The 230,686-nt window shown below is 29.4% G+C and carries 152 protein-coding genes, 7 tRNA genes and 2 pseudogenes (2 of these 161 only partly in view); 71 read left to right on the top strand and 90 right to left on the bottom strand.

Annotated elements, in window-relative coordinates:
* Nucleotides 1-1,949, top strand: the 3' portion of a protein-coding gene (locus IPP08_04410) for a hypothetical protein (GenBank protein ID QQS67413.1). Its footprint begins 502 nt before the window's first position; 1,949 of the gene's 2,451 nt are visible here — the last part of the coding sequence; the start codon falls outside the window, past its left edge; it ends in the stop codon at nt 1,947-1,949.
* Between the two features lie 149 nt (nt 1,950-2,098).
* On the top strand, nt 2,099-3,154 hold the full coding sequence (gene mltG, locus IPP08_04405) for an endolytic transglycosylase MltG (GenBank protein ID QQS67412.1): 1,056 nt from the start codon (nt 2,099-2,101) through the stop codon (nt 3,152-3,154).
* Nucleotides 3,155-3,182: 28 nt separating this feature from the next.
* Here the strand turns inward: mltG and lipA are convergent, their stop codons facing one another.
* The 6 genes from lipA to IPP08_04375 form a co-directional block, all read right to left on the bottom strand.
* Nucleotides 3,183-4,055, bottom strand: coding sequence for a lipoyl synthase (lipA, locus tag IPP08_04400; protein QQS67411.1), 873 nt, complete (start codon nt 4,053-4,055; stop codon nt 3,183-3,185).
* Between the two features lie 89 nt (nt 4,056-4,144).
* On the bottom strand, nt 4,145-6,943 hold the full coding sequence (locus IPP08_04395; GenBank protein ID QQS67410.1) for an amidohydrolase family protein: 2,799 nt from the start codon (nt 6,941-6,943) through the stop codon (nt 4,145-4,147).
* A gap of 135 nt (nt 6,944-7,078) precedes the next feature.
* A complete protein-coding gene (locus tag IPP08_04390) occupies nt 7,079-7,870 on the bottom strand; it encodes a hypothetical protein (protein QQS67409.1) in 792 nt (263 codons plus the stop codon).
* Nucleotides 7,871-7,992: 122 nt separating this feature from the next.
* Nucleotides 7,993-9,189, bottom strand: a complete 1,197-nt coding sequence (locus tag IPP08_04385; protein ID QQS67408.1) for a hypothetical protein — start codon at nt 9,187-9,189, stop codon at nt 7,993-7,995.
* 71 nt (nt 9,190-9,260) lie between these two features.
* Nucleotides 9,261-10,865, bottom strand: coding sequence for a hypothetical protein (locus tag IPP08_04380; protein QQS67407.1), 1,605 nt, complete (start codon nt 10,863-10,865; stop codon nt 9,261-9,263).
* A gap of 162 nt (nt 10,866-11,027) precedes the next feature.
* Nucleotides 11,028-11,627: a riboflavin synthase gene (locus tag IPP08_04375; GenBank protein ID QQS67406.1), complete on the bottom strand. Its 600-nt coding sequence runs from the start codon at nt 11,625-11,627 to the stop codon at nt 11,028-11,030.
* A gap of 162 nt (nt 11,628-11,789) precedes the next feature.
* Between IPP08_04375 and hutH the strand changes: the two genes are divergently transcribed.
* On the top strand, nt 11,790-13,307 hold the full coding sequence (gene hutH / locus IPP08_04370; protein ID QQS67405.1) for a histidine ammonia-lyase: 1,518 nt from the start codon (nt 11,790-11,792) through the stop codon (nt 13,305-13,307).
* Nucleotides 13,308-13,343: 36 nt separating this feature from the next.
* On the opposite strand, the gene IPP08_04365 is transcribed toward hutH, so the two are convergent.
* The gene (locus IPP08_04365; GenBank protein QQS67404.1) at nt 13,344-14,291 is read right to left on the bottom strand and encodes an LD-carboxypeptidase; all 948 of its coding nucleotides are present in this window, start codon (nt 14,289-14,291) and stop codon (nt 13,344-13,346) included.
* A 304-nt stretch (nt 14,292-14,595) separates the two neighbouring features.
* Between IPP08_04365 and IPP08_04360 the strand changes: the two genes are divergently transcribed.
* The 5 genes from IPP08_04360 to IPP08_04340 all read left to right on the top strand — a co-directional run bounded on the left by IPP08_04360 (nt 14,596) and on the right by IPP08_04340 (nt 22,139).
* On the top strand, nt 14,596-15,612 hold the full coding sequence (locus tag IPP08_04360; protein QQS67403.1) for an ABC transporter permease subunit: 1,017 nt from the start codon (nt 14,596-14,598) through the stop codon (nt 15,610-15,612).
* Nucleotides 15,613-15,715: 103 nt separating this feature from the next.
* Nucleotides 15,716-18,445 carry a T9SS type A sorting domain-containing protein gene (locus IPP08_04355; protein ID QQS67402.1) on the top strand — a complete coding sequence of 910 codons (2,730 nt, stop codon included), beginning with the start codon at nt 15,716-15,718 and terminating at the stop codon, nt 18,443-18,445.
* Nucleotides 18,446-18,452: 7 nt separating this feature from the next.
* Nucleotides 18,453-20,279 (top strand): homocysteine S-methyltransferase family protein, encoded by a 1,827-nt coding sequence (locus IPP08_04350; protein QQS67401.1) that lies wholly within the window; start codon nt 18,453-18,455, stop codon nt 20,277-20,279.
* 90 nt (nt 20,280-20,369) lie between these two features.
* Nucleotides 20,370-21,656, top strand: coding sequence for a bifunctional folylpolyglutamate synthase/dihydrofolate synthase (locus IPP08_04345; protein ID QQS67400.1), 1,287 nt, complete (start codon nt 20,370-20,372; stop codon nt 21,654-21,656).
* Nucleotides 21,657-21,713: 57 nt separating this feature from the next.
* On the top strand, nt 21,714-22,139 hold the full coding sequence (locus tag IPP08_04340) for a DedA family protein (protein QQS67399.1): 426 nt from the start codon (nt 21,714-21,716) through the stop codon (nt 22,137-22,139).
* Nucleotides 22,140-22,216: 77 nt separating this feature from the next.
* Here the strand turns inward: IPP08_04340 and IPP08_04335 are convergent, their stop codons facing one another.
* The 6 genes from IPP08_04335 to IPP08_04310 form a co-directional block, all read right to left on the bottom strand.
* The gene (locus IPP08_04335) at nt 22,217-25,426 is read right to left on the bottom strand and encodes a choice-of-anchor D domain-containing protein (GenBank protein ID QQS67398.1); all 3,210 of its coding nucleotides are present in this window, start codon (nt 25,424-25,426) and stop codon (nt 22,217-22,219) included.
* Between the two features lie 148 nt (nt 25,427-25,574).
* Nucleotides 25,575-28,694 (bottom strand): tetratricopeptide repeat protein, encoded by a 3,120-nt coding sequence (locus tag IPP08_04330; GenBank protein QQS67397.1) that lies wholly within the window; start codon nt 28,692-28,694, stop codon nt 25,575-25,577.
* Between the two features lie 68 nt (nt 28,695-28,762).
* Entirely contained in the window at nt 28,763-30,736 is a 1,974-nt protein-coding gene (locus IPP08_04325) for an OmpA family protein (GenBank protein ID QQS67396.1), read from the bottom strand.
* Between the two features lie 130 nt (nt 30,737-30,866).
* On the bottom strand, nt 30,867-32,258 hold the full coding sequence (locus IPP08_04320; protein ID QQS67395.1) for a hypothetical protein: 1,392 nt from the start codon (nt 32,256-32,258) through the stop codon (nt 30,867-30,869).
* Between the two features lie 45 nt (nt 32,259-32,303).
* Nucleotides 32,304-32,831: a DUF2721 domain-containing protein gene (locus IPP08_04315; protein QQS67394.1), complete on the bottom strand. Its 528-nt coding sequence runs from the start codon at nt 32,829-32,831 to the stop codon at nt 32,304-32,306.
* Nucleotides 32,832-32,906: 75 nt separating this feature from the next.
* Nucleotides 32,907-32,979: transfer RNA gene (locus IPP08_04310), tRNA-Thr, on the bottom strand.
* Nucleotides 32,980-33,149: 170 nt separating this feature from the next.
* Between IPP08_04310 and era the strand changes: the two genes are divergently transcribed.
* From era to IPP08_04295, 3 genes are all read left to right on the top strand, one after another.
* Nucleotides 33,150-34,049 (top strand): GTPase Era, encoded by a 900-nt coding sequence (gene era / locus IPP08_04305; protein ID QQS67393.1) that lies wholly within the window; start codon nt 33,150-33,152, stop codon nt 34,047-34,049.
* A gap of 54 nt (nt 34,050-34,103) precedes the next feature.
* The gene (locus IPP08_04300; GenBank protein ID QQS67392.1) at nt 34,104-34,685 is read left to right on the top strand and encodes a DUF899 family protein; all 582 of its coding nucleotides are present in this window, start codon (nt 34,104-34,106) and stop codon (nt 34,683-34,685) included.
* Nucleotides 34,686-34,853: 168 nt separating this feature from the next.
* Nucleotides 34,854-35,528 (top strand): hypothetical protein, encoded by a 675-nt coding sequence (locus tag IPP08_04295; GenBank protein ID QQS67391.1) that lies wholly within the window; start codon nt 34,854-34,856, stop codon nt 35,526-35,528.
* A 57-nt stretch (nt 35,529-35,585) separates the two neighbouring features.
* On the opposite strand, the gene IPP08_04290 is transcribed toward IPP08_04295, so the two are convergent.
* The 5 genes from IPP08_04290 to IPP08_04270 all read right to left on the bottom strand — a co-directional run bounded on the left by IPP08_04290 (nt 35,586) and on the right by IPP08_04270 (nt 41,947).
* Nucleotides 35,586-37,154, bottom strand: a complete 1,569-nt coding sequence (locus IPP08_04290; GenBank protein ID QQS67390.1) for a menaquinone biosynthesis decarboxylase — start codon at nt 37,152-37,154, stop codon at nt 35,586-35,588.
* A gap of 119 nt (nt 37,155-37,273) precedes the next feature.
* Nucleotides 37,274-38,683 carry a T9SS type A sorting domain-containing protein gene (locus IPP08_04285; GenBank protein ID QQS67389.1) on the bottom strand — a complete coding sequence of 470 codons (1,410 nt, stop codon included), beginning with the start codon at nt 38,681-38,683 and terminating at the stop codon, nt 37,274-37,276.
* Nucleotides 38,670-39,071, bottom strand: coding sequence for a hypothetical protein (locus IPP08_04280; GenBank protein QQS67388.1), 402 nt, complete (start codon nt 39,069-39,071; stop codon nt 38,670-38,672). The genes IPP08_04285 and IPP08_04280 overlap by 14 nt, the downstream gene beginning before the upstream one ends.
* A 691-nt stretch (nt 39,072-39,762) precedes the next feature.
* Nucleotides 39,763-41,196 (bottom strand): T9SS type A sorting domain-containing protein, encoded by a 1,434-nt coding sequence (locus IPP08_04275; protein QQS67387.1) that lies wholly within the window; start codon nt 41,194-41,196, stop codon nt 39,763-39,765.
* Nucleotides 41,197-41,203: 7 nt separating this feature from the next.
* Complete coding sequence (locus IPP08_04270; GenBank protein QQS67386.1) at nt 41,204-41,947, bottom strand: hypothetical protein; 744 nt, start codon at nt 41,945-41,947, stop codon at nt 41,204-41,206.
* Nucleotides 41,948-42,286: 339 nt separating this feature from the next.
* Between IPP08_04270 and IPP08_04265 the strand changes: the two genes are divergently transcribed.
* The 3 genes from IPP08_04265 (at nt 42,287) to IPP08_04255 (ending at nt 43,963) form a co-directional block, all read left to right on the top strand.
* Nucleotides 42,287-43,027, top strand: coding sequence for a UMP kinase (locus IPP08_04265; protein QQS67385.1), 741 nt, complete (start codon nt 42,287-42,289; stop codon nt 43,025-43,027).
* Nucleotides 43,028-43,088: 61 nt separating this feature from the next.
* Complete coding sequence (gene frr / locus IPP08_04260) at nt 43,089-43,646, top strand: ribosome recycling factor (GenBank protein QQS67384.1); 558 nt, start codon at nt 43,089-43,091, stop codon at nt 43,644-43,646.
* Nucleotides 43,647-43,723: 77 nt separating this feature from the next.
* Nucleotides 43,724-43,963 (top strand): hypothetical protein, encoded by a 240-nt coding sequence (locus IPP08_04255; protein QQS67383.1) that lies wholly within the window; start codon nt 43,724-43,726, stop codon nt 43,961-43,963.
* 46 nt (nt 43,964-44,009) lie between these two features.
* Here IPP08_04255 and topA read toward each other — a convergent pair whose 3' ends face one another.
* Nucleotides 44,010-46,592, bottom strand: a complete 2,583-nt coding sequence (gene topA, locus IPP08_04250; GenBank protein ID QQS67833.1) for a type I DNA topoisomerase — start codon at nt 46,590-46,592, stop codon at nt 44,010-44,012.
* Nucleotides 46,593-46,888: 296 nt separating this feature from the next.
* Here topA and IPP08_04245 point away from each other — a divergent pair, with 296 nt between their 5' ends.
* From IPP08_04245 to IPP08_04235, 3 genes are all read left to right on the top strand, one after another.
* Nucleotides 46,889-47,554 (top strand): nitroreductase family protein, encoded by a 666-nt coding sequence (locus tag IPP08_04245; protein QQS67382.1) that lies wholly within the window; start codon nt 46,889-46,891, stop codon nt 47,552-47,554.
* Between the two features lie 70 nt (nt 47,555-47,624).
* Nucleotides 47,625-48,341: a nucleotidyltransferase family protein gene (locus IPP08_04240; protein QQS67381.1), complete on the top strand. Its 717-nt coding sequence runs from the start codon at nt 47,625-47,627 to the stop codon at nt 48,339-48,341.
* Between the two features lie 77 nt (nt 48,342-48,418).
* Nucleotides 48,419-49,408 carry a GHMP kinase gene (locus IPP08_04235; GenBank protein QQS67380.1) on the top strand — a complete coding sequence of 330 codons (990 nt, stop codon included), beginning with the start codon at nt 48,419-48,421 and terminating at the stop codon, nt 49,406-49,408.
* A gap of 135 nt (nt 49,409-49,543) precedes the next feature.
* On the opposite strand, the gene IPP08_04230 is transcribed toward IPP08_04235, so the two are convergent.
* Nucleotides 49,544-51,061 carry an aldehyde dehydrogenase family protein gene (locus IPP08_04230; GenBank protein QQS67379.1) on the bottom strand — a complete coding sequence of 506 codons (1,518 nt, stop codon included), beginning with the start codon at nt 51,059-51,061 and terminating at the stop codon, nt 49,544-49,546.
* A gap of 281 nt (nt 51,062-51,342) precedes the next feature.
* Between IPP08_04230 and nuoF the strand changes: the two genes are divergently transcribed.
* Nucleotides 51,343-52,671, top strand: a complete 1,329-nt coding sequence (gene nuoF / locus IPP08_04225; protein ID QQS67378.1) for an NADH-quinone oxidoreductase subunit NuoF — start codon at nt 51,343-51,345, stop codon at nt 52,669-52,671.
* 186 nt (nt 52,672-52,857) lie between these two features.
* Here nuoF and IPP08_04220 read toward each other — a convergent pair whose 3' ends face one another.
* From IPP08_04220 to IPP08_04200, 5 genes are all read right to left on the bottom strand, one after another.
* Entirely contained in the window at nt 52,858-53,010 is a 153-nt protein-coding gene (locus IPP08_04220) for a hypothetical protein (GenBank protein ID QQS67377.1), read from the bottom strand.
* Between the two features lie 506 nt (nt 53,011-53,516).
* Nucleotides 53,517-62,762: a T9SS type A sorting domain-containing protein gene (locus IPP08_04215; GenBank protein ID QQS67376.1), complete on the bottom strand. Its 9,246-nt coding sequence runs from the start codon at nt 62,760-62,762 to the stop codon at nt 53,517-53,519.
* Nucleotides 62,763-62,814: 52 nt separating this feature from the next.
* A complete protein-coding gene (locus IPP08_04210; protein ID QQS67375.1) occupies nt 62,815-63,450 on the bottom strand; it encodes a hypothetical protein in 636 nt (211 codons plus the stop codon).
* A 263-nt stretch (nt 63,451-63,713) separates the two neighbouring features.
* Nucleotides 63,714-79,001: an immunoglobulin domain-containing protein gene (locus IPP08_04205; protein ID QQS67374.1), complete on the bottom strand. Its 15,288-nt coding sequence runs from the start codon at nt 78,999-79,001 to the stop codon at nt 63,714-63,716.
* A gap of 34 nt (nt 79,002-79,035) precedes the next feature.
* Nucleotides 79,036-79,695 (bottom strand): hypothetical protein, encoded by a 660-nt coding sequence (locus IPP08_04200; protein ID QQS67373.1) that lies wholly within the window; start codon nt 79,693-79,695, stop codon nt 79,036-79,038.
* A gap of 121 nt (nt 79,696-79,816) precedes the next feature.
* Between IPP08_04200 and IPP08_04195 the strand changes: the two genes are divergently transcribed.
* Nucleotides 79,817-80,734 carry a sterol desaturase family protein gene (locus IPP08_04195; protein QQS67372.1) on the top strand — a complete coding sequence of 306 codons (918 nt, stop codon included), beginning with the start codon at nt 79,817-79,819 and terminating at the stop codon, nt 80,732-80,734.
* A gap of 49 nt (nt 80,735-80,783) precedes the next feature.
* Here the strand turns inward: IPP08_04195 and IPP08_04190 are convergent, their stop codons facing one another.
* The 6 genes from IPP08_04190 to bamA form a co-directional block, all read right to left on the bottom strand.
* The gene (locus IPP08_04190) at nt 80,784-82,865 is read right to left on the bottom strand and encodes a VCBS repeat-containing protein (GenBank protein QQS67371.1); all 2,082 of its coding nucleotides are present in this window, start codon (nt 82,863-82,865) and stop codon (nt 80,784-80,786) included.
* A gap of 115 nt (nt 82,866-82,980) precedes the next feature.
* Nucleotides 82,981-83,053, bottom strand: a tRNA-Lys gene (locus IPP08_04185).
* A 124-nt stretch (nt 83,054-83,177) separates the two neighbouring features.
* Entirely contained in the window at nt 83,178-84,170 is a 993-nt protein-coding gene (gene lpxD / locus IPP08_04180; GenBank protein QQS67370.1) for a UDP-3-O-(3-hydroxymyristoyl)glucosamine N-acyltransferase, read from the bottom strand.
* A 140-nt stretch (nt 84,171-84,310) separates the two neighbouring features.
* On the bottom strand, nt 84,311-84,964 hold the full coding sequence (locus IPP08_04175; GenBank protein QQS67369.1) for an OmpH family outer membrane protein: 654 nt from the start codon (nt 84,962-84,964) through the stop codon (nt 84,311-84,313).
* Nucleotides 84,965-85,019: 55 nt separating this feature from the next.
* Nucleotides 85,020-85,538 (bottom strand): OmpH family outer membrane protein, encoded by a 519-nt coding sequence (locus IPP08_04170; GenBank protein QQS67368.1) that lies wholly within the window; start codon nt 85,536-85,538, stop codon nt 85,020-85,022.
* Between the two features lie 128 nt (nt 85,539-85,666).
* On the bottom strand, nt 85,667-88,012 hold the full coding sequence (bamA, locus tag IPP08_04165; GenBank protein QQS67367.1) for an outer membrane protein assembly factor BamA: 2,346 nt from the start codon (nt 88,010-88,012) through the stop codon (nt 85,667-85,669).
* A 739-nt stretch (nt 88,013-88,751) separates the two neighbouring features.
* On the opposite strand from bamA, the gene IPP08_04160 reads away from it, so the two are divergent.
* Nucleotides 88,752-90,272, top strand: coding sequence for a polysaccharide deacetylase family protein (locus IPP08_04160; protein ID QQS67366.1), 1,521 nt, complete (start codon nt 88,752-88,754; stop codon nt 90,270-90,272).
* A gap of 4 nt (nt 90,273-90,276) precedes the next feature.
* Here the strand turns inward: IPP08_04160 and IPP08_04155 are convergent, their stop codons facing one another.
* Nucleotides 90,277-90,948: an ATP-binding protein gene (locus IPP08_04155; GenBank protein QQS67365.1), complete on the bottom strand. Its 672-nt coding sequence runs from the start codon at nt 90,946-90,948 to the stop codon at nt 90,277-90,279.
* 419 nt (nt 90,949-91,367) lie between these two features.
* On the opposite strand from IPP08_04155, the gene dnaE reads away from it, so the two are divergent.
* Nucleotides 91,368-94,844, top strand: a complete 3,477-nt coding sequence (gene dnaE / locus IPP08_04150; protein ID QQS67364.1) for a DNA polymerase III subunit alpha — start codon at nt 91,368-91,370, stop codon at nt 94,842-94,844.
* Nucleotides 94,845-94,909: 65 nt separating this feature from the next.
* A complete protein-coding gene (locus IPP08_04145; protein QQS67363.1) occupies nt 94,910-96,232 on the top strand; it encodes an AAA family ATPase in 1,323 nt (440 codons plus the stop codon).
* Between the two features lie 72 nt (nt 96,233-96,304).
* On the opposite strand, the gene IPP08_04140 is transcribed toward IPP08_04145, so the two are convergent.
* The 3 genes from IPP08_04140 to IPP08_04130 form a co-directional block, all read right to left on the bottom strand.
* Nucleotides 96,305-96,745 (bottom strand): hypothetical protein, encoded by a 441-nt coding sequence (locus IPP08_04140; protein ID QQS67362.1) that lies wholly within the window; start codon nt 96,743-96,745, stop codon nt 96,305-96,307.
* A gap of 35 nt (nt 96,746-96,780) precedes the next feature.
* Nucleotides 96,781-97,476, bottom strand: a complete 696-nt coding sequence (locus IPP08_04135) for a PspA/IM30 family protein (GenBank protein QQS67361.1) — start codon at nt 97,474-97,476, stop codon at nt 96,781-96,783.
* Between the two features lie 131 nt (nt 97,477-97,607).
* Complete coding sequence (locus IPP08_04130) at nt 97,608-98,105, bottom strand: biotin/lipoyl-binding protein (protein ID QQS67360.1); 498 nt, start codon at nt 98,103-98,105, stop codon at nt 97,608-97,610.
* A gap of 217 nt (nt 98,106-98,322) precedes the next feature.
* Between IPP08_04130 and IPP08_04125 the strand changes: the two genes are divergently transcribed.
* From IPP08_04125 to IPP08_04100, 6 genes and pseudogenes are all read left to right on the top strand, one after another.
* The gene (locus tag IPP08_04125; protein ID QQS67359.1) at nt 98,323-99,675 is read left to right on the top strand and encodes an MATE family efflux transporter; all 1,353 of its coding nucleotides are present in this window, start codon (nt 98,323-98,325) and stop codon (nt 99,673-99,675) included.
* 70 nt (nt 99,676-99,745) lie between these two features.
* Entirely contained in the window at nt 99,746-100,894 is a 1,149-nt protein-coding gene (gene moeB / locus IPP08_04120; protein ID QQS67358.1) for a molybdopterin-synthase adenylyltransferase MoeB, read from the top strand.
* A 194-nt stretch (nt 100,895-101,088) separates the two neighbouring features.
* Entirely contained in the window at nt 101,089-103,476 is a 2,388-nt protein-coding gene (locus tag IPP08_04115) for an aminotransferase class I/II-fold pyridoxal phosphate-dependent enzyme (GenBank protein ID QQS67357.1), read from the top strand.
* A 732-nt stretch (nt 103,477-104,208) separates the two neighbouring features.
* On the top strand, nt 104,209-104,397 hold the full coding sequence (locus IPP08_04110) for an RNA-binding protein (GenBank protein QQS67356.1): 189 nt from the start codon (nt 104,209-104,211) through the stop codon (nt 104,395-104,397).
* A 159-nt stretch (nt 104,398-104,556) separates the two neighbouring features.
* Complete coding sequence (locus IPP08_04105; GenBank protein ID QQS67355.1) at nt 104,557-105,126, top strand: dihydrofolate reductase family protein; 570 nt, start codon at nt 104,557-104,559, stop codon at nt 105,124-105,126.
* Between the two features lie 36 nt (nt 105,127-105,162).
* Nucleotides 105,163-105,636 (top strand): annotated as a pseudogene (locus tag IPP08_04100) (DUF1801 domain-containing protein).
* 250 nt (nt 105,637-105,886) lie between these two features.
* Here IPP08_04100 and IPP08_04095 read toward each other — a convergent pair.
* From IPP08_04095 to amrB, 11 genes and pseudogenes are all read right to left on the bottom strand, one after another.
* On the bottom strand, nt 105,887-106,501 hold the full coding sequence (locus IPP08_04095; protein ID QQS67832.1) for a septal ring lytic transglycosylase RlpA family protein: 615 nt from the start codon (nt 106,499-106,501) through the stop codon (nt 105,887-105,889).
* Nucleotides 106,502-106,730: 229 nt separating this feature from the next.
* The gene (gene meaB / locus IPP08_04090) at nt 106,731-107,678 is read right to left on the bottom strand and encodes a methylmalonyl Co-A mutase-associated GTPase MeaB (protein QQS67354.1); all 948 of its coding nucleotides are present in this window, start codon (nt 107,676-107,678) and stop codon (nt 106,731-106,733) included.
* Nucleotides 107,679-107,962: 284 nt separating this feature from the next.
* Complete coding sequence (locus IPP08_04085) at nt 107,963-111,499, bottom strand: vitamin B12-dependent ribonucleotide reductase (GenBank protein ID QQS67353.1); 3,537 nt, start codon at nt 111,497-111,499, stop codon at nt 107,963-107,965.
* Nucleotides 111,500-111,869: 370 nt separating this feature from the next.
* A complete protein-coding gene (locus IPP08_04080) occupies nt 111,870-112,592 on the bottom strand; it encodes an MtnX-like HAD-IB family phosphatase (protein QQS67352.1) in 723 nt (240 codons plus the stop codon).
* Nucleotides 112,593-112,620: 28 nt separating this feature from the next.
* Complete coding sequence (locus IPP08_04075; protein ID QQS67351.1) at nt 112,621-115,374, bottom strand: hypothetical protein; 2,754 nt, start codon at nt 115,372-115,374, stop codon at nt 112,621-112,623.
* 372 nt (nt 115,375-115,746) lie between these two features.
* Nucleotides 115,747-116,348 (bottom strand): annotated as a pseudogene (locus tag IPP08_04070) (hypothetical protein).
* 395 nt (nt 116,349-116,743) lie between these two features.
* Nucleotides 116,744-117,268 carry a hypothetical protein gene (locus tag IPP08_04065; GenBank protein QQS67350.1) on the bottom strand — a complete coding sequence of 175 codons (525 nt, stop codon included), beginning with the start codon at nt 117,266-117,268 and terminating at the stop codon, nt 116,744-116,746.
* Nucleotides 117,269-117,441: 173 nt separating this feature from the next.
* The gene (locus tag IPP08_04060) at nt 117,442-119,583 is read right to left on the bottom strand and encodes a bi-domain-containing oxidoreductase (GenBank protein ID QQS67349.1); all 2,142 of its coding nucleotides are present in this window, start codon (nt 119,581-119,583) and stop codon (nt 117,442-117,444) included.
* 91 nt (nt 119,584-119,674) lie between these two features.
* Nucleotides 119,675-120,685 (bottom strand): NAD-dependent epimerase/dehydratase family protein, encoded by a 1,011-nt coding sequence (locus IPP08_04055; protein QQS67348.1) that lies wholly within the window; start codon nt 120,683-120,685, stop codon nt 119,675-119,677.
* 53 nt (nt 120,686-120,738) lie between these two features.
* Complete coding sequence (locus IPP08_04050) at nt 120,739-121,809, bottom strand: bifunctional phosphoglucose/phosphomannose isomerase (GenBank protein QQS67347.1); 1,071 nt, start codon at nt 121,807-121,809, stop codon at nt 120,739-120,741.
* 117 nt (nt 121,810-121,926) lie between these two features.
* Nucleotides 121,927-123,135 (bottom strand): AmmeMemoRadiSam system protein B, encoded by a 1,209-nt coding sequence (amrB, locus tag IPP08_04045; protein ID QQS67346.1) that lies wholly within the window; start codon nt 123,133-123,135, stop codon nt 121,927-121,929.
* A 113-nt stretch (nt 123,136-123,248) separates the two neighbouring features.
* Between amrB and mscL the strand changes: the two genes are divergently transcribed.
* Complete coding sequence (gene mscL / locus IPP08_04040; GenBank protein ID QQS67345.1) at nt 123,249-123,611, top strand: large conductance mechanosensitive channel protein MscL; 363 nt, start codon at nt 123,249-123,251, stop codon at nt 123,609-123,611.
* Between the two features lie 71 nt (nt 123,612-123,682).
* On the opposite strand, the gene IPP08_04035 is transcribed toward mscL, so the two are convergent.
* The 4 genes from IPP08_04035 to IPP08_04020 all read right to left on the bottom strand — a co-directional run bounded on the left by IPP08_04035 (nt 123,683) and on the right by IPP08_04020 (nt 127,137).
* Nucleotides 123,683-124,567: an NAD(+)/NADH kinase gene (locus IPP08_04035; GenBank protein QQS67344.1), complete on the bottom strand. Its 885-nt coding sequence runs from the start codon at nt 124,565-124,567 to the stop codon at nt 123,683-123,685.
* A 2-nt stretch (nt 124,568-124,569) separates the two neighbouring features.
* Complete coding sequence (locus IPP08_04030) at nt 124,570-124,884, bottom strand: DUF1844 domain-containing protein (GenBank protein QQS67343.1); 315 nt, start codon at nt 124,882-124,884, stop codon at nt 124,570-124,572.
* A gap of 69 nt (nt 124,885-124,953) precedes the next feature.
* Nucleotides 124,954-125,916, bottom strand: coding sequence for a hypothetical protein (locus IPP08_04025; GenBank protein ID QQS67342.1), 963 nt, complete (start codon nt 125,914-125,916; stop codon nt 124,954-124,956).
* A gap of 213 nt (nt 125,917-126,129) precedes the next feature.
* Nucleotides 126,130-127,137: a phosphoribosylformylglycinamidine cyclo-ligase gene (locus IPP08_04020; GenBank protein ID QQS67341.1), complete on the bottom strand. Its 1,008-nt coding sequence runs from the start codon at nt 127,135-127,137 to the stop codon at nt 126,130-126,132.
* A gap of 218 nt (nt 127,138-127,355) precedes the next feature.
* Between IPP08_04020 and IPP08_04015 the strand changes: the two genes are divergently transcribed.
* The 5 genes from IPP08_04015 to IPP08_03995 all read left to right on the top strand — a co-directional run bounded on the left by IPP08_04015 (nt 127,356) and on the right by IPP08_03995 (nt 133,651).
* Complete coding sequence (locus tag IPP08_04015; GenBank protein ID QQS67340.1) at nt 127,356-128,132, top strand: hypothetical protein; 777 nt, start codon at nt 127,356-127,358, stop codon at nt 128,130-128,132.
* A gap of 69 nt (nt 128,133-128,201) precedes the next feature.
* Nucleotides 128,202-129,749 carry a hypothetical protein gene (locus IPP08_04010; protein ID QQS67339.1) on the top strand — a complete coding sequence of 516 codons (1,548 nt, stop codon included), beginning with the start codon at nt 128,202-128,204 and terminating at the stop codon, nt 129,747-129,749.
* A gap of 67 nt (nt 129,750-129,816) precedes the next feature.
* Nucleotides 129,817-131,274 (top strand): hypothetical protein, encoded by a 1,458-nt coding sequence (locus IPP08_04005; protein QQS67338.1) that lies wholly within the window; start codon nt 129,817-129,819, stop codon nt 131,272-131,274.
* 143 nt (nt 131,275-131,417) lie between these two features.
* A complete protein-coding gene (bshB1, locus tag IPP08_04000; GenBank protein ID QQS67831.1) occupies nt 131,418-132,062 on the top strand; it encodes a bacillithiol biosynthesis deacetylase BshB1 in 645 nt (214 codons plus the stop codon).
* 2 nt (nt 132,063-132,064) lie between these two features.
* Nucleotides 132,065-133,651 carry an exo-alpha-sialidase gene (locus IPP08_03995; protein ID QQS67337.1) on the top strand — a complete coding sequence of 529 codons (1,587 nt, stop codon included), beginning with the start codon at nt 132,065-132,067 and terminating at the stop codon, nt 133,649-133,651.
* A gap of 50 nt (nt 133,652-133,701) precedes the next feature.
* On the opposite strand, the gene IPP08_03990 is transcribed toward IPP08_03995, so the two are convergent.
* A complete protein-coding gene (locus tag IPP08_03990) occupies nt 133,702-135,006 on the bottom strand; it encodes an AAA family ATPase (protein ID QQS67336.1) in 1,305 nt (434 codons plus the stop codon).
* A 303-nt stretch (nt 135,007-135,309) separates the two neighbouring features.
* Between IPP08_03990 and IPP08_03985 the strand changes: the two genes are divergently transcribed.
* On the top strand, nt 135,310-136,296 hold the full coding sequence (locus IPP08_03985; GenBank protein ID QQS67335.1) for a flippase-like domain-containing protein: 987 nt from the start codon (nt 135,310-135,312) through the stop codon (nt 136,294-136,296).
* 215 nt (nt 136,297-136,511) lie between these two features.
* Here IPP08_03985 and IPP08_03980 read toward each other — a convergent pair whose 3' ends face one another.
* Nucleotides 136,512-136,922 carry a hypothetical protein gene (locus IPP08_03980; protein QQS67334.1) on the bottom strand — a complete coding sequence of 137 codons (411 nt, stop codon included), beginning with the start codon at nt 136,920-136,922 and terminating at the stop codon, nt 136,512-136,514.
* A 198-nt stretch (nt 136,923-137,120) separates the two neighbouring features.
* On the opposite strand from IPP08_03980, the gene IPP08_03975 reads away from it, so the two are divergent.
* From IPP08_03975 to IPP08_03915, 13 genes are all read left to right on the top strand, one after another.
* Nucleotides 137,121-138,128, top strand: a complete 1,008-nt coding sequence (locus IPP08_03975; protein ID QQS67333.1) for a D-alanine--D-alanine ligase — start codon at nt 137,121-137,123, stop codon at nt 138,126-138,128.
* A gap of 117 nt (nt 138,129-138,245) precedes the next feature.
* Nucleotides 138,246-138,863 carry a hypothetical protein gene (locus IPP08_03970; GenBank protein ID QQS67332.1) on the top strand — a complete coding sequence of 206 codons (618 nt, stop codon included), beginning with the start codon at nt 138,246-138,248 and terminating at the stop codon, nt 138,861-138,863.
* Nucleotides 138,864-138,962: 99 nt separating this feature from the next.
* The gene (locus IPP08_03965; GenBank protein ID QQS67331.1) at nt 138,963-139,568 is read left to right on the top strand and encodes a thioredoxin family protein; all 606 of its coding nucleotides are present in this window, start codon (nt 138,963-138,965) and stop codon (nt 139,566-139,568) included.
* Nucleotides 139,569-139,669: 101 nt separating this feature from the next.
* Complete coding sequence (locus IPP08_03960) at nt 139,670-143,479, top strand: TraB/GumN family protein (GenBank protein ID QQS67330.1); 3,810 nt, start codon at nt 139,670-139,672, stop codon at nt 143,477-143,479.
* A 69-nt stretch (nt 143,480-143,548) separates the two neighbouring features.
* A complete protein-coding gene (locus IPP08_03955) occupies nt 143,549-144,457 on the top strand; it encodes a YegS/Rv2252/BmrU family lipid kinase (protein ID QQS67329.1) in 909 nt (302 codons plus the stop codon).
* 37 nt (nt 144,458-144,494) lie between these two features.
* Nucleotides 144,495-145,205 (top strand): pirin family protein, encoded by a 711-nt coding sequence (locus IPP08_03950; protein QQS67328.1) that lies wholly within the window; start codon nt 144,495-144,497, stop codon nt 145,203-145,205.
* A 200-nt stretch (nt 145,206-145,405) separates the two neighbouring features.
* A complete protein-coding gene (locus IPP08_03945; protein ID QQS67327.1) occupies nt 145,406-148,648 on the top strand; it encodes an isoleucine--tRNA ligase in 3,243 nt (1,080 codons plus the stop codon).
* A 115-nt stretch (nt 148,649-148,763) separates the two neighbouring features.
* The gene (locus tag IPP08_03940; protein ID QQS67326.1) at nt 148,764-149,768 is read left to right on the top strand and encodes a hypothetical protein; all 1,005 of its coding nucleotides are present in this window, start codon (nt 148,764-148,766) and stop codon (nt 149,766-149,768) included.
* 54 nt (nt 149,769-149,822) lie between these two features.
* Nucleotides 149,823-150,425: a signal peptidase II gene (locus IPP08_03935; GenBank protein ID QQS67325.1), complete on the top strand. Its 603-nt coding sequence runs from the start codon at nt 149,823-149,825 to the stop codon at nt 150,423-150,425.
* Between the two features lie 33 nt (nt 150,426-150,458).
* Complete coding sequence (locus IPP08_03930) at nt 150,459-150,947, top strand: hypothetical protein (GenBank protein ID QQS67324.1); 489 nt, start codon at nt 150,459-150,461, stop codon at nt 150,945-150,947.
* A 111-nt stretch (nt 150,948-151,058) separates the two neighbouring features.
* Nucleotides 151,059-151,502 carry an rRNA maturation RNase YbeY gene (ybeY, locus tag IPP08_03925; protein QQS67323.1) on the top strand — a complete coding sequence of 148 codons (444 nt, stop codon included), beginning with the start codon at nt 151,059-151,061 and terminating at the stop codon, nt 151,500-151,502.
* Between the two features lie 245 nt (nt 151,503-151,747).
* Complete coding sequence (locus tag IPP08_03920) at nt 151,748-153,223, top strand: hypothetical protein (protein QQS67322.1); 1,476 nt, start codon at nt 151,748-151,750, stop codon at nt 153,221-153,223.
* A gap of 196 nt (nt 153,224-153,419) precedes the next feature.
* The gene (locus tag IPP08_03915; protein QQS67321.1) at nt 153,420-154,631 is read left to right on the top strand and encodes a L,D-transpeptidase; all 1,212 of its coding nucleotides are present in this window, start codon (nt 153,420-153,422) and stop codon (nt 154,629-154,631) included.
* A 58-nt stretch (nt 154,632-154,689) separates the two neighbouring features.
* On the opposite strand, the gene IPP08_03910 is transcribed toward IPP08_03915, so the two are convergent.
* The 4 genes from IPP08_03910 to IPP08_03895 all read right to left on the bottom strand — a co-directional run bounded on the left by IPP08_03910 (nt 154,690) and on the right by IPP08_03895 (nt 161,459).
* On the bottom strand, nt 154,690-155,322 hold the full coding sequence (locus IPP08_03910) for a DNA lyase (GenBank protein QQS67320.1): 633 nt from the start codon (nt 155,320-155,322) through the stop codon (nt 154,690-154,692).
* A 98-nt stretch (nt 155,323-155,420) separates the two neighbouring features.
* Nucleotides 155,421-158,315: an insulinase family protein gene (locus IPP08_03905; protein QQS67319.1), complete on the bottom strand. Its 2,895-nt coding sequence runs from the start codon at nt 158,313-158,315 to the stop codon at nt 155,421-155,423.
* Nucleotides 158,316-158,537: 222 nt separating this feature from the next.
* Nucleotides 158,538-160,835, bottom strand: coding sequence for a hypothetical protein (locus tag IPP08_03900; protein QQS67318.1), 2,298 nt, complete (start codon nt 160,833-160,835; stop codon nt 158,538-158,540).
* 144 nt (nt 160,836-160,979) lie between these two features.
* A complete protein-coding gene (locus tag IPP08_03895) occupies nt 160,980-161,459 on the bottom strand; it encodes a 6,7-dimethyl-8-ribityllumazine synthase (GenBank protein ID QQS67317.1) in 480 nt (159 codons plus the stop codon).
* A 51-nt stretch (nt 161,460-161,510) separates the two neighbouring features.
* On the opposite strand from IPP08_03895, the gene IPP08_03890 reads away from it, so the two are divergent.
* Nucleotides 161,511-162,410, top strand: coding sequence for a methionyl-tRNA formyltransferase (locus IPP08_03890; GenBank protein QQS67316.1), 900 nt, complete (start codon nt 161,511-161,513; stop codon nt 162,408-162,410).
* Between the two features lie 59 nt (nt 162,411-162,469).
* On the opposite strand, the gene IPP08_03885 is transcribed toward IPP08_03890, so the two are convergent.
* Both IPP08_03885 and IPP08_03880 read right to left on the bottom strand, forming a co-directional pair.
* Nucleotides 162,470-162,895: a hypothetical protein gene (locus IPP08_03885; GenBank protein QQS67315.1), complete on the bottom strand. Its 426-nt coding sequence runs from the start codon at nt 162,893-162,895 to the stop codon at nt 162,470-162,472.
* A gap of 142 nt (nt 162,896-163,037) precedes the next feature.
* Nucleotides 163,038-163,589, bottom strand: a complete 552-nt coding sequence (locus IPP08_03880; protein ID QQS67314.1) for a hypothetical protein — start codon at nt 163,587-163,589, stop codon at nt 163,038-163,040.
* 659 nt (nt 163,590-164,248) lie between these two features.
* Between IPP08_03880 and IPP08_03875 the strand changes: the two genes are divergently transcribed.
* From IPP08_03875 to IPP08_03855, 5 genes are all read left to right on the top strand, one after another.
* Nucleotides 164,249-165,589, top strand: coding sequence for a VWA domain-containing protein (locus IPP08_03875; protein ID QQS67313.1), 1,341 nt, complete (start codon nt 164,249-164,251; stop codon nt 165,587-165,589).
* 127 nt (nt 165,590-165,716) lie between these two features.
* Complete coding sequence (locus IPP08_03870) at nt 165,717-166,454, top strand: 16S rRNA (uracil(1498)-N(3))-methyltransferase (protein QQS67312.1); 738 nt, start codon at nt 165,717-165,719, stop codon at nt 166,452-166,454.
* A 59-nt stretch (nt 166,455-166,513) separates the two neighbouring features.
* Nucleotides 166,514-167,533, top strand: a complete 1,020-nt coding sequence (locus IPP08_03865) for an ATP-binding cassette domain-containing protein (GenBank protein ID QQS67311.1) — start codon at nt 166,514-166,516, stop codon at nt 167,531-167,533.
* Between the two features lie 83 nt (nt 167,534-167,616).
* On the top strand, nt 167,617-167,952 hold the full coding sequence (locus IPP08_03860) for a T9SS type A sorting domain-containing protein (protein QQS67310.1): 336 nt from the start codon (nt 167,617-167,619) through the stop codon (nt 167,950-167,952).
* Nucleotides 167,953-168,029: 77 nt separating this feature from the next.
* Entirely contained in the window at nt 168,030-170,354 is a 2,325-nt protein-coding gene (locus tag IPP08_03855) for an IgGFc-binding protein (GenBank protein ID QQS67309.1), read from the top strand.
* A gap of 171 nt (nt 170,355-170,525) precedes the next feature.
* Here IPP08_03855 and IPP08_03850 read toward each other — a convergent pair whose 3' ends face one another.
* The 5 genes from IPP08_03850 to IPP08_03830 all read right to left on the bottom strand — a co-directional run bounded on the left by IPP08_03850 (nt 170,526) and on the right by IPP08_03830 (nt 172,608).
* Nucleotides 170,526-170,801, bottom strand: a complete 276-nt coding sequence (locus tag IPP08_03850) for a hypothetical protein (protein QQS67308.1) — start codon at nt 170,799-170,801, stop codon at nt 170,526-170,528.
* A gap of 20 nt (nt 170,802-170,821) precedes the next feature.
* Entirely contained in the window at nt 170,822-170,971 is a 150-nt protein-coding gene (locus tag IPP08_03845) for a hypothetical protein (protein ID QQS67307.1), read from the bottom strand.
* A gap of 107 nt (nt 170,972-171,078) precedes the next feature.
* The gene (locus tag IPP08_03840) at nt 171,079-171,837 is read right to left on the bottom strand and encodes a T9SS type A sorting domain-containing protein (GenBank protein ID QQS67306.1); all 759 of its coding nucleotides are present in this window, start codon (nt 171,835-171,837) and stop codon (nt 171,079-171,081) included.
* Between the two features lie 80 nt (nt 171,838-171,917).
* Entirely contained in the window at nt 171,918-172,112 is a 195-nt protein-coding gene (locus tag IPP08_03835) for a hypothetical protein (GenBank protein ID QQS67305.1), read from the bottom strand.
* Nucleotides 172,113-172,281: 169 nt separating this feature from the next.
* Nucleotides 172,282-172,608: a hypothetical protein gene (locus IPP08_03830; protein ID QQS67304.1), complete on the bottom strand. Its 327-nt coding sequence runs from the start codon at nt 172,606-172,608 to the stop codon at nt 172,282-172,284.
* Nucleotides 172,609-172,642: 34 nt separating this feature from the next.
* Here IPP08_03830 and IPP08_03825 point away from each other — a divergent pair, with 34 nt between their 5' ends.
* From IPP08_03825 to IPP08_03815, 3 genes are all read left to right on the top strand, one after another.
* Nucleotides 172,643-173,215 carry a leucyl/phenylalanyl-tRNA--protein transferase gene (locus IPP08_03825; protein ID QQS67303.1) on the top strand — a complete coding sequence of 191 codons (573 nt, stop codon included), beginning with the start codon at nt 172,643-172,645 and terminating at the stop codon, nt 173,213-173,215.
* Nucleotides 173,216-173,274: 59 nt separating this feature from the next.
* A complete protein-coding gene (locus IPP08_03820) occupies nt 173,275-173,913 on the top strand; it encodes a DUF2238 domain-containing protein (protein QQS67302.1) in 639 nt (212 codons plus the stop codon).
* A gap of 74 nt (nt 173,914-173,987) precedes the next feature.
* Nucleotides 173,988-175,886, top strand: coding sequence for an exo-alpha-sialidase (locus tag IPP08_03815; protein ID QQS67301.1), 1,899 nt, complete (start codon nt 173,988-173,990; stop codon nt 175,884-175,886).
* A gap of 84 nt (nt 175,887-175,970) precedes the next feature.
* On the opposite strand, the gene IPP08_03810 is transcribed toward IPP08_03815, so the two are convergent.
* Nucleotides 175,971-177,266, bottom strand: a complete 1,296-nt coding sequence (locus tag IPP08_03810; GenBank protein ID QQS67300.1) for an adenylosuccinate lyase — start codon at nt 177,264-177,266, stop codon at nt 175,971-175,973.
* A 154-nt stretch (nt 177,267-177,420) separates the two neighbouring features.
* A complete protein-coding gene (locus tag IPP08_03805) occupies nt 177,421-177,897 on the bottom strand; it encodes an SRPBCC family protein (GenBank protein ID QQS67299.1) in 477 nt (158 codons plus the stop codon).
* Between the two features lie 192 nt (nt 177,898-178,089).
* Between IPP08_03805 and IPP08_03800 the strand changes: the two genes are divergently transcribed.
* Nucleotides 178,090-179,994, top strand: coding sequence for a TlpA family protein disulfide reductase (locus IPP08_03800; GenBank protein QQS67298.1), 1,905 nt, complete (start codon nt 178,090-178,092; stop codon nt 179,992-179,994).
* 23 nt (nt 179,995-180,017) lie between these two features.
* A complete protein-coding gene (locus IPP08_03795; GenBank protein QQS67297.1) occupies nt 180,018-181,376 on the top strand; it encodes an NAD-dependent succinate-semialdehyde dehydrogenase in 1,359 nt (452 codons plus the stop codon).
* Between the two features lie 116 nt (nt 181,377-181,492).
* Here IPP08_03795 and IPP08_03790 read toward each other — a convergent pair whose 3' ends face one another.
* The 14 genes from IPP08_03790 to IPP08_03725 form a co-directional block, all read right to left on the bottom strand.
* Nucleotides 181,493-182,338: a T9SS type A sorting domain-containing protein gene (locus IPP08_03790; GenBank protein ID QQS67296.1), complete on the bottom strand. Its 846-nt coding sequence runs from the start codon at nt 182,336-182,338 to the stop codon at nt 181,493-181,495.
* A gap of 482 nt (nt 182,339-182,820) precedes the next feature.
* Nucleotides 182,821-187,209: a DNA-directed RNA polymerase subunit beta' gene (gene rpoC, locus IPP08_03785; GenBank protein QQS67295.1), complete on the bottom strand. Its 4,389-nt coding sequence runs from the start codon at nt 187,207-187,209 to the stop codon at nt 182,821-182,823.
* Nucleotides 187,210-187,400: 191 nt separating this feature from the next.
* Nucleotides 187,401-191,183, bottom strand: coding sequence for a DNA-directed RNA polymerase subunit beta (gene rpoB / locus IPP08_03780; protein ID QQS67830.1), 3,783 nt, complete (start codon nt 191,181-191,183; stop codon nt 187,401-187,403).
* A 327-nt stretch (nt 191,184-191,510) separates the two neighbouring features.
* Nucleotides 191,511-191,882 carry a 50S ribosomal protein L7/L12 gene (gene rplL, locus IPP08_03775; protein QQS67294.1) on the bottom strand — a complete coding sequence of 124 codons (372 nt, stop codon included), beginning with the start codon at nt 191,880-191,882 and terminating at the stop codon, nt 191,511-191,513.
* A gap of 137 nt (nt 191,883-192,019) precedes the next feature.
* Nucleotides 192,020-192,535, bottom strand: coding sequence for a 50S ribosomal protein L10 (locus IPP08_03770; protein QQS67293.1), 516 nt, complete (start codon nt 192,533-192,535; stop codon nt 192,020-192,022).
* 45 nt (nt 192,536-192,580) lie between these two features.
* Nucleotides 192,581-193,288: a 50S ribosomal protein L1 gene (locus IPP08_03765; GenBank protein QQS67292.1), complete on the bottom strand. Its 708-nt coding sequence runs from the start codon at nt 193,286-193,288 to the stop codon at nt 192,581-192,583.
* Between the two features lie 34 nt (nt 193,289-193,322).
* Nucleotides 193,323-193,748, bottom strand: a complete 426-nt coding sequence (rplK, locus tag IPP08_03760; GenBank protein QQS67291.1) for a 50S ribosomal protein L11 — start codon at nt 193,746-193,748, stop codon at nt 193,323-193,325.
* 83 nt (nt 193,749-193,831) lie between these two features.
* Nucleotides 193,832-194,383 carry a transcription termination/antitermination factor NusG gene (nusG, locus tag IPP08_03755; GenBank protein QQS67290.1) on the bottom strand — a complete coding sequence of 184 codons (552 nt, stop codon included), beginning with the start codon at nt 194,381-194,383 and terminating at the stop codon, nt 193,832-193,834.
* A 17-nt stretch (nt 194,384-194,400) separates the two neighbouring features.
* Nucleotides 194,401-194,586 carry a preprotein translocase subunit SecE gene (secE, locus tag IPP08_03750; protein ID QQS67289.1) on the bottom strand — a complete coding sequence of 62 codons (186 nt, stop codon included), beginning with the start codon at nt 194,584-194,586 and terminating at the stop codon, nt 194,401-194,403.
* A 23-nt stretch (nt 194,587-194,609) separates the two neighbouring features.
* Nucleotides 194,610-194,682, bottom strand: a tRNA-Trp gene (locus IPP08_03745).
* Between the two features lie 56 nt (nt 194,683-194,738).
* Nucleotides 194,739-194,888, bottom strand: a complete 150-nt coding sequence (rpmG, locus tag IPP08_03740) for a 50S ribosomal protein L33 (protein ID QQS67288.1) — start codon at nt 194,886-194,888, stop codon at nt 194,739-194,741.
* Between the two features lie 64 nt (nt 194,889-194,952).
* Nucleotides 194,953-195,025: transfer RNA gene (locus IPP08_03735), tRNA-Gly, on the bottom strand.
* 20 nt (nt 195,026-195,045) lie between these two features.
* Nucleotides 195,046-195,118: transfer RNA gene (locus IPP08_03730), tRNA-Thr, on the bottom strand.
* Nucleotides 195,119-195,377: 259 nt separating this feature from the next.
* Nucleotides 195,378-195,460, bottom strand: a tRNA-Tyr gene (locus tag IPP08_03725).
* 197 nt (nt 195,461-195,657) lie between these two features.
* Between IPP08_03725 and IPP08_03720 the strand changes: the two genes are divergently transcribed.
* Both IPP08_03720 and IPP08_03715 read left to right on the top strand, forming a co-directional pair.
* On the top strand, nt 195,658-197,358 hold the full coding sequence (locus tag IPP08_03720; protein QQS67287.1) for a DUF4038 domain-containing protein: 1,701 nt from the start codon (nt 195,658-195,660) through the stop codon (nt 197,356-197,358).
* Nucleotides 197,359-197,420: 62 nt separating this feature from the next.
* Nucleotides 197,421-197,579 carry a T9SS type A sorting domain-containing protein gene (locus tag IPP08_03715; GenBank protein ID QQS67829.1) on the top strand — a complete coding sequence of 53 codons (159 nt, stop codon included), beginning with the start codon at nt 197,421-197,423 and terminating at the stop codon, nt 197,577-197,579.
* A 53-nt stretch (nt 197,580-197,632) separates the two neighbouring features.
* Here the strand turns inward: IPP08_03715 and IPP08_03710 are convergent.
* Nucleotides 197,633-197,708: transfer RNA gene (locus tag IPP08_03710), tRNA-Thr, on the bottom strand.
* Nucleotides 197,709-197,773: 65 nt separating this feature from the next.
* Between IPP08_03710 and IPP08_03705 the strand changes: the two genes are divergently transcribed.
* Nucleotides 197,774-198,517 (top strand): pyridoxine 5'-phosphate synthase, encoded by a 744-nt coding sequence (locus IPP08_03705; protein QQS67286.1) that lies wholly within the window; start codon nt 197,774-197,776, stop codon nt 198,515-198,517.
* A gap of 41 nt (nt 198,518-198,558) precedes the next feature.
* Nucleotides 198,559-200,664 carry a metallophosphoesterase family protein gene (locus tag IPP08_03700; GenBank protein QQS67285.1) on the top strand — a complete coding sequence of 702 codons (2,106 nt, stop codon included), beginning with the start codon at nt 198,559-198,561 and terminating at the stop codon, nt 200,662-200,664.
* A gap of 18 nt (nt 200,665-200,682) precedes the next feature.
* Here IPP08_03700 and IPP08_03695 read toward each other — a convergent pair whose 3' ends face one another.
* The gene (locus IPP08_03695) at nt 200,683-202,656 is read right to left on the bottom strand and encodes an ABC-F family ATP-binding cassette domain-containing protein (protein ID QQS67284.1); all 1,974 of its coding nucleotides are present in this window, start codon (nt 202,654-202,656) and stop codon (nt 200,683-200,685) included.
* Nucleotides 202,657-202,884: 228 nt separating this feature from the next.
* Between IPP08_03695 and IPP08_03690 the strand changes: the two genes are divergently transcribed.
* From IPP08_03690 to IPP08_03665, 6 genes are all read left to right on the top strand, one after another.
* Entirely contained in the window at nt 202,885-203,436 is a 552-nt protein-coding gene (locus IPP08_03690; GenBank protein QQS67283.1) for a CDP-alcohol phosphatidyltransferase family protein, read from the top strand.
* Between the two features lie 50 nt (nt 203,437-203,486).
* Nucleotides 203,487-204,269: an enoyl-CoA hydratase/isomerase family protein gene (locus IPP08_03685; GenBank protein ID QQS67282.1), complete on the top strand. Its 783-nt coding sequence runs from the start codon at nt 203,487-203,489 to the stop codon at nt 204,267-204,269.
* A 44-nt stretch (nt 204,270-204,313) separates the two neighbouring features.
* Nucleotides 204,314-204,505, top strand: a complete 192-nt coding sequence (locus IPP08_03680; protein QQS67281.1) for a hypothetical protein — start codon at nt 204,314-204,316, stop codon at nt 204,503-204,505.
* Nucleotides 204,506-204,627: 122 nt separating this feature from the next.
* Entirely contained in the window at nt 204,628-205,062 is a 435-nt protein-coding gene (locus tag IPP08_03675) for a hypothetical protein (GenBank protein ID QQS67280.1), read from the top strand.
* A gap of 445 nt (nt 205,063-205,507) precedes the next feature.
* Nucleotides 205,508-205,825, top strand: a complete 318-nt coding sequence (locus IPP08_03670; protein ID QQS67279.1) for a tetratricopeptide repeat protein — start codon at nt 205,508-205,510, stop codon at nt 205,823-205,825.
* A 745-nt stretch (nt 205,826-206,570) separates the two neighbouring features.
* Nucleotides 206,571-206,744 carry a helix-turn-helix domain-containing protein gene (locus IPP08_03665; GenBank protein QQS67278.1) on the top strand — a complete coding sequence of 58 codons (174 nt, stop codon included), beginning with the start codon at nt 206,571-206,573 and terminating at the stop codon, nt 206,742-206,744.
* 72 nt (nt 206,745-206,816) lie between these two features.
* Here IPP08_03665 and IPP08_03660 read toward each other — a convergent pair whose 3' ends face one another.
* The 7 genes from IPP08_03660 to IPP08_03630 form a co-directional block, all read right to left on the bottom strand.
* Complete coding sequence (locus IPP08_03660) at nt 206,817-209,459, bottom strand: thiol protease/hemagglutinin PrtT (GenBank protein QQS67277.1); 2,643 nt, start codon at nt 209,457-209,459, stop codon at nt 206,817-206,819.
* Nucleotides 209,460-209,562: 103 nt separating this feature from the next.
* Nucleotides 209,563-212,244, bottom strand: coding sequence for a thiol protease/hemagglutinin PrtT (locus tag IPP08_03655; protein QQS67276.1), 2,682 nt, complete (start codon nt 212,242-212,244; stop codon nt 209,563-209,565).
* A 216-nt stretch (nt 212,245-212,460) separates the two neighbouring features.
* Nucleotides 212,461-215,013 carry a thiol protease/hemagglutinin PrtT gene (locus IPP08_03650; GenBank protein ID QQS67275.1) on the bottom strand — a complete coding sequence of 851 codons (2,553 nt, stop codon included), beginning with the start codon at nt 215,011-215,013 and terminating at the stop codon, nt 212,461-212,463.
* A gap of 917 nt (nt 215,014-215,930) precedes the next feature.
* Entirely contained in the window at nt 215,931-220,550 is a 4,620-nt protein-coding gene (locus IPP08_03645) for a hypothetical protein (GenBank protein QQS67274.1), read from the bottom strand.
* Between the two features lie 171 nt (nt 220,551-220,721).
* Complete coding sequence (locus IPP08_03640) at nt 220,722-221,813, bottom strand: glycosyltransferase family 9 protein (protein QQS67273.1); 1,092 nt, start codon at nt 221,811-221,813, stop codon at nt 220,722-220,724.
* 85 nt (nt 221,814-221,898) lie between these two features.
* Nucleotides 221,899-222,738: a purine-nucleoside phosphorylase gene (locus IPP08_03635; protein ID QQS67272.1), complete on the bottom strand. Its 840-nt coding sequence runs from the start codon at nt 222,736-222,738 to the stop codon at nt 221,899-221,901.
* 70 nt (nt 222,739-222,808) lie between these two features.
* Entirely contained in the window at nt 222,809-223,540 is a 732-nt protein-coding gene (locus IPP08_03630) for a class I SAM-dependent methyltransferase (GenBank protein QQS67271.1), read from the bottom strand.
* Nucleotides 223,541-223,649: 109 nt separating this feature from the next.
* Between IPP08_03630 and prfB the strand changes: the two genes are divergently transcribed.
* The gene (gene prfB / locus IPP08_03625) at nt 223,650-224,774 is read left to right on the top strand and encodes a peptide chain release factor 2 (GenBank protein QQS67270.1); all 1,125 of its coding nucleotides are present in this window, start codon (nt 223,650-223,652) and stop codon (nt 224,772-224,774) included.
* An 86-nt stretch (nt 224,775-224,860) separates the two neighbouring features.
* On the opposite strand, the gene IPP08_03620 is transcribed toward prfB, so the two are convergent.
* Both IPP08_03620 and IPP08_03615 read right to left on the bottom strand, forming a co-directional pair.
* Nucleotides 224,861-228,301 (bottom strand): PD-(D/E)XK nuclease family protein, encoded by a 3,441-nt coding sequence (locus IPP08_03620; protein QQS67269.1) that lies wholly within the window; start codon nt 228,299-228,301, stop codon nt 224,861-224,863.
* A gap of 86 nt (nt 228,302-228,387) precedes the next feature.
* A complete protein-coding gene (locus tag IPP08_03615) occupies nt 228,388-229,359 on the bottom strand; it encodes a KpsF/GutQ family sugar-phosphate isomerase (GenBank protein ID QQS67268.1) in 972 nt (323 codons plus the stop codon).
* 308 nt (nt 229,360-229,667) lie between these two features.
* Here IPP08_03615 and IPP08_03610 point away from each other — a divergent pair, with 308 nt between their 5' ends.
* On the top strand, nt 229,668-230,686 hold the 5' end (the start) of the coding sequence (locus tag IPP08_03610) for a LamG domain-containing protein (protein QQS67267.1). It continues 1,396 nt past the right edge of the window; the window shows 1,019 of its 2,415 coding nt (coding positions 1-1,019); its start codon is at nt 229,668-229,670; the stop codon falls past the right edge of the window.

The following is a 230,686-nucleotide window of genomic DNA, read 5'->3' as shown; positions in this document are numbered from 1 at the left end:
AGATGGGAGAAAACATTTTTGCATATATGAAAAGTGTTTTATATGGTCATTTAGCTTTTAATATTGATTGGGGAAACCCTGGACTTGGGCATAGACATAATTTAATGGCATTCGGATCAAACGATGCAGTTTTCAGAGAAGTAGGAATTGGTATTATAAAGGGAAATGGTGGATCAACAGGTCCTTTAATTTGTACTCAAGATTATGGAAATGCAAATGATTATTTTGTTCTTGGAGTTGTATATAAAGATAAAAATAAAAATAATTTTTATGATATTGGTGAAGGCTTACCTGGTGTTTCAATTACTTTAAATCAAGGATCATATTCGGCGATTACTTCAAAAAGTGGAGGTTATGCAATTCCATTAGGTAAAATTACTGGGAGTGTTGTAATTACTGCTTCTGGCGGTGGTATGGTTGAAAATCAAACAAAGACAATAAGTGTTAAAAAAAATGTAAATGTAAAAGTTGATTTTGGAAATCAAGCAACAAATGATCCTTATCTTTTATCACCAAATGATAATTCAAACATAACAACAGATACTGTAAAATGTATTTGGCAAAAAAATAATTTTGTTCCAACGACATTTAAATTTGAATGTGCGAAAGATATTGATTTTACTCAAATTGTTTATATAGATTCAAATAAAATTGATACTTCAAAAGTGCTTAAAGGATTAACACTATATCAGTCATATTATTGGAGAGTTCAAGCTAAATCTCAGTTTGGATATTCAGATTTTTCACCCATTTATACTTTCAAGTATTCTATAAACCCTTCTAAAGTTTCATTAGTTGAACCTATTAGTGGATACGTAACTTTAAAAGATACAATTAGTTTTGGATGGTTGAAAGCATCACCCAATATTCAAAGTTATTATCTTGAAGTTTATGATGATTCATCATTATCAACCTTTTACACTTTTAAAACAAATATTTTAGATACTACTGTAATTATAAAAGATTTTGATTATGGTAAAAAATATTATTGGAGAGTAAAGGCAAAAAATAATGGAGGATTTGGAGATTGGAGTGAAATCAATTGGTTTCAATATGGTGCAGCACCTTCAATTATTTCCAACATGATGCCACCTAATGGATCTTCAATTCCATTAAACAAAGCTAAATTCTCTTGGGGAGCAACAAATCCACCAGCTGAAAAATATTGGTTTGAAATTTATGATGATTCTACATTAAAAAGTATTCCTGCATTTTTCTTGACTCGAATCATTGATACAATGACAACTGTTAATGATGAATGGGGATTGAAAGATGGAACCAATTATTGGTGGAGAGTAAAAGGTATCTCTGGAAATTTATCAGGAACATGGAGTAGTTTGTATAAAATATCTATAGGATTGTATCCATCTGCACCAGTTAACTTATTACCTAAAGATGGAGTTACTATGCCTATTAATGGAACAAGATTCTCTTGGGGTAAATCGACACCATCTTCAGATAAATATTGGTTTGAAATTTGGGAAGATTCTACTATGAAATCAACACCAACATATTTTTCAACTTCAATAACTTCTACTTATAAAGATGTTGCGTCTGATTGGGGATTGACTGATAAAAAAACCTATTGGTGGCGTGTTAAAGGAATAATTGGAACTTTGTGGGGAAAATGGAGTGATGTTAAGAAAATTAGTTTTGATAATAGTTCTAAAAGTGTAAAGAATAATTACAATGATTTTAAATTTGAAATTAATCCAAACATAATAAACAAAAATCTAACTATTAAATTTAATTCTGATAAAATAAATAATTTCAATTATTCAATTATAAATTCATCTGGGAATATAATTAAGACTGACTTAATAAATTCAATTATTGTAAATAACATATTTAATATTAATGTTGATAATTTTCCTTCTGGAAAATATAGTCTTAATGTAACAAGAATTGATGGAACAATTTATTCAGGTTCGTTTATAATAATTAAGTAACCTAATAAAATCTCAAATTTTCATTTAATTTCGTTTAAAAAATTTAAATAATGAAATAATTTCAATCTTGTATTTTATGTGTTAACAGGGAGTTTTAATTTAATTATACTCCCTTTTTTTTTTCTTAAATTAAATTCATATTACTTTAGATGGCTAAAATTATTAAACCAGAAAAAAATAAATCAATTGTTGAATCTGTAAATGGAAATAAAAATGTTGTTTTATTAGCAATAGTTTTTTCTATAATTGTTTTTCTTTATTTGATATTTAAATTTTTTACTGGTGGTTTTGGTGCTGGAGTTGCAGATGTTAATATACCAAAGAATTCTACTTTTGAGCAGATTCTTGATACATTAGAAGTAAATAATTTAATTCGAAGTAGGGCATCATTTAAAATACTAGCTACTACATATGGTAAAGCAGATAAAATAAAATGGGGGAAATATAAAATTGAAAGAGGTTCTTCAAATTTGGAAGTATTAGATGTTTTAACTTCAGATCAATCAAATAAAGTTAAAGTTACTTTTCCAGAAGGTATAACTGCTAAAAAAGTTGCATCAATTTTAAAAAGAGAAGATGTTTGCGATTCAACTAAATTTATTAAATTAATTACAGATAGTTCTTTCTTAAGATCGATTAATATTTCTCATTCAACAGCCGAAGGATTTTTGATGCCAGACACTTATTTTTTCTCAAAGAATGAAACCCCAGAAAATATTGTTGAAAGAATGGTTGGGGAATTTAATTCATTTTATTCTCAAGATAAACAAGCGAAATCTAACGATGTTAACTTGACACCTTATCAAGTAATAATCTTGGCATCTATAGTTGAAGGTGAAGCTAGAGTTAGTGATGAAAGATCTATAATTGCAGGGTTATATCTTAATAGAATTAAAAAAGGTATTAAACTTGAAGCAGATCCAACAGTACAATATATCATTCCTTATGGACCCCGAAGACTTTATTTTAAGGATTTAGCTATTGATAATCCTTATAATACATATAAGTATAAAGGTTTACCACCATCACCTATCAACAATCCAAGTAAAGAATCAATACTTGGAGTTCTAAATGCTCAAAGTCATAATTACATTTTTATGTGTGCAAAAGGTGATGGTTCTGGGAGACATAATTTCAGTGTGAATTCATCGCAACATAAACAAGCAGTAACAGAATACCAACAAAATTTAAAGAAAGTTAAATAAATAAATTATTTAATAAATTTTTTGTTTTCTATAAATGTCTTTCAGCATGATAACTTGACCTAACAAGAGGACTGGATTCAACATAATTAAAACCTAAATCTAATCCAATTTTTTTAAGCTCATCAAACTCTTCAGGTTTTACAAATCTTATAACTGGTAAGTGATTTTTAGTAGGTTGTAAATACTGTCCAAGTGTTAAAATATCAACTCCAGAATTAACAAGATCTTTCATAGTTTGAATCAACTCTTCTTTTTCTTCTCCTAAACCTAACATGATACCTGTTTTAGTTCTCATTCCATTTTCTTTTGAATATTTCAAAACATCTAAAGTCCACTGGTATCTTCCTTGAGGTCTTACAATTCTATATAATGAAGGAACGGTTTCTGTATTATGATTTAGAATATCTGGAGCAGCATTTATTATTAATTGTAACGAATCTAAATTTCCTTTAAAATCTGGAATTAAAACTTCAACTTTTACTTGTGGATTTCTAGTACGAGTTTGTGTTATTGTTTGAGCAAACAAGCTAGCACCACCATCTGGAAGTTCATCCCTATTTACTGAAGTTATAACTGCATGTTTAACTCCCATTTGTTCTATTGCTTCAGCAACTCTTAATGGTTCCTCTAAATCTAATTCTTCTGGTTTACCAGTTTTTACTGAACAGAACCCACAAGACCTAGTACATGTGTCACCAAGAATCATAAATGTTGCAGTTCCAGCAGACCAACATTCTGCCATATTGGGGCACCTAGCTTCTTCACATACAGTATGCAATGCTTTCGACCTCATCATTGTTTTAAGTTGTGCATAAGTCTCTCCAGTTGGTACTTTTACTTTTAACCATTCAGGTCTTGGTTGCTTGGGTTGAATATTATCTAATACTGTTAATTCTAACAATTGCTTATAAAAGTTTAGTTTTTAAATTGAGTTTAAAATTTAAAATTAAATTTCAAAGTTTACTTTACTATTTTTTTTTCATGAAAATACTATTTAGAACCTATTTTCATACATCCATCAACATCAGTTTTAAATTCTTCAAATGTATCAATTGGATTAGAAGGATTTGCAAAAAGCCTCATATCATCTGGGTCTTGATCTCTATCAAATCTTAAAATTCCATCAACAAAAGTTTTTTGACAAATAGAATAAACTGATAAAGGATGAACATTGTAAATGGCAATATCAGCATCTTTTCCAACCTCAATAGATCCAATTCTAGAATCGATTGATAGTTGTTTTGCAGGATTTATAGTTATCATTTTTAAAACTTCATCATCATTAAGCTCTCCATATCTTAAAGATTTTGAAGCTTCGTGATTTAAATGTCTTACTAACTCTGGAGAATCTGAATTTATTGAGGTTACTACATTATTGCGTGTTAAAATTGCTGCATTAGATGAAGTTGAATAATATACTTCAAATTTATAAGACCACCAATCAGAAAATACTGATGCACCTGCTCCAAATTTAGCTAATTCTGGAGCAACTTTATATCCTTCATTAACATGCTGAAATGTAATTTTCTTTATTCCAAAATCTTTTAATACTTTCATTAACATATATATTTCATCTGCTCTGTATGAATGACAATGAATCTCAATTTTACCATTTAAAATATCAGCCAAAGCCTCAAGTCGAATATTGTATTTTGGTGGTGTTAAATTTTGGTTTCTTTTTTTATTTAATTCATATTCTCTTTTAAGTTCATCATATCTTTTAGCCTCTGTGAATGCATCTCTAAAAACCTGTTCAACACCCATTCTTGTATTAGGTCTTACACTGAACCCTTTACCATGAACCCTTGTAGGATTTTCACCAAGAGCAAATTTGATTGTTCTAGGAGCTCCCTCAAATTTCAGAGAATCTGGATAATTTATTCCCCATCTATGTTTAATTGTCTGGCATTGTCCTCCAATGGCATTTGCAGAACCATGCATTAAATGTGAAGTTGTAACTCCACCTGCTAAAGATCTATAAATGTTTATGTCAGTTGGATCTAATACATCGCCAGTCCATACTTCAGCGCTTACAGGTGTTGTCCATTCATTTACATCACTAATTCCAATATGAGAATGTGCATCAACTATTCCAGGCATAACAAACATTCCAGTAGCATCAATAGTTTCAGAATTTTTTAAACCTAATAAATTTTTTCCTATAGCATTGATTTTACCATCTTTTATCTCAAGGTCACCAATTATAATGCCATTTGTAATTGTTAGAATTGTTGCATTTTTTATTAACCAGTTATTGTTTTTATTAACTTTAAGTCTTATAATGAAGTTACTCCTAATTTTGGAAATACTAGCTAAAGTAATTGAATCTTTTGTAAAATTAATTTTCTGAGAATTTATTAAACTATCAGTAGGTTTTGAATCTTTAGAATCATTATTTTGATTGTATTTATATAAAATTCCATTTACAAATACATATTTTACATCAACATTTTCTTTGAAGTAATTCCCTTTTGTAATTAATATATTACCTAGTTTACCATTATCAATTGTTCCAATTTGTTTATCTAGATTAAGTAATTTAGCAGCATCTAAGGTTAAAGCAGAAAGTGCATCTTGTTCTGTTAATCCATTTTGAATCATTGTTCGGATATTCTCACGGATATCACTTTGAGTTGTATTCAATGAAGAAAAACCAAAGCGAATACCTTCTTTTTTAAGAACACTTGGTGAAGTATAATATTCGGCTTGAGATTCATTTTGTTTGGCAATTAATGATTCTTTTTCAAAACTAACATTCTGATAACTTGTTGTTCTTGTTGGTTTTGAATTTATTGATAGCAAACTTTTTAAAACTGAATCTAGATTTACTTTATCAGATTTCTTTTTAATTTTTGGTAAAGATAAAGTTAAAAAAACTGGAGTATTACTAATCTTTAACTCATTTTTCATCTTGTAAGCATCACTTAATCCAGCTAATACTAAATCAAATTTCAAATCATTTTGTAAATGAATTGCTCTTCTAGCTTCAAGAACTGTAGGAGAATAAAAGCAAACTTTTTTCTGATTTTCTACAATCGGGAAAAATGAACTTAAAACATCATTATATTCTGGCTTTTGCAATCCATTTTGATTTGAGTTAAACTTATCAACCCAAATTTTTGTTTCTTTTGCCTCTCGAAATAATTGTCTGAATTTTGCCATTATTCCCATTGTTGTTGATGGATATATTTCTCCTGCATCAACGAATTGTGCAAACATATTTTCATTCCTTCTTAAAGGCATATCTGATGAGGTTTTACCACCTAACATAACTATTGCACCAGACCCAGGCAACATTTTACCATTGGGAACAACTCTAGCCACTGTGAAACCGTTCATCCTTAAAGAATCTAGGGATAACTCACTAATATTTAACATTGTGCATACATCTCTATCTGGTTGGATACCAGCCCTATCATCTGGAGGCGCTCCTGGTCTGGGAACTTTTGGCAGATCTTTTTCATCTTTTTTAGGTACACCTACATTTGTAAGCCCATCAATAAATCCAGGATAAATCCAAAGAGAATCACCTTCAATAATTTCAGCATCATTTGGTATTGATAAATCTAACCCAACTGATTCAATTATTCCATTCCTTATTATTAATGTCCCTCTATCAATTATTTTACTTGGATTTTGAAATATTTTAGCATTCTTAATAACATAACATTTTGTAACTGAATTATTTGGTCTGTCTAATGGATCTACACCATAATTCTGAGCATACAATAATTGATATGAAAATACTATTAAGCAATTAATAATAAAAAATTTTATGTACCTATCCATATATGAGAAATTTATCTTGCTTTTAAAAATAATTTTTACAATCCTAAAAGTAAATCAAATAGTTATTGTTTAATTCAATCAAACTTTAAATTTATTCAACAAATTTGAAGATATTAAATAAATTTAAAAATGAAATTATTGAAATAAACCTAAGAATAATCCTATCTGGCCAGTTAATCCATTTGTTCCAATTTTTTCTGGAACACTAGTAATAATTTTTGAATTATCATCCGTCCAATCTCCTTTTAATAATAACTTATATCCAGCACCAACTCTAAGCATAATAAATTGTGTAAGATTATACTCAAAATTAAGTTGAGGTATTAATAAAATGTTTGAAGAAGTAATTGAATTGATTTTATTAAAATTAGAATTTTTACTAAACAAAGTGTCGCTGATAACCTCGTTAAATGTACCTCCAGAAGATTTAGTTTGTGTAAAAGAAAGACTGTTTTTTCCATAACCTAACATTATTCCTGGGAACATATTGAAGCCCTTTGAAAACCCAATTGCATAATCAATTTGAACAGCAGTAAAACTTGAAGCAAGTTTCAATGTTTTCGTATAATTAGTGCCACTTAAGCTAATTTCTGATTGATTACTTATTACTCCTCCTGCTGCATAAACACCTAACCTTAAATTAGGTACAATACCAACAGCAGTAAAGCCACCTCCTCCAGACATTAAGATATTACTTCCTAAATCAGGAATCCCAACATCTTTTGCAAGTTTATTTAAGTCTTCATTATTGATTAAGTTAGGCATAAACAACACACCACCACCAACTCCAATATAAGGAGTTTTTTGATCATCAACAGGAACATCGTCAAAATTGAAATCATCTGTTTTGGTAGTATCTTGAGCTTTAGCTATACTAAATGAAATTAGTAAAATAAAAATAGCTATAATTAAATTAGTTTTCTTCATAGTTAAATTGAATGATAAATATATTTAAATTTTAATTTGTACAAACTTAAGTAAGTTAGTGATAATTGTTGATGTTAATTGATTTTAGAAAAGTTATAAAAAATTAAATTTATTATTAATTACTATGAAATTGAATCTTTATATCTCTTATTAAAATTTTTTATAAATGCAATTAAAGCTATTATAATGTATGAGATAATTATAGATCCCAAAAATCCAGAAACAATAATTAAAGCTCTTTTAGGTCTTGCTTTATATGGGGGTGGAATTGCTTCATCTAATATATTCAAAGATGGAATATCTCTTGCTTCATCAAATTTTGATTGCTCAAACATAGGTTCTAACAACGCAAGTACTTTAGCATTCACTTCATATTCTTGCCTTACTTGCAAATAATCAACCATTGATTTTGACATATTATTTAAGTTAGGTCCTGCTATTGAACTTCCCTTTCCTTCAGCAAAATTTTTAGTTTCTTTATCATACTTTTTTAAAATTTCTTTAGCTTGAATTGTTTTAGGATCATCATCTCCAAGTTGAGATGTTAATGCTTCAACTATTACTTTTTGTGATAGATAATTCGCTTGAACTTCCATTACTGCAGCTCCAATTACAGTTCCTTGCTTTTCTGGATCATATAATTTATTTTTTCTCATTAATTGCTCTAAACTATTTCTCAAAATATTCTGTTTTCGAGTAACACTATCATATCGTTGAGCTATATATAAAGTTATAGGTTCAGTCTCACGTCTATTTAACTCTCTTAATAAATGATTAGATATTTTTACTATATCATTTGCCATATTTGAAGCCCTTACAGGATCTATATCATAAACAGAAACTGCAATAGGACCATCAGTTGAAACTTCAATTTTAATATTATCTAAAAGTGCTTCATAAAATAAATCAATTCTACCTTTTTTTACTTTATATACATTTTCATAAAGTTCTCTTAATTTATACTTTTTAGTTAAAGAATCAAGTACAGTTCTGCTATTCATAAGTGCTATTTTTGAATATCCAGATTCTGATCCACTTTTACCTACTAATTTTGACAAACCAAAATCTTTCAATGATGAAGACAGACCTCCAAGTAAGTTATCAAGCGGTGTTCCAGATTTGTTAGGAGGTAACGCCACTACTTGTGCCATAAATTCAATAGGCATTACATTAATAACATAATAAGCTGTTGCAATTGTTGATAATACTGAAATTAAAAGAACCAATTTCCAAGTTTTTAATATTATAGAATATTGCTCAAATAAAATTTGCTCCCCTTTTGTATCCTCAATATTTATCTTATTTTTTATTTCACTCATTATTTAATTAAAAATTAAATTCAATAACTTTTCCAGAAAATTTTATAGAACATTATATCAGGTTAGTTACCTTATAACTCACCAATTCTTAATCCTAACCATAACTGATTGTTTGAAACATCACTTGAATTTGAATTAATATTATTAAGAATCAAATTTAATTTAATATAAATATTTCTTGAGAATTCATAACCCAAATCAAAATTAAATTTTGTAATTTTTTCTAAATTTCCGTCAAGAAAACTAACAGTATCAGAATCCCTTAATCCAATATGTTGTGTTAATACTGAACCTCCAACATTTCTAAATAAAGTATCAATGTTCTTGATTGGGTCAAACTTATATTCATTTGCACCATGACGAGTAATATCGGATACTAGATTAAAAGTAAATTTAGGTGAAATATGGTAACTAAAATATATTTTTAAAGAATGACTATTTGGCTCTAAACCTCCAGCTGATAGAATTGTACCATCATGAGTATAAGTATTTTCTTGATTAAAATGAGTAAAAATATATGGTTCTAATCTGGTATAACTCAAACCCAAATCTATTGTTTTATGAATCAAAGAAGTTGTTTTAAAAGTTAATTTGAAAGCAAATTTGTTACCCCAAAACTGATCATAAATTTTCCTAAACCTTAAATCATCAAGTAAATATTCAGTCTCTAAAAACATACCTTTTTGAGGGATATATGATATTGAAGCATACATGTTAGTGTTATCTCTATCACGCAAATAATGTTCTTGAGATTTAATAAATAAAAAAGGATTAAAATATCCTAGTTCTAAATTTCTACCACTATAAATTACAGATTCACCTATTGATAATTTTAGATTGCTAAATAATTTAACACTTGCTAAATGAGCTGCAATATATTTTGAGGTAATATTAACATTAGCTCCAGCAGTTTTGACTGCTTCATCAGATAATATTGAAGCATGAATATGAGTGAAACTAAATAAACCAAAATTCCCCCCAAGCCTTATATAATCATATTCTGATGGAAGCTGAGAACTTAAAAGAAGTGAACTTTCATTTCCACCTCCTAAAGAAATTTTTTCGTGTGCAATTTCTGCAAATATATTTTTCCAATTTACTCTTAAATGAGATGAAGAAAAATCTATATCTCTCCCAAATTGTAAAACTCCAAATTTTCCTGAATGAGATAAATGTGGATCTTTTTTTGCTAGTGTTGTATCTCCAAATATAGTTCCATTTGTTATCTTAGTTGAAAATCCAATTGTATTATAAAATGTCCCAGATAAAACTGCACCTATTTGAAATATAATTGTTTTTGGATCATAACCTAATTCCTTTCTAAATTCTCCATCGAGTATAGGGTTGAAGGAAACATAATTTTTATTACTTGTATCTGCATAAGCGTAAATTGATAAAAAATCATCTGATGAGAATGATTTGAAAATGCTTTTAGTTTGATCTGTATTAATTACAGTTGAAACATCTTTTAAATTAGAGTCCTTAAATAATTCTTTTGAAAAATATATTGCTTCATCTTTTAATGAACTATTAACTGTTGTATCATTTATCACCTGAAGAAAAAATGAATAAGCATCATACCTAGATATTGGTAAATGTTCTTTTGGGAAATCTGGTATTAACCCAAAATCAGAAAGCCTTATCAATGATTTAGTGGCAGGGCTATTTATGTTCAACAAATTCTTACCTTGAGAATACAAATTATTATTAAAACTTAAATAAATAATTTGACAAATAAAGTAATACTTTAAAATTTTTATAATATAATTTTTCAATAAATCGATTGTAATATGGATTTGGTAAACTTCATATCAATAATAAAATTTATATATAAATTTTTATTGATCAATTCTAGTTTCAACAATTTTTTTCATATATTTTCCTAACATATCAAACTCAATATTCACTTTAGAATTAACTTTTAATTCTTTAATATTAGTTACATCATAAGTATATGGGATTATTGAAACCATACATTTATTCCCATCAATTCTTGCTGTTGTTAAGGAAACTCCATTAATACAAATTGATCCAACTGGAATAACTAATTGTGAAAACTCAATTGGAAATTCAATCCAAATATTCCATGAGTTATCTTTGTTTTCTATAGAATTTATTACTCCATAACAATCAACATGTCCTTGAACAAAATGACCACCAAGCCTTTGCCCTGCTACCATTGCCCTTTCTAAATTCACGTTCTCACCTATTCTATAATCACCTAATATTGTTTTACTTAATGTCTCTTCAATGCTTAGAACTTCAAAACTATTTTCATCTAATTGAACAATAGTTTGGCAACAACCATCAACTGAAATTGAATCCTTAATCGATAGATCTTCCATAACCAAATGTGCTTTGATTTTGAATTTCCTGCTATTACTATAATTTATAATATCTAAAATCTCTCCAGTCTCTTCAACTAATCCTGTAAACATTATTTAAAATTTAAGAATGAAAATTTATTTACAACTTTAATAATTTAGTAAATAGAGTTTATATCTAAATGTGGAGTAAAGAAATTATTCTTTTACAAGTAACAAACGTATTTTTTGTAAATTGCAAAATTAACCTAATAGTACTAAATATTTTTTTTTAAAATGCAATTAATTATTAATGGGAATGATTTGACAATAGAACAAGTTTACAATGTTGCAAACAACAATTCTATTAAAATCGTATTATCAGATACTTCTGTAACAGCCATGAATTTGTCTAGAAGAGTAGTTGAAAATTGGGTATCAGAAAATAAAGTTATATATGGAGTAACCACTGGTTTTGGAGAATTTGCGAATGTATCAATAAATTCAGATAAATTATCAGACTTACAAGTAAACCTTATTAGAAGTCATTCAGCGGGAGCTGGCGACCCAATTCCTAAGAATATTATGAGGGCAATGATGTTATTGCGAATCAATGCATTGGCAAAAGGGTTTAGTGGAATTAGAGTACAAACAGTTCAAACTCTAATTGATATGTTAAATAATGACATAATACCATCTGCTCCAATGCAAGGTTCTGTAGGTTCATCTGGAGATTTAGTTCAACTTTCACATTTAGTTCTTGCAGCAATGGGTGAAGGAAAAGTTTGGTTAGGTAACGAAATTGTTCCTTCTTTAATTGTGTTAAAGAAACATAATATTGAACCAATAAAACTTGAAGCAAAAGAAGGTTTAGCCTTAATTAATGGAACTCAAATGATGACTTCCTTTGGTTGTATTGCTGTGCATTTAGCTAACAGATTTACAAAATCAGCAGATGTTATTTCTGCTTTGTCACTTGATGCTCTCAAAGGTACAGATAAAGCTTTTGATGAACGTTTACATGCTTTAAGACCGCATACAGGACAAAATATTGTTGCAAAAAATATGAGGGAATTGTTAGCTGATTCTGAAATTCGTGAATCACATCGACAAATTGATGATAGAGTTCAAGATGCATATTCTTTAAGATGTATACCACAAATTCATGGTGCTAGCAGAGACACTCTAACCCATGTAAATAATGTTCTAACAATTGAAATTAACTCAGTAACTGATAATCCAATTATTTTTCCAAATGAAGGAGATCATGTTGAAGGTGGTAACTTTCACGGTCAGCCAGTTGCATTGATAATGGATTTTCTTGCTATTGCTTGTGCAGAACTTGCTAACGTTTCTGAAAGAAGAACTGAAAGATTAGTTAATGGTACACTTAGCAGATTACCAAGATTTCTCACTCAAAATGGAGGGCTTAATAGTGGTTACATGATTGCACAATATACATCTGCTTCTATTGTTAGTGAAAATAAAGTGCTTTGTCACCCCGCTTCAGTTGATTCTATACCAACAAGTGCCAATCAAGAAGACCATAATTCAATGGGTTCTATTGCAGCTCAAAAAGCTTTGAAAGTTGTTTGTAATTTGAATAAAGTTCTTGCAATAGAGTTGATTTGTGCTACACAAGGTATTGATTTTCATCAACCATTAAATACAAGTAAGAAATTAAAACCAGTTCATAATTTGGTTAGATCTAAAATTCCTCATTTGGAAAATGATAGAGTTATATTTGATGATATAAGTATTGCTGAACAATTAATAAATTCAGGAGAGTTACTGGAAGTTGTTGATGTTAATTAATTTATTTCAAAAAATTCAAAATTCATTTTATCAATGCTATTCAACACTATTCTCTAAAATTGAGAATATGCATTTAGTTGCATTTAAACTTGATTTGACTCCAATTGGCAATGTTAGTTTAGGGTAAATATGTCCATATTCAACATTTGAAATACATGGTAAATTGAATTTATTTGCATAATGATTTATTACATCATCAATGCTTAAAGACTCTACTGAAATCTTCAAAGGTTTTGCATCAGTAAACTCACCTAATAATAATCCTGATAAATTTTTTAGATGATTAGAATTGAATAATTGTGAAAGTAATCGATCAACTCTATATGGTTCTTCACCTATTTCTTCAATTAATAACAATTGATTTTTCAAATTGGGAAAATATTTTGAACCACAAATTGAAGCAATTAAAGTAAGATTTCCTGCAAATAGTTTGCCAATGGTTTCACCTTTTTTTCTCGTTTTCATTTCAATATTTTGTTTGATAACACCAAGTGGCTTTGTTGATGTTATACACCTCCAAAAATAATCTTCAGTCATTGTTGGTATATTTTCTAAATCCCAAAAGTCAACTCCTGGCATTGCTCCAGTAAAATTTACTAATTTACATTTTTTTGAAATTGCAAAATTTAATGCTGTAATATCACTAAAACCAATTATTATTTTTGGATTTTTTCTTAAAGATTTATAATCAATTTTATCTAAAATTCTAGTAACTCCATATCCCCCTCTTCCAGCAATTATCATCTTTACCAAAGGATTATTAATCATGTCATTAATATCAGAAGCTCTTTCTAAATCGCTTCCTGCTAAGTAACCATATCTATTAAATACATTTTTACCTAAAATAACATTGTATCCAAGCGATTCAAAATATTTTACACCATTTAACAATCTAGTTTCGTCTTTCTGTGGTGAACTAGGTGAAACTATTCCAATACATTCTCCTTTTTTAATTTTTTTTGGTTTAATAAATTCTTCTTTCATAATATTCGAATTTGTAAAAAATAAAAATAACTTCATTCAATCAATTTATCAATTATTATTTTCGCTTTTATAATATGTAATTAACTTTAAAATATTTTAATTTGATAAATTTAATAGCAAATCATTTACTTATCTCAATTTGATATTTATAATTTTCTTGATAATTTATTAAAAAATTTTCTTACCATTTGTTTATTTATTTTAATGTTTTTTAAACTAGATTAAAAGCTTGTTTGCTTATTCAAACTATTATTTTAGACTTTTTTTTTTCAACCAATTGTTTTTACATTTTATATTGTTATTTATGAAAATTATTGCTTTAATAAACGATACATTCAAAGAGATCTATTCTAAAAAAGCTATTGTTGGAATTTTTTTAATCGAAGTAATAATTCTTACTCTTACAGGAATAGTTTTGTATATGATTCAAGGAACATATGCTAATGCTATTGAAGTTGGTGAACGAGCTAAAACTGGAGTATCTATTGAAAAAATAGACTCAACTAAAAAATCTACTGATTCATCAGAATTAGCACTTCTCGGTTCAACTGACTCTACAACAAAAGTATTAGATTCAATTGCTAATGTAGATTCAGATTCAAGTAAAATTAGTAGTTCTTTAAAGTTACCTGATACAATTTCAGGTAACCTTAACGAACAATCTTCAAAGTCATTAATTGAAAATATTGTAATTGGGCAAATGAGTGCCTTTGCAGGTTTTATAAATTTAGCTGTACTATTTTTAGGAATTTTTATTTCAGCAGGTATAATCCCTTCATTAATGGAAAAAGGTACAATTGACATTCATCTTTCAAAACCAATTTCAAGAGCAACTTTAATTTTGGGTAGAGCATTTGGTGGTGTAATTGCTGTTGGATCAAATGTATTGTTTTTCACACTTGGTATTTTTGTTTTGTATGGGATTTTCTCAGGAGTTTGGCATTTACCATTTTTATTATGGACAATTTCAATTTCTATGTTTGGATTTTGTATTGTTTATAGCTTTATTTTATTTCTAAATGTTGTTACAGAAAGTTGGATTTTGCCAATGAGCCTTGCCTATATTCATGTTATTATTTTATCAGCTTTTTTGTTTGCACGTGAAGCCACATTGTTTATGATTATTAAAAATCCAATTTTTCAAGGACTAATAAATGGATTGTATTATATATTGCCTCAAACATCCGACATGACAAATCAACTAGCTCAAGCTACATTAACTGGAAGTCTTAGTGAAAATGGTTTTATTATTCAAGGTGTAGTTTTTACAATTGTTATGATTATACTTACTATCTGGCGATTTAATAAAAAAGATTTTTAATTGTTATATATGGTTTTTAATAATGTAATATCTGAAACTAAAGCTATCTTTTTATAGATAATTTCATATAGCTTTTTTTTTAATTTATTCTCTCCAAAAAAATATGAAAAAAATATTAAGTAACTCCTTAATAATAATTGCAAGTATAACATCATGTGCTTTTACTTACTCAATGTTGTTAAATGGTAATTCAAATTATTTAAAAAGAAATTTTAACTTTGAAGAAAAAGTTGAGAATCCTGATGAATTAGCTTATATAGAATACCTCAAGTTAAGAGATCCAGTAACAAACCAAATTCCAGAAGATATTGCAAACAAATCAATCAATTTTGTAAAAGGCTTACCTAAAGTAAATAATAGTTTATTATCAAAATCAACTGTTTCTAATTACAGCTGGATTAATAGAGGACCTGTAAATGTTGGAGGAAGAACAAGAGCTTTAGCATTTGATGTTACTAATGATAGCATAATATTATCTGGTGGAGTAACTGGTGATTTATGGAGATCTGTTGATCAAGGTATGTCTTGGTCAAGGACTAAAACTCCACCTAATCTACCTAATGTAAGTTGTATAACACAAGATACTAGAAAAGGAAAAACCAATGTTTGGTACATGGGTTCTGGTGAATCACCATTATATACACTATTAAAATCAGATACTTCAGCAAGAAGAAGTTATCAAAGTGATGGTATCAGTAAATCCGTTGACGGCGGATTGAATTGGAAACAATTACCAAGCACTGTTTCAAAAACTCCTAACAAAGTAAATCCATTTGACTTTATCAACAAAATAATTGTTCCAAAAAATATAAATGACAAAGATTTAATATTTGCTTCAACTATTGGAGGAATTATGAAATCTGAAAACGGAGGTATTACTTGGAATTTATCTTTGGGTGATAGTGTAAAAGAAAATGAATATTCAGATATTGCAATTACAAGCAGTGGTACAATTTTTGGTTCAATTAGTAAAGGTAAATCAAAAGGTTTATATAAAACAATAGATGGAGTTAATTGGGATAATATTTCATTTGGATTTATTCCAGATACTTGTGGAAGAATAGTGTTAGCAACTGCACCTAGCAACCCTAATATCTTATATGCAATTTTTTCAACATCTGTGAGAGTTAATAATAGACTTGTTGAAGGATTTAAAATTGGGAGATATACATTGCCTTTAGAGAATGATTCTTTAGGGAAATGGGAAGATATATCAGGGTTACAAATTAAAACTAACCAAGGATCAACTATAAACTCACAAGGTGGATATTGTTTAGTTTTAGCTATAAAGCCAGATGATGAAAATGTTATTTATTTTGCAGGAACTAATTTGTACCGAAACATTGATGGTGGTAAATCAGTTTCTTCAACAGCTTGGCTTGGTGGTTATGATCCTAAAAATAATAGTTATAGTTTAGATGATCCAACAAAATTACACCCAGATATTCAAGATATAGTTTTCTTTCCTAATAACCCAAAGAAAATGTTTGTTCTTTGTGATGGTGGTTTGAGGTTCACAAATGATAATTCTCAATCTTTTGTTCAGTGGAATCAAATGAACAACGGATATGTTACTGGTCAGTTTTATTCTGTTGGAGTTGATCATGAAACTGTAGGAAGTAATGTTTTAGTTGGAGGACTTCAAGATAATGGTTCTTGGGCTACTTTGTCTTCAGATCCTGATGAACCTTGGGCACTTATGAATAGTGGTGATGGTATGCATGCTCAAGTTGTGGATAGTGGAAGATATTTTTTAGTTTCAACTCAAAGTGGAAAAGTATCCTTAGCTAAAGCAAATAAGAAATCCACTGATAAAAATATTAGAGTTTATCCAGATTCAGCTACTGGTATTTTTATAAATCCATTTGCTACTGACCCTTCTGATAGAAAAATTATTTATCTTCCTCTAGTAAATAAAATTTATAGGAAACTAAATGTAATCAACAATGACACTAATAAAAACTGGATTAAAATTTATGATGGGATAGACACTTACACCGCTGTTGGTGTTTCTCAAAATGCTCCCTCAAATAGGCTTTACTTTGGTTCTTCTAATGGTAAATTGTATAGATTAGATAATGCTAACGATACAAATTTAAATTTTACTAATGCTGATCCAGTTTTGTTAAAATCAACTTTATTTCCAAAAGGTGGTTGGATTAATTGTATTTCTGTTGATCCTTTAAATGGTGATAGAGCTATTGTTGTTTTTACAAATTATAATGTAAGAAGTTTATTTTATACGATTGATGGTGGAATAAATTGGGAAAGTATTGGAGGAAATTTAGAAGAATTTCCAAATGGGTCTGGCTCAGGTCCTTCTTGCAGATGGGCTCAATTTGTTAATCGTCCTGAAGGCTTAATTGTTTTTGTTGCTACCAATCTTGGTTTGTATTCATCAAAGATTTTGAATGGTGATAATACAAATTGGGAACTTGAAGGTGAGGGCACTCCATTAGAATATGCAGTCTGCGAAATGATTGATACAAGGCAAAGTGATGGCTTTACTGGTATTGCAACACATGGTAAAGGGATGTTTAGTGGTACTCCTTTTGTAACTTCTATTAAAAATGACTACAATAATGATTATAATAATATAATGGTAAATCCTAATCCAGTTAATTCAAATTCAAAAATTTACTTTAAAGATAAAATTGATTTCAGTTCAATAAAATTGTTTGATGTAAATGGTAAATTTGTTAAATTAATTTATGAAGGTATTATTTCTAACAATGTTCCAATTGAAAGTAAAGACTTGCCTAATGGTTTTTACAATGTTGTGATAAGAAATAAAGATTTTATTATTTCTAAAAAAATTATTATTAAAAATTAAATTGTAAATGAAGAATAACCTATTTTTAAATACATTATCAAAAAAGATTTTATTATTTGATGGGGCAACTGGTACAGCCCTTCAGACACAAAATTTAAATGCCTCAGATTTTGGTGGACCTGAATTAGAAGGCTGCAATGAATATTTATGTATTTCTAATCCAGATGCAGTTCGTAAAGTACATAATGAATATTTAAGTGCTGGTGCTGATATTATAGAAACAAATTCATTTGGATCTGCATCTATAGTTTTATCTGAATATAACATAGAAGATAAAGCTTATCAGTTGAGTAAGTTATCTGCAACTATTGCAAAAGAGTGTACTTCAAAATATTCAACTCCTGAGTGGCCTAGATTTGTTGCGGGTTCAATAGGACCAACAACAAAATTACCTTCTTTACTCCATATAGAATTTGATTTAATGGTTGAATCTTTTAAAGAACAAATTGCTGGATTAATAGATGGAGGTGTTGATTTACTTTGTATAGAAACTTGTCAAGATACTCTTCAAATTAAAGCAGCCCTTTCAGCTGCTTTAAACTATTTTAATGAAAATGGCAAACAAGTTCCAATTATAGTTTCTGTTACAATTGAAACAATGGGAACAATGTTAATGGGCACAGAAATATCTGCAGCATTAACAATAATTGAACCTTATGATATAGTTCAAGTTATAGGTATGAACTGCGCTACTGGTCCGAAAGAAATGGAAGAAAATTTAAGATTTCTATGTGAAAATTCACCCAAAGATGTTTTCGTAATGCCTAATGCTGGCATCCCAGAAAATATTGGTGGACATGCGCATTATCATCTTACCCCTGATGAAATGGTTAAATGGATGAAAAAATTTACAGGACAGTATGGTGTTTCAGTAATTGGGGGGTGTTGTGGAACTACTTCTGAACATATTAGAGCACTAAGGAATTTATTGGATGTGACTGAAAAAGCTCCACGTGATTGGAATTATACACCTTCAGTTGCCTCTATTTATTCTTCTACACCATTGCAAATGGATCAACCACCAATTTTGGTAGGTGAAAGATGTAATGCCAATGGGTCTAAAAAATTCAAAGAACTTTTGCTAATAGAAGATTATGATGGAATGGCTGCTATGGCAAAAGAACAAACAAAGGATGGAGCTCATTTTATAGATGTTTGTGTTGCGTTTGTTGGTCGAGATGAAATTAGAGATATGACTCAACTTATGTCTCGATTAAATACTCAATCAACTCTACCATTAGTTATTGATTCTACTGAAACAATTGTTATTGAAGAAGCATTAAAAAGATACGCTGGTAGAGCAATTATTAATTCAATCAATTTTGAAGATGGTAAAGAAAAAGCTGGTAAGGTATTAACTTTAGCCAAAAGATATGGGGCTGCTGTAATAGCACTTTCTATTGATGAAGATGGACAAGCTTATTCTTTAGATAAAAAAGTTTCTATTGCAAAAAGAATTAGAGATTTTGCTGTTTTTGAATTTGGTTTACGTGAAGAAGATTTAATCTTTGATCCATTGACTTTTACTTTGGCAACTGGTGATGAACAATATAGAAAAACTGGTTTAGATACAATTGAAGCTATAAAAAGAATCAAGGAAATTATGCCATTATCTAAAACTATTTTAGGTCTTAGTAACTGTTCTTTTGGTCTTTCACCAGCCACCAGACAAGTATTAAATTCAGTATTTCTTCATCATGCTGTTGAAGCTGGATTAGATATGGCTATTGTTCATGCTTCTAAAATAGTTCCACTTTTCAAATTAGATGAACTAGGTGCTGATATTGCAAGAAAATTAGTTTTTGATGAAAGAGAATTTATTGAAGTTAAATAATATTTTAAATTTTAATTTTAATTTTAATTTAATTAGAATAATTTATTTCTAATTTTTTTTCAAATTTATATCTCATTTTAATTTTTAGGCTTGAAAAATTTGTCACTTGAAAATTCATTATTAAAATTATATTCTCTTGAAAGGTTAGGTATCAAATTAGGACTTGAACCTATTATTAAATTATTTGATTATTTCAATAATCCTCAGAATAATTTCCCTACAATTCATGTTGCTGGAACAAATGGAAAAGGATCAGTATCAGCTTTCATTGCTTCTGTTCTTTCAGAAAGCGGACTTAAAGTTGGATTGTATTCATCACCACATTTAAACCAATTTAATGAACGTATTAGAATAAATGGGATTCCAATTTCTGATGATATTTTATTGAATTATTCTAATGATATGTTAAGTGTTATAGAAGACTTTGGCTGTACTTTTTTTGAAGGTACAACTGCTATTGCATTCAAGTATTTTTCAGATAATAAAGTTGATGTTGCAATAATTGAAACTGGATTAGGTGGAAGACTTGATGCTACAAATGTAATCACTCCATTAATTTCAGTTGTCACCTCTATTGGCCTTGATCATCAAAAATTTTTAGGAGATACACTTTATAAAATTGCTAAAGAAAAGGCGGGTATTATTAAATATAAAACTCCTGTTGTTTTAGGTAATATTGATGTGAAATTAAATTATATTTTTGAAGATGCTTCTATAGAAAATCATTCTGAATTATTCCTTTCAGAAAAACTTTGCTCAGCCTCAAATGTAACTTTTATGGAAGATTGTTTAATTGCAGATTTTACATTCAAAAACATATTTTTTGATAACCTTCAAATTGGACTAACTGGATATTATCAATTAGATAATGTAAAAACAGCATTAACATCTCTTATAATTTTACAAAATAAATTCAATATTTCTGAAAAGGATTTTTTTAATGGATTTTTTAATGTAAAAAATAATACAGGTATTTCAAGCAGATTTGATTCAAGATTATTTAAAGGAAAAAAATTTTTGTTTGATGTTGCACATAACGCTCATGGTGCTTTAGCTTTGGTTAACTCATTACAATTACTATATCCAAATAATAAATTTAATTTTATTTTTGGATCTGTTATAGATAAAGATCATAATGGGATAATTGATATCATCTCTCAACTTACCAATAAGTTAATTGTTTGTAAAGCTTTTAATTATAGGTCTGTTGAAACATCTTATTTGAAGTCAATTTCAGAAAAATATTATATTGAAACAATTGAATCAAAATCAGTAAACAATGCAATTGAGATTGCATTAAATTTAACTGAAAGTAATTTGACAATTATATTTGGTTCTTTTTATGTTGTCGCAGAAGCTTTAGAATACTTTAAGTAATTTTAAATTCCTTTTAAATTTCTAATACTTATTTTTACTTCTTCTTACTACTTTTTTATGAATTATTTAATATTATTTGCTTGGTCTTTAGCTGCAGCAAGTGTATTACCAATCTCTTCTGAACCTTATTTTTTTAAAGTAGTGTTAAGTGAAAAAGTAATTTTGATACCATTACTTATTGCCTCAATTGGAAATATTATTGGTGGAATTTCAACTTTTTGTTTAGGTAAAAAAGGTGGCGAAATTATTTTAAATAAACTATCTGATGAAAACAAAAGTAGATACAATAATGCTGTTAAAATGGTAAATAAGTATGGACCATGTTCTTTACTTTTATCTTGGGTACCCTTTATTGGTGATGTTATAGTTGCTATTGGGGGTGCTTTGAAACTTCCTTTATTTCAATCAATCATTTATTTATCTATTGGTAAAGTTTTAAGATTTTTCCTAATAGCATTAATTGCTATTAAATTTGTTACTTGATATAATTTACTTTTATTTCATAATAAAAAAACCCCGATATAATTAAATATCGAGGTTTTTTTCTTTAGAGTTATTAATTACTTAATAACTTTTCCATTAGTATCTCTCTTAATTGTATTTGAAACTAAACCTTGTAACATTATTTCTTGTGTGCCGTTTGTTCCATCGCTCATTACTTCAAATTTAGCACTCTTTGCTCCTGTTGTTGTTCCCATCATACTTATTTCTAATGGGATACTCATTCCAGGATCTAATACTAATCTTGCTACTTTTCCTAATGTGAATGATGACGCATCTGCTCCACTTACTTTCATTGATGTTAATGTTAATGCTACACTTCCTGTATTCATTAACATTACTGTTCTGCGTGATACTTGTTTTACTCCCAAGTTGCCAAATGCTAATGGATTACTTTCTCCTTTAACACTTATTACTCTTGTACCTACTTCTCCATTTAATGGATATACATATGTGTTGCCATTATTCATTATTATGTTTAACTCTGCAACTTTCATTCCTACTCCACTCTTTGGTGCAAACTCTACCAATACTTTCATATCATCTCCTGGTAAAATCTGTTTTGGTAAACTTACTTTTGTGAATCCAAAATCACTTGCATTTGCTCCAGTTATTGTTACATCTACTATTGTTGATGGTTTCAAGTCTTGGTTATGGAAATTTACCTCTATCTTTCTTGATTTTTCTTGCTCATTATTCTCTACTAATGTTCCAAAATCTGTATCATCTCCTTGGATCAATGTTCCTATACCTTTTCCTACCAATCTTACTCTCACTACTCCTTTCTCATCCAATGCTGTATTTACATCTGTTGCATCGTTTGTTCTGAAATTTACAACTGCATATCTTGTGCCTGCTGATTGTGGTATGAATGTTACATCCAAAGTTATGCTTCCTCCTGCTTTTACTGTAAATGGTTTGCTTATGTCTGTTAACATATTAAATTCTTTAACATCATCTACATCACCTGATGTCATCCAAATTTTTGTTATTTGCAAATCACATTTCTTTCCTGAATTGTAGAATGTAATTGTTTTTTTGCTCTCCATTCCAACTTTAGTATCAGGATACATTACATCGCCTGGGCGTTTGCCTGCTATATCTGACATAAATGCTCCAGTTCCTTTGCCATATAAATCTAAATTTAACATTCCTGGAACAACCACACCATTTGCATCTTTACCACTAAAGTTAGTTGCGTCTGTTTGTAAGAATATTCTTGCATAACGCTTTCCTGCTAATGTTGGTGAGAAAGTTAAATATAAAATCTTGTCACTCTTACACGCTTGGATATTTGGTAATGCTGCATAAACTCCTGTTGGTCCTGGTACTAACAAATTCAATGGTGAAGTTGTTGGGCTTATTGGAGTGTTAGTTGTTACGAAATAATCAGAAACACTTTTTAAAGGAGAAGATAATGCATATTGAGGACTACCTTGAGATATTCCTGTTTCTAATGCATAAACTTTTAAGTCTGTTATATTAACGTTTTGAGTTCCATAATTTGATAAATTAATTGGTATTGTAACCATCTCTTGTGAACACTGTTCTGGAGTTGTTGCATAACCTGCAAATCTGCCATCATTGATATCAACACCGTCAACACTAAATGTTGCAGCTTTTCCTGCACCCACACCATATAAATTGAATTCACATGTAATACAATCATATTTCAATTGTAATGAAGCTGGACGGCAACCATGTTTGTCTGGTGTAAACTGAATATACCAATCAAATGTTCCTCCTCCAGGAATTGAAATACTTGCAGCTGGTGTATTTACCCAAGGTCCAGAAGCTGTTCCAGATGTGCTGAATTGATATTGACTTCTTCCAGCTCCCATAATCTCTGCAGTATTAATTACTAATGGTGATGAAGCAGTATTTCTAAATCTAACTGGTGTAAATATTCCATTTGAACCGAATGGAACTTGATAACCTGGGTTAACTCTTCCATCCATTAATGCAGCACCACAACCTAATGCACCAGGTGCTCTACCAATATCCATACCAGGATCACTTACTACTACTCTGTCTGATGCAACTGCTCTTAAAGCATAATCACTTCCTGAACATCCATCACTAACAGTTAATGTTGCTTTTCTAGTTCCTCCGCAAGTTGGAGTAAACTGCATACAAGGTGTTATTGACTGCCCTGGATTTAAAAAAACAGAGAAGAAACTATTTGGTTCAAACGTGCCTTGTGTTGGATGTGTTGTTGCTGATACAGATACTGATGACCCCGTACCTGTAGAACAACTTGGAACAAATTGATATTCACCTGGGGATATTGAAGGATCTCGTGTTATTCGAAAGCTATAAGTTCGACCAGATGTTCCACCATTTGTCATTGTTATTGGAAATGGAGCTGCCCCACCTGTTCCACTATAAATTGTAGTTGAATATAATACTGTTCCCGATGCTGGTACTGCTGATAACATTTCATCTGTTCCAACTGGAGATACTGATGGTGATGATGGTAAATTACCAATTAAAATTGGAAGAGGTGGTGTATAAGTAAATAATGCTCCTGTAGGTATTCCTGTGTAATACTGCCCAAAAGGCATTGCGGTTGTATATGTAAAATATGGTTTAACAACATTTACAATGTATGGTGAAGCACCTCCATAATTAAAAATACATGCCATTGTAGAGTAACGCCCATTATATGTTCCGTTATAACTTGCTGCATCTAAGTACATTTCAACTTTATTTGTACCTTCATAAATTCTAACTTGCAATAAGTTAGAATTTCCACCAAAACCATTATAAACTTGATCAAATGATTTTACGTTCCATGTTACTTGAAAGATTCTATTTGGTGATGATCCAAAAGTTTTATAACTAACACCTCCATCTTGAACAATCATGTAATCATTTAATGCAGTTAATGTTGGACCATTCATATATGGTGGAGTTGTATAACCATAATTATACGCATAGATACCATTCATATATGGATATGGATAATTAGTAAAAGTAGGAGTGTTATACAACGTTAAAAATCCATTTTGTGTAATTCCTACATAATTCCATGTTCTACAATCTAATGTAAAAGGAAATGGTATTGGAGTTGAAGGCATTGTTGTGCCATAATTTTGTGAATACTGAGTTCCACTAGGCCAAACTTCAGTACCACCAGATGGATCCATTGGTGCTGCACCTACCGAATTGGTGCGGCTGTAATTAGTCCAGACTTGTGCTTTGGCAACATTATTACAAAACAATAATATTGCTGACAAAACAAATAAATAAGAATAGATTTTTTTCATTTGATTGAAATTAAAAAGTTATTAAAACCACTAAAAAAGAAAATTATATTTTATAAAGAAAAATTAATAAAAATTCAATTTGTAAAATACAAAAATAATTTGATTAATTTATCAAAATAAAAATTATTTATAAATTTAATTACTACATTTATTTCTTCTTCAATTTTTTCAATCTTAAATTTGTTTCTATTTTCAATTTATCATTTTTAGTTATTAGTAGTAATTTATTATAGACTTCCCTTGCTGAAATTATTTCACCAAGTTTTTCATAACAACTTCCCATGAGTAAATATGATGGTTCAACAGAATCTGGGTATCCAATAAATTCCCTTTGGAGTCTTTTAAGTTGGGTAATTGCAGTTATATAATCTCTGTTTAAAAATAATATTTCACTGTTAACAATATACGCTTCAACAGCAGCATCATCTAATCTTCTAGATATTACAATTCTTGTTAATGTTAATGCTGTATCAATTTTATTTTGTTTAGATAAAATTCTTGCAATTGCATTCCTTGATCTATCTGTATAATAATCTAAATTTGCATCTTCTTTGTTTGTTAAAAATAAGTCATCGTCAATTCTACCAGAGTCTATAGTTGAAGTATCATTCAAGATGTTCATATCAAATATTTTCTTTAACTCAAGAACTGAATTAAAATGAAATAATGCTGAAGCACTATCACCGCTTTGAAGATAAGATTTTGCTAAAATGAATTTTGCTTCAGGTAATTTATTATATGTTTTATTTTTTCTACATAAAGTATCTAACTTTAAAATAATTTCTGTCCAACGTTCATTTTTAGAGAGTATGTTAGATTGTTCAACTAAAGCATCAAAACGAGCATTTGAATTTGGGAATGAATCTAAAACCGATTGGTAAATGTTGTAAGCAGTATCTGGTTTTTGCCAATTTAGAAAACCACGAGCTGATAATAATTTTGCTTCTGGAATTAATTCAGATTTTATAAAATTTTGCTCCAATCTTCTGCATGCTCCAATTCCCTCTGGGTAATTGCCTTGTTCAATTAATATTAAAGCCCTTTTATATAACAATGAATCTCCTGCAATCCTATTTGGATTTCGAACTTCAAAACTATCTATAACAGCTAATGCTTCTTGATTTAATCCCATTTTTTCAAGTGAATACCTTGCACCATCTAATGCTTCTGGTACTACATAACTCAATGGATATTTTATAAGAATTGAATCGTAATAAGCTAATGAACTATTATATTTCATTTGATTGAAAAATGCATCTCCAGATATTAAATATGCTTGCGGAATTAAATTACTTTGAGGATAATTTTTTATAAAATTAGAAAGTTCATTAATTGATAAAGAATCTTGATTCGAGTTTTTGTAAATTGTTGCAATATTTATAAAGTACAATTCTTTTCTTGGAGAGTTAGGATAATCCTTAATTAACTCACGAATAGATTCAATTGCAGTGTTTGTATCATTTAGTTGAAGTAATATCTCTGCATATCTAAACCTTGACTCTTCATTTTGGGTTCCTAAGCTTGCTAAGATAATAGCTTTTTTATAAAGTTCTAATGCAGAATCTGGCTCACCTAATATTTTCTTGCAATCAGCTAACCTAATAGTTGCTTCCACATTTTGAGGACTTCTTGGGTATTTTGTTATAAATTCTAAGAATGTATTTGAAGATTCTTTAATATTCTTTTGTTTAAACAAACTCCATCCAAGTCCAAACAATGCATCCTGATTTTTATCTCCATCTTTATAATTATTTAAATAATTTCTAAAATACAATTCTGATTCCTTAAATGATCCAGTCATAAAAACAGCATCAGCTAACCAATAAGTTGCTTGAGGAATATCATTTCCTTTTGGGTATTTTTCTAAGTATTCTCTAAACCTATCGCTAGCTGTTCTGAATCTTCCAGAACGGTATAGCATTATACCTTCACGATACAATGATTTCATAACAAGTTCGGAATTTGAGTCAATTTTTCTAACTCTTGCAAATGCATAATAAGCATTAATAGGATCATTCAGTTGTGAATAACTTTCTGCTAATAAATACTGAGCTTTAGGTCTTATCTCACTTTTAGGGAATTGTTTAGTTAAATAAAATAAATAATGTCTTGTTGAATCATACATTTTTCGAACGTAAAATATTGACCCTAATTGGTAATATGCATTATCTGTAAAAGCACCATTCGAGTATTTATAAATTAAATTTTCATATCCTTTAATAGCAGATATTGTATCTCCAGTTACAAGTTTTAATGTTGCAATTTGATAATTTGATGCTAGGGCTAATGAATCTTTATCATTCTGTAATTTAGTGAAATATATCAAAGAGCTATCAAATTTTTGGGTTTTTAAATAACCCCAAGCAAGAGAATAAATTGTAGGTCTAATTCGTCTGCTTGATGGATAATTTTTTATGAATAATTTCCTAAACTTAATTACATCATTATAATTTTCCAAACTACTTGCTAATTCACCTAACATAAAAAGCCTTTCTTCTTTTTGCCTTTCTCCTTGAGGCAAGAGGCTATCTAACAATTCAAATGCAGAATTGTAGCTTCCTCTTCTTCCCTCTATTATTGCTAATCTAATTTGAGCATCTGATATTAGAGGACTTGATTCATAATCTCGCAGAAGAACTCTATACAGAGCAGCAGCAGTATCATTTTTATTTCTGAATTCGTTTAACCATCCAGATAAATATAAAGCATAATCTGAATATTGATGGGGTGAAAGCTCAATCGATTTATCGATATAAAATTGTATTGAATCATAATTTAAATCTTCTACAAACATTCTTGCTTTCCAATAATATGATTCACCAACGCGATTAACATTTAAAGAAATTGTTTTATTAAACATTTCTTTAGCATTATCAAATTTTTTGGTAAGGTAACATCCAATTCCTTTTAGAAAAGCCATATCTGAACTTCTAAAATCTTTAGAATACAACCATAAGAATTTGTTTGTACTCTCAATTAACAGATCATACCTCCCTTCTAAAAATAGGATATTACTTAATAAAAATAATGCGTCAGATTTATCTATTGTTTCATCTGATGAATCAATTGCATTTATTAAAACTATTATTGCACTTGGAGCATTGTCATAATCTAAGTAATTTTTAGCCTCATCAACTGCATTAACCAAAGAACGCCTGACTGCAAAGTTTGGTTGTGCAATCAGGCTAGATAAATTTACAAAAACAACTACTATAAAAAAAATAAAATAGGTCTTATTTTTAATAAAATCTGAATCTTTAAAATTCATTTTACAAATCTTTGTGGACACAAATTACCTACCTAATTCTTTTAACATAAATTAGATTTTTACAATTTTTAATTTCCTGGAATGATCTCTATTACTACTGTTCTATTATAAAAGCGTCCTTCTGGTGAACTATTTGCGAATGGTGTTCTATTATCATCTTCTCCAAAACCAAATGTATCATATTTCACTGTTTTACCTGATTTACTCAACTCTTTTGTAAGAATTTTCTGAGTCTCCTCAACTCTTTTTTGTGAAAGTTTTGCATTGTAATCAGGATTCCCAATGTTATCTGTGTGTCCATGAATAATTACTGTTGAACCATTAGAAATATTTGGTACAACTGACTGAGCTAGGAAATCAGTGTATGTTTGAACTGTTTTAGATTCGTCAAATTCAAATAAAATAGAATATCTCAATCCTTGTGTATCTTTCTCATTTACATCACCCTTAGTTAACCTAATTGATTGTGGCTCTTGAGAAGAAACCACTGAACCATCTCTCCTTGTTATATTAATTTTTAAAATATATTTAGCTTCATCTCTATTTCCTAATAATTCTTTAGCATTTATTCTTGCAGTATTTGTTCCTTTGTAAGGTCCTTGTGTTGAGGGTGGTTTACCTTCTTCATTTACATCTATACTCCAAAAAGCGACATCCTCATTTTCAGGAATTGTAACAATTACATCATTATCAAGCATTTCTTCTTGTACAGAATTTAACATAGCAGGCTTTAAAATATCTATTGGATTTGTTGTAATTTCAACTCGATAACTTTCTGCTTTAATAAGTTCCGCATCTTCGGTATTAGCATTACTATAATTTAAAGGAGCTCCAATATTTCTTGAAGTTATTCTATATTCAGCTATATCAAAATTATTCACTAAGTATTTTTTAACATTATCAGCCATAATTTGAGCGTTCTTCATGTTTCCTGCAGCATATCCAGTTAAAGTTACATTTGCTGAAGTATTAGTGCGCAATCTGTCCCCAAATACATTCAACAAATTATAATATATTTCCATTTGTTGACGTGATCTAATTTGAACTGCATCACTTCCTCCTGATGAAACACCAGATTTAATTAAATCACTTTCTTTAAAATTAATGGCATCTGTTTTAGGTAATAATTTATATCTAGTTGGTATATCTGTTGATGTTGGATCAAAGAATACATAATTCCTAATTGGGAAAGTCTCTTTTAAAATTCTTGAATCAGTTATTACATTTGGAGCTTTTACATTAAAATCAGTGTTAAAAACTGTTGGTTCTTCACCTTTTCCCTCTGCTGGTCTTGATCCAAATTTAACCTGAAAACCAAGCCTTAATGCATTAATACCAAACATTTCATCTGAACCTTGAATCTGGTTTGTTAAACTTTGCCCTGTTTGAAATTGTAAGTATGGAGTTAACAAAATCTGACTAATTGAAGATGGCTTGCTAATCATAAAATCATATCCTATTGAAGCTTGCCCACCTATAACGAGCCCTCTTGAATTTGGTAAATCAGCTTTTGTTGAAACAGGTGGTTTATTACCAAGTTTAATTTGTTGATAATCAAAACCTTTACCCATATTTATCATAAAACTAGGACCAGCCGTTAAATGTAAGAACCTGTTTCCAAGATTTAACCTCAAATTTGGTTCAATTGTAATGAAAGAATGTGAAGTTGTTAATCTTTGTTGAAAAACAGAATCTGATGTAACAGATGTGGTTTCAAAATCATTAAATGTAATTGATTTACCACTATATCCAAGTTGCAAATTGCCACCAAGTAATCCACCAGAATTATATTCTAATATCCCACCAGCTAAAGGACCAAAGCCACTTCCTTTAATAAAGCCATCTGGTAATGCAACCAATGGCAATCCATTTTGAAGATCCAAAACTTTCCCACTAAACATGTTATAATTTGCTCCTAAGTAAAATCCATACCACCATTTTGACCATTGTTGTTGATCGCTAGTTTCAGGTTCCTGAGCATACAAATTCCCACATAATATTAAAGTGAGAATTAATGTCAGTAAAAATTTATTTAAATTCATAATATAGTATTTTGATTATAAGTTTCGAAATGAATGTAATAATTAGTTTAATAATTAAAAGTACTTTTATTATAAAGTATCTTAAAAAAGGCAAATTAAGAATGTTCTTAATAAATATAAATCAAATAATTTATTGATTAAGAATTAATATTTTTTTGAAAATTAACTTTCCTTGAATTATGGTTTTAAGCCAGTAAACACCTTTTGGGAATGTTATTAAATCTATTTTACTTAATAAATTATTTGGCTCAATAGAATTTGAAATCAAAAAATTTCCAATATTTGAGTATAACTCATAATTAAATTCATATTGTGATAAATTTTCAATCCAAATAATATTTGAATACGAATTTTGATACAACTTTATATCTTCAAAAATATCATTTTCTACAGAAGTAATAGAATTAAAATCTCTCAAACCATTTGCTTCTTTATATCTGTTTGAAAATTCTTGTAAGAACTGATTCGCAATTAAAGAATTATGAATTACAATTAAATTTTCATCATTCCTTGATTCCGCACTATAAGTGAAGTTGAATGAGCCAGTTGTAACACTTGAATTTTTAGTTGACTGAAATGGAATTACATCAGTTATTGCATATTTGTGGTGCAATAAAATTGAATCGTTTCCCCATGCCAAAGCATCACAAAATGTTTGAAGGAAATTATAAACACTACCTTGATCACTCGTATTATCTATTAAACAACGAATATCTGATTTATTATTTTCCTTATTCCTCTTTAAAGCATTTGAAATTTCATTAGAAGTCATTGTTAAGTTTGAAGTATATATACAATTTTTTGACAAATCAATTTGCCTCACTATTTTAGAAGTTAATTTATCAGAAGGAGAAAAATATACTTCTATTTCAGTCCCATCAAACAACTTAAAATTATGGTTTGTATTATCAGTTTTACTTGAACCAAATTTTGATTTTTGTAAATCTGGAAGTTGATTTTCACTCCCCCACATTTCGTTAAATTCAGTTGTAAATGTTTCTGAAACTAATTTGTCATTTACAATTACTAAATTATTTGCTTCCAAATAAGTTCCATTATAAGTAGCATTCCAACTTCCAGTTACTACCATACTATTATCAATAACACAAAATTTATTATGCATTAAAGGTTGAATTCCTGAATCAATTTTTGGATTAGATATTACATTAATTCCATTTTGAATTAACTTTTGAAAATTATTACCAGTGCTTGTAAAATTGTCTATATGTGAAATTACACGAACTACAACACCTCTTAATTTAGCCTTTTTCAAAGCATCTGTTACATTGTTCATATTAAGACTATACATTGCTATATCAATAGTAGTTTTTGCAGAATCTATAATGTTTGTTACTAATTTTGCTAAGTCTGTAACTTTAGATTTATTTTCTAATGGATTGGCTAAATTTACATTTACACTTTTATTAAAATATACCTCAATACTTTGAGAAAATAATATTGAATTAGAACTTACAAAAAGTATAAATTTAATTATCAAATTTGAATAAATTTTAGAACTCATAAAAATTATAAATTTAATTTTTAGTTTTAAATAAAACTTATAGCTTTAACTAAAAAGTTTTTTCTTCTTTATTTCAAGGAGTTCTTTAGGTGCAAATACTTGACCCATTTCCAATAAAAAATCCATTTCTTCATGAACACTACTCAATGCAAGTTTAGTTTCTAGAATAAGCATTATACTTCCATAAAGTAAAATTACAGCTCCAAAAATTCCTAATGCAATTGGAATCCAATTAAATTCTTTACCAATTACATTTAATATTCCAATAACAACACTTGTCCCTACAAAAAAACTTAAACTAACATAAAAACTTGTAATACCTCTTTGTAGATATTTAGATCTTTTTGTAAGTTTACTTAATTGAGAGAATATTATTGAAATTCGTTTGCTATTATTTTCTTTAACCTCACCATGTTGAGATAGTTCCTCAAACCTAACAAATAAATTTCTAACTCTATCAACAACTCTACCTAATCTTGAAGATGTAGATAAAATGAGAGTTCCACAAGCTGAAATAAGAATTGCAGGAGTTAACATTGAAGTTAAAATGCCTAAACCAATTTCGTTTCCCATTTATTTATTAATAAAAATTATTAAAATATTGAAGTTATAATATGATTAAAACTCAATTGAGCTTTGCTTAAAATGAGCCATTAATCGGAATCGAACCGATGACCTACTCATTACGAATGAGTTGCTCTACCAACTAAGCTATAATGGCTTTTGTTACATTGATTAAAATTAATCTAATAAAAAAAACAATTCAATCCATTTAATCTATACTTTAAAAATCCCGATAACTTAACTTATTACCAAAAATAAGTAATCTAAATTTAGAATAAAATAAATGAATATATTTTTATTTGTAAAATCTCAATTAAGTTTGCAAATATGATAAATGAAAATTTTAAAACTGGTTACGTTGCAATTGTTGGCGAACCAAATACAGGCAAATCTACATTGCTAAATTCTATTTTAGGTGTACACCTTTCAATAGTGTCTAAGAAACCCCAAACAACACGTAAAAACGTAATGGGGATTTATTCTAATGATGAAGCCCAAATTATTTTTACTGATACTCCTGGAGTTCTTTCACCAGCTTATCTTTTACAGGAAAAAATGCTAGGATATATTGAGCATGCTTTAGGAGACACAGATGTTGTGCTGTTAATGTTAGACATGCTTTCACCAGATTTTGAAAGACTTGCAGAAACAGCTTTAGGAGGTATTACTAAATTAGGTAAACCTGTAATTTTAGTATTAAATAAAGTTGATGCTCTTGATGATAGAAACGTCACTTTGCCTGTTATTGAAAAATATAATAATATGAAAATTTTTAAAGAAATTGTTCCAATTTCTGCTTTAAAAAATGATAATGTTGAGCTTTTAACAAAGTTAATTATTGAGAACCTACCTATTGGTGAAATTTTGTACGATCCAGAACAAGTTAGCGATCAGCCACAAAGATTTTTTGTAAGTGAGTTAATAAGAGAACAAGCCTTCAAAATGTTTAAGAAAGAATTACCTTATTCAGTTGAGATTGAAATTATTAAGTTTCAAGAATCTAATGGTAAAGATAAAACACGTATTACAGCAGATATAATTGTTGAACGAGAATCACAAAAAGGAATTGTTATTGGGAAAGGTGGTAGTATGTTAAAGCTTCTCGGTACAAATGCTAGGCTTTCAATTGAAGAATTTTTAGGTGAGAAAATATACTTAGAACTATTTGTTAAAGTTAAAGAAGGATGGAAATCAAACGAAAGTAGATTAAAAGGTTTTGGCTATTAGTTTTAATTAAATATTAAATCAAATTACTACTTAAATTTAACAACAATTTTTATTATGACTTATCAAGAAACAGACAATCAGATTGAAGCAATACAAACTGAAATTGAAGTGCTTAGAATGAAGATATTAGAGCTTCGTAAGGAAAGACCTTTAGAAGAATTTGATGATTATGCACTTTTAGATAAAGATGGAAATACAGTTATGTTATCTTCTCTTTTTCAAGATAAAGATGAGTTGTTAGTTATTCATAATATGGGGAAAAGTTGTACATATTGCACTTTATGGGCAGATGGATTTAGCAGCTTAACAAAACCTTTAAATGATAGGGTACCTTTCGTTCTTATTTCTCCAAATCCTCCATCAATTATGAAAGAATTTTCTGAAAGTAGGAATTGGGAATTCAATTGTATTTCTGCTCACGATTCAAATTTTATAAAAGACGTAGGTTATTCATATTTAAAAGGTGGCAGAACATATTATAATCCTGGAGTTTCAGCTTTTGTTAAAAAAGATAATAAAATTTATAGATCTAATAAAGACTATTTTGGTCCAGGAGATACTTATAATAATGTTTGGCATTTCTTTGAACTATTGTCAAAAGGATGTAACGATTGGCAACCTAAGTATCATTATTAAATTTCATTTATTATAAATTTTTTATTTTTTAAAAAATTATTTGAAAAACTTAAAATTAAAATATTCATGTTACGTTTTCGGTATTTCGAGTATTAATGGTTCATTTCAAAAATTCAAGAATGCCACTCAAATACCAAAACAACTTTTTAAAAAATCAAAAAATTTAACATGAAATTTACTTACTTCAAAATTTTTTCAATCTTATCAGTAATCATTTCTCTATCATCTTGCTCTAAAACTGATTTGGTAAACACTGAGATTGCAACTGTAATTCCTAAGCAAGGAAGCTCTTTTACTTTTACAAATGTTCATTATGATACAAATGGTGTTGAGACTTATAGAACAAATGAGGTTGATACAGTTGTAACTTCTGCAACAACTTTTATCAATAAAAGTAATGTTGTTTCAGTTGTAACTAAAATCAAGAATGTACCAGGTGATCCAACTAATTATTCATACGAAACAAATGGTGATATTTCATCATATTTTTCTATAGATTCTATTAATGGATTGTGGTATACATTCCCAGTTTCAACACAAAAAGAGTCAACTTTTTTGTTTCCTGAATATAAAGATTCAAATTCTTTAGGTAAATCTTCAATTAAGTTTTTTCCAGGAATTGATTCAGATATTAAAGTAGGGAATGAAACAATCTCCACAAAACAAGTTAAATTCACAAATTCAAGCGAATATTATAGAAACAACAAATTAGTATATTCTTCATCAAATGATAATGTAATGAATTTTTCAAAGAAAATTGGTTATATAGTTAGGTTAGAATCAATTGAATCTTCTCCAAAAGGTAAATCTATTAGAACTTTAATTAGTTATTCATTAAAGTAATCAAATAAATTTATTATAATTAAAAAGGCTCACATATTTTGTAAGCCTTTTTTTTATTTATAATTGAGCTTCTTTACTTTCTATATTTCCAATTTTTCCACCTCCACTTCTTGCTTCTAATTCAGTTAATAATTTTTCACCTCTAACAATTTCAACTCCAGCCATTAGTTTCTCTGGAATACCATATTCAAGCCATTTAGAAGTTACACTTTCAACAACCTCTTTATCCATTTTTAAGTCTTTAGGCCATAGTCTTTTAAAGCCTTCACCATCCCATTTACGTGTTGCATCAATTCCAACTTTACTCCCAATCCCCATTATATCACTTGCATGATCTAGCACATCAATTGGTCCTCTAGTAAATTGCATATCTCTTTGTGGGTCAACGTTTGCTCCAACATAAAACAAAACTTCATTAGTATTTTGAACATCAATATCACTATCCACAACTACTAAATATTTTGTTAATGACATTTGTCCAAGTCCCCATAATGCATTCATAACTTTTCTTGCATGATACGGATATTCTTTACGAATGGAAACAAAACAAAAATTATGAAATACTCCAAATACTGGTAAGTTCATATCAACAATTTCTGGAACAGTTTTTTTTAAAATATTTAAAAATATTCTTTCAGTTGCTTTACCTAAAAAATAATCTTCTTTAGGGGGCCTACCCACAATTGTTGTCCAATAAATTGGATTTTTCCTTGTGGTTATTGTAGTTATATGAAAAGTTGGGTATTCGTCCTTAAGCGTATAAAATCCAGTATGATCTCCAAAAGGACCTTCAGTTCTTGTGTCTTGAGTATCTATATAGCCTTCTAAAATTATATCTGCTTCAGCTGGGACTTTCAAATCGCATGTAATAGCCTTTACCATATCAACAGGCTCATTCCTAAGGAAACCTGCAAGAATCCATTCATCAAGCTCTGGAGGCATTGGAGCAGTAGCTGCATAGGTTGAAACACTTGAACCCCCAATTGCCACTACGCAAGGTATTTTTGTAATACCAGCCTCATTATATTCTCTGATATGTGCAGCTGTACCATGATGAGATTGAGAATGCAAAAAAGTTGTCCTTTTATCAATAACCTGCATTCTATACATTCCAACATTTTGAACTCCAGACTTTAAACTTTTAGTTATTACTTGAGGTAAAGTAATAAAATTGCCACCATCTTGGGGCCAACATTTAATTATCGGAATTAAATTCAAATCAATCTCATTGTTTGTATATGTAACTTCCTGGCAAGGAGCATTCTTAACTGTTCTCGGTGGAAATTTTCTGATGCCCGCTATTGTAGGCAACATTTTCATTGTTTCTTTAAAAGAAGTTGGGGCTTTTAATTCTAACAAATCCATCATCCTTTCAGAGATTTCATTAAAGGAATTTGCACCAAGTGCCATTAACATTTTCTTTTCAGAACCGTATGCATTAATAAGTAATGGCATAGATGCACCCTTGACATTTTCAAACAATAGGGCTGGACCTTGCATTGCCATAACTCTACAAGCAATTTCTGAAACCTCAAGAATTGGATCTACTTCTTTTTGAACTCGAATTAGTTCTCCAGCAGCTTCCAGTGCTTTTATAAAATCTTCTGTTGTATTATATCCTTTCAATGTATTTTTTATTATTATTTGATTTATGCAAAATTATAAATCAAATTGGGTTTGAACATTATAAAAAAAAATCCTCTCAATTAATTGAAAGGATTTCAAATTTGAATTTTAATTTAAGTTTACTCAACTATTATTTTCTTTATAGTTATTCCACATTTTGTTTTTATTACTGCATTATAACATCCTGCTGGAATACCGCTTAAGTCAAGGCTTATAGGGCTTTCATGTAAAAAGTCTTTTCTCTTTACTTGCTCACCTAATAGATTATATAAACTTACATTCCCTTCTCCTTTATCTTTCTCTATTTGTATTGTGGCTTCGTTGTGGGCTGGGTTTGGGGTTATACTTACGTTTATTGCTATTCCATATTCTATTATATTAGATGGTGTATATTCTCCGAAATCTGCTAGTAAATTATCTACTTTTTCAAATGATGTGTAAGCTAAATATGATTCTATTTTACCTCTAGATTTTACAAATAACCTGCTAAACCAAGATTCTAATTCTACTGAATCAATCCTTAATTTATTTTCATTATTATAAAATCTACTTGCAAAAGGCATTGCAATTATTCCTGTTGTATCATTTTTAACACTTATTCCACCATTATAAACTGCACCTTTAATTGGATTAATTACAATATATGGTAATGTGAAAACATTTTTTTTATCCCAAGTTTGTCCTCCATTGGTTGTTTTAGATAGTATGCCCCATGGCATAGAATCATTATTTACATTGAGATCTCCAAATGCATAACCATTTACAGAATCTATGAAATCGAATGAATTTCCTCGAATACTGTCTGATGGTTCTTTAAATATACTAGATTTTGATATTATCTGCCAACTTTCACCACTATTTTTAGATAATGCTAATTGTTCCTTTTGCATTGTATCTGATTTTTCTATTACATTTGTAAAATAAACACCCTTTGAAATACATTTGATATATGGTTTTCGAAATGCTAAAGGATTTACAAAACTAAATCCATTTGGTGGTTTTACTTTTTCATATGTTTTCCATCCATCATTTGTGGAATATAATTCTGTTAAGCCATAAAATACATCTTGAGTTAACAAGGCAATTCCTTCATTTTCATTATACATTGATATTAAAAATACAGAATAACCATCACTAATTTTTCCAACTTTCAATTTTTTATTTTCCCAATCCAATCCATTATTCTTGGTTATTAACAAATTTCTTGATGGTCCTCCTATGTATATTGTATTAATTTTTGGTGATGATAAACATTGTGGTTCAAATTGAAAGTTTGAATTTATTTCTTCCCATGATTTACCTCTGTCAGTTGATTTTTTTATCTTGTATTTTATTAAATTTGTGGATTCTGAAACTAAAACTATAGAATTTAATGAGTCTATTATTTCAGCATCAATTATTCGACCTATATATACATTATTAAAGTCAAAAACCTTTTTCCAAATATGTACTTTTTGGGAATAAACATCTAAATTTATAAAAATTAAAAAGACAATTATTGATTTCATTCTATTTTTATCTATTTTCATTCTTTAAATTAGATTCTTTAAAATTTAAAACTAAATTTTGATCGCCATCTCCAATTGGAACATCACAATTTGTATCAAAACATAATCCAGGAACCCAGTTTTGAATTGGTACATCTGCTAAACAATTGTCATTTATACCTATTCTTACAGCTTTAGAAATATAATTTCCTTCATCTGAATACATTATTGTCCTTCTACAGCAAGAAGTACCACAAGGTTTAAGTTTATATCCATTTGCATTTTGGTTTTGAACTGTTGGTAAATTTAATACTTTTTCGTAACAAGTTGAATTATATGATTGGATTGTTTGAAATCTACAAAAATAATCAATTGAAATATAATTTTTAACTGCTTTAAGAATTATAAAATTAAATAAATTGATTGGCAATGTACAACTACAACTTCCATTTGGAATCTCAATTTCACCTATATAAACTTCACAATAACCACAATCGTAAATATCGTTTTGTGTATGTAATGGTATGAAATAAGTTATTGTAATTTTACATCCTGGTTGGTTTGGAACTTGAGGACAAATATCTATATCTAATGATTTCTTTATCCAACTATTACTTCTGCATAATACACAATCACTTGGTCTTGGACCAGGTATATCTCCATTTTCTTGTGAGCTTGAAATATTAATAATCCCAATAAAAATTATTAATGTTAATAAAATTTGTTTAAAGATTCTACTACGCTCTGTGGCTCTGTTGCTCTGTGGCTCTGTTGCTCTGTGGCTCTGTGGCTCTGTGGCTCTGTGTTCCTTGCCGAACCTTTTAGGCTCAAGGCTTTGATTTCTTTTTGTTTCATTTCAATTTGTAATTTAAAAACGTTGTAAATTATTTATCCCTTTATGAATCGGCAATTTTTAGATATTTATGCTTTAACTACATCTCTTTGTTGTAGGGGTCTTTTAAGGTTTTGTTCTCAATAATTAATGAATAAATTTAATCAATAATTAACTTAATTCAAACTTAACATTTATCTTTTATTTAAATTCTTTTTATTAATTATTTTTTTTATTAAACTCCTCACTTTTTTTGCTAGGAGTTTTGTTCTTATAAATTAATTTAAGTTTACTCAACTATTATTTTCTTTATAGTTATTCCACATTTTGTTTTTATTACTGCATTATAACATCCTGCTGGAATACCGCTTAAATCAAGGCTTATAGGGCTTTCATTTAAAAAGTCTTTTCTCTTTACTTGCTCACCTAATATATTATATAAACTTACATTCCCTTCTCCTTTATCTTTCTCTATTTGTATTGTGGCTTTGTTGTGGGCTGGGTTTGGGGTTATACTTACGTTTATTGCTATTCCATATTCTATTATATTAGATGGTGTATATTCTCCGAAATCTTTATATACTTTGCTTTCGTTTACTCCCATATATATTGGTGTTATATTGTATTTGCTTTTATAATAAAACTTTCTCCAGTATAATACTTCTTCTGTACTATCTATTAACCATTTCCCTAATTTATCTCTTCTACTTGAAAATGGGGTTGCTAACATAAAATTTTTATCGTTTCTAAAATAATCCATATAATAATTATTTCTATTATGGTTTATTGTATCTGGGTCTATTGGCATTTCTATATGTTCCACAAATTGCCAACTATTTCCTCCATCTGTTGTTTTTGATATATATCCATGTGTTGTTTCCTTAATTACATCCTTTGGATATATATGACCTAAACACCATCCGTTAAGTGTATCTAAAAATTTAATTGTTCTGCCTTGTATTGAGTCTTTTGGTATATACGAATTTACTGGATCTTCTATTATTTTCCATGTTTCTCCTCCATCTGTAGTTCTTGCTAAGTATTCATTCTTTTTGGTTTTCTTATTTAATATTTTACAGACGAATATATTTTTACCTAAACACTTTATATAACCTGAATATGTTCCTGATGATGCTTGTATTATATAATAGTCTTGTGGTACTTTAACCTCTTTAAATGTTTTCCATCCATCCTTTGTTGAATATAATTTTGTTGCTACACTGAATGGTTCACTATCAGACAATGCTATTCCATAATTTTTATCGTACATACTTAGTAAAACTACTTCATCATAACCATAAGAATCTGTTCTTTTCAAATATGGCAACAAAATTGGTGTCCATGATTTACCACCATCGTTTGTTTTTAATATGTAATTAGATTTAGCTCCAACGAATATATCTTCATTTGAAACATATTCTACTACTGTTGGCCAAATGGTAGTTTTTGTGCCTTCAACTTTAAAATTTTTTAGTATATGTTCCCATGTTAATCCACCATTACTCGTACTTATTAATCCCAATACAGTGCCATCAATTCCCTCTATATCCTTTGCTGAATATGGTACAATCACGTTATTTGAATCAAGTACTACTCCGTTATAAAAATTTGCAAAATAAATATCACTTGGTATAAATAATACTTCTTTCCAAATATGCGGTTGTGATTTTAGTGAAATAGTTACAAAATAAAAAACTATTATTATTGTAATATAATTTTTCATATTAGTTTTATTTTGTTTGTGTTAATCTTTTATCTTTTAATCTTGCATATGGTATAAAATCTTCGCATTCTATTTTATAGCATACATTTGATTTCCTTATTCCCCATACTGGGAAACAAGTATCTATGCCATTATTGTATACTATTGTGCCTAAATAAGTAGGTGGTACTGTTGTTAAATCATAAGTATTTTTACAACAATTCTCTCCACATGGTGTAGTAAATTCCATTGTTATTGGTTGTCCATTTGCTCCTATTCCAACTATGATTGGTTCTGATGTAATCCAACATGTTGAGGTGTAAATATGAATTGTACTTTGGCACAAGGTTGGTGGTGTGCTCATATAATTCAGTATTGCAGCAACAGCTGCTTTAAATTCTAAATTATAATCATAACTTCCAGAACAAGAACAATTCGTGGGTTCTGATATACTATCAATCCAAACTTCACAAGTAGCACAACCTAATGCTATTTCAAATGTTACAACCATATAACAATTTGTACTATCCGGACATTTATATGTAAAATTTAATGGTATACTATACCAATATAAATTTTGACAACCAACGCATGGGCTTGGAGGAGGTAAGGTAGGAGTTTCAATTTTTGAATAAAGATCAAAATTAATTACAAAATAAATTAAGAAAATTAATGTTATGAATATTTTATTATTTCGCAGTGTGGTGCTATGGCTCTCTGTGTTCCTTGCCGAACCTTTTAGGCTCAAGGTTTTGATTTCTTTTTGTTTCATTTCAATTTGTAATTTAAAAACGTTGTAAATTATTTATCCCTTTATGAATCGGCAATTTTTAGATATTTATGCTTTAACTACATCTCTTTGTAGTCGGGGTCTATTAAGGTTTTGTTCTCAACAATTAATGATTAAATTAAATCTATAATTAACTTAATTCAAACTTATCATTAATTAGCGAATAAATTAAATCTATAATTAACTTAATTCAAACATAACATTTATATTTATTAAAAGAGTTTGATTTAATCATAATCCAATAAAGAATGTTTTGAAAATTATTATTGGAATTATTTTTTATATCTTTGCAAAAATTTATATAAAATAAGATACTATTAAATGATTATTCCCAAATATAAAAGAATTCTTTTAAAGTTAAGTGGAGAAGCCCTTATGGGTAATTCTGGTTATGGAATTGACCCTGCTGTAATGGACTTTTTATGCGATGAAATTAAATCAATAAAAGATTTAGGAGTTGATGTGGCAATTGTGGTTGGTGGTGGTAATATTTTTCGTGGAATGAACGCTTCAACTCAAGGAATTGACCGTTCTACAGGAGATTATATGGGGATGCTTGGAACAGTAATTAATGCTTTAGCTTTCCAAAACTCCTTAGAAAAAAAAGGGATGATGACAAGATTACAAACAGCTATTAGAATGGAACAAATTGCTGAACCGTTTATTAGAAGAAGAGCTGTTAGACACTTAGAAAAAGGCAGGATAGTTTTGTTTGGTGCTGGCACTGGGAATCCTTATTTTACTACCGATTCTGCTGCTGCTTTAAGAGCTTTTGAAGTTAGTGCTGACATATTAGTAATGGGTAAAAATGGTGTTGATGGGGTTTATGATAGTGATCCTAAAAAAAATCCAGATGCTAAAAGATTTTTATCTGTAAATTTTAAAGATATATTAAAACAAAATTTAAGAGTTATGGATATGACTGCAATTACATTGTGTCAGGAAAATAAATTACCAATTGCTGTTATAACTTTAGACAAAGCTGGAGTGTTAAAGAAATTTATAAATGGAGAAAAAATTGGAACAACTGTTGGAGAAGTTGAAACAATTTTATCAGAATAAATTACAACTCATTAACTCCAATTTATTACAGATTTTAAATTTATAATTATATAATTTTTATATGGAATTAAAACTAATTTTAAATACCACTGAAGATGGTATGAAAAAAGCATTAGAACATTGTAAAGTTGAGTTAGGCAAACTAAGAACTGGTAGAGCTTCTACTTCAATGTTAGAGTCTGTACAAATTGATTATTATGGTACAATAACTGCATTAAGTCAAGTTGGCTCTGTATCTGCTCCAGATGCTCACACAATTCTAATTCAACCATGGGAAAAGAATTTATTAGGTCAAATTGAAAGAGCCATAATAGCTGCAAACTTGGGATTTTCTCCAAATAATGATGGATCAGTAATTAGATTAGTTGTACCACCTTTAACTGAAGAAAGGAGGAAAGAGATTGTGAAAATGGCAAAAAAAATTGGAGAAGAATCTAAAATTGGTGTTAGAAATTCAAGACGTGATGGAATGGAAGATTTAAAAAATGCTGAGAAAGAGGGTATGAGTGAAGATACAAGAAAAGAGGGTGAAACTTCAGTTCAAAAACTTACTGATAAATACATACTTGAATTAGAAAAAGCATTATTTGAAAAAGAAAAAGAGATTATGACTGTATAGAAAATTCAAATTTCATTAATATCTAGAAGGTCATTCTATTTTTGATTTGACCTTTTTTATTTTTTATATAATATTAAATGTCCTTACCAAAAGTTTATTCAAATGAATTAGAAAACGCAATTTTTCAACATGGAGAAAATGGAGGAAGAATTGTTACATGCCTTTCTATATTAACAGATTCATTACTTTCATTAAATTCACTCGAAATTTTTTATCAGAAACCTATATCAAAATCTGTATCTCCATCTGAGATTATTGAGATTAGAACTTTGATAGAATCTGTTAAAGTATTGTTACAAGAGACTATAAAAAAATGAGAATTAATTTTATATAATTCTCATTTTTTATATTAAATATTCGCAATTAAATAGCTTTCTTTTTTCTCGGAGAAGTTTTCTTTTTCTCAATAACAATTGGAGGGTTAGCTTTTCTTTCGGCAATAATCTCTATACATTCTTCTAAAGTTATAGTATCAACTTGTTTTTCTTTAGGTATTGGGGCATTAATATCACCACATTTAATATACGATGAACGACCTCTCAAACCACTATAAAGCTCAATTGGACTATTATCAATTGGATGTGTTCCAACAATTCTTAACAACCCTCTTTTAGTCCCCCCTAATTTTTTTAATTCATAAAGTTCTAAAGCTCTATCTAAACCTATATTAAAAATATTATCGGTAGATTTGAGTGAAGCATATTCTTTATTATGTTCTACATATGGTCCGAATCTACCTATATTTACCCTAATTTCTTTACCAGTTTCAGGATGTTGTCCAATAACTTTTGGAAGCTCTAAAAGAGAGATAGCTTGAGCTAAAGTTATATTTTCTAATGTAATACCTTTTGGCAAAGAAGTTCTTTTTGCTTTATCTTCATCTCCTAACTGAACGTATGATCCGTAAGGACCTGTTCTTAAATATATTGGTTGATTAGTTGAAGGAAATTCACCGATAGACTCTGGAGTAGCTAATTTATTAAGAATAATTTGTTGTGCAATTTCATCGTTTAAATCTGCTGGAGTAGTATTTTCAGGCAGTGATGCCCTTGTTAACTCACCATCATAAACAGTTTCAATAAATGCTCCCCATTTTCCAACTCTAACTTCAGCTGAAAGCCCTGGTAAAACAATAGTACAAGCCTCACGTGGGTCAATATCTTTTTCTCTAGTTTTTACAGTGTTATCCAAACCATTTTCACCATTATAAAATTCTTCTAAATAGTTCACTGAATATTCACCACCTGTTGCAATATTATCAAGGGTTTCCTCCATTTGAGCAGTAAAGCTCAAATTAACTAAATGAGGAAAATGTTTTTCTAAAAGTGAAGTTACAGCCATTGCTGTAAAAGTAGGAACTAACTGTCCACTAATTTTACGAACGTAACCTCTATCTTGAATAGTATTAATTATAGTTGCATAAGTACTTGGTCTGCCAACTCCTTCTTTCTCTAAAGTTTGAATAATAGTAGCTTCTGTATATCTTGCTGGAGGTTTTGTTGTATGACTAATTGCATTAAGATCATTGCAATTTAAGATTTCATTTATATTTAAATAAGGTAATGGTGCGTCTTTATCTTCAAGTGCAGCTTCCGGATCGTCAACACCTTCAACATAAGCTCTGAAAAAACCTTGGAAGTCAACTCTTCTGCCAGTTGATCGGAAGATTGCATCACCAGATTTAATGTTTGCAGATACAAATTTTATTCTTGCTTCTGCCATTTGAGTAGCAATTGAACGTTTCCAAATTAGTTCATATAAATTTGCTTCATCACCAGATAATTTCAATTCTTGAGAAGTTGGCATGCCCTCTGCAGAAGGTCTTATAGCTTCATGGGCTTCTTGGGCTAACTTTGATTTTGTAGTAAATTTTCTTTCAACTTTACTTAAATATTCATTCCCATATCTAGTAATTACACTCTCTCTAATTGAATCCAAAGCAGTTTGAGAAAGATTTACAGAATCAGTTCTCATATAAGTTATAAACCCTTTTTCGTACAAACCTTGAGCCACACGCATTGTATCGCGTGCAGAAAGCCCTAGCTTTCTATTGGATTCTTGTTGTAACGTAGAAGTAATAAATGGAGGAGAAGGTTTTCTTAATTCTTCTTTTTCATCGATGCTTAAAACTACAAAATTACTTTTAGCTAAATTTTCTACTAACTTTTCAGCTTCATTACTATTTAACAATATTACATCTTTTCCATCAATTAGCTTACCAGTTTCTGAATTAAAATCCTTACCAGTTGCAATTCTTTTTCCATTTAATGTTGTAAGGATTGCTTCAAATTTTTGAGTAGAATTATTTTTATTTAACTCAGCTTTTAAGTCATAAAAATTAGCATTTCTAAATGCCCTTCTTTCTAATTCACGAATAACAATTACCCTTACAGCAACAGATTGCACTCTACCTGCTGATAATCCTGGTGCAACTTTCTTCCATAATAAAGGAGAAAGTGTATAACCAAAAAGTCTATCAATTATTCTTCTAGCTTCTTGGGCTTTTACTAATTTAGTATCCAATTCGCGAGTATTTGCTAAAGCTAACTCAATTGCAGGTTTTGTTATTTCGTGAAAAACCATTCTTTTAACTTTAACTTTTGGCTTTAATGCTTCAAGTAAATGCCAACCAATTGATTCCCCCTCACGGTCTTCGTCAGTTGCAATTATTAACTCATCAGATTCTTTTAATAAATCTTTTAATTTTTTTATTGTTTTAACTTTAGACGGAGATATAATATATAATGGTTTAAAACCATTAGTAGTATCTACACCAATTCTAGCCCATTTCTCTTTTTTTAAAGACTCAGGAATTTCTGAAGCATTAGCTGGCAAATCTCTCACATTACCAAGGGATGCCTCAATAACATAATTTGAAGGTAAAAAAGATTTTATGGTTTTTGCTTTAGTTGGTGACTCAACAATAACTAATGTTCTTGACAATATTTTATTTTTTTAATTTTGAATGATAATTAAATTTATTGTAGAAACTAAGAATAATTTAATGGAAATATAAATATTAATTTAAAAACTTTAATAATTAGAAGCTTTGAAAATAGATTCATAGTTTTATAAAACGGTCGCAAAGATAATATAATTTAGTTGAGAAATCACATTCCGAAAATTAAATTTAATAATTTTCTGTTTAAAATGATTTTTGGGAATCAGACTGAATTTAATTTAAAACAGTAAAGAATTAAATTGTAATTTAATAATATTTAAACCTAAACAAACAATTCTAAATGTCAAATCCAACATTTACTAAACTTCAATTTAAAGGGTTTTCAAATGAAGAGATGAAGAGTAGTTCAGATGCATTTTTTAGAAATATTAAACAACGCCGAACTGTTAGAAATTTTTCATCAGAAGAAATTGACATCCAAGTTATTGAAAATTGTATAGCTTCAGCTTTAACAGCTCCAAGCGGTGCAAATCAGCAACCATGGCATTTTGTTGTTGTTTCAGATAAAATTTTAAAGAAAGAAATTAGAGAAAAAGCTGAAGAAGAAGAACATGAATTTTATACTAAAAGGGCTTCTCCTGAATGGCTTAAAGCAATTGCTCAATTAGGTACTGATGAGAAAAAAGAATTTTTAGAAGTTGCTCCATTTTTAATAGTCGTTTTTGGGGAAAGTTATCAGATACAAAATAATGGAATACAAGTTAAAAATTACTATGTTCAAGAATCTGTAGGAATTTCTGTAGGTTTTCTTATTGCTGCTTTGCATTTTTCAGGTATTGCAACTCTTACACATACTCCAAGCCCTATGAATTTTTTAAATACTATTTTGAATAGATCTAATAATGAAAGACCTTATTTAATTTTAGTATGTGGATTACCTGAACGTAATGCTCAAGTGCCAAAAATTAAGAAGAAATCATTTAATGATTCTGTTAGTTTTTTTTAATGTTATTATAATTCAATTAAATAGTTGTGTAGAGTTCAAACCAAAATTCTTTACTATTTTTGCAACTAACATGAAAGCATTTTTACTTGCTGGAGGATTCGGTACTAGATTAAAACCATTAACTGATGAAGTTCCTAAATGTTTGATTCCTATAAATGGAATTCCATTATTAAGTTATTGGTTCAAATTATTCGAAGAAAATAATGTTACTGAGGTACTCATTAATCTACATCACTTACAAAAAAAAGTAATAGAGTTTTGTTCAGAATATAATGGTAAAGTTAAAATTAAACTTGTTTATGAAAGTGAATTATTAGGGAGTGCTGGTACTATATTAGCAAACAAAGATTTTATAGAAAATGAAGATAGTTTTTTGATTTTGTACGCTGATAACTTAACCAATGTTAATTTAATAGAACTTATCGAATTTAATAATATTTATGAATTTCCGTTAACTGTTGGTTTATTTCATTCAAAGAATCCATCTAACTGTGGAATTGTTGATTTAGATGAAAATGGTAAGATTATTGATTTTGAAGAGAAACCACAATTTCCAAAAAACAATTTAGCTTCATCTGGAATTTTTGTTGGAAGAAAAAATTTATTTAACTTTTTTGATTCTAAACAAACTAAGTTTCCGTATGATTTTGCAAATGATGTAATGTCAAAAATGATAGGACAAATGGATGGTAAAATTCTTGATTGCTATATAAGAGATATTGGTACTCATGAAAATTTAAAAATTGCAAATGAAGAAGTTAAAAGATTTTTCAATTTTGATTATTAGTAAGAGTTATATAATTTTTTAAATAAATTTCTCAAATAGTTAGTTCCAAATTTTATAAACCCACTTTATATTTTTAAATGATAATTACTCAAACACCGCTAAGAATCTCAATTGCTGGTGGTGGCACAGATTTAGCAGATTATTATAGATTGAATGGAGGTTATGTAGTTTCAACAGCAATTGACAAATATATTTATGTCATTGTAAAAGAAAGATATGACGATAAAATATATGTAGATTATGCTCAAAAAGAAATTGTTGATAATGTAAATGAAATTAACCATGAGTTAGTTAGAGAAGCTGCAAAAATGACTGGAATGAGTAATGGTTTTGAAGTTGCTATGTTAGCTGATATTCCATCTGAAGGCTCAGGGTTAGGTTCATCTTCCACTTTGACTGTAGGACTTTTAAATGCATTTTATCAATATCTTGGAATAAATGTAGACACATCAAGATTAGCAGAAGAAGCATGTAAAATTGAAATTGATATACTTGGCAAACCAATTGGCAAACAAGATCAATATATTGCTGCTTACGGTGGTATTTGTGGTATTAAATTCAATAAAGATGAAAGTGTTATTGTTGAAAAATTTAATATTCCTACTTCAATTAAAAGAAGATTTGGTAGCAATTTAATGTTATTCTTTACTAATATTGTTCGGAAAGCAGCCAACATTTTGTCAGAACAAAAAGATAACATATCAATTAATATTGAATTTCATAATGAGATTAAAGAGCTTGCATATAAAACCTATGAAGCACTTAACAAAGGTAATTTAGATTTAATTGGAGAGATTCTAAATAAAAATTGGGAGTTAAAAAGAAAATTAGCAAGCGGAATTACAAATAGTACAATTGATGGAATGTATAATCTAGCAATTAAAGGTGGTGCACTTGGAGGTAAGATTTGTGGTGCTGGAGGGGGTGGTTTTTTAATGACATATTGTAAAAGAAATGAACAGGATTCTTTAAGAGAAAGTATGGTTAATTATAGAGAGATGCCATTTATGCTTGAGCCTCATGGAACAAAGATTGTTTTTAATCAAATGCCTTATTCTTGGAAATAGTTTGATTCCATGTTATACATTTATTTCATAAAAAATATTAAAATCCTTTAAGAATTAATTTTCTTTAAGGATTCAATTTTAATAGTAACCAAATACAATTCAGTTAATAATATTTTAATGATATTGTATTTATAATTAATTTAAATCTATCCAAACAGTTTTAGTTTCAGTATAAATATCCATTGCTGCTTTACCCATTTCTCTTCCAATACCAGATTCTTTGAAACCACCAAAAGGTAGTGCATTATCAGTCATATTATACGTGTTTACCCAAATACTACCAGCCTTAACACTTTTTGCAAATCTAATAGCTTTTTTAATATCATTTGTCCAAACTCCAGCTGCTAACCCAAAAGATGAATCATTAGCAATTTTTATAGCTTCATCTATTCCATCAAAAGTAATTACAGAAGCAACAGGACCAAAAATTTCTTCTTGTGCAATTGTCATATTATTATTAACATTATCAAAAATAGTAGGTTGTAAATAAAATCCTTCAACCCCAACTCTTTCTCCACCAACTAAGATATTTGCACCTTCATTTTTACCCTTTTCTATATAACTTAAAACTCTATCTAATTGTTCTTGACTTACTAGTGAACCAGTTCTAGTTTTTGGATGAAGTGGATCACCAACAATCATTGATTTGGCACGACTAGTTAACACATTCATAAACTCATCTTTAGCTGAAGCTTCAACAATAATGCGGCTTCCAGCTGTACACATTTGCCCTGAGTTAAAGAAAATTCCCATTAATGCAACTTTAGCAGCAAGTTCAATATTACTATCAGCGAAAACAACATGAGGAGATTTTCCTCCTAATTCAAGTGTTACTTTTTTCAGTGTATTTGAGGCATTTTTCATAATAATTTTACCAACTTCAACCGAACCAGTAAATGCTATTTTATCTACTAATGGATGATCTACTAATGGTCCACCAGCTCTAACACCAAGACCTGTAATAATATTAATAACACCATTAGGAACTCCAGCTTCCATCATTAGTTCACCTAGTCTTAAAATGGATAAAGAAGTTTGTTCTGCAGGTTTGATAACAATAGTATTACCACAAGCAATTGCAGGAGCTATTTTCCAAGCAGCCATTTGTAATGGAAAATTCCAAGGAATTATTTGACCACATACACCAATAGGCTCTCTTAAGGTAAAAGTAAGAGCATTTGCTCCTTTTGTATTTGGTTCAATTGTTTCACCTGTTGTTTTTCCTGCCCATCCAGCAAAATATCTAAAGCATTCAATTGATTGTGGCAGATCAACCTTTAGAGATTCAACAAGTGGTTTGCCATTATTTAAAGTTTCAAGCTCAGCAAGTTCTTCAATATTTTGTTCCATTAAATCAGCAATTTTCCACAACAACTTTCCTCTATCAGCACCATTCATTTTTCTATATCCCCCTTCATCGAAAGCTTTACGAGCAGCCTTAACAGCCAAATCAACATCTTCAGAATTAGCCGATGCAACATTAGCAATTACCTTGCCATTCCCAGGATAAATAGCTTTGAATGTTTCTCCGTTAATAGAATTTACCCATTCACCATTAATCAACATTTTACCATATCTACATAATCCATTCTGATCTAATGTAGTTTTACTAGGTGAAATTAAAGCTATTGAATTGTTTGTTTGTTCAGACATTTAATTATAGAATTATTTGAAAATATATTTTTACAAATTAATACAAGCAATATAAGTTTTATATCTAGATTTAAAAATTAATTAACCTTCAATTTTTTAATTCGAAGATTAAAATCATAATATTTTTAGAAGAAAAATAAAGAATTTATAAATCTCCAAAAAAATTTGCAAAGCTAAAAAAATATTTTCATAAATTTTAAGTAAAGTAAATCAAATTACTTTTATTCTTTGTTTGTAAAATAATACAAGTTAATTTTGCATTTTAAATTTATTTCTAATTTATGCTACAATATAAAGACTTCCCAAAATTAATTCTACCAGAAATTCCAGAGCTTTATAAGCTTAGTGTTTATAAATCAAATGGTGGATATGAGATGTACAAGAAAGCAATTACAATGACTCAATCAGAATTGATTGATGAAGTAAAGAAATCAGGTTTGGCTGGGCGTGGTGGAGCAGGATTTTCAACTGGGATGAAGTGGAGTTTTATGCCAAAGGGAAATGAGAAACCAAAATATTTAGCAATTAATGGAGATGAAAGTGAACCTGGATCTTTTAAGGATAGGCAGATATTTGAATACAATCCTCATCAATTAATTGAAGGGATTCTGATTGCAGGTTTTGCAATGGGTATAAATAAGGCTTTTATATACATTAGAGGTGAATATCATAAGTGGGTAAACCTTATGGAAACAGCACTTAAAGATGCTTATGATTCAGGTCTTGTTGGAGATAAGATGAAATCTACATTTGGTCATGACTACTCTCTTGACATTGTAATTCATAAAGGTGCTGGTGCATATATTTGTGGTGAAGAAACAGCTTTAATGACCTCACTTGAAGGAGATAGAGGTTATCCAAGGGTTAAGCCACCTTTTCCAGCAGGAGTTGGCTTATGGGGAATGCCAACAACAATAAATAACGTAGAAACTTTAGCTAATGTTCCAGTAATACTTAAATTAGGTTGGGAAGATTATTCAAAAATTGGAGCACCAAAACATCCAGGTACAATTTTAGTAGGAATATCTGGGCATGTGAACAAACCAGGTATTTATGAAGTACCTACTGGATTACCAATACTTGATATAATTAATGATTTAGGAGGTGGTGTTTGGAAAAACAAAAAATTGAAAGCAGTAATACCAGGAGGAAGCTCTATGCCGATTTTAAGAGCAGATCAATTAGATGGAGTAATGATGGATAATCCTGCTTTAAAATCTGCTGGTTCATCAATTGGAACAGCCGGTATAATTGTTATGGATGAAGATACTGATATACCAAAGATGTTATTAAGATTGATTAAATTTTATCATCATGAATCTTGTGGTCAATGCACTCCTTGTAGGGAAGGTTGTGGTTGGTTAGAAAAGATTTTAACTCGAGTAGTTGCTGGTGAAGCTTCTAGTAATGACTTAGATTTATTGGTAGATATCGCAAATAATATTGAGGGAAATACAATTTGTGCATTAGGAGATGCGGCTGCTTGGCCAACTAGACATACAATTACAAGATTGCGTTCTGAATTTGAGTCAATTGTTAAACCAAACTTAGAATTACCAATTTTAAATGTAGTTCATTCATTACGAGAGAGATTATTGGCTCATAAATAATTGGTACTGTTTAAAGTTAATCAATATTATAAAATCAATTCCTTTAAAAATTAAATAGAAGAGTCTGACCCAAAAGGATAGCATCTTTTGTAATTTGATACAACAGTTAATAAATTTATTTTTAATGTATTGATATTCAATAAATAATGACTCAATTATTAATTTAATAAATCAGTATTGTTAATTTTAATGACTCTCTATATAACCAGCTACATCTTCAAATATGTATGGTAAATATTTTCCTATTGGGTTACCATATTTTATCTTAGATTCTCTAATATTCTGATGCAAGAAATAATTACTTGGGGCAGTATCTGGGCTGCAAGATAATACCCACACATAACTACAACAAGAGCAGACTTACCACCCAATATTTTTTATTCTTCATGTTTATTATTCATTTATTTTTTTTAATTTTTAATTTATAATTTTTCAAACCTTACTTCTTTACCTCACTTAACTTCATTTTCTTTATATCTTTTGTATCTCCTTTTTATTCATCTGATTCATCTCTGTATCACGAATACAGCATAATATGGTATTACTAGTCTAATCATAACTTTTAGTATATTTTGTAATTATATAGATTAATATTTTTATGCTTATAATTTAAAACTGTTACAACCTAAACATTTGGATAAATTTAAAATTCAATTTGCTATATTTATTTTTCTAAGAAATTAGATTTTATGGATACAATTGAACAAAGCAAGGTTTTATGCGTTCTATAGAACAAAGCAAGGTTTTATGCGGCTTACTGGATTTGTTGAAAAAAAAATCCGCCTCAAATTTTAATTTTGAGACGGAGTCTTATTATTTAACACTAATTATATATTCTTATATAATTATTTTACTATCTGTAGTATTTTTTTATCTGTTTTTCCTTCTTGTCTTAACTCGATAAAATACATTCCACTTGATAACTCGCTTACGTTTATTTGTTCACTTAATTCTGAATTTATTCCTACTCCTTCTTCCAGAATCTTCATTAGTTTCGTCTCTCCTCTCATATCTGTTATTACTACTTCTAGCTTGCCACTCCTATCACTTTGGTAATTTAACTTCATACTGCCAGTCGCTGGGTTCGGACTTATTTTTGTTATACTCAATCCTCCTCCTATTAATCGTTTATCTCCTTTCTCACATATTCCATTTAAGTCAAACTTTCCATTGATTAGTTTTGTTATCCTTACTTTTCCTCCTGTATATACTGGGCTACCTACAAATGTTATTGGTGTACTTATTGTGTCTCCTAGTAATACATACATTGGGATATTAAACAACACTTCGCCTGGACCTCCACTTTGCTTATCTAACTTTGTTCCTGTGATTGTAAATGGATTCTTTGTTGTTAGTGTCATTATTGCCCATTTTTTGTTATCCTTTACTTCATACGCCAACTGTTGACGTGCTCCTGCATCTGTTGGGGTTAGCAAGTTTGAATTATATCTTACCTTGATTGTTACTTCGCTTACTCCACTCTCCTTTAAGCCTTTTGTATCTCCTGTATATTTTACTATCAAGCTTACTGGTTCTGTTTGTTTCGCCAATCCCTCTATGTTTGATATCTCCATTCCTGCTTCTGCTAACCTGCCTTCACTTGTGCCGCGTACTAATAATTTTACCTCTTGTTCGCAAGGACTACTTACTTTTACTCTGATTGTATCACTCTGAGTACCATCTGATCCAGCATATTCAACTTTAATTACTAACTCTTCACCTTTCTTTAACAATCCGCTACTTGGTGTACTTGATAAAATTTTGAATGGACTTAATAAACTAGAGATATTTCCAATATTTACATCACTTATTCCAGTATTCTTTAATCTTAATTCTCCAGTTGTTGTATCTCCACCCATTGTTTTAAGTTCTAAATTTGATACGCCAGTTAAAGAAACTTTGTTTACAGTAACTTTTGCAATGTTACTTGTTGTTCCTCCATTGCCGCAATCTCCAGTTATAAATACATCGTAATCTCCAACATCCATAATTGTTACTGCAATTATACTAATAGTGTTACCAATTGCTCCATTAATAGATACACCATTTTTTCTCCATTGGTACTTCAATCCTGAGCCACTTGCTTTTACTCCCAATACTAAGCCGTCTCCTTCACAATATGTTCCGCCTAATGGATGACTGCTTATTATTGGTATGCTGTTCATTAGCAATGTTCCCTTCGTTACTATGTTCTCTCCACACCCATTGCTTATTATACATTCATATTCTCCTCCATCTGTTCCTGTTGCTTGTGGGATGTTTAATGTATTGCTGTTTGCTCCGTTTATTACTACTCCATTATGTTTCCATACATAGGTTAGTCCTGTTCCTATCGCTGTTACATTGAAACTTATATTATCCCCACTACAGCCTACCTTATCACTTAATCCTATGCTAAGTCTTGCTGATTGGGTTATCGTTACTCTACTACTGCTTGTTGCTGGTGGATTACAATCTCCTATGCCCGTTACTGAATAAGTCCCTCCATCTCTACTATTCGCTCCACTGATATTTATACTTGATCTTGTCTCTCCATTCAACAACAACCCATCTTTCCTCCATTCATATCTCTGGATGTTTGAGCCACTTACATTTAAGCCTATTACTCCTCCTTCGCATATTACCACATCTTTTAATCCTGTGGTTATGTTTGGTGGGGTACTTTGTATGAACTTAACTTTGCTACTTATTGTTTGTCCTCCACAATCTCCTGTTATTACTACATCATACTCTGCTATATCACTTGTTGTGATTCCGTTTATTGTTAATGTTGCTCCTGTTGCTCCTGCTATTGCTGTTCCATTCTTTCTCCATTGATAGCTAACTCCTACGTTTGTACTTACTCCTATGGTTATGCTCTCTCTGCCACCTAAACATACATTCCTTTCTGGAGGCAATGGTTGTGCTGTTATTTGTGGGGATTCTAACACTTCAAGCTTTCCTGTGCTCTTTACTGTCTTTCCTCCACAAACACCTATTACTGTTACCTCATAGGTTCCTGCATCCGATACTTGTGCTGAGCTTATCATTATTATATTACTGTTTGCTCCTATTATTGGAATGCCATTCTTTGTCCAGCTATATGATAAGCCTACTCCTTGGGCTTCTATCATCATTGTTGCTCCACTTCCTGAACATATCTTCTTATCTGTTAAGGCTGTCTTGATAAATGGTGCATCACTGATTTGTAACTGTACATAATTACTGACTTTCCTTGCACAACTATTTGTTACTACACAATTATATATTCCTGCATCTCCTGGACTTGCATTATTTATATCATATATATATGCGTTTGCTCCTGGTATATCATTTCCATTCTTCTGCCATTGATATGACAATTGATATGCTTGTGATGGATACTGTATGCCACTTGACTGTACTTCAAAATGGGCTTTCTCTCCTACACATACTGTTTGTGGTTTTGGTTGTATACTTAGTTCAACACTTCGTTTTACTGACAATACCATTGGGGCACTTAACACCTTGCCACATAAACCACTAACTTCTACTTGATATGTTCCTTCATCTTCTATTAATGTTTTTCCAGATGACATTATACTATCATTTCCCCCAATTATATCAATACCATTACGTTTCCATTGATATCTTAATCTTGTCTCAAATTTAAATGGTGTTCCTTCCGAATAAACTTTGAAATAAAACGCTTGATTTTCACATACTAATGTGTCATCAGAAGCATAGATTATATATGGTTTTATATTTACAATAACATCAAATTCTGTTTGTTGAATTGGACCACCACATTTACCTGTTACTGTTACTCTATATTTTCCTTGATCTATCTTTAAGGCACTATTTACTGTATAACTTGATGCATTTGTACCAACTGGCATCCAAACAGGAGGAGTTGTTATTGGATTAAACTTCTCCCATAAATAGACTAAATTTGTACCAGTTGCAGTTACTGATAAAGTAAATGGACTTCCTTCACAAACTTCTAATGGCGATTGTGACTTTCCTGTTATTAATGGAGGAGTATCAATTGTTACTTTGATTGGTCCAACTAATACATCAGGTTTACAATCTCCACTAATTTTTACATAATAATCACCCCCATCTCCAAGTTGAGCTGATGGTAAGGTATAAGCTGAGATTTTTGTTTTTGCATCAACAACAGATACTACATCTCCTGCTATGGCATTTCCTAACAATGTTCCATTTTTATACCATTGGAATACTATGTTAGTTCCAGTTGCTGTTGCGTACATCCTTAACTGAGTATTCAAACAAACAGAAGTATCTTTTGTACTTGCAACTAAGTTAGGTTTTGCTTTAACAGTTGCAATTGCACCAATGCTTGTTATTGGGCTTGGTGGACAATCACCTTCAATTACTACATAATAAACACCTGAATCTTTTAATACAGTATTAGTAACTATATATTCTGCACTTACCGCACCTGAAATTAAATTAATTGGATTAACTCCATCTTTATACCATTGGTATTTTAAATTCTTACCAGTAGCTTTTACTTTCATTCTAAAGTTATCACCTTCACAAATTGCCACATTAATAGGCTGTTCAACAATTGCTGGTGGAGTATTAATTGTAACTTTAATTGGAACACTTCCAACTGCTGTTGTACCACATACACCTCCTCCTGTAACATCAACATAATAAGTTGCATCGTCTGTTAACTGAGCTGAAGTTATATCAAATGTTGATTTAGTACCCATTGGAGCTGCAATTGGTATTCCATTTTTATACCATTGATAAGATAAATCAGTACCAATTGCTTTAACTCCTAAACTGAAAGGAGAGTTCAAACAAACTTCTTGTGGCAATGGTTGATTAACAATTTTAGGAGCTTGATTAACTCTTAATTGAACTGGACCAAATAATGCTTTTATTGATTGATCTAAAGTAGTTGTAGCTGGAACTATAATACTTCCATTAGTTGTTGTTCTAGCGTTATTTGCTAATGGTCCTGGAATTACTGGAACATACCCTGCAGTTGGACAATTACCTTCTATGACAACAAAGAATATAGCTCCGTCATCATCTTTTGCTGAAGTTGGTGTAATTGTATAACAATTAGAAGTAGCACCAGCTATTGCTTGAGGAGCAATTGAAGCATTTTGACCACTTTTTAATACATTTAATATTTGTGGAGAATTAGGAGCTAAAGTTGGTCCTGTTAACTGTGATAATGGAGAAGGAGGTAAACCTCTATACCATTGATATTTTAGTCCTGAACCAGTTGCAGTAACACAGAATTGAGCTGATTGTTGTTCACAAACAGTTCTATTAGCTGGTGGAGTAACTAATCTAATAGGTTGATTAACTGTAAGCTTAGCTTTATCAGAAACAGTTACACCACACGAATTAGTTACAACCATATAATATAAATCACCATCAGTAGGATCTACTGAGTTTGGAATTTGTTCTGGTTGTAAAACAGTTGGAGGAACTCTGAGTTCAATATGTCCTAAAGTATTATTAACATTTATTAAATCAGCAGCACTTAAGCCAGCTGTACCAATAGAAGCCTGAGCAGTTAAAGGATTAGCTGTTACTACAGCTATATAATTACCATGTGTCCCTACTCCTGCAGATAATTGAATTAAAGAAGAATTTCCTGTTGCAGTAACTGCACCAGATCCTGAAGTATTTAATACACCTTTCCAAACTGAAACTGGAGAACCTGTTGAAGATTGTTTAAACCATTCAATTGAAATATTCGTACCATTTACATCTAATCCACCTGTATTATTAAATCCTCCAGCAGGGTTAATATTATTAGGACAAGTTTGTTGTGTATTTCTTGTCCCTGCCGGTACTAATGTTGGAGCTAATCTAGTTAAATCATATGGTGTTAAATCGACTCTAGCTCTAAATGTAGCACTATAACCACCTACCAAACTTGCTGTACTTGATGAAGTTGGTCCTGTTGCAATTGCTGGAAAACCTGGAATATCAGTAGTTACAGGTGCAATTGTTTGTAAAATTTCTTCTTGAGAACAAACAGTTTGATTTTGTGGTTGTACTGATAATCTTGGAGTAGTACCAACATTTATACAAACAGGTGCTAATGTATTAATTGTGGTTTGAATAGTTGCACATGTTGCTGGTAACACTGGAGGTCCAACAGCAAAAGGTAAACCAGATATATCTGGGATTCTACAAAAACCAGTATTTATAACTAAAAAGTAACAATCATTATTATTAGCTGTTGTTCCACCGCATATTGCTGATGGTGGAGTTGTATAAGTAAAATCATGTGGCAATGGTGTTCCTACAGCTAAATTACCACTAAAAGCAGTACCTGCACCAACAATTGTAGTTGCCAATTCTTGAGATAATGGACTTCCAGGAGGTGCTGGTAATTGACATACAACTGGTCTTAAATCACCTTTTTCACCATTTGGTTTAGCTGGTATTCTATACCATTGATAACTAATTGGTATTGAAGTAGCAGTTAAACCACCCATTGTTAAAGTAGATGTAATCTGTGCAGTTTGACCTACACAAATGTTAACTTTTGGAACTGGAGATGAAATTGTCGCGTTAAATATTCTTATTCTTGTACTAGTTTTAGTTGCTCCACACCTATTATATGCTACTATCTCAATAATATCACCATCCATTATAACACCCGGAATTCCAGCTGGTGGAACAATAGGGGTTGTAAAAGTCATCTCAAAAGGACCTGTTACAACTGTTGGGGTTGTAGCAGTTGCAGTTGCAACTGGCATAATCTGTCCACCATGATCTATATTTGGAATAAATCCTGAAGTATATTGATATCTTGTAGAATTAGTTGGTGCTAAAGTACTTGTAGTAAAAATAGCTGGTGGATTTACAGGTAATCCATTTCTATACCATTGATAATTTAATGGATCATCATCTAATGTAACTGGTGGTGCTGCAGCAGGTGGTGCATCAATAGCTGCAACTTCACCTTTCTCACCCTCAATTTTAATTGGTAATACAATTGCTTGATTTGGACATACAATTGTTATAGGTGGTAATAGCTGATTAATAACAGGAGCTGTATTAACAACTATAGTACCTGCAAACCTACAAACTGAAACGCAAGTAGGATCTTGCACTCCGCCTGATAAGAATGATAATCTAAAATAATAATTATACATTCCTGGAACTGTAGGTACTAATTTTGGTGGTGTTATTATTCCTTTAAATCCTGGACAGAAAATATCTTGTACTCCAAATCTTGTATAAGCAACTGGTGTTCCAAAAGCAGGTGGTTGTGGTAATCCACCACAAATAATAGGATCGTTAACAACACTATTTGTATTTAATGGAGGTAACAAAGCTACATTTACTGGCGATTCAAACCATTCAATTCTAACAGCATTATTAGGATCTGCAATCTCAAATGATGAAACATCTAAATCAACATTCATATTTAATGATTGACCAACACATACAAATCTTGGAACTTGTGCATGTATTTGTAAAGAATTAAATCCTCTAACGTTAACAATTACTGGATTATCATTTACTTGAAATGGTCTACAAACTGTATTTCCAGATACAAAAGCATCTAAATAATAATAGTATTTTCCGGCAGTAGCTTGATCAGTATAATTTACTACAATTGGAGTTATACAACTTGGTCCAAATTGAGGTCCTACTGCAGTACCAGTTAATGGAGTTCTAGTTGTTCTGTTTGGAGGAGCAATAATACAATCTGTTGCTTTAACTCTATACCATTGATATAATGTACCAGGTCCTCCACTAGTTGTAACACTACCTGATAAAGCTACATCAGCAGCTGCCGAACCATCGTTTAAACAGACATTTAAAGGTGATACTGTAGTTATTGTAGCAAGTGTTGAAGATGGATTATTAACTGTAACATTAATAGGTCCTAATTTATTTACCTGCGTTAATAAGCAACCAGGAGTATTTGAAATTGCATCAACCCAGAATTGATATGTTCCTGGAGTTGTTGGCAAATTAGTTGTAACCGTGGCAACTGGACCTGAACATAATGGACCTAACTGTGGACCAATAGCTGTTCCTAATGTGCCTGGTATTGCATGAATTGGAGCAACTCCACATGGTGTTGGTGGATCATGTCTAAACCATTGATATACTACATCCGGACCGCCATGAACAGCAACATTAAAATCAAGTTTTATTTGATCACCAGCACAAACATCTCTTGGAACTGCAGTACTTGCTTCAAGATCTACTTTTGTAACATCATTTACTTTTGCTGTAATAGGTCCATAAATATTTCCATTTACACATGGAGCTAACAATCCATCTGGCATCATTGCTTCAAGATAATAATCATAATAGCCAGGTGCCAAACCTGCAGTATTATCATTTATAGCTGTTGTAGTAAAAGTACCTGCATTACACGCAGGAATAAAAGGAGCTCCAATATTTACCTTACTGCCAAATGGCAAGCAATTTAGCAAACCCCTAGAAGGTACTCTATACCATTGTAATCTAATTTGATTTGAGGTAATTCCTCCTTGATCATTTCCTACAAACCTTGGTAACGTTGCAGTTAGGCCAATAAGTGTACCTACGCAGACCTCACTTGGTGTAGCCGATCCTGAAGTTACTGTTGGCGGTGCTACAACATCAATCAAATCTGTCCATGCAACAGGTAATGTTGGTAATACTGCTGCTGGTGTACAAACTCCAGATCTATCTACAGCTGATAACCAAATTCTATATACACCAGGATCTGTTGGTGTAAAATTAACTGGTTCAAGAACTCCAGGACATCTTGGTCCTAATGTTGCAATTAATGTACCTCCAGTTGCTGTTGATGCAGCTGGTGCTGCTCCGCAAGTGCTAACTGAATATCTCCATTCATAATATACATCTGGTCCTCCTGAAACTAAAATACTATTTACTAATGGGTAACTTGTACCCAAACACATTCTATTTGGTGTAAGATCTTGACTATTTACAACTGTTTGGCTAGGAGCATTTACTCTTACTTGTAGTGGTCCTGCAATATCCCCATTTGTACAATTTCCTTTGCTTAATGCACCGTTTGGATATTTAATAGTTAAAAAATAATTATAGATACCAGGCGTTAATCCAGTTGTATTATCAACAACTGGTACTAATGACTGATTAACACCATTTAATGGTAATTGTTGTTGTGCACCTATACCTACTTCATTCCCTGGAACATCGCACCATTGAGCAATACCTGCTGGTCTTCTAACCCATTGATATTGTATCCTTTGTGGTCCTGAATTTCCTAATATTCTCTCTAAATCAGCATTTAATGTGACATTTCCACCAGAACATATATTGGCCGATGAAGTTGTTGCATTTGCTACATATGGAGTTGCTACAACATTTAAAGTAACTGCTCTTGAGAAAGCATCGCCCCCACAATTCTTTACATCTCTTGATGTAACTTGAAAAGCTTTAAGTCTAAATTGAGCACCATCATCAGGAGGTGCAGCAGTAAATGATAAAGTTGTTGCTGATTGACCAAATAAATCAGTACCATTTCTTTGCCATCTATAACTATTTAAATATCCACTTGCTTCACCTTCAAATGCAACAGATTGACCTTCACAAACATAAAGATTATTACCAATATCTGGAGGAATAGAAGTTAAATCACCAAATCCACAAACATTAAATCTTGGTTCACGGTTAATTGTAAAATAAGGAGATCTTCCAGTTTCTATCATCGGTACTACAGTAGTTGATCCAGTTCCAACTTCCCAATAGTAACCTGGTGTTGGGCAATCTACTGTCGGGTAATTTTGTGCTGAAACTAATATAGCACTTGCACCAGAAGTTGTAATTCCAATACCTTGTCCTCCTCCTACAGGCCCATATAATACGCCAACAATCACAATAAGTCCATAAGTATTTACATCAACTCCAACACCAAGGGGAGAAGCATTAACAGTTCCAATAACTGCTGGAGCTAAACCATCAATAGTTATACTCTCTATAGCATCTCCAGAACACGGAACTGGCATATTATTACCAGGTGAAACTGTAAAGTTAAATGCTTTAAGATTTTGGAATGAAAAAGCTAAAAACAGTAGCAGATATCCAAATATATTTAAATTAAAATTCTTTCTTGTATTTTTAAAAAAATTGTACATATTAATTAATAGATTGTTTTAGATCAAGCATTTTTAAATTATTTGAATAACATCAATTTGAATGCATAAAAATATCATGTGCTACTCCACTTATAGATTTCCTTAGATTTACTGTTAATGTATCCAATTGAACTATTTTATAACTGTCAGTAATAGTATTATTATAAATAGTTATTGTATCATTTGAACTATTTAATCTCCATCTTCCATTTTGGGTAGTTCCCGTTGAATCAGAATTAAAAACTGTACAAGTGGAATCTGAATTGAATGTCATACCCAAATGATCTATTGTATATTGATAATTTGTTCTAAATGTTGTTACTTGTTCATCTGCTAAAGAATCTTTTTTACCAGTAGTTAAAAAATTAGCATTAGGCATACTGAAAACTAAACTTCTATATCGAGATGTATCAAAACCTAAAGGCAATCCACTTTTAAAATAATCAGTGTAATGCCATCCTCGAGATAACATTTGGAAAGGTGTGGGTGGTGGAGGTGGACTTGAAAATTGAGAAATATTTTTCTTTTTTTCAATGTCATTTTTTACTACATTTTTTGTTTCTGGCTTATTACACGATGCAATAAAAACTAAAACAAAAAAAAGTACTACTTTTTTAAAAAATGATAATAAATTAACAGTAGTTTGATAGAATTTCATATTAGTTAACATTTCTATATTGTTTCTCAAGTTTCTGAAGATTTTAAGTTTAAAATTTGTATTAATATTTAAGAATTGTTACTAAATATCAATAAAAAAAAGTATTTTTTGATTGCACTTTGAAAGCAGTATTATCCAATTTATATTTTTAATAAGTTACAAATATAAACTTTTATTACAAATTATTACAATAATTAATTTAAAATGTAATTTTAATGTTAAATATAAAAGAAGGTCTTACTATTTTATAGTAAGACCTTCTTTTTTAACACTAATTATATATTCTTATATAATTATTTTACTATCTGTAGTATTTTTTTATCTGTTTTTCCTTCTTGTCTTAACTCGATAAAATACATTCCACTTGATAACTCGCTTACGTTTATTTGTTCACTTAATTCTGAATTTATTCCTACTCCTTCTTCCAGAATCTTCATTAGTTTCGTCTCTCCTCTCATATCTGTTATTACTACTTCTAGCTTGCCACTCCTATCACTTTGGTAATTTAACTTCATACTGCCAGTCGCTGGGTTCGGACTTATTTTTGTTATACTCAATCCTCCTCCTATTAATCGTTTATCTCCTTTCTCACATATTCCATTTAAGTCAAACTTTCCATTGATTAGTTTTGTTATCCTTACTTTTCCTCCTGTATATACTGGGCTACCTACAAATGTTATTGGCGTACTTATTGTGTCTCCTAGTAATACATACATTGGGATATTAAACAACACTTCGCCTGGACCTCCACTTTGCTTATCTAACTTTGTTCCTGTGATTGTATATGGATTCTTTGTTGTTAGTGTCATTATTGCCCATTTTTTGTTATCCTTTACTTCATACGCCAACTGTTGACGTGCTCCTGCATCTGTTGGGGTTAGCAAGTTTGAATTATATCTTACCTTGATTGTTACTTCGCTTACTCCACTCTCCTTTAAGCCTTTGGTATCTCCTGTATATTTTACTATCAAGCTTACTGGTTCTGTTTGTTTCGCTAATCCCTCTATGTTTGATATCTCCATTCCTGCTTCTGCTAACCTGCCTTCACTTGTGCCGCGTACTAATAATTTTACCTCTTGTTCGCAAGGACTAATTACTTTTACTCGGATAACATCACTTTGAGTACCATCTGTACCAGAATATTCTACATTAATCACCAAATCTTCACCTTTCTTTAACAATCCACTACTTGGTGTACTTGATAAAATTTTGAATGGACTTAGTAAACTTGATATATTAGAAATGTTTATATCTGTAGTACCATTATTGGTAACACGAATTACTCCACTAGTTGTGTCACCTATTAGTGTTTTTAATTCAATACTAGAAGACCCAGTTAATGATATTTTATTAATAGTAACTTTAGCAAAGTTACTAGTTGTTCCTCCATTGCCGCAATCTCCTGAAATGAATACATCATAATCACCTGCATCTGTAGAGAAAACAGGAGAGATACTTAATGAACTACCAGTTGCTCCAGAAATATTAATTCCATTTTTTCTCCATTGGTACTTCAATCCTGAGCCACTTGCTTTTACTCCCAATACTAAACCGTCTCCTTCACAATATGTTCCGCCTAATGGATGACTGCTTATTATTGGTATGCTGTTCATTAGCAATGTTCCCTTCGTTACTATGTTCTCTCCACACCCATTGCTTATTATACATTCATATTCTCCTCCATCTGTTCCTGTTGCTTGTGGGATGTTTAATGTATTGCTGTTTGCTCCGTTTATTACTACTCCATTATGTTTCCATACATAGGTTAGTCCTGTTCCTATCGCTGTTACATTGAAACTTATATTATCCCCACTACAGCCTACCTTATCACTTAATCCTATGCTAAGTCTTGCTGATTGGGTTATCGTTACTCTACTACTGCTTGTTGCTGGTGGATTACAATCTCCTATGCCCGTTACTGAATAAGTCCCTCCATCTCTACTATTCGCTCCACTGATATTTATACTGGATCTTGTCTCTCCATTCAACAACAACCCATCTTTCCTCCATTCATATCTCTGGATGTTTGAGCCACTTACATTTAAGCTTATTACTCCTCCTTCGCATATTACCACATCTTTTAATCCTGTGGTTATGTTTGGTGGGGTACTTTGTATGAACTTAACTTTGCTACTTATTGTTTGTCCTCCACAATCTCCTGTTATTACTACATCATACTCTGCTATATCACTTGTTGTGATTCCGTTTATTGTTAATGTTGCTCCTGTTGCTCCTGCTATTGCTGTTCCATTCTTTCTCCATTGATAGCTAACTCCTACGTTTGTACTTACTCCTATGGTTATGCTCTCTCTGCCACCTAAACATACATTCCTTTCAGAAGGCAATGGTTGTGCTGTTATTTGTGGGGATTCTAACACTTCAAGCTTTCCTGTGCTCTTTACTGTCTTTCCTCCACAAACACCTATTACTGTTACCTCATAGGTTCCTGCATCCGATACTTGTGCTGAGCTTATTATTATTATATTACTGTTTGCTCCTATTATTGGAATGCCATTCTTTGTCCAGCTATATGATAAGCCTACTCCTTGGGCTTCTATCATCATTGTTGCTCCACTTCCTGAACATATCTTCTTATCTGTTAAGGCTGTCTTGATAAATGGTGCATCACTGATTTGTAACTGTACATAATTACTGACTTTCCTTGCACAACTATTTGTTACTACACAATTATATATTCCTGCATCTCCTGGGCTTGCATTATTTATATCATATATATATGCGTTTGCTCCTGGTATATCATTTCCATTCTTCTGCCATTGATATGACAATTGATATGCTTGTGATGGATACTGTATGCCACTTGACTGTACTTCAAAATGGGCTTTCTCTCCTACACATACTGTTTGTGGTTTTGGTTGTATACTTAGTTCAACACTTCGTTTTACTGACAATACCATTGGGGCACTTAACACCTTACCACATAAACCACTAACTTCTACTTGATATGTTCCTTCATCTTCTATTAAAGTACTTCCCTTTGACAAGATGCTATCATTTCCTCCAACTACATCAATACCATTACGTTTCCATTGGAATCTTAACCTAGGTTCTGGTGGGAACGGTGTTCCTGTAGCAAATGCTTTAAAGTAGAACGCTTGATTTTCGCATACTGTTGTATCATCAGAAGCATAAATGATTAAAGGTTTGTTATTTACAACTACATCATAAAATGCTTGTTGAATAGGTCCTGGACATTTCCCTGTTACTGATACTCGGTATTTACCTTCGTTTATTTTAATTGCACTAGCAATACTAAATGTTGAAGCATTTGTTCCAACTGTCATCCAAACAGGTGGTACTATATTTGTATTTAACTGTTCCCATAAGTAACTCAAGTTTGTTCCAGATGCTGTAACAGACAAATTAATCGTACTACCTTCACAAACACTTATTGGAGAATCTGTTTTTCCAGTAATTAATGGTGCAACTTCTAGCGTTGCTTTGATCGGTCCTACAGTTATAGGAGGTAAACAATCACCTGTAATTCTTACATAATAATCTCCTGCATCTAATACTTGAGCAGATGGTATTGTTAAAATAGATACTTTAGTTAATGCATCTATTGAAGAAGTCACAGATCCAGCAATAGCATTTGAAGGCGCTGTACCCCCTTTATACCATTGGAATACTATGTTTGTTCCTGTTGCAGTTGCAGATAAAACTAATGGAGTATTAACACAAACTGATGTATCTTTTGTGTTTGATACTAATGTTGGCTTAGATTTTACAGTTACAACTGCTCCTATACTTGTTATTGGAGAAGGTGGACAATCACCTGTAATTACACAGTAATAAGTTCCTGCATTTATAGTTGTAACATTCTGAACTGTATATACATTTGTGTTAGCACCAGATATTAAATTAGTTGATGAAACTCCATCTTTATACCATCTATATTTCAGGTTAGCACCTGTTGCAAGAATTTCTAGCTCCAACAATTGTCCTTCACATAAACTTACAGATGTTGGTTGTTGGGTAATTGCTGGTGGCAAATTAACTCTAACTCTAATTGTTCTACTTCTTACTGAAGCATTTCCACAAACCCCACCTCCTTTAATTACAACATAATAATCGCCCGCATCTGAAATCTGTGCTGCAGATATATTATAAGTTGCGTTTGTTCCAGCTGGTGCAGCAATTGGAATTGCTCCTTTATACCATTGATATGAAATGCTTGTTCCTGATGCCTCAACTGATAAATTAATCGGTGAGTTCAAACAAACAGAAGTATCAACTGGTTCTGTTACAATAACTGGTAATTTATTTACTCTTAATTGAGCTGGACCAACAACTATAGATAGTGGTGTTGGGCAACCTACTGAACTAGATATAACAACATAGAATATAGCACCATCATCTGCTGAAGCTGATGCAGGATTTATTGTATATGTTGGGTTTGTTTCACCAGCAATTTTCTGACCATTAATTGCAGCTGATTGAGCAGCTGTTAATGTAAACAATGTCCTATTATTAGGAGTAGTTGTATTTGTAACAGAATCATATGAAGAATAAACAAATGGAGTTAAAGGACTAGGAGGAACTCCTCTATACCATTGATAAGAAAGTCCAGTTCCAGTTACATTTACTTTAAATATTGCGGGTAGTTGTTCACAAACTGTTTGATTCTGTGGACCTTGTACAATTGTTAAAGGTTGATTTACATTAAACACAGCTTGATCTGTTGTTATACTACCACATCGATTAGTTACAACCATATAGTACTTATCACCATTTGCAGGATTTCCTGGTGGCGGCGTTGGAGGTACCAATGATGGAGGCGGCGTTGTTAATGTTACTGTTCCAGCTGGCACGGATGCTGCTAAAATGTAACCAGGTACTAATGATGTTGCCCCACTTATTGCACCAGTTGTTGTATTAATTGTTCCACTTGCAACAGGAATATTCCCTCCACCATTTATTGGCATTCTGAACCAAGTAACTGACATATCAGTTGTAGAAGGTGGATTAGTTGCTGGATTTGATGTTAAACAAACCAAACCAACTGGATTAATCAACCTAATTTGTGATGAGAATACTGGCAAAGGTATAGGCAATGGTGAAGCAGGCGCGCAAACAGTTTGTTGAACTGGTTGAACAACTATTTCAGGTGCTGTATTAACTTCTAATCTAGTCAACATAACAGCCGGATCAAATGGTGGTGGTGATGCAGGTGGATATTGACAACCATTTGCATTTATTATCACCAACATAAATCTATCATTATTATTCGCTTGTCCACCAGTTAATGTTGTTGGTGGTGTAGTGTAAGTAATATCATAAGGGAACGGTGTTCCTGCTGGAACTGTTCCAGTAAAGTTTGTACCAGCACCAATTATTGCATTAGCTGGATTTATACTTACAGGCAATGCACCTGGAATTACTGGGAACCCTGCTGGATAAGGATTAACAGGCAATGGTTGACATGTTGCATCAGCTGGTATTCTATACCATTGATACCTCATAGGAGTACTACCACTTGTTACTCTCGCTGTAATCGCAGTTCCTTGACCAACACAAGATCTAATAGGTAATGGATTATTTGGATAAGTTAATTGAGGAGCAGCAAATACTTTGATTGTAATTACTGTACTTTGAACTTGACAATATCCATTTCCTACCATTACGTAAAATTGATCCAAATCATTAGTTGATGTTAAACCAGTTAATACCAAATTTGCAGTATTACTACCAGAATAATTACCAGTTGTTCCTGCCCATGATGGAGCTGCAGGATTACCAACTCCAGCAAAAGATCCTGCTGAAGGCACTTGTGGTATTGCTGGTGCTCCTAAGAATAATGGCTTAACACTTGTTGGGAACGGGGAATTAGGACCTGCAATTCTAAACCACTGATATGTTATTGCCGGTGCAGGAATTGGTCCTGGACAAGGTGATAAACTTGGTGGTTGGAATGCAGCAACTGTTAATGTTAAATTCCCTGGAGGAGCACAAGTTGTATCATTCTTTGGTTGAGTTGTTATCTGTGGTTTAGGAACAACATTTAATAATGCTGGTGCACTTTGAACCTCACAGATTTTATGATCATCAAATCCTGGAATTCGTGGATCTGTATTCCAAACTTTCACAAAGTATATATCTCCGTTATTTGCTGTTCCACTAATTACTGATGTTGGGTCAGTAACATAAGTTATCTCATATTGATTGTTAGAAGGTGGTGCAACTGTATAATATCCAGAAGCATTTACTCCACCAGTTACAGGAGAACCAGGATCTGTTGGTAATGCACCACAACGAATTCTATACCATTGGTAATATATTGGTATTGAAACTCTTGGTGCTACAGCTGGATAAGGAATAATTGCTGTAAACCTTGCAACTTCAGTTTCACAAACAGCAGCAGGTGCAGGTTGACCAGAGATAGTTGGGGTTGTAAGAGCATGTAACATTACTTGGTTACTTGTATTTGTACAAACCCAACTTGCAGATAAATTATCTGTTCCAGCATTTAAACTAATTCCTACAACTACAAAGAAAACTGATCCACTATCAGCCACTGGTGCAGCTGCAGGAGGTTGTGAAGTTGATGTTATTGGTGATGGAATTACTCCTGTTGCTGGCACTACAGCTGATGCACCAAATGTTGAAGGAGGACCTCCAGCTGGTGGTATTCTAAACCATTGGTAACGATACGATTCACCTACTCCTAAAACTGGTATTGGTGTTGGAATAACTCCAGCAATTAAATTTGGAACCGCATTTGGGATACAAATTAATTGATCTTTTGGTTGTAATGAGAATGTTAATGGAGTTCTAACATTTACTGTAAATACATTAGTAGCCCCACATGTACCTCCATTACTATAAGTAGCTTGTAAATAATATGTTGATCCATTATCTAAAGCTGTTAAAGGTGGTGTTGTGTATGTGAAATCATAAGGACCACTACTACTCGAAATAACACCTGAGAAATTAGTTCCAACATTCACAGCTGTTCCTGCCCCAACTGGACCTCTATACCATTGGTAATTTATTGGAAGAACAGTATTAGTTGCTCCATTAATTGCCCCACAAACTGGAATTGTAATTCTTCCAACCATTGAAGCTGTACCTCCTACACAAGAATTAATTACTAATGGTGCAATATGTACCGGAGTTGCATTATTTGAAACTTTAATTACTCTCGAATCTATTGTTCCACAGTTTTGAGCTCCTGCTGGACTGTTATAAGAAATTCTTACAAAATATTCATCTGTATAACCAACGCAAGGTGAAGTAACTCCTACTGGAGGTGGAATAGTAATTGGAGATACTCCAACTAAATTTACTGAAGATCCAAATGTTAACCCATTTTTAAACCATTGAATTTGAGGAACTATACTAACTGGTAACAATTGTTGAGTTACATTTACTGTACCTAAAGTACCAAAAGTAGCTGGTACTGCAGGTGCACCTTCACATTGATAAGTGTTTATTGGGGTTGGTTGAGTTACAATTACTGGTTTTTGAACAACTATAATGTTGTATCTTAAAAGTATTGGATCACCACAACTGTTTGCACTTTGTATTAATGCCCAATATATATCTCCATTTCTAGTTACACCTTGATCAGTTGCAGCTGTTGCTCCTGAGGAAGAGTTTGGAGAAATATAAGTATTTGTTGTTGCTCCTGCTATTAAAGTAACTGGAGAAACTGGTACTGGAGGTGTTGGGGCTGCTGCTTGTTTGTACCAAGTAATAACTGCATTTCCTGGTGTATAAGTAAATGATAGATAAGCCGCAACTCCTTCACAAATAACAATGTTACAAGCTGGTAAGGCAACGAATGCATTTCCTACTGCTGGAACTGGTGGCGGCACAACAGCTACTGATGATGTTCCGCAAGCTGTAACTCTTATCACAGGGTTAACTGTAACTGTTACTGTATTACTTGTTACAATAGAACATCCTACTCTTGGATTTGAAGTATTTGCGTATGTTACCCTAACATAATATATGTCTCCATTATTTGTTGGAAATACTCTTGGAACAATCGGTGTTGGTATCGTCCAAGTACCTATTCCAAATGGTGGAATAGATCCTGTTACATTTGCTACTGCTCCTGGTACAGGTGTTGGTGAACCATTAACTGAAACACCGTTTAAGAACCATTCATATTGCATTACCCCACCAATTACATTCTGTCCTTGAACTTGTACCAATCCAAATGTTGCTAATGCATTTGCATCAGCTGCACTTGGTGGTGGTGTATTTGATATAGTGCTTGCTGGTAATGGAGCAATTCCTTCACATATTGTTAAATTTGATGGTTGATCAATCATTATCAACTGTGGAACTACATTCAATGTCATTGAACCTAATACCAATTGTGAACATGGTGCTCCTGCTAATGGTATTGGTACTAAGCCAGGCGTTGGTGTAATAACTAAGAAATATCTATCACCATTTTGTGCTGTTGTTGCTGTTGTTGTTGGTCCATTACCTGTTGTTGTTGCTACTGTTGTATAACTTAAGCCCGTTGCTCCTCCTATCACTTGGCCTGTTGTTGTGATATCTCCTATTACCGACGCTGCTGTTCCTTTATACCATTGATATTGTACACTTCCCAACTTTGCTAACAATGTTGCTGATGGTTGTGGGGTAAATGTTGCTGTGCTTCCCAAACATACCGTTACATCACTTATTGTTGCTGTTTGTCCTGTTAGGTCTGGCACTACTACTACTCTTACTAAATTGCTTGTTGCTATTGTACATCCACTCCTTGGATTTGATGTACTTGAATAGGTTATTCTTACATTATATACATCTCCATTATTTGTTGGAAATACTCTTGGAACAATCGGTGTTGGTATTGTCCATGTACCTATTCCAAATGGTGGAATTGATCCTGTTACATTTGCTACTGCTCCTGGTACATTTACTGGTGCTCCTATTGATACTCCATTTCTAATCCACTCATACTGCATCTCATTTCCTATTACATTCTGTCCTTGAACTTGTACCAATCCAAATGTTGCTAATGCATTTGCATCAGCTGCACTTGGTGGTGGTGTATTTGATATAGTGCTTGCTGGTAATGGAGCAATTCCTTCACATATTGTTAAATTTGATGGTTGATCAATCATTATCAACTGTGGAACTACATTCAATGTCATTGAACCTAATACCAATTGTGAACATGGTGCTCCTGCTAATGGTATTGGTACTAAGCCAGGCGTTGGTGTAATAACTAAGAAATATCTATCACCATTTTGTGCTGTTGTTGCTGTTGTTGTTGGTCCATTACCTGTTGTTGTTGCTACTGTTGTATAACTTAAGCCCGTTGCTCCTCCTATCACTTGGCCTGTTGTTGTGATATCTCCTATTACCGATGCTGCTGTTCCTTTATACCATTGATATTGTACACTTCCCAACTTTGCTAACAATGTTGCTGATGGTTGTGGGGTAAATGTTGCTGTGCTTCCCAAACATACCGTTACATCACTTATTGTTGCTGTTTGTCCTGTTAGGTCTGGCACTACTACTACTCTTACTAAATTGCTTGTTGCTATTGTACATCCACTCCTTGGATTTGATGTACTTGAATAGGTTATTCTTACATTATATACATCTCCATTATTTGTTGGAAATACTCTTGGAACAATCGGTGTTGGTATCGTCCAAGTACCTATTCCAAATGGTGGAATTGATCCTGTTACATTCGCTACTGCTCCTGGTACATTTACTGGGGCTCCTATTGATACTCCATTTCTAATCCACTCATACTGCATCTCATTCCCTATTACATTCTGTCCTTGAACTTGTACCAATCCAAATGTTGCTAATGCATTTGCATCCACCAAACTCGGTTGTGGTGCTACATTTGTTATTGTGCTTGCTGGTAATACTGCTCCTTCACATGTTGTTAAATTTGATGGTTGATCATTCATTATCAACTGTGGAACTACATTCAATGTCATTGAACCTAATACCAATTGTGAACATGGTGCTCCTGCTAATGGTATTGGTACTAAGCCAGGCGTTGGTGTAATAACTAAGAAATATCTATCACCATTTTGTGCTGTTGTTGCTGTTGTTGTTGGTCCATTACCTGTTGTTGTTGCTACTGTTGTATAACTTAAGCCCGTTGCTCCTCCTATCACTTGGCCTGTTGTTGTGATATCTCCTATTAACGATGCTGCTGTTCCTTTATACCATTGATATTGTACACTTCCCAACTTTGCTAACAATGTTGCTGATGGTTGTGGGGTAAATGTTGCTGTACTTCCCAAACATACCGTTACATCACTTATTGTTGCTGTTTGTCCTGTTAGGTCTGGTACTACTACTACTCTTACGGAGTTACTAATAACCGATCCACAAACAGAAGCTTGAGTATTACCTGCTGGTGGAGTATTATAATATACTCTTACATAATATAAATCTCCATTATTATTTAAAAAAGATCTAGGAACTATTGGTGTTGGAACTTGCCAATTAGCTAACCCTGGTGCAAATGCACCTGGCAATGAATTAACACCTAAACTGATACCGTTTCTAAACCATTCATAACTCAATGGATTTACCAAACTATTCATTCCTGTAACTGTTACCAATCCAAATGTAGCAGTAGCATTTACATCAACTACTCCAGGTGGAGGTGCGTTTAATGGTGCACTAGCAGGAAGATTAGCCCCTTCACATACTGTTAAGTTAGAAGGTTGATCTATTATAACTGGAGTTGGAACTACAGTTAATAATACTGGACCTAACTGTAAAGGACCGCCACATCCATCTGCACTTCTAATCTCAACTCCATACCAATCACTGTTAACAGCATTTGCTACAGAACTTGCTCCTTGGGTTGTTGCTGGTGAAGTATAAGTTGAAGAAACTGCACCAGATAATTCATTTGCATTAACAAACAATGCTGCTAAAGCTGGTGCTGCAGCTGAATTTATTTTATACCACTGGAATGTAAATGAACTATTCATATTCACTCCAATAGGTAAATTTGGTGTACCTTGACTTGTTAAACTAGATCCAAAAGTTACTGGTTGACCTAGACAAACTGTTTGTGAAGTAGGAGAATTAGATACAATTCCTGTTAATGTAGGTTTTACAGTTAAATTTGCTATGTTGCTACAAACTGGTGAGTTACAAGTTCCACCTCCACCATTTGTAATTCTATAACATACTTGATACTGATCACCATTATTTCCAGCCAATGTTGGAGTTAATGTAGCTCCTTGAACTGCAACATCCGCAGCAGCTAAAGTTAAAGTATTAGGTACGCCAGAAGCTGTACCTAAGCCTGTTTGGCCTGTAATTGCAATTCCATTTCTGTACCAATCTGCTACTACTATTGGTCCAGCTGGATAATTTACTGTTGATGTAAATGTAGTACCAACACCTGCACAAACCATTACATTTACTGGTTGAGCAACAATAGTTAACTGTGATGTTGTTGGCTGAACTGTTATGGTAAATGTTTTTACTATTGGACCTCCACAACCTGCAATAGTTACGGTATAAACATATGGCGAACCTACAGATGTTAAAGATGGTGTTGTATATGCTGAACTTGTTAAAGTGTTATTCACAGATCCAACTGGGGCACCTGTCCAAGTATAACTTGTAGATGTACCAGTTGTTAACACAACTCCAAAAGAGACAGATTGATTATTACAAATAGTTATTGCTGTATTTGCTGCAACAGGACTAACTACTATATTTGGTCCTACTATAACTGTAGCAATATTACTTAAAACTGTTCCACAATTTGTTGTTACTCTTAATTGATAATCATAAGATCCAGCAGCAGCTGGAGTTGTTGGGACTGGTACTGTAAATGGTGTTGCTCCAACGTTAGTAGGACCAACATCAACTGCGCCATCCCTTAACCATGTATAAGTTGAACCAGCAGCTGCAGGTAAGGTCAAACCAACTGGATCAACAGAAATAACTGCAGTAATATCAGTTAATGCATCTCCCAAACAAATATTCATATTTGTTGGTTGAGTAGTTAATATCGGCTTAGCATTTACAGTTAAAGCTCCAGTTGTTGATGTTACACTTGCACATGTATTTGATACATCTATTGTATATGTTGCTCCATTGTCTCCTGCTGATGCTGTAAATGGCATCCCAAGTGTTATTGGGAATGTTCCTGTTGTTATTGTTTGGGTTCCTATTGATGTTGCTCCTCTCTTGAATTCTACTGTTAATGGGAATGAACATCCTACCCCTGTTATCTCAGCACTTAAATACATTGAAGTTCCAACACACACTGGGCTTGCTGGACTAAAAGTAGCTGCTCCCATTGTTGGTGGCGATACTACTGTTGTTACAAATGTATTACTAACATATGTTCCACATGCATTTGTTACCAATAACTGCCATGTTCCGCCTGATTGTGAACATGCTGATGCTGCTCCATTCAATGGCCATGCAACTGTTGCTGTCGCTCCTGTTGCTATTGCTATTGGTGCCCCATTTGGTGCTCCATTCAAATACCATTGACCTGTGCCTCCTCCTACATTTAATCCTGTTATTGATGGTGTTATTGTCGCATTAACATTAGACCATGCTGTTGGTGAACAAATTTGAGTTGGTCCTGTTAACTCAATTACAGGTGGTGCTATTACACTTAATGCTCCAGTTGTTGATGTTACACTTGCACATGTATTTGATACATCTATTGTATATGTTGCTCCATTGTCTCCTGCTGATGCTGTAAATGGCATCCCAACTGTTATTGGGAATGTTCCTGTTGTTATTGTTTGGGTTCCTATTGATGTTCCACCTCTTTTAAATTCTACTGTTAATGGGAATGAACATCCTACTCCTGTTATATCTGCACTTAAATAGATTGGTGTTCCAACACATACTGGGCTTGCTGGATTAAAAGTTGCTACCCCCATTGTTGGTGGTGCTACAACTTTTAATGTAAATTCAGAACTAACCGATGTACCACATGGATTAGTTACTAATAATTTCCAAACTTGTCCTGATTGAGAACAATTTGCAGCTGTTCCACTAAGAGGCCAAAGATAATTAGCATTCGGTGGAACTGCAGGAACTGAAAAAAGAACTCCATCTACATACCAAGCTCCAAAAGAATCACCAACTAAAACACCAGATGCAGCAATCGAACTTGAAATTGTTGGTAAAACTGATGGCCAATTTGTTCCAGAGCAAATTGGAGCTGGTCCAGAAAGAAGAATTACTGGTGAAGCTACAATGACTAGTGCACCAGTTGTTGATGTTACACTTGCACATGTATTTGATACATCTATTGTATATGTTGCTCCATTGTCTCCTGCTGATGCTGTAAATGGCATCCCAACTGTTATTGGGAATGTTCCTGTTGTTATTGTTTGGGTTCCTATTGATGTTGCTCCTCTCTTGAATTCTACAGTTAATGGGAATGAACATCCAACACCCGTTATAGGTACACTCAGATATATCGGAGTACCATTACATACTGGGCTATTTGGTGAGAATGTTGCTACACCAATTGTTGGTGGTGATACTACTGTTGTTTCGAATGTATTACTAACATATGTTCCACATGCATTTGTTACCAATAACTGCCATGTTCCACCTGATTGTGAACATGCTGATGCAACTCCATTTAAAGGCCATGCTACTGTTGCTGTTGCTCCTGTTGCTATTGCTATTGGTGCTCCATTTGGTGCTCCATTCAAATACCATTGACCTGTGCCTCCTCCTATATTTAATCCTGTTACTGAAGGTGTTATTGCTGCAATTACATTGGACCATACTGTTGGTGAACATATCTGAGCCGGTCCTGTTAACTCTATTACTGGTGGAGCTACAATAGATAATGCAGCACTTACAGCACTTGTTACTGTTCCACATGAATTTGTAACTCTAATTTGAAAAGTTTGTCCATTATCAGCTACAGAAGTATTGTAACTATAACTAACATTTATTGATGGTATTGTTCCTGAAGTTATAGTTTGAGAATTTATAACTGTGCCTCCTCTTAAGAATTGTACAGTTGCCGGTAATGTACACGCATCTGTTCCAGTTATTGATCCACTTATTGTAAATGGATCTCCTTTACAAACTGTTGTAGAGGAAATTGTAACCCCACTAACAGTTGGTGGTGATTTAATTACTGTTGTAAATGCATTACTTGCAACACTACCACAACTATTTTGTACTAATACCTGCCAAGCAGCTCCATCATCTGCACAATCTTTTGCTAATGTATTTTTTGGCCATGGCAAATAAACATCAATGTTTGCACCAAATGTTGCTGCTGCAATTGCACCAGTTGAAAATGGTATGCCATTTCTATACCAAGTAAAACTTATATCTCCTAAAATTCCTTGTGTTGTATTTGGTGTTACTCTTGCATATACTCCTGTTGCAGGTCCTGCAGTTGCTAATGCTGTGAATACATTTGATAACGCTCCGGGCCAATTTGCAGGACCATTCAAACAACTTGCTGGCGGACCAGTAAGTTCAACTGTTGGTGGCTCAACAAAACAAGGTCCTGTTGCTGGGAAAGGTCCATCAACTGAGGTTAATACTCCTTGAACCGCTGTTGCTCTATATACACAGCCAGGAAGCCTAGGCCAAGAAATTGGAATTGTCTGTGAATATGAAAATGGTAATGTTGTTCCTGCTGGAATTATTATTGAAGTTCCAAAAGCTGTAAATGGACCTCCACCACAACTTCTTTCAAAATATATTGTTGTTGCAAATGGAGTTATAATAGTTGGAGGAGCTGGTGCTCCAAATGTTCCATCCATTGTTATTGTATTTCCACAGCCACATGTTGGCGGATCTTTAAATTTAATTGGACCAAAACAAGAAGCTTGAAAATTTCTGTTTCCTGAAGTTGCTAAAATTGTTGCATCATTTGGACTACATCTTAACTCTGCGGTATATACATGGTTGGGGCTTCCCACTCCGAAGGGTCCATTATCAACATAAGATGAATAAGCACCTGTTGTGCTAACATTCTGACTTTGAACTGGCACACCATCTTTTAAAATTACAACGGTTCCCCCTAAACCATCATTACAACCAAATCCTGTTACACTTCCACTTAATGTGATTGGTCCATCACAAATATCTGTGGGAGTTATTGTTAAATTTATTCCTGCGGCTAAAGCACCACCATTTGTTCCAGTAAATGGTAAAGAACTACCCCAAACACATTGTATTTCACCAGTACTACAACTACCGATATTACCTCCATTAAGACTCGCCACCATATTAAAGCTACAATTATCAGCAAAATCAGATTTCGGAATACCATTTAAATTTGGTACTGCACCCAAGTTACTGAATGTTACACCTGGACCATTATAGAATTTAGCATTTGGATTATTAATTTGATTAACTAAAGCTCCAGTAGTTTGATTTTGGCAACTTGCTGAGGTAACTGAAGCAGTTAAAAATGCAGGACCACCACCAGAGGTAGTATTACTAAAAACAGCTCCAGTAACTGAAATTGTAGTACCCATATCGACAATAGTTGGAGCTACTGATAAACAACAATGTGAAGCAAAACTTTTTTCAGAAAAAATTAATAAACAAGTTAGAAGAACAAAAATAAACTTGGATGTAATAAAATTTCTCATAGTGATGGAATTTATATTGATATTAATTAATTAACTATTTTAATTTTATAGATTTAATTGCTTCTTGCAAATATTCATCTATATCTGTTTCTGTTTGAAAATTTGAGAAAATTGTTATAATAAAAAGCTTGTCAATTGAATTCTCCTTCATTATAAAAAATTGTTTTTTTGATAATGATAAATCATCATATTCTAACTTCTCATCAAATCTATAACAATGAACATTCCGAATATCAATTTTTTTTGGTTGAACATTATTATGATTTACAATATTTATTTTAACTAATGAATCTATAGAAATCTTACTTTTATTATCTAAAATAGAAATAGTTATTCTATAGTACCCTCTATTCTTACTTGAAATTTTACCAGTAATTCTATTTGTGTCATTTACTTTAGTTGAATCATAAATACTAAAAGAAGTTTCATCTGGAGTATAATTCATAACAAATTCATTCGAGATATTCATAGAAAAAGCTTTATTAGTAAGTAGTTTGTTGAAATTAAAACCATATTTATTTTTCAAACCTTTATTAACTAAACTAGAATCTTTTTTTTCTAATGAATTGTTTGTTTTTAAAACTAATTTACTAACTTCAGTCTCCTTTTTATTATTACAACTTATTATAAAAAATAATAAAATATATGTAAGAATAAATATTGAATTTGTTGTATTTAATTTATTTTTAAACAAAAATTTTTTTATTATTTTTCAAAATAAATTACCGTTTGTAATAATTAATTACAAATTGCCTGATATATAACCTTTAAATATACAAATAATAAATTTCACAAGAAAACAGAATATAAATTTAATGGAGTCAATAAATTTTTTTAAAGTTCTAAAATCAGCATTCGAACAGTATCCTGCAATTTATCTCAAAAGTACATTTACATTATCATTTTCGAATACAGCATTATGGGCACTTATTGCTGGAATCACTTTTTTAATAACTGAAACAATCTTACCAAAAAGATTTGATTATGATGTACTTAAAAGAAAAGGTTTTTGGTTAGATTTATTTTATCATTTATTCAATCATCATATTGTTCAATTGCTTGGCCTGTTTGCAATTTGCTATGCTGTAGATTATAAATTTAAAGACTTTATCAAATGGGTGGGCTTTGAAATCAAACCAAGATTAATAATATCTGAGTTTAATTTTTGGTGGCAATTTTTAATTCTATTTATTATTCAAGATTTTTTAGAATATGTAACTCATGTAATTATGCATAAAATACCATTTATGTGGGAGATTCATAGAATTCATCATGCACAAAAAGAGATGGGATTTGCATCAACTCATCATTTTCATTGGGTTGAATTTTTCTTTTTTAAAATTGCATTTTATCTTCCATTTGGGTTGTTAGGTTATTCATTCCAAGATTATTTTGTAATTCAATATATAATTAACATTTTCAATAGTTTTTTTACACACAGTAATATCAAATGTAAATTTGGTTTTGTAAATTATATTATCAATACTCCTGAAACTCATCATTGGCATCATGCGTATAACATCAAGAAAAAATATGGAGTTAATTTTGCCTCAATATTAAACTGCTGGGATTATTTATTTGGTACAATTTACTTACCAATTGACATTGAACCAATTCTGGGTGATGAGAAAAAAAGCAAAGTACCTGCAACCTTTATAGGTCAATTTTTTTATCCATTCAAACAGATTTATAAAATTGCAAAGAGAGATCCAAAAAAGTTATTTAGAGATTAATTAACTAAATTTAAAATTTAAAATTATAAATAATCCATTGAATCTTTATTTAAAAAATATTAAATTTAAATAATTGGTTATTTACTTTTAAGAAATATGTACCTATGTTTAATTTGTTTATATTTATTTTATAGTAATTTTGATTTAATAAATTACAATCAATTGAATTAATATTTTCAATCAAACAACCTGATAAATCATAAATCTTAATATCTAAATTTACAATATATTTTGAAATAAAATTTTTCAAATACAAAAAATTATTTTCACATTTTTTAATAACATTAGGATACAAACTAAGCCCAGTTAAGTTTAGGTTTTCAATAACAGAATTATAATATTTTGTTGTATCCTTAAATGCCCATACACCACCAGAACTATTCCCTATAAGCAATAAAGAATATTTACCATATCTTTTTAAAGCAGGGGTTGGGGTTTGAGGTAAATTGGTTAATTCAGTAAATTTTGGATTTTCATAAAAATTATTATGACCATCATTTATCAAAAATTTCAAACTCCCATATTTTATAAATGTATTGCTATCAACAACATTATATCCTAATAAAATATCCTTGTAACCATCATTATTAATATCACCAACAGATAAAGAATAATCAGTTCCAACTTTTATTGAATCAAGATTAATTGTAGTTTTAGATTTAATTAACTTCATATTCAAATTATTGCCAACATTCTCATAGTATAATATTTCACCTTTGGCAGTACCAATAAGCAAATCAAAATCAGAATCATTATCTAAATCAAAAAATAAAGGAGAAGCTCTTTCATTCAAAAAAATATTTTCAAAATTAGATGAATCAGCTCTTTTGTATCTGCCTTCAGAATAAACCCAAAGGTACATTAATCCGAAGATATCACCACACAAGATTTCTGAAACATTATCATTATTTATGTCAGCAATAGATGCCATTAAATTGTATTGAGGGTTAGTTGGGCCAAACCTATCACCTTCTAAAAAGGATAAATTAGTTTGATTTTTTTGTTCAGCAAAATATCTAAAATCAGTACTACCAAATCCTATAAATCCGTTCTTATATTTATCATTTATAAATGCCAAAGAAGAAGAAAATCCAAAATCAAGTTCAGTATTTAACAGAACATTTCTTTGTCTAAAATTAGGAGATGTAATTGTACCTTTATTTTCAAAAAAATAAATAGTGTTATACACTTCATTTGCATTTAAAGAACAAGCAATCAAATCAATATCTTTATCACCATCAAAGTCTTTGAGTAAAGTTGTGTTAAAGCCTCTACTACTAAATTTATCACCATAATCACCAAATGCTGTGTCTGGTTTATTTGTATTGAAAATTGGTTTTAATTTAGTGCCAATGTTTTTAAAAACTAACAATCCGTTCAAAAAATAATCACCAAAAAATAACTCCAAATCTCCATCTGAATCAATATCACCAAATGAAATTGAACTAGCTCCATGCAAAGACTCTAGTTTTAAATTATCTTTTTGTTTATTGCTTTGAGTAACTGATATACCACCAAATTTATCTGTGATATATTTAAATTTATAGTTTGAATTTGATCCTACATTTTCATAATAAACAATTGAGCCTTCAATAGTTCCAAAAAATAAATCAAGATCATTATCAGAATCGATATCAGCAAAAATTGGAATAGTGGTTGGAGTAATATAAATTGATTCACCGTTAATTGACTTTACAACATCACTTTTTTTATAGATAAAATTAGAGTTATTAATTTGAAGAGTTAAATTATTACTTGCATCCATTGAAAACAAATCGTAATCTGAATCATTGTCAATATCAACTAACCTAATAAACCTGTTAGGGTTTGAATTTATAAATTTGACTTCATTTGAAGGAGCAAAATTGAAATTATTATTGTTTTTGTAAAATTTAATTTGATTATCAAAACTCATTAAAATTAAGTCGGTTAGCCCATCGTTTGTTAAATCTTGAGATTCAATTACAGGTGAATTGTATCCTCCATTAAAAGGGTATTTATAAGAGTCACCATTTAATAAATCAATTTTAATTTCATCATTTAAAACTCTAATGAATGGATTTTTGTTTTGTGAATATATTGTTAAGTTAACAACAATTTGAATGATCAAAATACTTTTGAAAATTTTCATACATAAATTAAAATAATTTCATAAAATTAAAAAATAAAAAAGCGGATTCAACTGATTAATATCACATAAAGTGCATTAGATCCTTTGTAAAATCCGCTTTGAACTTAAGCATCAGTGCTCCCTGCGGGACTCGAACCCGCGACCCACTGATTAAGAGTCAGTTGCTCTACCAACTGAGCCAAGGAAGCGTTGCAAAAATGCAACACTTCGTTGATATAACAAAATTTAATTTTTATGAAAATCTGCTAATATAAATTTTCATTGTGAAAATAATCAATTCCAGATTTAAAATTTAATTAACCAATTTAACTACTAAATATTTTTTTCATTATTGATATTTACAAATTTTTCTATCTCTAATTTTAATCTTTCAATTTCAATAAGTGCTTTCGGTAATTGCCTTAAAGCTGCTTCTTCTTTTAAAGCAGTTATATATTCCCTAGCTGGAGAACCATAATACTTCCCTTTGTGTGTTATATCTTTACTGACCCCAGATCTTCCTAAAATTGTAACATTATCAACCGTTTTAATATGACCAACAATTCCAACTTGACCAGCCAATATATTATTTTTTCCAAGAACTGCACTTCCTGCAATTGCAGATTGACCTGCAATAACAGTGTTTTCATTAATCCTAACATTGTGAGCAATTTGAACTAAGTTGTCAATTTTTACACCTTTACAAATTCTTGTTTCACCAATAGTTCCTCTGTCAATAGTTGTGTTAGCACCAATCTCAACGTTATCTTCAATTACAACATTTCCAATATGTGGAATTTTTATCCATTCACCATTTTCAGAAGGAACATAACCAAATCCATCAGAACCAATAACTGAGCCAGCATGAATTATGCAATTATCCCCAATGATTGTATTATCATATAATACTACGTTAGGATGTAATACAGTATTTTCACCAACAATACAATTATTACCAATATAAACATTAGATCCTATAACAGTATTTGAATTTATTTTTGATGATTTTTCAATACAAGCAGTATGATGAATACCAAAATTCATTCTATCATTTTCTTCATTGAATTTATTAAGTATCTTTAAAAAAGACATATAAGGGTCTTCAGTAATTAAATAACAAATATCATCTCTGTTTAATTTGAATTCCTTTGAAACAATTAAGGCTGATGCGTTTGTGGTCTCTTCATATTTTTCATATAATGGGTTTGCAATAAATGATATTTCCCCTTCAATTGCAAATTCAATTTTGTTTATATATGAAATATTTAAATTCGGGTCTCCTACTAATTCGGCATTTAGTAATTGAGATATTTCTGAAGTTAACATAAGTAAAAATTACAATAATGTTTAAGTAATTGTTTCAATAAAAAAACCTTCACTTAAATTAGATAAGTGAAGGTGAATTAATAAAAATTAATTTATTAACTAGTCAAATTATGAATTAATTTAACAATAAAAGTATATATTTATTTATTTGGTTTTACAACTTCTTTAGCTGGAGCATCAGGTTTGATTCCATTCAATAAATCATTTGGATCAAACTTAGGTACTTGATTTTGTTGAGGATTTTCATCTCGCCCTTTTCCTCTAGCATTCATTACATCTTTTTGACTATCTTTTTGATTTGAATTTAAACTATCTTTAGAAATATCAACACCTAATCTTTTAAGAACTAAAACAGAAATATCATTATTAGGATTAGAGTATAGCATTGGTAAAGTTCTATTACTTTTATCAAAAATAAAATCCATTTTCTGAGATTTAGCTTCATCTTCAATTGCCTTTGATATTTTATCTAAAACAGGATTCATAATTTCTAATTGCTTCTTTTCATACTCACCATTTTCACCAAACTTTCCTAATCGAAAAGAAGATAATTTTGATATTAATTCTGACAATTTTGAATCTGCATCTTTTCGTTCTTGTGAGCTCCAAAGCAACCTATTATTAAAGATAGAATCTTTTTGAATTCTTATAGATTTTTCTTGATTTTCAATATCATTAAGCCAATTAATTTGAAATTCTGATAATTTCCCTAAAGCTGTTTTAGCTTCTGGAAATTTATCCATAAGTGCAGCAGATGATACATATCCAAGTTTTTGAGCACTTGCAATCGGCATTATACTCAAGGTTAATAATACTATTAAAATTGAGAAATAAACTGAATTAAATAATTTACTTTTCACTTTTTTTAATTATATCTAAAATCTTAAAAGTTATATCTGATTTTTTATCGTAAAATGCAGTCATAGATGTTTCAAAAACAGCAGATAATTTATCTGATTTTGAAACTTGTTCAATTGCACTTTTCACTTTTTCCATTATAGGCCTTACCATCTCAGCTTGAGAACGAGCTAATTCACCACTATTACCAAATTTTTCTTCGTTATATTTCAATACTCTTTCTCTAATTCCACCAAGCCTTTCTTCTTCTTTAGATTTAGCTTCAGCATTCATTAAAGCTGCTTGTTTTTGATATGCTTCAACACCTTGTTGAAACTCTGTTTGCATAATTTTCAATGTATCTTCATATGATTTTTTTACACCCATCAATTTGGTTTCAATTTTCTTGAAATCTCCTAATGTAGTTTTAATAACCTCAATATCTACAAAGCCAATTTTTTGAGCTTTGGCAATTGAAGCAGTTAGAATAAATAACGAAATAATAAATAAATTCTTAATAAAAATTCTCATTTTTAAAATGTTAATATGAAAGTATGATTTAAGTTTTACAGAAAAAATTTTGATTTATATCAATTAATTTCTAAATAATAATTCTGATAATTTTAATTGCTTTAACGAATAAGTTTTAAAATTGTTTTTTATCTTCCAAATTGAAAATGAGTTTGCCAACCTCCAACTTGACCATTAATATCTTTATCAAATCCGTAAGCATAATCAAATCCTAAAAGTCCAACTCCAGGCACAACAACCCTTATTCCTGCTCCAACAGTTCTTTTTAAGTTGAAGATATTTACTTTATCTAGGTTCTCCCATGCATTACCACATTCAGCAAAAAATGGGAAGAAAATTGGTATTGGATTTTGTGATATACTAATTCTTATTTCAGCATTAGCTTTAACATATACCTTTGAAGTTGGAATAGTTGAATTATTCAAATATGTTCCAATTTTACTATCTGGATAACCTCTCAAGGGTATTGTATTATATCCCCCTATACCACTACCTCCCATTGAATAAAAAGTAAGTGGTTGAATTTTATTTACATCTCCAGAAACATTTAACATTCCACTATTAAATCCTAGATAAAATACAACTGGCATTGTTTCAGAAACATTAAAAATGTTTGAATAGAAATCAGTGCTAATTTCATGTTTAGTATATTTTGCATCTGCTAAAACTGCAAAAGTATTTCCAAAATTGAATTTGCTTCCTACTGTTGGGAACACTGGATTATCTATACTATTCCTAGAAAAATTTATAGCAATTGTAAATTCATCACCATTTGTATAATTTGAAACTGATGAACTAGTTACATGATTATTTGAATATCTTACGGCACCATCAATTCTAAAATAATCATCTGGCCACCTAAGCCTTCTACCAACAGTAACAGAACCTACATAACTCTGATAACTATAATCTGAAGTTGGTGAACTGTATGTATTGAAAGATATACTAGATCCTAATGTAGTTGGTTCATCAAAAAGCCATGGTTCTGTTATACCAAACATAAATGTTTGACCATATGCACTTTTTTCATAATTAAAATTTAAAATTTGTCCTGCACCTCCACTTAAAGGTTCAGCTAATGAAAAATTATTAAAAGTAACACCTAACATACCAGACAAACCTTGAGAACTTATTCCTAAAGATGCATTAAAAGTGTCGCTAGGTTTTTCCTCTAAAGTATAAGTTACATCTACTGAAGTTGCATCAACTGGGTTAATCTGAGGTTGCAACTTTTCTGGATTAAAATAATTCAAGCCTGCTAAGTTTCTTAATGAACGAATTATTTTTGACCTAGAAAACAAATCCCCAGGATATGTATATAATTCTCTTCTAATTACTTTATCTTTAGTTTTAGTATTTCCTGCAATACTTATATACCTAAATTTTGCTTGTGGTCCTTCTGTAATTTTTACTGTTACATCAACAGAATCCTCAATTCGATCTTCCATTTTTTGAACATTAGCAGTCAAAAATCCGTTATCTAAATATAAAGATTGAATATCACTTTGCTCTTCATTACCAGATAAATTTTTATCAAATTGGGTTTGATTATAAATTTCTCCTTTCTTAACTTCTAATCTGCGTTCAATAACTTCAGAAGGATAAATAACATTTCCAAGAACTACAACATTCCTTAAATATGTTTGTTTGCCTTCCCTTACAGAGATATATACATCTGCCCTTCCAGTTAAATTATTTATTGTAATTGAGTCATTTAAAACTTCAGCATCAATAAATCCATTCTTTTTGTAATACTCAACAATTTTTTCTTTATCCTTAGCAAGTTTTGTTTTATCAAACTTTGAAGACCTCCAAAATTGCCACCAAGATTTTTCTTTAACATCATTCATAGAACCTTTTAAATCTGATGATAAAACTTTTTGATTCCCATCAAAATATATATTACCAATCTTAACATCTGGTCCTTCAGTAATAACAAATGTTACATCAACCCTGTTAGTATCAACTAAACTTTTATCTATTAAATATTTTATACTAGAAAACAAATAACCTTCATCAGAATATTTTTTCTTTATTTTATTGCTTGAACGAAGCAAATCGTAAGGGTTAGCAATATCACCAATTCTTACAACAATTTCTTTATCTAAATCTTTATTATCAAATTCATCATTTCCTTTAAATTTGATATCATTAATTCTTGAATATTCAACAATATTTATAATTATTGTTGCACCATTTTTATTTTCAATATCTTCAACATATATTTTGGCGTCACTGTAAAGTCCACGATCCATTAGAGATTTGATTGACTTTGGAATAACATCTGAACCTAAAGAAATAACATCTCCAATTCTTAATCCTGAATATGATATAACGCTAGATTTGTTTGAGTTTTTAAGTCCTTCAACTTTTATATCAATTATTTTAAATGACTTAGCTTCTTGTTCAGTTGTTTGCGAATACAACTGAAAAAGATTTGTAATTAGAAATAAAATTATTAAGTATTTTTTCATTTTAAATAAATTGGACGAAATCAAAATTCGATTAGAGGGTTTCTCAATTAATTTCATACTTTTTGATGACTCTTTAATATATTAATCGTGTCAATAAATAATTATATATTTTGAGAGGGCGCAAATATATTACTATTTGTTCATTCAAAATTAACTTAAATTTTTCATTAAAAGAACACCATATAATGTTCAACTTTATTTTATTATTTATTTTATGCACTATTTTTTAAACATCAAGATATTTCTGATGTTTGGATTAATATACTTCAACCTTTAAAACCAGAAGAAATTTTTGCACGAACTTTACATATAATTCCAAATAAAGCTTTAGATGATCTAGATAAAGACTTAGCCTTTAAAACAACACCTTTATTTAAAGATAAAGGTGTTTCTGGATGGATAGATATTCCTTTTGAATTAAATAAAGTTACTGTTATTGGTTATGTAATTCGTCCAGTTGGAAAATCAAATGATAGTTTTGCAACTATAGATTTAGAATTATTTTTTTTAGAGGCTAACAATTCTCAATTTACTTTTGGTGAGATTGGAACAATAAAACAAAATAGATTTTTAAGAGTTGAATATAGATTTAATTCATCAAAAGATTATAAAAGCAGAATACCAAAAAAAGGTGATATAATTAAAGTAAAAGGTGAAGTTAGGTGGGATACTGATTTTGAGGGATGGTATGAAATGCATCCATTATCTTATGAAGACACAGAATTTATCTTAAATTGATTTGAATAAAAAAATTAATATCGGAATTACTGAAATTACTCCTGCATGGGAAATTTTATTTGAACAATTAGGTGTTTGTTATTCTATTATAAATTGGAATAATTTCTCCGATAATGAATACTCATGTATTGTTATTACATCTTATTTGTACATTAAACAAAAAAATATAATTGATCAATTTCTTCAAAATAATGGATTGATTATTGATACTACTAATCATTTTAAATTTGAATACAAAACCAAATATAAAAGATGTATAATTGATACAAAAGGTATTTTAGAAAAAGGTTACTCATTCGATGTTTACTCTTTTGTAAGGCATTTTAAACAAGGAGATAAATTGTTTGATGGGGCAGTTGCTTTTTATAATTATGGTAATGGAACTATTGCTTCAATTGGTTTTAATTGTGAAAAAATAATTTCAAACAAATCATCTAAAAGAAAATTTTTCTTATCTCCTTCAAAAGTATTTCCAGATGAAATTGTAAATAAAAATAGCAAATTTTTTATCAGAAAAATGATAGAGTTTGTCATCATTAAAATACATTTAACAGGAGATATTCCATTTGTAAAAATATGTGATTCACCAAAAAATAGGAGCATATTTTTATTAAGAATTGATACTGATTTTTCAAGTAAACAAGATTTGATTTTACTCAAAAATGTTTGTTCAAAAAATGGAATTAAATCAACTTGGTTTGTTCATTCTGAAGCTCATGAAAATTATATTAATTTGTTTAATCAATTTGAAAATGATGAAATAGCAGTTCATACTCATTCTCACAAGTTGTTTGATAATGAAATTGAACAATTTGTAGATATAAATTGTTGTAAAAATTTATTAGAGGAAAATGGGTTAAAAGTTTATGGATTTGCTGCTCCTTTTGGTGCTTGGAGTAATAACCTAGCAATTGCTTTGAACAAATTTGATTTTAAATATTCAAGTGAGTTTTCTTTAGATTATGACAACTTACCATATCATTTTAACAACAGATTGCAAATACCAATTCATCCAATTTGTATTGGTAGTTTTAAAAGAACTAAAGCAACTGATGAAGAGATACTTAACTATTTTAAAAAGGTAATTTACAAAAAATATTCTCTACAAGAACCAATTTTACTTTACTATCATCCACTTGATGGAAGGCTAAATGTTCTTGAATTAATTTTTGAATATATCAATAAATTAAATATAAATAATTACACTTTTAATGAGTATTCAGAGTGGTTGTTAATCAGACAAAATGCAAATTTTGGTGTTAATACTTCTAATATAGGTGTTGAGGTTAAGGGTAATTTAGATTCAACTTTAAAACTTATTTTGTATTCAGAAAATAATCTTATAGTTAAAGATTCAACAAATAATTTGAATGTTATAAGTATTAAAAGTGATGAGATTATTAAAGAGAAAAATAACTTTTTAACAGAAGATAAATCAGTATCTCAATTTGACAATAGAAGACCATTCTGGAGGAATATTAGAAACTCTATTGAAGATTATATCTCAAAAAATAAAATATAAATTGTTAAGATAAAGTATAATAATCTTCCCCTTCATCTGTAAATATTCTTATCACACCTGCTCTAACTAAATGAACTAAACACCTTGAAGCTCTTCTTTGAGAAATGTTCGCTAATGACCTAAATTGTGCTATGGTTATCCTCTCATTTTTTTCTAGATACCCCATCAATAATTTTTCTAACCAACCAATCTTAATTTGAAGTGGTGGAGAATCTGCTCTTTTTCCTTCAAGAACTTTCGTCACTTCTTTACTTGCAATTACACTTTTATCTTTTAGTCTTATATAAACTCTGTTATCTTTTTCTGGAGATAAATTATTGTTATTAAGAACTACAGCATGAGGTTTGTTATTGCTTTCAGGTACATTTACAATTAAAACATCAAGCCCATTATACTCTATTACTTTAATATACATTTTTACTGCTGGATAACAATAAAATTGAGATGAATGTTCAATTAATGCAGTACTTTCTTTTTCACTTTCAATTCCTGAAATTCTACCATTATCATCAATTCCAATTAAAATTACTCCTCCTCTAGTGTTTGCAAAAGCACAAATTTCCTTTGCCATTTTTTCATAAGTAGAAAACTCGTGTTTGAATTCTATATTCTCACATTCTCCAATTTCAATTGCATCTCGAAGACCTTGCCAATTAATAACTTCCAACTTTCCCAAATTTTTAAAAGTAAAATAATTTTATTCCAATAAGTTTAGTAAATAAATACAGCAAATCAAATTTAGTTGTTTACAAAATAAATGAAAACAAATTTTTATTTTTTTTGATATAAAAAAGTGAATAAAACTTTAATACATCAAATCTTGTAATTTCAATTTGAATTTAATAATTATACTATTTATTTATTTGTTGTTTCAATTAATATTAATAGAATTTAATTAGTAAGAAAATTATAAATTTTGGACTTGACTTTTTTATTAATTTTCAAAAAATAAATTACATATTGAATTAATTTGAATTGAGATTTATAATATAATTAGATTTATATTCATAATAAATTATTTATAAATTTTATAGTTCAAACTAATACTATTAATTTAGGAATTTTACCCCTTTTCTTAAAATATAATTTCAAAAAATGTCAGAATTTATACATCTTCATAATCATACACACTATTCTTTATTAGACGCAGCATGTTCGGTTGACGCTCTTATTAAAGCTACAAAAGACAATAATATGAACTCTGTGGCTTTAACGGATCATGGGGTAACTTTTGGATTGATGGAGTTTTATACAAAGGCACGCAAGGCAGGTATTAAGCCAATTTTAGGATGTGAAGTTTATATGGCAGTAGGCTCTAGATTTGATAAAATTGCAACAAATACTAAAGCAAAAACACGTAATTATTATCATCTAATTTTACTTGCTAAAGATTTAGAAGGGTATAGAAATTTATGTAAATTAACATCAAGAGCTCATACTGAAGGTTTCTATTATAAACCAAGAATAGATCGTCAATTATTATCCGAAAATTATAAAGGTTTGGTTGCTTTATCTGCATGTGCAGGTGGGGTGGTATCATCTCATTTAATACGAGAAGAAATTGATTTAGCTCGTGAGGCAATTGGTTGGTATAAAGATGTTTTTAAGGATGACTTTTATATTGAAATCCAGAACCATTATTTAGATGTAGATAAAAATATCTTACATCATGCACCAATATTAGCTAAAGAATTCGGGCTTAAAATTATTGCAACAAACGATGTTCATTATATTAAGAAGGAACATGCAGTTGCTCATAATGTTCTATTACATATAAGAGATGCAAGTGGAAAAAATGCATTAACAGGAAATGAAATTGAAACTAATTTAAAGTATAAAACACCAGAGTTTTATTTTAAATCAGTTGATGAAATGAAATTAATGCTTGGAGAATTCCCTGATGCATTTTACTCTACTCTTGAAGTTGCAGAAAAATGTAATGTAGAGTTACCTAACGATTTGCATTTGCCTAATTTTCCAATTCCAACTGAATCAAAAGCTGTTAATTTAGATTCATACCTAGATGAAATAACCTGGAAAGGTATTACTTCCAGATATGGAGAAAATGCAAATGAGGTCGTTAATGAAAGAACTAAATTTGAACTAGATGTTATAACTAGAATGGGTTATGCTGGTTACTTTTTAATTGTACAAGACTTCATAAGTGCTGCAAGAGAAATGGGTGTTTCTGTAGGACCTGGAAGAGGCTCTGCAGCAGGTTCAATTGTTGCATATGCTCTTGGAATTACAAACGTAGATCCATTACCTTATGATTTGCTTTTTGAAAGATTTTTGAATCCAGATAGGGTTTCAATGCCAGATATTGATATTGATTTTTCTGACACAGAACGTGAAAAAGTAATTGAATATGTAAGGCAAAAATATGGTAATGATGCAGTAGCTCAAATCATTACATTTGGTACTTTATCATCAAGAGCAGTTTTGAAAGATGTTGGAAGAGTTCTTGGTGTACCCTTATCAGTAATTAATTCAATTACAGAAAAAATTACTGTGAAATTTGGTAGAGTTCAGCCATTGAAAGAAGCAATTGAAAATGCTGAATTGAAATGGTTAAAAGAATCTGATGATCCAAAGATTATTAAGTTAATAGAATATTCATTAGTGCTTGAAGGGCTTTGCAGAAACTCTTCACTTCATGCTGCTGGAGTAGTAATTGCACCTGGTCCATTAGAAAATTACATACCTTTATATCAGACTCCTGGTAGTGGTTTAGCTTCTCAATATACAATGAATTATCTTGAAGAAGCTGGTTTGCTTAAAATGGACTTTTTAGGCTTAAGGACTTTATCTATGATTGATTCAGCTCTAAGGCTTATTAAAAAAAGAAGATCCATAGAAATCGATATTGATAAAATTGTATTAGATGATGAAAAGACATATGATATGATTGGGAGAGGGCATACAATAGGAGTTTTTCAATTTGAATCTGTACCTATGCAAGAATATTTAAAACAGTTAAAGCCATCAACACTTGAGGATTTAACTGCAATGAATGCCCTTTATCGACCTGGTCCTATGGAAAATATCCCAGAATTTATTGAAAGGAAACATGGTAGAAAAAAGATAGAATATCTGCATCCAATGTTAACTCCAATTCTTGGTAAAACAAATGGGATAACTGTCTATCAAGAACAGATTATGCAAATAGCACAAAAGTTAGGAGGATTTACTTTAGCTCAAGCCGATAACTTAAGGCGTGCAATGGGTAAGAAGCAAATTAAATATATGGATGAAATGAAGCCATTGTATTTGGAAGGTTGTAAGATTAATGAAATTGATAAAAAGATAAGTAATGAGATTTGGGACATGATGGTGAAATTTGCTGATTATGGTTTTAACAAATCTCATTCATTAGCTTATAGTTATATAGCATACCAAACTGCTTACTTAAAAGCAAATTATACACCTGAGTTTCTAGCAGCAAACATGACTGCTGAATCTGGAGATTTAGCTAAAGTTGTAAGATTAATTGAAGAAGGAAAAAAATTCGAAATCAAAACATTACCTCCAAATGTAAATAATTCAACATTAGATTTTAATGTATCAGAAAATGGAGATATAATTTTTGGTATGGCTGCTATTAAAAATGTTGGATCTGGTATTGTTTCTGAACTTATTAAAGAGAGGGAATTAAATGGTGATTATAAATCAATTTTTGATTTTACAAAAAGATTATCTTCTAATAGTAATGTTAACAAAAGACTTCTTGAAAGCCTTGTTTGTTCTGGTGCTTTCGATACTTTACATTCAAATAGAAGAGCCTGTTTTGAAGCAATTGAAGCATCTATTCAATTTGCAGCCGCTTATAGTGAAAGCAAAATCAATGGTATGAATTCATTGTTTGGAGGAAACGGTTTAGATAATGATCTACCAGAACCTTCCCTCCCAAAATTTGAGGATTGGAATAATATGGAAAGATTAAAAAGAGAGAATGAAGTATTAAGTTTTTATGTTAGTGGTCATCCATTACAAGATTATGCAATAGATGTAAAAGCTTTTTCTCAGATTAAATTTGGAGATATTGATGAAATTAAAGATGTAAATAAAGTTGTTCGTGCATGTGGTATAATTTCTGGCATTAGAACAAAATTAGATAAAAGAGAAAATATGATGTGCTTTTTCACTCTGGAAGATTTTACTGGAAAAGGAGAGTGTATTTGTTGGAGCGATTCTTACAAAAAGAATCAAAAAAATATAAATATTGGAGATGTTGTGTTTGTTGTTGGAAAATCTGATATTAGCGGAGCAAGTGAATTAAAGATAATAGTAGATGATATTGTTCCTATAAATCAAGCCAGAGCTAGATATACAAGTGCAGTTGCAATTAATGTTTATTTAAATAAAGTAGATTACAATGATGCTATTTTAACAAAAGAATTAATGAACAAACACAGAGGAGATTTACAATGTATCTTCAGAATTTATAATGATAAAAATGTTGTTCAAGGAAAATGGGTTTCAAAATTAATTTCAATTACTCCTAACAATGAATTCATAAAGGGTCTTCAAGAAATTTATGGAGATGATAGCATTGAATTAATTGTAGGTTAATTCTAAATTTTATTACAACATTAAAAAATTTACTTCGTCAGTTTCAATACAACATTAAGCATAATATGAATTTAAATAAACTTACAATAAAAGCTCAGGGAATTGTTCAAACTGCACAAGAAATTGCGTCCTCTTATTCCAATCAACAAATAGAACCAATACATTTATTGGCTTCAATGTTGCAAGATTCTAATGGAATTGTTCCACCAATGTTTTTAAAAATTGGAGCTAATCTTAATTATCTTAAAGTAAAAGTAAACCAAACTTTAGAATCACTTCCAAAAATATCAGGAGCAGGGATTGGAAATCAATATGTTTCTCCTAACACTGCAAAAATTATTGAAAATGCTACTAAAATTTCACAGGAAATGCAAGATGATTATGTATCAACTGAACACCTTTTGCTTTCACTAACAAATGACAAATCAACTACAACTGCTGCGCTTTTAAATGATCAGGGAATAAATAAAGACTCTGTCAATTCTGCATTAAAGGAAATTAGAGGCTCTCAAAAAATTACTGACCAAAATCCAGAAGATAAATATCAAGCTCTTTCAAGGTATGGAAAGAACTTAAATGATATGGCTCATAATGGTAAATTAGATCCTGTTATTGGCAGAGATGATGAGATTAGAAGGGTAATGCAGGTTTTAATGAGAAGAACTAAAAATAATCCAGTCTTAATAGGTGAGCCAGGAGTTGGTAAAACTGCAATTGCTGAGGGTATAGCAATTAGAATTATTCAGAATGACGTACCTGAAGGATTAAAAAGTAAACAAATTATTGCTCTTGATATGGCATCATTAATAGCTGGAACTTCGTTTAGAGGGCAATTTGAAGAACGTTTAAAAAGTGTTGTTAATGAAGTATCTGAATCAAATGGTGAAATCATTTTATTTATAGATGAGTTACATACTTTAGTTGGTGCTGGAGCTTCATCAGGTTCTGTTGATGCTGCAAATATTTTAAAGCCAGCATTAGCTCGTGGTGAACTTCATGCAATTGGCGCAACAACTCTAGACGAATACAGAAAGTATATTGAAAAAGATCCTGCTTTGGAACGTAGATTCCAACCAATTTTGGTAAATGAGCCGAGTATAGAGGATACAATTACAATACTTAGAGGTTTGAAAGAAAAATATGAATTGCATCACGGAACACGAATTACAGATGCAGCTATAGTATCAGCTGCACAGTTATCTGAAAGGTATATTGCAGATAGATTTTTGCCAGATAAAGCAATTGATTTGATTGATGAAGCTGCATCTAAATTAAGAATTGAATTAGATTCAACTCCAGAAGAATTAGAAATAATAAATCGTAGAATCAGGCAATTAGAAATTGAAAAAGAAGCTTTAAAAAGAGAATTACTTTTAGATAATATTTAAAAATAGTAAGAGGAGCAATATTACAACTGCTCCTCTTTTATTTAGTTTTACTAAATTACTTAAAAAATATCTTTAGAATATTTCATATTCTATTCCTAATTTTCCTCCAGCCATTTCAACTATTACTCCATCATAAAAGTCAGCTATAGTAGCCATTGTTGCTAATGTTGAAGTTAATTCAGAATCACTTAAATCCATACCAGGAAGTGTATGAGAATAAACAATTGTATTATCAAACAACAGCCCAAAAGCACCAAAGTTAATTTCTGAGTTTTTCTTAAGTAACCATTCCATCAAATTTGCATCAACAACAGCACCAGTAACTAATTGGCTTGTAAATGTTACTGCAATATCCCCTTCATGCCATACTCTTAAAAATATACTAATAACTGCAGAACCCTGAGAAACTGTAAAAGCTCCTCCTGGGAATTCGTTGAAATCTGGAAAATATTCTTTCAGGCAAATTCTTATTTTATCTTCAACTGATTGCCTTAGTACTTCTGTATCTTGCATAATTATATTTAAATTTATTAAAGTAAATTAGACTACTATTGAGTTAACTCTCCAGCATTTGAACTTCCACCCATTCCTAATTGTTTTTTCAAAGCTTCAAGCTCAGCATCCACTGCTCCACTGCTTCCTAATTGCTTAAACTGATCATCTAATGAAGTATTTTCACCAGCAAGTTGAGCGAAAGCATCAGCTTCAGCCTCTTTTTTATCAACTTTTTCTTCTAGTCTATCAAATTTACTAAATGCATCACTTCCAATACCAGAAAATGTTTGAGCAATTTGCTTTTTAGCATCCGCAGCTTGAGAACGAGCTATTAAAGTGCTTTGTCTCATTCTTGCTTCATCTAATTTTGATTTTAACTGATCTAACTGTCCTCTTAAATTAATTGAAGTACCTTTAGATTCTGTAAGCATTTTATCTAAATCTTCTACATTTTTTGTTAAAGAATTTTTTCTTTCAAGTGCTTGTCTAGCTAAATCATCACGCCCTGCATTTACTGCTTGAATTGCTTTTGCTTGCCAATCATCAGATTGAACTTTTTGCCTGTTATATTGTTTTTCTAAAGATTTCTCATTCGCAATTGCTGAACCTACAGCTAAAGTTGCTTTATTAACAGCTTCTTCCATTTCAATAACCATTTGTTTGATCATTTTTTCTGGATCTTCTGCTTTATCTAACAAATCATTAATGTTGGCTTTAAAAATGTCAGCCATTCTTCCGAAAATACTCATGTTGATTTTTTGTTTAGTTTTTCAGTTATATTTAGATATTATTCAAAGTATTATTTAGATATTCAATAAAATAATATTCAATAAAAATTAAATAATAATTTTTCAATTTTAAAAATATTAATTTCAATAAACTAGTTCTCATCATTTGCAAGTTCCATAATTAATCCATTCTTTTCTAATGCATTTCCTTGAATTGCTATTACTCTTTTAACTTTCATATCTGCTGGCGATTTAATTTCATTCTCCATTTTCATAGCTTCTAAGATATATAATGGATCACCTTTTTTTACTGAATCCCCAACTTTTACAAAAATTTCTTTTATTAAGCCAGGCATTTGTGAAATTATCAAAACACCTTTATTACTATTTTGTTGGGTGTTTTTTCGAAGCTGCGAAATTCGTTCTTCTCTTTTATTCATCACCCTGACGTTTATAGCCTCACCATTAATGTATGCAATAAAAGAATTATCTTCATCACTATTTTCAATAAATAAATTTACAATTTTACCATTTTCTTCATAACAAAATTTTCCTTTGGATTTTAACTTCAAATTTGAATCACATTGAGATAATTTATCAAGTTCAAAAGTTTTATTATTAATCAATACTTTAAAATTACCTTTATCCATTATATAGTTTTACTTTAATTTTCAATTTAATGCAAATTTAAAATATTAAAAAGTAACTTAAATATTAATTTTCTAATATATTCTAATTTTATAAAAGTAAATCTCTTTTTTAAGAATTTTGAAACTTTTAAATAACTATTTTAATAAATTTATTTTTAAATTTTTATCTTTAATGTAGTTAATTTAATTTTGAACTATACTAATATTACTTTAATCTATGAATAACTCAAAGAATAATTTCATAGATGGAAATATACATTCAACTCTTCGTAGGTTAGCAACTCCACTCGCTTTTGGTTTTGTGATAAACGCAATTTATACCTGGACTGATATGTATTTTGTTTCTAGGTTAGGTGATACTGCAACTGCTGCCCTCGGTTTTGCTGATCAAATCGACTTTGTTATCTTCACTCTTGGTAATGGATTTTGTCTAGGCACTGGTGTTATTGTTGCAAGAAGAATTGGAGAAGGAAAAAAAAATCAAGCTGAAAAAGTTGTAACTCACGCATTTAGTTTTATGATGATTTACTCAGTTATTGTAGCATCATTACTATACTTTGTTGTACCATTTGTTTTTATTCTAATTGGTTTGAAAGGAGAGCTTTTACAGAAGTCTACAATTTATATGCAAACATTATTGCTAGGTTTTCCTGGAAGTATGATAACATTCCAATCAAATGCTTCAGTACGCTCAACAGGAAATACAATTTTCCCTATGTTAGTCCTATTTTTCTCTGCCTTAATTAATGCTTGTTGTGATCCAATTCTGATTTTTGGATTGTTTGGTTTTCCAAAATTTGGGATGCAAGGGGCTGCTTTATCAACTTCAATTGCAAAATGGTTTAGTGCAATTTTATGCATTTATATTTTGTTTACTGGAAAATTAAATTTGAAAATACAAAAACCAACCTTAAAAATTGACTGGGGAATTATAAAAAATATTGTTCAAATTGGAATTCCATCCTCCCTTCAAACCCTTACTGTAAGTGTTTCTAGAGTAATTCTAATTTCATTTTCAAATTTTTTTGGTACAGAATCTGCAGCTGCTTTTACTATCGGTCAAAAAATTGATGCACTTGCTTTCATGCCTGTATTTGCTTTTGCAATTGCAATTGAAACTATGGTTGGACAGAACATTGGTGCAAAAAAATTTGAAAGAGTTAAACAATTTATTAAATCTGCAATTTTTCAACTTAGTTGCATAATGTTGATTGTTGGAATAATTTATTTACTTTTTGCAAAGAATATAGCTGGTATTTTTACTAATAATAATTATGTTATTAATTTAGTCAAAAACTATTTGCATATAACTGTTTTAGGGTATTTCTTTTTTATTATTGGTCAATCATGCAGTAGAAGTTTATCTGGTGCTGGACATTCGTTAAGGTCAATGTTTATTGTTGCTAGCATGTTATTTTTCATTCAAATTCCAATTTCATATTTTTTATCGAAACATACTTCATTGAATGTTGAAGGAGTATTTTGGGGAATAACAATTGGACATTTTGTTTATGCATCTATTTCAATTTTCGCTATTCGTGGAAATAGTTGGATGTTAAAGAAAGTTTAAATTTGTAATTTTGTGAGTTAAAGTTAATAGTTAAGGTTTGTATTTTTGATGAAAAATTATTAGAATTTAATTGAAAAAAAAATTAAATACTTCAGAGCTCAAAAGATATTCGAGACATATTATTTTAGATGGTTTTGGAATTGAAAGTCAACTTAAATTAAAATCTGCTAAAGTTTTAGTTGTTGGTGCTGGTGGGCTTGGTTCACCTGTTCTCCAGTACTTATGCGCTTCTGGAGTTGGAGTAATTGGAGTTATTGATTCTGATATTGTTGATGAGACGAATATTCACAGACAAATTATTCATACTGAAAAATTTATTGGATTAAAGAAAATTCAATCTGTTAAAGATTCTCTAAATCAGATAAATCCACATATTGAAGTAAATACCTATGATGAAAATTTAACTTCTTTAAATGCTTTTAATATTATAAATCAATATGATATTGTTATTGATGGTACAGATAATTTTCCCTCTCGATATTTGATAAATGATGTTTGTGTTTTGTTAAATAAACCGAATGTACATGGATCAATTTATAAACATACTGGGCAAGTTACAATATTTAGTTTTAATAAGAAAAGCCCATGTTATCGATGTTTGTTCCCATTACCACCACCTGTTGGTTCTATACCAGATTGTTCAACAGCTGGTGTATTAGGCGTGCTTCCAGGTGTTATTGGTATTTTAATGGCAACTGAAGCAATTAAAATTATTACGGGAATTGGAGTTTCTTTATCTGGTAGAATTCTTTTGTATGATGCTTTGAAAATGGAATTTAGAGAGATTAAATTAAATAAGGATACAAATTGTTTAGTTTGTGGAGCAAATCCAACAATAACAGAATTAATTGATTACCAAGAGTTTTGTTCAATAGATAAACCAAAAGAAAATAATCAAATGTTTATAGAAACCACAGTAGAAGAACTTAATGATTTAAGATTAAATAATCAAGAACATACTTTGATTGATGTTCGTGAGGCTAATGAATTTCAAATTTGTAATATAGAAGGTGCTTTGCTAATTCCTATGGCTGAACTTGAGAGCCGTATTCATGAAGTTCCCGAAAATGGAAGAGTTATAATTCATTGTCACCACGGCAGTAGATCTGCAAGAGTATGTGCTTTTTTGAATTCTAATGGTTACAATAATGTAGAAAATTTAAAAGGTGGTATTGATTCTTGGAGTACTAAAATTGATTCAAATGTTCCTAGGTATTAATTTTATAATTCATGTAATTAACACTTTTTTTTAAATAGAATTATTCAATAACTTAGAATATTTTTCGATAGTATCTTATAAAAACAATTTTTAAAAGTAAATATACAATTTGAATTTTTAAAAAGATAAGTTTTATATTTGCTTAATATTAAATGAATTTATTATCTATAATCATTAAAACTATAACTTAAACTTTGGCAGATATTTTTCAAAAATGTTATGATTTTACTCGCGCAGACGATGTGAAGGAAGCAGGTTATTACCCTTACTTCAGAGCAATCGAAGAGAGTGAAGGTCCAGTTGTTAAGATTGAAGGAAGAGATATAATTATGGCAGGGTCAAATAATTATCTTGGTCTAACTGCAGATGAAAGAGTTAAAGAAGCTGCAATTAAAGCTATTGAAAAATTTGGTACAAGTTGTTCGGGGTCTAGATATTTAACAGGAACTTTAAGGCTTCATGAAGAGTTAGAAAATGACATTGCAAAATTTTTAGGTAAAGAAGCTTGCTTGCTTTTTACAACTGGTTACCAAACTGCACAAGGAGTTATTCCAACTTTAGTAAGTAGAGGTGATTATGTAATTTCAGATAAAGATAACCATGCATGTATTGTTGCTGGAACATTAATGGCAAAAGGTGCCTTTGGTGATGTTGCAAGATACAAGCATGGTGAGCTAGATGACTTAGAACGTAAATTAAAGAATATTCCGATTGATTCAGGCAAACTTATTGTTACTGATGGCGTTTTTTCTACAAGTGGTGAAATTGTAGATTTACCATCCTTTGTTCAATTAGCAAAAAAGTATAATGCAAGAATTATGGTTGATGATGCCCATGCTCTTGGTGTTATTGGTAAAGGTGGAAGAGGAACAGCAAGCTATTTTGATTTAGTTGATGAAACTGATATGACTATGGGTACTTTCTCCAAATCACTTGCTTCAATTGGCGGTTGGGTTGTGGGTCCGGAAAGAGTAATTAATTTTATCAAACATACATCACCTGCTTTAATATTTGCTGCATCACCAACTGCTTCTTCAGTTGCAGCAGCAATTGAATCGTTAAGAATTATTCAAGCAGAGCCATGGAGGGTGGATAAATTAATTGAAAATGCAGATTATTTAAGAGAAGGTTTTAAAAGATCTGGCTTCAATGTTATTCAGTCAAAAACTGGTGTTATCCCTGTAATTATTGGTGATGATACTTTGTGTTTTGTATTTTGGAGAAGGCTTTTTGATGCAGGTGTTTTTGTAAACGCATTTATTTCTCCAGGTGTAATTCAAGGTATGCAAATGATGCGTTGTTCTGTTATGGCAACTCACGAAAAAAATCACCTTGATAGAATTCTTGAATTGTTTGAAGATATTGGGAGCGATATGGGTTTACTCGAAAAAGAGACTCCAGCTATTTCTGCTGAACAAACTAAATCTAATGTTATTGCAATTGATTCTTCAGATATTACAATTATAAAAGTAGAGAATAAAAAACAGAAAAATGATTTTGTTAGAATAGTTTGGAATCTATATGAACAAGATAATACTTGGGTTCCACCAATTGAGATGAATGTGAATAGGCTTATAGATACTAAAAAGAATCCATTTTATAAACATGCAAAAATTCAATTATTTTTAGCTCAAAAGAATGGTGAACTTGTTGGTAGAATAGCTGCTATAATTGATGAAAATCATTTGAAAACTCATAATGATAAAACAGGTTTCTTCGGATTCTTTGAAAGTATTAATGATCAAGCAGTTGCAAATACTTTAATAAATGCAGCAACTGATTGGCTCAAAGAACGAGGTATGAACAAAATTCGTGGTCCTGTGTCACCTTCAATGAATGATGAAGTTGGCTTGTTAGTAGAGGGTAATGAATTTCCTAGTGCTGTATTAATGCCATACAACCCAATTTGGTACGAAATATTATTAACGAATTGTGGTTTTAAGGCTGCCAAAGATTTGGTATCTTTTAAGTTATCTTATCCAGAATGCATGTCTGAACGCTTTACAAGGGTTACTGATATGTTAAGAACAAGAGGTAGGTTTACTATTAGAGGATTGAATATGAAAGAGTATCCTAGGGAAATTAACAGGCTAAAAACTATTTACAATTTGGCTTGGCAGCCTAACTGGGGATTTGTCCCGATGACTGATGAAGAAATTCAAGCTCAAGCATATGAATTAAAACAAATTATTGATAAAGATTTTGTTTTATTTGCTGAAAAAGATGGTGAAGTTGCAGGGTTTCTATTAGCTGTTCCTGATATCCATCAATCAATGAAATCTGGAAAAAAAATACCTCCAGGTATTACCAATTTACCAACTGCTATAATGAATATTATGACTGAAAGAAAAGCCATTAAACAAGCTAGAATTATAATCATGGGTATTTCTCCTAAGTACCATGGTTCTGGAGTTGATGCCCTATTGTACAGAGAAATAATGGAACGTACCTACAAAAAAGGAATTACAGATGGAGAAGCTGGCTGGGTTTTAGATGATAACGAACTTATGACTCGCGCCGCTGAAATGATGAACGGAAAAGCATACAAGCGTTATAGAATTTTTGAACAACCTATTAATTAAAATTTATGTTTAAACTTTAATAAAACTAAAAATTTAAATGCCGAAAAGTTTGATATACTTTCGGCATTTTTTTTTGAATAACTACAAAAAACATTTTTGTTTAAATAGTTTTTGATAGATAATACAATTTAGTTTTATCAATTATCTTTTAAATATTAAGTTTGTTAAAATTCCAAATTTATTTTTAAAATTAACTTTGTAAAATCATATTTTATTCATTAATAAATAATTACAATAAGTTGAACTAATTTACTAAAGCCTACAATTAGTATTATTTGTATTTAAGAGTAATATACTTTGGTTTGAAGTTTTAAACCTTTATCAAATTGTAGAGTTTTGCAAATGTTTTAAATGGAAATCCAATGTTTTAATATTACAACTAACACTGAACTGCTGAAATGAGATCAGAACTTATTAATGTTTTGTTAATGATAAAAAAATAAATTGTAATTAGATATTAAAAAAAAGGAGTTAAATATCAAAAGCAAAGACTCAATAATTATTGAACTAAAGAGCAAATTTAAAAATCAATAATATTGTACTAATAATATCAAGTATTCGCCAAAATGGATTAAAATGCTAAACTTAAGCATTTGAATTTCTATTGTACATTTGTGCTTTTAATACTCTCATATTCCGCAACCCCCTAGAATGTTTTTTAAGTTTTGGAATAATCTACTGTTTCAATTTTATTGTGTAAAATATCAATCGTTTTATATAGATTAATTAAATATGGATACAACAATTTTTAAAGAGGGTGATTTTTGCAAAGTAATTGAAGGAACACATAAAGGTAAATATGGCTATGTTCAGGACATAAGAACAAGTAAAACAGGACATATTACAATTTCTGTTTTGCAGAAAAATGGAGTTAAATTTAAAACACTTGCTAAAAACATAGATGTGATAAAGGACGAATAAATAATTTTGTAACAGTAACTATTTGAGAATAACTTAGCATTGAATTGAAACTAAAGATTACATCAGTGGCAGTTGTAGAACTCTATATTTTAAGAATATGTAGTTATATTAGTATTAATTGAAAATAATCAACATCAATTTATATATGTTAAAAATATTATGAGAAAAATAATTTCATTTATGCACATATCTTTGGATGGTTTTGTTGCAGGACCTAATGGAGAAATAGACTGGATTAAAGTTAATCAAGAAATTTTTGATTATGTCGGTAAGAGGATTAGTGAAGGCGATACTTCATTGTATGGAAGGGTAACATTTCAAATGATGGAAAATTATTGGCCTACTGCAGGTGACAAATCAGACGCAACTAAACACGAAATTGAACATTCAAAGTGGTATGCATATGTTCACAAAGTAGTTTTATCAAATACAATGAAAGATCCTAGTTTGACTAACCTTGAAGTTATTAATAACAACTTAACGGACAGAATAAATGAGTTGAAACAACAGTCTGGAGCAGACATCTTGCTATTTGGTAGTCCTAAAGCAATGCATTCACTTATGCAATTGAATTTAATTGATGGATTTTGGTTGTTTGTTAATCCAATCATTCTAGGTGAAGGGATTCCATTATTTCAGGATATAAAGAATAAAATAAGTTTAAAGCTATTGAATACTCAACAATTTACATGTGGAGTAACTGAACTTAACTACATTATTGAAAGATGATAGCATCAAATTACTAATAACAATTTTGTAATTTATTTGACCATACAAGAACAAATCAATAATTATTTATCCAACCAAACTGAACCAAAACAAAGTGAATTGAGAGTTTTACATAGTATGATTATGCAGTTTTCACTTAAATGTAAATTATGGTTTCTTGATGGTAAAGTCGATAATGGTAAAACAGTATCTAATCCAAATATTGGATAGGGTGAACTCACTATAAAATACTCAAATAGTAAAGATAGAGAATTTTATCAAATTGGTTTGAGTGCAAATATTAATGGAATCTCTATTTATATAATGGGGATTGATGATAAAAAATACCTATCAGAAACTTATGGTTATAAACTAGGTAAAGCATGTGTTACAGGATATTGTATTAAGTTTAAAACATTAAAAGTTGAAAATATTATTTTACTTGAAGAAGCTATAAGATTTGGGATAGAAAAAGGAAAAAATATGAACTACAAACTACGTGAAATTAAAGATAGGAACTTAATGATATGAATACATAATCGAAGTTGATCAAAAATTATTTATATACATAAACATTTGTATTAAATTTATTACAGTTTTAAATTATTAAAAGTTGCATTATATAAATTACAAATATTATGAAAAATTCGATCTTAACTCTTTTATTTACTTCCCTAGTTTTTTTGAGTTATAAAGTAACTGACAAATAGAAAAAGTAATTCATAGAAGTAAAATTTTGAAAGAATAACTATGGAAACAATAGTTAATCAAATATATATTTTTAATATGCAGATTTTGTTTTAAAAGGGATTGATTCATGCAACATACCTTCTTCAAAATACATAATTTTAGCATCATGAAATTCATTCCAAATTGGAACTATATCTTTTCTTAATTGCTTATCTGTATTTGTTAGCCCTGAAAGTACAGCATAATCAATACGTTTAGGTGTTCGTATTTGAGTAATAAAATATTTATTTTCAGAGGTATCAATTTCTTTTAAAAATTCATAGGCATCTTTAAAATTATTAAACGATGAATAATAAATTGTATAACCGCTTACAATGGGTTTGTTTGCTGAACCATCAATTGTTGTAAAAATATTATAAACGAAAGGAGAAATTTCAATATATTTTTTTGATTGAGTTACTTCTGGTCTGGATATTATTTCAAGTTTAGCAGTAATAGTTCCCCTCCCTTTCCCTCCAATTGCCTCCATTGCAGCTTCAGATAAATCTATAACTCTACTCCCTACATAAGGTCCTCGATCATTAACTCTAACAACAATAACATTCCCAGTTTTAGTATCAGTCACTTTTATAATTGACCCAAAAGGTAATGATTTGTGAGCACAAGTCATATCCTTAGCAGTAAATATTTCACCATTAGCAGTCATTCTACCATAGAACCCCGGACCATACCAACTTACTTCCCCAATCGTTACTATATCTGGATCAAATGGAACTATTAGTATTGAATCTTTAGAATATTCAAATGCTTTTTTAACTTGGTCAAATGTTACAATGGTACAATGTTTTCTAACAACTGTTCTTAATGAATCATTTGTTTGAGAAAAGATATTTTGTGAAAGAAAAAAAAATATTATGTATAAAGAATTCTTCAAGTTAACCTTTAATTAGTTTTATAGCTAGTTCTAATGGGGAAGTTTGATGATTGATAAGCTTATTTGCTTCTTCATCAAGTTTTTCATAATTATCCTTTGTCCAAAATTTATGTCTTAGTCTTTCATTAATTATATCTTTAACTCTTGTTTTTTCTCTATTTAATTTTCTTGAGATATTTCCAAATGTTTTTTCATTATGAAATTTGTGATTATTAATAGCTTCAATCATCAAATCAATACCTGTTCCATTGTTAGCAATTGTTTTAACAACATCTGGAATCCATTCATCAATGGCATGAGTAATTCTAAAGGTTAATATAGTTTTCAATGATGCTACTGCTTGATCAGCTCCTTCTCTATCAGCTTTATTAAGTATAAATAAATCAGCAATTTCCATTAATCCAGATTTCATTGCTTGTATTGAATCACCAGACTCTGGAACAAGAACAACAACAGTTGTGTCAACTGCTTGAGCTATATCTAATTCAGATTGACCAACACCAACAGTCTCTATCAAAATAATATCATAACCAGCTGCATCTAATATATCTGCCACATCTTGAGCCTTAGTATTTAAGCCCCCTAAAGAGCCTCTAGTTGCCATTGAACGAACAAAAACTCCAGGCTTCATAGATTCATTTTGCATTCTTACTCTATCACCTAAAATTGCTCCACCTGTAAATGGAGAAGTTGGATCAACAGCAATTACTGCAACTTTTTTCCCAAGTTTCAAATATTCCGAAATTAATTTTTGTGTTAGTGAAGATTTGCCAGCACCAGGAGGACCAGTAATCCCTATTCTATAAGCATTACCAGTCTTGGAATAAATTCCAGATAAGAATTCCTCCCAACCATCCAACTCATTTTCAACCATCGAAATAGAACGAGTTAATGCAAGCCTTTCACCTGAAGTAACTCGGTTGATTCGATTACTTATATCTTGATTCAATTTTATATTATACTTTTTTTATGAATAGCGAAGTTATGAAAACTTTAAATAGTATGAAAGTAATGGTTTAACATCCAACTTGAGTTAAATTAGTTTTTAATCAATAAGTTTTTAAAATAAGTAATCATAAAAAAATGTAATCTGAGTTTACATTTTTTAATTAGATTTATTGAAATAGATTATAAACAACATTAAATTTTATTTTTTCATTTCATATTTTAAACAAAAAAACAGTAGAGTGTATTGTTACAATCTACTGTTTTTTCAAAATTCAATTAAACTTATTAAGAGCAGCCACTTGTTGTACCACAATCATCACAAACATGACAAGCACCATTTTGTTTGACTCTCATAGAAGAACAATTACTGCATTGTTCACCAGTATAACCTTGTGTTATAGCAATTTTAGTTTTATCATTATCTAAAATCTTTTTTCTTTTTTGAACTTTATCTACCGTTAAAACCTCATTCATTTTTTCAGATTTAGTGGTTGTAGAATGTTTTGCATATAATTCTTGACCTGGAGATAATTTTGTTGGAATTTTTGAATCTGAGGTATTAATATTTCCATTTGTGATTCCATTTATATCTAAAGTAGATGTGTTCTCATCAACAGCTTTAACATGAACAAAATCTTCACGTCCTAAATACTCATATCCAATTGCTCTAAAAACGTAGTCAATTATTGATGTAGCATTTTTAATTGCTTCATGACCAAAGACAGGACCAGAAGGTTCAAATCTAGTAAATGTAAATGAGTCAACCATTTTTTCTAAAGGCATACCAAACTGTAAAGCTTTTGAAGCAAGAACAGCAAAACAATTCATCAACCCTTTAAAACTTGCCCCTTCTTTATACATATCAATAAATATTTCACCTAGCGTTCCATCTTCATATTCACCAGTTCTAATAAATACTTTATGACCACCAACAGTTGCTTCCCGAACAAAGCCATGTCTACGTTTTGGTAATCTTCTACGTTCAGCACGGTGATAAACTTTTTCTATAATTTTTTCATTAATTTGAGCAGCACCAACATTCTCATCCCAATTATCTTCACTTCCAATCAAATCAAATAAAGTTACCTCATCAATCAATCCAGTATCTGAAATAGAGTTTAGTGGTTGAGATAATTTAGATCCATCACGATATAAAGCAATAGCTTTAATCATAAGTTTCCAAGATTGTAAGTAAACTATTTCTACTTCTTTTATTGTGGCTTCTGTGGGCATATTAATAGTTTTGGAAATAGCTCCAGTAATAAATGGTTGAGTAACAGACATCATTTTTACATGACCCATATAATTAATAAATCTCATTCCATATTTACCACATTTACTTGCACAATCAAAAATTGGTAAATGTTCAGTTCGTAATCCAGGAGCACCTTCAATAGTCATCATACCACAAACATAATTATTAGCTTCTTCTATTTGATTATGTGTAAATCCAATCTCTTCAAGTAAATTAAAAGAATAATCATCATATTGTTCTTTGGTAAATCCAAGTCCTTCTAAAAATTCTTCGCTTAAAGTCCATTTGTTAAAAGCAAATTTTAAATCAAAAACTGAATCTAATTGTGATTCTATAATTTGAATCTTATCATCTTTAAATCCTCTTTCTCTTAATGTGAGTCTATTAATGTGAGGGCAACCAACTAAAGTACCATGACCTTTACAGAATTTTTCAATTGAATTAATTTGAACATCAGTATAACCAAGCATTTGCAGTGCTTTATTAACTGATTGGTTTACAATTTTGAAGTAACCCCCACCAGCTAATTTTTTAAATTTAACAATAGCAAAATCAGGTTCAACGCCAGTTGTGTCACAATCCATTACCAATCCAATTGTTCCAGTAGGTGCCAACACGCTTACTTGTGCGTTTCTGAATCCATATTTTTGACCTAAACTTAAAGCACGATCCCAACATTCTCTAGCACTTGCTAATAAATCTTGAGGGCATAAATCTTGAATTATACCTTGAGGTGTAATAGTTAAGCCTTCATACTCATTCGAGTTAACATTATAAGAAGCTCTTCTATGGTTTCTTATCACTCTCAACATATTTTCTGCATTATGTTTATACTTAGGGAAAGGGCCATGATCCTTTGCCATTTCTGCAGATGTAGAATAGCTTTCTCCAGTTAGAATTGCCGTTATAGCTCCTGCCCAAGCACGACCAACTTCAGAATCATAAGGTATTCCAGCTGTCATTAAAACTGTACCTAAATTTGCATAACCTAATCCGAGAGTTCTAAAATCATAACTTCTTTGAGCCACTTCTTTTGAAGGAAATTGAGCCATCAGTACAGAAATTTCTAATACAATAGTCCAAAGTCTTATTGAATGTTTATAATTTTCAATTTTAAAAACTCTGTTTTCCCAATCGTAAAAGTGAGCTAAATTGATAGAAGCAAGATTACAAGCAGTATCATCTAAAAATAGATATTCTGAACATGGATTACTAGCATTAATTTCACCATCAGCTGGGCAAGTATGCCATTCATTAATTGTGGTATGGTATTGAAGTCCAGGATCAGCACAAGACCAAGCAGCAAAATTTATTTTATTCCATAATAACTTAGCTTTCAAAGTTTTTATCACTTTACCATCAGTTCTTGTTGTTAAGTGCCAAGAACCATCTTCCTCAACTGCTTGCATAAAATCATTTGTTACTCGAATAGAATTATTAGAGTTTTGACCAGAAACAGTATTATAAGCCTCACCTTCATAATGAGTATCAAATTCTTTAAAATCAATAGATGTTTCTCCTTGCTCAACTAAATTAAGAACTCTAACAATATAATTCAAAGGAATCCCTCTGTTTAAAGATCGTTGAATTATTTTATTTAGATTTGAATTTTGATTTGAATAATCAGTACCTTCTTTGAGAGCTACTTCAATTATTTCATTTAAAAACTTATTGCAAATTTTAGAACCAGCAACTAATGCAGCAACTTTTTGCTCCTCATTCATTTTCCATGAAATAAATTCTTCAATATCTGGATGATCAATATTTAAGATTACCATTTTAGCAGCTCTTCTGGTTGTACCACCAGACTTAACAGCACCTGCAGCTCTGTCATTTACTTTTAAAAATGACATTAATCCAGATGATTGACCTCCACCACTTAAGGGCTCATTAGTACCTCTTACAGAAGAAAAATTTGTTCCAGTACCACTACCATATTTAAAAATTCTAGCTTCTCGAGTTACCAAATCAAATATGCCACCTTCGTTTACCAAATCATCACTAACAGATTGAATAAAACAAGCATGAGGTTGCGGATGAGTATAAGAATCATCGCTTCTTTTGAGCTTTCTTAACTTTGGGTCAACATAATAATGACCTTGAGATGAACCAGTTATTCCATATGAATAAGCCAAACCTGTGTTGAACCATTGTGGTGAATTTGGAGCTACCATTTGAGACATTAGCATAAATACAATTTCATCATAAAATGTTATTGCGTCATCTTCCGAATCAAAATAATCATGTTCTCTGCCCCAATGAGTCCAGCATCCTCCAAGACGATGAGCAACTTGTTTAATACTATTTTCGGCTCCAAGCACTTGATTACCCTTGGGGTCCAAAATAGGATTTCCATTTTCATCTTGAAGTGGTACTCCTGCTTTTCTGAAATATTTCTGTGCTAAAATATCGGTTGCAACTTGTGACCAATTTTTAGGTACTTCCACATTGTTCATTTCAAAGACAACCGAACCATTTGTGTTTCTTAAAATACTTGAGCGATTTGCATACTCAAACATATCATAAACATTTCTGCCTGTTTGAGTAAAAATGCGTTTGATTTTCATTGATATTAGTTTTAATTTTCTGAGGTATAATAACCTGATGTGAAAGAAACGTAGTTAATTTATTTTTGCAATATAAGCTATGAAGCTTTCAAATAGGTTTGGAATATTTTATTGCAATAACGGCATGATATTACATCTTTAGAAATACAAATTCAAATTAGTTTTAAACTAACATATAAGGTTTATACTCTCTATAAGTCGCAAAAAATAAAGGATTGTTTTGAATTAGTGTAGTTTATTTGATAAATCCTAAGATTTTTATAAAAAATTTATGATTCAGATTTGTATGATAAATTATTTAATATAAAATTTGGATATTTTACAAATTATTGAAAATATTTATTGTGAGTAATATTTAGAAAATATAAATTTATTCTTGAATATAAGCACCATTTCTCATTAACTGAGCTTTATGACGATTACGAAGTTTGTTTTTAATTATTAGGTTATTCAATTGAAATGTAACTTGAGTAAGATTTTTGAAAGGGTAATGAGGTAGTCTTTTTTCATTACAAAATTTTGCTAAATGCTTTTTAGCAAAAATAATATCAGAATGTTCAGCAGCACACATATCACTATGTCCATCGCCAACATAAATAACTATTGAATCAGATTCTGTAAACTCTAACAATACATTTCGTTTACATAAAGCTGGGAAACAACTACAACTTTCAGATCCCCTTGGAAAGCTAACTTTTAGTTTTCCATCAATTGAAATTTCAGCATTATTTGCAAAGAAAGGAATTGAATTTATACCATTTAATTCAAGAAATTTTTTAATGTAAATATCTAAACCATCACTAACTATTATAATTCCAATATTATTTTTTTTACATAATTCTATTAGTAATGCAAATCCAGAATCAATAGAAATATTTTCAAGAAAACTTGTTAAAGCCTCTGAGGTAATAGGTTTGATTAATTGAGAAACTAAAGAATTCCAAAATTCTTTAACATTAATATCACCTTTTAGAAGTTGGGAGTGTAATGGTTCTCTAACAACAAACTCATCTAAAAATGTATCTCCAATATCTGTTGAAGAGATTGTACCATCAAAATCAATAAATAAATTAATAGGATTTCTATTTAGCATAATGTCTGAATAACTTAACTGCATAAAATTATTTTACAACTCTAATATTTTTAACAAATGATGTGGTTGGGGATTTTAATTCTAAATAATAATTTCCAGATGTTAAGTCTGAAACATCTAATTTATATTCATAGACACCTTGTTTAATATTATTTTCATTAAAAATATTTTTTACAAATCCTCCATTAGAATTAAACAAATTCATTTTTGAGAATTCAGTTTCCAAAACTGTAAAATTGATTATACCAAAATCTCTAACAATATTTGGGGCAATGAAATTTATTTTTGGAAGTAATAATGAATTAGAAATATACCTGTTGCCACCATAAGGGCAAAAGCCATCTAAAGTGAAAAGACCACCTCTGTATGATACTTTAACAACATTCCCATCGGTCCAATAAAGCGTGTCTAAGGTTAAGTTAGAGTGAATAGTATCACCAAGCAAAACTTGTGCATCAATAAATCCAATGCTTGAAGGTGGTGCAGGATAAGTAGTATTCCTAATCTCAAATTCGACAATTCTATAATCACCTTCAACTTTAGATGATAAGATAGTTCCTGTTAAATTGTTTCCAATATCTGAAAAATTTTCTTCATAACTTCTAGCACCAAACGGAACAAGTAATGTGGATCTAACTCGTAATTTACCATGCATTGTTCTTGCTTTTGATTGAATAATATTGTCTTCTCGCTCTAATGTTAAAGGGATTGAAACAAAACTTCTTGGAATACCTTTTACATCAACTGGAATACCCATATCAATTATAGCTGGTAATAAACCAGTACCATTCGATTTTGCATAACCTGAAATTGGAATACAAAAAGTATCCAAACAAGGTTGACTAATAATTAAACAGACAAGACCTGAATAAAAGCCCGTGTCTCGAGGTCGTACTGATATAACGCTTGGTAAAGTTATACCAGGAGAAATATTAATATCTTGCAAAAAATTATTAAAATAAAAACTTCCTTTGTTGGATGTAACGTAATAGCTTACAATTTTTAAATCTTGAGATCCGTTGTTAAAAAGAGTAATATCCAAGTTAATATTATTGTTTACTAAATTAGATTTAAAATCCCAAACTGTTGGAGCTACAACAAGCTCACCCCTTTGAACAAAAGCAGATACAACAAAATTAAAACTTATATCGGTTAACCCTTTAATTTTAACTTGAAATGTATCGTATTGTTTTCCTAAAATTAATGGATTGAATGAAATTACAATTCCAAATTTTGAACTAGGTGTTATTACTTGAGGTAATAAATTATTGGTAGGAGAAGTAATCCAAAAATTTGTTGGCTTTTTTGAAATTTTATTTATAGATAAAACACTTATATTATTTAAATCTGTATTAGTAATAAGTATTGTTTTTCTAATTATTGATTTACTGCAAATTGTTCCAAAATCATAAGTAGTAGAATCCAAATAATTTGATTTTGTTAATGGGGTTGAATCAATTTTAATTGTTTTACAAACTTCTTTAACTTTTCCACCACTCCCTACTTTTGTATTTGGAGTTGAAGTTATAAATCCAGTAGAAATTAGTGGGGGAGGACTTGATACTAATGTATTTGGAGAATTAACAATTGTTAAAGATTTCGTTTGATTACAACCAGAATTTCCATCTGAGTCAGTTTTAATTATGAAAACATCGTTGTTACCAGATCCAAAATTACTAGTAAATCCAGAAATAATAAATCCATTATCTGGGGTTTGTTCAGAGGAACCTAAAGCATCAGATAAAACTCCACCAATTGAATTTGACCAAATTAAATTTCCGATTGAATCGGTATTTATAATATAACCATCGTTAGTTCCATTACCAAAACTATTAGTTTCCCCAGTTAATATTAACCCGCCATTTGAAGTTAAGTTTACAAAATATCCTTTATCATTAGAGCTTCCACCATAAGTTCTTGACCAAGAAAGAAGACCTAATGAATTAGTTTTTATTAAATATACATCGTATCCACCAGCACCATAACTATTTGTATATCCACAAATTACGTACCCATTATCTCTAGTCTGTTTTATAGAATGTCCGACTTCTTGATTAGATCCTATTGCACCAAAAGTTTTCGACCAAATTAAATTGCCTATTTGATCAGTTTTTAAAAGTAATACATCTTGAACACCAGAGCCAAAACTTCTGGTATAACCAACTATTACAAATCCATTATCATTTGTTTGTTGAATTGAATAAGCACCGTCAGAAAGAGCACCTCCAAAGGTTTTAGACCATATAGGATTCCCATTCAGATCTGTTTTAATAATATAAGCATCATATCCACCAGAGCCATAACTGCTTGTTTCTCCAGCTATTAAAAAACCTCCATCTTGTGTTTGAATTAATTCATTTCCAAAATCTACTTCAATTCCACCAAAAGTTTTAGACCATAATAATGATCCACTTGAACTAACTTTTAATAAAATTACATCTAAATTTCCAGCACCAAAACTTTTGGTTGAACCAGTTAGAATGAAACCACCATCACTTGTTAAAGCAATACTTGTACAAGCTTCAAAATCTGATCCACCAAAAGTTCTTGTCCATATTGTATCTCCAATGGAATTAGTTTTAATAAGATAAATATCACTACTACCCTCTCCATAACTACTTGTATTACCTGCAATAATATATCCACCATCTTTAGTTAATAATACTGAACCTGCTGCATCAGAATTAGACCCTCCAAATGTTTTCTGAAAAGTGGATTGAGCATTAATACTAACTATTAAAGTAATTAAGAATATAATTAAGACTATTAAGATTGTTTTCATTTTTGTTATTTAATTTTAACTACTTTAAAAATAAATTAAAGCAAAAAATATTTCTAGTTTGCTTCAAGATATTAAAATTCTCAACATAAAAAATAATTCAGATTTATAAAAATAATGATAAAATCATTATAACACCCATTACAAACTATACCTGACAAAAGTTAAACTTGATAAGATTAAGATAACTAATTTAAATAAATTTAACTATTCATATTTAAGGTATAACAAAATTATATTTTGGATAAATTTTATTGTCTTAAGGTTATTGCCTTAGTATCTGATTTATGAGAATTTGATTTTTAATTATATTTATCTATTGTCCATTTACAGGATTATTTTTAATATAATTGGAATTGTCTTAAGGTTATTGCTCTAAGTATATGATGTATGAGTATTTGATTTTTTATTATATTTAGCTATTGTCCATTTTACAGGATTATTTTTAACATAATTAGAAATGATATGATATGATTGTTCATCGCGTTTGATGTGTTCATAATAATTACGTTGCAATAATTTACCCATTGTTACATTTTTGGTATTATAAATTTCCAAACAACCATTCGCAACCAATGATTTATATCCCCCAACAATATCCAATATTGTAGTGGCAGGGTTTACCCCTGCCCAAATATCAACATCATATTGGGAAATCGCATCAATTTGGGCAACCGCAAGGGATGCATGTACTAATTTAATGATGCCGTGCATATGTTCTGGCATAATTTGAAAATCATCCAATTCAAAATTTGGGAATCGTCCGGATAATTTCACCATTCATTGAATGCAATAATTCCCATTTCGTTTAAAATCATTTCATCATTTTCAATTTTACCAAAACGATGAATTCGTTTATCAAAACAAATAGTAATAAAATACAAACCTTCCTGCGAATAATCGTATCCTTTTAATCTTATAGATTTGCAGTAGTACAATCTTTTTTGGTTGTTTGTATTTGGGTTAGAATTTTTCATTTTAAATGTTTTCTTTTAAGGGTAAAAATCCATTTTGATTTAAACTACTATCGTCAAATTGGTTAAGTGGAGGATGGGAAATTGGGTGTAATAGGGCAAATAAAAATACTTACTAGTCGAAATTTTTTATAACACAATCCAATTGTTACATGAACTTTAAATTGGTTACAGGTCAAAATATATAACTATATCATATTTTTATTCGAGAGTTTGTAGTTGTATTTTACATTACACTTGATTACAATTTACTTTAAAAATAAAAAATAATTATACAACATATTTTTAAGGTTAACTGTTTTAGATTTGGTAATATATAATAATAAAAATAAATTGGGATTAAGAATTATTTATATATTAAAATTAGTAATAAAAATTATTGAATTTAAATAAAATATTTAAGGTTCTTTAATAGCTTCTACACTTTCAACAATAGCCGAAGAAGCTTCATCATCTAACAATCCATTTGACCTCCAATAATGCCAAATATTTGTAATTCTATCTTCGTAACCACTTAAAATTGAAAGTACTCTAGTAATCATTTTATTACCAACAACTTTAAAAGCTACAACAATTTTGCCTCTTCCAAATTTCCACCCTGGGGAACGGATATAGGGAGTTTGACCGTATTTATTCATTTCTTCATGGAAGTTATCTCGATTTGCAAACACTTTATAATCAGTTTCAATAAGGTTGCGAGTTTTACTAGAATAATTAACTATATAGCCTAAACCTTCTAATGCAGATTTAACTGCTTTAAAAGTTTGATCATAATCTTTTGTAAATTCAAAAACGAGTGGAGCAGAATTCATAGTATCGCATACAACATCAATGTTCATGTCATCAGTTTGAGCAATAACTTTATTAAAAGTTAGATTACTAAAACCGATAAATAAAATAGATAGTAAAACTAATAGTTTCATATAAAAAGAGTTATTATTTGAAAGATTTTACAGAAGTAATTGAAGTAAAATTAACAAAGAAATTTGAAAGATTATAAATTAATTTAAAATAAACATATAACTTGATAATTCAATGTTAGACTTAAAACATAAATTATTCATTTATTGAAACAAGAATAAATCTAGCAGCAAGACTATAATGTTATCACCGCACCAGTTGCAAGAGACTCCATTGCAGCAATTGTAATTAGGGTTGTATTATATAAAGAATCAAATTCTATAGGCATAGGTGAACCATTACGCATAGCATACAAAGTTTTATAAACTTCGTTAGCATGTCCTTTGTCACCGTTATATTTTTTCTCTTTAATTTTTCTATCTTTATATAATTTTAATGATTTAAAATTATCCATTATTGCTGTTCTACCACTACCAAAAACCTCGAAATATTCCTTAGAGACACTTGGATCACCATTTGCTAAATAAATTAAATTTCCAATAGATCCATCAGAAAATTTTATAATCATAGAAACAGTGTCATTATTTTTTACTTGACTATTACTTGAACTAATACAATTTGCATAAACGCTTATAGGTCTGGCACCGCATATATACTGCATACAATCTATAAAATGACAACCTTCACCAATAATTCTTCCACCCTGCAATTCATGTTGTGTCCAAAATTCTAGTTTTAAAAAACCTGCATTAACTCTATATGTCATTGTAAATGGTTCAATACAATTTGAAAAATGATTCTTCATATCAATCAAAGGATCAGAAAATCTTCTATTAAATCCAACCATTACTCTATCATTTTTCAATTCAGCAATAACTCGAATTTCTTCTAATTCTTGGTATGAAATACACAATGGTTTTTCTACAAAAACTTGCTTACCTAATTCTAATGCATTCTTTACATATCTTCCATGTGAATCATGTCTTGTTGCAATAAACACACCTGAGATGTTTGAATTATTAAGCACTTCACTTGCATCTGTAACTGCAATTTCAAATCCATATTTTTCAGCAACACTACGTGCATTCACTGGGGTTGATGTATTGACTGCTACTAATCTTGCACCACTTTTTTTAACAGTTGGTAATAAATAACTTTGAGCAAAACTACCAGCTCCAATAAAACCAATACCCACAAAACCACTATGTATAGGCTTGCCATGTGAACCAATCCAAACTGATCTTGCAGTTGCAAGTTCACCTCTATTTGGATATTGTAAAATTATTCCTAAATATGCTTCATCTATTTTTCCAGTAATTAAATCATAAGCTTTTTCAGCTTCAGTAATTGGGATTCTATGAGTAATTATTCTTTGAACATTTAATTTTTTTTGAGCGATTAAATCAATAATTGCTTCCATGTTTCTTTTTTCAGTCCACCTAACGTAAGCAACTGGATAATCATTACCATCTTCCTCATATGTAGAATCATATCTTCCAGGACCATATGAACAAGAAATGGTTATTTCAAGTTCTTTTTCATAAAAAGGTGATCTAGGAATATTCATTCCAGTAACACCAACTACAACAATTCTACCTTTTTTTCTAGTTGCATTTAAAGCAAATTCCATTGGCGCATTTGAGCTAGTACTTGTTGTAATAATTACAGCATCCAGGCCAACCCCACGTGAAAAACTTTCAGCTAAAGCAACTGAATTTTCATCACTTAAAGCAACAAAATCTGCTCCAAATTCTTTTGCTAAATCGAATTGTTTTTTATTTATATCAAATCCTATAACTCTACATCCAGCTGCTTTTAAAAGTTGAACTGTAATTTGACCAATTAATCCTAATCCAACTACAGCTACATTTTCCCCCAAATTTATCTTTGCCTGTCTTACTCCTTGCAAAGCAATAGAACCTAGAGTTGTAAATGAAGCATCTTCAAACGAAACCTCATCAGGGATTTTAATTGCTAAGTTCTTTGGTACAATATTAATTTCAGCATGATTACCTCCAGATCCAGCACAAGCAACCCTATCTCCAACTGCAAATTCATCACAACCAGATTCAACAACTACACCTGAAGCAGAGTAACCTTGAGTTTTATAACTATCTAGTTTAGATCTAACTTTTTCTAAAGTTGACCATAAACCTTCTCTTTTAGCCATATCGAAAACCTGCTTAACTAGATCTGGCCTTGTCCTAGCCTTCTCCAACATAGATGATTGGGCTGTTGAAATAGAAGTTCTTTCTGTTCCAGCCGAAATTAATGAAGCTTCTGTTCTTACTAAGATTGAACCTCTTCTAACTTTTGGAGCAGGTAATTCTTTAACAGATAACTCACCAGTTTTTTGATATTGTATTGATTGTAACAAATTAATTATTTTAAAATATTTATTTGGTCAGAATTAAAAACTACTAACAATCTGTTTAAACTTATTTATCATAATAAATGAATAAAGTTTATTAACTTTTAGTTAAAAGTTCAATTAAATCATTTTCTCGAGACAATTCTAAACCTGTTTTAAATTTATAATTTCCCTCTAATCCATTTATATAATTTAATGTATCAGTTATTATATCTTCTGTTGAACTAAACTCTAATCCATTTGAAATTGCTTTATTTATATTTATTTTTGAAAATCCTTTATACAATTCATCATCGCCAATATAAAGTGGTAAATCTATCCAAGGTTGAACATTTTTTTCATTTAAAAATTTATTGCTCGCTAAAAAATATTCAGGATTAGTACCACCAATTTTAGCACAGATACTTAGCAAATTTAAAAATGTTAAATTTGGCTTTGGACCTGTTGCATTATAAGTACCTATTAAATTATTTTCTGATGATTTTATTATCCATTTAGATAGGTCAGTTGCAGAAATAAATTGAACATTGAAATTATTTACTTCTGGAATTAATACTCTATTCATATCATTACTTTTGATGTTAGCAATTCTGTTAACCCAATAACTAAATCTATCAGTTGGATCGTATCTACCAACAATTAGACCTGGTCTGATAATAAGTGAATTATCATGAAAATTATCTAATACTACATTTTCACAAAGTGCTTTTAATGGTCCGTAACTTTCGTTAGTCAGTTGAACAGAATTATCAAGTTCAATTTTTCCAACTCCATAAGATTCATCTATTTCTTCAATGGCAAAGTCTTTATAAACAGAAACAGATGATACAAAAATATATTTGTCAACTTTTGATTTCAAAAAATTAACAGAATTTAGAACAGTATTTGGTAAATAAGCTGAAGTATCTAATACTACATCATAATTTTGAATAATTGCATTTTTTAGGTTCAAGTTCCTATCACAAAAAATTTCATTAACTCGATTATCAAACAGCCCTTTGTTAGTGATACCCCTATGAAGTATTGTAATTTCATGACCTTGGAGTAAGGCTTCTTCAACAAAAACCCGACCTAAGAACAAAGTACCACCTAAAACTAAAAATTTCATTTTAAATACTCTATAATTTGTAGTTGATTTAAATAAATTTTATAAAATTAACTTTAATCAACTAATTTTTTTTTCAAATTTTGTATTATTGGAACTGGAGTTGGGTCAACTCCAATAAATAATGCTAAATAGTAACTTGTCCAATCTGCTAACAAAATTAAAGAGAACATTCTAGCAATTAAAGAATTCCCTTGAGAAACAATATCTATAGAACTTCTAGTACTTTTTGATATAATATTTTTAGTAATTACCATTCTTTTTGAAACTCTTTCATGATCATCTTTGTCATGAAGAAAAATTGCTACAAATTTATTCTGCAATTCAACAGGGTTTTGCCAACTATTAATTTCATTATGATTCATTTCAGGCAATAAATTCCCAAATGCTAATGATTTTGCATTCTCTTGAATTTGACCTCTAAACCTTAAATTAACAGCATCTAATCTATCTGAAGAAGAATAAATAACTGGTATTTTTCCATTAATTTTTTGAGCTAAAGTATATGCTTTATTATTTCTATTTGAACCCGAAGAGAATATTTTTGTTAATTTTTTTAACAGATCTAAAGTTTCAGAAATAGCATTTAAAGTAATATTTTTTATCTCATCACCAAACAAATTTTGATTAATAGCAAGTACTTGTAGTAATGGGAAGAAACTTAAAGCCAAAGCGGCTCTTGGTTGTAATCCAGAAGGAATAATTATAGTTGGAAATTTATCTCGTTTAGCTAATTTTAATATAGTACCACCGGTTGAAATTACAATAACATAGCCTGCAGATTTAATAGCAACTTTAAATGCTGATATTGTCTCCTCTGTATCACCACTATAAGAGCTAGCAATAACTAAAGTATTTTTGTTAATATTTTGAGGAACATATCCTCTGCATATAGATATATCAATTCCATTCCTATAACTAAAAGAATGAATATAACTCCTTAGCAAATCTCCACCTATGGCAGAACCTCCCATTCCTAAAATTACTATTTTATTAATATTCTTAATATTGATTTTAGGAAAATGGGCACCTATTTCTATACCTTCTTCTGCGTATGAAGAAAATCCTGCAATTGCAGAAAACATATCTGAAACATCAATTTTTTTTAACTCTTCAAACTCTATCATGTAAATAATATTTTATAAATTAATAATTGAAAAGAAAGCAAACATAGCAGATTTTTAACAGTAATTTATTATTTGTTTAAATAAATATGTAATAATTAATTAATAAAACAATACTTTTCAATAAAACACAATTCCAGCAAAAGTAACTCCTGATCCATGTTCGTAATCATCCCAATAATTATAACTTAACACATTAGCTTTTTGTGGATTAAGTGACTTCAACATTGCGTAAATTGGAGCAATTCCACAAACTCTATATTTATTTTTACAATTAATCATAAATTCAATAAAACTATTTGCATCACATTTCTCAATTATACTAAGTACACAAGAATCATTTTTTTCAACATTCTGCAAAAAAGAATTTGCTGTATCTAAATCACCGAATCTTAAACCAAAGTGACTTAAATCTGAACTTGCAATGTAACAAACTTTTCTCTTCAATTGCAATGCAGTTTTAGTAAGTGTAAAATATAACTCATTCAATTCTGAATCCAAATTGATATCCTTATTTCCAGATTCCACATATTCATAAAAAGATCCAGCAAGAATTGGTACAATTTTAATTTCTCTATCTTGAAAAATATGTTTCAGCATTACAACCTCAAATTCTATTGAATGTTCTGTTTTATGCGATAACTCATTTTCAGTAATAGAAAATGATAAATTGTTTTTAAACTGATTAATAAATTCTTTATCTGTTTTTACAATACCTAAAGGAGTTTCAAAGTCCTTTTTACAGAACATAAATTTATCATAACTCATTTTATGAGCAGTTCCTAAAATTATAAAAGTTTCAGCATCACTTAGTTTGATTGCATTATAAACTGCACCATAAGAATCTCCACCAACTCGAAAATCAATATGAGGTGCAATTACTCCAATAGGTTTTTGATTTGAATTATATAAATTATTTCCTAAATATCCATCTAATTGTTGTTTTAATTCAACAGGATCTGCATTATAAGAAACACCTGCGAATCTCATTTCTCGTAAATCAGAATTCTCATAATCTTTATCAATTTTATATTTGTAATCAAGAAAGTTTAAACTAAATAAGTATAATGATTTTTCTAATTTATTAATTAAATTTAAAAAATAGACTTTATCAAATATTTTTTGATTATCATCTAAACTCAATAAAATGTCAATAATTGTTAGCCTACCATCTAACATTTGAAGATATTCAATATACTTTTCATTGAAGTTTATTTCTATATTAGAATAATCATTATCATCTATTATAGTATAGAAGTTTGAATTACTTTTGTATATTGATAAATCTTTTCTTAAAGGTGGTATTGGAGAATCGATTGTATATTTCATGAAAAATTATAGAATGAATTAAAAATTTATTAAACTTATAAAAACTTTCATTATCTCTCATAATAAATTATATATTTTTACTTTCAAATTTAACTTTCAAATCTCTTATTATTATGTTTAAAGAATTCAAGATTTTTATCAACCAAGGCAATGTTATGGATTTAGCAGTTGCAGTTCTAATTGGTGGTGCATTTGGTAAAATTATTACAGCTTTAGTTGACAATATTTTATTGCCAATTGTTGGCATTGTTATGGGTGGTAAAAAAGTAGATTCACTGAGTATAATTGTTGGTGAAGCTACTATAAAATATGGTCTATTTCTTCAATCAATTTTTGATTTTTTGATTATTGCATTTGTAATTTTTATGATTGTAAGACAGATGAATAAGATGAAAAAAATTACTGAAATATCTGCTCCAAGTAGTCCAACTCAAGAAGAATTATTAAGTGAAATTCGTGATTTACTTAAAAAATAGTTAAACATAAAAATCAATTTAAAGGGCATTGTAAATTACTTATTTATAATGCCCTATTATTAATATTTTCCTTAAATTCGATTTAAAATTGGTTCTCTTCCCCAAAGTAACTTAGCTCTTAAAACGTCCCAATAAGTAACTTGTGGACTCTTTACTAAATAAACACTTTTTTCGTATTTATTTATTAGAATCTCATCTCCAAATCTTATAGTTCTTTTTTCTTGCCCATCAGCATAAACAGAAATACTTCCAACAGATTTAGAATTTACAACTTTGATTGAAAGCAATGAAGTATCTGAAACAACCAAAGGTCTTGCTGTAAGCATATGTGGGGCAATAGGAGCAATTACAAACACTTTAGAAGAAGGTTCAATTACAGGTCCACCAACCGCAAGTGAGTATGCAGTAGAACCAGTAGGAGTTGCAATAATCAGACCATCTGAATTATAAACACCAATATAATCGCCATTAATATAAGTTTCTATTTGAAGCATTAGAGCTTCTTCCCTTTTATCTATAACTATATCATTTAAAGCAATCAAATTTTCAGTTTCATTTAAGCCTGGGAATCGAGCTGAAAGCAATGTACGCTTTACAGTTTTGTAAGTCCCAGCTAGAAATTCATCTATAGTAATATCTAAGCTTTCGAGTGAAAATTCAGCTAGAAAACCTAATCGACCTAAATTAATTCCTACAATAGGAATATCATATCCAGCAAACAATCTACCAGCAGAAAGCATAGTTCCGTCTCCACCGAAAGTAAATATTACATTAGAATCAACTAAAGATAATTTATCTACAAAAAGTTCAGAATGTAAATTTAATGAACTAAGTACAAACCTTAGATCTTCGCTAATTACAAAATCAATTTTCCTTTTAAAAAGTAAATTAGTGAAATTATTAACTGCTTCTATAATGGTTTCTTTTCCTGGATTTCCAAAAATTGCAATTTTCATAATTAAGCAAAATTATCTGGTATTCCATCAGTAGTTTCATTTTCAATCGATAAATTAGTTGGTGATAATTCCTTGTTCTTTTCAACAACAAAATTTAATCTTAAATCTCTTAAAGTGTCATCAAGATACTTTTGTTCTTCGTCTGAAAGATTTCCTTTGGTTCTTTTTTGAACTGATTCCAACATATCAATCATAAATTGAGAAGCAAGTAAGTCTTTTTCAATTGTATCTGAAACTGGATTTTTTAATTTACCCATTGTCATCATTGCTTGAGATGATAACATCATTATTAATGCGGAGAAGTGCTGTGAATCCATAGAATTTTTTTTAAAATAATTTTATTTATTGTTTATGAAAATTTTAAACTGTTAGATTTTATTATTCAATTATAACTCCTTTCCTTTGATATTGAAATATTTAGTTGAAATTAAAACACCATCAAAATCCCTATACACATACTTGATAATTGCAGCGTAATCAGTTGTTCTTTCAATATTTATTTTATTTTGATTAACAAATTTCAATTCAATTAATCTTCCAAAATTATCATATTTATATTCTTCACCATTTACACCTAATGAATTTTTCATAATAGTAGAATCAATATTATAAAACATTACTCCTTCCACAAATCCACAATCATTATAATTATATTTTTTAACATAAACACCATCAGAATATGGTATATTTTTTTTATCAAAATCCAAAATATACTCCTCAGTTGCATTACCTAAAGTATCTAATTTCATTTTTCTATAAAATGCACTATAAGGAACATTAGATAAAGATTGAAGTAATTGTTCAGTATTTTCACCATGGCACATTTTACCATTATAATTATAAAAAGTTTGAGTGATAATTCCCTTTTGAAGTTTATATATGTTTTCATGAATTTTAACAGAATCTCCTGCAGGAGTTTTTCCATCAGTTCTATACAATTTCCTACTTAATAAATTTCCAGATTTTTCTCTGTAAATAAGTTCTTCTGCATGTACCCATCCTAATCCTATGGGCATTCCTATACTATTGAAATAAGTTCTTAATTCTTTAATACATCCTATTGAGTCAATCAAACTGTACGATATTCTTGTAATCGTCCAATCAACTTTTGTGTCAATGTTACCAAAAGCAAATTTTGTAAATTCAATAATTCTAGACAATGAGTCTCTTTTAACTCCAAATACTTCTGGATATTTTTCTGGATTCTCAGTAGGTAAGCAGAATACATACTTATGAATTGAATTTTTATGAAGGCTTAAATAAAATTCTTTATAATTATTTAAATTGGAAGCTTGGGCAGAAAGAAATACAAATAAAATACCTGTAATTGAAAAAAATATAAATTTCATTCTCATTGAGAATTGAATTTTATTAAATTTTAATATTAAAATATTAATCAATGTTAAAAAAAATTGTTGTTATTCTTTCATAAACCTATATAAGAAACTCTATAACAATTAAACTGTAATTTGCAACAAAATATTTTTAAATACTATCATTAAAGTATTGTTAGAGAACAAATCAATAAATTAATTCCAATTAATAAAATATTGTACAGCTTTCTAATTTAAGCAAGTTAATTTACCTAATAAAAAAGGAGATTCACCAATCAGTTTTAATTTGTTAAACACAACATCAAACGAATTTTCCTCTATAATTATCACTAGTCCTACACCAAGATTTAGTGCACTTCTCATGTCATTCTCTGGAACGTTTCCTTCTCTCTGAATTAAATTAAATATCTCTGGTCTTTCCCATGAATTCCAATCTATAGCAAGTTTCGCCTCTTTTGGAATTACTCTCAAAGTATTCCCTTCAATACCACCACCAGTTATGTGGGAAAAAGCATTTATTCCATCAATATCAATTATAGATTGAATTGTATTAAGATAACTTTTGTGTACTTTTAGTAATGCTTCACCAATTTCTAAATCTTTACCTGGCAACATATCATCTATACTGTATTTTGGGAATAGTACTTTACGAGCTAAAGAGTATCCATTGGTATGTAATCCAGTAGAAGGTAATCCAATTAATAGATTTCCAGCTTTTGAATTAGATCCGGTTTTCATTTTACTATGTTCAACAACACCAACAATCATACCTGCCAAATCAAATTCTCCATCTTGATACATTGAAGGCATTTCAGCAGTTTCCCCACCAATTAATGAACAATTATTTTCAATACAAGCTTTTGAAAATCCTTCAACAACAGATACCATAACATCTGGATTAAGTTTGCCTGTTGCAAAATAGTCCATAAAATATAATGGGACAGCTCCACAAACAGCTATATCATTGACGCAATGATTCACTAAATCTTCTCCAACAGTATTAAATTGATTATTCATGAATGCAACTTTCAATTTTGTACCTACTCCATCCACAGATGAGACTAAAATTGGTCTTTCAAAATCTTTAAGAAATGAGACATCATAAAGCCCACCAAATCCTCCAATGTCAGATACAACTTTTGGAGAGAATGTATTTCGAACAATAGATTTAATACGTTTTACAGCCTCCTCACCCTTTTCAATATCTACTCCAGAATCTTTGTAAGTAACTTCCATTATTAGTAAAAAATTATATTTTTATACTTTACTTTCTATAAAAACTTTTAATTATAACAAATTTACGAAATTAGATTTAAGTTATTTTATTTTTTGGGATAAACTTAGATTTAATTAGAATTCAAATTAATCATACAATGTGTGATAATTATTTGTAACACTTAGTTAAAACTTAATTGAATTTTATTAATTAATACTTGCTTAAATTTACAAGATTAATGAAACAAAAGAATTTTCCAAATATCTCAACATCCGATGGGCGGTTGATATTAACAAACTACTGGTATGATTTATCAGTTGTGCAACGATTATCAGCCATCATTTTTCTTCCTAGATTATGGCTTACTGCTTGCTTTAGGAAGGAGTTAACAATAATTTCTGAAGATACTAGTTACAGTTTCAATCATTCTTTGGGTATGAAACTCGGAACAAGGGTTTTAATGGAAGAGATTATTGGAAAACATTATTTCAATGCTATTCAAGCTTCAGTTTACTTTGGTGCAGTAATAATGTTAGTATTTTTAGCAATGAGATTTGCTGGTGTTATCTCAGAAGAAATTTCATTAATTGGAATTGCAATTGAGGCTATAATGTTGGTTTCTTTAGCAGCTGTAATTTATTATACTAAAGAAGAAGTTGATAATAATTCTAATTTATCTATAGAAGCAATTTCAGGTGAAAATGATTATACTAAAGATTTACTAAGTGAGATTGAACAAATTGGAGGGCAGTATGCATCTCTTACTATTTCACTTGAAAAATCTGTTAACTCACAAACTGAAAATGTAAAAGAGTTAACAAATAAAGTTTCTCAAATATCTGGGTTACAAAGTTTAAATGATCATACAGATCAACTTAAAACTACAAATCAATTGTTAATGCAACTAGTTCTTGCGATAGATGAAATGAATAAAAGAATAGATTTACTAACTGGTAAAGAGCTTGAATTCCATGTAAGGACAGAATTACAAAAAATCATTTCTAAAAAAGATTAAAACTTAAATTTTATAAGGTAATTATAAAATCTAAAAGTTTTTTAATAGAATTTACTTCACATAATTTTATTGATAGAAAATAAAAATAAAATATCGAATCCGAGAAAAAGGGTGTCAGTAGAAATATATTTTGTTTTATATCTTTCTGCTACATTATTGTTATTAAGCACTTCTCCAAAAGAAAAAGCATCTAAAACAAATTCAAAACTTGAATCAGCTTTAACAAGCATGATAAAAGGTGAATTTAGGTTAGGTGTAAAGAAAGCTGCAATGATTTATCCAATATTACCTGGAGTTATTAAGAATATTTCCACAGATAAATTAGATGTTGACAGTACTAATATAATTGAAGCTATTGGGAAAGTTCATGATTTAAAATTTGAAATAATTTCAATCCAAGACAGTTCAACAAGACTGGAAGTAAATCAAGAATCGGCTAGGCTAGAAATGATAAACGAATCTAAAGCTAAGTTCCTTTGGATTCCTAGTAACAAACTTAAAAGTTCAGCAGTTTATTATGCAACCATTAAAGCAACTGCTTTACCAAATATCCCAAACTATATAACTGATAAAGATACTAGAGAATACATTAATTCAATATTAAAGAAAAGAGGACGCTTAAGTGATTCAGTTACATTTACAATAAATGTGATTAATGTAAATGAGAATAATGCTCTGAACATTGCAGAAATGATAAAATCAAATAACTCTTTATCATCAGTATCTAATAAAGTTAATGATTCATTATCTGTGTTTACTCAAAGTCAACTTAATCTAGAAAATTCAAATAGATTAATTGAATCTATTCCCTTTGAACTTAATAATAACTTGAATCTAATTAGATCTGTACCAAATGCAACTTGGAATAATAAAATTCTTGTTACAGGTGCATTAGCAAATAAAGATATTGAATTTTTTATAAAAGGAAATGCTGAAATTTCTTCAAGAACGCAAACATCAATTGTATTAACAGGAATTGCTCCTATTATAGGAGAATCTAAAGTTGAAGTAACAGCAAAAAGGAAAGATGGAAGAATTGCTACTTCATATTTTCAAATAAATACGACTCCTTTAATTCCACCTCAAATACCTAAAACATTAATTGCTGGAGAAACTTACAGGTTTGATTTTACTTCAGATGGTACTCCAAACGATCAAATAAGCTTAGCAGTTTTTGAAAATGAAAAACTTGTACTCAGCAATAATCAAACTAGTGCAATTGTATCTTACACACCTGTTAATCAGGGTAAGTTACTTATTAAAAGGTATATTTCAAATCAGAAATCTGACGAATTTGCGATTGATATTGTAACAGCTCCTAAACCTAATATATCTCAACCCAAACAAATAGCAGATGAAGCTATTGTTACTACAACTTCATTTGGAAAATTTAAAGGCTTGCCAAATAAAGCAAAATTAATTGTTGATTCTGGAAATGCTTTAGATCCTGAAGAAGTTACTGAAAAATATAGATTTGATAATGTAAATCAATCACATATTCAAACATGGAGAATTAAAATTAAAGATAAAAATCAAGATTTCACTTTTCATGCTTATGCTTTAGATCAAAGAGGTAGTTTATCGAAATCAAATCCAGTTAATTTTAAAGGAGATTAACTTAAATAAATTTTTAATTTAAATTTTATCTCTTAAATTATATATCTTTTTTACTTTTATAGATTTAATGAAATCCATTTTTTTTCTGATTTTTATAATACCAATATCGGTTTTTTCCCAATCAGTATATATATCAGAATGGACTATCCAGAATAAAGATTTAAAACTCGAACAAAATATAGCTAAGCAAATTGTTATTAATGCAAATGATTGGTTAACAAAAGAGAATCCAAACGTTCAAACAGCAAGGCTAGAAGATAATGTAAGAATTTCGGTAAAACTTGATTTTGAAATCAATAAATACAAATTATCTTTATTACAAATTACTATTGGAACTATTGTAATAGATTCTGGTTTTAATGAATTTTTAAATAATGATTTAATAGATTCAATTATAAATAGAAATTGTTTTTGGATAAACGAAAAACTTAAAGTAATAAACCCTTCTCTTATTCCAGATTACATCTATATTAATAAAGTTAGTTCAGATGTAACTTCCATTAAACCTCATTCTGAAGCGAAGCTTTTACCAAAATTTATTAGGTCTAATTACTTTCTAGATAGAATTAAGTATTCATTAAGAAGTTATTTTTTTATAACTAATCCAAATAAAGAGAAGCTAAATTTAATAAATTCAAATAAAAATGTTTTAGGAGTTATAAAATGTTCTAATTCAGATAAATTGAAAATTGATAAATCAGTACAGTGGCTTAGATTTGGTGATATTAATTTGTTTAACGTACGAGACATTAGAATTGCTTTGGGAGATAATTTGCTATATCAAATCATTAATTCCGATTCTTTAGAATCAACTAATAATGAATATTTAAATTATGAAAATGAGTTTTCAGAAAATAGTCATTTTGAAATCTCCTTAGATGAACTTAAGTATAAATTTGATAATGAAGTATATGGGAAAATTTCATTTAGTAATAATGAACCAAATTCGATTTTCTGGAACAATGGGAACTTGAATTTAAATTTAGAATATATCAATTACTCATTGGGTTTATTACTTCCATTTTCTGGAGGAAATACTAACTTTGGATTTTACAAAAAAAGAATTTTAGAACCGACTTTTGGTCTGATAGGTGAAGTAAATTACTCAAATTTTAATTGTTTATTTAAATACTCACCTTGGTTATTTGGTTTTAATGATAGTAGTTACGTTAACTCTCAAGATTTGCTTTTATATTATAATTTTAAGTTAAAGAATCATACAAGCTTTAGCATAGGTCTTAACTATAACGTATTTGATCAATTATCAATAAATAATTCAAATTCATCTATTGTTAATACTGAAAGATATTTATCATTATATTCTAATTTTAATTACTCTTTTTATGAAGGTAATTCATCGATTAAAATTGTAATGTCTAATTTAAGTCTAATAGCCAGTTTTGAAACATGGTTAACAAATAATTTTGGTTTTAAATTTAGTGGATTATCAAACAATCTGTTAAGATCAAATAGAACTTATGAGCATCCATTCATTTTTTTCCTAACTCCAAAAGTATCATTTTAATCGTTATTTAAACAAAAATCGATTTACATTTTAAAATAAATTTATGACAGATATATTAGTTATTACTGCTCATCCTGATGATGCTGAATTTTGTATTGCTGGTACTCTTTTAAAAATCTAAGAAACAAGGAAAATGTTTTGCAATTTGCGATTTAACAAAAGGAGAAAGGGGTTCTAGAGGTTCAATGGAACTACGAAATCATGAAACAAATAATGCAAATAGAATTCTTGGTATTACTTCTGATTTGAGATGGAATTTAGGATTGCCTGATGGAAATATAGAAGTTAATAAATTGAATACTTTAAAGGTAGTTAAAGCAATCAGACATTTCAAACCAAAGATAATTTTGTTTCCATGGGAATATGATAGGCACCCAGATCATGAAGCAGTTCATAAATTAGTTAGAAGAGCTTATTTTGATTCAGGTTTAAGACACGAAAAAACAACTTATAATAATGTTGATCAACAACCTCACAGACCTGAAAGAATGTTTTGTTTTTTTCATTCCTATGAAACTATACCTGATTTTGTAATTGATATAAGTGATGAATTTAATGATAAATTAAAAGCTTCAGCAGCATATTCTTCACAAGTTACTTTACCTGGCGTGAAAACTCAAGAAAGAGTAGGAGAACCAGAAACATTCATTTCAAATCCGGATTTTATGGAAGCTTTAATTGCCCGAATGAGGCATTGGGGATGGATGATTGGGGCTAAGTATGGAGAGGGATTTATGAGCTTAAAAAATATACCATTAAAAATTTATGATTTAGAAAATTTAATTTAACTATGATAAAAATAATAAATAGTTTAATTGTAATTTTAATACATGTTATTATTTTGAGCTTAATTGTAAGAAACTTTGTTTTTTCTCAGTTTAAAAATATTATTGTAAATAACGACCCTACTACTAGCGAAGTGCATATTGCATTAAATCCAAACAATGTAAATGAATTAGTTGCTGGAGCAAATATTGATAAAGTGTTCACTTCAAATAATGGAGGCTCAACTTGGAATACTGCAAATATAATATCTAAATATGGTGTATGGGGAGATCCATTTATTTTATCAGTTTACAAAAACAATTTTTATTATTTTCATTTGTCTTATTCAAATAAATCAAACAAAACAACTTGGCTTGATAGAATAATATGTCAAAAAAGTTTTGATAAAGGGCAAACTTGGGAGACTGAAAGTGCAACTGGATATGATGATAAATTTCCTTTAAGAGATCAGGATAAAGAATGGGGATGCATTGATTTATCAAATGGCAAGTATTCTGGGAATATTTATCTTACCTGGACTCAATTTGACGAGTACTCATCTAATAAGCCTAATGATAGCTCAAACATTATGTTTTCTAAATCCACAGATAGTGGAAATTCATGGAGCATATCAAAAAGAATAAATGATAAAAGTGGTAGTTGTTTGGATGGAGATGATGCTACTGAAGGAGCTTCACCAGCAGTAGATTCAGAAGGCAATTTGTATGTTGTATGGGCTTATAATCAAAAATTGTTTTTTGATAAATCAATTGATGGTGGTGAAACTTGGCTTAATAATGATATTGTAATTTCAGATCAGAAAGGAGGATGGGATTATTTAGTTTCAGGTCTACAAAGATGTAATGGTTTACCATCAATCTCAGTTGATAATAGTAACTCTGTTTATAAGGGAACAATTTATGTTAGTTGGACTGATCAAAGGAACGGAGTTGATAATCCAGATGTATGGATTATAAAGTCAGTTGACAAAGGTTTAACTTGGAGCAAACCAATCATCGTTAACAATGATTTAACTAAAAAAGCTCAATTCTTTTCATCAATGACTCTTGATCAATCAAATGGGAAAATTCATATAATTTTTTATGATAGAAGGTCAAGCATAAATGATGCTACTGATGTATATTTAGCAACCTCAACAGATGGAGGTGACAATTTTAATAATATTAAAATTAGTGAATCATCTTTTACACCAGATAAAAGTATATTTTTAGGAGATTATATTGGTGTTACAGCTTACAAAGATATTATATATGGAATTTGGACAAGAATTGAAAACAATAAAACAAGCATATTATCTGTAAGAATTAATCAATCAACAAATGATATTGTTCAATCTGGATCAACAGATTTATTTTTTGAAATTAACTCAAAGAATATTAGGTTTGAACAAAAAGTTAATTCATTAGTATCAATTAATATTTATGATGAACTTGGAAGGATTGTATGTGAGGTTTGCACCAATAAATTTTTCGCAAAAGGTTTTCATGAAATTCAAAATAGAGAAATTGATAAACTAAAGGGTTGTTACTTTGTAAAAGTAAAACTAGGAATAATTAATAAAGTATATAAAATTAATTTAAATAACTTATAAAATAAATAAAGGAATAATGTTCAGATTTTAAATATAATAGTAAAAATCTTTTAATGTAGTGCAGTCTCTTCAAGTTGGTTACCACCTGACCTAAATATTAACCAAGTATCTTTTTGGACTTTTGCTCTAAGATCACGAACTTCATCAGTTGTAGGTTCAAATTTGTCTAAAAATTCTGTTATTATTCTTTTGTTATTTTCAAATTCAGCATTACTAACTCCAACAGTTTCTTTTGCCCATTCTAGGATAGATCTTTTAGATTGTGAACCTTCAAAGCCTGGAATTGGTTTCAACATCAATTCTGGATTAACTTTCATTTGATCTAGAATATCTTTTAAATCCAATAAAATTTTTATTTGCTCTAATGCTTTAGTTGCATTAAATTGATGAGATAATGCATCGCTAGCTTTCTTCCATATTTCTCTTTCTTCAGTAATTCCAATTGTTGTAAAAAGTACGTACAATTTATCTACATCAGATAAAGTAACAGTACTTCTTCCATGCATAAAAGCAATAGCTCTTAATAAATCAAAAGCCTTCATTTGTTTACGTGGAGAAATATAAAAATCACGCCCTGGCATATCATCTGGTCTTGAAGCTAATTGCCTATTCCTTAGTTCTTCATAATATCTAATAACTAGATTAGTATAGTAAGCAATTTCTTGAGGAATTGTTATAGTTACTAAATCACTTTCTCCATTACACATTTTAGAAACTTCATACAAATCTGAATACTCAATTTTTTTTGGTGGAATTGCAACTCTTCCTCCATGAGTTAGGTATTGCCTAGAAATTCTATATTGTGTAAAAGGATCTTTATCGGGAAATATTACTGATTGGTATGCAAATCTATCTAACAAAGCTTCTGTAATATCAGAAATTCGCAAATAATTTGTAGCTGCAATTACAGTATGAATAGCTGCTTTTTGATTTTGAACACCTAACATTAATTGCCTTTCATTTAATAAAGATAATAAAGCACGAAGAGTAAAATCATTAGCATCAAATATTTCATCAATAAATCCGAATTCACTTTCAACCAAACTTCCTTCAGTTCTATGCCAAATTATACCTTCCTTAAGTTTTCCAATATCTAATGCACCAAAATAAGTATCTGGTTGTTGTTCTTTAGAAGCTTGAACCTTGAAATATTTTGCACCATTAATCAAACTAAAAATCTGTTCAGTCATTAATGATTTTGCAACTCCTGTTCTGCTTTGAATAAGAGCATGCTCACCTGTTAGAATAGCACAGAATATTTGTTCTATTACTTCTTCACGATTAATTAACCTTGAATTAACGAACTCAATTGCGTTCTGCAATTCTTGAATTGTACGTTGAAAATCAAATGCCATGTTTGATAATTATTAGTTTTCGTAGAATTTTAATGAGAGAGATTTTACTTGGCAAATATATTAAACCCTATTATTAATAAGCCAAATTATTTTTTAAATTACAAACATTTATTCGATGTATAAATATTTTTAATCCAATTATTTTAACTGAATCTTAATAAACCATATTTGTAATTTCAATTTGAAAGAAATTTTTTAACTTAAAACTTTAGAACCAAAAAAAAAATTAATTTCACTAATGATTTTAATCTAAAAGTTATAACTATATTAATTTATAAATAAAAATTTCCATTAAAAATTATCTTGTTAAAAAAATCAATATACATTATTCTCATTTCAATTGTAGTTATAATTGGCTTATGGTTTTCATTTAAAGGTGTTGAATGGTCTCAAATATTTAAATCTTTGAAAGATGTTAAAATTTGGTTTGTAGTCTTACAAGCATTTAGCATGTTAATTGCACATTTAATAAGAGCTGAAAGATGGAGATTAATGATATCTGAATCCAACCAAATAAAATCAACATTTACTTTTACTTATACAATAATTGGTTATGCAATGAGCAATTTAATCCCTAGATCTGGGGAAGCAATCAGACCATTATTACTTTCTAAGAAAATTAATAGACCTTTTACACAAATTGCTGCTACAGTAATAGTTGAACGACTCTTAGATGGAATTGTACTTTTAGTTTTAATTACCTTTTTAATTTATTCTGCTAAAGATAAACTTTCAGTTTTATTTTATGGCAAAAATGAAATTGAACTTCTACTAATTATCTTAATTCCGTTAATAGTTGTTTTGTTCTTTATTTGGCTTATAATTAAAACTAAAATTGGTGATTTAATAGTTGGGAAAATTTACTTGATTAATATAAAAATTGGAGAATTTGGTAAAAGAATTTTACATGATATAAGATTGGGTTTTAAATTTGATAATGGTACTAAATATGTTAAAATTATTTTTTACTCAATTATAATGTGGATTTTTTATGGTTTGGTTTTTTATTTTGGTTTTTATGCTTTTGATTTTAAAAATATGTATTTTTCAGATATGTTCGTAATGTTAGGAGCAACATTAATTGCTGTAACAATTGCACCAACACCAGGTGGTGCAGGTTTATTCCATTATGCTTGTATTAGCGTACTTACTAAACTATATAATATCGATAATAATATTGCAGTTGCGTTTACCCTGATTACTCATTTTATACCCTATATTTTTATTACTGTTGTTGGTTTGATTTTAATGATTAAAGAAGGAGTTAAATTTAAGTTTAATAGTGAATAATATTTTAATAATCCTAATTAATTTTAATTTGAGATTTATATAATTTAATTCATTCAAGAAATTAATAATAGATATCTTGTTTTTCATTTCTTTAAAATTCAACTTTAGAAATATCAAATTATTTTCAAATAAGTGTTCTATTAATAATTAAAAAGTCCTAAGCAAATTGATATTGCTTAGGAATTAATAATATTTACTTTTAATAACTAAAGAAATTATTTGGGATTATTCTTTCTATCTCTTCTGTCTTCCCTTCTATCTTTTACATCTTCTCTTTTATCTTTTTTGTCTTCCTTTTTATCTTTTAAATCTTCTCTTTTGTCACGTCTATCTTCGCGTCTGTCTCTAATATCTTCTTTGTCTTTTACAGTATCTCGTCTATCTTCTCTTTTATCACGTCTGTCTTCTCTTCTATCCTTGATATCCTCTCTTTTGTCTTTTCTATCTTCTTTTAAATCTTTTTTATCTTCTTTTTTGTCCCTAATGTCTTCACGTTTATCACGCCTATGTTTTTTATGATTCAAAGAATCTGGATTTGCTGCAAGTAAAGTGTTTGTAGTAAAAATTAGAAATGTTAAAAGAAACATTTTTAGAAAGATGTTTTGAAAGTTTGGTTTTGTTTTCATTTTTTTTTAAAATTTAGTTAAAAAGTTATTTATAAAAGGTTAGTATTTGTAAATTTAGTTTGGTTCCAATAAATTTGAAATAAAAAATAATTTTTACTGCTTTTCTATTTAAAGATTAATTTTGCAAGCATTAATAATCGTTTTCAGTTTTATTAATTTCATTGTCCTTTAATATATTTCAACAAACTTATTTGTATTATGAAAATAGCAGTTTTGCTTGGAGGAACTTCACCAGAAAGACATGTCTCTTTAGCTAGTGGAAAAGCTATAGCAATTGCTTTAAAAGATGCTGGTCATGAAGTATTGATTTATGATATTGCTCTTGGTGAAAAAGCATTGGTTGAGCTAGAATCTTTGGGGAAACCAACTGAAAATGCTCCAACAATGGATGAATTGAGCACTTATGATAATAAGAATATCATAATATCATTACAATTAATTCCAAAAGATATTGATATTGCCTTTTTAGCTTTACATGGTGCTTCAGGTGAAGATGGAACAGTTCAAGCAGTTTTAGATCTAATGGGCATTAAATATACAGGTGCAGGAGTTATGAGCTCTAGCGTTGCAATGGATAAAGCAATGAGTAAAAAATTGTTTGAATTTGAAGGTGTTCCTACACCTGAATGGTTTTGCTTAAATTCCGATGATGCAACGATAGAAGAATTGGAAGAGTATGTTAAAGATCATACCGACTATCCTGTTGTTGTTAAACCTAATACAGGTGGATCGACTGTAGGATTAACTATTGTTAAAGATAAAAGTGAATTAATGGATGCATATAATACAGCTGCAATATATTCTAGTAGTATTTTGTTTGAAGAATTTATTGAAGGTAGAGAACTTACAGTTCCAATTTTAGGTGGAGAAGCATTACCAGTTATTGAAATAAAACCAATATCTGGAATGTATGATTATGCAAGTAAGTACACTGCTGGTAAAACCGAATATATTACACCTGCTGATTTACCATTAGATGTAACTGAAGAAGTTCAAGCTCTTGCTCTTTTGGCACATGATGCTTTAGCATGCGGAAGTTATAGCCGAGTTGACTTCAGGCTAGATTCAGAGAATAATCTCTTTTGTTTAGAAGTTAATACTCTTCCAGGAATGACCTCCACAAGTTTAGTTCCTAAGTCAGCTTCTGTTATTGGATTGAGTTTTGCACAATTATGTGAAAAAATTATAGAACTTTCTTTGCAATAATAAAATCTACTATTTAACTATTAAACATATTCCTAAATTGATATGTCTTGAATTTTATTCTTTTAATGTTTGTTATCAATTTTTTATAATTCAAATAATTATATTATAATTTATTAAATGAAAACTATATTTACTATAGGTGTTATAGCCTTAATTACTGGATGTTCTTCGGCAAATGGATCTTCTAAAATTACTTTAATAGATTCTTTAAAAACTATATCTATTCCATCAAATACTGAAGTCACTCAACCAGATAGCAATCTTGTTGAAATTAAGAAAGTTTACCCTAAGTTTACAGGAGAAAAAGTTGTTGTTGCAATTTTTCCATTCAAAAATTTATCTGGTGAAGTTAAATACGACAGTTTAATGTTTTCTTTTTCAGATTCTTTAGAACAGTTTTTTAATAAAAATTTTCCACTAGAAAGTCATTCATACAAGATTATTCCAATGCAAGATGTAAAAGATCAAATTGCTGCATTGAATATCGATTTAAAAGGTATTACATATGAAACCAAAACTTGGGAAGTTGCTAAGTTATTAGGCGCTGAAAAAATTATTTGGGGTACATATTATGTTAAATATGAAAAAGCTCAAATTGAAGCAAAAGTAGTTGATGTAAAAACTAAAATGCCAAATAATATTAATTTTGCAGAGAAGATTAGAGTTTTATATGTTGAGGGTTTATCTAAAGTTGCTTTAGTTGGTGAAAGGTTATTTCCTGCAATGGTTAAGTAATATTAGATTAATTCTTACTTATAAGTTTTGATTGTTATTCTTAATCTTTATTCCATTCAATTCTCTTTTTCCATTAATAAATTACAATTATTAAATATTGTGTTAATAAGAAATGTTTTTTCCCAAGAGATAATTATAAATGCATTTACATTCAATCAATATAAGGATTTATGTAAAATTTTATTTGATTCTGGGAAATCAACTTCAGTTGACTTAGAATACAATACAACTGAAATACTTGATTATGTTAAAATAAATTTACAAAGAATGAATAGGGTAGAAAAAACTTTTAAAATGAATCCAACACTTCAAGAAAAGTTAAGTTTACTCAACAAAAAACAATTATGGATAGTTCTTGCTGAATCATGGTGTGGTGATGTTGCTCAAAATATTCCAGCTATAAACATGATTGCAAATTCAACTACTAACATTGAATTAAAAATTTTGTTAAGAGATGAAAATGAAGTTATAATGAATAAATACTTAACAAATGGTAGTAAATCTATCCCAAAATTGATATCTTTAAATCCAATTACATTTAAAGAAAATTGGAATTGGGGACCGAGACCAAAGCCTGCTCAGGAATTAGTAGTTTCAATGAAATCTAAAGGAGAGGATTTTCATATTGGTGTTCATAAATGGTATGCTGATGATAAATCAAACACAATTCAAGATGAAATTTTAAAGTTAATTTCTAACAATTAATATAGATAATTTTTCTTCTTTTTTTACTTTTAATTCTCCTTTCCGATTATATATATTAATACTAAAAAGTAGTATTGTCAGTTCATATACCTTTTTTTCTAATGCGAAAACTTATACATTTCTGTAAATCGAATAAATTTTTACTATTAAATTTTATAGCAATTCTAATTAGTATTTTTTTAAATTTAAATAAATTAGTATCTCAAACAAATGAAAAAAAATATCCTAGTTTACTTTGGGAGATTACTGGTAACAGTTTAAACAAACCCTCATATTTATTCGGTACAATGCATGTAAGTAGTAAATTAGTTTTTCATTTAGGTGATGAGTTTTATAATGCAATTAAGAGTTCTGATGTTGTAGCATTAGAACTTAACCCAATGCAATGGCAAAATAATTTAGTAATTTTAGATAGCATTCAAAATAATTTCTATAAATATTACAATGATGTAAATCAAAAATATTTCAATATTTCTGTATTAAAATTCCCTTCCTATGAAAATTACATATCATATGCTTTAAAGAGTGAACCTTTTCTAATTAATGGATTACTTTTTCGTAAAACGAAATCTAATGAGGACTTTGAAGAGGATACATATTTAGATTTGTACATTTATCAAACTGGGAAAAGACTTGGTAAAGTATGCACAGGGTTGGAAAACTTTATGGAGTCACAACGGATTGTAGGTGAAGCAAACTTTGATATGTATTATGATAAGTTAAAGAAGAAAGATAAATCAAATAATTCTTATCAATCTGAAGAGAAAATTAATGAAGCATATAGAAATGGAGATTTGGATATGCTAGATTCAATAAACACAAAGCTAATAGTTTCTAAAAAATTTAATGATAAATTTTTATTAAAAAGAAACGAAATTCAGGCTTTTTCTATTGATTCAATTATTAAATCAAATAAATCAATTTTTGCTGGTGTTGGGGCTGCTCACTTACCTGGTACTCAGGGAGTTATTGAAATTTTAAGGCAAAAGGGTTATATTTTGAAACCAATTAAAATGGAAGATAAAGTTTCTTCTCAAAAAGATAAACTTGATAAAATTCAAACCCCCTTTACTACAAAGAAATATGAATCTAAAAATGGAGATTATACTATAAATATACCAGAAGAATTATATTCAAATTCTAATGATTTCAGTTATTTAAACAGTAAACAAGTAGCAAATATGTCAAATAGTGTCTACTATTGTGTTACTAAAATTCCAACATATTCGTGCTTTACTGGTGAGAATGCTAATGTTATTTTATCAAAAATTGATAGTATGCTTTATGAAAATATACCAGGCAAAATAATCTCTAAAAAATCAATAGAAATTAATAATTATAAGGGGTTATTGATAACTAACAAAACAAGAAATGGCGATTATCATATATATATAATAGTTGTTAATACTTTCGATATCCTAATTTTCAGGATAAATGGTGTTGGTGATTACCTATTAAAAAGTCGTGATGCAGATAATTTCATTAAATCAATAAATTTAAATGTTCCAAAAGTTAATCCTACTTTGATAAAAGATGAAAAATTGAATTTTTCAATATTGTTTCCTGGAGAACCTTCTAAAAATGTAATAACTGGAAATGTTTACAATTCAGATATTATCGAATATAAATTTCTATCTAAATTAAATGATGATTGTTATTTGTTTCAAAGGCATAATTATTTAAGTAATAATTTTCTTGAGTCAGATTCATTTGAACTAAACTTATTTAATGAAAGTTTTCTAACAAATGATTTTGTTTCATACCCAATAGAAAAGAAATACTTTTTTTACAAATCTAATCCAGCTATTGATTTAACTTATAAAACAAAAGATAGTTCCAAATTATTTCTTAGAGTAATTAGAAATAAAACCAATTATTTTGTGATGATTGTAAAGTCTAAATCTATATATTTCAATCCAAATGATTTTTTTAATACTTTAAATTTTATTGAAAATTCAACTCCAGAACCAATTCTTTATACAGATCAAAATGGGTTCTTTAGTGTTAATACTCCCTTTTATCCAAAGTTTGATTCTGTTATGATGCCTATAATGTATAAGAATAATAGAATTTTTAGTAACCCAGTAATTTCTGAAACTGAAGGAGCATTACCTGAGAATTTAATAAATGATTTTTTAGGGATTAATCAAACTTACCAATTTGTAAATAAAGATAATGATGAATCAGTTAAAGTTTACTTTTATCAATATCAAAAATACGAGTCCACTCCAGATTCAATTAAAATGTGGAATAATTATCTTGATATCTTTAAAAAGAATAAAGGTTTTGTTCTTTCAATTTATAAAAAATCATATTTAAATGGATGGAACATTAATGAATTTATTCTAAGTGATACAGGAACTAACAAAATTTGCAGGTATAAAACTTATATGCAGTTAAATAGATTTTATTCAATAAGCACAATTACAGATTCAATTAATTATTGTTCTAAATGGGTAAATGAATTTTATAATACATTTTCACCTTTCAATCCAGTTGGAAATCAACTTACAAAAAACAAATTTTACGTATTTGTAAAGGATCTAAACAATACAAATCAAGATATTCGGGACGCATGTAGGAATACTTTTCTGAAAGTTGATTGTGTTGGTTTTAATAAAGAGTTAAAAAAAATTATCACAAACTTGTCAAAGAATGAGAAGAATTATTTTTCATTCAAAAGAGATTTAATCTATAAACTCGGGAGGACAAATGATTCAACTAAAAGAAAAGAAATAGTTGATGATATCGTTGAAATTTATAGAAATTCAAGTGATACAGTTACATTTCAAAATGAAGCTTTGCTTGCACTTTATGAACAACATACATTTGAATCTATAACCGCCTTGAAAGAACTTTTAATTCTTGATCCACCTGATTTAAATACTGATTATGAAGGATATAATTTGTTCTCAAATTTTTTTGATTCTTTAAAACTATCTGTAAATTTATTCCCAGAAATTTTACAATTAACTAACATAGGTGCTTACAAACCAGAAGTGAATTTATTACTAGCAACTTTAATAGATAGCAATTTAATAAATCCAAAAATTTATGAAAATTACATTTCAAATATTTTATTCGATGCAAAATTTGAATTGAAAAAACTTCAAAAAAATAACGAAATAATTTTAGAAAAAGAACATATTAGAGAGAATAAACAGAAATTAAATTTAAATTCAAAAGATGTTGTAATTGATGAAGAGTTGAAAGATGAAAATGACAACGAATATAATGAATTGAATACTTTAAATTATAAAAAATATTTTCTTCAATCTCCAATTAATCAATATTCAGTTTTACTTGCCCCATTCTATAATACCAATGTTGGAGTTCAGAAATATTTTAAAAAATTAATTTCATCAAAAGATACTACTAACATTATTTACACTTTGTCTATTTTGATTAAGAATAATGTTTTCATGTATAATAATGTTATCGATTCATTAGTAAACAGTAACAGATATTGTGGTACTTTATTTAAAATATTTAATGAAAATAAAATATTAAAATTCTTTCCTTTTAATAAAACATCAAAAGAACAAATTTCTTCTTCAATACTTAAAAAACAACTTTATAATGGATGGGATTCGAATGATTCGTTATTATTTATAGGTAAAAGAAACATAACTTTAAACAATTCTTATGGTGATGTATTCTTTTTTATTCTTAAACAAAAAAAGGTAGATAAATGTAGAATTGGTTATGTTGGTTTGTATAATAATGATTCTTTAAATGTAAATGAATTCAAATCTGATACTTTGTTTTCATACTTAAGCATAGTTGAATTGGGTATTGATAAAATTAAGGATATTAATAAATTAGTTGATAATGAGTATAGAAAAATGCTAATATTAAATAAAGAAAGTGGTCGATTATTTTATCAATCTGATTATGAAGAAAAGTATTAATTATTTTTAATAAGTTGTATATTTTTTATTAAGAAATTCATTTGATTGATTTATCTTTTTCATTTATTAATGAGTTATTTATTTGTTATTAATAAAACATCAAATAGAAGTTGTAGTATTGAAGAAATAAATATACTACTTGATTTGATAAATAATAAAAGCGATTGTAATTTCAAGTTTACTGAATTTACTAACCACGCTAAAGAAATTACTATCAATGCAATTATTGAAGGTTATCAAAATATTATTGCATGTGGTGGTGATGGAACTGTTCATGAAGTTATTAACGGAATAATGAATTTTGAAAAATCTTTAAGACCAAATTTTGGATGTATTCCAATTGGATCTGGCAATGATTTTGCTTATGGATTGAATTTAGATTTTGATTTGAAAAATGCATTTTATAACATTTTTAATGGTGGTATTAAAGCTATAGATGTAGGTGAAGTAATCTCAGAAATCAAAACAGAATTTTTTAATAATACTGTTGGAATTGGTTTTGATGCTAATGTAACTATTCAATCACGAAAAATTAAAAAATTAAGAGGTGTTTTTATCTACTTATTAGCAGTTTTACAAACTCTAAAGAAAAATTTTAACTTTTATAATAGTAAGATATTTATAGATAATGAGTTAACAATTGATACATCTTTTTTTATGTTGACTTTGGGAAATGGTCCTAGGGAAGGGGGTGGTTTTATTACAACTCCAAATTCAATGTTGGATGATGGTGTTTTTGAATATATGCTAGTTCCAAAGTTAAAAAAGATAAATGTTTTAAAGTTGTTACCAAAAGTTATGAAAGGAAATCATGTTAGTTCTGGGATGGCACAATTTGGCAAATTCAAACAAATGAGAATTGTTTCAAATTCTTGCTTACCAGTTCATTTAGACGGGGAAATATTTTCAACATTATCGGATTTTGTTATGGATCTTAAAATTGAAATAAAGGTTGCATCCATCAATATATTGTACTAAATAGAATTTAATAATTTTTTATTTTTTATTTTTTAAAATGGTTAAAAAAATCTATAAATCTGAAAATCGAGGTGTTGCATCACATGGGTGGTTAAATTCAAGATTTTCTTTCAGTTTTGCTGGATGGTATAATCCTGAATTAATTCATTTTGGAATGCTCAGGGTTCTCAATGATGATATTATAAGTCCTGGAATGGGCTTTGGTATGCATCCTCACGAAAATATGGAAATTATAACAATCGTATTATCTGGTGAGCTAGAGCATAAAGATACTATGGGGAATGGCTCTGTAATTAAAGTTGGAGATGTTCAAATAATGAGTGCTGGGATTGGTCTTGAACATAGTGAATTTAATCCATCACTTACTGAGGAAACAAAACTTTTACAACTTTGGATTTTCCCAAAAGAACGTAATATAAATCCAAGATATGGTCAAAGAACTTTTAAGTTAACTGATAATAAAAACGTGTTCATACCAGTTGTTTCACATAATCTACAAAATGAATCACTTTGGATAAATCAAAAAGCAACAATTTCACTGGTAGAATTTGATAATTTAATGGCTGTTAATTATATAGTTAATGATTCTGGAAATGGTGCCTATATTTTTGTTATTGATGGTTATTTTAATATTGAAAATGAAATAGTAAATAAACGTGATGCTATTGGAATTTATGACATCGATAATATTAATATAGAACCTAAATCAATAGGTAAATTGCTTATTATTGATATTCCAATGAATTAAAAATTGAATTTTTGATTTTCTTTTTATTAATAATTTTATATTTTAAATCAATTCATTATATAAGATAAAATTTGATTAGTTGAAATATTCCTTTTTATATAATTCTCTAAATGATTTTACTTACAATACGTCCAATTGTCTTATTTTCGCCAATTATTTTTTGAAAGATAAAAAAGTAATTCCAATTTCCTGTTTAATATATGTTTCCACAATTTCCAGATAGAATAGACTATACAGAAATAGAGAAAGAAGTTCTAGACTTTTGGTGTAAATCAGATATTTTTGATAGATCTGTTTCAACACGAAATGAAGATAACTTATGGACTTTTTATGAGGGACCACCAACTGCGAATGGTAGTCCAGGTATACATCATGTTCTTTCTAGAGCTATAAAAGATGCATTTTGTAGATATAAAACAATGAAGGGCTTTAGAGTCAATAGAAGAGCAGGTTGGGACACTCACGGATTACCTGTTGAGATTGCATTAGAGAAACAACTTGGGCTCAAACAAAAGAGTGAAATAGAAACTAAGGTCGGAATAGGTAACTTTAATAAGTTGGCTAAGGATCTGGTTTATGACAATATTTATAGAGATAAAGGTTGGAGAGAATTAACTGAAAGAATGGGATATTGGGTGAATTTTGAGAATGCTTATATCACTTGTACAAATAATTATATAGAATCTGTTTGGTGGTCTTTATCAGAATTTTTCAAGAAAGATCTGATTTATAAAGGATTTAGAATTACACCACAATGTCCACATTGTGAAACACCGTTATCAAGCCATGAGTTAGCTCAAGGTTATAAAGATGTAAGAGATCCATCTTTGTATGTTAAAATGAAAGTTAAGAGTAATGAGAAAATTATTTTCCCAGAAAATACTTTCTTTCTTGTTTGGACAACTACTCCGTGGACTTTAATATCGAATGTAGCTGTTTGTTTGGGTTCAGAAATTAATTATAAATTAGTATTAGATAAAGTAACTAATCAACATTATATTTTAGCAGATTCAAGATTACAAATTCTTGATCCAGAAAATAAATGGGAAATAGTTAATGATTACAAAGGGTCTGAATTAGAATTTGTTGAGTATGAAAGATTATTTGATTATTTACCTATAGATAAAAAATGTTTCTTTGCTACTTTAGGAGATTTTGTATCAACTACTGATGGAACTGGAATTGTTCATATTGCTCCAGCATTTGGTGTAGATGATTATGAGATTTCAAAAAAGTATGATTTAAGCGTTATAAATGGAGTAACACCTGGTGGTAAATTTATTGACTTGGTAACAGATTTTGCAGGTAGATCTGTAAAGAAAATTGAATTTGATGGAAACATATTTGAAGGGAGTGATAAAGACATTATTATTGCTTTAAAGAATCGTGACTTAGTATTCAAATCTTCTAATGATTACTTACATAGTTACCCTCATTGTTGGAGATGTAATAATCCTATAATTTATTATGCTCGAGATTCTTGGTATATAAAAGCTACTTCTTTTTCAAAAGAATTAGTTGAAAATAATGATAAAATGATTAAATGGCAACCTCCAGAAATTGGTGCTGGTAGATTTGGTAATTGGTTAAAAGAAGTTAAAGATTGGTCACTTTCAAGGGATAGATATTGGGGTACACCACTTCCAATTTGGGTTTCTGAAGATAATCCTAATGATATGTTTTGTGTAGGTTCAATTGAGGAATTATTAACTGGTAGTTTTGAAAAAGAAGATGGTTCTGTTGTTAAAGCAATTGATGTTAAAGATGAATTAGATTTACATAAGCCTTTTGTTGATAATATCTTTTTTATAAAAAATGGTATAACTTATAGGAGAACACCTGAGCTAATAGATGTATGGTATGATTCTGGATCAATGCCATTTGCTCAATGGCATTACCCATTTGAGAATGTTGATAAATTCAAATCTAATTTTCCTGCTGATTTTATTGCTGAAGGAGTTGATCAAACTAGAGGATGGTTTTATACATTACATGCAATTGCAACCCCTTTGTTTGGTTGTTCTGCAACAAAGAATATTCTTGTTAATGATTTAGTTTTAGATGATAAAGGGCAAAAAATGTCTAAGTCTAAAGGTAATATTTTAAATCCATTTACTTTAATAGATAAATATGGTGCAGATGCAGTAAGATGGTATATGATTACAAGTTCTCCTCCTTGGAAACCTATGATTTTCTCTGAAAATGATTTATCTAAAACAGTATTATCAGATTTTTTCAGGGCATTAACAAACACTTATAATTTCTTTGTTTTATACGCAAATATAGATGGCTTCAATTATGATCAAGAAAAAATTCCTGTAAAAGATAGAGCAGAACTTGACAGATGGATTATTTCTTCCATGAATTCTATGATCAAAAATTATACTGAGTTTATGGAAGATTATGACCCAACAAAAGCAATGCGATTAGTTTCTGAATTTGCAATTGAAAACTTATCAAACTGGTATGTTAGGCGTAATAGAAGACGATTTTGGAAAAGTGAAATGTCTGTAGATAAAGTTTCAGCATATCAAACTTTATATGAATGTTTGGTTTGTATTGTTAAATTAATGGCACCATTATCTCCTTTTATTTCTGATAAAATGTATAATATGTTAAATTCTACAACTAAATTAGAAGATATTGATTCTGTTCATTTGGCATATATTCCTGATTCCATAACATCTGATATAGATTTAGATTTAGAAAGAAGAATGAAAAGGGCTCAAAAATCAGTTGCTTTAGCTAGAGCACTTCGAGAAAAATCAAAGATTAAAGTAAGGCAACCTTTAAGTAAAATGCTAATTGCAGTTTCAAATGAAACAGAACGTAATGATTATAATTTAATTGAAGATATAATTAAGGAAGAGATAAATATTAAGGAAATATTGTATGTTGGAATAAATGAGCAATCTGATGTTGTTAAGAAAAGAGCAAAAGCTAATTTTAAAACTCTAGGACCTAAGTTTGGTAAGAGTATGAAAACTGTTGCTGATGCAATTGGAAATATGTCAACATTACAAATTTCTGAAATTATTTTAAATGGTAAAATTGAGTTAGCTTTTAATGGAGATTATTTTGAAATTGTAAAAGAAGATATTGATATTCTTCATGATGAAATACAAGGCTGGTTAATTGCATCTGAAGGGACTTTAACAGTAGCTTTAGATACTGAGCTAGATGAAGATCTTTTAAGCGAGGGGAATGCTAGAGAATTTGTTAATAGAATTCAGAATTTAAGAAAAGATTCTAAGTTTGAAGTTACTGACAGAATTAAGATTTTTTATTCAACAAATGAGCAAACTAAATCTTCTTTAATACGTCAGCGCGATTATATTTGTTCAGAAACACTTGCAATCGATTTAATAGACGATGAATCATCAAATTTTGAAATAGATATAAATGGAATAATTTGTAAAGTTAAGATAATGAAGGCAAATTAGATAATTATTTGTATTATATCCATATCAAAAGAATTTTTCTACAAAGATTTTTTTTTTAAATTTCAATTATTTCAACAAGATTTTAGGTTTTTAAACAATTTTTCAAGAAACTATCATGGCAGCAAAAAAAATTTCAATGAAAACACCAGCTTTAAAATTGTCACAACCAAAAAGTGATACATCAAAGAAGAAAATAAAAGTAGCTCTAATTAAAAATATTGTTAAATCTGAAAAGTCAACTAAAATTGTTAATAATAATGACAAAGTATTAACAAAATCTAATAAAGAGAAAGTTAACGAAAAGAAAACTATTGTTGGTAAAAATTCAAAACCAGTAATCGTTAAAAAAGTTATACCAATTGATAAAAATTCAAAAGAATTATTAAAAGAATCATCATTAAAAAAAATAAATAATAGTGATAGTTTAGATTCAATTTATGATCAAAAAAAGAAGAAACAACCTGTAATTATTCATACAATAGTTCCTAAGAAAAAAACTGGAAATATTAACTTAAATAAATCTAAAAAAGAAATCAAAGAGACAACTAAAAAAAATTCGAATAATACTAATTTGTTAAAGGCTGCCAAAGAAGCTTTATTGAAAGTACCAAGGGAGATGTTTACTGTGGCAACTGCTACTGATTCCAATGAACCTTTTTCAAAAATTGAATTAGAAAAATTTAAAAAAATTGTTACTTCTATGAAAGATGATGCTAAAGAAGAATTGGAGATGTTAGAACAACAATTAATAATGATGGCAGATGGTGAGGGTATGGATGAGAGCTCATATTCAACACATTTAACTGAACAAGCTAGTGATGCTGTTGAGCGGGAAAAAGCTTATCTTCAATCTCAAAGAACTTCAGATTATATAAATAAGTTAGATGATGCAATTGTTAGAATTGATCATGGAACTTTTGGAATTTGCAGAATGTGCGGATTAAAATTAGATTCTAAAAGGATGATGGCAGTTCCAGTTACTCAAGTTTGTACCACTTTTAAGAATACAAGTAAACCTTGTTATCCTGGTAAAATATTTACTGAGATTTTGAATCCAATTGTTTATGAAGAATACGTAAGTTCTGATGTTCCAGAAGATGAGGATGAAGATGATTCTTAATTTATTTTCTATAATCAAATTTTAAATCCTATAATTCTAGCTAATAAATATTAAATGAGGAAGTATTTTATAATTTCACTTTCGATTGTAATTCTTGATCAGATAACTAAAATTTTAGTAAAAACTCAAATGTCTTTAAATGAAACTCATCAGTTAGTTGGTGATTTTCTTAGATTAACATTTGTTGAAAATCCTGGTATGGCATTTGGAATAAATTTAGGAGTTCCAGTAATTTTAAGTGTTTTTAGTTTAATTGCTAGTATTTTTATTATTTATTTGCTAAATAAAAGTAAAAAACAATTAAGTGCTTCCCCTTGGTTCAAATTGTCTTTAGCTTTAATTCTTGGAGGTGCAATTGGAAATTTTATTGATAGAACTTTTTATGGATTAATTTTTAATTATGCTCCTTTATGTTATGGAAAAGTTGTTGATTTTGTTGATGTAGATATTCCAGATATTAATATTTTTAATTTTTCTATTAATAGATTTTATGTTTTTAATGTAGCTGATTCTGGTGTATCAATTGGAATGTTTTTATTGCTAATATTTTATCCCAAAACAGAAGTGATTGATCCTAAAATTGAATCTATCATAGATAATCTTGAAATTGAGAACAAAAACATAACACCATCAGAAATTTCTAATAAAAATATTTAATACTTAATTTTTAAACTTATATTTTAAATCACTTTGAATAAAATAATTTGTCTCTTTTTAGCTTCTTTAACAATTATATCATGTAGCAATAAAGAAAGTGCAAAGGAAGATTCACAGAATCAAGAACCAAATTTAGTTGATACTTCAACTATTATAAATTCTACTAAAAGTACTGATACTGTACGAAAAGATTCATCAATTGTAAAACAAACTCCAGAACAGCAAACATCGTCACCAAAGGTCATTCCTCCAGTTCCAGCTAAAGTAGATGTTCCATCAAATTCTCCAGGGGCATTAAATGCATATATAATTGAATATACAAAAAAAGTGAATGAATTTATTTCACTTGCAACTAGAGCATCTAAAGGAGATACAATTGCTATGGGTAAATATGCAAATGTTTATAGAGAAATTTTACCAATTCAAACAAAAATTGAATCAATACAAATGAGTATGGGTGAATCAAAAAGGTATGAAATGATGAAAAAGAGATTCTTAAATGTTGCCGAAAATATGAAATAGTAATTTTTAATTGATAATTGATAATTTTTTTGAAGCGAAAGTTCTTAATATGAGTTTTCGCTTTTTATTTTATTTAAAAAGCATTCAACTAAATCAAACTATATTTATTTTATGAAAATAATCAATGTATTTAATAATCACGAAAAAATTAGAATTACAAAAAAAAAAATCATTGATTTATTAAATTTTACATTCAAGGGAGAACATAAAAATAATTATAATGTGAATGTAATATTTGTATGTGATTTAGAGCTTTTAGATATTAATAAGATATATCTTAACCATAATTATTTAACTGATGTAATAACTTTTAATTTGAATCAAAGTGATTCAAATAAATCTAAAATTAATAATTCTGATTTGATTGAAGGTGAAATCTACATTAGTGTTGATCGAGCAAAAGAGCAATCTAAAATTTTCAATGTAAAATTTTATAATGAAGTATATAGGTTGGCAATTCATGGAGCTCTTCATTTATGCGGATATGAAGACAATACAGATGTAAAAAGATTAAGTATGACAAATTTGGAAAATCATTATTTGACAAATTTATAAATTTATATATATAGTGAAATAATCTGATTAATATTTCATTTTTTTACATTTAATATATTTTTCAATAATTGAATTAATTCTAAAATTTTTGGAATTCGTATTGAAACAATTTGTTAACATTTAATTATATTTAATGTTATTCCAACTTTATATATTTGAATTGTAAAAATAAACTTGAGAATTGAAATCAAGTTTTTTTCTTAAAATGAATTTATATTAAGTAATATCAAGATAATCATTTAATTATGAAACTGTTTAACAGATTAAGTATTCAAACAATTTTACATACTGTAATTGCCACAGTATTAATTTTCGGATACGTTACAATTACAAAAGGTCAAACTTTAGAGCTTAGAAGACCCTTTGAAAGGTTTGAAACTGGTAAAATCCATATTGGAGGTGACTTACTTGGTCCTGTTCGCAGTCAGCTTGATTCTAGTGCTAGAATTAACATTGCATTACCAAATGCACTTGCAGATTTTAATGGAATAGTATCAATAGATGTATGGCAATTTAGAGCTGGTTTAAGAGTTAGCTCTTTCACTAAAGGTTTATCTCCATTCATTTTTTGGAATCCAGTTATAGATAGTGTTTTTGGTGGAGATGGTTCAAGGTGGGGTGGTACTTTAGGTTGGGAGAATATTTTTACTCAAAATGATGATTATGATCCTCGTAAAATTCTTCAACCAGATAATAGTATTTATGACCCACGTAACTCTTTCTCTTTAATGGTATCTTATTGGTTTGGTAGTGATATGACTGATCAAGAGAAAGCAGATTTATTACGAAAAGCATATCCAGTTGTTGCAGATTCTTTAGATATGTTAGATCAAAAAAATAATACCCTAGGTAGTTTTGATAATTGGGTTAATATGCTATCAAAAGCTGATACTAATTATATGGGCAGAGGCGTTGTAGATACAAATAATTATCGTACACCACCATACGATACTAATACTTATGTTCGAGGACCAATGCCAGTTGGTATTATGGAACCTGAAAAAGTATATTATACTGATAGAAATGGATTTAGTGCACTAGTTGGTTTAGGTACTGGTAAGTATGCTGGTTCGGGTCCAATTTCAAAATTTTTAAATTTTGTAAAAGTTGAGACTGATTCAACTGATTTAAAAAAGTTTGGTATTAACCCAATGGCAGCAATTAGATATAGATATAATGACTTTATTGGACAAATTGATGTTGCAGGTGAAGATTTAAATGCTGGTATTTTATATAGAGGATTGCGAGATTTTGATTTTGAGGCTGGAGCAAAATATCTTGAACATTTATTTCCAAAAAAATCTGATGGTTCTGGTACTCGAGAAGGTATTAATCAACCAGAGTTTTTCTTAGGTATCAAATTTGCACCTCCTTTTACTGACACTTACACTTTATATGAGATTGGTGATAAATTGTTTTCTGCTGACGCTGATACTGATGGAGATGGACTTACAGATGTAGCAGAAATGAGAGTAACAGGTACTGATCCAAGAAATCCAGATACTGATGGTGATGGTGTTCCAGATGGTTTGGAAGTTCTAAGATATCGCTCTAATCCCCTAAACCCTGATACTGATGGTGACGGATTGACTGATGGACAGGAACTATTAAGTAGAGGGTGCCCAACTGACCCTTTACGTCCTGATACTGATGGTGATGGAATGAATGATGGAGAAGAGGTTCTTGGAAGACCAACCGTTCCAGGAGAGCGTGGCAAATAACATTTAAAATCTAGATTATAGTTTAAAACTCCTGTTAATTCAAACAGGAGTTTTTTTATTTAATTAGTAAATTTATTAACTAAGAAGTTATATTTATTTTTTTAATAAACCTAACTATTGTATGTTTGTTGAACAATGATAAAATTACATTTATGTTTGAATATTTAATCGAACTTGAAATTATAATTGAAAATTAGTGAAGATAATTTATTTAACAATATATTTTTTTTTAGCACTTAGTAAGTCTATCTATTCACAAGATAATAATTCAAGAATTGAATGGAAGATTGGGTCAAGACCATCTGAAATTTCATTAAATCAATTTGTTCATTTTATATCAAAAATTAAATTAGATTTTCCTCAACAATATTCTCATCCATATATCCAAAACGGTTGGAATTTTTGCAAAGATACTTTGTTCACCGAAGCGTTAATACAATTTAATATGGGTTTTAATAGCAAGAATTCTAATGTTGATTTGCTTTGGGGGAAAGGTTTAGCATTTGCAGGTTTGAAAAATTATGATTCATCATTAACTTACCTTTGGTCAGCTTACAACTTAAATGTTGATAACATTTATTTGATCATGTCAATTGGAAATATTTATGAACAAATGGATTTAGAGTCAAAAGATTTTGGTAAATCCAAATATTTAGATTCTGCTTTAGAGGTTTACAAAAATGCATTTTTGTTGTATCCAAAATATGATTACCTCTTTTATTGTTGGGGTAGAGCATTATCTGCAAAGGGTGATTTCAGTGAATCAATTAATAAGTTTAATTATGCAAAGATTTTAGGATACAAAGTTGAAAATGATGTTATAATGCGTTTCGCAGATGCAGGTAAAAAGTTTTTAGAAGCTAGTATTATTGCAGAATTAAGTGGATTTAACTCTAGGTTAGACCTATTAATTTATATCAATGTTGAAGAACAAAATATGTTTGTAAGTAGGAATAATTCCATTGTAAAGGCATTTAGAGTTAGTACTGGAAAAACTGGTTCGGAATATGGTGCAAAAATGGGAACAAATCAAACGCCATTAGGCATTCATAAAATTGTAGATAAAATTGGAGATGGTGCAGAATTTGGTTCTATTTTTAAATCAAGAAGAAACACCGGAAGAATTGCACCAATTGTTAAAGATAGTGCAGGCTTATTAAGTAAATTACATGATTATGTTTTAACTAGAGTTTTTATTATTGATGGTCTTGAAGATGGTATTAATAAAGGTAGGGATATGAATGGTAAATTAGTAGATTCAAAAGCAAGGTGCATTTATATTCATGGTACTAATAATGAGTTAATGCTTGGAACGCCTGTAAGTTATGGATGTATTAGAATGTTTAATGATGATGCTATAGAACTCTTTAATTTAGTTCCAATAGGTACTTATGTGATAATAGAGTAAATTTATTGGATTTACGATATTTTGTATTAAATTTTATGAAAAAGTAGTTCCCTATAAATTATTTTCTAACACTCCCTTCCTCGTAACTCCAAAACAACAAATCAAGCTCCTGCATACTAAGCCCTACATTATTTGCTAAATTCCGAAACTTTTCCTCTATTTCTAAATATTTTTTTTTAGTTAAATTTTTTGGTAATTCATTTATAACCCCACAATTTAAAAGATGTTTTAAAATATGTCTATCAATTATTGAAAGTTTATGAAATCCTATATTTCTCAAAAAATGAGATGATTCTTTCCAACTCATACCTAATACATTATCAATTAACCAAGCCCTTTTATCAAATTCATTTATTTTGTTTGAACTAATAATTTCATCAATTATATTCCATTTTTCTTTTATAATCAAAAGCCGATTTGTTTTTACATTATGAAATCTAATATAATTTTCTGGATCTCTTAGAATTGAATTAACATCAATCTCTTTATACTTAAATCCATTATTTTTCAATTTGTAAATAGCTAATTCAGCATTTACCGCTTTAGTTTGTGGAGTTAAAATGCAATAACATAATTCATAAAAATACTCTTCTTTTGGAACTTTTTTAAACTCTAAAATTCTATTTTTAATATCAACACCTAACTTATTGAAATGATCAATATAATTCTGAGATAATTTAAACTGCTCCATATTTTTTATAATAATTATATAATAAATATAAAATAATAATCCTGTTTGAAATAATTTCAAACAGGATTTTAAATTAACGTATAAATGTTTTTTAAATCTTAATAACCGAACAACTCCTCTAAACTCACTTCTTTAAGATTTCCCTGTTTTTTTAAAGCATCTAAATTTAATTTTGTTTTATCGCCAACAACACACATTGAATATGTTTTGGAAGCAAACTCTTCTTTATGGAAGTTTGCAACATCTTCAAAATTTAATTTATCTATATTATTATAAACATCCTTTTTCAAATCATAATCTAGTCCTAATTTTCTATCAGCTAAATAACTAAAGAAAATATCTGTTTTGGTTGTTCTATTAGTTTCAATAGAATTCTTTATACCCATTTTAGCTTGTTCAATTCCTTGCTCACTTTTAGGTAAAATATTTAACAATTCATTCATTCCAATAATTGCCTCAGGTAATTTATCAGCTTGTGTGCCAACATAAGCTCTTACATAACAATACTCACCTTTTTTTGATGGGTTTGAATAACCTGACCAAGTTGAATATGCAAGTGCTTTTGATTCTCTAATTGTTTGAAAAACTACTGAAGACATATCTCCTCCAAAATATTGATTGAACAACTCTTGTACAGTATAATTTTTTGGATCAAAGACTCTTCCTTTTCTAATCCAATTAATTTCTGCTTGAACCATTTTATCATAATTTGCTAAGTAAACTGAATTTGAATTCATATCTAGTCTATCATATTTTATTTGGACAGGATAATCTTTTGGAGCAATAACTAATTTATGATTTGCATTTAAATCTTTAGAAATATCTTTTAAAGAAGATGGACCATAGTACATTACTTCATGCTTAAAATCACATATAGATTTAATTAAAGCGACCATATTCTCTGCCTTTAATCCTTTCAATTGTGCCTCTGAAAGTCTGTCTGTGGTTGGATTTTTAGGTCCGTAAATTGCATATGAAACTAGTGCACTACCAATTGCTTGTTTACTCTTTTTTGCATCAAGTCTATTTTTTAAAGTTTGAGCTATTAATTGATCTAACGCTTTTTGATCTGGTTTAGCATTTGCTAAAAAATTTTCAAACAATTTTAAGGCATCAGAAAAATTCTCTTGTAATCCATTTAATGAAACATATACTTGATCTTCAGTGGCTGAAATACCAAATTCACAACCTAGTTTGAAAAACTCTTTTGCTAATTGATCAGCTGTATACTTATCTGTTCCTAAATATTTAAGATAGTCTAATGCAATTGGAAGTTCCTTTATATTTCTTCTTCCCATTTCAAATAGATAATACAAAGAGAATAATTTATTATCTGAATTATTTAAATATAATAAAGAAGTACCATTTTTTAATTTACTGAAATTAATATCCTTTTTATAATCAACAAATAATGGTTTTAAAGCAGGAGAATTTGTTTCTAGTATTGATTTAGTAAAAGGTGAAACATCTTCTCTGTTAACTGATATAGCTGTTATTGCAGGTTTTTCAACTTTCTGAACGTTTTGATCAGCACCTTGCCTTTTATATAGTATAACGTAATCATTTGTATAGAATCTATTTGCAAAATCTACAACATCTTTTTTAGTAAACTTTGATAATCTAGAAATTAAATTTACATTCCCTTCCCAAGGAGTACCCATTGTAAAGCAATCTAATATCTCGTACGCTCTTCCAGCATTTGTTTCATATTGTTTTAATTTATCGACATTTAAATTTTTCAAAGTAGCTTTCAAATATTCTTCATCAAATTCTCCTTTTTTAACTTTATCTATTTGTTCTAAAATTAAATCTTTTAAATCTTCAAGTTTCTGACCTCCTTTAGGAGTGCCTGTAAAAACATGAACAGAATAGTCCTTACTAATGTTAGGGCTACTCCCCGCTGATTGTGCTTTTTGAGCTTTAGTAATATTCAGATCAAGGAATCCAGCTCCTTTATAAGCTAATAATAAATCTGTTAATGTAAGTAAGTCCACATCCTTAGTCCCAGCTCCTGAACTTCTCCAACCCATCATTAAATTAGCAGGTGTTTGTCCTGAGATTTCAATTACTTCAGGTGAAGTTCTTGGTATTTCTGGTTTAAAAGAGAAAACAGGAATTGGTTTAGGTTGCATGTAACTAAACTTAGCCTCAATAAGTTTAAATGCTTTATCTGGATCAAAGTCTCCAACTAAAATAACAGCCATATTATTAGGAACATAGTAAGTTTTGTAAAATTTAACAATTTCATTTAGAGATGGTTTTTTTAAATGTTCAATTGTACCAATGGTAGTTTGAGTTCCATAAGGATGATTTTTATACATTGCAGCACCAAAAGCTTCATATTTTTTTCTATCATCATTATCCATTCCAATATTTTTTTCTTCATACACAGCTTCAAGCTCTGTATGGAATAATCTCAATACAGGGTTTCTCCATCTTTCTGCTTCGATATTAAGCCAAGTTTCTAATTGGTTAGATGGAATATCATTCACATAGCTTGTTTGCTCAACTGAAGTAAAAGCATTTGTTCCTTGAGCACCTATAAACCCAACCATTTTATCATATTCGCTAGCAATTGCATATTTAGACGCTTCATTTGAAACAGAATCGATTAGTTTATATATCAGTTTTCTTTCATCAGGGTTTGTGGTAGCTCCATACTTTTCATAAAGTGAAAATATTTGGTCTAACAATGGTTTTTCTTTACTCCAATCTTTTGTACCATATTTATCAGTACCTTTAAAGCACATATGTTCTAAATAATGAGCTAAACCAGTATGAGTTGAAGGGTCATTTTTACTACCAGCATTTGTAGTAATAAATGTCTGAATTCTTGGCTCTTTTTTGTTAACAGACAACATAACTGTTAAACCATTTTTTAGCTTATAAATCCTTAATTTAAGCGGATCCCCAACGATAGATTGATAATTTTGAGCACTTAAAATGTTTATTAATAACATAGTAAAAGCCATAAAAAGAGTAACTTTTTTCATAAAAAAAGGTATATGATTAATTTAAAAGAAGAATATAATTTTTAAAGCGACAAAATTAAGCAATTAAGCAACAATTTTTTTTTAATAATTATTTTATCAAACTTATTCAATATTTTTAGCAATTTAATTTTACTATGAGTTTTAAAAATTTATAATAAAAAAAAATACAGTTATAAAGCTGTATTTCAATAATTACATTATTTAAAATTGAAACCAAATATACTATTTAGAAATAACGGTTAATTTACCCAAAATTGTTTCATCTCCCGAAATTGAAGAGCCTACAACAATATAAATTCCAGTTTTAACATAAACTCCATTACTATTTTTACCATCCCAAGAAGCAACAGAACCACCAGGCGAAACAAACTCTTTTATTAGCCCTCCTGATAAAGTTAAGATTTTAACAATTGCTAAGCTTGGTAATCCTTGAATTGTTACCCTGTCATTATCTGGAATAATAAAAGGGTTTGGATTGAAAGTTAGCTCAGAAATTGCATCACTTTTAACAGCATCAGTCTTAATTCTATTCATTCCATTATCAGTGCCAACAAATACATCACCACTTTTTTCATCGCATAATACAGAAATTACTTTATCACTAACTAATGGAGAATTTTCACTTGAAAATTGTTTTATAACTTCAGATCCATCTGCATTTATAATATAAAGACCTTTATCAGTTCCTACCCATTTTCTATTTAAAACATCTATTGAAATACTTCTAATAGTTACATCATTTAATGGTCTGAAATTTTGGAACCTCGGTTGTGATTTATCCATTACCGTTGAAGTTGGATTATATAATGCAGTTAATCCTTTGCTTGTACCAATCCATAAAATACCATCTTTATCTGATACAAGATATTTAATTGTGTTATCAATCAAGCCATCAAAAGTGGTAATTCTACCAGTGATATCATCACTTGGATCATATGGAGTATTATTATCATTAAAATAAACAAGACCACGAGCATCGCCAGTTTCATCGCTACCAAGCCATTTTGTATTGCTTTGATCAATTGTAATCCACCTAAAATCACCGTTTAAACCGATTGGTGTAATAGCAGAAATACAAACAGAGTCATTTTTATCTTTAGAAAAAAGTATTGAACCTGAGTTTGTTCCAGGAGAATAAGATACAAACCAAGTCCTTCCTTTTGAGTCAGTTACTGTTTGTGCACCTACTTCATAACTACCACCAGTACCAACTCCCCTCATTGGAGTGTTAGTTTTATCATATATTTTATATTTAAATGAGTCTGATTTTGGTTCTATATTTATAAAACCTTTGCCATAAATGCCACACCAAATACTATTATCTACACCACCTCCTATGTTCCATATATCATTTGCAGGAATATTATTATTTATATCAACTCTGAATTGTGTCCATACTCCATTTCGTAACAACGAGAATCCATCACCAAATCCTCTGCCACCATGAATTGTCCATAAATCTCCATTACTAGATTTTACAAAACCACTAAATAAATTTGATGTTGGAGTGTTTGGTGAAATCTGAATTGTATTTTGATTTGAAATATTAAATGATGAAAATCCTTTTCTTTTTAACCCTACAAATATTCCACCACTTTCATTTACAAATAGAGTTTGTAAAATATCTGTTGCTCCACCAATACTTATTAAGCCATTCGAAGACATTTCAAACAACTCAAAGACAGGGAAAACGTAACTAAATCCTATATACAGTCTATTTTGATTTTTAAAAAATAAAGCTTTTTCACTTCGATTATTTTGTACTGTGTCGAAACTTAACTTATCATTTAATAAACAAACACCACTTCTTGTTCCTACTATAATTTTTCCATTATATTCATTAATAGAATAAACTGTATCACTTAAAATGCCACTATTTAATTTATTTAATGTAATCCATGAAGTTGGAGATGCTAGGTTCAATAATGATTTATCTGCAAAAACGATACCTGCATTTGTTGCTAAATAAATTTTATCATTTGAAAAATAAATCTCATTGACAGCAGTATTTCTGGGAATTGAACCAAGGAATCTATAAGAATCAATGAAAGCATTTTTAGTAATATCATATACTCCTACTCCAAAACCAGTTAAAACGTATGCTTTACCATCATTAAAACCAAATCCATTTATTGATCTATCTGGATATTCAGTTGATAAATAAATTTCAGTTGAATAAATCCAACTTCCATCTTTTTTAAGGATACTCATTTTACCATCTGAACTACCAGTAAAAATATTTCCTGATTTTTTGTCAACTCCAACAGATGTAACATTTAATGCTATTAACCCATCTTCAAGTTTATACAATTTAAAACTATCTTGTTTAGGAAAATATTTTAACAAACCACCTGTTGTTCCAATCCAAAAATTTCCATCATTATCAACTGAAATATCTTGAGCATTATTTACCCCACTGATTGTCTCCCATTTATAATTATTAATTTGAGAATATGAAACTTTAAAGAAACATATACATAGAAAAAATATTAAAGGAATTTTTTTTATACAACTAATCATATCTATTTGGGATTTCAGGATTTGTAAATTAATTAGAATTCAAATGAATGAAGTTTTATTAAATTATTTTAAATTGTTGTTGTGTTGATTTAAATAAATCAGTACAAAATTAACATATTGTTAAGCAAAATATACTTCAAAAATTTAACCCTCTAATATTTTAGATTTTAAAATGAGCATTTCAGAAACTGCTTGAGCGGCTTCATAACCTTTATTTGATACATTATCATTACTTCTTAAAACTGCCTGATCATATGTATCAACTGTTAACAAACCAAACCCAATAGGAATGTCATATTTCAACATTGTATTCATTATTCCTGATGATGTTTCGTTAGAAACAAATTCAAAATGAGGAGTATCACCTCTAATTATACATCCTAAAGCAACAATACCGTCGTATTTTTTGCTTTCACACAAAAATTGACAAGTTAAAGGTAATTCAAATGCTCCAGAACATTTAACAATAAATATTGAATCCATTCCTACATTATATTTACTAAAAAATGTCAAAGATCCATTTAATAAATTTGAAGTAATAATCTCATTCCAATTACTTACCACAATTGCAAATTTAAAATTTTTTATGTTTAAATTCTCTTGAGCTAATTTATTCTGCTTCATTTTGTTTAAGTTATTTTTGTTGGCAAATTTATTAAACTTGATTTTAAAACTATGAAAGTAATTTTTATGGGGACTCCAGATTTTGCTGTTCCATCTTTGAAAACTATTATTGATAAAGGTCATGATGTAGTTTTAGTAGTTACTTCCCCTGATAAAACTAAAGGTCGTGGACTAAAAATTTCATCATCAGCTATTAAGAATTTTGCTTTAGAAAATAATTTAGAAGTCTCAACTCCTAATAAATTAAATGATGAAAACTTTATTAATCTGATTAAAGAATTACAACCTGATGTAATTTGTGTTGTTGCATTTAAAATTCTACCTGAATCTATTTTTAATATCCCAAAACTAGGATCTTTCAATTTGCATGGATCATTACTTCCAAAATATAGAGGAGCTGCCCCTATAAATCATGCAATTATAAACGGTGAATCTCAAACAGGTGTAACTACCTTTTTCTTAAAGAAAAATGTTGATACTGGTGATATTATTTTAAGTGATACCATACAAATTACTGAAAATATGACTGCTGGAGAATTACATGATAAAATGAAATATTTTGGAGCAAATATTGTAGGTGATACTTTAGATTTAATTAGCAACAACAAAGTAAATTTAGTAAAACAAAACGATGTAAAATCATCTCCTGCTCCAAAAATATTTCGTGAAAATTGTTTAATCAAATTTGATTTAATATGTGAAGATTTACATAATTTCATTAGAGGACTTTCTCCATATCCTGGAGCATACTTTACATATAATTCAAAACCACTGAAAATTATAAAGACTTTAAAAACAGATAGAAAGTGTTTGAATGGAGAGTTAAAACTGATAGATGGAAAATTGCTTTTAGGGTCATTAACAGATGCTCTTGAGGTTTTAGAATTACAACCTGAGGGAAAGAAAATTATGAATGCAAATGATTTTATTAATGGAAGATTTATTAACTAAATGAGTTAATAAATTATTAAAAAGGTGATAAATAAAATTACCACCTTTTAATGAATAAGTTAGTTTTTAATAAGTGTTTTATTGTATTTAATATGTCCAGATGAGTATTCAGCAACCTGTATTGTATTTAATTGAATACCTGAGATTCTTGCAGTAAATTTCCAATCTACACCATCAGTCATTCTAAAAACACATGTCAACTTTGTACCATCTATAGAATAAATTACTGGTACATTTAAGGCTTGTCTTGTTGATAATCCAGTATATAAACTTACTGTGTTCCCCTTACTTGAAAATACTGCTCTTGTAATCCAAACTGCATTTGCTGGAATACTTAAAAACTCATGATTTTTTACTCGAGATATTATTGTTAAGAGTGTGTCAGCTTTAGCTTTATTAACTGTTAACTTAGATTTGTTTGAAGCAAAAATTCCATTTGTTACTATTGTTGTTAATACAAGTATCGATAAAATTAGTTTTTTCATTTTGATATTATTTTTATTTTACAATTAAATTTTTTTGATTCTATCATTTTAAATTATTGATTACATTACTACTAGTTTCATCTTAATAAAAAAAATTAGGTGAATGATATTCTCAACCAAACACCTAAATATTATAGTTTTGTTATCTGTTTACTACTGCGTTTACTGACTCTCCTGTTATTACTTTCATATTATCTTTTAAATTTGAATCATCATTCCCAGTGTTTGAATCATTTAATATATCTGGATCGTATGTTATTTCTGCTTTGATACTTGGTGGGAATTCTGGTGAATACCAATCCATATCAAATGTGAATACTTTTACTTCATTTACTGCTAAATTTACAAATTTAAAATCTGTTAAGCTTCTTACAATTGTTCCTTCAACAAGCGTAAGCAATACTCCTTGTTGATTCTCATTGCTTGTATATTTAGCTCCGCCAATGTTCTTTAATGTAACACTTACTCTTATCCTTTTTTTATAACTTGGGGTTGTTGATATTGAAGAGATCTTTGTTACTGATACATTTAATACAGTTGGATTTGGTTTATTTCTATTTAATTCTATTATTACATTTCCATCTCTTGGTATTGCTCCATTTGGTATTTTTTTAAATTGAGCGTTGCTTTTGTTTGTTGTTGTTGCAATAAATACTATTGCTAAAATTGTTAATACTAATTTGATTGTTTTCATTTTGATTTTCTTGTTTAATTGTTTATTTATTTTTTTTGTTGTATTTGTTATACTTTTAATTTACTCTTTCTGCGTTTCAATTTTGGTTTCTTTTCGTTGCACTTATTATTTATTCTGTTTCATTTATTGTTCTTAATAACTTGTGTTAAATTTACTCTTTCTGCGTTTCAATTTTGGTTTCTTTTCGTTGCACTTATTATTTATTCTGTTTCATTTATTGTTCTTAATAACTTGTGTTAAATTTACTCTTTCTGCGTTTCAATTTTGATTTCTTTTCGTTGCACTTATTATTTATTCTGTTTCATTTATTGTTCTTAATAACTTGTGTTAAATTTACTCTTTCTGCGTTTCAATTTTGGTTTCTTTTCGTTGCACTTATTATTTATTCTGTTTCATTTATTGTTCTTAATAACTTGTGTTCAATTTACTCTTTCTGCGTTTCAATTTTGATTACTTTTCGTTGCAATAACTTATAAATATTTTATATTTGGTTATTGACTAAAATTTCAAATCAACTAAAGACATCATGTTATAATTTAATTTCTTTAAATTATTTCATAAAATAAAAATTTGTTAATTATACTTTTTAATAGTTACATGATAAAATTAATTAAGTCAGTTAACTTCAAAACCATTATTAATTTTAAAAACCAATTATTATGAAAAAACTTTTATCAGTTATATTTCTTCTTTTTATAGCTTCTCAATATTATTCTTATTCTCAATTAATTCCAGATTCTGTAATCTCACTCAACACTCATCTAGATAACAATTACTGGATTAAAGATAAAAAAGATGTTTACTTGTATTTAGATTTACAAGCATTAAAAATTGAACTTGGGAAAAAAAGAGCACCAATGAATATTTCAATTGTGTTAGATCATAGTGGCTCTATGAGTGGTGATAAAATGAAGTTTGCAATTGAAGCTTGTAAATTTATAGTCAACAATTTATCTGAAGAAGATTATTTATCTGTTATTAAATATGATGATAAAGTTGAAGTTGTTTGCAAGTCTGCACTTGTGAGTAAAAAAAATGAAATTTACAATTTAATTTCTCAAATATCTCCCGATGGAGGAACTAACTTAAGTGGAGGGTTGTTAGAAGGATATGTTCAAGCTAAAAGTACATATGATAGAAACAGAATTAATAGAGTTTTATTGATTACTGATGGATTAGCAAATGCTGGTATTACAGATTCAACTAAATTAAATCAAATTGTACGTAATAAAAATTTAGAAGATGGAATCACACTTTCTACATTTGGAGTAGGGAGCGGATTTAATGAGAGATTGTTGACTGCTATGGCTGAGAGTGGAAATGGAAATTATTATTTTATTGATAAAGCTGATAGAATCAATTCGATTTTTGCAAAAGAGTTAAATGGTTTGGTTAGTGTTATTGCAAACAATACAAAAGTATCTGTAAATTATCCAAGTTTTTACTTGTCCCCTTCCACTTCTTTCGGTTTTAAATTTGATTTGAAAAATAATCAAGTAAATTTTGATTTAAAAGATGTAGCTTCTCAAGAGCAAAAATCTATGTTAATAAAATTTTCAATACAAAATCAACTTACTGAAAATATTATTTTCAACACTGTTTTAGAATATGATAATGCAATTAGTAAAATTCATTTTACAACTTTAACAAACGATACTTTAATTCCAACTTTAGACAAACCAAAATTTGATTTAGCATTTAATGAAGACGCCATTGCCAACATTGCTATGTTTGAAACAAATGTTATCACAGAAAATGCCATGGATGATTTAGACTCAAGAAGTTATGATAAATGTCAAGCAAAACTTGGCAGTGCTCGTGCTATATTAGTTGAATCTAAGAAGAGATCTCCAAACAATAAAGAGATAGACAAACAAATTAAAATTGTTGATGAATATGATAGACAAGTTGAAAAAGCTAAAAACATGAAAGACGAAGAATTAAATGTAATGCAAAAAGCATATAGAAGTACTAATTATGAAATTAAAAAGAAAAAGTAAAATCATTATTTGTGAATAATTATCTTAAAAGGAAACTCAATTATTTTGAGTTTCCTTTTTTTAAATTGAAATTGATTAAAAAAATCCTTTCCTTAATCAATCATTAATAATAATTTTGCGATTTGCTATGAACGATTTCTCAATGACATATCCCGCTTTATATCACTCTAGTGATTTTAATAAAAATGATGTTGTAGTTTTATCAACTGAAGAAAGCAGACATGCTAAAGCATTCAGATTTAGAATTGATGATAAAATCATTCTTATAAATGGGAAAGGTGCTAAAGCAAATTCAATTGTAAAAGATATTTCTAAAAAAGGTGTTTATGAAATATTTATTCAGGATATTTTATTTGAAAAGGAGTTCCATAAACCTTATATTGTCCTTGTAATTTCTCCTTTAACTAGTAAATCTAGAATTGATTGGTGTATTGAAAAAGCTACAGAATTAGGAGCAAGAGAAATATTACCAATAATTTGTGATAGAACTGAAGGAAGGTTTGATGTAAACAGATCTAAAAGAATTGCACTTTCAGCAATTAAGCAGTGTAAAAGAGTCTATTTGCCAGTTATTAATGAGCCAATTAAATTCAATTCTTTTATAGAATCTAATAATAATTTTGATAAAATTTTTGTTTGTTATGAAAGTTCAAATCCTAATAATAATCTAATTGATAATTATAATAAAATAAAAGATTTGAATATCAAATTAGCAATTGTAATAGGACCAGAAGGTGGCTTTTCAAGTAAGGAGATTGATTTAGTAAAATCAAACAATATAGATATTATATCATTAGGTAAAACTATTTTACGTGCTGAAACAGCATCAATTGCTGCTCTCGGAATTATTTCTATAAATTCGTAACTTAAGTCCTGTTTATTTTTTATTGATGATAAAAGTTAAATAATTTTCTATTAATTAAAATGGATTCAAAAAAACAAAATCTAATTGAAGTAAAAAATCTTCAAAAATATTTTCCAATTAAAAAAGGACTTTTTTCTAAAACTGTTGGGAATGTCAAAGCCGTTGATGATTTATCTTTTAATATATTTAAAGGTGAAACATTAGGTTTAGTTGGTGAATCTGGATGTGGTAAAACTACTGTAGGTAGATCAATTCTAAGGCTTATTGAGCCTTCAGCTGGAAGTATAATTTTTAATGGTGTTGACATTACAAATCTTGCATCTAATAAAATGCGTGATTTAAGAAGAAAGATGCAAATTATTTTTCAAGATCCATATTCATCATTAAACCCAAGAATTACAATCGGAGGGATGTTAGCTGAAATCATTAAATTCCATAAACTTAGAAATACTGAAGGTGAAATAAATGACAGAATTAGTGAGCTTCTAACAACTGTTGGTTTGCAACCAGAATATGCAAGGCGTTATCCTCATGAGTTTAGCGGTGGTCAAAGGCAAAGAATTGGAATTGCAAGAGCATTATCTGTTGAACCAGAATTTATTGTTTGCGATGAACCTGTCTCTGCTTTAGATGTTTCCATTCAATCGCAAGTAATAAATTTATTAGATGATTTACAAGATAAGTTTAATTTAACTTATTTATTTATATCGCATGGTTTATCTGTTGTTCAGCATATTTCTGATAGAGTAGCTGTTATGTATCTTGGTAAAATAGTTGAGATTGCTGATGTGAATGATTTGTATCGGAATCCTAAACATCCATATACTCAAGCATTATTATCTGCTGCACCAGTGCCTGACCCAAGAAATAAAAGCAAAAGAATTCCACTTGAAGGTGATGTACCATCCCCTTCTAATGTACCACCTGGTTGTCATTTCCATCCAAGATGTAAAGACCGTTTACCTGAATGTTCTTCTATTGTTCCTGTATTAGCTGACGATGGAGGTGGACATGAAGTGAAATGTTTGTTGTTTATTCAATGCAGACCTGTAGAAATCAGTCTTTCAAACATATCTTAAAATTCTTAACTCTTCTTAATTTAATATCTTTTTTTTTGAAATTTAAATTTAAAATATTCATTACTGTTTCTTTTTTTCTATTTGTGATTGCAACAACAAATAGAAATTTATTTTCTCAAAGCAGAATTGATTCTCTTGGATACAAACAAGGTTTTTTAAATTCTTTAGAACCGAGCATTCCAAATCCAGTTACATCTACTGCAAAAATATTTTATACATTATCAAAAGAATCAAAAATTGATTTAAAAATTTATGATATGTTCTACAAAGAAGTATATAATATTTTTACTGGCAATCAAAAAAGTGGGAGGTTTGAATTTGTTTTAAACATTGAAAAATCTTTTACAAGTGGCATGTATATAATGATGTTAAAGACTGATGAAGAGGTAATTACTCAAAGAATTGTTGTTATTAAATAGTTAAAAAAATGAAATTTCATACTAAACAAAATCATATTTTATTAATAATATTGTTTCTAACAATATTTATTAATTGTTTGAATGCACAAGACAGTAAAACATTTAGAATTGGTGCAACAACTGAAGGAAAGGAGTTTTATGTTGTTTTCCAAAAAAATTATGTAGATCACCAAATAGATGAAGATTCTAAATCTGAAATTGTTGACAAACCTCTTAACTTACAGCTTTTTATAACTTCTACAAAAGCTGCCCAAGGATATTTAGAAATAAAAGGTATTGGGTTCAAAAAAGAATTTTCACTCCCACCTGGAAAAGTTACAATGTTTCAAATCGATACTTCATGTCAATTAAGATCGAGTGAAGTTATTGAAGATTTAGCATTACATATAGTTTCAGATGAACCAATAACAGTATATGGTTTGAACAGAAGATTTCAAACAACTGATACTTACCTTGCCTACCCTGTAAATGCTTTAGGTAATTCATATAGAGCAATTTGCTATGGATGGCTTAAAGAGACTATGCTAGCTCAAGTTGCGGCTATTGCAACAGAAGATAACACAACAGTTACATTTACACCTTCAGTTAGAACCCAAAAAGGAAAAGCACCAACTATTCCCTTTTCTGTCAAACTTAACAAAGGTCAAACTTATCAGTTAATACCTGTATTCGATAGCAAATCAAGTTGTGATTTAACTGGAACTTTAATTGAATCAGACAAGCCAATCGCAGTTTTTAGTGGACATAATTGCGCATATATTCCAAATAGAAAAGTAAAAGCTTGCAACATGTTAGTTGAGCAATTACCTTCAATTCAATCATGGGGGAAACAATTTTTTGTTGGTACTTTAGCAAGCAGATCTAGTTCAGTAATTAGGGTTTTAGCAAGTAGTGATAACACAGAAGTTTTTGATAATAATAAATTAGTTGCAACCTTAAATGCAGGTGAATTTTATGAAAATTTGGAATTAAAAGAACATACTTTAATTTCCTCTACAAAACCTGTTTTAGTTGCTCAGTATTCCAAAGGCTTTGCAAATGGTGATGATGTTGGTGACCCTATGATGATTATTATTGCACCTACTGAACAGTTTCTATCAACCTATAGATTTGCTACGCCTGTACAAGGAGAATGGCACCATTATTTAAATGTAGTTACTCCTTCAAAGTCGATTGGTAAAATTGTAATTGATGGAATTTCTATTCCATCAAGAGTTTTTTATAGATTTGGTTTAAGTGCTTTTTCAATAGCTCAAGTTGAAGTTGATTATGGTACTCATGTTATTTCATCTAATGAACCTTTTGGTTTGTATTGTTATGGCTTTGGTTTTGGTGAAGCTTCTTATGATGCTTATGGTAATGGAGGTGGTCAGTCGTTAGAAATTGTTGTTCAACAACCTGATAAAACTGCTCCAGTGCTTGATATAACTCGCTCAACACCTTCAACAATTAGTGCTGTTGTTCGAGATGATAGAATTTATGATACAGGTTTGAATCAAATTATTTTAGTCGAAAAAGATAACCTGACAATTCCAAATCTCAAGTTTGAATTAGGTACCCCTCAAGTTCCTATAGTTATTCAAACTCAAATTCCAAAAAGGAATGCTTATGCAAAGTTTAAATTAATTGATAAAGTAGGAAATATTTCTTATCAAAGTATTTGTGTACAATATGATATCAATGGTGACTCATTAATTGTTGTCTCACTAAGTGGGAATGCGACTTGTGCTCCTGGTTCAGACATTTTTTATGGAATTGGAATCAAATATTCTGCTATTAACAATAATGTTATTGTATCTGAAAACAATCCTTCAAACCTTACACCAATTATTTTAAATGGTAATTTAGGTGCACCGCTTTATGGTTTTAATGGGATTATTGAATATCCATTTGGTCAAGATTTGTTCTTAACTGGTAGACTTTCATTAGAGAACTGGAATGGTATTGCTACTGGATTTTTACCAGATTCTTTATCAAATATTTTACCTGGAAATTCTATTGTTCGAGAGAAATTTGAAATTAAAAATCAGAGTTTAATGCTTGGTTTAGCTCCAGGAGCTGAACTATATTTTGCAAATCAAAGAGCATTCGTTTTTGGGAATATCAATTTTGCTTTTCCTATTTATGTAAACGAAACATACCAAAAGAAAATAATCTCACCTACTGATTTATTATATGATAATGGTACTAATACTAAAATTCTTAAAGAAAAATCTGGTTCTGCTGGTTCTAATATTTTTATAACTCCTGAAATGGGTATTGGTGGAAATTTGCCAATTGGAAAAGGTTGGAGAATTTATTGTGAACTTGGTGCTGGAATTTCTTTAACTTCTTATACTCCAGAAAGAGATTGGAGAGCTACTTATTTATTTTCAAGGTTTGGTGCTAAAATCAAATTATAGGTTATTGAAATCCTTTTTTTGAATATATATTTTTATAATTTGTTGATATTTATTATATAAGAGTTTATATCTAATATACATAGGATACTTTTAACTGAATTATTTTAAGATCATTTAATTTATAAATCAAATTCTTAATCAGGAAATAGTTGCAATAATAATTCAATATATCTAAAATACACATCCATCACCAACCATACCACTACATGAAGGTGAACCACCTAGTCTCCATATATTACAATAACCTTTATAAGGTCCATATTCATAATCACATCCCCTAGAATTGTATTCAATACACTTCAAATGACCAGTACATACACAGTAGAAAGTTGAAATACTACCTGTTGAAATTGAATATTCTTTATCCTTCCCATCAAAATTTCCTACATACCTTACTTCCAAGTTAATTGTTAAGAACAAAAATATAATTACAATTAGTATTTTCATATAGTTAATTATATTTTAAATTATTTATTTATTACAATTTTTTTTCTTCCAAACTCAATTCCATTAACATAAAATACTGCAATATATATTCTATTTTTATTTACAAATCCTTCTTTAATTTCATTAGCATTTATTAATAATTCCGGAACATCATTAACTCTTTCACCCAATTCATTATATATTATATATTTGATTCTTACTTTCTAATTTAGATATAATTTTAACTTTCCCAAGGCTAGGGTTTGGAGATACCAAAATTAAATTTATATTATAAAATTTAATCTTCAATTACAATTTTTTTTCTTGAAATGACCCCAGTATTATTCGAAATAGAAACAAAATAAACACCACTTTCTTTGATAGTTAGATTTAAATCATTATTAATATCTAATTTTTTACTTTTGAAATTTTGATAAATCAACCCATTTATATCAATTATAGAAATTGTATAATTATTATCAATATCTAGTTTATAAAATTTAATTATAAAATTATTTTTTGATGGGTTAGGTATTAAAATAATTTTATCAGTATTAACCTCAATATTAGATTTATTTAAACCTACTCCAAATGTTTCTCTATAAGTTGCTTTGGAAGGTAAAGTTAAAAGGGATGATAAATTTATCCCTAAACTTGTTAATCTTGCTTGATTATAAACTCCATCTCCATTCATTAAAACAGATAATTTTACATAACCTTTCTTACCATTTAATATGTTCGAAATAATGTAGAAAGTTTTTTTAAATGGGTTACTAACACCTAAAAAGCTGGGTGTACCAGATGGAACACATCTTAATACTGTAAATGAATCTAGTATCTCTAACCTTGAGTTATCAATACTATCTAGCAATTCGACTTTATAAGTTATGGTGTCTCTAGAGTAATAGTTTGAAGTTGTCATAGCATTATCAAACCTATTATACCATCTGAAATTTCTATAAAAACTTATTGTATCATTTGTATTTAGTGTAATATTATCTGTTCTATTCAAATTTGATAATGATGCTTCATCAAGTGTATCTATAACTGATCTCATTTGCCAATTCCTTACTCTAATTCTACTTGAATTGTGTTTACATTCAGAAAAATCATATTTAACTATTGTTGAGTCATATTTTACTTGTAAAAATATTGCTGCTGAAAATATTGCTGCTGAAAATCTTTCTCTGGTATGGTATCACCTTCACTTACACGGTTAATATAGGTTGAATCTTGAATTATAAATCTTGTTGATTGTGAGTAAACAAGAGAGTGGCTTAACACAACAAAAGTTGCTGCTACTAAAATAATTTGAGTAAATTTTAATCCCATTTTGATTACCTATAGTTTAATAAAAATATATAAATCAAATATATAAATATATATGAATTACAATATAAATTTAAATTAATTATTCAGATTATACTAGAATAGAAAGTGATTATTTGTTTAAGGGAAAGTAGGGATAAAGCAGTTGTTATAAATTAATAGATTTATTTTTCTACTTCATAATTTCTAACCTTAATTTGTATGGTTTGTTTGTTACTAAATCAATTGAATACAAATCACCTTTTTTAATTTTAAAGCTCGAAACTGAAACGTAAATGTAGCCTGGAAGGGTCTTTGTGGCTATATTTCTTTGAATTGTTGCCAATACACAACTACAACTTGTGTTTAATTTATTAATCACCAAATCTGAATCTGTATTATTATATACATATAACTTCAATGATTCATATTTTGCAGTATCAGAAACTATAAATTCTGTCTGACTCAAACAAACAGTTTTACATGGTTTGTAATCTTTAATTTGTCCTGCAAAAAACAATAAGGAATAAAATATAAAGTAATAATTAATCAAATTGAATTTAACACCCGAAATTATTATAAAAGGTTATACATTAGGAATATTCCCTATGGCTATGGAAGATGAAAAGATTTATTGGTTTGAACCCAAAATGAGGGGAATAATAAATCTGAACAATTTAATAGTTTCCAAAAGTCTTGCAAAGTTAATCAGAAATGAAAAATTTAAAGTAACAATTAATAAAGATTTTAAATCAATTATTAAGGAATGTTCAAAAAGGGATGATACTTGGATTTCAAATGAGATAATTGATGTTTACTCAAAACTTCATGAGTTAAATTTTGCTCATAGCGTTGAGTGTTGGCTTGGAGATGAGCTTTGTGGCGGTTTGTATGGTGTTGCAATTGGTGGAGCGTTCTTTGGAGAATCAATGTTTCATACCATTACAAATGCATCAAAAGTTGCATTAGTGTTCCTTGTAGATAATTTAATTAAGAATGGATTTACTTTATTGGATACTCAATACTTAACTCCACATTTAGAATCGATGGGTGGAATAGAAATTACTAAAAGAGAATATTTAAAAAGGCTGAACTCTGCTTTAATTATAAAAGCTAAATTTGAATAATGAATTTAAATATCTTATTGATAAAAAAATATTATAAATCGATTTAAACAACAACTGAAATGACATTTGCATCAGAATCTGAAAGAGTTAGTTTTAAAAATAATATTTACCTAAAAATATACTTGATTGTATTTTTAATTTTTTGGATTTATACATTTATCTTTACAACTAACATCAGCAATTGGTTTACAGAAAATGCTTTAACAATTTTATTCTTAACCTTTATAATTTTTAGTTATAAAAAATTCAAATTTAGTGATTTCAGTTACACCCTAATGTTTGTATTTATTTTGTTACATACTTATGGAGCTCAATATACTTATGCTGAAAACCCGTTTGGTTACTGGCTTAAAGATAATTTACACTTAGCTCGAAATCATTATGATAGAATAGTCCATTTTAGTTTTGGATTGTTGTTAGCTTACCCAATGCGTGATTATTTTAAGAATTGGTTTGATTGGCCTAGTTGGGTTTGTTGGTTATTGCCAATTGAAATCACGTTATCTTTCAGTTGTTTGTATGAACTTATTGAATGGGCTGTTGCTCAATATATTTTTCCTTCAGAAGGAATGGCATATTTAGGGACTCAAGGTGATATTTGGGATGCTCAAAAGGATATGTGTATTGCATTTTTTGGGGCAGTTACAATTATTATAATAATGAAATTTATATACTCGAAATTTTCTAAGATAGTTTGATTACTTCTATCTTTATATTTGCTAAATAATTTAAATTTCTTAGTTAATTTTTATATTTTTTTAAATCAATTCTTATGAATAAATTTTTTGTTTGTCTTTTTATTTCCCTACTTTTTGTAAGTAATAATTACTCTCAAACTAAGATACAACCTATTTCAAAATCTATAAAACATCAAGATAGATTTAAAGAATTTTACAATGAAAAAGTAAAATTTTCTAAAACCGAATTGCAAAATATTTTTCATTATAATTCTGAAATTATTACTCCTGAATATTCTAACAATTCAATAACAGAAAAAAATTTAATAAATAAATTAAGTGCAGTCTCTGAAGTTAATGTTTCTAAATCTTCAATTGTTGAAAGTGAAACTCATATTGGAATTAATGTTACTGATACTTCTAACTTAATTGTGTCAGCAATCAAATCAACTTCAGCTGGTTTGAGATGCCCTATTTATTATTCTAAAGATTTTGGGAATACTTGGATTTTAAATGGTTTTAATACAAGTTCAATTATACCTGCTACTACAACTTTTGGAGGAGGTGATCCATTCTTTACTTGTGATGCAGATGGTAATTTTTTCTTTTCATGGATTTCTCTTTCTGCTAAAGGATTTAGTAATGAAGATACTTTGATTGTTGGTATGTATTTTGCAAAATCAACCGACAAAGGTGAGTCTTGGCAATACTCAAAAGATATGAGAATAGCTGAAAGTAGTTCATTGATTAATAGTCAAAATGGACCAGATTATTTTTGGGATAAACAATGGATGACTACTGATTTATCCAGTTCTGAATTTAGAAATTCTGTTTATGTTGGGTTTGTTGAAAGCAACCCAGATGGTAGTTACATAGGTATTAGAATTAAAAGAAAAAATGATAATTCATTTCGAGAAAAAACAATTAGAATTAGTGATGATTCATTTGTTGATGTACAATTTGCACAAGTAGAAGTAAATAAAATTGGTGAATTACTCTGTACTTTTTATGGTAAAAAAGGAAGTGATGAACCTCCAAGTTTGTGGTTCAGTAAATCGATAGATGGTGGTGTTACTTTTTCAAATCCTAATAAAATTACAGATTTTCATTTAGTTAATTTTTCTACTGATTCAAAGAGATCTGATACGGTTTCAGGTGTAATAGGATCACGAATTTATCCATGCCCACAAATGTCTGTAGATAAAGGGAATAGCAACTTCCAAGGAAATATATATTTAACTTTTACAGCTGATGGTATTTCAAAAAATGATAAAAATGGTACTAATATTTATTTAACAAAATCAACTGATAATGGTAATAATTGGTCAGCTCCAATTGTATTAAATAGTGAGATTAAAAGGCATCAATTTTATAGTGGAACTTCTGTTAATAATCTAGGGATTCTTTCAAATGTTTGGTATGATAGAAGATCTGACTCATTGAATAAGTTAACTAATTATATGATTAATTTTTCTAAGGACGGAGGAAATACATTTACAGAGGATTTTAATATTACTCAAAAATCTTCAGATTTTTCTAAAATTGGTAAAAACAATAATGGTTTTGGAGTTGGTGATTATAACGGAATTGTAATGACTGATAATTTTGCAATACCAGTATGGGGAGATGGAAGAGCCAACACAGGAGATGTTGAAATATACATTGCAAAAGTCCCAATTAATGATGGAAAAATAAACTCAGTAGAAGTAAATTCTATTAATACTAATTTTTCAAATTTCAATTTGAGTCCTAATCCAACAAGTGATTTTGTAAATTTAAATTATAATTTTTCATCTAATACTTTAGTTAAAATTGAATTATTTAATGATTTGGGTGAAGTTGTTTTTTCAAGAATTAGTGAGGGTTTTTCAGATGGAATAAACTCAACAAATTTAGATATTAAGCCTTTTCCAAGTGGTAATTATAATATTAAAATTTCACCTGTTAACAATCCTGAAATATATGTTTATAAAAATTTTAGAATATTAAAATAATGATCTTATAAATAGAATATCCCTTCAATTAGTAATACTTTAATTGAAGGGATATTTTTTGATAAATTTTATTTCAATAAAATGTTAATCTAAACCACACCTTTTAAAAATAGCATCAACATTCCTTATTGATTTTTGTAAATCACATAGCGAATCTATATCTTTAGTTGAAATAATTGAAGTTAAATCTGAATCTCTTTTAAGTACATCGGAAAATTTTTCTCTAGTTTTCCAAACCTCCATTGCATTCCTTTGAACAAGCTTATAAGCTTCTTCTCGTGAAACTCCACGCTTAGTTAATTCTAATAATATAGTTTGAGAAAAATGAAGTCCACTAGTAAGTTCCAAATTTGATTGCATTCTTTCAGGATAAACAATCAACTTATCAATTAAAGTATTTGTTTTATCTAATATATAATCCAATGCAATAGTAGAATCTGAACAAATAACTCTTTCAACAGAAGAGTGGGAAATATCTCTTTCGTGCCAAAGAGCAACATTTTCTAAAGCAGCAATACTATTAGCTCTAATAATTCGAGCCATACCACAAACTCTTTCAGATATAATAGGATTTCTTTTATGTGGCATTGCAGAACTTCCTTTTTGTCCAGGTGAAAAATATTCTTCTGCTTCAAGAACTTCAGTTCGTTGAAGGTGCCTAATTTCAGTAGCAAACTGTTCTAATGTTGAAGCAATTACTGCTAAAGTAGTCATATATTCTGCATGTCTATCCCTTTGAATAACTTGTGTTGTAATTGGATCAGCTTTTAAATCTAAATGATTGCAAACATATTCCTCAACACTTAAATCAAGATGCTCAAAAGTACCAACTGCTCCTGAAATCATTCCATAAGAAATATTTTCAATTGCATTTTGCATTCTACTAATATTCCTTATTGTTTCTTGATGCCATAAAGCAAGCTTTAAACCAAATGTAACAGGCTCAGCATGAATACCGTGAGACCTACCAATTTGAATTGTATATTTAAATTCAATTGCTCTTTTAGATAAAGTATTTCTAAGAATAATCAAATCCTCAAGAAGTATTTCACCTGCTTGTTTTAATTGAACTGCTAAACATGTATCTAGCACGTCACTACTAGTCATTCCTAAGTGAATATACCTAGAAGGTTCTCCAACATACTCGGCAACATTAGTTAAGAATGCAATTACATCATGGTGAGTTACGGCTTCAATTTCATTAATTTTTGCAACATCAAATGCACCTTTTTCCCTGATTGTTATTGCAGCTGATTTAGGAATTATTCCTTGTTCTGCTTGTGCTTCAACTGCTAAAGTCTCTATTTCAAGCCATATTTTGAACTTGTTATCTTCCGACCAAATTTTGCCCATTCTTGGACGAGTATACCTTTCTATCATTTTATTCTTTAGTTTTTTAAAAGGGCAAAAATAAGGGTTTATGTAAATGATTCGAAATTAATAATCAATTGAAATGCAATTTTTAAAAATATTTTTTGAAAATATTATTTATCAAAAGTATTTTAATGTTTTAATCACTGATTTGGTTAAAGAATTATTTTTTTAAATAATTAATCCATTCACCATTCTCAGCTACTTTTTTAATTTGGGAATTCCTTACTATTAAAAAATTTTTCATATAATTATTAAGAATTACAACGTCAAACAATTTACCCAAAATTGAGAATGGAGCTTCATATTCAAACTTATCAATCATTATAGTAAATTCATCATTTTGTTCATAAATGTGCTCATGATAAATTTTAGCAAAAGCACCATTAACCATTTCATCTCTAAAGTATGAGTACTTTTCTAATGCAGTTATTTTTGATGTAAGTTTTTGTTTTATCCAAAAATGAGTTGCTTCCCAAGTAACAGTTTCATCTAACTCTATCAAACCATTTATCCTTCCAGAAACAGCTTTTTCATTTGTAGTTGATGCACTTCTACTATGAAAATCTATACTCCTTGATAAATCAAAACAAATGTTTATTGGAGCATAAATTTTTGTGTTTAAAGTAATTAACGGCATTCTTAAGATTGAATAAATAAATTAGTTAATTTTAAATTTAATAAATGATTTTTACAGTTAACTATTAAAAGAGTAATTTATTTTAATTAATAATTTTATAAAGTAAATTTTTAATATAAATTTAGTATGTAAAACTCTATTACTAACTTGATTTAACTATTTTTGGATTTTAAAAATAAAAATTAAATAAATATGAATAAATTTAAAATATTTTTTGTACTATTCTTAACAATAATAATAGAAACAAATGCTCAAGGTCCTTGCCAAGGTTTTAATTATATGCCTCCTCAACCTAAGATTGGGGATAAAGTAAAATTCAATTATGCATCAATGTTAACTTCATTAGCTGGATCAAACAACATTAAATGTACAGCTTATTTTATAACAAAATCTGAGCCAATTGCAGTTGAAATTGCATTAAAACAAAATGGGATGGAGTACAATGGTGAGTTCCTATTAAAAGATAGTACAACACTTACTTGTTTAGTTTTTAAAAGTGGAGATGAAATAATTGACAATAATAAAAACAATGGATATTTTATTCAAACAAATTACAGGAATGGTACAATTGTAAAAAATTCTTGGTTAGATTTAGCAAAAGTTTATCAACAATTTGCCGAAGCAATGTATCTTGAAAGTGATCCAATAAAATTCAGAAAATTTGCTCAAATGGAATATGAAATTTACCCAGATCAAAAGCTTGCAGATCCAATTGTGTATATTAATTCTTTCAATTTAAGGAATGATTCCGCAAAGCAAAAACTACTTGAAATTGGTAATAATGTATTGAGTAAATCAGACCAAACTTATGAAGATTTATTATTAGCTAGAAATATTTTTCAACGATTAAACAATACAAATAAATCTGATTCAATCGGAAAAATTTTAAAAAATAAATTCTCTGATAGAGTCGATAAATCCTCAGATATTTACTCAGAATTTATCCAAACTGGTAAGTTAGAAACTAAAGCAAATATCTATTCTAAAAATAAAGAATACTTATCTAAATCTATTCAAATTAAAGAGAGAATGATATCTTATTTAATTAATGAATATGAACAGAAAAATGATTGGAAGAATTTTGATTTGTACATAAATGAGTTAGATAATAAATCTAAAAAATTTAGTATTTATAATTCTTTAGCATGGAAATTTTATGAATCTGGAAAGAATACAGAAAAAGCTATTCTTTTATCTAAAGAAGCAACTGAATTTGCAAAAAATGAAATTGAAAATCCTACATCAAAACAACCTATGTATTTGATTGAATCAGATAGAAAAAAAGAAAGGGGGAATAATTATGCTACATACGCAGACACTTATTCTCATTTGTTAATGAAAAAAAAGAATTATACAAATGCTTTACAATATCAAGAAGAAGCTGTACAATTGAGTTATGGAAAGAACCCAAATATAAATCAAACATATATTGAATTGCTTCAATTAAATAATTTACCTGATAGAATTTTTAGTGAGTCTGAAAAGTTTATAAAATCTGGAAATTCTAATCAAACAATTAAGGATATTTTTTCAAAAAATTACATTTCTAAAAAAGGAAGCAATAAGGGTTTAAACGACTATATTAATAAATTGGAAGCTTCAATAAAATCTAAAAACTTGTTGGCATTAAGGAGAAAGATGATAAATGAAAATGCTCCAGATTTTATATTAGAAAATTTAACAGGTGATTCAATTTCTTTAAAATCTTTGTATGGTAAAGTTGTTGTATTAGATTTTTGGGCAACTTGGTGCGGACCTTGTAAAGCTTCTTTTCCTGCTATGCAAAAAGCTGTTAACAAGTATTCAACAGATACTAATATAGTTTTCCTTTTTATAGATACTTGGGAAAAAGCAGATGACAAATTGCGTAATGCATATAATTTTATTACCAAAATGAATTATAAATTTAATGTCCTGTTAGATAGCCAAAACAGTGTTGTTGAAAATTACAAAATATCAGGAATACCAACAAAATTTGTTATTGATTCGCATGGTAAACTCCAATTTAAAACAGTAGGTTATGAAGATAATGAAGAAGTTTTTCTATCTGAACTTAATGAAATGATTTTACTTTCAACTGTAAGCATCAAGAATTAACATTTCCTAAATTAGTATATAAAATGATTTCAGTTAATCCTAAAAATGGAAAGTTAATTCAAGTATATAATGATTATAACGATGAAGAGATAGAGGATATTCTCAACAAAAGTAAAACTGCTTTTTCGATTTGGAAAGAATATTCAATAAACTCAAGGTCTAAATTATTAGATCATTTAGCAGTTCAACTAGAAGAAAAAAAAGAAGAATTTGCAGAGTTTATAACCAATGAAATGGGGAAAACTTTTGCATCAGCAATTGCAGAAATAGAAAAATGTGCAATGGTTTGCAATTATTATGCTTCGAAATCTGAAGAATTTTTAAAAGATGTTAAAATTCAAACTGATTTTAATAGTAGTTTCGTTAAGTTTCAACCATTAGGAACAATTCTCGCAATTATGCCTTGGAATTTTCCTTTTTGGCAAGTTTTTCGTTTTGCTGCTCCAACTTTAATGTCCGGCAATGTTTGCTTGTTAAAGCATTCATCAAATGTTTCGGGATGTGCTTTAGCTATAGAAAAATTATTTCAAAATGTAGGTTTTCCAAATGATATTTTTAGAACTTTATTAATCCCATCTTCTAAAGTTGATAAAATAATCCATGACTCTCGTGTTGCTGCAGTTTCAATTACTGGAAGTGAATCTGCAGGATCAAGTGTTGGGGCTAGCTGTGGCAAATCAATAAAAAAATTTGTTCTTGAATTAGGTGGTAATGATCCATTTATTGTTATGCCGTCTTCAGATATTGATGAAGCAGTTAAAGCAGCAGTTTCTTCAAGAGTGCTTAACAATGGTCAAAGTTGTATTGCAGCTAAAAGATTTATTATTCACAAAGATATATATGAAGAATTTTTATCAAAGTTAAATTATGAGTTTAGTAAATTAATTGTTGGAGATCCTATGAATGAAACAACTGATATAGGTCCTTTAGCGAAATCTGAATTTGTTGATGAACTTCATAATCAAGTTGTTGAAACAATTTCGCAAGGAGGCAAATTAATTTGCGGTGGATTTAAGATTTTTGGTGATGGATATTATTACTCTCCAACAATAATATCGGATGTAGAATCAAATATGACTATTTTTAAAGAAGAGACATTTGGTCCGGTTGCCGCAGTTATAAAAGCAGATTCAATAGAAGATTCAATAAGTATTGCAAACAATTCAAAGTTTGGATTAGGAGCAAGTGCTTGGAGCTTAGAATCAAATGAACAAAATTTATTAATTGAAAAAATTGAATCTGGATCTGTCTTTATAAACTCAATGGTTAAATCAAATCAGAATCTACCATTTGGTGGAATCAAAGCTAGTGGCGTAGGGCGAGAACTAGGTTCTTATGGTTTGATGGAATTTGTAAATGTAAAAACAATTGTAATTGAATGATGCATTATCTTCTTTTGTGATAATCCATAAATTATTTAATATAGAATGAAATTTATAACAAAAAAAACAGATTGATTATTTTAAACCAATCTGTTTTCTTTTTAAACCATTTAAGTCTAATTTCTAAATTGGATTTTCAGTGTTTTACCTCTACCTTGAATAAGATAAACTCCACTTTTTAAATTCTTCATTGGAATATCAGTTATGTTGTTAATATCGCCATCCCAAACTACTTTACCATTTAAATCAAATATGTAAACTTTACTAGGTAATTCCTTATAAATTGGAGTTAAAGTTAGAACTTGATTGTTAGTCTTATTTGGAGTTTTAACTATTAAAATGTTTGAACCATTATCTCTAATTTTTTGGGCTTCATCCATTAAAGTATGTTTATTCTTTTCACTTAGGCTAAGTCCAAATCTTTCTTTTGATAAATTAACATACTCCATCATCATTTTACTCACTTCATCAGATCCAATTCTTAATCCAGCTAGACTTAAAGGTAAATTCTTTCTTATCAAATACCCTATTAGAATGTTTTCTTTTTCAGCTTTATCTTTTAAAGTGAAAGCTTCAATCAATTGATTATTTTTATCTTTTAATGTGAGTTCAGTTTTAAAATCTGATTTTTCATTTTGAAAAATTTGGTTAATATTTTCTTTACCATTTAATATTTCTAATGGAGGAACAATTTGAGAATTTAATTTTAGTCTTAAAAATAATATTTTGTTATTAAAATCTTTTGAAACTAAAACATAACAAGATTTACTACCATCATTGTCTATAGTTTCAAATTTTTTAAATGGATTAAATGCTTCACCATATTTTTCAATTGAATATTCAATTGTTTTATTATCATTGTTTTTATCTAATGATGTCCATTTATAAATTACATTGTTTTGAGAAGTCAATGTAGTAAATAATGTTAAAAATAGAATTGAAATTAATTTTAAATTTTTCATAATATTAAGGTTTTTTTGTTTTAAAAAGATACTGTTTAATTTAAGGAGGCGGAGTTTCCCAAGAATAATAGTTACCATTGCAGTCCCAAAATTGACTTGAGGTATGAATTAAATTACCATTTGAATCGTATGTTAATACTGACTTTAAACATTCAAATCCATTATTTCATTCACATGGATAATGCTCATGTAAATCTACTGTCATTGATTCTGCTTTATAAAACAATAAAGCAAACAAGAAACAAGAAATTATTTTTTTAATTTATATTTTAAATTAGTTTTATGAAATAATAAATAAAACAAATATATATATATATATAAACTACAAAATAAATTTAAATTAATTATTCAAGTAAATTATTTTTCTATTATTTAATATCGTAATTACAAAGTTAAAGTTTCAAATATTTCAATTTGAAATTAAATAAAAAAACCTCAATTAAAATTTAATTGAGGTTTTAAAAAAATCTAAAAAAAACTAACTATTCAATTATTAATTCATTTGAATTTAAATTTGTTTCTGCATCAGCTTCAACTTCAACTAATGCCATTGCTGCAACTCTAGCTCTAGAGCGTTCACGAGCCTTTGCTCTAAGTTCTTTAGCTAAACGTTCTTGTTCGCGAATTTTAGTGTCAAAATCTTCAACTACATTTCCAACTTCACTTTCAACTATAATATCTAAATATTTTCTCAATCCTGTTCCAGCAGGAATCAAACGACCCATAATTACATTTTCTTTTAATCCCATTAAGTTATCAACTTTTGCTTCTACGGCAGCATCAGTTAAAACTTTAGTAGTCTCTTGGAAAGATGCTGCAGAAATAAAAGATTCAGTTTGTAATGATGATTGAGTAATACCAAGTAATAATGGCTCAGATGTAGCTGGTTCAGCATCACGACCAATTGCAGGTTTCTTTTCTTTCTTTTTGATCTCCATGTTAATTTCACGGAATTTCTTTTTACTAATAAGCTGACCAACTTTCAATCTAGTATCATTTCTTTCAAGCACAACAACCCGAGATTTCATAATATCATTTTCTTCCTCAAATTTAAATCTATCTGCTTGATCTCCCTCTAAAAATCTAGTATCACCTGGATCAATAATTTTCACTTTCTGCATCATCTGCCTTGTAATAACTTCAATGTGTCTATCATTAATTTTTACACCTTGCAGACGATATACTTCTTGAATCTCATTTACAATATATTCTTGAACTGCATTTAAACCCATAATTCTCAAAATATCGTGCGGATCTACTGCACCATCAGTAACTTGCTCACCAGAACGAACCACGTCTCCTTCTTGAACAAAAATATGCTTTCCAAAATTGATAACATATTCAGTTCTTGTTTGTCCGTCAAATGAAGTAATTACTAACACACGATTACCTCTTTTAGGTTTATCGAACGAAACAATTCCATCAATATCCGCAACTGTTGCTGGCAAATTAGGAGAACGAGCTTCAAACAATTCTGTTACTCTAGGTAGTCCACCAGTAATATCATGTGTTTTACCTATATCACGAGGTATTTTGGCTAGAATAGTACCCATTTGAATCTCTTGTCCATTATCAACATTCAAATTAGCTCTAACTGGAATAACATAGGTATGCAAAAGATTCCCTTCTTCATCAATAATTTGTAGTGATGGGCTCTTAGTTCTATCTTTAGTATCAATTGTAACTTTAGAAATGTGACCTGTTTGTTCATCTGGCTCTTCTCTATATGTAACATTTGGGATAAGATCTTTATATTTTACAACTCCAGATTTATCAGTTAAAATTACATTGTTGTACGGATCCCAATCATAAAGAATATCACCTTTTTTAACTTTATCATCAATATTCACTTTTAACTCTGAGCCATAAGCTACATCTGATTTATTAATGATTCTATTATCAACATCAAGAATCATAACAACCCCTGCACGTCCGCCAACAACTTTAACAATTTTAGATTTTCCAGTATCTTCATCTACATCAGTTCTTTCGATAATTTTAATTCCTTCGTAAGCAATTTTTCCATCAACTTTTGCTTGAACAGAACTTTGAGAAGCCACAGTAGAAGCAGTTCCACCAGTATGGAAAGTTCTAAGCGTTAATTGTGTACCAGGCTCACCAATTGACTGCGCAGCAACAATACCAACAGCTTCACCAATGTTAGCTAAGTTATGAGTTGCTGCATTAACTCCATAGCATTTTGCACAAATACCTCTCCTAGTTTCACATGTTAATACTGAACGAATTTTAACAGATTCTAAAGGAGTTTCACCAACTTTTGTACAGATATCTTGAGTAATCGCTTCGCCTCTTTTCAGGATTATTGTATTTGAAACAGGGTCAATAATATCTTCTTGAGCTACTCTTCCTAATATTCTTTCATGTAAATGCTCTTTAATATTATCACCATCTTTTATAGCTCTCATATTAACTCCTCTAATAGTTCCACAATCATGTTCATTTACTATCACGTCTTGTGCAACATCAATTAATCTACGAGTTAAATAACCAGCATCTGCAGTTTTTAAAGCAGTATCAGCCAAACCTTTACGAGCCCCGTGTGTTGAAATAAAATACTCCAACATTGGCAACCCTTCTTTAAAATTAGCTGTAATTGGATTTTCAATTAATTCTCCAATTCCACCAGAACTTGTTTTTTGAGGTTTTGCCATTAATCCACGCATACCTGCTAACTGTCTAATTTGATCAGCAGAACCACGGGCTTTAGAATCTAACATCATCCAAAAAGTATTAAATCCTTGCTTATCATTTTTAAAATCTTGTTGTAACTGAGCAGAGATTCTATTAGTTGCATTTGACCAAACGTCAATTACTTTATTATAACGTTCACCATTTGTAATAACTCCTTCCAAATAATAGTCCTGAATTTTATCTACTTCTTTTTGTGCTTTTTCAATAACTTTATTTTTAAAATCTGGAATGATAACATCTGAAATTGAAACTGATAAACCACCCTTTGTTGCGTATGTAAATCCAAGAAGTTTTAAATCATCTAAGAACTCAACTGTTTTAACTAATCCAGCTTTTCTAAAACATTCTGAAATCAATCTAGAAAGTTCCTTTTTAGTTAATATTGAATCAATATAACCCATTTCAATTGGAACAATCTGGTTTACAATTACCCTTCCAACTGTAGTTTCTATTATTTTACCATTAAATCTTACTTTTATTTGAGCATGAAGATCGGCAGCTCCATTATTATTAGCAACTATTACTTCTTCTGAAGAATAGAATATTTTCCCTTCTCCTTTTGCACCTGGTCTCATTTTTGTAAGATAATAACAACCCAAAACCATGTCTTGTGATGGTACGGTAATTGGCTCTCCACTTTGTGGTGAAATAATATTATGAGCCGATAACATTAACATCATTGCTTCAAGTTGAGCTTCAAATCCAAGAGGGACGTGAACTGCCATTTGATCTCCATCAAAATCTGCATTAAAAGCAGTACAAACCAATGGATGTAATTGAATAGCTTTACCTTCAACTAATCTAGGTTGAAAAGCTTGAATACCTAACCTGTGTAAAGTTGGTGCTCTGTTAAGCATTATTGGATGTCCATCAATAACCCATTCTAAAATGTCCCAAACTTCGTTCGTTTTCCTCTCAACATATTTCTTAGCACTTTTAACTGTTTTTACATAACCACGTTCAATTAATTTTCTTATAATAAATGGTTTAAACAATTCTACAGCCATATCTTTCGGAATTCCGCACTGATGTAGCTTCATTTCTGGTCCTACAACAATTACTGAACGACCAGAATAATCAACTCTTTTTCCTAATAAGTTTTGACGGAAACGTCCTTGTTTTCCTTTTAATGAATCAGATAATGATTTTAACGGCCTTTGAGCTTCTGCTTTCGCAGTTGATCCTCTTCTTGAATTATCAAATAATGAGTCAACTGACTCTTGTAACATTCTCTTTTCATTTCTTAAAATTACCTCAGGTGCATCAATATCCATTAATCTTTTTAATCGATTATTACGAATTATAATTCTCCTGTACAAATCATTTAAATCAGAAGTAGCAAACCTACCCCCTTCTAATGGTACTAATGGTCTTAATTCAGGAGGAATTACAGGTACAACTTGAAGCACCATCCACTCTGGCTTATTTGGTTCACTTGTTCTATCCGTTCTATCTCTAAAGGCATTTATAATTCTAAGCCTTTTAATATAATCATTCTTCTTTTGTTGTGAAGTTTCAACTTTTAATTGTTCACGTAATCTTAATGAAATCTCATCTGGGTTTATTCTTTGAAGTAATTGCTTTACTGCATCTCCTCCAATATCAGCAATAAATTTGTTTGGATCATCATCATCTGATTCATCATTTCCTGGAGGTAATGAGGCTTTAATATCAAGATATTGTTCTTCTGTTAAAAGGTCGTTAACTTGTAATCCAGTCATTCCTGGTTGAACTACAACATAAGATTCATAATAAACAATTCTTTCAATATCTTTTGTTGGCAATCCAATTGTATGAGCTAACTTAGAAGGAATTGATCTTAAATACCATACATGTACAACTGGTACTGCTAATGAAATGTGACCCATTCTTTCGCGACGAACTGCTTTTTGAGTAACTTCCACTCCACAACGGTCGCATACAATTCCTTTGTAACGAATACGCTTGTATTTTCCGCAATGACACTCCCAATCCCTAACTGGACCGAAAATTTTCTCACAGAAAAGTCCATCTTTCTCTGGTCGAAAGGAGCGATAATTTACCGTTTCGGGTTTAGTAACCTCACCATGTGAACGATTTAAAATCTCGTCAGATGATGCAAGTTTTACTAAAATGCGTCGGAAATTCTGTCCGACTACTTGATGTGGTTGTGTGAACACGGTTATATATATATTTAATTAATTGTTTTGGAAATAAGTTTAAATATTATTGTTTTTAAATAACATTTTATTAAACTTTAAATTGATTATCAGATTTACAAAAGAATAAAATTTAAATCAACTAAATCAGTTGAATTGAATGAACTTCAATTTGTAAAAATAAATTCTTAATATTTTAGATCATTTAAATATTAGTCAATTTTAACTTCTAGACCCAATCCTTGTAACTCACGAACTAATACATTAAAAGATTCTGGAATATTAGGTTCGTTCATATTTTGACCCTTAACAATGGTTTCATATGCTTTTGCTCTTCCAGGTACATCATCAGATTTGATTGTTAGAATCTCTTGTAAAATGTTTGATGCTCCATAAGCCTCAAGTGCCCAAACCTCCATTTCTCCAAATCTTTGTCCACCAAAGTTTGCTTTTCCTCCTAATGGTTGTTGTGTAATTAACGAATATGGTCCAATTGAACGAGCATGTATTTTATCCTCAACAAGGTGAGAAAGTTTTAAGATGTAAATTACACCAACAGTTACTTGTTGATCAAATTTTTCTCCAGTTTTTCCATCATACAAATCAGTTTTAGCAGATCTTTCTAAACCAGCTTTTTCCAGCCAATATTGAACATCTTCCCACTTGGCACCATCAAAAATTGGTGTTGCAAAGTGCATACCTAATTTTTTCCCTGCCCAACCTAATGCTGTTTCATACAATTGACCTAAATTCATACGAGATGGTACTCCAAGTGGATTTAACACTATATCTACTTGAGATCCATCTGGTAAAAATGGCATATCTTCAAGAGAAACAATTTTTGAAACTACACCTTTGTTACCATGACGACCAGCCATTTTATCTCCAACTTGGAGTTTACGTTTTTTTGCAACATAAACTTTAGCCATTTGAAGTATTCCTGCTTGAAGTTCATCACCCTGAGAAACCTTATTCTTTTCAATTCTAATATCATCCCTAAAAAGTAGGATTGTTTTATTATAATTGTCAAATGCTTTTTTGACTAATTCATTTTTCTTTTTATTGTCAACCCAATTTTCATGAGGTACTAATTCAGAAATCTCAATGTTAGAGTCAAACTTACTTGCAAACAAACCTTCTTTTATTTGAATACCAGATCTAACTTCAGTTTTTCCTTCAATATTTTTAATACCAACTGATGTTTCTCCTTCTAATAAAGTATCTAATTTTTCAGCTAACTTGCGAGTTATTGTTGATAATCCTTCCTTTAATAATCTATCCAATTCTTCATGCTTACGTTTTTCATCACGTCTCAAATCAACATCTTTTTTGGAAGCACGTCTACTAAACAATTGAGTTTCAATAACAATTCCTTTCAATCCAGGAGGAGCTTTCAATGAAGCATCTTTTACATCTCCAGCTTTATCGCCAAAAATTGCTCGAAGTAATTTCTCCTCAGGAGTCGGATCAGTTTCACCTTTAGGTGTTATCTTTCCAACTAATATGTCTCCTTCTTTTACAGGTGCACCCATTCTGATAATCCCGCTTTCATCTAATTGTTTTACAGCATCTTCAGATACATTTGGAATTTCTTTTGTTAACTCCTCTTCACCACGTTTTGTATCACGAACATGAACAGTATATTCTTCAATATGAACAGATGTAAAAATATCTTCACTAACAACTCTTTCTGAAATAACAATTGCATCCTCAAAATTATAACCTCTCCATGGCATGAAAGCTACAACTAAGTTACGACCTAATGACAAGTCTCCATCTTTTGTTGCACAACCATCTGCTAAAACTTGTCCTGCAATTACTCTTTGCCCTTCCTTAACTAAAGGTCTTTGATTTATACAAGTATCTTGGTTTGTTCTAAAAAATTTAGTAAGAATAAATTCTTCAATTCTATCATCAACAAATGAAATCATTTGTTCATCATCACTAACCTCTTGATCATATTCAACAATAATTTTCATTGAATCAACATACTTAACAATTCCATCTCTAGTTGCCATACTTAAAGTTCTTGAATCAACGGCAACTTTAGCTTCCATACCAGTTCCAACAAAAGCTCTCTCAGGTCTGAGCAATGGAACAGCTTGACGCTGCATGTTAGATCCCATCAAAGCACGGTTTGCATCATCATGCTCTAAGAAAGGAATCATTGCAGCAGCAGCAGATACAATCTGGTTTGGAGCAACATCCATATACTGAATATCATCAGGTTGAACCATAACAAAATCTCCAGATTGACGAGCTCTAATTCTATCTTCTGTAAACTTCCCTTTTGAATCTATTGGTGTTGTTGAAGGTGCAATTATAAAACCTTCCTCTTGATCAGCTGGTATAAATTCAACATTATCAGTAACTTTCCCTTTTGTTACTTTCCTATATGGTGTTTCTATAAATCCAAAATCATTTATTCTTGCGTGTAAACAAAGTGATGAAATCAAACCAATGTTAGGTCCTTCTGGAGTTTCAATTGGACAAAGTCTACCATAATGTGTATAATGTACATCTCGAACCTCAAAACCAGCTCTTTCCCTAGTAAGTCCTCCTGGTCCTAAAGCAGATACACGGCGTTTGTGAGTCATTTCAGCTAATGGATTTGTTTGATCCATAAATTGAGACAGCTGATTAGTACCAAAGAATGTATTTAATACTGAAGTAATTGTCCTTGCATTTACCAAATCACTTGGTGTAAACGATTCGATATCATGGATATTCATTCTTTCTTTAATTGTACGTCCCATTCTAGTCAATCCAACATTAAACTGACCTGCAAGTTGCTCACCAACAGACCTAACTCTACGGTTTCCTAGGTGATCAATATCATCAACAGGTTTTTTACCCTGTTGTAAATCAATCAAGTATCTAATAATTTCAACAATGTCTTCACGTGTTAATGTTGTAACTTCTTTAGGTGTAACTAAACCTAATTTATCATTTATTCTAGATCTTCCAACTTCTCCTAAATCATATCTTTTTGAATTAAAGAATAGTTTATCAATCAACCCACGGGCTGTTTCCATATCTGGTGGTTCACCAGATCTTAACTGACGATAAATTGCTTCAAGAGCATCTTCTTCTGTTCTTGTAGTATCTTTATGAATTGTTTTAACAATTATTGAATCTGCTTGAGAAGCTTCCTCAGTAAATAACCTTAATTTATCTGTTCCAGATTCTTTTACTAATGCAATTAATTCACGTGTTAATCGCATATCTTTTAGAGAAATAATTTCTCCAGTATTTATATCAACTACGTCACCAGCTACTACTCTATCTAAATAATCTGTATCTAGTTTATCTGTGTCAATCTCTTCAGTCAAATCAAAAAGTTGCAATAAATCTTCATCACTTGAAAATCCTAAAGCACGAAGTAAAGTTGTTACAGGAAACTTTTTCTTACGATCAATATATGCATACATTACATTTTGGATATCAGTAGTAAACTCAACCCAAGATCCTCGGAAAGGGATAATTCTTGCAGAATAAATCCTAGTTCCATTTGGATGAAGTGCATCACTGAAAAACACACCGGGTGAACGATGTAATTGTGAAACAATAACACGTTCAGCTCCATTTATAATAAAAGTTCCACGTCCAGTCATAACCGGAACATTCCCCATGTAAACTTCTTGTTCAATTGTTTCAATAAAATCATCTGTACCCCTTTCTGCTTTAGAGCTAAGCCTTAGTCTGGCTTTAATTGGAGCACAATATGTTAATTCTCTTTGGCGACATTCAACTTCATTATATCTTGGTCGCTCAATATAATAATCAAGGTATTCAAGTATAAATATTTCACGTGCATCACTTATAGGGAAATTTTGCAGAAAAGCTTGTTGAAGTCCAATTGGTTTTCTTTTAGAAGGATCAATATCTTCTTGCAAAAAATCTTTGTATGAATTTAATTGAACAGCAAGTAAATCACCGATTGATACAGTTGGTTTAACTTTTCCAAATGATTTGCGATCTTCACCAGGTGCAATATATTCATTAGTATTAACTCCGTTTGTTTTCACGATTTTATCTAAAGTTTGTTAAAAAATCAAATTAAAGGAAAGACAAAACAAGGACTTCCGGCAATTTGGTAATTGTCGAAAGTCCAATGTTTGTTTAATATCTTGTGCAACTTTATTTTTTGCTGCATCAAATTTTATAATGTGAACTTATAATTAAATAAATTAATTTTTAGGTTCACGTAAATTATTAGGTAAAAAGAAACTACTCTTAAAAGACGACAATATAAATATATAAGTGTATAATTATATTGTCCAAAAAAATACGAGAAAGGAATCTAAACTAATTCAATGAAATTACTTCAATGAAACTTTTCCACCTGCTTCTTCAATTTTTTTCTTCAATGTTTCAGCTTCTTCTTTAGATACACCTTCTTTTACAGCTTTTGGTGCTCCTTCAACTAAATCTTTTGCTTCTTTCAAACCTAAACCAGTAATTTCACGTACAACTTTAATTACATTGATTTTATTTGCACCAGCATCTGTTAACTCAACATTAAATTCTGTTTGTTCTTCTACAACTGCAGCAGCAGCAGCAGGCGCAGCAGCCATCATCATAGGTGCTGATGCTGTTACACCAAATTTGTCTTCTAGTGCTGTTTTTAATTCAGCTGCTTGTGTTAATGTCAAATTACCAATAGTTTCTACTAATTCTAGTATGTTAGCCATTTTTTTTAAAAAATTATGTGTTTATAAAATATTTACTTTTGATTGTTTAGAAAAATTTAAAAAATTAAGAACTTAGAAGCTTGTATTATTAATGAGGAGAAGTCATCTAATATACAAAGTTTTAAAATTTAATTAAATTATTCCTTAGATTTTGCAACTGCTTCAATAACAGATGACAAATCACGCATTACTGCATTAATTGCCCCAACTATTCCGCTTGCAGGTGCATTTAACGCTCCAACTATAGAGCCTAATAAGTCTTTTTTGGTTGGCATTGAAGCAAGATGTGCTAATTGCCCTCCATCAAAGATTTCTCCTTCAATTGTGGCGAAATTTAACTTAGGCATATCATCTTTTACAAAACCTTTCAAAATACGAGCAGGAGCAGCTGGATCATCGTAACCTATAGCAATTCCTGTTTGACCTTTGAATAGATCTACAATATGATCATAACCACCTTTATCCTGTAACGCACGTTTGATTAGTGTGTTTTTAGCAACTTTGTAGGAAACTCCAGCTTTCTTGAATTCGCGGCGAAGCTCGATTGTTCTGGCAACATTTAATCCAGTAAAATCAACCGAGAAAATACCTTGAGCACCTTCAAGCAATTCTGACACCTGAGTTACTACATTAGCTTTTTCCTTTTTGTTCATTGTATATGATTATTATATATTTATACTTAATAATTTGACTGGCAATTAATGATTCTCAGCTCCTGAAGTAATCGCTTCATCAATATGTACTCCTGGTCCCATTGTTGAACTTAATGTAATACCCCTTACATATTTACCCTTAGAAGTTTGAGGCTTAGCTCTCATTATACTTCCAATAAATGCATTAACATTATCAAATAATTTTTCAGAATCAAATGAAGCTTTTCCTACACCTGCATGTACAACTCCAGCCTTATCAACACGATATTCAATTTTACCTGCTTTTACCTCATTAACTGCTTTTGCTACATCAGTTGTAACAGTTCCAGATTTAGGGTTAGGCATTAATCCACGTGGACCTAAAATACGACCTAACTTTCCTAACTCACCCATAACATCTGGTGTTGCAACAATTACATCAATATCTGTCCAACCCCCCTTTATCTTTTCTAAAAGATCTTCAAAGCCTGCTATATCAGCACCAGCATCTAACGCTTCTTGAGCTTTCAATTCACGAGCTACTACTGCAACTCGTACTTTTTTCCCGATTCCATGAGGTAGTGATACTGTACCACGAACAAGCTGATCAGCTTTTCTTGGGTCAACACCTAATTTAATTGCTACATCAACAGATTCATCAAATCTTGCAGTTGCATTCTGCTTTACAAGATTAATACCTTCTGTTAAGTGATAAAATTTTAATTTATCTACTTGTTTTGTTGCAATTGCAAATCTTTTACTGACTTTTGCCATTATTATATTTTCTTTTCTTTTAAACTATTTTAGATTAATCTTCTACTGTAACTCCCATTGAACGAGCTGTACCAGAAAGCATTGATATTGCACTTTCCATTGTATCACAATTTAAATCTCCCATCTTAACTTTTGCAATCTCTTCTAACTGTGATTTTTTCACCTTCCCTACTTTACTTCTATTTGGTTCACCAGAACCTTTTGCAATACTTATTGCTTTGATAATCAATACAGCAGCTGGTGGTGATTTTACAACAAATGTAAATGATTTATCTGAGAAAAAACTAACTAAAACTGGTGTTAAAATTCCACCATCTTTTTGAGTTTTTGCGTTGAATTGTTTTACAAACTCCATACCATTCAAGCCTCGTTGACCGAATGCAGGACCAACAGGTGGAGCCATTGTTGCAGACCCAGCTGTAATTTGAAGTTTAAAAGAGCCTAGTAATTTCTTTGCCATTTATCTTTTATAAAAAGTTCTATTATTTAATACAAATGTTCTTACTTTGTTATTATGAAATTATTATATTTTTATACAATAATTTATCTTTCTATTTCTACTTGTGTATAATCTAATTCTATAGGTGTTTTACGACCAAAAATTGAAACTTCAACTTTTAATTTTTGCTTCGAATTATTAACCTCCGTTACAAATCCAGAAAAATTACTAAAATGTCCATCAATTATCCTTACAGGATCACCAGCTCTGAAAGCAGTTTCTATTGTTTCAACAGATTTCCTTTCTTCAATTCTTCCAAGTATTTTACTAATTTCATCTTCATGAAGTGGCTCTGGTTCTGATTTACGACCCATTATACTCATTACTGAAGGAGTATTTAGAATAAGATCTTTAGATCGCTTTGTTAATATTGCTTCAACTAGTACATATCCAGGTAGAAAATTCTTTTGTCGAGTTCTTTTTTTACCGTCCCTCACCTCATATACTTTCTCCATTGGAACAACAACTTGTGAAATTTCATCTTGAAGATTCAAACGTGATATTTCAGCATCCATCAACTGCTTAACCTTTAACTCATGACCAGAGAAACTTCGTAAAGCATACCAACGTTTTTCTATTTTATCTGCGTTTGACATTTATAACTTATTTTTTTTTATCCGAATATAAAACTAAACAGCTGCGTGAAAATTAAATCTATTGAATAAACAAAAGTAGTTATAACAGCACAAGTCCCTAATGTTAGCAATGTTGCTTCCTTAAGTTGCTCTTGTGTTGGCCAAGATACTTTTTTCATTTCTGAAGTAACTCCTTGAACAAAATTTACTATCGACTCTTTCATGTTAGTTAAAATTAAAATTTAAGCACGGGTGGCAGGAGTCGAACCCGCAACCTACGGTTTTGGAGACCGCCGCTCTACCAATTGAGCCACACCCGTAATTTACTAAATACCGAATATCAATTCCAAATCCTAAAAATTCTTAAAATTAATTATTATTTAGTTTCTCTATGAGATGTACGTTTTTTATCCCATTTACAATATTTTTTATACTCAACTCTTCCAGTTTGTTTCTTCTTATTCTTAGTCGTTGTGTAGTTACGACGTTTGCATTCTGAACACTCAAGCGTAATAATGTCTCGCATTGTTAATTATCTATAATTTAGTATTTAAAAAAATCTGAGGAAAAAAATCCTTTGAAAACATTTGAGCGGGGGACGAGACTCGAACTCGCGACCAACAGCTTGGAAGGCTGTGACTCTACCAACTGAGTTACCCCCGCTTAAAATTATTTCAAATTAGAGCCTGTGACCGGACTTGAACCGGAGACCTCTTCCTTACCAAGGAAGTGCTCTACCAACTGAGCTACACAAGCAATTTTACTTGTAACAAAAAAGTATTGTTATGTAGCCGACTAAATGGAAGGTTACTTAAAAGAAGTGTTGGGAATATCTACAATATTAATAAATTTATATTAAATTGAAATATTCACCTATTTTTCTTTCAAGAGCAACTCCCACAGTAATTTTGCTTTCAAGGCTCCTATATTTATAAAACTGGAGCAATGTGGTAACATTAACGTAGCTCTTTTGAAAAATTATAATATCAAAGAAACTAAAAAAAATCATTCTATGTGGGCAGGGAAGGGTTCGAACCTCCGAAGGCGTAAGCCAGCAGATTTACAGTCTGCCCCGTTTAACCACTCTGGAACCTGCCCTTAATCCTCGCCTAATTCTATCAAAAATCAATTCCTTTGGCGAACAGAGTCGCGAAGATAACTAAATTCATATTTTCAGCAAAGATTTATTTTAAAATTTATTAAAAAATATAATTTCAATTATTCCAAACAAATTCTTTTAAGAATTATTTTTACTTATTTTGCAAGATAATGACATCATAGTTTTAATAAATATTATGAGTTTTACCTTTAAAATAGTTTTATTGCTTTTAATTACATACTTGAATCTATTTTCTAATTCAGAATCAACTATTGAATCTAATACCCTTTTTGAAATTACTTTAACATCAAATTTTACTCACAGTAATTTTTTAGATAAGGAATTTTTAAGGTCGGAATTCATTTGTGATAATGGAAAATCTTACATAGTATCAGGATTTTGGAATGGTTCCAACAATTACAAAGTTAGATTTAACCCACCTTTTGTTGGCAAATGGAAATATACTACTATTTGTTCTGATAAAAACGATCTAAGCTTAAACAATGTTCACGGTGAATTCAATGTTTTTTCAAACATTAGTATTAACAAATTGAATTCAAATGGCAAACTTGTTGTTTCATCAGATAATAGGCACCTTATTTATGAAAATGGGATTCCATATTTCTGCTTCTGGGATACAGCTTGGGAAATTACGAGCAAATCTGATTACAAAGACATGCTTTACTATTTAGATAAAAGACGAGATCAAGGTTTTAATGGAATTATGCTTTGTGCTTTATCTCATATTAATTTTCCAATTGGTGGAGTTTTTAACTCTCAACAAAAACAGGCTTTTGTTAATGGAGATTATTCAAAACCTAATTATGAATATTTTGAATATTTAGATTCAATAATATTTAATATTAATTCTCGTGGAATGGTAGCAATTATAAACCCAGTTTGGTCAAATAATTGTGAATTGTATTCATTTTACAATTACCATGAAAAATGTTTTACAGTTGAACAAGTTTTTAAATTAGCTGCTTATATGAGTGCTAGATATTCTGGAAGAAATGTTATTTGGATTTCTGGAACTGATGAGGCTTATGACACTTCAGAAAAAAAAGAGTTTATAAAGCAGACCGCTTTAGCCATAAGGTTCGCAGATGGAGGAAGAAGTTTAATTACTGTCCATCCACATGGATGGTCTTCATCTGTAGATTATTTTGATTCAACGGACTCTTGGTTAGATTTTAATATGTATCAATCTTCTCATACAATTGGGGGTGATATGACTTACAAGGGTGCAATTCAAGGTTACTCATTGAATAAATATAAACCATTAATTGATGGAGAAGCAAATTATGAAGATATATTTAACAACTTGAATCCAGATGGAATTTTAAACCCAAATTCCTTAAGAATTAACTCAAGTTTTGTTAGACTCTCAAGATACCAATCATTTTTATCAGGTGCGTATATGGGTATTACATATGGTGCAAATGGTGTTTGGCAATGGACAACAGATACTCCGGGATTTCAATTTTCAAGATATAATTGGAAAAGAGCTTTAGAATTTTCTGGTGCAAAGGACTTAAAATTAATGAAAGAATTTATGATTAAATTTGATTGGTTTGAATTAGTACCTCATCAGAGTTTACTAAGTTTGAATACCTCTGATTATAAAATTCCTGTATCATCTTCTAATAAATATATAATTGCATATTTACCAAGTAATACAAAATGTGCTAGTTTTAGGTATGATTCTTTATCAAATAAAATAGAATATATTTTACTTAATCCAACAAATGGAGATACTCTTGAATATGGTACTAATAATCCGAATGATATGACTGGAGAAATTTTAATATCAAGAAAGGATACTAATGATGCACTACTAGTTATTAGAAAATACACTATTGATATAAAAATGGAAATCAATCAAAAAAAACTTTAATTGTTATCAAAATGGAATTGGGCAGTTAACATTCAAAGGTGATTTAACAAAATAATAACTCAATAGAATTTTTTAATATTAATGGAAAAAAAGTTAGAACTGATATTTTTCAGACCTCAAATTATTATCAAAGCTTAACAACATTAAATAATGGATTTTATTTTTATTCCATAAAATCAGATTCTAAGATAATTTATAGGGGTAAATTATTAATTAACTAATTATTACTTATAAAAAAAAAGGTTTTACTTGAAAAAGTAAAACCCTTTAAAAATGGAGCCTGCGATGGGACTCGAACCCGCGACCTGCTGATTACAAATCAGCTGCTCTACCAACTGAGCTACACAGGCAATCATTAAATTGGACTGCGAAAATATATTAAATTTTTTAATTGAACAAAATTATTTTTAAATTAATGACTAAACTAAGTGTAAATATAAATAAAGTAGCCACTTTAAGGAACACAAGAAATCATGGGATGCCAAATATATTAAATGCCGTTAAACTTTGTATTAATGCTGGGTGTAATGGGATAACAATTCATCCTAGACCAGATGAAAGACATATAAAAAAAAATGATGTAAAGGAAGTTTTTGAGTTGTTAAAAGATTATCCAAATGTTGAATTTAATATTGAAGGCAATCCATTTTTTGACTTTGTTAATCTTATAGAACTTTACAAACCAACTCAGTGCACTTTAGTTCCTGATTCAATAAATACATTTACTAGTAATCAAGGTTGGGATATACGAAAAAATTTGAAAGAATTAAAATCTATTATTAAAATTTTAAAAAATTTTGGATGTAGAGTAAGTTTATTTGTGGATCCTGACATAGACCAAATTGCACTCATTCCAGAAAGTGGGGCTGATAGAATTGAACTTTTCACAGAGCCTTTTGCAGATTCCTTTTCTAATGGTGATTATTCATTTCAATTACTTAAATTTAAAAAAGCTGCATTATTTGCAACTTCCCTTGGTATTGGAATTAATGCTGGACATGATTTAGATTTACTTAATTTAGGACCTTTCCTAAAAAATGTTCCTGGAGTTCTAGAAGTTTCTATAGGTCATGCTTTGATTTCAGATGCGCTTGAATATGGGCTTACAAATACAGTTCATAAATATTTGGAAGTTATTCGAAAATCAAATGCTAATTAAAATTAATATTATTTGTTGAAAACTATTTAAATTTTTTTATTATGAAATTGATATCATTCCTATTATTGTTTAATGTAATATGTTTGTTTTCTCAAACTATTATTCTCCCAACAAATACAGCATGGAAGTATCTTGATGATGGATCAGATCAAGGCTCTAACTGGAAAACGTCAAGCTATAACGATGCAAGTTGGCAAAGCGGATTAGCAGAATTAGGTTACGGTGATAATCCAATAACAACTTTAGCAGGTCAAAAAATAACTTATTATTTTCGTAATAATTTTACAATTTCAACTCCAAATCAATACTACGATTATACAATTAATTTAAGGCGAGATGATGGTGCGATTATTTATATAAACGGAGTTGAAATATATAGGGACAACATAAATCCAGGTATAGTAAATTATCTAACTCCAGCAATTGAAAATTGCTCAGATGATGGCAACGCTATCCAACAAGTTACAATACCAAACACTTTTTTTAATCAAGGGGTTAACAATATATCAGTTGAAATTCATAATGTTAACACAACATCTTCAGACATTACTTTTGAACTAGAATTAATTGGAAATACTTCTCCTTCTACTCCACAAATAACTAGAGGTGCTTTCATGACATTATCTTCAAATAACTCAATTACACTTAATTGGACTACTAATATACCATCTAGTAGTGAAGTTAAAATTGGTGGAGAACCAGGCAATTTATATTCAGTTGCTTCAATTAATGATTTGGTTAACAACCATTCAATAACTCTAACTGGTTTACAATCAAATACAAAATATTTTTATTCGATTGGGAAAATTGGAACAACTTTGCAAAGTAGTGGTAATAGTTTTTTTTATACAGCCCCAAATCCTGATTCAACAAATAAACTTCGATTTATTGTAACAGGTGATATGGGAGATGGTAGTGCAAATCAAATTCAAGTAAGAGATGCATTTTCCAATTATACAAATAATTCTATAGTTAATGGATGGATATGGCTTGGTGATAATGCTTACAATAACGGAACTGAGTTAGAATATCAAAATTATATATTCAACATCTATTCAAATCAGTTGAGATATTTGCCTTTATTTCCAGCTTTAGGTAATCATGATTATGCTAATGTTGGTTATTTAAGTTCAGTTGCCTTGGGTACAAATTTTCCTTATTTCAGTATTTTCAACTTACAAACAAATACTGGTAATGAAAAATATTATTCTTTTAACTACGCGAATATTCATTTTATAACCTTAGATAGTTATGGCGCATTAAATGCACCTGGAAGCCCAATGTACAACTGGCTTTCAGAGGATTTACAAAGTAATTCTCAAAGATGGACGATTGTAAATTTTCATCATCCACCTTATACTAAAGGTACTCATAATTCTGATACTGAAATTGAAGATATTGATATCAGGCAAAACATTGTTCCACTATTAGAACAGTATGGAGTTGACTTAGTTATGTGCGGACATAGCCATACTTACGAAAGAAGTAAATTTATTAAAGGTCATCAAGGTTTATCAGATTCATTTAATGATTCATTATTTCCAAATGGAAATGTTGTTCAGGCTGGGAATGGAGCTTATTATAAGTATTCGAATAATGATAATGGTACAATTTATGTAGTTTGTGGTTCAAGTGGTAGAATTTCATCAACAACATCGAATGGGTATCCACACAAAGCAATGTTAACTTCATTTTCAAATTTAGGAGGATCATTAATTCTTGATATAGAAAAAGACTCTTTAAATTGTAAATTCCTTACAGCTGCTGGGACTATACGTGATGAGTTTGATATAGTCAAAAAAGTAAGAGGGGCAACATCTGTAAATCAAAACATTGGAACAAACTCAAAAGAAGAACAAACCAAAAGCTCAAATGTTAAAGTAAATTATAATGCTATCGATAAAACACTAAATTTCAAAATTCAAGAATTAAAAGAAAACAAATCTTTAAACAATTCAAAAATAATAATTGAATTATTTAACATTCAGGGTGAAGAACTTTTAAAATATAATTCCTTACTAAATTCAACTGGTGAAACTATTATTTCTATTCAAAAGAATTCATTACCAAATCAAACTGGGATATATTTTATCAAAGCTTTAATCAACAATAGAGTTATTTTCCGTGATAAAATATTATTAAACTGACTGAATGAAGATGAAATATTAAGTAGTGAATTGAGACTCCACGGATTCAAGTTCGCTCGTTAACTTCTCCCATACTGTAAAGTTTTTTTCTAGTTGTTTTGTAGTAATTTCTAATTGCCATCTAAGTTTTTTTAACTTAACTGAATCGCTTAATATCTGGGGTAAATTTAATTGTTCTTCTAGAGAAAGTTTTTCTTTTTCTAATTTATCAATTTCAATTACTGCAGAATCTAATTTTTTTCTGACATCTTTAGTAAGAGAATATTTTTTATTTCTTTCTTCTGCTTCCCTTCTTTTTCTATCCTTTTCACTTTCTTGATTTTGTGAAATATTTTTTGAAGAATTATCTTTTTTAAAAGCTATTGTTTCTTCAACTGATTGGGCATTTTTCTTATAAAGAAATTCTTCTATTCCTCCAATATACTCCTTAATTTTTTTATCTTTAAACTCAATACACCTAGTCATTATTCCTGATAAAAAATCCCTATCATGAGATACAACAATAACTGCACCTTCAAAAGCTGCAACTGCTTTTTTCAATACTGCAATACTCCTCATATCAAGGTGATTTGTAGGTTCATCCATAATAAGCAAGTTAACTGGTTCAAGTAATAATTTAGCTAAAGACAATCTTGACTTTTCACCACCAGAAAGAACTGAAACCGGCTTAAATACATCATCTCCATTAAATAGAAACGCCCCAAGCAATGATCTCAATTGCGTTCTCATATCTCCTGTTGCAACCGAATCCAAAGTTTCTAGAACTGTTTGTTTAGGATTGAGTTCTTCAGCTTGATGTTGAGCAAAATATCCTATCAATACATTGTGACCAATTTTTAATTCACCATCATAACTTTCTAAATCTGCAATAATTTTACTCAATGTAGTTTTTCCTTCTCCATTACGTCCTAAGAAAGCAATTTTTTCACCTCTTTCAATTGCAAAATTAATATTTTGGAGAATCAGTTTTTTATCATAACTTTTAGATAAATTTACAGTTTCAGCAAGAACTCTACCACTTCTTGGTGCTCTAGGAAACTGAAAATGAACTCCACTCTCCTCAGGTTCTGGCGGCTCTAATACATCTATCTTATCAAGCTGCTTGATTCTAGATTGAACTTGAACTGCTTTTGTTGCTTTATATCTAAATCTATCAATGAAATCTTGAGTTTCAGCAATTTGTTTTTGTTGATTTTCATAAGCGGATTGCTGTTGAACACGATTTGCTTCCCTTAGTTCAAGATATTTTGTATAGTTTCCAGTATATGTTGTTAACCTTTTTCTTGAAAGTTCAAATGTTCTATTTGTTAAATTATCAAGAAACTTTTTATCATGTGAGATAAGTAAAATTGCTCCTTTATATGTTGAAAGAAAATCTTCTAACCAAGCAAGTGACTCAATATCTAAGTGATTTGTAGGTTCATCTAACATTAATAATGTAGGATTTTGTAAGAGTAATTTTGCTAACTCAATCCTCATTTGCCAACCTCCTGAAAATTCACCACAAGGTCTTGTCATATCTTCAATTGTAAAACCCAAACCCATCAACACTTTCTCAACTTGCCCTTCCTTTGCAAACCCGCTCATAGCCTCAAATCTGTGTTGTAATTCTCCTAGTTCATGTACTAAAGTATCTATTTCTTCATAAGCATTTTCATCAGTTGAAAGCTCAGTAATTTTTGATGCGATAATATGAATCTCATCTTCAAGTTGAACTATATCTGCAAATGCTTTCATTGCTTCTTCTCGTAATGGAGAATTACTAAGAACAACACCTTCTTGAGGAAGATAGCCAATAGTAGCCATTCTACTTTTTTGTACTCGACCTTCATCTGGTTGTTGAAAATTTAATAAAATCTTCATGAGCGTTGACTTCCCTGCACCATTACTGCCAATCAATCCTATACGTTCACCTTCGCTTATTAAGAACGAAACATTTTTAAATAGGTATTCCCCACCAAACAATACTGAAACTGAATCTGTTGTTATCATTTTTGAAATTTAAAGTTTGCAAAGTTCGTATTTATTTTTCTATTGTAGTTAGAAATTGTTTATAAATTTTCTAGATTAAAACTTAAATACTTTAATTGATAATTGAATTTTAACTATTAATTCCTTATAAATAATTATTTACACAAATCAAAATAATCTATATATTAACTAGTTGATTTTGAATTTTTAATCTAAACAACTTTTCTTACTTTTGTGTTTACAATTTTTATGAGCAAAATTAAATCTAATATCAGACTTATTTTTAACTTACCAAACATTTTAAGTTTGTCAAGAATTGCTTTGGTAATACCAATTGGAATTACCTTATCTAACAATCAAAATGCTTTAGCTGTAGGTTTAATCTTACTTGCAGGAGTTACAGATATATTAGATGGATATTTTGCAAGAGGCAGAAATGACATTACAGAATTTGGTAAATTGATTGACCCTATCGCAGACAAAATTGCAATTGCTTTAATTGTTATAATATTAATGTATCAAGAAAGGTTACCTGTTTGGTTTGTAATTGTTGTTTTACTTAGAGATATTTTAATAATATTAGGTGGTATCATAGTTAAAAGTAAAAAAGGAATTTTATTACCTTCAAATTACTATGGGAAGGCTGCTGTAGTTATAATTAGCTTAAATTTAATAGCAATTGTAAGCAATATTGATAAAGATATTTTGATTTATTTTTACTTTGCATCTGTGTTTGCATCTGTTGTCTCTTTTGGAATTTATATTAACAGAGGTATAAGAACTATTTTAAATAACAAGTAGAGAAATGTACTTAAATTTTTCTTTCAATATTTTAACAAAACAAATTTATTATGTACGAAACTATATTGTATGAACTTACAAATGGAATTTTAACTATTACTTTAAACAGACCAGAAAGTTACAATGCTTGTAATGAACAGTTAACAACTGACTTGCAAACTGCATTAAAATCTGCTGAAAAAGATAATTCAGTTAGAGTAATTATTCTAACTGGTTCTGGGAAAGCATTTTGTTCTGGTCAGGACTTAAAAGATGCACCAAGTGGTGGTGGAAAAAGATCTTTAAGAGATTCATTAGAAAGAAGGTATAATCCAATTATTAAGAAACTTACAACTCTTCCAAAACCAATAATATGTGCAATTAATGGCGTTGCAGCTGGTGCAGGATGTTCTATTGCATTAGCTTGTGATATTAAAATTGCATCTGAAAACGCCTACTTACTTCAAGCATTTGTAAACATTGGTTTAGTTCCAGATAGTGGTTCATCATACTTTTTAACAAAGACAATTGGTTACACTAAAGCTTTTGAAATTGCTACAATTGGTGACAAATTACCAGCCTTAAAAGCATTAGACTTAGGATTAATTAACGATGTTGTACCTATTGAAAAACTTATGGAAACCGCATTGAAATATGCTATTCCATATTCAACAGGACCAACTAAAGCTTATGGTTATATAAAAAAAATGTTAAGAGGAGTTGAAAATAGTTCACTTGAAGCTGCTTTAGATTATGAAGTTTATATGCAAGAAGCTGCTGGAAGAACTGAAGATTATTTTGAAGGGGTTAATTCATTCGTCGAAAAACGTGAGCCAAATTTTTTAGGTAAATAAATTATTTAATATATTTTTATTTTAAAGTATAAGTCAAATATTTAATGACTAAAATTCAAACTGAACAAAAGTTAACTTCAGCAGAAGTAATTGATTTAATAAAACAATGCAAAACGAATACTGATAAAAATCTTGAGAAAGATAATCTTCCTTTATATCTAATAATTTCTGAATATTATGAAACAAAGAAGAAATGGAAATTAAGTTCACAATACATTGAAAAATATTTTTTTTAAAAGAAGAGATTTCAAAAAAAGTAAATAATAATAAAGTAAAATATTATTCAAAAAAACTTCAGGTTAAGGAAATTGAGAATGATAAAATTTTAGTTGAGAATAAAATTATTTATCTTAAACAATTGTTTGATTTTAAACAAAGAGAATTACTAAACTTTATTGCTGTGTTATCTCAAAAAAATGAACATTTACCAAAAATATCGAATGGTTTAGAAAAATTAGTATTATTGTCTAATGGAGAGTTTAAAGAATTGATTGTAAGTATTTTTAGCAATTTAAAATCTAACTTAGAAGTAAATAAATTCAATATTTATTTTTGTAAAAAATTCATGGAATTGAATCAGGATTTTGCAATTACATTATCAAATAAATTACCTAAAATTACACCTATGGAGTTAAAAGTTAGTGCATTAATTAGATTGCAAATAGGTACTAAAGAAGTTGCTAAAATGTTAGATATTTCACTAAGAACTGTTGAGAATCATTGTTTTGCTTTAAGGAGAAAATTCAATCTTGCCAAAGGTGAAAGTCTTGCAATTTATTTAACCAAAATTTAATTTATAATTTGACTAACAATTCTAAAATATTAGATGCTAATTACATTGATTCTAAATTAAATTTATCTTATAATTTATTTAGATAAAGTAAGTATAAAAATGCAATTGATGAATCTTTAGAAGTTGTAAATTATATAATAGATATTAGTAGTAGTATCAATATAAATGAAGTGGGTTTTTAACAAGAGCATATAATATTGTATCTGAATCAAACCGACTTCAAAGTTTAGTTAAGGAAGAATTGTTGTATTCCCAACATTCATATAATTATGCTATTATAACAGATAACTAACAATCAATTAGAAGAGCACTTATTAATCTTGGCATAGATTATCATTATAACAATGAACCAATATTAACAATTGAAACTTTATTATTATCAAAAGAGTACTTCCATGAAATAGATTATTCTTTAGGTTTAGCAAAGTGTTATGATAATTTAGGTTTGATTTATAGTAGTTTTTCAGATTATAAAAACTCATTAATTTATTTCAAAAAAGCATTAACTATTAATGAACAATTAAACAATGTGGAAGGTATTGGGTTCACATTGCATAATAATGCAGGTATATTTAGTTATACAAATGATGATCAAACCGCTTTAGAGTATTGTTTCAAAGCCCTTAAAATATACGAGAATTTAAAAAATAATAATTACTTGTTTAGTTTATATGGGAATATAGCTCATGTATATATGAGATTATCTGACTTTGAAAATGCTAAAATCTATATCAATAAATCTATAAACCTGAATTTAGAATAAAAATTAGAATTCAATCTAGCATTAAATTATCACGTTTTAGCTGATATTTATTCTGAAAATTTAAATTTTATAAATGCATTATTTTTCTATAAAAAGTCGATTTCTTTTTACAAAAAATTTAATAATGTAAAAGGTTTATCAAGAGCAACTTGTGGTATTGGTTTATTATATTCTAATAAAAAAAATTAAGATTATAATCCCAAAAAGGGAGAAGAATTTTTACTTAAATATATCTCATTGTTAGAATAAATCCAGATAAACTTCAAGTGTTTGATTGTTACAATGCTTTAATGTTACTGTTTAAAAATGAGGTAATTGGGCAGATTATTTAAAATACATTAAACTGTTTTATAATTTAAAAGAGGATATTTTAAACATCGATATACAAGTCCAACTTAACAAATTTCAAATTGAATCAAAGATATCTGATATCAAAACAGAAACAGTTTTACTTAATCAAAGAGTTGTAATGTTAGAACAATTATTAGACTCAAGACAAATGGAGTTAATAAATTTTGTGGCTTTAATATCTGATAAAACTGAATTTGTTAATTTGATAGAAAATGAACTTGAATAATTTTCAAAATCAAATAATGATGAATCTGGTGCATTAGCTAAAAAGATTTTAGGTGATGTTAGATCTGGTAAACCGAAAGAAATTAGAGATAATTTCCATTTAAATTTTTTAGAATCTAATCAAGATTATTCATTACTAATCATTAAAAAATTTCCAAAGATAACTTCAATGGAATTAAAAATATCAGCTTTATTGAGAATGAATGTTAGTTATAAAGATGCAGCAAGAATGTTAAATATAAATCCAAGAACAATTGAATCTAATGTTTATTCTTTAAGAAAAAAATTTAACTTAAAAAAGCAAGAGAACTTATCTCACTTTTTATCGACGATTGAAAATTAGTATTTTTTTATAGAAAAAAAGGAGACCATATCTGAATGGTCTCCTTTTGTAAAATAGAATTTTAATAAAAACTTATTTTGATATGCTAAATTTAGCAGTTGATTTATTGCTGCCTCTTTTAACAGAAATAAAATAAGATCCAGATTCTAAATCAGTTAAATCAATACTTAAAGATTTATTTTTATTTCCAGTAAGATCTAAACTTTTCAACTCAATTCCTTTTAAATCTGTTATTACTACTTTAGTAACTGATAAAAATTTATCACCAAGATTAATGTTTAATATTCCAGAAACTGGATTTGGAAATATATTAGATAATAATTCTTTATCAAAATCAACTGACATATTCTCAGATTCAATTTCAACTTCTAGAGAATAAGTTCCTGAAAAACCTGCAAACGCTGGTACAACCAAACATTTTAAGCTAGATCCACCAGTTGTTGTGATAGGTTCAGACATTACATCTTTATATACTGCTGTTTCAACTCCATTGTTATTAAAACTAAAACTAACATCTGCATTATATTTTTTACCATCACCAGAATTCAACTCGTCATGAACCCGAGCTTTAACTTTATAATTTCCACTTGGCAATTCAATTTCATAATAATCTAAATCAGTACTTTTATGAAGATTTGCAGCAATTTTCAACACTGCTTTTGAACCATTAAATGTAGGTTTTAATATATATGATTTATTTAAAGTATTGTTATCTTCATATTCATCTGGAGCAATATTTGGTTCTATAATTGTTACATCCAATGGATTAATGAAATCTGAAGTAGCATTTACCATTTGGAAATCATCACCAGACTTAGGCTTAAACCAAATAATAATACTATAAGTTCCAGGTTCAACTTTTACATTTGGAGAATTGAATGATAATCCACTTGATTTTGCATTTGGTTGAATTGAATTTGAAGAAAAATTAATACTATCTAATACAACTACTGTCTCATCTTTTGAATCAATCAAATCAATAGCAATTTCTCCATCAAAGGCAGTAGCAGACTTATTCATTATATCAAATGTACCTTTTATTGCTTTTCCTGATTCAATAATAATTGAAGGAATTGTAATTTTAGAAGCCATTTCAATAGATCCAATACCACCTCTAACTACTAAAATTCCAAGATTAGTAAAATCTGGATTCGGCTTGATAAGTTGCCAACCATCACCAACTTTATAATAAGCATATATTCTAAATTTTCCAGGAAGAGCATTTTTAATTCCACTTGTTTTGAAAGTTAACTCATTAGAATTTCCTTTCAAAAGACTTAATGGAAGTTCATCTCCAATGCGACTAACCAACCTGTCATCATCATTGAACAAACCTACATATGCACTTCCTTGATAATCCTCATTTCCACTATTTATAATTTTTACACTTACTTCAAATGGATCTTCTATATTTATTGAATCTTTAGATACAATCAACTTTCCGTTTAAACTTAATTCTTTAATTTTTGTAGGGTCTGGTGAACTAACACCTTCCTTTGGTACAATTCCAACTATTGCTTCTTGATCACTGTTATAGCTTCCATTCCCTGCACCTGTTCCTAAATCAACAGGATTAAGAGCTTTAAGAGGATAGTAACCATTAGAAGATCCAGCCCAACCCCAATTCATATGATATTTGTCTTCGTTGTCATATCCATCACATACAAAAGCATGCCCACCTCCAGAACCAGCACCTGTATAAAAAACTGGTCTTTTAGCATCTAATTCCTTCCTAATCATATCAACCCAATCCTTATCTGAAAAACTTTTTCTTTCAAAACCTTTTAACTTTTCAGAATATCCAAAATACTTTTTTAAAGCACTTTCATTACAAGCACGATTTGGATCTCCATATTCAAGGCAAATTGCTCCACTTGATTGTGGGCTATATTCCATATCAATAGCTACACCACAATGATAACTTAATGTTGCTAATGCTGGGTTTGGATCAATAGTTCCAGATTCATCAATAACATCTGGCATTGCTGCCCAGTTGTATGTTGTATTAGCAAAGTTCACAGATAATGTTCCATACTTCTTATGATTATAGGAATAAAATCCAGTTCCTTGCTTTGGATAACTCCAATATTTCATAATTATTGTCATAGCAGTTGCAGCACACCCTGTAACAGATCTTTTTTCTAAAACAGGATCTAACGGGCACATATCATTATAAGGTCTTCCTTGGTTCCAATTAGCTTTACATAATGCTTGAACTGAACTACCAGATGATTGTATGCTATTTACATTTTTCTCTTTAAGATTATACAACAAACTCCAACTTGATGTAATATCATTTGTTGGTTGAATATTTTTCATCTTTATAGATTCAATTTGCTTTGAATAATTATTCATCCAATCTACAAACTGTGGAGGTTGATTAGATGTTGAATAGTTGTCATCAGACGAATACCCTAATATTGGATATGTAGCATCATCAGCCGAAACTATAACAAAACCTTTTCCATTTTTATTCGAAAATACATAGTACAAAGGCTCTCCATTAAGTCTTGTAGAGTTGGTGTTGCGTTGATCAACAAGACTTAATTCTGTAGTTTCAAATAATTTTGATTTTTGTATATCAGAATTATAAGCTATAAACTGATTTGTTGCAACAATTTTTGCAGATTGCAAACTGATTGGTTTTGCAAAAATTGATACTGAACTTCCTAAAATAAGGAGTAAAAAAAGACTTAGATTTGTTATTATTTTCATTAATTTTTTTATAAAATTTATTTTGATAATTAAAAATTTAAACTTTTAAAATTTAATTTTATTGAATGTAGTTAATAAATTCAATAAATATTTAATTATAAAATTATTTAACAATAGTAAATTTTGCAGATGCTTTAACAGAGCCTTTATTTAATACTACAAAGTAAGATCCATTTTGTAATTCTGAAACATCTACTTTTAGATCTTTGTTTTTAAGGTGCGAGTTATCAAAATTAATTTTAATTAATTCCTTACCGTTCATATCTGTAATTGAAATTAAATTTAATTGTTGATAATTTTCTCCAAAATTTATATTTAATAAATTATTAACTGGGTTTGGAAATATATTAGATCCCAATATTCTATCCTCTTCAACTGAATTTACTGCTTTAGTAATTTTTAGATTAAGTGAATAAGTACCAATATTACCAGCAAAAGCAGGTGAAACTAAAAATTTAATTGTACCACCATTATTTGAAATTATTTTGTTAGGAATTATATCGTCATAAACATTCGATTCACCTTTTGAATCTTCATAAGAGAAAACTACATCAGATGTATAAACTCCATCTTCAGAATTTTCCTTATCATTCACTCTAGCAGTAATAGTATAATTAGAACCAGTTGGCAATACTAAATCATAATAATCATAATCTATTCCGGTATGAATAGTTGAATTAACTGTCTTGAAATTAGCTGAATTAGCACTAAAAGTTGGAATAATTTTATATGCTTTTTCAGCAGTATTGTTATCTTCATATTGATCTGGTAAAGTTGGAGGAGCAACTAAGTTAATTTCTAATGGATTTATATTTACATCAGTTGAACCAACCCATTCCCATTCACCAGTAGTAGGTTTAAACCAAACAACAATATCATAACTTCCTGGCACTTCTTTCAAAGCAGGTATATCAAAAGTTAATCCATTTGTTTTAGCATTTGGTGCTAACCCTTTTGTTACAAAATCAAAACTATCTAACGACATTACCCATTCGCCTTTTGAGTCATGTAAATCAATACTTAAATTACCATTAAAGGTTGTACCACCTTTATTAACAACATCAAAGCTTACTTTAAAACTCTTATCTACTTCAATTTTTTGGATTGAAGTTTTAATAGGGCTTGCTAATTCTAATGAAGTGTTATTGCTAATTACATTTAAAATTCCTTTGTTGATAAATTGATTTGTATAGTTAACAAACTGCCACCCATTACCAAATTTATAATATGCAAAAACTTTATATCTTCCTGGTATTGCATTCTTAATCCCAGTTGAACTAAATTTTAATGTAGTTTCATTTCCTTGAGTTAAAGTTACAGGTAATTCTTCACCTATTTTACTTACTAACTTGTCGTGTTCATTAAACAATCCAACATAACAACTTCCGATGTAGTCAACCTTTCCACTGTTTTTCAATGTAAAACTTACATCAAAAGGGTCTTCAACTTCAATCGAATCTTTTGATAATGCTAATTTACTATTCAACATCAAATCAGCTTTTAATCCTCCACTGCTTATTAAAATTCTTTTTGGTTGAATACCAATAATCACTTCTTGCCCATCATTAAAACCACCTCCACCACCACCAGTTCCTAATGAACCTGGAGATAATACTTTAGTAGTGAAAAATCCATCAGAAAGTCCTCCCCATCCCCAATTCATATTAAATTTTCCTGTACCATCATATCCATCACAAACAAATGCGTGACCACCTTTTGCACCTGAACCTGTGTAATAGACAGGTCTTTTAGCATTTAATTCATTAATTAGTATTGAGTCCCAAGCTACATCCGATATTTTGTTACCATCTCTTGAAAAAGCATTTATAGAGTCAGAATAACCAAAATATTTTGTAAATGCTACAAATGCATTTGTACCAGTTGTATCTTTATCTGGTGATCTAGTAACAAAGCCATCTGAAGATGACCAACTAACAGCTGATGCTGAGCTTCCACCAGCACTTCCAATATTATAGTTCATATTTATTGCAATTCCACAATGTAATAGTAACGTAGAAATTGCTGGGCTTACAGTTGAGTCGTTAGTAACATCTGGCATTGAAGCCCAATCATAAGTTGTTGCCCCATAATTTGCAGATAAAGTTCCATATTTAGTATGATTATAAGAAGACCAACCAGTACCTCTATTTGGGAAATTATGATACTTTAAAATGATAGCTAAAGCTGTAGCGGCACATCCTGTTACAACTCTTTCTTTTGCATCATTGTCGAATGGACACATAGCACTGTAAACATTACCCTGATTCCATTTAGCTTTACATAAAGGATCAACTGTTGAAACACCAGATTGTAATTTCAATAATGATTTTTCATCTGCATTATCTAATTTATTCCAGTTAGATTTAGTTTCTAACGATGCTTGTAAATTATATTTTTTAACATTTTCAATCTGCTTTTTATAATTATTCATCCAAGCTACAAATGCTGGTGGAGGATTATCAATGCTGTATGAACTTTCATATGAATATCCTAAAATTGGTTCAACAGCATCATCTGCCGAAACAATAACAAATCCTTTAGATTCACTATTGTTGAATACATAATACAAAGGTTCATCCTTAAATTGCTTTGATTCAGATTTGCCTACTAATTGAAGTGATAATTTAACAGAACTTAATAAAAATGATTTGTCCTTGTTTTTATTGAATGCAACAAATTGGTTAGTTGCAACTCTTTTTGCAGTTGTAATATCGATTGGTTTACCAAAAGAAATTGATATTATTCCTACGAAGAATAAAATTGTAAATATTCTTAATTTTTTCATAAATAAAGTGAGAAAAAAGATTTGAAAGAAATGTATTTTTAATTGAGATTGCAAATTTAGTTTATTTTAGTACAAATTTTAAATAAAAAATAAAATCCAATACTTATAAAAAATTTATTTGCGATTAATTAATTAATTATTATACGTTTTATATTAGATTTAAAAAAAATACTGGAGTAGTATAATACTACTCCAGTAAATTAAAATTTAAATTTGTTATTTAATAATTTTAAAGATAAAATCTTTTTTGAATGATTCAAAATTAACTGTAACTAAATAACTTCCAGATTGTAATTCCGTTACATTTAAATCATAGTTCTCATTTTGGTTACTCTTTAAATTAATTACTTTCAATTCAGTCCCTTTAATATCTGAAATAGTAATGTTTTTAACTTTTGAGAATTCAGAACCTAAATCAATATTTAAATTATTTTTAACAGGATTTGGGGAAAATTTCAACTCTGTTTTATTTTCATCGTTAACTGAACTTACAACTTTAGTAATATTTAAATCTAAAGAATATGTTCCTGTAAACCCAGCAAATGCTGGAGAAACCAAAAATTTATAAACACCTCCGTTTGATTTAATTATGTTAGGCATAACATCTTCATATACATCAGATTTGAAATTTCCAGTTGCATAAGAAAAAATTGCATCAGCTGAATATTTCATACCATCCCCAGTATTTTCTAAATCGTGAATACGAGCTGTTATTTCATAATTTGACCCAGATGGTAAATTAATTTCATAATAATCTTCGTCTGAAACATTATGAATATTAGAATTTAATGTTTTTATTGATGCTGAATTTCCTGTGAAATTAACAGGTAATTTAAATGCTTTACCATCTGTATTATTATCTTCATATTGATCTGGAATTAACTCAGGTGCTGATACAATTACTTCTAAAGGATTTTGATAACTTGAAGTTGACCCAACCCATTCCCAATCTGCCTCTGATTTAGAATTATCTGGTTTAAACCAAACAATAATGTCGTAACTTCCTGGCTCAACTTCTAAAGCTGGAATATCAAAATTTAGTAAATTAGTTTTTGTACTAGCAGATAATCCATTTGGACCAAAGTTAAAACTATCTAATGATTTAACCCATTCACCACCAGATTCATGCAAATCAATACTTAAATCTCCTTTAAAAGTAGTTGTTCCTTTATTCATTACACTTAAGTTAAGTTTGAATGGTTTGCTTGGTTCAATTGTTTTCAATGAAGATATAATGTTTGAAGCCAATTCAAGTGAAGTATTGTTACTTATTACATTTAATATACCTTTGTTCAAATATTGTGAACCATATTCAACAAATTGCCATCCATTTCCAAACTTATAATATGCATGAATTTTATATCTTCCTGGAATTGCATTTTTGATTCCAGTAGTCGAAAAAGTTAAAACTTTTTCCATACCTTGAGCTAAAGAAATAGATTGTTCATCACCAATTTTACTTACTAATTTATCATCTTCATTAAACATTCCTAAATAGCAATTTCCATTATAATCAACCTTACCAGTATTTTTCAAAGTAAATGTTACATCGAAAGGTGCACCAACTTCTATTGTGTCTTTAGTTAAAGCAATTTTGCTATTCAAGAATATACTTGCTTTTAATGAAGAATTTACTAATGCTCTTTTAGGCTCTATGCCAGTAAATATTCTTTGATTAGAATTATAAGTTCCATTACCCGCACCAGTTCCTAAATCCTTTGGTTCTAATGCTTTTGTTAAATAAAATCCATCAGAATTTCCACCCCAACCCCAATTAAAACTAAATCTTCCATTATCATCATATCCATCACAAACAAAAGCATGTCCACCTCCAGGACCAGATCCAGCATAGAATAATGGTCTTTTTGCATCTATTTCTCTTTTAATAATTGAATCCCATTCTGCATCTGTAAATCTAGTTCTTTGAAGTGCATTCATAGAATCTGAATAACCAAAGTATCTGAAGAAAGAAACAAAAGCACTTGTATCTGAAGAATCTCTTGCTACTCTACCCGAGGTATAGAATCCAGCAGAAACTGCTCCACTACTACTCGGAGAGTAACCCATATTTATGGAAATACCACATTGAGAAAGTAAAGTAGATATAGCTGGGCTAGCATCAGCAGGAGACCTCTCACTTATAGTATCAGACATTGCTTCCCAATCATAAGTTGTTGCACCATAATTTGCAGATAATGTTCCATACTTCTTATGATTATAACTTGAAAAACCTGTACCCTGCTTTGGGAAACTATGATACTTCATAATTATTGCCATTGCTGTTGCAACACATCCAGAAACTGACCTTTTATTTTCAGTACTATCATAAGGACACATATTAAAAAAAACACCGCTTTGATTCCATTTAGCTTTACATAGATTGTCAACTCCTGAAGTTCCTTGCAATTTACTTAAGCTTTTTTCATCGGCATTTACTAAGTTATTCCACTTTATAATTGTTTCATTACTTGCTTTTATATTTCTAAGTTTGATGCTTTCTATCTGGTTTGTTAACCCCTTCATCCAATACAAAAATGAAGGTGGCTGATTAGTAATTGTATAATTATTTTCAGTTGAATAACCTAAAATAGGCTCAACTGCATCATCACCAGAAACTATTACAAATCCTTTTCCATTTAAGTTTGCAAAAACAAAATATAATGTTTCATTGCCTAACTTTGGAACAGTTGTTTTTAATTCATCAACAAGTTCCATTCTAACTGTGTTCATAAGAGAAGACTTATTCTTCTCAGAACGAAAAAGCCACATACTGGTTAAGAGCAACCTTGCTAGCAGTAGCCAATGAAATTGGCTTTGATTGCAAAACTGTTGTTGCTACTAAAAGAAAAGAGAAAACTAACTTGAAAGTTTTAAAAAATTTCATTTAATTTATTTGAAAAGTGAAAAAAATATTAGTTAAAAGGCATTCTGTTACAAATATATACAATTAATAGTTTTAAAATATTACTGAATTACTACTTAGGTTGAACTATCTATATTAATAATTTTCTAACTAGATGTATTGTTTTTATTAATCATAAAAGTCGAATAAAATGGAATTAATTGTAAATTTATATTTAAAATAATTAACTAAATGAAACCTTTTTTTAGGACTAGTCTGCACTTCGACTACGCTCAGTGCTCGAGGTTGGATTGTGTTTTCTAGAGTAGAAAATGTAGATTTTGTTTTTTTTTATTCAGAAATAGGTAATAGATTGTAAAAAAAATCGTATAGTTACAAACATCTTTTAATTTTAAAATCCAATAAATCCTTTAATTCTATAAATCCTGATTCAGACATTTGCACTTCGACTGCGCTCAGTGCTCGGGGTTGGATTGTGTTTTCTATAATAGAAAATGTAGATTATGGTTTTTTTTTATTCAGAAATAGGAAATAGATTGTAAAAAAAATCCTATAGTTACAAATATCTTTTAATTTTAAAATCAAATAAATCCTTTAATTCTATAAATCCTGATTCAGACATTTGCACTTCGACTACGCTCAGTGCTCGGGGTTCGACTGCGCTAAGTGCTCGAGTTTGGGTAGCTTTAATTTGGCATTTGGATAAGAATATCATCTACTTTGTTTTGAAACTTAACAGATTATAAAAAAACTCCAATACAAAATAAATAATATTGGAGTTTTATGATTTTAAATTACTTTACAAAAATTAAAAAATGAATTTTTAAGGTGTAATTTCAATCTTAGTCATATTTGAATTTCCTCTTACTTCTGGATAATACATCAGCATTGCATTACTTGGCATTACATTAAAAGAACCAGGAATTTGAGCCCTTAATAAATAAGAAAATTCATATTCATTTTTACCTGTTAAGCTCCTTGCAAAAAATGAAACTTTTTCATCTCTTATATCTCTGTCTGCGTACCACCAACCCCAATATTTTCCTCTCCAACCTCCATAACCATCATCTTGATAACCGTTATAATTATTTTCATCTTTAATTTTATAAAGTGAATTATCTTTAATCACCTCACATCCAGCAGCAATTGGATCTTCAACCATAACGTATTCATAATCACTATTAGTATTCATTTTAACTTTAACTAATATCTCTTCACCGCTTTTCAAAGTACCATAAAATTTTTCTTTAACATAAGAGATAATTCCTTTTTCTTCAATCCTTTTAAGTTTGAAAAATTCACGAGTAATATTAAATCCATTATTTGATGGTTGAATTGCTTTACCTGTTGCATAATAAGTTGTTAAGGCTGTAACATATAATTTACCTTGACCATTTTTTTCAATTGTAATTTCATTATTACCAACTTTTATCATACTTGAATCTATTTTAATTTTATCATGTTCTTTATAAACATCAGCTTTTGTGATTGTTTTAGTTGCAACCAACTTACCATTTACTTTTATTCTAACTGAAAAATTTGGATTTAACTCACCAGACTCTTTTACGTAATCTGCTAATGCATAGCAGACCATTGCAGTTTGGCGAGTATTGTACCAAGAATCTCCATATCTTTTTGTTAATAAATAATTAATTGTTTTACTTATCAAATCTTTATTTCCACCTAAAACTATTAACGACTTAACAACAGAAGCAGAAGTTTCAACTTCATCATCTTGCCAATTGTAATGCCAAGTTTTGCCTTTCCAAAAAGCCTTTCCATTCTCAACATTTGCACTTTGCTCTAAACCACGAATTATATTTTGAGCAGCTTGTAAATTTCCTAAATTCTTTAAAGCCATTGCAAGCAATGATTTAGAATAAGGATTTATCTCTTTATTTCCAGAAATCTCAATAGCCTTTTTTAATGCTATACTTTTAATATCAGGGTTACTAACCAAGCTTGCAACATAGCACATATAAGCAGTTGTTGTTGCGTCATGCTTATGCCAATCGTCAGATTTAAAATTATTTTTTACTAACAATTTGCTAAGTTCACTAACACCTAAGTTGTACTTATTATCATCAACAGGATACCCAACATTTTTTGCAATTGTTAATCCATAAATTACATATGCAGTCATAAAAGGATCAGTCTCATCATTAGACCACCAGCCCCAACCACCATCTTGATGTTGTAATTCATATAATCTTGAAGTTCCTTGCTTTACCATTTTAGGCATTTCTTCGCGTTTTTTTTCGTCGAAAGGAACATTAATTTTTTTCAATACATCACCAACAATTACTGTGGGTAAAAATCTACTCATAGTTTGTTCCACACATCCATAAGGATATCCAATTAAATCATCTAAAGCCCCTAAAATTGTACTTGCTAATGATGGTGCCAAGCCAATTGATATTTCTCTAGATGTATTATCACTTTCATTAGGTATAACTGATATTATAGTTTTAGTCTGGTTATTTTCCGATAACTCTACATTTTCAGATTTAGTTAATTTAATTCCTAATGGAAGAACTGGTACTTTAATTTCAATACCATCGCTTTCTTCGTTAGTTAAAGCTTTTACTGATAATTTTACAATACCAGATTTAATTGGAATTACTTTTAAATCAATTCTTGTTTCTCCATCTGCGGTTATTTTTACTATTTTTTCTTTTAAATCTAACTTTGCATTTACACCTTCAAATTGAACTTTTACTTGCTTATCTGTAAGTAAATAATTATGGATATTAACAGCAACTGATATTTGATCTCCTTGAATCATAAACCTTGGAGTCTCCATTCTTACTAACAAATCTTTTCTTGCAATAGTTTTTACTACTGATTGACCAACTTCTGAATTAAGAGAAATTGCCCTAGCTGTTAGCCTCCAAGTAGTTAAGTTATCAGGAAATTTAACAGGAATTTTAGCATAACCAAAAGCATCAGTTCTAACTGAAGGTAACCACAACATTAAATCTTTAAAATCACTTCTCACTTTAGGTTCAACATATTTGTTTGCATCATCTTCTTTTCTTTCAGTATCTGAAAACCCATCCTTCATAGAAGATTTCATAGCCGCTGGAGCGCTTCTTCCCCTTGAATTAGTTGATCCAGTAGCTGACATATCAGCAGCTTCTTGTACAGCTTCTTTAGAGTTTCCATAGAAATAAAAATTTAAAGAAAAATTAGTTTGTACTCTATTATATCTATTCCCATAAAATGCTTTTTGAATATCAGGTGTTTTATCAGGTCGGATTGCATAAATAGATTCATCAACAATTCCAAGTGCAACATCCATCATTGGTGCTGGTTCTCCTTTATCATTTAAAGCTCTAATTGTAACGTATCCACTTTCACCAGGTTTGTATTGCTTTTTATCTGGCACAATTTGAAGTTTTACAATTTTGTTTTTAGGTATTACGGATACTCTTTGAGAAATATTATACATTTGATCATTAGTAACACAAGAAACATTTATAAAAAAATTAGGAGCCATTCCTATTTCAACAGGAATTCTAACAATTGCAGTTGTTGAATTAACATGAATTACTTGTTTGTTATAAACTGAATAGCCTTCACTTGTTACTAATACATCAGCACCAGCTTGTGGCATAATAACTAATGCACTTATCATTTCTCCAGGTTGATATAATTGTTTATCAGGAATAATTTTAATCCCTTGATCAGTAGGATAAAATCTATCACTATAATTATCATCAGCAACATAAACATAAGAATAAGAATCCACCTTCCTTCCACGAGAATCAGTAGCTTCAATATTAACATGATAATAACCCGAAACTGGAGCTTTAAAACTAACACTTCCATTTCCGTCACTTCCAGTTGAACCACTACCTTCCCAAATAGTTTCGTAATTTTCTTTATAACTTTTTCCGCTCCACCAATATCTTTGAACTTTAGCTTTAAAACTTGATGCTACAGGAATATCATTGTCAAATTTTTTAATGTCAACTAAAATTTTAACATCTTCTTTTGGTTTGTAAACATATTTATCTGTACGTGAAGAAATATAGAATTCAGCTCTGGTTACATCCACACTTATAGACCCTGAAATTTGCCTTCGGCTTGCATCAACAACATTAGCAACAACTTCATAAGTATAATCGCCATTGTTTCCCACCTTTGTGTCAAAACTAAATTCAAAAGTACCATCATCTTTTAGCTTTCCATTGCCGCTAGAAATTGCCTCATTATTCCTTCCCCAATATGGTCTCCACATACTTACTTCATCATCTCCATCATATAAATAAGCCCATTCACTCCCCTTCCACCAAGGTTTCCAATAGTAAGAACGAAAAACAGTGTAATTAACATCAGCTTTAGTTACAGGTGAACCAAAATAATATTTAGCATTTACAACGCCTTTAATTTTATCACCAAGAGTATATTCTTTTTTATCCAATGTTACATTTACTTCATACTCTGGCTTCTTGTATTCCTCTACAGCAAAATTGAAGTAACTATATCCTTCTTTATATCTTACTGTAATTTGATAATTACCTAATGGAGGTTCTTCAGAAAATGTAAACTCACCTTTAAATGTTCCAAAATCTGATAGCTTAATTGTATCTCGTTTTACGACTGAATATCTTGAATCAAATATCTCTATGTAAACACTATCACCCTCTTTTGGGGTTTCATATTCTCCGTTATTGCTTAAAGTTCTTACAATAGATCTATAATACATTGTTTGCTCTGGTCTGTAAACTGGTCGGTCAGTGTGTAAATAAATTTGTTGCTCATTATTATTTCCATAATGATAAGTTTCAGTCAATACAATATCCCCTTTTTCATTACCAATAATAAATGGTTGAGTATCTTCTTTTGTAATATCAAATAAAGCCAAGCCATCTGAATTTGTTTTTAAAGTTACTAGCTTTTTATCCTTAGATTTCATACTCAAGGGAAATCCAGAAATTTTAGAACCAGTTTTTCTGTTTACAACAAATGCTGTAATCGATTTGTTATCAGATTTTGTTATCATTGCCACATCAGAAATCAAAACATAAGCAAGTGCTTGTTTGTTATCATATCTAGCTTCTATTATATAAGATCCTTTTTCTTTTAGTGGAGCTGTAATATCATCATAAGAATAATAATATTTTGATCTAGATGATTTCATTTTATAATCCCAATCTGCAACCATTTTAAATTGAGATAACTTTTCTATTTGTGGTGAATGTGGATCTTTTTGATTTAGAAAAAATTCAGTAGGATTCTCTATTTTATAAGCCTTAAAATTCATTTTAGCTCCAGCAATTCCATTACCACTTATGTTTAATGTAATAGCATCTCCGGGTGTGAATATTCTACTGGAAGATAAGTAAAAATAAACTTTGTTGTCGTCTTTTGAAATTAACATTGAAATAGTAAAAAGCCCAATGGCTGTAAATAGTAATGATAAATATTTGTTTTTCATCTATATGAGATTTTAATTTTGGTTTTTTTATCTTGTAAGAAATGTTTTGTACTCGACAAGTAAATTTCTTAATGGTAACAAATAAATTTAATTTATATAATTTAAATGTCATTTGATTTGTTGTAAATAAAATGTTTAAATAATATTTAATTTTAATTTGGGAATTTTTTTTTAAATTTCAATATTCTTAATTTGTAGTAAAACATCAATTACTTTTATAGCGTCCATACAACTATCATTTGGGCGAATACATGTTTGTTGATAACATGGGCTACAAGAATAATTTTTTGAAATACCAATTGAATTTTTGGTTAGTGGTTTAAATAAGTCTATTGATCCAGGACCAAACAATCCAATTGTTTTTACACCCAAAGCTGCTGCAAGGTGCATAATTCCTCCATCGCAACCAATATATAACCTTGCATTTTTTAGGAATGCAGCCGTAATTCTAAAATTCATTCTACCAGATAAATTAATACAATCTATATCTTTTAATAAATCATATAGTTTATTTGTAATCTCTATTTCATTTGGAGAACCTATTAAAACTATTTGATAATTGTAATTTTTATAAATGAATTTAGCTATTTCTGCAAACCTCTCAACTTCCCATTCTTTTAATAAATTACTTGCTCCATTATGAACTACAACAAAATTATCTTTTATTAAATTAGATTCAATAATCTTTCTTGACTCAATCACTTCATCATCTGAAATAAAAAAATCATATTTATCTGATTGAATATTTGTTATACCTATTCTTGAAACAGTTTTAGATTGTCTTAATGTTATATGGTCAAATTTATCATTGGCTTTTCTTTGCAATTTCTCAATAATTTGAGTTCTTCCAATATCACATACTGAAGCTTTTGTAAATAAATTGCTAATACAAGTATCCCAATCATCTCGCAATGAAATAATTAAATCTGGATTCCAAGTTTTAATTTTTTTCTTTAAATCACCGAAATTATGCGGTAAGTAAGGTTCTCTTGAAAAATACTGACTATTGTAATATATAATTTCATCTATGTAAGGGTTACCCTTAAACACATTAATTGACCATTCACCAGCTACAATTTTAATTACCGCATTTGGGAATTTGTTTCTAATAGATTTAATTACAGGTGTTGAAATTAATAAATCACCTAAATGGTCCAGTTTATAAATCAGGATTTTATTTACAGGTTTTGATTCCTTAAAATTATGAATCAATCCTGCAAGTGCCGAAATTAAATGTAGATATTTATCTTTAAATAATGCCAATTAAAATTTAGTTTAATTAGATTTGTTTAACATGAAAAAAAAATTAAAAAGAATTCTTTCACTAAAATTCAAATAAGAAAATATTTTAAATTTTATATAAAGTACCTTTAATTATTGTGGTCATTTGCGGTTCTGCTTTTGAAGCAGCTGATATAATTTCTTCTACATTCACTGGAGATAAATTATCTGGGAAACATTCATCTGTAATAATTGATAAACCTAATACTCTCATAGATGAATGGTTTGCAACTATAACTTCTGGTACTGTACTCATTCCTACTACATCAGCACCAATAGTTCTTAAATATCTATATTCTGCTCTAGTTTCTAGATTAGGTCCTGGAACAGAAACAAAAACTCCTTGATGAGTTTTGATTCTGTTTTCAATTGCCACTTCTTTTGCAATTTCAATTAACTCTTTAGAATATGGTTCACTCATATCTGGGAATCTAGGACCCAATGAATCGTCATTAAAACCTATTAATGGGTTTGAGTTTAACAAATTAATATGATCATCAATAATCATAATATCCCCACTTCTGTAAAGTGGATTCATTCCTCCACATGCATTTGATACTATCAGTGTTTGAGCTCCTAATGATTTCATAACCCTTATTGGAAAAGTAATTTGATCCATTGTATAACCTTCATAAAAATGGAATCTACCTTGCATTACTACAACATATTTTTCAGATAATTTTCCAAATATCAATCTCCCTTTATGAGATTCAACAGTTGAAGTTGCAAAATGAGGAATGTCTGTGTATTCAATTTGAAAATTATCTTCAATTTCATCAACTAAACCCCCAAGCCCAGTTCCGAGAATTATGCCGCATTCAACATTCAGAAATTCTGATTTATTTTTAGAGTTCACAATACTTTTAATTGTATCTCTAGCATCATTTATTCTTTCTTTTAAATTCATTAATTATTAATTTTAAATAAAGTTTTAATTTATATAATTATTTTATTGTTCAGTAAAACAGATTTAAGTACTAATTCAAACTCTTTCTTCCAATATATAAACCTCTTCCAGGCATTAATCCAACTTTATCAAAAGTAGATTTTTCAAAACCAAGCTTTTTCATTATTTCTATAACTTTAAGTTTTTCAAATAACATAATTTCATGTTCTTCCGAAAAATATTCAACACCATTTAAATTACTTATTAAATAATGAAATTTTAAAAATGCTTTATCTTTAATCTTAATAGAATCATTTACTCTAGCAATTTTTAATTCTGAGTCTTCATAAATCATGAAATTTGCGGGCTTTACACTTTTGAATAAGTTACTCTCTATGAAAGGTTCAAAAATAACAACACCTCCTGGCTTCAAATGATTTACAAAATTTTTAATGCACTTTTCCAATTTAGAATAACTATTCAAATAAGATATTGAAGAGAACAAACAAACAATTATATCAAATTTGTTTTTTATTTTAAAATTGATCATATCTCCATTAATGAAATTTATATTGGGATTTTTTTCTTTTGCAATATTGAGCATCTCTTGGTTGTAATCTAATCCAGTAACTTTATACTTCCCTTTAAAATATTTTATATGACTTCCAGTACCACAAGCAACATCCAACATTTCAAAACCATTTGACTTCTTAAATTTATTAATTACTAAATCTAAATACTTAGCTTCTTCATCATATTTTTTCCATGAATATTGTGAATCATAATATTTTGCTATAGTTGTGTACATTTTAGATTTTGTCATGTCGTGTATAAATTAATATTTTTACAATTCTCAATTTAATATTTTCAAATTAACAAATAGGTTAAATTTGCTTTTATTAATTATTAATATCGAAACTTAAATAATTTAAATGACATCGTCCCAATCATTAGTTACAATAAAAGAATTATATACCAAATTAATTGAATTAAGAATTTTTTTAAATCTTGATATAAAAGAAAAAGAGATAAAAGAATTTGAAACAATAACTCAATCAGATGGATTTTGGAATGACAATTTAGGAGCAAAAAAAGTGATTCATGAAATAAATATTCGTAAAGCTTGGGTGGATTCTTGGAACTCTACAATGAAAAGATGTGATGATACTCAAGCACTTGCAGATTTGTCAATTGAACTTGGAGATGATTCTATGGATTCAGAAGTTGAAATTGAAACCAATTTACTTGAAAAAGAAGTATCTGCTTTAGAGTTCAAAAAAATGTTATCAGATAAAGATGATCATAGAAACGCAATTCTAAAAGTTCAAGCTGGTGCTGGCGGAACAGAAGCACAAGATTGGGCTGAAATGCTTATGAGGATGTATAGTAGATGGGCTGAAAAAAAAGGATTTTCAGTTTCCTTATTAGATGAACTTGAAGGTGATGGTGCTGGTATTAAAAGTGCTACTATTGAAATATCAGGACCATTTGCATTTGGTTTTTTGAAAAGTGAAAATGGAGTACATAGATTAGTTAGAATTTCTCCTTTTGACTCAAATTCAAGACGTCATACTTCCTTTAGTTCGGTGTTTGTTTTTCCATTAGTTGATGATGATGTTGATGTTGAAATTGATTCTTCAAAAGTTGAGTTAGAAACCTTTAGAAGTGGTGGTAAGGGTGGGCAGAATGTAAATAAAGTTGAAACAGCTGTTAGGTTGAGATATGATTATATAAGCCCCAAAGGTGTACTTCATAAACTAGTTGTAAGCTGCCAGCAGCAAAGGTCTCAACTTATGAACCGTGAAAGTGCATTGAAAATGTTGAAATCTGAAATCTATGAAGTTTTGAGAAGAGAAGAGGAAGAAAAAAAATCCTTAATTGAAGGAGCAAAAAGAAAAATTGAATGGGGTAGCCAAATTAGAAATTATGTCTTTCAACCATATACTCTTGTTAAAGATGCTCGAACTGGTACTGAAATAGGTGATGTTCAAGCAGTTATGGATGGTGAAATAGATGAATTTTTAAAATCTTATTTATTGCAATTTGGTGGTGGTTAATATGTTTATTTATTTTAAATTTATTTTACATTTAATCAGTAAAAACAATTCAATTCAAACTTTATCTTTTATTAATAAAGTAAAATTTAAACACTAATTCTACATGAATATTGATATGGACAATTTCCACAAATTTTTTCTGTTGGATTATCTGTTAAATTAAATTCTGCATTCTCAATTCCATTTAAATATCCTTTAGTAAATTCTATTGTTTGATTAACTATATCCTCTAAATCATTTATAGTTTTAATCTCTTTTCCTTGTCTATTTCCTTTCCCTAACATTTCCTCTTTATAATCAACTGGAATCATTATTTGATATTCATTAATAATTTTCTTTCCTTTAGTCATTTGGTAATAAATACCACCTAAGGGTTTTATATTCTCAATTTGGAGATTGTAATGCTTCGAAAGTAAAGATCTTACAGCCTCAATGTAAATCATCAATTGCAAAGAGGTACCATTGTAAATTTCATTTTTGTTTGGTGGTGTACCAGTTTTATAATCAGCAATTAAAAAATAAATTTCATCGTTTACTCTATAAATTTCTATTCTATCAATTTTACCTTTTAGTTTCCAAACTCCAATTTTAAAGTCAGCTAAATCAATAAGTAACTTATCACCTTCACCATAATTCTTTTCATCTCCAAAATTGACTTCAAAGAATTGTGGTACTAATTTTTTACCACCTTTATTTAACATCATATCATATTCAATCCATCTTTTCAAAGTACCCATAATAAGCTCACTACCAAGTAATCGCTCTTTATCAATTATCCAGTAAGGATGATCAATAGTAATTCCCTCAATCTGTTGATTTGCAATCTCTTTTGCTTTACTTAAAACTTTATCAAAATTCTCAATGATAATTGGCAACATTTTTAAATCACGAAGCTCAGTATATAATTTAAACATGATTGTATGCAATAACTGTCCTCGCTCTAAAGGGGTAAGGGTTACATCATATTTCATAGTATTTTTTATTCCTAAAATCCTATTTGAGAAATATCTGAATGGACATTTTGCATACTCTTCTAATTGCGTTATTGAATATTTAGTTGATAATTTATTATTGAAATCTTTTCGATCTGCCTGATTAAATCCTTTATCTAAAATCCCTTCAAACTGGCTTAACTGTTTAGTTTCAATTGGTTGGTTTTGATTAGTTTCACGTAATTTTTCTACATAGATATTATGATACAAATTCTCGACTAAATTTTTATCTACCACAATTTTATCAATAAATTCTTTAGTATCTAAAATTTGTTTTTGAGAATTACTATTCCAAATTAAAGCTCCTAACTCTTCAGATAACTGACTCTTCGATGATACATATTTTAAAAAACTTAACTCATTGTTATCTATTTCTCCATTTCTAATTTTGTTTCTAACACTACTTAGTTTTTCAATTTCAAAGACGTAGTTCGATTTTTCTAATGTTACAATATTTAATAATGATCTTAAAAAAGTAGATTCAATTTTCCTTTCACCTCTATTTGTTAGTCGATGATTTGTTATAAAAAGTTTTTTCTTAAATCTAGTTATTCCATTATAAAAAAGAATTCTTTCTTTTCTTAAGTTTCTTTCACGTGATGATTTTAAGGGCTTTCCAAGAAAATTTTCAGGTATATAAACAGTAGGTAAATATCCGTCAGAAACTCCAGCACAAATAACTATATCAAATTCTAAACCAGATAACTCCTCAATTGGGAGTACATTTACTCCAAAATCACTTTTCTCTCGAAGTGAATATGTAGATAACACAGATCCAATTTTTAGTCTATCTAAATAAAATGCTAAACTCCTTTTACTATCTTGAGTTGAATAATCAGCAAATCTAATTTTAAAATGTTCAGTAATTTCATTTAACAAATTAACAAAAGATGTAAGAGCTTTCATGTCCCCTTCAACTTCATCATGAGCTCTTTGCCTTATTAAAGAGTATTTATTATTTTCATCAAGAGAATGCTTAAGAGATAAAATGTTTTTAGTAATTTTTAAAGTAGAAATAATTTCAAGAACAGAATTTCTAAATTCTTCTGGAGTAAGTTTTGGTTTGAATTTTTTAAATAGTTTAGAAATAGAATCAATACTTTTAAAGGAAGTTTCCAATTTATAAATATCTTGCTCACATTGTTTTACATATTCGGTATCAGAATCAATTCTAATTCTATTTTTTAAAAATTCAATTTTTTGAGTAATTCTTAACTTCCAAAAATTTTCGTCCCTAGAAATTCTCAACTCATCTGCAATTGAAACAAGATTGAAAGCATCTACATTGTCACCAAAATCCAAATATGGTGAGGTAACAGCTCTTATAACATCACGTTTGTCAAAATTATTTACTGGAATATTTATAGCTGAAAATATTGATGTTACAAGTCCGTTTTGATTTAATAGATTATGGTTAGATATTACAATTGGTATGCCGTTTTCAGCAAGTTCTTCTCGTAAATTTTCGGTGTATATTTTTGAATCTGTAACTGCTATACAAATTTTATTCAATTCTATTCCATCATCAATATGTAATGACTTAACTAATGATGCAATCCCTTTTAATTCATCATCTATATTTTCAAAACCAAAAACTCTAATCATCTCATCAAAGTTAGAATTCTCAATAGTACTTTTAGTTCTGAATAAATTTTTTCTGATATGATGAATGTAAGGGTTTCTATCTGTTTCATTTATGCCTTCTTGAAGTGGATCTGAATCATAACTAATGAACTTAATATTCTTAGTAAGATTCTCAATCATTTCAACAAAATTACCATACAAGGGTCCGTTCTCTTCTGCATAATCAATTTGAATTTGAACATTGATATTTGTAATCTCAGAAAGTTTGTTTAAAAGTTCTAATTGAGGTTGACTAATTTCATTTAATCCATGAATTACTATGTTCTTTATTTTTGGAAAACAATCAGTAAATGTTTTAATTGGATTAATAGTTAGTCGTTTATTTACTTCATTTAACTGACCTTGATAATCTATCCACAAAGGATTGAGCAACTTTAGATACTCAGTATAAATGTTTTTCAAATCTTTTAACTTAGATGCATCAAATCCTCGTTCACCCTGCTTTGCAAGCATTATATCGTTATCAAAATCTGTAGGAATAATGCCATCATTTCTTATTCCAATTATCACTCTATTTACTCTTTCAATTACTCCTAAAGAAGCAGATTTATTTTTGCGAGCAAAATATTCTGGCTTTGCATTTTGGAAAGCTTCCTCAAAAAGCATGAATGAAATTGAAGAAGAGATTAATTTTTTCTTTTCTTGAAATGAATTATAAAATTTTGTTATAAATGAATCAAAAGTATGAATGTTTAATTTTTCTAAAGGTAGAGATGTTAATTTTAAATGCCTTAAAGTTATCTCCTTTTCTAATTTTCTCTTTAATCTTTCAGTTGAAACAATGAATACAAATTCATCTAAATTTCCATTCTCAGCTGAAGTTAAAGCTGTTTCTATAAAGTCTAATGGGTGAACTTTACTTGCAGTTTTATTGTAAAATATAGTTGGCAAAATTGTACCATTTTTTTAATTTTCTCTAAAAAGATTTCTTTAAACTAATTATATAGAATAACCTACTACAATTAATATTGAAACTATTAAAAACCAAGATCTATTAAATCGTGAATATGAATAATACCAATAAGTTTACCATTTGAATCAGTTACTGGCAAGTGAGTTCTCTTATGAAGCTCCATCAACTCAAGCCCTGCAATGCACAGCACATCATGCTTTATGGTTAATGGATTTATTGTCATTACATCTTCAGCAACAATATCTTCAATAGTCAAATCCTTTTCAAAAAACCTCCTCAAATCACCATCAGTTATAATTCCAATTAATTTATTTTTTTTCAAAACTAAAGTTGCACCAATTCTTTTTTTGCTAATCTCAATAATAACTTCTTTAAAAGTAGAATTTGTTTGAACAATTGGGATATCATTATTTTTCCTCATCACATCAGAAATTTTAAGAAGTAATTTTTTTCCTAAATCTCCCGCAGGATGAGTTAAAGCAAAATCTGAAATAGTAAAACCATTTTCTTTATAAAGTGCAACACATAATGCATCGCCAATTGCCAACATTGCAGTTGTTGATGAAGTTGGAGCAAGATCTAAAACGCAAGCTTCCTTTTCTATATCTACTTCAATTGTTAAATCAGAATTTGATTTTAAGTAATTCTTTTTGCTAGATGTTATTGCAATTATTTTAACATTTATTTTTTTTAAAGCTGTCACAAAATCTTTTAGTTCGTGTGTATTCCCACTTTTTGAAAGTAAGATTACTATATCATCTTTATGGACAGTTCCAATATCGCCATGAAGAGCATCTGTTGGATGTAAAAATAGTGCTACAGTACCAGTGCTATTTAAAGTTGCTGAAATTTTTTGAGCTATAATCCCAGATTTTCCAACACCAGAAACTATCACTTTTCCTTTTCTATTTGCTATTAACTTTATTGATTTACAAAAATTTACATCTAATGAATTTTTCACTTTCATTAACTCAGCAATCTCAATTGATATAACATCTTGACCGATTATTAATAACTCTTTAGAAGAATATTTCATTTAAATATATTTTAAATTTCAACTTGAAATGTATGAATTTAATTCATTAAAATAATACATTTTTATATTAGATTCTAAATTATATTTCAATTTTTCTTTCTGTTTCAAATTAAAAAAACTCTACATTGTTTTTCAATAATTACTTAGTTTAATTACAATTTGTAAAATGATATTGACTTATTCAAATAGTTAATTCATTCAACTACTGATAATTTGTAAATTATAGATTACAACTAATAATAAGTATGTTACTAAAATTATTTTTCATAAAACACATTGTATGATTTATAATTTTTTGATTGACAATAATGAAATCCAAACCACATAACAATATGGAACCTCATGTAAAATTGAATCTCATAAATTTTAATAAATATTTCAGAATTATTTTTTCTGCAATTTTATTATTTGTTTTAATAGCTATAAATTATTCAATTTGTTTTTCACAAAATAAATTAGTTGCTTATTACCCTTTTAATGGTAACACCCTCGATGCTACAGGTAATGGTCATGATGGTGTTTTGATTAGAGATATTGTTTCAGTTGCTGATAGATTCGGTAAACCAAATAGTGCCTATAGTTTTAACGGTTCATCAAGTTTTATATCAATACCACATTCAGACGACTTAAGGGCTTCTAGAGGATCTACTATTTCAATTTGCGTTTGGGTGAAATTTTGTTCAAAACAGACTGATTTTGCAGGAATAATTTGCAAAGGTCCTCAAAATGTTCATCAACCCGGAGAGCAATTAGTGATTAGAGATGGTTATGCAATTGAAGGTCAAGTTTCAACTTTAGACAAACAAGTTATCACAGTTAGGAATGCTTTTAATGTTTACAATGATGGATTATGGCATTTGGTTGTAATGGTGGTTAACACAAAAATTGGAGAACTTTCAATTTATGTTGATGGGAAAAGAGAGGCTTCAGTTCAAAGTACAATAATAGATCCTTCAATTGAAGATCAATCAAAACCAATGTATATTGGTGTTGAAAGGAATTTATCAAGATTTTTTAACGGAAGTTTAGACGATATCAGAATCTACAATTATTCCTTAGTTCAAAGTGAAATAAATTTTTTACTAAATGAAAATGGTTGGGTTGTAGGTTCAGATCGTGATAAAAATACTAATGGTAAATATATTCAGATTAATTCTTGTAATTCATTTGTAACTTTAACAGCAGATTCAGGTTATTCAAATTACATTTGGTCTACAGGTGAAAAATCTCAAAACATTGCTGTTCAAAGGCAAGGGGTTTACATTGTAACAAAATCTTCAAGTACTAGATGTTCATCTAATGACACATTTGATGTGAAATTTGGATT

It is taken from the genome of Chlorobiota bacterium, from assembly GCA_016700335.1.
Lineage (GTDB): Bacteria > Bacteroidota > Ignavibacteria > OLB7 > OLB7.
This window is presented reverse-complemented; position numbering and strand designations above follow the sequence as displayed.

What these genes read in the sequence shown, in the direction of transcription:
- IPP08_04285 (QQS67389.1), bottom strand. Translation starts at nt 38,683, where the DNA reads ATGAAAATAGATAAAAATAGAATGAAATCAATAATTGTCTTTTTAATT.
- IPP08_03795 (QQS67297.1), top strand. Translation starts at nt 180,018, where the DNA reads ATGATTTCAGTTAATCCTAAAAATGGAAAGTTAATTCAAGTATATAAT.
- IPP08_03765 (QQS67292.1), bottom strand. Translation starts at nt 193,288, where the DNA reads ATGGCAAAAGTCAGTAAAAGATTTGCAATTGCAACAAAACAAGTAGAT.
- IPP08_04350 (QQS67401.1), top strand. Translation starts at nt 18,453, where the DNA reads ATGAAGAATAACCTATTTTTAAATACATTATCAAAAAAGATTTTATTA.
- IPP08_03840 (QQS67306.1), bottom strand. Translation starts at nt 171,837, where the DNA reads ATGAGATCAGTTATAGATACACTTGATGAAGCATCATTATCAAATTTG.
- IPP08_03940 (QQS67326.1), top strand. Translation starts at nt 148,764, where the DNA reads ATGGCAGCAAAAAAAATTTCAATGAAAACACCAGCTTTAAAATTGTCA.
- dnaE (QQS67364.1), top strand. Translation starts at nt 91,368, where the DNA reads ATGTCAGAATTTATACATCTTCATAATCATACACACTATTCTTTATTA.
- IPP08_04175 (QQS67369.1), bottom strand. Translation starts at nt 84,964, where the DNA reads ATGCCGATTGCAAGTGCTCAAAAACTTGGATATGTATCATCTGCTGCA.
- IPP08_04340 (QQS67399.1), top strand. Translation starts at nt 21,714, where the DNA reads ATGAATTATTTAATATTATTTGCTTGGTCTTTAGCTGCAGCAAGTGTA.
- IPP08_03905 (QQS67319.1), bottom strand. Translation starts at nt 158,315, where the DNA reads ATGAAAAAAGTTACTCTTTTTATGGCTTTTACTATGTTATTAATAAAC.
- IPP08_03870 (QQS67312.1), top strand. Translation starts at nt 165,717, where the DNA reads ATGAACGATTTCTCAATGACATATCCCGCTTTATATCACTCTAGTGAT.
- mscL (QQS67345.1), top strand. Translation starts at nt 123,249, where the DNA reads ATGTTTAAAGAATTCAAGATTTTTATCAACCAAGGCAATGTTATGGAT.
- IPP08_04095 (QQS67832.1), bottom strand. Translation starts at nt 106,501, where the DNA reads ATGACTGCTAATGGTGAAATATTTACTGCTAAGGATATGACTTGTGCT.
- IPP08_03950 (QQS67328.1), top strand. Translation starts at nt 144,495, where the DNA reads ATGGTTAAAAAAATCTATAAATCTGAAAATCGAGGTGTTGCATCACAT.
- IPP08_04030 (QQS67343.1), bottom strand. Translation starts at nt 124,884, where the DNA reads ATGGATTCACAGCACTTCTCCGCATTAATAATGATGTTATCATCTCAA.
- IPP08_03970 (QQS67332.1), top strand. Translation starts at nt 138,246, where the DNA reads ATGAAAACTATATTTACTATAGGTGTTATAGCCTTAATTACTGGATGT.
- IPP08_03980 (QQS67334.1), bottom strand. Translation starts at nt 136,922, where the DNA reads ATGAAAACAAAACCAAACTTTCAAAACATCTTTCTAAAAATGTTTCTT.
- IPP08_03990 (QQS67336.1), bottom strand. Translation starts at nt 135,006, where the DNA reads ATGGCATTTGATTTTCAACGTACAATTCAAGAATTGCAGAACGCAATT.
- IPP08_04080 (QQS67352.1), bottom strand. Translation starts at nt 112,592, where the DNA reads ATGCTAAATAGAAATCCTATTAATTTATTTATTGATTTTGATGGTACA.
- IPP08_03770 (QQS67293.1), bottom strand. Translation starts at nt 192,535, where the DNA reads ATGAACAAAAAGGAAAAAGCTAATGTAGTAACTCAGGTGTCAGAATTG.
- IPP08_03910 (QQS67320.1), bottom strand. Translation starts at nt 155,322, where the DNA reads ATGGAGCAGTTTAAATTATCTCAGAATTATATTGATCATTTCAATAAG.
- IPP08_04130 (QQS67360.1), bottom strand. Translation starts at nt 98,105, where the DNA reads ATGGATAAAGGTAATTTTAAAGTATTGATTAATAATAAAACTTTTGAA.
- IPP08_04315 (QQS67394.1), bottom strand. Translation starts at nt 32,831, where the DNA reads ATGGGAAACGAAATTGGTTTAGGCATTTTAACTTCAATGTTAACTCCT.
- IPP08_04275 (QQS67387.1), bottom strand. Translation starts at nt 41,196, where the DNA reads ATGAAAAATTATATTACAATAATAATAGTTTTTTATTTTGTAACTATT.
- IPP08_03650 (QQS67275.1), bottom strand. Translation starts at nt 215,013, where the DNA reads ATGTGGCTTTTTCGTTCTGAGAAGAATAAGTCTTCTCTTATGAACACA.
- IPP08_04360 (QQS67403.1), top strand. Translation starts at nt 14,596, where the DNA reads ATGAAAATTATTGCTTTAATAAACGATACATTCAAAGAGATCTATTCT.
- nusG (QQS67290.1), bottom strand. Translation starts at nt 194,383, where the DNA reads ATGTCAAACGCAGATAAAATAGAAAAACGTTGGTATGCTTTACGAAGT.
- IPP08_03645 (QQS67274.1), bottom strand. Translation starts at nt 220,550, where the DNA reads ATGAAAAACAAATATTTATCATTACTATTTACAGCCATTGGGCTTTTT.
- IPP08_03960 (QQS67330.1), top strand. Translation starts at nt 139,670, where the DNA reads ATGCGAAAACTTATACATTTCTGTAAATCGAATAAATTTTTACTATTA.
- IPP08_03920 (QQS67322.1), top strand. Translation starts at nt 151,748, where the DNA reads ATGAAACTGTTTAACAGATTAAGTATTCAAACAATTTTACATACTGTA.
- era (QQS67393.1), top strand. Translation starts at nt 33,150, where the DNA reads ATGATAAATGAAAATTTTAAAACTGGTTACGTTGCAATTGTTGGCGAA.
- IPP08_03635 (QQS67272.1), bottom strand. Translation starts at nt 222,738, where the DNA reads ATGAATTTAAAAGAAAGAATAAATGATGCTAGAGATACAATTAAAAGT.
- IPP08_03615 (QQS67268.1), bottom strand. Translation starts at nt 229,359, where the DNA reads ATGAAATATTCTTCTAAAGAGTTATTAATAATCGGTCAAGATGTTATA.
- rpmG (QQS67288.1), bottom strand. Translation starts at nt 194,888, where the DNA reads ATGCGAGACATTATTACGCTTGAGTGTTCAGAATGCAAACGTCGTAAC.
- IPP08_04240 (QQS67381.1), top strand. Translation starts at nt 47,625, where the DNA reads ATGAAAGCATTTTTACTTGCTGGAGGATTCGGTACTAGATTAAAACCA.
- IPP08_03705 (QQS67286.1), top strand. Translation starts at nt 197,774, where the DNA reads ATGACTAAACTAAGTGTAAATATAAATAAAGTAGCCACTTTAAGGAAC.
- frr (QQS67384.1), top strand. Translation starts at nt 43,089, where the DNA reads ATGGAATTAAAACTAATTTTAAATACCACTGAAGATGGTATGAAAAAA.
- IPP08_04235 (QQS67380.1), top strand. Translation starts at nt 48,419, where the DNA reads ATGATAATTACTCAAACACCGCTAAGAATCTCAATTGCTGGTGGTGGC.
- IPP08_03810 (QQS67300.1), bottom strand. Translation starts at nt 177,266, where the DNA reads ATGATAGAAAGGTATACTCGTCCAAGAATGGGCAAAATTTGGTCGGAA.
- IPP08_03900 (QQS67318.1), bottom strand. Translation starts at nt 160,835, where the DNA reads ATGATTAGTTGTATAAAAAAAATTCCTTTAATATTTTTTCTATGTATA.
- lpxD (QQS67370.1), bottom strand. Translation starts at nt 84,170, where the DNA reads ATGTTAACTTCAGAAATATCTCAATTACTAAATGCCGAATTAGTAGGA.
- IPP08_03630 (QQS67271.1), bottom strand. Translation starts at nt 223,540, where the DNA reads ATGACAAAATCTAAAATGTACACAACTATAGCAAAATATTATGATTCA.
- IPP08_03695 (QQS67284.1), bottom strand. Translation starts at nt 202,656, where the DNA reads ATGATAACAACAGATTCAGTTTCAGTATTGTTTGGTGGGGAATACCTA.
- IPP08_03995 (QQS67337.1), top strand. Translation starts at nt 132,065, where the DNA reads ATGATAAAAATAATAAATAGTTTAATTGTAATTTTAATACATGTTATT.
- mltG (QQS67412.1), top strand. Translation starts at nt 2,099, where the DNA reads ATGGCTAAAATTATTAAACCAGAAAAAAATAAATCAATTGTTGAATCT.
- IPP08_04265 (QQS67385.1), top strand. Translation starts at nt 42,287, where the DNA reads ATGATTATTCCCAAATATAAAAGAATTCTTTTAAAGTTAAGTGGAGAA.
- IPP08_04245 (QQS67382.1), top strand. Translation starts at nt 46,889, where the DNA reads ATGTCAAATCCAACATTTACTAAACTTCAATTTAAAGGGTTTTCAAAT.
- hutH (QQS67405.1), top strand. Translation starts at nt 11,790, where the DNA reads ATGCAATTAATTATTAATGGGAATGATTTGACAATAGAACAAGTTTAC.
- IPP08_04355 (QQS67402.1), top strand. Translation starts at nt 15,716, where the DNA reads ATGAAAAAAATATTAAGTAACTCCTTAATAATAATTGCAAGTATAACA.
- IPP08_04110 (QQS67356.1), top strand. Translation starts at nt 104,209, where the DNA reads ATGGATACAACAATTTTTAAAGAGGGTGATTTTTGCAAAGTAATTGAA.
- IPP08_04335 (QQS67398.1), bottom strand. Translation starts at nt 25,426, where the DNA reads ATGAAAAAAATCTATTCTTATTTATTTGTTTTGTCAGCAATATTATTG.
- IPP08_03955 (QQS67329.1), top strand. Translation starts at nt 143,549, where the DNA reads ATGAGTTATTTATTTGTTATTAATAAAACATCAAATAGAAGTTGTAGT.
- IPP08_04020 (QQS67341.1), bottom strand. Translation starts at nt 127,137, where the DNA reads ATGGAAGTTACTTACAAAGATTCTGGAGTAGATATTGAAAAGGGTGAG.
- IPP08_03690 (QQS67283.1), top strand. Translation starts at nt 202,885, where the DNA reads ATGAGCAAAATTAAATCTAATATCAGACTTATTTTTAACTTACCAAAC.
- IPP08_03895 (QQS67317.1), bottom strand. Translation starts at nt 161,459, where the DNA reads ATGAAGCAGAATAAATTAGCTCAAGAGAATTTAAACATAAAAAATTTT.
- IPP08_03850 (QQS67308.1), bottom strand. Translation starts at nt 170,801, where the DNA reads ATGAAAATACTAATTGTAATTATATTTTTGTTCTTAACAATTAACTTG.
- IPP08_04170 (QQS67368.1), bottom strand. Translation starts at nt 85,538, where the DNA reads ATGAGAATTTTTATTAAGAATTTATTTATTATTTCGTTATTTATTCTA.
- IPP08_04320 (QQS67395.1), bottom strand. Translation starts at nt 32,258, where the DNA reads ATGAGTTCTAAAATTTATTCAAATTTGATAATTAAATTTATACTTTTT.
- IPP08_03685 (QQS67282.1), top strand. Translation starts at nt 203,487, where the DNA reads ATGTACGAAACTATATTGTATGAACTTACAAATGGAATTTTAACTATT.
- IPP08_04270 (QQS67386.1), bottom strand. Translation starts at nt 41,947, where the DNA reads ATGAAACAAAAAGAAATCAAAACCTTGAGCCTAAAAGGTTCGGCAAGG.
- IPP08_04015 (QQS67340.1), top strand. Translation starts at nt 127,356, where the DNA reads ATGAAACAAAAGAATTTTCCAAATATCTCAACATCCGATGGGCGGTTG.
- IPP08_03660 (QQS67277.1), bottom strand. Translation starts at nt 209,459, where the DNA reads ATGAAAATAATAACAAATCTAAGTCTTTTTTTACTCCTTATTTTAGGA.
- IPP08_03805 (QQS67299.1), bottom strand. Translation starts at nt 177,897, where the DNA reads ATGCCGTTAATTACTTTAAACACAAAAATTTATGCTCCAATAAACATT.
- IPP08_03700 (QQS67285.1), top strand. Translation starts at nt 198,559, where the DNA reads ATGAAATTGATATCATTCCTATTATTGTTTAATGTAATATGTTTGTTT.
- IPP08_04050 (QQS67347.1), bottom strand. Translation starts at nt 121,809, where the DNA reads ATGATAGAGTTTGAAGAGTTAAAAAAAATTGATGTTTCAGATATGTTT.
- IPP08_04105 (QQS67355.1), top strand. Translation starts at nt 104,557, where the DNA reads ATGAGAAAAATAATTTCATTTATGCACATATCTTTGGATGGTTTTGTT.
- IPP08_03935 (QQS67325.1), top strand. Translation starts at nt 149,823, where the DNA reads ATGAGGAAGTATTTTATAATTTCACTTTCGATTGTAATTCTTGATCAG.
- amrB (QQS67346.1), bottom strand. Translation starts at nt 123,135, where the DNA reads ATGAAATATACAATCGATTCTCCAATACCACCTTTAAGAAAAGATTTA.
- IPP08_03885 (QQS67315.1), bottom strand. Translation starts at nt 162,895, where the DNA reads ATGAAAAAACTAATTTTATCGATACTTGTATTAACAACAATAGTAACA.
- IPP08_03835 (QQS67305.1), bottom strand. Translation starts at nt 172,112, where the DNA reads ATGGGATTAAAATTTACTCAAATTATTTTAGTAGCAGCAACTTTTGTT.
- IPP08_04005 (QQS67338.1), top strand. Translation starts at nt 129,817, where the DNA reads ATGAAATCCATTTTTTTTCTGATTTTTATAATACCAATATCGGTTTTT.
- IPP08_04135 (QQS67361.1), bottom strand. Translation starts at nt 97,476, where the DNA reads ATGAGTATTTTCGGAAGAATGGCTGACATTTTTAAAGCCAACATTAAT.
- IPP08_04365 (QQS67404.1), bottom strand. Translation starts at nt 14,291, where the DNA reads ATGAAAGAAGAATTTATTAAACCAAAAAAAATTAAAAAAGGAGAATGT.
- rplK (QQS67291.1), bottom strand. Translation starts at nt 193,748, where the DNA reads ATGGCAAAGAAATTACTAGGCTCTTTTAAACTTCAAATTACAGCTGGG.
- IPP08_04215 (QQS67376.1), bottom strand. Translation starts at nt 62,762, where the DNA reads ATGTACAATTTTTTTAAAAATACAAGAAAGAATTTTAATTTAAATATA.
- IPP08_04195 (QQS67372.1), top strand. Translation starts at nt 79,817, where the DNA reads ATGGAGTCAATAAATTTTTTTAAAGTTCTAAAATCAGCATTCGAACAG.
- IPP08_04125 (QQS67359.1), top strand. Translation starts at nt 98,323, where the DNA reads ATGAATAACTCAAAGAATAATTTCATAGATGGAAATATACATTCAACT.
- IPP08_04385 (QQS67408.1), bottom strand. Translation starts at nt 9,189, where the DNA reads ATGAGTGAAATAAAAAATAAGATAAATATTGAGGATACAAAAGGGGAG.
- IPP08_04190 (QQS67371.1), bottom strand. Translation starts at nt 82,865, where the DNA reads ATGAAAATTTTCAAAAGTATTTTGATCATTCAAATTGTTGTTAACTTA.
- IPP08_04330 (QQS67397.1), bottom strand. Translation starts at nt 28,694, where the DNA reads ATGAATTTTAAAGATTCAGATTTTATTAAAAATAAGACCTATTTTATT.
- IPP08_03720 (QQS67287.1), top strand. Translation starts at nt 195,658, where the DNA reads ATGAGTTTTACCTTTAAAATAGTTTTATTGCTTTTAATTACATACTTG.
- IPP08_04145 (QQS67363.1), top strand. Translation starts at nt 94,910, where the DNA reads ATGAATTTAAATAAACTTACAATAAAAGCTCAGGGAATTGTTCAAACT.
- IPP08_03865 (QQS67311.1), top strand. Translation starts at nt 166,514, where the DNA reads ATGGATTCAAAAAAACAAAATCTAATTGAAGTAAAAAATCTTCAAAAA.
- IPP08_04140 (QQS67362.1), bottom strand. Translation starts at nt 96,745, where the DNA reads ATGCAAGATACAGAAGTACTAAGGCAATCAGTTGAAGATAAAATAAGA.
- IPP08_03680 (QQS67281.1), top strand. Translation starts at nt 204,314, where the DNA reads ATGACTAAAATTCAAACTGAACAAAAGTTAACTTCAGCAGAAGTAATT.
- IPP08_03820 (QQS67302.1), top strand. Translation starts at nt 173,275, where the DNA reads ATGACATTTGCATCAGAATCTGAAAGAGTTAGTTTTAAAAATAATATT.
- bamA (QQS67367.1), bottom strand. Translation starts at nt 88,012, where the DNA reads ATGAAAAAATACTTAATAATTTTATTTCTAATTACAAATCTTTTTCAG.
- secE (QQS67289.1), bottom strand. Translation starts at nt 194,586, where the DNA reads ATGAAAGAGTCGATAGTAAATTTTGTTCAAGGAGTTACTTCAGAAATG.
- IPP08_03890 (QQS67316.1), top strand. Translation starts at nt 161,511, where the DNA reads ATGAAAGTAATTTTTATGGGGACTCCAGATTTTGCTGTTCCATCTTTG.
- IPP08_04375 (QQS67406.1), bottom strand. Translation starts at nt 11,627, where the DNA reads ATGTTTACAGGATTAGTTGAAGAGACTGGAGAGATTTTAGATATTATA.
- IPP08_04085 (QQS67353.1), bottom strand. Translation starts at nt 111,499, where the DNA reads ATGAAAATCAAACGCATTTTTACTCAAACAGGCAGAAATGTTTATGAT.
- IPP08_04065 (QQS67350.1), bottom strand. Translation starts at nt 117,268, where the DNA reads ATGAAACTATTAGTTTTACTATCTATTTTATTTATCGGTTTTAGTAAT.
- IPP08_04390 (QQS67409.1), bottom strand. Translation starts at nt 7,870, where the DNA reads ATGAAGAAAACTAATTTAATTATAGCTATTTTTATTTTACTAATTTCA.
- IPP08_04300 (QQS67392.1), top strand. Translation starts at nt 34,104, where the DNA reads ATGACTTATCAAGAAACAGACAATCAGATTGAAGCAATACAAACTGAA.
- IPP08_04255 (QQS67383.1), top strand. Translation starts at nt 43,724, where the DNA reads ATGTCCTTACCAAAAGTTTATTCAAATGAATTAGAAAACGCAATTTTT.
- IPP08_03945 (QQS67327.1), top strand. Translation starts at nt 145,406, where the DNA reads ATGTTTCCACAATTTCCAGATAGAATAGACTATACAGAAATAGAGAAA.
- nuoF (QQS67378.1), top strand. Translation starts at nt 51,343, where the DNA reads ATGCTACAATATAAAGACTTCCCAAAATTAATTCTACCAGAAATTCCA.
- IPP08_04395 (QQS67410.1), bottom strand. Translation starts at nt 6,943, where the DNA reads ATGGATAGGTACATAAAATTTTTTATTATTAATTGCTTAATAGTATTT.
- IPP08_04205 (QQS67374.1), bottom strand. Translation starts at nt 79,001, where the DNA reads ATGAGAAATTTTATTACATCCAAGTTTATTTTTGTTCTTCTAACTTGT.
- ybeY (QQS67323.1), top strand. Translation starts at nt 151,059, where the DNA reads ATGAAAATAATCAATGTATTTAATAATCACGAAAAAATTAGAATTACA.
- IPP08_04325 (QQS67396.1), bottom strand. Translation starts at nt 30,736, where the DNA reads ATGAATTTAAATAAATTTTTACTGACATTAATTCTCACTTTAATATTA.
- IPP08_03875 (QQS67313.1), top strand. Translation starts at nt 164,249, where the DNA reads ATGAAAAAACTTTTATCAGTTATATTTCTTCTTTTTATAGCTTCTCAA.
- IPP08_03665 (QQS67278.1), top strand. Translation starts at nt 206,571, where the DNA reads ATGGAATTAAAAATATCAGCTTTATTGAGAATGAATGTTAGTTATAAA.
- IPP08_03815 (QQS67301.1), top strand. Translation starts at nt 173,988, where the DNA reads ATGAATAAATTTTTTGTTTGTCTTTTTATTTCCCTACTTTTTGTAAGT.
- IPP08_04055 (QQS67348.1), bottom strand. Translation starts at nt 120,685, where the DNA reads ATGAAATTTTTAGTTTTAGGTGGTACTTTGTTCTTAGGTCGGGTTTTT.
- prfB (QQS67270.1), top strand. Translation starts at nt 223,650, where the DNA reads ATGACATCGTCCCAATCATTAGTTACAATAAAAGAATTATATACCAAA.
- IPP08_04025 (QQS67342.1), bottom strand. Translation starts at nt 125,916, where the DNA reads ATGAAATTTATATTTTTTTCAATTACAGGTATTTTATTTGTATTTCTT.
- IPP08_03975 (QQS67333.1), top strand. Translation starts at nt 137,121, where the DNA reads ATGAAAATAGCAGTTTTGCTTGGAGGAACTTCACCAGAAAGACATGTC.
- IPP08_03655 (QQS67276.1), bottom strand. Translation starts at nt 212,244, where the DNA reads ATGAAAAAATTAAGAATATTTACAATTTTATTCTTCGTAGGAATAATA.
- IPP08_03880 (QQS67314.1), bottom strand. Translation starts at nt 163,589, where the DNA reads ATGAAAACAATCAAATTAGTATTAACAATTTTAGCAATAGTATTTATT.
- IPP08_04075 (QQS67351.1), bottom strand. Translation starts at nt 115,374, where the DNA reads ATGAAAACAATCTTAATAGTCTTAATTATATTCTTAATTACTTTAATA.
- IPP08_03800 (QQS67298.1), top strand. Translation starts at nt 178,090, where the DNA reads ATGAATAAATTTAAAATATTTTTTGTACTATTCTTAACAATAATAATA.
- rplL (QQS67294.1), bottom strand. Translation starts at nt 191,882, where the DNA reads ATGGCTAACATACTAGAATTAGTAGAAACTATTGGTAATTTGACATTA.
- IPP08_03790 (QQS67296.1), bottom strand. Translation starts at nt 182,338, where the DNA reads ATGAAAAATTTAAAATTAATTTCAATTCTATTTTTAACATTATTTACT.
- IPP08_04230 (QQS67379.1), bottom strand. Translation starts at nt 51,061, where the DNA reads ATGTCTGAACAAACAAACAATTCAATAGCTTTAATTTCACCTAGTAAA.
- IPP08_04295 (QQS67391.1), top strand. Translation starts at nt 34,854, where the DNA reads ATGAAATTTACTTACTTCAAAATTTTTTCAATCTTATCAGTAATCATT.
- IPP08_04035 (QQS67344.1), bottom strand. Translation starts at nt 124,567, where the DNA reads ATGAAAATTGCAATTTTTGGAAATCCAGGAAAAGAAACCATTATAGAA.